Genomic DNA, 227488 nt, shown 5'->3' with positions numbered 1-227488 from the left:
GCGCCCATGTCGGTCGCCAGCGTCGGCTGATAGCCCACGGCCGACGGGATACGGCCGAGCAGAGCCGACACTTCCGAACCCGCCTGGGTGAAGCGGAAGATGTTGTCCACGAAGAACAGCACGTCCGAACCCGAGGTATCGCGGAACTGCTCGGCGATGGTCAGGCCGGTCAGCGCGATACGGGCACGGGCCCCCGGAGGCTCGTTCATCTGGCCGTAGACCAGAGCCACCTTCGACTCCTCGAGCTTTTCGAGGTTGATGACGCCCGATTCGATCATTTCGCCGTAGAGGTCGTTGCCCTCACGGGTCCGCTCGCCAACACCGGCGAACACGGAGTAACCCGAGTGCACCTTCGCGATGTTGTTGATCAGTTCCATGATCAGAACGGTCTTGCCCACGCCGGCGCCGCCGAACAGGCCGATCTTGCCGCCCTTGGCGTAGGGTGCCAGCAGGTCGATGACCTTGATGCCGGTGACGAGGATCTGCGATTCCGTCGACTGGTCCTCGAACGAGGGGGCCGGCTGATGGATGGAGCGAACCTCGGTGCGGTCGACCGGGCCCTTTTCGTCAACCGGCTCGCCGATGACGTTCAGGATGCGGCCGAGCGTCGCCGGGCCCACCGGAACGGTGATCGGCGCGCCGGTGTCGACGACTTCCTGACCGCGGACCAGGCCCTCGGTCGCGTCCATCGCGATGGTGCGAACGGTGTTCTCGCCAAGATGCTGGGCGACTTCGAGCACCAGCTTCTTGCCGTTGTTGGAGGTCTCGAGGGCGTTCAGAATCGCCGGCAGCGCGTCTTCGAACTGAACGTCGACGACGGCGCCGATGATCTGGGTCACCTTGCCTTTGCTTGCCATGTGTTTGTCTCCGGTTCCGTCAGAGCGCCTCGGCGCCCGAAATGATTTCGATGAGCTCTTTGGTGATCGCCGCCTGACGCGAGCGGTTGTACTCGACCGTCAGCCTGTTGATCATGTCGCCCGCGTTGCGCGTGGCGTTGTCCATCGCAGTCATCTGTGCGCCAAAGAACGAGGCGTTGTTTTCCAGAAGCGCCGTGAAGATCGCCGTGGCGACGCCGCGCGGCAGAAGGTCCGCAAGGATCGTCTTCTCGTCCGGTTCGTATTCGAAGAAGGCGGCGGGGCCGGTGGCCTCGGTCTCCTCGAACGTCGCCGGGATGATCTGGCGCGCCGTCGGCTTCTGGCTCATCACGTTCTCGAAACGCGAGAACACGATGGTGGCAACGTCGAACTCGTGCTTCTCGAAGCGGGTCAGAAGGTCCTGCGCGATCGACTGCGCATTGACGTAACCCGGCTTGCGCATCGCCGTCAGGTCGATGTGGCCGATGAAGTGAGCGCCGAGATCGCGCTTCAGCGCGTCACGGCCCTTCTTGCCGACGGTCAGGATCTTCACCGTCTTGCCAGCCGCCAGCAGCTCGTTCGCACGGGTGCGGGCAAGCTTGGCGATGTTGGCGTTGAAGCCGCCGCACAGGCCGCGCTCCGCCGTCATCACGACGAGGAGGTGGACCTGATCGGACCCCGTGCCGGTCAGCAGCACCGGGGCGCCGACCTGGCCGCCAACAGAGGCGGCAAGGCTCGACATCACGGCGGTCATCCGCTCGGCATAGGGACGCGAGGCTTCGGCAGCCTCTTCGGCGCGGCGGAACTTGGCCGCCGCGACCATCTGCATGGCCTTGGTGATCTTGCGAGTGTTCTTGACACTCGCAATCCGGTTCTTGAGGGCTTTAAGGCTGGGCATGTCCCTGTCCTTTCAGGCCGATCAAGCGAAGGTCTTGGCGAATTCTTCGATCGCGGACTTCAGCTTGGTTTCAGCATCACCCTTGATCTTCGGATCTTCGCTGGTGAGCCAGTCGAGCACATCCTTGCGCGAGCTGCGCAGGTAGGCCAGCAGGCCCGCTTCCCAACGACCGACTTCCTTCTGCGGAACCGCATCGAGGAAGCCCTTCGTGCCGGCGTAGATGACGGCGACGATTTCGGCGTTGGTCAGCGGCGCGTATTGCGGCTGCTTCATCAGTTCGGTCAGGCGCGCACCGCGGTTCAGCAGCTTCTGCGTGGCGGCATCGAGATCCGAGCCGAACTGCGCGAAAGCAGCCATTTCACGATACTGAGCGAGTTCGAGCTTCACCGGACCGGCAACCGACTTCATCGAGTTGGTCTGGGCGGCAGAGCCGACGCGCGACACCGAGAGGCCGGTGTTCACGGCCGGGCGGATGCCCTGGTAGAACAGTTCGGTCTCGAGGAAGATCTGACCGTCGGTGATCGAGATCACGTTGGTCGGGATGTAGGCACCGACGTCGCCGGCCTGCGTCTCGATTATCGGCAGCGAGGTCAGCGAGCCGAGACCGAATTCCTCGGACAGCTTCGCCGAACGCTCCAGCAGACGCGAATGCAGGTAGAACACGTCGCCCGGGAAGGCTTCACGCCCCGGCGGACGGCGCAGCAGCAGCGACATCTGACGGTAAGCCACGGCCTGCTTGGTCAAATCATCGTAGATGATCAGCGCGTGCATGCCGTTGTCGCGGAAGTATTCCGCCATCGCGGTGGCCGCGTAGGGGGCCAGATACTGCATCGGCGCCGGGTCCGAAGCCGTCGCGGCGATGATGGTGGTGTATTCCATCGCGCCGGTTTCTTCGAGCTTCTTCATCAGCTGCGCGACGGTCGAGCGCTTCTGCCCGATCGCGACGTAGAAGCAGTGCAGCTTGTTCGCCGGGTTGGCGTCGTTGTACGACTTCTGGTTCAGGATGGCGTCGAGCGCGATCGCGGTCTTGCCGGTCTGACGGTCGCCGATGATCAGCTCGCGCTGGCCACGGCCGATCGGGATCATCGCGTCGACCGACTTCAGGCCGGTCGCCATCGGCTCATGCACCGACTTGCGGGCGATGATGCCGGGGGCCTTCACATCGGCGCGGCGGCGCTCGATGAATTCGATCGGGCCCTTGCCGTCGAGCGGGTTGCCGAGCGCGTCGACCACGCGGCCGATCAGCTTCGGGCCGACCGGAACGTCCACGATGGCGTTCGTGCGCTTGACGATGTCGCCTTCCTTGATGTCGCGGTCGGTGCCGAAGATCACGATACCGACGTTGTCGACTTCGAGGTTCAGCGCCATGCCGCGGATCCCGTTCGGGAACTCGACCATTTCGCCGGCCTGAACGTTGTCGAGGCCGTAGACGCGGGCGATGCCGTCACCGACGGACAGCACGCGGCCGACTTCGGCAACCTGGGCATCCTGCCCGAAGTTCTTGATCTGCTCCTTGAGGATCGCAGATATCTCTGCTGCCTGGATGCCCATTATCCAACCTCTTTCATGGCGTTCTGGAGGGAGGCGAGTTTCGCGCGGACCGACGTGTCGATCATGCGCGAACCGAGCCTGACAATCATGCCACCGATGAGGCTGTCATCGATGGCGACATTGAGTTTCACCGTCTTGCCGGTGCTGGCCGACAGCGCGGCGGCGAGTTCGGCCGACTGCGCGTCGCTCAGCGCGGCGGCGGAAACGACTTCGGCGGTCTCGATCCCCTTCGCCTCGGCGATCAGGGCGGAAAGCGCCTTGAGCAGCTGCGGCAGGATGAAGAGACGCCGCTTCTCGGCGATCAGCGCGAGGCCGTTCGTCACCGGAACCGACAGATGCATCGCACGCGACACCGCGGCGATGGCAGAAGCCTGTTCGCCCCGGCCGTACAGCGGCGAGGCGACCATCTCGCGCAGCTCGGCCGAAGAGGCCAGCGCCGCCGAGAGAGCATCGACATCCACTTCCAGCGCGGGAAGCAGACCGAGCTCTTTGGCAAGGTCGAAGATGGCCGTCGCATAGCGCCCGGCGATGGCTGCGGAAATCGAAGCTGGTTCGGACACGTCCACCCTTCCGATGTTCTTGCATCGACGCCGGTCCCGCTCAGACCGGGGTCGGCGCCCCAGATCAGCCGCGGACCGATGGCCCACGCACTGCATTCGCGTTGCGTTTAGCAGAGCGCCCCCCCCCTCGCAACCCGCTTGGACAAGGGAATGTGATCGCGATGCCGGTTTGACGGGACGAAACCGCGGGCTACGCGCGCCCTCCGGTTTCGCGAGCGCTAACATGCGCCGGAAATGCGACAAAATGACGCTACCGGCCCGGGCCGGCCGGTTTCGGCTCGGCGGGCGATTCCCTCCCCAAGCGGCCGGCGACGGGCGCGGGCGTGCCTTCGAGCACCGAGAGCGGCCGGCGCACCGCCGCCCCCAGCCCGGTCCGGCGCGGCGTCTGCAACTGTTTCGACAGTTCCAGCAGAATCACACCCGCCGACAACACCCCCGAGATCCGCCCGCCGAGCTTTTCCCACATCGCCGCCGAGCCGAGCCAGAACCGCCGCGGCGAGGGCGGGATGAACAGCGCGGCGGCGTGCCGTTCCGGAGAGAACCCGGCGCGCCGCGCCTCGATGTCCAGCTGGCCGAGGGAATAGGGCCGTCCGCTGCCGAAGGGCGTGGTCTCGCGCGGTGCCCACAGGCCGGAGCGGTTCGGCACGATCAGCATCGCCCGCCCGCCGGGGCCGAGCACACGCCAGCATTCGGCGAGCAGCGCATCGGGCCGGTCCGAAACTTCGAGAGCATGGAGCAGCACGATCCGGTCGGCGATGCCTGTCTCCAGCGGCCAGCGGGTCTCGTCGCACAGCACCGAGACATTGGGCTGCGCCGCGGGCCAGGGCATCACGCCCTGCTCGGCCGGCATCAGCCCGATCACCCGGCGCGCGGGCTCCAGATAGGGGCGCAGCAAGGGCGCCGCGAAACCGAAGCCGACCACGGTCTGACCGGTGACCTCAGCCGCCGGCCACAGCCCGGTCAGCCGGTCGCGCACCGCGCGCTGCGCCGCCCGGCCAAGCTGCGTGCGATAATAGAAGTTGCGCAGATCGACCACATCGAGGTGCATTGCGCGAAACGCCTCCCTGGGCAAAAACTGACGCGAAGCATAAGCAAAAGGAGCGCGCAGCGCCATGACCAACACCACCCCCGTCATCTGGCTGGCCGTTCCCTGCCTGCAGGACAACTATTCCTGGGTCGTCCATGCGAAGGACGAGACCATCGTCTTCGACGTGCCCGAGGCCGCCCCGGTCGCCGCGGCGCTGGCCGAACGCGGCTGGCACGCCGATCACATCGTGCTGACCCACCACCACGCCGATCACATCCAGGGCGTTGCGGCGCTGGCCGGTCCCGCGACGCGGATCTGGGGCAACAAGGCCGATGCCGCGCGACTGCCGCCGCTGACCGATCCGCTGTGGCCGGGCGCCACGGTCACGCTTGCCGGGCTGCGGATCGAGGTTCTCGACGCGCCGGGCCATACGCTTGGCCATGTTGCCTATCACCTGCCCGAGGCGGGCCTCGCGATCACCGGCGACAGCCTGATGAGCTGGGGCTGCGGGCGCCTGTTCGAGGGCACGCCCGCGCAGATGTTCGACACGCTGACCCGGATCGCGGCGCTGCCGGCGGACACGCTGATCTGCTCGGGCCACGAATATACCGAGGCGAACGGCCGCTTCGCGCTGTCGCTGGAGCCCGATCACCCGGCGCTGCGCGCGCGAATGGCCGATGTGCAGGCCCTGCGCGCCGAGGGGCGGCCGACGCTGCCGGTGCCGCTGTCGCTCGAACGCGCGACGAACCCGTTCCTGCGTTCGGCCGATCCGCTGCTTCAGGCCGCGCTCGGGCTGGCGGAGGCGGATCCGCTGGCGGTGTTCACCGAGGCGCGGGCCCGCAAGGACCGGTTCTGAGGATCAACCCCGGCGCGCGGCGGCCTCGGCCTGAGCCTGCTGCGCGGCCCGGTGCAGCCGCAGCGCATCGGCGACGAAGAACCGCGCCTGGGTGGCGTAAAGCGGCTCGGACGAGATCAGCCGCGCCAGCGCGAAACCGATCATCGCCGCGACCATCACCGGGCCGATGATCATGTGATTGCCGGTCATCTCGACGATGATGACGATGGTGGTCAGCGGCGACTGGGTGACGCCGGCGAAATAGCCCGCCATCCCCAGCACCGCGGCCAGCGCCACCGACCCGCCGAAGATCTGCGCGATACCCGCCCCGAGCCCCGCCCCCACCGACAGCGAGGGCGCGAACAGCCCGCCCGGTATCCCCGACAGCGTCGAGGCGAGCGTCGCCACGAACTTGCCCGCGAAGAAGCCAGCGTCAGGCGCCGTCCCCTCGATGGCGAGGCGCGCCTGAGTGTAGCCCGTGCCCCAGGTCGACCCGCCCGCGAGCACTCCCGAGACCGCGACGATCAGCCCGGCGACCCCCGCCACGATCAGGATCTTGCGCACGGGGACAGGATCGCGCCAGCGCCGCAGCCGCCGCGTCACCGCCAGCACGATCTTGGTGAAGGTGGCGCCGGCCAGCCCGCCGACCAGTCCGCACAGCACGACGAGCCAGGCGTCATGAATCCCGGCCGAAGCCAGCGATACGCCGAAATAGGTGTAATTCCCGAGGATCATCAGCGACGACAGACCGCCCAGGATCACCGTCAGCAGGACCACCCCGTTGGTGCGCGCCTGAAACGAGCGCCCCATTTCCTCGATGGCGAAGACGATGCCGGCGATGGGCGTGTTGAACGCCGCGGCGATACCGGCGGCAGAGCCCGCCAGGATCAGCCCGCGCATCGTCGCGAGGTCCGCCACCTTCCCCGCCGCCATCATGATCGAGGCACCGATCTGCACCGTCGGCCCCTCGCGCCCGATCGAGGCGCCGCAAAACAGCCCCGCCACAGTCAGCACGATCTTCCCGACCACGATGCGGATCGACAGATAATTGCCCCGTCCCGGCAGCTCGCGCAGCGCCCGCGCCGCCATCGCCTGCGGGATCCCCGAGCCCTGCGAGCCCGGAACGAAGCGAAACGCCGCCCAGGCACAAAGCATGAAGCCCACAGGCGTCACGATCAGCGGCAGGAACCGGCGCCATCCGCCCTCGGTCAACCGCTCGAAGCTCTCCTGCGCGAAATCCGCCATCAGCGCGAACCCGGCCGAGACCACCCCGATCGCCACCGCCGCCAGCCAGAACGCCGCCTGCGCCCGCAGCTGCCTGGGCGAGACCATCGCCTTCGAGCGCCGCAGCACCGCCATGCGCGAAAACCTGAAATCCGACATCGTTCCGTCCGCGGCCCTTGAGATCGTTCTCCCCCGCCCCTAAGTCCACTTCCCTCCGGAACGCAAGGCGACAGGGCCGCCCTGACAGCCGGGGCGAGACGAAAACCACGGGCAGCGATGCGCAAAGACTGCCCCTAAAATCATCAAATCGCAAACCGTGATCCATTTTTGCGCAAAACGGGCTTGAAGCGCGGCGCAATCCACCGAACTTTAATCTCATGAGGTCATGGTGGACCCCGGCCCGGCCCTTTGGCCGCCCGACCACCGGAAAGGAGCATCAGATGCCGTCGTTCTCGACCACGCTCGAACAGGCCATTCATGGCGCGCTCGCCATCGCGAACTCGCGCAAGCATGAGCTGGCCACGCTCGAACACCTGCTGCTCGCGCTCATCGACGAACCCGACGCGAGCCGGGTCATGCGCGCCTGCGGCGTGAACCTCGATGAGCTTCGCCACACGCTGACCGAATTCATCGACGACGATCTGTCGACGCTGGTCACCGAGGTCGAGGGCTCCGAAGCCGTGCCGACCGCCGCCTTCCAGCGGGTGATCCAGCGCGCCGCGATCCATGTCCAGTCATCCGGCCGGACGGAGGTGACCGGGGCGAACGTCCTCGTCGCGATCTTCGCGGAGCGCGAATCGAACGCCGCCTTCTTCCTGCAGGAGCAGGACATGACCCGTTACGACGCGGTCAATTTCATCGCCCATGGCGTCGCCAAGGACCCGGAATTCGGCGAGGCGCGCCCCGTCGCCGGCTCGGACGAGGAACCCCGCACCGCCGAGGCCGCCCAGCCCGGCGAAGCGCGCGAATCCGCGCTCGGCAAGTATTGCGTCAACCTCAACCAGAAGTCGCAGAAGGGCGATATCGACCCGCTGATCGGCCGCGAGGAAGAGGTGGAGCGTGCGATCCAGGTGCTGTGCCGCCGGCGCAAGAACAACCCGCTTCTGGTGGGCGATCCCGGCGTGGGCAAGACCGCCATCGCCGAGGGGCTGGCGCTGAAGATCACCCGCGGCGAAACGCCCGAGATTCTGTCGAAGGCGACGATCTATTCGCTCGACATGGGCGCGCTGCTGGCCGGCACCCGCTACCGCGGCGATTTCGAGGAACGGCTGAAGGCCGTGATGAAGGAGCTGGAAGATCACCCCGATGCGATCCTGTTCATCGACGAGATCCACACGGTGATCGGCGCCGGCGCGACCTCGGGCGGGGCGATGGATGCCTCGAACCTGCTCAAGCCCGCGCTCGCCGGCGGCAAGCTGCGCTGCATGGGGTCGACCACCTACAAGGAGTATCGCCAGCATTTCGAGAAGGACCGCGCGCTCAGCCGCCGGTTCCAGAAGATCGACGTGAACGAGCCTTCGGTGGCCGATTCGATCAAGATCCTGATGGGGCTGAAGCCCTATTTCGAGAAGCACCACGACCTGCGTTACACCAATGACGCGATCAAGGCCGCGGTGGAGCTGTCGGCGCGCTACATCAACGACCGCAAGCTGCCCGACAAGGCGATCGACGTGATCGACGAGGCGGGCGCGGCGCAACACCTGCTGTCGGCCTCGAAGCGGCGCAAGACGCTCGGCGAGAAGGAGATCGAGGCGGTGGTCGCCAAGATCGCCCGGATCCCGCCGAAGAACGTCTCGAAGGACGATGCCGAGGTGCTGCGCGATCTGGAGAAGACGCTCAAGCGCGTGGTCTTCGGTCAGGACAAGGCGATCGAGGAACTGGCCTCGGCGATCAAGCTCAGCCGCGCCGGCCTGCGCGACCCGGAAAAGCCGATCGGCAACTATCTGTTCGCCGGCCCCACCGGCGTCGGCAAGACCGAGGTGGCCAAGCAGCTCGCCGATACGCTCGGGGTGGAACTGCTGCGCTTCGACATGTCGGAATACATGGAGAAGCACGCGGTCTCGCGGCTGATCGGCGCGCCTCCGGGCTATGTCGGCTTCGACCAGGGCGGCATGCTGACCGACGGCGTGGACCAGCACCCGCATTGCGTGCTGCTGCTCGACGAGATCGAGAAGGCGCATCCGGATGTCTACAACATCCTGCTGCAGGTGATGGATCACGGCAAGCTGACCGACCACAACGGCCGTTCGGTCGATTTCCGCAACGTGATCCTGATCATGACCTCGAACGCGGGGGCCTCGGACATGCAGAAGGCGGCGATCGGCTTCGGCCGCGAAAAACGCGAGGGCGAGGATACCGCGGCGATCGAACGGCTGTTCACGCCCGAGTTCCGCAACCGTCTCGATGCCATCGTCAGCTTCGCCCCGCTGTCGCGCGAGGTGATCCTGCAGGTGGTCGACAAGTTCGTGATGCAGCTGGAAGCGCAGCTGATCGACCGCAACGTGCATATCGAGCTGTCGCCCGAGGCCGCGAACTGGCTGGCCGAAAAGGGCTACGACGACAAGATGGGCGCCCGTCCGCTTGGCCGCGTGATCCAGGAGCACATCAAGAAGCCTCTGGCCGAGGAGCTGCTGTTCGGCCGGCTCACCAAGGGCGGGATCGTCAAGGCCGGGGTCAAGGACGACAAGATCGTTCTCGATATCACCGAGCCGAGCAAGGCGCGGATCTCGAACCACAAGCCGAAGCTGCTGCCCGCGGGCTGAGGCGACGGAACTCATCTTGCAACGATGGAAAGCCCGGCCCTGACGGCCGGGCTTTCTGCATTCGAGCCAGGACTTCGAGACCGTTACCGACCGCCATTTTCGGCAATACGCGCGGGCGCCGCGACATATCCGACAGCACGCCCGAACCTTGAGATCCCCGCACGAAGGTCGCCGGGTGACACGGCTGTGCAGACAGCAAGGGGGCTCTGCCCCCTCGGGCCTTCGGCCCTCACCCCCGGGATATTTTCGGAAAGATGAAAAGAGGCGCCGGCCCCGTGCTCTGCTCTTTCGATTCGCCTCAAATATCCCGGGGTGTGGGGCAGAGCCCCACGCAGCCCGGGCCCATGAACAAAGACCGGACACAAAGGCTCACCCCCAAAACTGACCGGATTATCTCTCCGTCAGCTTCAGCTCGATCCGTCGGTTGGCGGCGCGGGCCTCGGCCGAGCTGCCGGAGGCGACCGGGCTGAACTGGCCGTAGCCCGCCGCCTTCAGCCGGTTCGGCGGGAAGCCCAGATCGTCGATCATGTAGCGCACCACCGAGAGCGCGCGGCCCTGGCTCAACTCCCAGTTGTCGCGGAACTGCCCCTGACCGGAGAGCGGCGTATCGTCGGTGAAGCCATCGACCTCGAGCACCCAGTCGATCTCCTTCGGGATGTCCGAGGTCAGCTCGCGGAAGGTCTCGGCGACGCGGGCGATCTGCGCCTTGCCTTCGGGCGACAGATCGGCGCTGCCCGACTGGAACAGCACCTCGGACGAGAAGACGAAGCGGTCACCCACCACCCGCACCCCGGCACGGCCCTGCAGCAACTGCGACATCCGGCCGAAGAATTCCGAACGGTATTTCGCCAGATCCTGCGCCTCGGCCTCGGCCTTCAGACGCGCGGCCTCTTCCAGCTCGGCGCGGCGCTTCTGCTCGGCCGCGACCTGCGCGAGGGCGGCGTTCAGCTGCCCGCCGAGCGCCTCGACCTGCACCTGCGAGGCCGCATCCTTCGCCTGAGCCGCATCGAGAACCGATTGCAGCTGCGCCAGCTGCGCCCGCAGCGCCGCGACCTGCTGGTTGAGCAGCGCCACCTTCTTCGCCGCGTCATCGCCGACCGCCGCCTGATCGGCGAGCGCCTTTTCCGCCGTCGCCCGCAGCGCCGCCTGCTTCTGCGCCTCGGTCAGCTGGGTGTCGAGCTGGCCCTGCAACTGATCCCTCGCCGCATTCGCCGCCGCCAGCAGGGTCAGCGTTTCCTCGGCCTTTTGCCGCGCCGCGTCGAGGGCCAGCGTCATCGCCGCCAGCTCGTCGCCCGAGGATTTCAGCTTGTCGCGCAGCGCGTCGATCTGCGACTGGCTCAGCTTCAGCTGATCGGCATTTGCCGCGGCCTCTGACGTGGCCTTGTCGCGCTCGGCGATCAGGGCGGCGACCTGCGCCTCGAAGGCGGTGATCTTCTGCCCGGCGGCATCGAGATCGGCCTGACGCTGGGTCAGCTGCGTGGTCAGGGCGGCGATCGTCGCCTCCTGCGCGCCGGTCTTCGCCTTCTCGGCCGACAGCGCCTGTGCCAGTCCGGCCAGCTGATCGTTCAGCGCGGTCAGCTGGTTGCCCTGACTGGTCAGCTGGTCGCGCATCACCGACTGCACGATCATGAAGATCGACAGCACGAAGATCAGCACCATCAGCAGCGCCCCCATCGCGTCGACGAAGCCCGGCCAGACATTCGTCGCGAAACGGTTGCTGCGACGCGCGAGCGGCATGGATCAGCCCTCCCGCGTCGGGGTCGCGCCGATCAGCGCGCGGGTCAGCGCCGCCAGCCCGCCGCGCATCTCGGCCATGCTTTCCTGACGCCCGGCGGCGATTTCCTCCAGCAGCCGCGGCAGCTGCCCGTCGATCGAACGCAGCCGCATCCGGATCTCGGCGTCGGTATCGTCGTTCTGCGCCGCCTCGGTCCGCTCGGTCAGCGAATCGAGCGCCTCGATCAGCCGCGACTGGCCGCCCGCGATCTGGCGCAAAGCCTGGGTCTGGGCCTGACGGTCCTCGCGCTCGGCCGCGGTCTCCTGCGCCAGACGGTTCAGCGCCCCCGCCAGCGCATCGAGCCGTGCCGCACCCTGCGCACTCGCCGCCTGGGTTTCGGTGAACATCGCCTGAAGCTGGTCCATCTGTTCGGCCATATGATCGAGGATCTCGGCCACCGCCGAGGTCTCGCCGTCACTGCCCTCGGCCCCGGCGAAGCTCAGCCGGGTGATCGAGGAGATCCATTCCTCCAGCTCGCGATAGAAGCGGTTCTGGCCGTGGCTGACGAACAGCTCCAGCAGCCCCAGCACCAGCGAGCCCGCCAGACCGATGAGCGAGCTGGAGAACGCCGTCCCCATCCCGCCGAGCTGCGATTCGAGGCCGGTCATCAGCCGCTCGAACACCTCGGAGGCGCCTTCGCCATTCTTCGGGGCGAGCGCGCGGATGGTGTCGACGACGCCCGGAACCGTGGTCGCGAGGCCGTAGAACGTGCCCAGAAGTCCGAGGAAGATCAACAGGCTGGTCAGATATCGGGTGACGTCGCGGGCTTCCTCGATCCGGGTGCCGACGGATTCGAGGATCGAGCGCGAGGCCGAGGTGGCGATGCGCCGCGTCGCACCGCGCGCGCCCAGAAGGGCCGCCAGCGGCGCGAGCAGCAGCGGCGCGCGATATTGCGGCCGGCCGGGGCGGTCGGCGGCGTAATTCTCGATCCAGACCACGGCCGAGACCAGCTGCCAGACCTGCCAGAAACAGGCGGCAACGCCGAAGCTGAACACCGCCGCGATGGCGCCGTTCAAGAGCGGGTTGATGTGGAAGATCGGATAGATCTGGGCATAGGCGAACCAGCCGCCCGCCACCACCAGCCCCAGCACGACCAGCATCAGCGTGATCTGCCGCACGGGCTGCGAGAAATGCGGTTCGGGATGTCGGGCCGGGGCGCGCATGAGATGCCTCTCGATGGATGTCGCGGCCACCCTAGGCGGCAGGGGCGCAAGTGCCAAGAGAGAACCCGCCCCGCCCGGGTCACGATCCCGGGCCAGCCCGAAACCTGCGCAGTTGCCGCGCCTTCAGCCCTCTGCGCTCAACGCACGGACGCGCTGCGCCAGCGCCTCAAGCTCCGGATCGGGCAGGCCAAGCCCCGCAAGATGGTGCGCCGTCACCCAGAGGTAATCGCGATTTTCGCCGCGCGCACCGCGCGAGCTGGCGATGATGCGGGCCTGTTCCTCGGGATCGAGCGCGCAATACTGCGGCCCGGCCGGGTCGATCACATAGGCGATGGCCTCAAGGTTCGCACCGTGCTCGTCTTGCAGGGGCAGGCGACGTTCCAGATAGGCATCGGTGACCAGTTCGCGGGCGCGGACTTCGGCCAGAACCGTTTCGGCCTCGTGATCGGCGACGCGCAGCGCAAGGCCGGTGCAGCTCGCCCCGGCGTCCGCATCGAGGGCGAGGACCAGACCTGGCGCCTCGGGCGTGCCGCGAAAGCACACCGAGCGCATACAGAACGACCGCCGCCAGCCCTGAAGCCGCGCGCGCCGGGTCTCTGCCGGAGCGAAGCCCGGGTTCCAGATCAGCGATCCATAGGCGAAGATCCAAACAGGCGCGCTCATGTGACTGGTCCTTTCGTTCCTCCCCGATTTATAGTCGGATCCGGCGTCGCAAAAGGGGGCGGGAATGAAGATCGTGCGGGCGCTGGCCGGAGCGGCCATCGTGGCGGCGGGCCTGTCGGGCGCGGCGAATTACGGGCTCGGGGCGTGGCTGCACGCGGACTGGCCCGGCACGCCGCTGCGCAGCGAAACTTTCGAGACGCGTGGGTTTCCGTTCGCCCTCGGCTTCGACGCGACGGGGATCGCGCTGCGCGACGGGCGGCGAGAGGCAACGCTGACCGCGGCCGAGGTCCGCGCGCCCGTCTGGGATCCGCTGGCCCTGACGATCCGTCCCCGCCTGCCCGCGACGCTGAGCGACGGCACGCTTTCGGCCACGCTGAATGCCGGCACGGCAAGCGGTGAACTCGCTTTCGGCTATGGCCTGCCCGATCTGCCGCTGCGCCGCGCGGCGGGGCGGGTGGAGCAGGCGCAGATCGCGCTCGCCTCGGCCCCGGAAATGCCGTTCACTGCCGCAAGCGCCGAAGCGGCGCTGGCCCGTCAGCCTGCCGGCGATTACGCGGCGCATCTGCGGCTGAGCGATATCGCGTTACCCGAGGGAGCGGCGGACCGGCTTCTGCCCGGGGCGGATCTGGGGGACCGGATCGCCTCGGTTTCGGCCGATGCCACGGTGGGTTTCGCCCACCCGCCGGCGCTGCATGGCCCCCACCCCGAGCTTGCCCGGGTTCACCTTGCCACGCTGAGCATCGACTGGGGCGGGCGGGGGCTGAGTGCCTCGGGCGATCTGAGTGCCGATGCCGCGGGCCTCGCCGAGGGGCAGATCGCACTGACCACCCGCGACTGGCAAAGCTGGTTCGACGTGGCGCGCCGCGCCGGTCTGCTCGGCCGGGGCGAACATCTGGTCGAAAGCCTGCTGCGCTCCATGGCCGAGGCCTCGCCCGACGGATCGGTGAGCATCCCGGTCAGCTTCCACAAGGGACGAATGTCGGTCGGGCCGGTGCCGACGGGCTACATGCTGCGGCTGGCTCAGCGGCAATAGGCGCCGCCGCGCCGGCCGGGCGCGGTGTCGACGTGGATGTGATCCTGATGGAAGCGGTCCGAATTCGGGCCGAGCACGGTATCGAAGGTGCCGCAGGCTGTGGCATGCACGCGCTGCAGCACCGGACCGAGCCGGGTGCGCCAGTCTCGCGCCACCGACAGCACATCGCCCGAGCGCAGCACCAGCGCCGAGACGTCAATCGCGTGGCCGCGCCCGTGTTCCGAGATCTGCGCGCCGACGACATTGTCGCGCGGCCGGCAGGAATAAGAACCGGCAATCTCGATCCGGGCAAGCCCGCCGCCCATGTTGCCGATGGCGGGCAGGATGCCGCGCTCGACCCAGGTCTGCATCGCGCGCGCGGTCGGACAGTCGACCTCGACGGGCTCGGAGAGCGGCACGCCGGAGACGGCGGTGACCTCGACCCCATCGGGCAGGCCGCAGCCCTGAATCCGCGAAGCGATGGGCGGAATCGGCTGCCCGGTCAGCCCGGTCGTGCCGCACAGCCCGCCGTGCATACCGGCGATCGCGCCAGGATTGGACAGACGCGGCGCCGGGGCGGCAGCAAGTCGCAGATCCTGCGCCGGAACCGAAGACTGCGCCGCAGCAGGCGGGGTCAGCAGACGCGGGCTTTCCTGCGCGCCCGCCGCCCGCAGCGCAGGCACCGCACCGCCCGGCGCGGCGGTCTCGGTCGCACGGCTGGCGGCGGCGGTCAGTCCGGTTCGGGCGGCCGCCTTCGCGGCCGTTCCTGCGGTTTTCACGTTGGAGTTCTTGCCATTGGCCGTCTTCGCGGTTTTCCCGCCGGCCGTCTTCGCCGCCGCGGTTTTCGCGCCCGAAGCGGTATTCGAAGGTTTCGCCGCCGGCTTCGCGACAGGTTTCGCAGCGGTCACGCTCTTGCCGGATTCGGCCGGCTTCTTTGCCGGAACCGTCTTCGGCGAAGCGGTCGGGCGCACGGTCGGGGCAGGCGAACTCGACGGCGCCTCGGCCCAGCCCGGGGCCCCCGCCATCAGCCAGATCGCCGCCACCAGAGCCCCGCCGCGCAACCGTTTCGTCATCAGCCTCGATCCTTTTTCTCGTCGGCGGCAGGCGTCGTCCCCTTCGGCACACTGCGGCCGAAATCGGGGGCGGCGGTATCCTGACCGGCGTCGATGATGCTGCGGCGGATCGCGCGGGTGCGGGTGAAATAGTCAAACAGCAGATCGCCGTCGCCCATCCGGATCGCGCGCTGAAGCATGAACAGCTCCTCGGTGAAGCGGCCGAGAATGTCGAGCGTCGCCTCGCGGTTGGTCAGGAACACGTCGCGCCACATCGTCGGATCCGAGGCCGCGATGCGGGTGAAATCGCGAAAGCCCGAGGCCGAATACTTGATGACCTCCTCATGCGTCACCCGGCGCAGGTGATCGGCGACGCCGACCATCGTATAGGCGATCAGATGCGGCGTATGCGACACCACCGCCAGCACCAGATCGTGGCGGTGCGCGTCCATCTCGTCGACATTGGCGCCCATGCCCTCGAGAAGCGCGCGCAGCCGCGCAGTCGCGGCCGTCTCGCCCTCGGGCATCGGGGTCAGCAGCCACCAGCGGTTCTCGAACAGCGTGGCGAACCCCGCGCGGGGGCCGGAATGTTCGGTCCCGGCAAGCGGGTGTCCAGGAATGAAATGCACGTTTTCAGGCACATGCGGACCGACGGCGGCGATCACCGCCTGCTTGACGGAGCCGGTATCGGTCAGCGTGGCATCGGGGGAAAGATGCGGCGCGATCTCGGCCGCGACGGCGCCCATCGCGCCCACCGGCACCGCCAGAACCACCAGATCCGCACCCTCGACCGCCGCCGCGGCGGTGTCGAAGACCTCATCGACCAGGCCGATCTCGGTGGCGATGCGGCGCGCCTCGGGGTCGCTGTCCTGGCCGACGACGCTGTCGGCCAGCCCGTTCGCCCGGATCGCATGGGCCATCGACGAGGCGATGAGACCGAGCCCGATCAGCGCGACACGACGATAGATCGTCATTGCGCCGCCCCTGCCTTGAACTGGCCGATCATGTGCGCGACCCGGCGGCACGCCGGCTCGTCGCCGATGGTGATGCGCAGGCATTCGGCGAGGCCGTAGCCGCCGACACGGCGCACGATCAGCCCGTCCTGCCGCAAGAACGCATCGCAGGCGTTCGCCTCGTCCTCGGAGGTGAACCGCGCCAGGATGAAATTCGCGAAGGACGTGTCAGCGGGCACGCCCCGCTCGGCCAGCGCCTCGGTCAGCCAGCCGCGCAGGCGGGCATTCTCCGAGCGGCAGCGCGCAATCCAGTCCTGATCGCGGACGGCAGCCTCGGCCGTCTCTTGCTGGGCGCTCGACAGGTTGAACGGCCCGCGCACCCGGTTCAGCACGTCGATCACCGAACGCGCACCATAGCCCCAGCCGACCCGCAGCCCGCCGAGACCGTAGATCTTCGAGAAGGTGCGCATCATGAACACGTTGGGCAGGCGGGTGGCCAGTTCGGCGCCGCCGTCGTAGCCCTCGACGAATTCGGCATAGGCGCCGTCGATCACCAGCAGCGCCTGCGGCGGCAGGCCGGCGGCGAGACGCTCGATCTCGGCAAGCGGGATCATCGTGCCGGTCGGGTTGTTCGGATTGGCGACGAACACCAGACGGGTGCGTGCGCTGCAGGCGGCAAGGATCGCATCGACATCGGTGACGCGATCACGCTCGGCCACGCAGACGGGGGTGGCACCCGCGGCATGGGTGTAGACGCGATACATCAGGAAACCGTGCTCGGTGAACACCACCTCGTCGCCGGGGCCGGCATAGGCCTGGCACAGGAAACTGATGATCTCGTCCGAGCCCGCACCGCACAGGATGCGGTCGGGATCGAGGCCGTGGACATCGCCGATGGCGTGGCGCAGCGTGGCGTGACCGGTCGAGGGATAGCGGTTCAGCCGGTGCACCGCGCGCGAGAACGCCTCCTTGGCCTTGTCCGAGGGACCGGCGGGGTTCTCGTTGGAGCTGAGCTTGATCGGCTCGGAATGACCGGGAACCTGCGACTGGCCGCCGACGTAAAGGTCGATCTCCATGATGCCGGGTTGCGGGCGGATCTGGTCGTTCATGGCAGGCGTTCCTTGCATGGTGAGGCCGTCTTATCCGGCGTCGCATCGCATGGGAAGGAATTCTTGCCGGCAACAGTGTCGCACGCCCCCCCTGATATGCGAAAGGCCGCCCCGAAGGGCGGCCTTTGCAAGACAGGAAACGATCCGTCGGGGGCCGTTTCCGGCCCCGCCCGAAAGATCAGTTCTTGGCGTAGTATTCGACGACCAGGTTCGGTTCCATCTGAACCGCGTAGGGCACGTCGGCCAGAGCCGGAGTGCGCACGAAGGTCGCGGTCATCTTCGAGTGGTCGACTTCGAGATAGTCCGGAACGTCACGCTCGGTCAGCTGAACCGACTCGAGCACGATGGCGAGCTGCTTCGACTTGTCGCGAACGGCGATCACGTCGCCTTCCTTGACGCGGTACGAGGCGATGTTGACGCGGTCGCCGTTCACCGTCACGTGGCCGTGGTTGACGAACTGACGCGCGGCGAACACGGTCGGAACGAACTTGGCGCGGTAGATCACCGCGTCCAGACGGCGCTCCAGCAGACCGATCAGGTTCTCGCCGGTGTCGCCCTTGACGCGCTCGGCTTCCGCGTAGATGCGGCGGAACTGCTTCTCGGTCAGGTCGCCGTAGTAGCCCTTGAGCTTCTGCTTGGCGCGCAGCTGGGTACCGAAGTCCGACAGCTTGCCCTTGCGGCGCTGACCGTGCTGGCCCGGGCCGTATTCGCGCTTGTTCAGCGGCGACTTGGCGCGGCCCCAGATGTTTTCGCCCATGCGGCGATCAATTTTGTACTTGGCAGACGTGCGCTTGGTCACGGCTGATCTCCTTCGTTCGACCCGAAAGGGTCCGTTCTTGTTCAGGGCCGAGGCCCGCGAGCGAAGGGCGTTGTCCTTTCCCCGACCCGGGACACCGGGCAGCGGGCGACAGGTTTCCCCTTGCGGGGTCCACCAACACCAATGCGGATCCGTTGGCTCTCGCCGCCGGACTGCGCGCTTATACAGCCGGTCGCGCCGCTGTCAACCGCCCGGCCGGGCAAATCCGCCGAGAAACAAGGGCCGAGACGGGAAGCGGCGCGCCCCGGAAAGGAACGCGCCGCGATGGGGGCGCCCTGGCGACCGCCCGCCTGCCGATGGCAGGACAGGGCCGTCGCCCGGCTTCTTGACCTGTATGACGTCCCGCGTTCAGGGAATTCGGGCCCTTCGGCCCTTGATTGCGGAAAAGTTAGCATGGGTGATTCGGGCTGTGAATCCCCTTTCCGCCCGGCACGGCGAAATTGCGCGCGGCCCGCTCAGGTTTTCTGCGGCAAGCGCCGCGCTTGACAGACCGGGCGCGTGCGCGGCAAGACACATCACGCCTTGGTTCCGGCTTGGCCGGATGAAACGGGAACGCGGTGCGCCTTCGGGCCATGCCGCGACTGCCCCCGCAACTGTAAGCGGCGAGCGACGGCGCACTGGCCACTGGGCATCCCCCGGGAAGGCGCGCCCGAGCCACGACCCGCAAGTCAGGAGACCGGCCCGGGCGTCACCCATGTCCGGTGCGGGGCGCGCCAGGGCAGCGGCAATCCGCAGTGGTGATCTTCGCCGTCTGCGGGAAGTATTCCCCAGATCAGGATCTGACCGGCCCGCCCGCGAGGGGCACGGGCCATCAAGGGGAGGAACGCCGATGTCCGCATCGCGCGCCGCTTTGTATCTGACGACTGCCGTGGGTCTGGCCACGGCCTGCCCTGCACTCGCGCAGGATGTCACCGACACCACCACCACGCTCGACGGTATCACCGTCTCGGCGAGCAGCCAGCCCGTCAAGCTCAGCGAGACCGGGGCCTCGGTCACCGTGCTGACCGCGGACGAGCTGCAAAAAAGCGGCAGCCCGACGCTTGCCGAGCAGCTCGCCCTCACGCCGGGCGCATCCTTCACCCGCAACGGCGGCCTGGGCGCCACCACCTCGCTGCGCATCCGCGGGCTGAATGGCACCTATATCGGCACCCGCCTCGACGGGATCGACATCACCGACGCCGCAGGCACGACGAACAGCTACGATTTCGGCACCGCACTCACCGGCGGGCTGTCGCGCGTCGAGGTGCTGCGCGGCTCGCAATCGGCGCTTTACGGTGCGAATGCCGTCGCGGGCGTCGTCGACATGACCACCTGGCGGCCGGAAACCGAGGGCAGCAGCGGGCAGGTCTCGGTCGAGGCAGGCAGCGAGAAAACGCTCTCGAGCACCGCCTCGGCGGGCATTCTCGGATCGCGGGGGGAACTTGCCTTCACCGCGGGGCGCACGGTGACCAGTGGCATCTCGGCCGTCAAGGACGGCTCCGAGGATGACGGCTTCCGCTCCAGCATGGCCAGCCTTTATGGCCGGTTCGACGCCACCGAGACCCTCAGCTTCGGCGCGAACGGCATCTGGCAGCGCAGCAAGACGGACATGGACGGCTCGGACCCGGTGACCTGGCTGCCCGCCGACACCAATGACCGCACCGAGCAGACCCTGCGCGGCGGCCGCGTCTTCACCGATTTCACCATCGGCGAGGTCAGCAACGAGCTGGCCTTCGCCCGCACCGAGACCGACCGCAGCTACATCTATCCGGACGGCGGCTACACCAGCGATTTCAACAGCACGCGCAACGTGCTCGACTACACCGGGCACTGGGCGGCCTCGGAGGCGGTGGGGCTGAACTGGGGCGCGGCCACCAGCAAGGAAGCCGCCGAGGGCTATGGCAACGCCAAGACCAATTCGGTCAACGGCGAATTGCTGCTGAAGCCGGTCGACACGCTCGATCTGTCGCTCGCGGCGCGCAACGACGTGCATGACATGTTCGGTGCCAAGACCACCGGGCGGATTGCAGCCGCCTGGCACGCCACGCCCGACTGGACGCTGCGCGCCTCGGCCTCGACCGGGTTCCGCGCCCCCTCGCTCTATCAGCTCTACAGCCCCTACGGCGATGCGAACCTGAAGGCCGAGACCAGCAAGACCTTCGAATACGGTGCCGAGCGCAGCTTCGAGGGCGGCTCGGTTCAGGCGACGGTGTTCCGCACCACCATCACCAATCGCATCGACTGGGATTACACCGCGACGAGCTGCGGTTCGGGGTATGGCTGTTACAATCAGGTCGAGGGCGACACGGTGGCCAAGGGCATCGAGCTGACCGGCACCTACGATCTGACCCGGAACTGGACGCTGAGCGGCAATTACACCTATACCGATGCCTCCACCGCCAGCGGCCGCGCGGTTCTGGTGCCGCGCCACACCGTGAACCTCGGTGTCGACGGGCTGGTGACGGATCGCTGGCATCTGGGCGGCTCGGTGGAATACAACGCCGATATCATCGACAGCACCGGCCCGATGCCGGATTATGCGCTGTTCAATGCCTCGGTGGCCTATGACATCAACGACAAGACCCAGGCCTATGTCCGGATCGACAACCTGTTCGACCGCGATTACGAGACCGTCCGCTATTACTCGGCACCCGGACGGCAGCTGTTCGCGGGGCTGCGTGCCCGGTTCTGATCCCCGCCGCCCGCAAGGGCGGCTCCGGAAGGGGCTGGCGGCAGCGCTGGCCCCCCTTTGGTTCGGCTGGGCCCTCGCGGCCGCGGCCGGACCCGCCGCCTCCGCGCCGCCTCTGCGCGTCGTGTCGATCAATCTGTGCACCGACCAGATGGCGATGCTGCTGGCGGCGCCCGGTCAGCTGATCTCTGTCTCGGCGCTGGCGCGCGATCCGGTCAGCTCGGCCATGGCCGAAGAGGCGCAGGCCTGGCCGGTGAACCATGCGCAGGCCGAGGAGGTCTTCGCGCTGCACCCGGATCTGGTTCTCGCGGGCACCTATTCCAATCCCGCCACGGTCGCGCTGCTGCGCCGGATGGGCCTCAGGGTCGAGACGGTCGCGCCGGTCTCCTCGCTCGATCAGCTTGATGCGACGATGGCCGATGTCGGACGCGCGCTCGGTCGCGAGGCCGAGGCGCAGGCGATGGCAGAGCGCTTCGACGCCGATCTTGCCCGGCTCCGCCGCGATCCGACGGACGGTCCCCGCGCCGCGAGCTATGCCGCGAACGGCTATTCCCTCGGCAACGCCACGCTCGCCGGGCAGGTGATGGCGGCGGCCGGGCTGCGCAATGCCGCGGCCGAAGCCGGGCTGAGCCATGGCGGCACCCTGCCCCTCGAACGGCTGCTGATGCTCGACCCGGCGGTGCTGGTCACCGGGACGCGCTATGCCGCACCCTCGCGGGCCGAGGCGATCCTCGATCATCCGGCGCTGAGCGCGCTGGTGGCGCAGGGCACCCACCGGGCCGAAATCGCCGACCGCGACTGGATCTGCGGCACGCCGCATGTTCTCGATGCGCTTCGCGCGCTGGAACGGGCGGGCGATGCGGCGAAAGGGAGCGGCACGGCCCCATGATCGTCACCTGCACCGCGCCGTGGCTGAGCGCCGATCTGGGCGCCGAGCACGAGATCCTCAGCTGGGCGCCGCATCGCGGCGGGCTGATCCGTGCGCGGGAAATCCTGTGGCGGGCGGTGCGCGATGCCGATCTGCCGCCCGACCTCGATGTCACCAGCTGGCTGACGGCCGAGCTGCGCGCACGGGATGCCGAACGGGCGCTGTGCTTTCTGACCTCGCGCGATGTCTCGGCGCATCACCATGCCCGGGCCGGGGTCGAGGGGCTGGCGGTCGAGGCGCTGGCCACCGCCGGCCTGTCAAATGCCGAGGCCGTCGGCACCCGGCTGCACCCGGCCGAGCGCTTCGGCACGATCAACATCGCGGTGCAGATCCATGCCGCGCTGACCCTGCCCGCGCGGCTTGAGGCGCTGAGCATCGCGACCGAGGCCCGCACCGCCGCGGTCCTCGCCACAGGGCTGCGGCTGGCGACGGGCCTCGCCACCGGCACCGGGACCGATTGCATCGCTCTCGCCTGCCGCTGCGCCGGCGAGGGAGAAGAGCCCCTCGCCTATGCGGGCCTGCACACCGCGCTCGGCGAAGCCATCGGCGCGGCGGTCGGGCAGGCCACCGCGGCCGCGGCCGCGCGCTGGTGCGCGGAGTGGCGTGCGCTCGGCGGGATCGGACCGGACGGCACGCTGCGCAGAAAGGGCTGAGCGTTTCCGGCAAGAAACCGGGAACCATGTCCACATATTCGATCCAGCTCATCATCTTCCTGAGGAATATGAATTTGTCACAAGGATCGGGCGCGACTATGCTGCAGCCTCCTTCAAGAGGCCGGTTTCGTCATGCTCAGTCTTCGTCTGCCCCGTTCCAAATCCTTCGACGCGCTGGAAAAAATCTCGCGCGAGAGGATCATGATCCTTGACGGCGCGATGGGCACGCAGATCCAGCAACTCGGGCTGAGCGAGGATGACTTCCTCGGCCATGCCGGCTGCGCGTGTCACATCCACACCGACCACCCACAGAAGGGCAACAACGACCTGCTGATCCTGACCCAGCCGCAGGCGATCGAGGAGATCCATTTCCGTTACGCCATGGCCGGCGCCGATATCGTCGAGACCAACACGTTTTCCTCGACGGTGATCGCGCAGGCCGATTACGCGATGCAGGACAAGGTGTTCGAGCTGAACCGGCAGGGCGCGGCGCTGGCGCGCGCAGCGATGGACCGCGCGACGGCGCTGGACGGCAAGCCGCGCTTCGTCGCGGGCGCGGTCGGGCCGACGAACCGCACCGCCTCGATCAGCCCCGACGTCAACAATCCGGGCTTCCGCGCCATCACCTTCGACGAGCTGCGTCAGGCCTACGGGTTGCAGATCCGCGCGCTGATCGCGGGCGGCGCCGACATCATCCTGATCGAGACGATCTTCGACACGCTGAACGCCAAGGCCGCGATCTTCGCGGCGAGCGAGGCGTTCTCGGAGCACGGCGCGGCGCTGCCGCTGATGATCTCGGGCACGATCACCGATGCCTCGGGGCGCACGCTGTCGGGCCAGACGCCCACGGCCTTCTGGTATTCCGTCGCCCATGCGCGGCCGTTCACCGTGGGGCTGAACTGCGCGCTCGGCGCCCATGCGATGCGGCCGCATCTGGCGGAACTCGCCTCGGTCGCCGACACGCGGATCTGCGCCTATCCGAACGCCGGCCTGCCCAATGCCTTCGGCCAGTATGACGAAGGCCCCGAGGACACCGCAGCCGAGATCGCCGGTTTCGCCCGGGACGGTCTGGTCAACGTGGTGGGCGGCTGCTGCGGCACCACGCCCGACCATATCCGCGCGATCGCCGAGGCCGTCGCCCCCTTCGCTCCGCGCAAATTCTGAGGCCCGATATGACCAACCACCTGCTGCGCCTGTCCGGGCTGGAACCCTTCACCCTGACCGCCGACATTCCCTTCGTGAACGTGGGCGAACGGACCAACGTCACCGGCTCGGCCCGGTTTCGCAAGCTGATCACCAACCACGATTACCCCGCCGCGCTGGAAGTCGCGCGCAGCCAGGTCGAGAACGGCGCGCAGGTGATCGACATCAACATGGACGAGGGGCTGATCGATTCGCAGGCCGCGATGGTCGAGTTCCTCAACCTCGTCGCCGCCGAACCCGATATCGCGCGCGTGCCGGTGATGATCGACAGCTCCAAATGGGAGGTGATCGAGGCCGGGCTGAAATGCGTGCAGGGCAAGCCGATCGTCAACTCGATCAGCCTGAAGGAGGGCGAGGCCGCCTTCATCGAACGCGCGAGCCTGTGCCTCGCCTATGGCGCGGCGGTGGTCGTCATGGCCTTCGACGAGACCGGACAGGCCGACACCTACGAACGCAAGATCCGTATCTGCGAACGCGCCTACAAGGTGTTGACCGAACAGGTCGGCTTCCCGCCCGAGGACATCATCTTCGACCCGAACGTCTTCGCCGTCGCCACCGGGATCGAGGAGCACAACAATTACGGCGTCGATTTCATCGAGGCGACGCGCTGGATCCGGCACAACCTGCCCCATGCCCATGTCTCGGGCGGGGTGTCGAACCTGTCGTTCAGCTTCCGCGGCAACGAGCCGGTTCGCGAGGCGATGCACGCGGTGTTCCTTTACCACGCCATTCAGGCGGGGATGGACATGGGCATCGTCAACGCCGGCCAGCTTGCCGTCTATGACCAGATCGAGCCCGACCTGCGCGAGGCCTGCGAGGACGTGGTGCTGAACCGCCGCCCCGACGCGACCGAACGGATGCTGGAGATCGCCGAGCGCTTCCGCGGTGCCGCCGGCAAGGAAGAGAAGGCGCGCGACCTCGCCTGGCGCGAGTGGCCGGTCGAGAAACGGCTGGAGCACGCCCTCGTCAACGGCATCACCGAATTCATCGAGGCCGACACCGAGGAGGCGCGTCTGGCCGCCGAGCGTCCGCTGCACGTCATCGAAGGCCCGCTGATGGCCGGGATGAACGTCGTGGGCGATCTGTTCGGCGCGGGCAAGATGTTCCTGCCGCAGGTGGTGAAATCGGCGCGCGTGATGAAACAGGCGGTGGCGGTTCTGCTGCCCTACATGGAGGCCGAGAAGGACGGCGCCCATGAAAGCGCCGGCAAGATCCTGATGGCCACGGTGAAGGGCGATGTCCACGACATCGGCAAGAACATCGTCGGCGTGGTTCTGGCGTGCAACAACTATGAAATCATCGACCTGGGCGTGATGGTGCCGGCGCAGAAGATCTTGGATACCGCGCGGGCCGAGAAGGTCGATATCATCGGGCTGTCGGGGCTGATCACCCCCTCGCTCGACGAGATGGTGCATGTCGCCGCCGAGATGGAGCGCGAGGGCTTCGACATTCCGCTGCTGATCGGCGGGGCGACGACCTCGAAGGTGCATACGGCGGTGAAGATCTCGCCCGGATACCAGCGCAATCAGGCGGTCTATGTCACCGATGCCAGCCGCGCGGTTGGCGTGGTCAGCAACCTGCTGAACCCCGAGCACAAGGTCGCCTATATCGACCAGATCCGTGCCGAATACCGCGACGTGACCGAACGCCACGAGCGCGCCGAGCTGGCGAAGAAGCGTGTGCCGCTCGCCGATGCGCGCGCCAACGCGTTCCGCGCCGACTGGTCGGATTACGGCGTGAAGGCGCCCGAGTTCACCGGGATCAAGGTGCTCGATGACTGGGATCTGGCCGAGATCGCGCGTTACATCGACTGGACGCCGTTCTTCCAGACCTGGGAGCTGAAGGGCGTCTATCCGCGCATTCTGGACGACGAAGCGCAGGGCGAGGCCGCCCGCGCCCTGTTCGCCGACGCGCAGGAGATGCTGGCGAAGATCGTCGCCGAGCACTGGTTCCACCCGCGCGCCGTCGTCGGCTTCTGGCCGGCGAACACGGTGGGCGACGACATCGTTCTGTATACCGACGAGGGTCGCGCCCATCCGATGGCCACGCTGCACACGCTGCGCCAGCAGACCGCCAAGCGCGAGGGCCGGCCGAACGTCGCACTGGCGGATTTCGTCGCGCCCGAGGGCACGGTGCCCGACTGGGTCGGCGGTTTCGTCGTCACCACCGGCCCCGAGGAGAACGAGATCGCCGCGCGATTCGAGCGCGCGAATGACGATTACGCCTCGATCATGGTCAAGGCGCTGGCCGACCGCTTCGCCGAGGCGCTGGCCGAGCTGCTGCACGAGCGGGTGCGCAAGGACTACTGGGGCTATGCCTCGGACGAGACCTTCTCCCCCGATCAGCTGGTGGGCGAGCCCTATCGCGGCATCCGCCCGGCGCCGGGCTATCCCGCCCAGCCCGACCACACTGAGAAGCTGACGCTGTTCCGGCTGCTCGATGCCGAGGCGACGACCGGCGTCACCCTGACTGAAAGCATGGCGATGTGGCCCGGCTCCTCGGTTTCGGGGATCTACATCGGCCACCCCGACGCCTACTATTTCGGCGTCGCCAAGGTCGAGCGCGATCAGGTGATCGACTACGCCACGCGCAAGAACATGCCCGTGGCCGAGGTCGAACGCTGGCTGGCGCCGATCCTCAACTATGCCCCGCGAAAGGAAAACACCGCGCCGGACGCGGCCTGAACGTCGCCGTCGGAGAAGGCCGGGGCGGTCTGCGCCGCCCCACCGAACATGCGCCCGCCACGCAACATATAGCCCGTCAAGCGCATAATGACACCATTGGCAGGGATAATCGTATTGACGCCGCGCCGGCTTGATGGCTTATTTAGAGACAAGCAAACCGGGGAGCGAACCCCGGCGCGGGACGGCGGGCTGTAGGCAATACCCACAGCGATAAGACGAAGGCAAGGCCCTGTGGCGCGGAATATCGCCATTGGCTGATGGCTTTGTCATGTCCGCACCGCAGCGACAGTTTCAACCGTGCGGCGGGCGCGGGAACGCAGGACCGACAGGCATCACGTCTGAGCGGAAGGGGTTCTCGTCTTCGTCGCATTCAGGACAAAGACCGAGGGACATGACAATGACCATCACCGTCTATTCCAAGCCCGCCTGCGTGCAGTGCACTGCCACCACCCGTGCGCTTGACGCGCGCGGCCTCGATTACCAGCTGATCGACCTGACCCAGGATGCCGATGCGATGGAGATGGTGATGTCGCTCGGTTACCGGCAGGCGCCGGTCGTCGTCGCCGGGGAAGAGCACTGGGCGGGCTTCCGTCCGGACATGATCGGCCGCCTTTCCTGAGCCGCCCGATGGGGGGGCTGGTCTACTACTCCTCGACCTCGGGAAACACCGCGCGATTCATCTCGGCGCTCGGCCTGCCAGCCCTGCGCATCCCGATCTCGCCGAAGAACCCGATGCCCGAGCCGAGCGAACCCTATGTGCTCGTCACGCCGTGCTACGCGGACGGTGAGGGGCGCGGAGCGGTGGCGAAACAGGTCATCCACTTCCTGAACGATCCCGACCGCCGCGCGCTGCTGCGCGGCGTCATAGCCAGCGGCAACCGCAACTTCGGCACACTCTACGCCTTCGCAGGCAAGGTGATCTCGGAGAAATGCGGGGTGCCCGTTCTCTACCGGTTCGAACTGGCCGGCACCGAAACCGATATCGCCCGCGTGCGCGCGGGTCTTGCGCAATTCTGGGGGATGACATGCTCGACAATGGCGTGAAGGACAGCACGCTGGATTACCACGCGCTGAACGCGATGCTGAATCTGTACGATTCGGATGGTCACATCCGGTTCGACGCGGACCGCATGGCGGCGCGGCAGTATTTCCTGCAGCACGTGAACCAGAACACGGTGTTCTTTCACTCGCTGGACGAAAAGCTCGATTACCTGGTCGATGAAGGCTATTACGAGGCCGACGTTCTCGACCAGTATTCGAAGAACTTCCAGCGCGCGATCTGGGATGCCGCCTACAAGCGCAAGTTCCGCTTCCCGACCTTCCTCGGCGCGTTCAAGTATTACACCTCCTACACGCTGAAGACCCGCGACGGTCAGCGCTACCTCGAACGTTACGAGGACCGTGTGGTGATGGTGTCGCTCGCGCTGGCGCGTGGTGACGAGGCGCTCGCGATGCGCTTCATGGAAGAGATTCTCTCGGGCCGGTTCCAGCCCGCCACGCCGACCTTCCTGAACGCCGGCAAGAAATCCCGCGGCGAGCTGATCTCGTGCTTCCTGCTGCGCATCGAAGACAACATGGAATCGATCGGGCGCTCGATCAACTCGGCGCTGCAGCTGTCGAAGCGCGGCGGCGGCGTCGCCCTGATGCTGACCAACCTGCGCGAGATGGGCGCCCCCATCAAGGGCATCGAGAACCAGTCCTCGGGCGTCATCCCGGTGATGAAGCTGCTTGAAGACAGCTTCAGCTATGCCAACCAGCTCGGCGCGCGTCAGGGCGCCGGCGCGGTCTATCTGAACGCGCATCACCCCGACATCCTGCGCTTCCTCGACACCAAGCGCGAGAACGCCGACGAGAAGATCCGCATCAAGACGCTGAGCCTCGGCGTGGTGATCCCCGACATCACCTTCGAACTCGCCAAGCGCAACGAGGACATGTACCTGTTCTCGCCCCATGACATCCAGAAGGTCTATGGCGTGCCGTTCTCGGAAATCTCGGTCACCGAGAAATACGAGGAGATGGTCGGCGACAAGCGCATCAAGAAGAAGAAGATCAACGCCCGCGCCTTCTTCCAGACGCTGGCCGAGATCCAGTTCGAATCGGGCTATCCCTACATCATGTTCGAGGACACGGTGAACAAGGCGAACCCGATTTCTGGGCGCATCACCATGTCGAACCTGTGCTCGGAAATCCTGCAGGTCAACGAGGCCTCGGAATACAACGAAGACCTCAGCTACAGCCACATGGGCACGGACATCTCGTGCAACCTCGGCTCGCTGAACATCGCGGCGACGATGGACGGGCCGGATTTCGGCGCCACCATCGAGGCGGCGATCCGCGCGCTGACCGCGGTCTCCGAGATGAGCCATATCGACTCGGTGCCCTCGATCCGGCGCGGCAATGACGAGGCCCATGCCGTCGGCCTCGGCCAGATGAACCTGCACGGGTTCCTGGCGCGCGAGCGCATCCATTACGGCTCGGCCGAAGGGGTGGAGTTCACCTCCGTCTATTTCGCCGCCGTCGCCTATCACGCGATCCGCACCTCGTGCCTTCTGGCGCAGGAGCACGGCCGCACCTTCGTCGGTTTCGAGACCTCGAAATACGCCGACGGGTCGTTCTTCGACAAATATGTCGAGAAGGACTGGCTGCCCACGCTGCCCGACGTCACCCGCGTGTTCGAGGGCAAGGTGCTGCCGAGCCGCGAGGACTGGGCCGCGCTGAAGGCCGACGTGATGAAGCACGGGCTTTACAACCGCAACCTGCAGGCGGTGCCGCCGACCGGCTCGATCAGCTACATCAACAACTCGACCTCCTCGATCCATCCGATCGTGGCGAAGATCGAGATCCGCAAGGAAGGCAAGATCGGCCGCGTCTATTACCCGGCCGCCTTCATGAACAACGACAACCTCGATTACTATCGCGACGCCTACGAAATCGGGCCGGAGAAGATCATCGACACCTATGCCGCGGCGACCGATCACGTCGATCAGGGCCTGTCGCTGACGCTGTTCTTCCCCGCCGACGCGACGACGCGCGACATCAACAAGGCGCAGATCTACGCGTGGAAGAAGGGGATCAAGACGATCTACTACATCCGCCTGCGTCAGGCCGCGCTGGAAGGCACCGAGGTTCAGGGCTGCGTGTCCTGCACGCTGTAAGGCGACCGTTGTAACGGGCCCGGCGCCGGGGGGCTGACCGCCCCCCGCCCACCCGAGGATATTTGAGGAAGACCGAGAGAAAGGTTCTTCGGATGAAAGATCACTCCATGACCCGCAGCACGCTCAAGGCGATCAACTGGAACCGGATCCAGGATGACAAGGATCTTGAGGTCTGGAACCGCCTGACGGCCAATTTCTGGCTGCCGGAGAAGGTTCCGCTGTCGAACGACGTGCCGTCCTGGGCGACGCTGCGCCCCGAGGAACAGACCCTGACGATCCGGGTGTTCACCGGGCTGACGCTGCTCGACACCATCCAGAACACCGTGGGCGCGCCGACCCTGATGCCCGATGCGATCACCCCGCATGAAGAGGCGGTGCTGTCCAACATCTGCTTCATGGAAGCGGTCCACGCGCGCAGCTATTCGTCGATCTTCTCGACGCTGTGCGGCATGAAGGAGGTCGACGAGGCCTTCCGCTGGTCCGAGGACAATCCGCATCTGCAGCAGAAGGCGCAGATCATCCTCGAGAAATACCGCGCGCAGGACGAGCCGCTGAAGAAGAAGATCGCCTCGGTGTTCCTCGAGTCGTTCCTGTTCTACTCGGGCTTCTACCTGCCGATGTATTGGTCGAGCCGCGCCAAGCTGACCAACACCGCCGACCTGATCCGCCTGATCATCCGCGACGAGGCGGTGCATGGCTATTACATCGGCTACAAGTTCCAGCGCGGTCTGGAACTGCTGAGCGAGGAAAAGCGTCAGGAGCTGAAGGATTTCGCCTTCGCGCTGATGTTCGACCTCTACGAGATCGAGACCCGCTACACCGAAGAGCTGTATGACGGCATCGGCCTGACCGAGGACGTGAAGGCCTTCCTGCATTACAACGCCAACAAGGCGTTGCAGAACCTCGGTTACGAAGCGCTGTTCCCGGCGCAGGCCTGCGAGGTCAACCCCGCGATCCTCGCCGCGCTGTCGCCCGACAGCGAGAACCACGACTTCTTCTCGGGTTCGGGGTCGAGCTACGTGATCGGCAAGGCCGTCGCGACCGAGGATGAGGACTGGAATTTCTGATCCCGCCACGACCGACGACACCAGGCGCCCCGGTTTTTCCGGGGCGTTTCCATGTCCGGCGCAGGCAAGGCCGGTCAGAACGGGTCATCTCAACGCGCCGAAACCGGAGGGGTCTGAAGTCCTGAACGGGCGGGGGAACGCACATCCGATGCGCGCGGAAGAGACCTGCTTGCGACCTGCCGAAAGGTCGGTTGCTGGCGCTGTCTCTTGGGGGAGCGGAGAGCTTGCTTGCGGTGTGCTGGCTGGCTGTCTTGCCCCACAGCTAAGACCAGCGCCCGCCCCGGTCAAGGGGCGGGCGCGAAAAAGCCTTTCGTCTCAAATAGTTGAGTTTTTGAATCGAAAATTCAGACCTCGACCTCGACCCGCCCGAGCGGGTTCGAGCAGCAGGCGAGGATATAGCCTTCCTCGATGTCCTCGTCCGAGATGCCGCCGTTGTGGACCATGTGCACCTCGCCCGAGACCTTCTTGATCTTGCAGGTGCCGCACAGCCCGAAGGTGCAGCCCGACGGAATGTTCAGCCCCGAACGCTTGGCCACGGCGAGGATGGTATCGGTCTCGGCGCAGGGCGTGCTGATACCGCTGTCGGCGAACACCACCTCGGCCGAGGCGCCTTCCTCGGGGGCGATGTCGGCGGGGACGTCGCTTTCCTCGCCCACCGGGGCGCCGAAGCTCTCCTGATGATAGCGGCTCATGTCATAGCCGAGCGCCGCGAGCATCTCGCGCACCGAGGTCATGAACGCGTCGGGGCCGCAGCAGAACACCTCGCGGTCGAGGTAATCGGGCGCCATCAGGCCGAGCATGATCTGGTTGAGCCGCCCCATGTAGCCCGGCCATGCCGAGAAGGCATCCGGGCGCGAGACGGTGAAGCGCAGCTGCACCCCCGGCACGCGGGCCGCCATCAGCTCCAGCCGCTCGCGGAAGATGATGTCGGCAGGCGTGCGCGCGGCATGGACGAAGACGATGTCCGGCGGCACACCCGAATCCCACGCCCAGGTGGTCATCGACATCATCGGCGTGATGCCGGAACCGGCCGAGATGAACAGATATTTCGATGCCGGATGGCGATGCGAGGTGAACGCCCCCGTCGGCCCCCAGGCCTTGATGCGCATTCCGGGCTTCAGCCGGTCGAGCATCCAGCGCGTGCCGATGGATTCGGCCTGCGCCTTGACGGTGATCGAGATCGACAGCGGCCGCGACGGCGAGGACGAGATCGTGTAGCTGCGCTGCACGTTCCCGCCCGGCACCGGCAGATCGAGGGTGACGAACTGCCCCGGCTCATAGTCGAACCACGCGCCCGAGGGCGCGCGGAACGTGAAGGTGGCGGAGTCGGCTGTCTCGGGCACGACCATGACGCATTCGAGGTCTTCGCTCTCGTGCCAGGGCGCCGAGGTCCAGTTCTTCGCCTTTGCCATCATTCGGCCGCCATCGCCGGACGCGGGGCGAGACGGTCGCTCATCAGATCGCAATACCAGTCGACGAACTGGATCACGCCTTCCTCGACCACGGTCGAATAGGGACCGGGCTCGTAGGCGGGCGACAGGATGCCCTTCTGGTTCTCCTCGACGACGCGGCGGTCCTCGTCATTGGTGGCGAGCCAGACCTCGGTCAGCTTCTCGACGTCGTAATCGACGCCCTCGACCGCATCCCTGGGCACCAGCCACTTGGTGGTGACCTGGGTGGTGGTGGGCGTCAGCGGCAGCACGCGGAACACGATGGCATGGTCGGCGAGGAAATGGTTCCAGGTGTTCGGGTAATGGTAGAACAGCAGCGACCCCGCGTCGAAGAACGGCATCTGCCCCATCAGCTTGCTGACGGCGCGCTTGGTCGACATCGTGTAGCTTTCGGCGTTGTTCAGCAGCGGGATGCGCGCCAGACGCCACTGCATCTTCGGATCGTTGGTGAAACGCGACGGCAGGCCCGCGGCCTCGCAGCGCTTCCAGTGATCGAGGATCTCGGGCGCGGCCGAATCGGGGCCGTCCATCGCGGTCATCGTCGGGCTGTCCGAATAGGTGCGGCACAGCGAAGGGTGCGAACCGCCGCAGTGATAGCACTCGCGGTTGTTCTCCATCACCAGCTTCCAGTTGCCGTTCTCGACGATGGTCGAGGAATAGGCGACCTTGGCATCCATCAGCCCCGCCGGGGCGAGGTATTGCGACAGCTTCGCCTCCATCGGGGCGAAATCGGGCGGCGTGTCGGACAGGCACACGAAGACCAGCCCGCCGACCTCGCGGCAGGCGACCGGCTTCAGGCCGAACTTCGCCGGCTCGAAACCCTCGTGCATGTCCTTCGCGTAGATCAGCCGGCCGTCGAGTTCGTAGGTCCACTGGTGGTAGGGGCACACGATCTTCGGCGCCGAGCCGGCGTCCTTCTGGCACAGCTTCTGGCCGCGGTGACGGCAGACGTTGTGGAAGGCGCGGATCGCACCGTCGGCGCCCTTGACGATCAGCACCGGATAGGCGCCGACCTGCATCGTGGCATAGGAGCCGGTCTTGACCAGCTCGGCCGTTGGCACGGCGAACAGCCATTCCTTGTAGAAGATGTTGTCGATATCGGCCTGATAGACCCCCTCGTCGCAATACAAGTCGCGTTCGAGCGAGAAGTTCGGGCGGCGCGCGGCGAGACGCGCAAGGATTTCGCTAGAGTTCAGCATCTGGCACCTCTTTCCGTCGCGTCGCGGGTGGGGGCGGTGCCCGGGCCGGCGGCGGCTGTGAAAACGGGGGCGCGGCCATCGGTTGCCGCAACCTGGATCGGATCGGTCCCCGGAAAAGCCGGGCACCTGAGCCGATCTAGCCAGTTTTCCGCCGCAAGCGGTGGACCGTTTGCGACCTCGCGAGGGCGGAAAGAGACGTCAGACCGCTTCGCGGTCTACTCGGCCGAAACCGGGGCCGAAACCGCGCCGCCAGAGGCGTGCGGCATCATGACGAAACCGGCGACTGCAAGATAGATCGCCACGAAGACGCCGAGCGTCAGATAGTCCCTCGTCGAGGGCTGATGATTGCGAAACAGGCGCTTCATCGCCTGACCTCCGAATGGGGTGCCGTTGCCGGCGGGGAAAGCTGCAAAGCCGGTGCCCATTGGCCCGAGCCCGCGTCTGGCACAGTAGACGCCAGACCGGCCCCATTTGTCTACCTTCTTTGTCGTTATTGTCGAGAAAAGACCGCCTGTCCGTCCTCCGCCCGTTTCCCGATTGATTCCGTCTCGTTGCGCCAATACATCTGGTCCATGATCACGCAGAAGATGAAATATGCGCTCAAGGCCTTGCTGGTTCTGGGCGACGAGGCCGCAAGGGAAACGCCCGAAGCGCTGACGATCGAGGAGATCGCCCGCCGGTCCGGTGCGCCGAAGCGATTCCTCGAACATATCCTGCTGGAAATCCGCAAGACCGGCGTGATCGCCTCCAGCCGGGGGCGTGCGGGCGGCTACACGCTGATCAAGAAGCCGGCCGAAGTCTCTATCTCGGAGCTGCTGCGCCGCATCGACGGCCCGATCGCACCGCTGCCGTGCCTGTCGCGCTCGGCCTATCAGCGCTGCGAGGACTGCACCGACGAGGCGACCTGCCGCATCCGCAAGGTCTTTGCCGAGGTGTTCTGGTCCTATCTCGTGCTCATCGATTCGCTGACACTCGAGGACATGATGCGCTCCTCCGATGTGAGCGAACAGGTCATCGGCGCCTGATTCCGCATCCGATCCGCCCCCCTGTCTTGCAAGGCCGTGAGGCCGCCTGACCTGCTGTGCCGCAGCCCCGGACAAGGCTTGCGAACAGGGGTTTCATTTTTTCGTTGCAAAACTCTACCGGACTACTCGATATTAAATCCGAAGTTCAACGGATCATCCGACGAGGAGCCCGCCATGACTCGACCCGCATATGTCGTCCCCGTTCTTCCGGCCGCACCCCGCTGTCGGGCGCACTGAGCCCCCTTCCGCATTCCCTGAGGTCCGCCCCTGCCGGACCGACCAGACCGGAGATTTCCCAAAATGACGACCAAGACTATCGGTAAACGCATCAATGCCCTGACCAAAGGCCTGTTCCCGGCTCTCGCGCTGGCTGCGCTGAGCCTGTCGACCGCCCCCGCCGCGCAGGCCGAGGGGCTGCTGAATGTCAGCTACGATCCGACGCGCGAATTCTACCGCGCTTACAACGATCTGTTCTCAGACCACTGGAAGGCGCTCGGCCACAAGGCGCCGGACCTCGAAACCTCGCATGGCGGGTCGGGCGCACAGGCGCGCGCGGTGGTCGAGGGGCTGAACGCCCAGGTGGTGACGCTGGCGCTCTCGGCCGACATCGACCGCGTGGCCGCCGCCGGCAAGCTGCCGAAGGACTGGCAGGCGAGCCTGCCGCACAACTCTTCGCCCTATACCTCGACCATCGTGTTCCTGGTGCGCAAGGGCAATCCGAAGGGCATCCACGACTGGGGCGATCTGGTGAAGCCCGGGATCGAGGTCATCACGCCGAACCCGAAGACCTCGGGCGGGGCGCGGTGGAACTACCTCGCCGCCTGGGCCTGGGCCGAGAAGAACGGCAAGGATCCCCTCGCCTTCGAGAAAGAGTTGTTCTCGCATGTGCCGGTGCTCGATTCCGGGGCGCGCGGCGCGACCACGACCTTCGTGCAGCGCGAGATCGGCGACGTGCTGCTCGCCTGGGAGAACGAGGCCTATCTGGCGCTCGACGAACTCGGCCCCGACGCGTTCGAGATCGTCAGCCCCTCGGTCTCGATCCTGGCCGAACCGCCGGTCGCCGTGGTCGACGCCAATCTGAAGGGCGACGAGCAGACCGCGATGGCGAAGGAATACGTCAATTACCTCTATTCGCCCGAGGCGCAGGCGCTGGCGATCCACAACCATTACCGCGCCTGGGATACCTCGAAGGCCGATCCGGCCGAGGTCGCCCGTTTCGCCAAGATCGACATGGTGACCATCGCCGATTTCGGCGGCTGGCAGAAGGCGCAGCCCCAGCATTTCGGTGACGGCGGCACCTTCGATCAGATCTACGGCAAGTGAGGGCGGCGATGCGTCCTTTCGTCCGACCGTCGCCGATGCCGGGGCTGAGTCTCAGCCTCGGCATCACGCTGACCATGCTGTCGCTGGTGGTGCTGCTGCCGATGGCGGCGCTGCTGTGGCAGGGCGCAAGCTTCGGCATCGGCCCGATGTGGGATGTGATCGACCGCGACCGGGTATGGAAGGCGCTGCTGCTGTCGTTCCGCGTGGCCTTCTTCGCGGCGCTGTTCAATCTGGTGTTCGGGGTGCTGCTGGCCTGGGTGCTGGTGCGCTACGATTTCCCCGGCCGGCGGCTCGTCGATGCGGCGGTCGATCTGCCCTTCGCGCTGCCGACCGCCGTCGCCGGCATCGCGCTGACCGCGCTTTACGCCCCGAACGGGCTGTTCGGCAGCTGGCTCAAACCCTACGGGATCAAGATCGCCTATACCGAATGGGGCATCCTGATCGCGCTGATCTTCGTCGGCCTGCCCTTCGTCACCCGCACCGTCCAGCCCGTCGCCGAGGAGATCGACCGCGAGGTCGAGGAAGCCTCGGCCACGCTCGGCGCGTCGCGCTTCTACACGCTGTGCCGGGTGATCGCGCCGATGCTGGCACCGGCCGCGCTGACCGGCTTCGCGCTGGCGCTGGCGCGGGCGGTGGGCGAATACGGCTCGGTCATCTTCATCGCCGGCAACATCCCGATGAAGACCGAGATCGCGCCCCTGCTGATCGTCATGCAGCTCGAGGAATTCAACTACAACGGCGCGGCGGCGATCGGCATCGCGATGCTGGCGATCTCCTTCGTGCTGCTTCTGGCGATCAACCTGTTGCAGATCTGGAGCCGGAGGAGAATCGGCCATGTCTGAGACCCCCTCGTCCCACCGCCCGCGCTTCCGCTCCGCGACCGAGGAACCTGCGCCTGTCCGCATCGGGCTGATCGCGTTCGTGGTGCTGGTTCTGGCGGTGCTGGTGCTCGCACCGCTCGGCGTGATCTTCAGCGAGGCCTTCGCCAAGGGCTGGGCCGCCGCGTGGAAGGCGCTGCAAAGCAAGGATCTGCAATCGGCGATCTGGCTGACGCTGGTGGTCGCAGCGATTGCCGTGCCACTGAACGCGGTGTTCGGCGTGGCCGCCGCCTGGCTGATCACCAAGTTCGACTTCCGCGGCAAGGCGGTGCTGATCACGCTGATCGACCTGCCGTTCTCGGTCTCGCCGGTGGTGGCGGGGCTGTGCCTCGTGCTGATGTTCGGCGCGAACACGATGGTCGGCGGCTGGCTGGTCGCGCAGGGGATGCCCATCGTCTTCGCCATTCCCGGCATCGTCATGGCGACGATGTTCGTCACCTTCCCCTTCGTCGCGCGCGAGCTGATCCCGGTGATGATCGAGCAGGGCCGCACCGAGGAAGAGGCGGCGCTGACCCTCGGCGCCTCGGGGTGGCGGACGTTCCTGACCGTCACCTTGCCGAACATCCGTTGGGCGCTTCTCTATGGCGTGCTGCTGTGCAACGCCCGCGCGATGGGCGAATTCGGCGCCGTCGCCGTGGTCTCGGGCAAGATCCGCGGCAAGACCGCGACCATGCCACTTGCGATCGAGATGCTCTACAACGAATATCTTTCCGTCGCGGCGTTTTCGCTTGCCGGGCTGCTGACGCTGCTCGCCCTTGTCACGCTGCTGCTCAAATCGGTGCTGGAAATACGCTACGCCGATCAGCTTGCCGCCACCCGCCGTCACTGAGGCCACCCATGCATATCGAGATCGACGAAATCGCCAAGTCCTTCGGGGACACGACCGCGTTGCAGCCGGTGTCGCTCGCCATTCCCTCGGGGGCGCTGGTGGCGCTGCTCGGCCCCTCGGGGTCGGGCAAGACGACGCTTCTGCGCATCCTTGGCGGGCTGGAATATCCGACTTCGGGCCGGGTGCTGTTCGACGGGGCGGACTCCACCGGGCTGAGCGTGCAGCAACGCCGCGCCGGCTTCGTGTTCCAGAGCTACGCGCTGTTTCGCCACATGACGGTGTTCGAGAACATCGCCTACGGGCTGAAGGCGCGGCCGCGCAAGCTGCGCCCGCCGCGGGCCGAGATCGCGCGCCGCGTGGCGAAGCTTCTGGACCTGATCCAGCTTCCGGGCATCACCGACCGCTATCCGACGCAGCTTTCGGGCGGTCAGCGCCAGCGCGTCGCACTGGCCCGCGCGCTCGCCATCGAGCCGCGGATGCTGCTCCTCGACGAGCCGTTCGGCGCGCTCGACGCCAAGGTCCGCAAGGAGCTGCGCCACGGCCTGCGCGAGATCCACGACGCCACCGGCCTGACCACGATCTTCGTCACCCACGATCAGGACGAGGCGATGGAACTCGCCGATCTGGTGGTGGTGATGTCGATGGGCCGGATCGAGCAGGTCGGCCGGCCGCAGGACATCCGCGAGCGCCCCGCCACCCCCTTCGTGCGCGAGTTCATCACCGCCTGAGCCCGCCGTGCCGCCCCCGCCGGGCGCCCCGCAATGGCACCGGCGGGCAAAGTCACGGGAATATCAGGACAATCCGCACTTAATGCGGCGCAGGCGGTTGATCTTCCCCGTCCAGGGATGGCATCCTCGGAACAAGGTCTCCCGTCCGCGATTGCCCTCTTCCGCGCTGCCGCTCCCGCGGCGCCGGGGGGATAGGGTTGCGCGCGCCGGGTGCCGCCGCCGCAACTCCCGAGGACCTCCCCGCCGCATGATCGAACAGAACCTGCTCCTGATCCTCGTCGCCCTGCCGTTCCTCGGTGCGATCGCAGCCGCGACGCTTCCGGTGAACGCCCATAACGCGGCGGCCTGGCTGTCGGGACTGACGCTCTGTGCGGGGCTGGCGATCATGGCGGGGCTGTGGCCCATGGTCTCGGAAGGCGAGGTGCTGCGCGCCGGCGTCCGCTGGGTGCCGGCGGCGGGGCTCGACCTCGATTTCCGCATCGACGGGCTGGCCTGGCTGTTCGTCACGCTGGTGCTGACGATGGGCGTTCTGGTGGTGATCTACGCGCGCTACTACCTGTCGAAGACCGATCCGGTGCCGCGGTTCTATTCCTTCCTCATGGCCTTCACAGGTGCCATGCTGGGCCTGCTGACCTCTGGCAACATGCTGATTCTGGTGGTGTTCTGGGAGATGACCTCGGTCTTTTCCTTCCTGCTGATCGGCTATTGGCACGGCAATCCGAACGCGCGCGACGGGGCGCGGACTTCGCTGATCCTGACCGCCGGGGGCGGCGTGTGCCTGCTCGCCTCGGTGCTGATGATCGGCCAGATCGTCGGCAGCTATGACCTCGACGAGGTGCTGTCCTCGGGCGAGATCATCCGTCACAGCGCGCTGTATCTGCCGGCGATGGCGCTGTTCCTGCTCGGCGCCTTCACCAAATCGGCGCAGTTCCCGTTTCACTTCTGGCTGCCCGGCGCGATGGCGGCGCCGACGCCGGTTTCCGCCTTCCTGCATTCGGCGACGATGGTGAAGGCGGGGGTGTTCCTGCTGATCCGGTTCTCGCCCGCGCTCGGCGGCACGCAGATCTGGTTCTATGCCGTCACCGGAACCGGCCTCGCGACGATGGTGATCGGCGCGGCCATCGCGCTGTTCCGCCACGATCTCAAAGGATTGCTGGCCTATTCGACGATCTCGCATCTGGGGCTGATAACGGCGCTCGCCGGGCTCGGCTCGCCCGCCGCGATTCTGGCGGCGATCTTTCACATCGTGAACCACGCGGTGTTCAAGGGCTCGCTGTTCATGGCGGCGGGCATCATCGACCACGAGACCGGCACGCGCGACATGCGCCGGTTGTCGGGGCTGATCCACGCGATGCCGATCACCGGCACGCTCGCCATCGTCGCGGCCTCGGCGATGGCCGGGGTGCCGCTGCTGAACGGCTTCATCTCGAAGGAAATGTTCTTCGCCGAGGCGACCGAGTGGCACAACGGCACCTGGCTCGACGATTCGATGCCGTGGATCGCAACGCTCGCCGGCGCGCTGGCGGTGGCCTATTCGGCGCGCTTCGTGGTGTCGGTGTTCTTCGGCCCGCTCGCCCGCGATCTTCCCCGCCCGGCACATGAGCCGACGCCCTGGATGCGCCGCCCGGTCGAGGTTCTGGTGCTGATCTGTCTGGTGGTCGGCGTGGTGCCCGATCAGACCCTCGGGCCGGTGCTGAACCTGGCGCTGCAGGCGGTCACCGGGCCGCAGACGCCGCATTTCGACATCGCGGTCTGGCACGGCTTCAACCTGCCGCTGAAGATGAGCCTGGTGGCGCTCGGCTGCGGCGCGGCGCTGTTCGCGCTGAGCGGGCGGCGCATCGCCATGGGCCCCGAGGGGCCGCCGCTGATCCACCGCATCCGGGCGCAACGGATCTACGAATGGCTGATGCTGCGGCTGAGCTGGAAATGGCCGCGCCGCCTGCTGGCACTCGTCGGAACCGAGAAACTGCAACCCCAGCTGCTCATTCTGGTGCTGCTGGCGCTGGCCGTCGGCATCGCGACGCTGTGGGGCACCGGCTGGAGCCTGCCGCCCGCGGTGACCAATCCGGTCGATCCGGCCTTCGCGCTGATGTGGCTCGCAGGCGGGGCGGCGGCGGTCGCGGCGGCCTGGCAGGCGAAATATCACCGCTTCGCCGCGCTGATCCTGCTCGGGGCGGCGGGCACGGTGACCTGCGTGACCTTCGCCTGGTTCTCCGCCCCCGATCTCGCGGTGACGCAGTTGCTGGTCGAGATCGTCACCACGGTGCTTCTCCTCCTCGGGCTGCGCTGGCTGCCGCAGCGCCGGTCCGAGATCGTCGGCGACCGGCTGATGCCGGCACGGCTGCGGCGCGCGCGCGATCTGGTGATCGCGGGGCTGTCGGGCGCGGGGATCGCGGCGGTGGCCTATGCGGTGATGACCCGGCCGCTGGTGCCCAACATCGGCGACTGGTTCCTGCGCAACGCCTATTACGGCGCGGGCGGCACCAATGCGGTGAACGTGATCCTCGTCGATTTCCGCGCCTTCGACACCTTCGGCGAGATCACCGTCCTCGCCATCGTCGGGCTGACGGTCTACGCGCTGCTGCGCCGCTTCCGCCCGACGCCCGAAAGCGTCGCCGCGCCGAACGCCCAGTCGCATGGCGACGGCGTGCCTCTGGCCGAGGTCATGCTGGTCCCCGCGACGATCCTGCGCTGGATGTTCCCGGTGCTGATCGTGATCGCGGCCGATCTGTTCTTCCGCGGCCACGACCTGCCGGGCGGCGGGTTCTCGGCCGGGGTGACGATGGCGGTGGCCTTCCTGCTGCAATACCTCGGCTCGAACGTGAAATGGGTCGAGGCGCGGCTGACCGTGCTGCCGATCCGCTGGATGGGCTTCGGGCTGCTGATCGCGGGCGCGACCGGGATGGGGGCGGCGCTGTTCGGCTATCCGTTCCTGACCGCCTATGCCCGCTACGTCGATCTGCCCGCCATCGGCAAGACGCCGGCGGCGACCGCGCTTCTGTTCGATGCCGGGGTCTTCGCGCTGGTGATGGGGGCGGTGGTGCTGATGCTGATCGCCATCGCGCACCAGACGCTGCGCGCCGCCCGTCTGCGCGAGGCCGAAGCGGCCGCGAAGGCCGCCAGACCTTCTTCTCCTGCACCGGAGGCCCTCTGATGGAAATCGTCCTGTCTCTGGCCATCGGCGTGCTCTCCGCCTCGGGGATCTGGCTGCTGCTGCGCCCGCGCACCTTTCAGGTCATCACCGGGCTGTGCCTGCTGTCCTATGCGGTCAATCTGTTCATCTTCTCGATGGGGCGGCTGACCGTGGGTGCGCCGCCGATCATGCCCAAGGGCGGCTGGGTCGATCCGACCACCTATGCCGACCCGCTGCCGCAGGCGCTGGTACTGACCGCCATCGTCATCAGCTTCGCCACCACGGCGCTGTTTCTGGTGGTGATGATGGCCTCGCGCGGCATGACCGGAACCGACCATGTCGACGGGCGCGAGGCCGACCAATGATCGCTTCCGACCACCTGATGATCGCCCCCATCGTGATCCCGTTCTTCGCCGGGGCGCTGACGCTGCTCTATGACGAGCGTCAGCGCCGCGCCAAGCTCGGGATCGGGCTCGCCTCCTGCGTCGCGCTGCTGATCGTCGGGGTGGAGCTGCTGAACCGCACCAAGGGGAACGGTGCGGGAGGCGGAGAAATCTCGTTCTACCTGCTCGGCGACTGGACGGCGCCCTTCGGCATCGTGCTGACGCTCGACCGGCTGGCGGCGACGATGCTGCTGCTCGCGGCGCTGGTCGCCCTGCCCGCGCTGATCTATGCCGCCGCCGGCTGGCACAAGCAGGGCCAGCATTTCCACGCACTGTTCCAGTTCCTGCTGATGGGGCTGAACGGCGCCTTCCTGACCGGCGATCTGTTCAACCTGTTCGTGTTCTTCGAGGTGCTTCTCGCGGCCTCTTACGGGCTGGTGCTGCATGGCTCCGGCCCGGCCAGGGTGCGCGGCGGGCTTCACTACATCGCGGTCAATCTGGCGGCCTCGCTGCTGTTCCTGCTCGGCGTCAGTCTGATCTACGGCGTGACGGGGACGCTGAACATGGCGCATCTGGCGAAGCTCGTCCCGGTGCTGCCCGAGGTCGACCGGCCGCTGTTCCGCCTTGGCGCCGGGCTGCTGGGGCTGGCGTTTCTGGTCAAGGCCGGGGTCTGGCCGCTCGGGTTCTGGCTGCCCTCGGCCTATATGGCGGCGGCGGCGCCGGTGGCCGCGGTCTTCGCCATGCTGACCAAGGTCGGCGTCTACGTGATCTTGCGGCTGTCGATGCTGACCCTCGCGCAGGGCACGGCGGGAGAAATGGCCACGGGCATCGCGACGGGCGGCATCGCCCCGGCCGGCACCACGGCGCAGATCCTCGTCGCGGCGGGGATGGCGACGGTGGTGTTCGGGGTGCTGGGGGTTCTGGCCTCGCAGGGCCTCGGGCGGATGACGGCGCATCTGGTGCTGGTCTCCTCGGGCACGCTGGTGACGATGACCGGCCTCGCGCTTCTGGGCGGCGGGGCGGCGATGCTCGGCGGGGCGCTTTATTACCTCGTCGCCTCGACCATCGCCATCGCCGCGCTGTTTCTGCTGATCGAACCGATGAGCCGCGAGGAAGGCAGCATCGCTGCGCTGCTGGCGCTGACCGCCGATGCCTACGGGATCGAGCAGCCCGAGGATGACGCCACCCCCGAGATGGGCCTCGCCATTCCCGGCACGCTGACCGTTCTGGGCCTCGTCTTCGGGGCCTGCGTGATGGTGCTCGCCGGACTGCCGCCGCTTCCCGGTTTCATCGGCAAGGTGGCGATGCTGCGTGCGCTGATCGGCTCGGGCGCGGTGCCGGCGGCGCTTGGCTGGGGGGTGGTGGCGCTGCTGCTGCTCGCCGGTTTCGCCACGCTGATCGGGCTTGCGCGCATCGGCATCCAGACCTTCTGGGCGAGCGAAGGCGCCGTGCCCAAGGTTCTCGCGCTCGAGATCGCGCCGGTGATCGCGCTGGTCCTCGGCCTCGGGGTGATGACGGTGAAGGGGCAGGACACGCTGCGCTTCATGGAGGACACCGCGCAATCGCTGCTCACCCCCTCGATCTACGCCGATGGCGTGCTGAGCGCGCCGAGCGTCGAACAGGAGACCCCGAAGGAATGAAACGGTTTCTTCCGCATCCGGTCCTTTCGCTCGCCCTCGTGCTGATGTGGCTGCTGCTGACGCGGTTCTCGCTCGGGCAACTGCTGCTCGGGGGGGCGGTGGCGCTGGTCGCGGGGCGCGCGCTCGCGACGATCGAACCCGAGGGGCCGCGGATCCGCCTCGGCGCGCTGTGGCGGGTGGTGCCGCTCACCGCCGTGGTGTTCGCCGATATCCTGAAATCCAACCTGCTGGTGGCGCGGCGGATCCTGCGCGGTGCGCGCGCGCCGTCGGGCTTCGTGCGGGTGCCGCTGCGGCTGCGTGGGCCGATGCCTCTTGCGGTGCTGGCGCTGATCCTGACCGCGACCCCCGGCAGCGCCTGGATGTCATGGGACGAGGAGAAGGGCGAATTGCTGGTCCATGTCCTCGAACTCGATGGCACCGACTGGCCGGCGCTGATCCGCGACCGCTACGAGGCCCCCTTGCTGGAGATCTTCGCATGAGCGCCCTGATCCTGACCGCAGCCCTGTCTTATGCGCAGATCGCGCTGGCACTGGCGGTGTGCCTGGCCACGGCGCGGCTGTTGCGCGGAAAGCGCGCACAGGACCGGGTGCTCGCCCTCGATGCGGCCTATGTCGCGACGATGCTTCTGTTGCTGGTCACCGCGATGCGGATGGGATCGGGGCTGTTCTTCGAGGCGGCGATGATCATGGCGGGGATCGGCTTCGTCTCCTCGCTGGCTCTGGCGAAATTCCTGCTGCGCGGCGAGGTGATCGAATGAGCGGTGCGGATCTTCCTCTCTGGGCGGCGGTGCTCATCGCGGCGCTGGTGGTGATCGGCAGCACGCTGACGCTGATCGGTGCGCTCGGTCTGCTCAGCCTGCGCAGCTTCTATGACCGGCTTCATGCGCCGGCGCTCGGGGCCAGCTGGGGCACGGGGGCGGTGATCCTCGCCTCGATGGCGCTGTTCAGCCTGCAGGGCGGAACGCTGCAGCTCCATGAGATCATCATCGGCGTCTTCGTCATGGTGACGACGCCGGTGGCGACGATGATCCTCGGCCGGGCCGCGCTGACACGCGATGTCGCCGACGGGCTGATCGCCGCGCCCGGAAGCGAGCCCGGAAGCGAAACCGGGGGCGATCAGTCACCACCCGCATGATCGTGAGCGCACAGCGCATGATCGCCCAGCACCTCGATCACCCGGCAATCGGCGATGGTGCCGTGGCAGCCCTGCGCGATCATCCGGGCAAGCTCTTCCTCCAGCGCCTGCAACCGGGCGATGCGCTCGCGCACCGCGTGAAGCTGCTCGCGCACGATGCCGTCCGCCGCGGCGCAAGACGCCTCCGGCCGGTCCGACAGCGACAGCAGATCGCGGATCGCGTCGAGCGGAAAGCCCAGCTCGCGCGCATGGCGCACGAAGCGCAGCCGGTCACGGTGCGCCCCGTCGTACAGCCGCTGATTGCCGGCACTGCGATCCGGCTCCGGCAACAGGCCGATCTGCTCATAATAGCGGATCGTCGGAACCTTCACCCCGGTCTCATGCGCCAGCTTGCCGATGGTCAGCATCGAAAAACCTCTTGAAGCTATAGTTGCTAGAGAGATTAGGGTCCGATTCGCTGAAAACAAGACCAGAGAGTCCGATGCCCACCTCCGCCCCTGAGACCGAGACCGAAACCGAGAAGACCGCCTGCGAATGGCGGGTGAGCGGAATGGACTGCGCCGCCTGCGCCAACCGGATCCGCGGCGCGGTCGAACGCCTGCCGGGTGTCGCCGATGTCGAGCTGGCGGTGATGAGCGAGAAGCTGAAGCTGAACCTCGACGAAACCGCCACCTCGCGCGAGACGGTCGAGAAGACGGTGCGCGCGCTTGGTTACGGTATCGGAGCCACGGGCAAGATGCAGGCTTCGGGCGGCGGATGCTGCCCGGGCGGGGCGTGCCACTGCCATTGCGACGATGACGATGACGATGACGATGACGGGCATGACCACGATCACGCCGCCGGGCATTCGCATTCGCACGGCCATTCCCACGGTTCGGGCCCCGAGGACGAGGGCCGGGCGTGGTATCGGACGGCGAAGGGGCGGCTCGTGCTGCTCAGCGGGGCGGTGCTGGCGCTCGCCTGGGGCGTCGAGCTGTTCGGGCCGGCGGGCCTCGGCACCTGGGCTTTCGGGCTCGCCTGCCTGATCGGGCTGGTGCCGGTCGCGCGGGCCGCCGGACGCGCGCTGCGCATGGGCCAGCCCTTCACCATCGAGGGGCTGATGACCATCGCCGCCATCGGCGCGCTGCTGATCGGCGCGACGCAGGAGGCGGCGCTCGTCGTCTTCCTCTTCGCGGTGGGCGAGGTGCTCGAAGGCGTCGCCGCCGACCGCGCCCGCGACGGGATCCGCGCGCTCTCCGCCCTGATCCCGCGCAGCGCCATGCTGGAAGAGGGCGGCACGCTGCGCGAGGTGCCGGCCGACAGCCTGACGCCCGGTCAGATCGTTCTGGTCCGTCCGGGCGAACGCGTGCCCGCCGATGGCGAGATCGTCGAAGGGGTGTCGAGCCTCGACGAAAGCCCGGTGACCGGCGAGAGTATCCCGCAGGGCCGCGGCCCGGGCGATGCGGTGCCGGCCGGCGCGATCAACACCGAGGCCGCGCTGCGCCTGCGCGTCAGCCGCGCCGCCGCGGACAACACCATCGCCCGCATCGTGCGCATGGTCGAGGAGGCCGAGGCCGCCCGCGCCCCGACCGAGCGTTTCATCGACCGGTTCAGCCGCTGGTACATGCCCGCGGTGATCGCCATCGCCGCGCTGGTCATCGTGGTGCCGCCGCTTGCCTTCGGCGAGGACTGGATGCGCTGGATCTATCGCGGGCTGTCGATCCTGCTGATCGGCTGCCCCTGCGCGCTGGTGATCTCGGTCCCGGCCTCCATCGCCTCGGCGCTGTCGACGGGGGCGCGGCGCGGGCTGTTGATGAAGGGCGGCGCGGTGGTCGAGGCGACGGCGCATGTGCGCTCGGTCGCTTTCGACAAGACCGGGACGCTGACCCTCGGCCGGCCGGAGGTAACGGATGTCATCAGCCTCGACGGCACGCCGAAGGACGAGGCGCTGGCCCTGGCCGCGGCGGTGGAGGCGGGATCCACCCACCCCCTCGCCCGCGCGGTGAACGAGGCCGCGAAAGCCGCATCGCTGAGCGTTCCCTCGGCGAGCGCGGCGACCGTTCTGCCCGGCCGGGGGGTGCGCGCCGAGGTGGCGGGAGAAACGCTGTGGCTGACCTCGCCGCTCCATGCGCTCGAAGCGGGCGCGCTCGACACGACCGGGCTGGCGGGCGCCGAGGCGCTCGAAGCCGAGGGCAAGACCACCGTCGCCCTGTTCCGTGCAGGCCGCGCCATCGCGCTGATCGCGCTGCGCGACGAGCCCCGCCCCGACGCCGCCGAGGCGATGCGCCAGCTGCGCGCGCTCGGCATCGTGCCGGTGGTGCTGACGGGCGACAACCCGCGCACCGCGGCCGCCATCGCGGGCGGCCTCGGGATCGAATACCGCGCCCGGATGCTGCCCGAAGACAAGCTCGCCGCGATCCGCGACATGTCGGCCTCGGGCGGGGTGATGATGATCGGCGACGGGATCAACGATGCGCCGGCGCTGAAACAGGCGACGGTGGGCGTGGCGATGGGCTCGGGCACCGATGTGGCGCTGGAGACGGCGGATGCCGCGATCCTGCGCGACCGGGTGTGCGATGTCGCCGCGCAGATTCGCCTCGCGCGCGCCGCGATGGCCAATGTGCGCCAGAACGTCGGGCTGGCTCTGGGGCTGAAGGCGGTGTTTCTGGTGACCTCGGTCGCCGGGATCACCGGGCTGTGGCCGGCGATCATGGCCGACACCGGGGCGACGGTGCTGGTGACGCTGAACGCGCTTCGGATGCTGCGCTACGATCCGAGCCGCCCCTGACCCCTGCCCCGCCCGGTCTTGCGGCCGGGCGAGAAAGCCGTTACCTCCGCGGCCTTCGGACGGCAGGCCAGCGGGGAAACGGCAGATGGCAACGGACATCCTGGCAATCGACTACGGCACCTCGAACTCGGCGGTGGCGGTCTTCGATCAGGGCGCGGTGCGCCGCATCCCCGTCGAGACCGGCGCCGACACCCTGCCGACCGCAGTGTTCTTCCCCGCCGGCAGTGGCGCGATGCGGATCGGTCAGGCCGCGGCCGATGCGCTGATCGACGGGACCGAGGGGCGCTACATGCGCGCGCTCAAAAGCGTGCTCGGCACATCGCTGTTCAACGAATCGCGCCCGATCGGCGGCAAGCGCCGCACGCTCGCCGATATCACCACCGCCTTCCTCGCCGAGCTGCGCGAGCGCGCCGAGCGCACCAGCGGCCTGACCTTCCGCCGCGTGCTGTCGGGCCGGCCGGTGCATTTCCACACCGCCGACCCCGAGCGCGACGCCCGCGCCGAGGCCGATCTTGCCGCCTGCTACCGCGCCGCGGGTTATGACGAGGTCGCCTTCCTGCCCGAACCCGAGGCCGCGGCGCTGGCCGCCGGACGCAACGACCCGGATCTGCGCACCGGGCTGATCGTCGACATCGGCGGCGGCACCTCGGATTTCACGGTGTTCCGCCGCGAAGCCGGGGCCATCCGCATTGTCGCGAGCCACGGCATCAGGCTCGGCGGCACCGATTTCGACCATGCCGCCTCGCTCGCCCATGCGATGCCGCTGCTCGGTCAGGGCGGGCAGTTGCGCCGCGAATTCGGCCCCGAGCTGCTGCCCGTGCCGAACGGCATCTATGTCGAGCTGGCGACCTGGGCGAAGATCCCGTTCCTTTACACCGCCGACACCCGGCGCAGCGTGAAGCAGATGGCGAAGCTCGCCGTCGACAAGGAGCGGATGGGCCGCCTCGTCACCGTGCTGGAGGACGAGCTGGGCCACGAACTCGCCTTCGCGGTCGAGAAGGGCAAGATCGCGGCGAATGGCGCTGGCCAGTCGGGCCGCATCGCCATGGGCTTCATCGAGCCGCGCCTCTCCGCCCCGATCACCGCCGAGAGCCTGAACGACGCGCTTTCCGCCTACCGCGCCGAGCTGCGCGCGGCCGCCGCCGAGACCCTGACCCGTGCCGCGATCCCGGCCGGAGAGATCGACACCGTGGTCCTCGTCGGCGGATCGAGCCTGATGCGGCTGGTGTCCGAGGAGGCGCAGGCGCTGTGCCCGAAGGCCCGCGTCACCCGCGCCGAGGCCTTCACCGCCGTGGTCGACGGGCTGGCGCTGGCCACCGCAGGCTGAAACGCCGAACACCGGGACATGAAAAAGGCCGCCCCGGGGCGGCCTTTTCTATTCCCTGCGAAAGCCGGAAACGGCGGGCGTTCAGTGACGCTCGTCCTTCTCGTCCTCGTCTTCATCCTCGTCCGAATGCGGCAGGTTGAAGAAGCTCTCGGCATCCGAGAAGTCCTTCGGCTCCTTCGAGGTCTCGTCGTCGGACAGCGCGAAGCCTTCGAGGCCCGCCACCGCCGAGGGCAGACGCGGTTCGGTCGTCATGCCGAGCGACAGCTCGGTCGAGACCAGCTTGCGACGCTCGTCATCCGACATCATGTCGGCGGCGTGCTTCTTCGCGGCGGTCGCCAGCTCGGCGTCCAGCTCGCCCTGACGGCACAGGCCGAGCGCGACCGGGTCGATCGGGGTCATGCTCTGGATGTTCCAGTGCGTCCGGTCGCGGATCGAGGCGATCGTCGGCTTGGTGGTGCCGATCAGCCGGGCGATCTGCGCGTCCGAGAGTTCCGGGTGGAACTTCACCAGCCACAGGATCGAATTCGGACGGTCCTGACGCTTCGACAGCGGAGTGTAACGCGGGCCACGGCGCTTGTCCTCGCCCACGGCGGCCGGGTTGGCCTTCAGGCGCAGCTTGTAAAGCGGATCCTTCTCGCCCTTCTCGATTTCCTTCTGGTCGAGCTGATTATGCGCGATCGGGTCGAACCCCTTCACGCCGACCGCCACGTCGCCATCGGCAATGCCCTGCACTTCCAGCTCGTGCATACCGCAGAAATCGGCAACCTGCTTGAAGGTCAGGGTCGTATTGTCCACGAGCCACACGGCGGTGGCCTTGGCCATCAGGGGCTTGTTCGGCGTCATAACGGCGATCCTTTTGCACATATCTGTCCCGGGCCGAGAAACCGGCTGCGGCCCGGTTCCCCCCGTGCCGCGGTCCATTTCTGGTGGGGAATTGGTCTGCTATATAAGGCAAAAACCGTTCAAGGAAAAGTGGAAATGAGGTTTCGGATCATCACGGCGCTGTTGGCCGGCGCGCTGGCAGCAGTGCTGGCCGCGACGACCGGGGGGCACCATGCGCGCGCCGAAGGCGAGGCGGCGGGCGATTTCGACTATTACGTGATGGCGCTGTCGTGGTCGCCGAACTGGTGCGCGACGGAGGGTCAGGGCCGCGATGCGGCACAGTGCCGCCCGGGATCTGGCGCGGGTTTCGTGCTGCACGGGCTGTGGCCGCAAAACGAGACCGGCTATCCGAGCTATTGCCGCACGACCGAGCGCGATCCGTCACGCGCACGCTCGGCCGCGATGGTCGATATCATGGGCTCCGACGGGGCAGCCTGGTATCAGTGGAAGAAGCACGGACGGTGCTCGGGCCTGTCGTCCGAGGCGTATTATGCGACGGCGCGGCGGGCGTTTGCCTCGATCGCCGTGCCCGATACACTGAAACGGCTGACCAGGGACGTGCGCCTGCCCGCCTCGGTCGTCGAGGATGCGTTCATCGAGGCGAACCCGCAACTGAGCCGCGACGAGATCACCGTGACCTGTCACGGCGGGCGGATCGACGAGGTGCGGATCTGCCTGAACAAGGACCTGACGCCACGCCGCTGCGGGGCCGACACGATCCGCGACTGCAGCTTGCAGAATGCACTGATGGACGGGGTGAACTGAGCCGGGGGCAGGAAGGGGGCTCTGCCCCCTCGGGCCTGCGGCCCTCACCCCCGGGATATTTTTGGCGAATCGAAAGGGGATAAGGGGCTCAGCGCACCTTCAGGAGGATCTTGCCGATATGGGCGTTGGTCTCCATCCGGGCATGGGCGCGGGACGCGTCTTCGAGGGGGAATTCGCTGTCGACGAGAACCCGCAGCTTGCCCGCCCCGACCATCGGCCAGACATGGGCGGCGAGCGCGCGGGCGATTTCCGCCTTGGCCTCGTCCGATTGCGGGCGCAGCGTCGAGCCGGTGATCGTGAGCCGGCGCAGCATCACCTGGGCGAAGTTCACCTCGGCCTTCGGGCTTTCGAGGAAGGCGATGAAAACCAGCCGCCCGTCATCCGCCAGTGCCTTGATGTTGCGCGGGATATAGCTGCCGCCCACCATGTCGAGGATGACATCCGCCCCGCCTGCGGCACGCAGAACCTCGACGAAATCTGCCTCGCGGTAGTTGATCGCCGTGGCGCCGAGCGCGGTGCAGGCGGCGCATTTCTCGGCCGAGCCGGCGGTGGCGAAGACCTTGGCGCCAAGCGCCGTGGCGATCTGGATCGCCGTCGTGCCGATGCCCGAGGAACCGCCATGCACCAGAAACCGCTCGCCCGCCTTCAGCCCGCCGCGCATCACGATGTTCGACCAGACGGTGAAGCAGGTCTCGGCAAGGCCCGCCGCCTCGCGCAGGCCGAGCCCCGCGGGCACCGGCAGCGCATGGGCGGCAGGGCAGGTCACGTATTCGGCATAGCCTCCGCCCGGCAAGAGCGCGCAGACCGCATCGCCGACCGTCAGTCCCGTCACCCCCTCGCCGAGCGCCGCGACATGGCCCGAGCATTCCAGCCCCGGCAGATCCGAGGCCCCGGCCGGCGCCCGGTAGAGGCCGGCGCGCTGCAGCGCATCGGGTCGGTTCACCCCGGCCCAGGCGACGGCGATCAGCACCTCTCCCGGGCCGGGCCGCGGCACCGGGCGGGTGGTGAGACGCAGAACCTCGGGGCCGCCGGGGGCGGAAATCTCGACGGCACGCATGGTGTCGGGCAGGGTCATCGGCGGAAACCTCCGGGCAGGGGCTGCGGTTCAGGGGCGCGGATCGCGCCGAACAGGCCCTTCAGCCCCGGCAGCGCCATCAGCCGGCCCTTGATGCGTTCGATCTGCATCACCTCGGCGATACGGTTGTCAAGGAAGGCCCAGCTCTCGGCATGGCCCTCCGACTCGTCGCCCATCCAGAACAGCACTGTCGCCGAGAGCACGCCCGACAGCATCGCCCGCTTGGTATACCAGTTGCCATCAGTCGAGCTGTCGCCGAGCGCGCGCCAGATCGTGTCGGCACTCTCCCACATCAGCTTCGCCCCGGTGGCGGCATTCTGCGGCAACGCGAAGGCCGAGGCGGCGCGGCGCACCAGCTCGGGATCGACCAGCTCCAGCCGCAACCGGACCGAGGCCGCGACCTTCTCGCGATAGGACATCCCGGGCCAGTCCTCGGCCCGGATCGCGGCTTCCGCCGCACGGTCGGCGGCACGGTGGTAATCGCAGGCGAGGTCAATCGCGCCGCGCGGACAGATCACCCGCGCCAGCGCCGGATCCATCCCCTCGGCCGCCACCGCAGCACGAAACGCCGTCTCCGACCAGCCGTCGAACGGCACCTCGGGCCTGATCGCATCGAGCAGACCGGCCCGCGCCCGTCCCACATCCAGATGATCGTTGCGCATGGTTCCCCCGCCTTCCGGGAGTGGACAACTCCCCAGATGCCTGCTATATGGCCGCTTCCTGCAAACCGATGCAACTCTAACTTAGGAAGGTGGTGACACCACATGCAGGTCAGCGTTCGCGACAACAACGTCGAACAGGCGCTTCGTGCTCTGAAGAAGAAACTTCAGCGCGAGGGGGTTTTCCGTGAAATGAAGCTCAAGCAGCATTTCGAAAAGCCTTCGGTCAAGAAAGCGCGCGAGAAGGCTGAGGCCGTTCGCCGTGCCCGTAAACTGGCACGCAAGAAGGCCCAGCGTGAAGGCGCTCTCTAAGCACCTGGAATCGCTGGCGGGGGTGACACCTCGCAACCCAGACCCCCGTGGCTCGCCTCGGGGGTTTTTGGTATCCCGCCCCTGCCCTTTCGATTCGCCGCAAATATCCCGGGGGTGAATTTGCCCGCAGGGCAAAGAGGGGGCAGAGCCCCCTTCCCACACCGCCCGACAAACCGCACGCGACAGGTTTTGCACCGCGCCCGGGGACGCTAAGCTGCACCTGCGGCCCCTCCCCGGCCCGACAACTTCCAGGAACGCGATGTTCGATCTCGGCCCCGTCCTCCACCTGCTCGGACTGATTCTGCTGGTCCTCGGCCTGACCATGCTCGGCCCGGTGGCGATGGATCTCTATGACGGCAGCGACAATATCCGGCCGATGCTGCGCGCGATGATCGAGACCTCGCTGTTCGGCCTGCTGCTCGCGCTCGCCAGCAAGACCGACAGCCCCCGCCCCCTCACCCTGCGCCAGGCCTATGTGCTGACCGCCGGTATCTGGGTTCTGGTCCCGGCCTTCGGCGCGTTGCCCTTTATGCACGGTGCCCCGAACGCCACCTTCACCGACGCCTATTTCGAAGCGATGTCCGGCATCACCACCACCGGCTACACGGTCTTCACCAAGATCGAGACCCTGCCGCGCGGCGTATTGCTGTGGCGCGCGATGCTGAACTGGATGGGCGGTCTCGGCATCGCCTTCGTCGCAATGATCTTCCTGCCGGTCATGCGCGTCGGGGGAATGCGCTATTTCCAGACCGAGGGCTTCGACACCCTCGGCAAGGTCCTGCCGCGCGCCCGCGATATCGCGATCATCCTGCTCGAGGTCTACTCGACCCTCACCTTCCTGTGTGCGCTCACCTACCTGATGTGCGGAATGCCGATGTTCGACGCGCTGATCCATTCCCTCGCAACCATCGCGACCGGCGGGTTCGGCTCTTATGACGCCAGCTTCGCGAAATGGTCGCCCGCAGTGCAATATGCCGGAGTCGTATTCATGATCCTCGGCGCGATGCCCTATGTGCGGTTCTTCCAGCTGGTCAATGGGCAAAGCCGGGCGTTCTGGCGCGATCCGCAGATCCGTGCCTTTCTGCGCTGGCTGCTGATCGCCTGCACGGTGGTGGTCGCCTACCGGCTGTGGAAGCAGGCCGCCGCCCCTGAAGGGGTGATCCGAGAAACCCTGTTCAACCTGACCTCGATCATGACCGGAACGGGGTTCGGCACCGCCTCGGTCGACGGCTGGGGGCCATTCCCGGTGACGGTGGCCTTTCTCATCGGGCTGATCGGGGGGTGCACAGGGTCCAGTTCGGCAGGGCTGTCGGTATTCCGGGTGCAGGTGATCTTTTCGGTGCTGCGCACCGCGGTGCGGCAGCTGCACGCACCGAACCGCGTGCTCGTGCCCCGGTATGACGGCAAGCCGCTGGACGAGACGACCATCGGCCCGCTGATGCAATATGTCACTGCCTACATCATGACGCTCGGACTGTGCGCGGTGCTGATCTCGCTCGACGGGGCGGACATGAGCTCGGCTATCTTCGCGTCCTGGGGCGCGCTCGGAAATATCGGCTATGCCATGGGTCCGCTTCCGAGTGCCACCGGCACCATGGCAGATTTCGGCGACGGGGCGACCTGGGTGATGTCGCTTGCGATGCTGCTCGGGCGGCTCGGGCTTCTGGGGATCTTCGTGCTGTTCCTGCCAAGGTTCTGGCAGGACTAGGCCGGAACCGAAGGGCGGTGATCAGACCGGCAGCGCCGTAGTCTTGAACACGGTGCGCAGCGCGAAGGAGCTTTGCATCCCCTGCACTCCCGGCAGCCGGGCCAGTTTTGCGCGATGGATACGGGCGAAATCCTCGGTATCCTCGGCCACGACCTTCAGCAGATAATCGGCCGAACCCGCCATCAGATGGCATTCCAGAACGTCGGGGATCTTCTTCACCTCGCGCTCGAAAGCCTCCAGCACCTCATCGGCCTGACCGGAGAGGGTGATCTCGACGAAAACGGTGGTCGGACAGCCGATCTTGCGCGCGTCGAGAAGCGCCACGTAATCGCGGATATACCCCTCTTCCTCCAGCCGCTGCACACGGCGGTGACAGGCCGAGGCCGAAAGATTGATCCGTTCGGAAAGATCTGCGTTCGAAATGCGCCCCTGCTGCTGCAGCACGGAGAGAATACGACGATCGGTGGCATCAAGTGTCATGTGGGTGCAATTTTCTGCGTCAGAGCCTCGGTTTTCTCGAAGATATGGGTGCACCCCCCAGCGAGGGCAAGCAAAAAGGCCCGACCTGCCGGCCGGGCCCCCTCATTCCCCTCGGATGCGATCACTTCTTCAGCGAATCGCGAATTTCCAGAAGCACATCGAGTTCGGTCGGGCCGGCGGGGGCCGCCAGGGCTTCTTCCTTCTTCAGCGCCGCGTCCTTGACCTTGTTCACCGCCTTAACCAGCATGAACACCACGAAGGCGATGATCAGGAAGTTGATGACCGCAGTGATGAACTTGCCATAGGCGAAAACCGGAGCGCCGGCATCCTTCGCCGCGGAAAGCGAAGCATAGTCGCCATGGCCCAGATTGATGAACAGATTCGAGAAATCCAGACCGCCAGTGATGACACCGATGATCGGGTTGATCAGGTCGGACACCAGCGAATTCACGATCGCCGTGAAGGCCGCGCCGATGATGATACCCACGGCCATGTCGACGACATTGCCCCGGGCGATAAAATCGCGAAACTCTTTTAACATTGACTGTCCCTTACTGTGCCGCATTGCGTCGGTCTTGAGGCCGATAGCTTAGCATATATCAGGACAATGCACATCCCCGCCCGGCGCGATGCACAGGGGGCGCGCGCCTCCTGCCACCGGACAGCCGACGGGTGTCATTCCGGCTCGAAGGCGTGCATATCGCCGCCGGGAGCCGTCTCGATCCCCCTCAGGACAGGATGCGCCCCCCCCGACATGCCGCTCCGGCGCAGGATCTGCGCCCCGAGCCCCGCGATAGCAGCGAACGGAGCGGCCTCCGTGGTCTTCCGGGCGCCTGGCACGGTATCGGTCGCCCCATCTTCCGACAGTCGCTGCAGCCTGGCCTGCGCAGCAACGGCGCGGGACATCGCGCGCTCTCGCTCATCGGCGCGAAACGCCTGTTCGAGCGGCAGCGTTTCCTCCATCCGGCTGAGGTCTTCCAGAAGAGATTCGAGCGCGTCGAGAAGTTCGGCGTCGTCGGAATGCCGAATCTCCGCCCGGCAGGCGCGGATCGCGGCACTCAGCGCCTCGACCCGGCGGTTGGCCTGCGCCTCTGCCCGGTCGATACGCAGCGCCTCGGCCGTTGCGGCATCGAGATCCCTGATCGCACGCTGCGCCGCGCGTTTCCCCGACCGTTTTCCGACATCTTCCGGCATGATCCGTTCTCCCTGCCCGGCGTCCATATCGGAACGCTCGCATGGCAGAGTGAACAAGTGCTGAACAAAACCGGGAATTCCCGGGCTGTCAGCGTGAAAATCAGGCCTCTTCGCGCAAGATCTTGCACATCGGCTCGAACATTCCGGCGTTCGCGGCGATGACCGCACCCGATTCGAAAATATCGCGCCCCTCGCGCAGCGGACCGACGAACCCGCCCGCCTCCTTGACGAGGATCAGCCCGGCCGCGATGTCCCAGGCGTTGATCCCGCGCTCCCAATACCCTTCGTAGCGGCCCGCCGCCACATAGGCGAGATCGAGCGCCGCCGCCCCGAACCGGCGCACACCGGCGCAGGCAGGCATCAGCCGCGCCAGATCCTGAAGCGTCGCCGGCAGCGTCGGGCGGCCGCCGAACGGGATGCCGGTGGCGAAGATCGACTCGATCATCCGCGTCCGCCCCGAGACGCGCAGACGGGTCTCGTTGCAATAGGCGCCAAAGCCCTTCTCGGCGTAGTAAAGTTCATCCTTGGCGGCGTCGAAGATCACGCCGGCGACGACTTCGCCCTTGTGTTCCAAGGCGATGGAGACCGCCCAGTGCGGCAGGCCGTGCAGGAAGTTCGTGGTGCCGTCGAGCGGATCGACGATCCAGCGCCGGGTCGGGTCCTCGCCATCGGCGGCGCCGGTTTCCTCGCCGAGCCAGCCATAGGACGGGCGTGCGCCGCGCAGCTCTTCCTTGATGATGCGCTCGGCCTCGCGGTCGGCGCGCGTCACGAAGTCGCCCGGCCCCTTGGACGAGACCTGAAGGTTCTCGACTTCGCGGAAGTCCTTGACCAGCGACCTGCCCGCCTTGCGTGCGGCCTTGATCATGACGTTGAGGTTGGCACTGCCCTGCATCGGTTCCGCTCCTTGGATTCAGTCCCGTGACTTACACGCCGCGACCAAGGAATCCAAGGGGTCAGGCGCCCTCGATGAACTCCTTGCGGCTCGGCAACAGGATCGTCAGCAGCCCGAGCGCCGGAAGCGCCGAACAGATCAGGTAGACGAAACGGATCCCGTGGTGATCGGCGAGCACCCCGAGTCCCGCCGCCGCGATCCCGCCCATGCCGAAACTGAGGCCGAAGAAGATCCCCGCGACCATGCCGACGCGGCCCGGAACCAGCTCCTGCGCGAAGACCACGATGGCCGAGAAGGCCGAGGCCAGGATCAGCCCGATCAGCACCGACAGCACCGCCGATCCCACCAGCCCCACATGTGGCAACGCCAGCGTGAACGGCAACACCCCGAGGATCGAGATCCAGATCACCGTCATCGGCCCCCAGCGGTCCGAGACTGCGCCGCCCAGCACCGTCCCCACCGCGACAGAGCCAAGGAACAGGAACAGCATCACCTGCGCGGTAGGGACACTGACCTGGAAGGTGTCGATCAGGTAGAAGGTGTAATAAGACGACATCGACGCCATGTAGATGTTCTTGGTGAACACCAGAAAGGTCAGGATCACCAGCGCCAGCACCACGCGCCGGCGCGGCAGCGGCAGGCTGCGATCCGTGGCCTTGCGCACCCGCGCGACCATCGCGCCGCGATACCACTGGCCGACCCGCGCCAGCACGAAGGCCGAGATCACCGCCAGCCCGCCGAAGATCGCGACCGAGGGCCGCCCGAGCGGCAGCACCACGAAAGCCGCCAGCAACGGCCCCAGCGACTGGCCGAAATTGCCGCCGACCTGAAACACCGACTGCGCCAGCCCGAACCGCCCGCCAGAGGCAAGCCGCGCCACCCGGCTCGATTCCGGATGGAAGATCGCCGAGCCGAAACCCACCGCCATCGCCCCGATCAGCACGCCCGCATAGCTCGGCGCGAAGGCGAGGCCCATGACGCCCACGAAGGTGCACAGCGAGGCCACCGGCAGCGACATCGGCATCGGCTTGCGGTCGGTGGCCATGCCGATCACCGGCTGCAGCAGCGAGGCCGTGCCCTGAAACGCCAGCGTCAACAGCCCGATATGCCAGTAGTCCAGTTGGAAGGCGGTGCGCAGCATCGGATACAGTGCCGACAGCAGCGACTGCATCACGTCGTTGAGCATGTGGCACAGGCTGATGGCGATCAGGATCGGATAAACCGGACCCGCGGCAGAGCGGGCGGAGGCGGCGGCAGCAGTCATGGCAATTCTCCCTCGCTCCGGTCTAGCGCTGGAAAACAGGTGCGTCACCCACGCAATTGTTCCGATACATCACGCCTGCTGGAGCTTCCTCGGCTCTGACCGGGCAAGGTCGAGGAAACAGGCCATGAAGGGCTCTGTGACGTCCTCGGAACGGGTCGCGGCATACATGCTCTTCCTCAGCCCCTGCGCGGTCACCGGACGGGTGACGTAATCGGGCTGATATTTCACCTCGCGCAGCACCCAGTCGGGCAGCACCGATACGCCGCGCCCGGCCGCCACCAACATAAGGATTACCGCCGTCAGCTCCACCTGCCGGTGCACCCGCGGCTCGACATGCGCCGGCGTCAGCAGCATCGAGAACACGTCCGAACGCGCCCGATCAATCGGATAGGTGATCAGCGTCTGGTCGAGGAAATCCTCGGCCACGACATAGGGACGATCGGCCAGCGGGCTCGAGGTTGCGGCGATAAAGGTGGGCGAATAGTCGAACAGCGGGTTGAAGGTGATACCCTCGATCTCGACCGGATCCGAGGAAATCACCAGATCCACGTCCTGGCGCGCCAGCGCCGGCAGCGCGTTGAACGCCAGCCCGGCGCGGATGTCGATATCGACCTCGGGCCATTTTCGGCGAAACTTCTCCAGCACCGGAAACAACCAGTCGTAGCAGGCGTGGCACTCGATCGCGAGATGCAGCCGCCCGGCCCGACCCTCGCGCAGGGCGTCGAACTCGGACTCGGCAGCGGCGATCTCGGGCAATACACGTTCGGCCAGACGCAGCAGCTTCATGCCAGCCACCGACAGCCGCAGCGGCTTCGCGCGGCGCACGAACAGCTCGACCTGCGCCTGCTCCTCCAGCCCCTTCATCTGATGGCTCAGCGCCGATTGGGTGACGTGCAGGATATCGGCCGCCCGCGCCAGCCCGCCGGTCTCATGGATCGCCCGGATCGCCCGCAGGTGACGCAACTCCAGATTCATCTTGTTGTCCAACTCATGAAGTTGATGAGGAATATGAGTTTGTCTCACATTCCGATTCGTGGCACAAGATCGCGAGAGAGAGGACAGATCATGCCCAACGTCAGTTTCGAGTTTTTCCCGCCGCAGTCGCTCGAGGCCTCCTTCCGCCTGTGGGAGACGGCTCAGGCCCTCGCGCCGCTGAAGCCGGGCTTCGTCTCGGTGACCTATGGCGCGGGCGGCACCACGCGCAAGCTGACGCATGAAGCGGTGGCGGCGATCCACAAGAATTACGGCCTCAACGTCGCCGCGCATCTGACCTGCGTGAACGCCAGCCGCGCCGAGACGATGGACATCGTGAACGCCTATCACGACGCCGGCGTGACCGAGATCGTCGCGTTGCGCGGCGACCCGCCGAAGGGATCGGCCGGGTTCGAGCCGCATCCCGAGGGCTTCGCCTCCTCGGTCGAGCTGATCGAGGCGCTGGCCGCCGACGGGCGCTTCACCATCCGCTGCGGCGCCTATCCCGAACCCCACCCCGAAGCGAAGACCCCGCTCGACGACGTGCGCTGGCTGAAGCGCAAGACCGATGCCGGCGCAACCTCGGCGATCACCCAGTTCTTCTTCGAGGCCGACACCTATTTCCGCTTCCGCGACGCCTGCGCCGCCGAAGGGGTGCGCGCGCCGATCATCCCGGGCATCCTGCCGATCCAGTCGTGGAAGGGCGCGAAGGCCTTCGCCGCACGCTGCGGCGCCCATGTCCCCGCCGAGATCGCCGAGGGTTTCGAGAAAGCCGTGGCCGAGGGCCGCGAGGCCGAGCATGCCGTCGCCGTCTGCGCCGCGCTGTGCGAGCGTCTCGTTGCCGGCGGTGTGGAAGATCTGCATTTCTACACGCTGAACCGCCCCGACATGACCCTCGCCGTCTGTGACGCCATCGGCCTGAAACTGCCGGACACCTGCGGCTGCGCCTCCTCGGCCGCATGACCCCGGCCCGCCGGGCGCTCCTCCCTGTCCCTTTCGATTCGCCGCAAATATCCCGGGGGTGAGGGCCAAAGGCCCGAGGGGGCAGAGCCCCCTCTCTTTTCCTTCCGCGGGGCAGAACCCACCTTCCTCGCGAACGAGAAAAACCGAAGGCCCGCCGCAATCAAGCGACGGGCCTTTGTCATGTCCGGAAACCGGGGCCCGCAGGCCCCTGCTTTCACAGCTTCAGCGACAGCGCGGTGACGATTTCCATCTTGCCGAAACCGTTGAACCGCGTGTTGGTGGCCGAGGAATAGGCCCCCATGCCCTGGAACACGATGAAGTCGCCTTCCTGCGTCTCGCCCGGCAGCGCCAGCTCCTGCGGCAGGCGGTCGACCGAATCGCAGGTCGGCCCGAAGACGATACGCTCGACCGCAGTGCCTTCGCGACGCAGACCCTCGGGCGAGAACACCGCCACGCGGTCGATGTTGCCGACCAGCGGCAGCTCCGCCAGACCGCCATAGATGCCATCGTTCAGGAACACATGGCCACCGTCGCGCAGCGCGCGGATGCGGGTGATGTGGGTGAAGGCATCGCCCACCAGACCGCGGCCCGGCTCGCAGACCATCTCGGGACGGTCGCCGTCGAAGGCCTCGGTCGAGACCCGGTCGATCAGCGCGAAGATCGCCTCGAGATCCGGAGCATCGCCCTGGGTGCGGTGGTTCGGGAAGCCGCCGCCGACGTTCAGACGGTGCGCCTTGACGCCCGCCTCGCGGCAGATTCCGGCGGCCGCGCGCAGATAGGCGTCCCAGGTCATCGGATCGGTGCACTGGGTGCCGGGGTGGAAGGTCAGCGACGGGATGAACCCGGCGTTGGCCGCCTTGCGCAGCAGCTCGGCCGCGACTTCGCAGGTGGCGCCGAACTTCGCACCGAAGTTGTAGGCAGCCCCCTGCACCGGCAGCTTGAAGCGCACCGAAATCTCGCGCCCCTCGGTCGGGACCATGGCGATCAGCTTGTCGAGTTCGGAATGCGAATCGACCGACCAGGTACGCACGCCGGCCTTGACGGCATGGGCGATCTCGTCGCGGCCGCGCACCGGGTTGTGGTAGTGCATCGCGGCACCGGGCGCGAGACGACGGATCATGTCGATCTCATAGGGCGAGGCCACGTCGAAGCCGCGGATACCGGCGGCGACGAGGTTCTCGATCACCATCTCGTCGGGGTTCGACTTGACGGCATAGGTCACCAGACCCGGGAACCCGGCGATGAAGCGACGCGCGGTCGCCTGCAGCACGGCCGGCGCGAACACCAGCACCGGATGATCCGGCTGACGGGTACGGATGATTTCGGACGGATTCGCCCAGATAGTCTTAGAGAGTCCCATCGGCTTGCTCCTCGCCAACAGAACGCAGCCACCTCTTGCCCCGGCTTGACGGGTCGGGAGACGCTTACGACGCGTTTCAACCAACCAGGCCAGGTGCGTATGAGCCGCCCTTTACCTGCGCTATCAGAACGAGCGGTGGGGGTGGATATCCTTGCCCGCTCGGTTTGCGCCATATGGGGCACATTTCTTCCGATGGGAAGTATAGATTTAACGTGGACCTTCGTTATAATGACGAAAATCCCGGTCAAATCGACAGGTGGGCAGGTGGACGACCTCGACAAGGGCATTCTGGGGCTGCTGTCGGCGGATGCGCGGATCTCGGTGGCGACGATTGCGCGGCGGCTGAAGGTGGCACGTTCGACGATTCAGGCGCGACTGGAGCGGCTGGAGACCGGCGGGGTGATCGTCGGATATACCGTCAAGCTGGGCGAGGCGGCGCGCGCCGGACGACTGCGGGCCACGGTGCTGCTGACCGTCGAGCCGCGCGCTCAGGCGACGATTCTGGGCCGGCTGCGGGCGATTTCCGAGGTGGAACGCGTGCACACGACCTCGGGACGGGTTGACCTGCTGTTGCAACTGGCAGCCGATTCGACGGCGCAACTCGATGCCGCGCTCGATCAGATCGGCGAGATGCCCGGGGTGAAAAGCTCGGAAAGCCTGATTCACCTGTCGACGAAACTCGACCGGGCGGTGTGAGTCGGCGGCCGGGCGCTGGCCTCACGCGAAAAGGAAGGGGGCTCTGCCCCCTCGGGCCTGACGGCCCTCACCCCCGGGATATTTGGGGCGAATCGAAAGGCGGAGGCGGTCGGCGTCGCGAAAACGAAAAACCCCGCCACAGGGGCGGGGCTTTCGTAATCAGCAAGGGATCCGAGGATCAGGCAGCAGCCTGAGCCTTCAGGATTTCCTTCTTGATCTTCAGAGCGTTGGTCGACAGCTCGGCGTCGGTCGCCTTGAGCAGATAGGCGTCGAGACCACCACGGTGATCGACCGAGCGCAGGCCGGCGGCCGAGATGCGCAGGCTGAACGACTTGCCCAGAACGTCGGAGATCAGGGTGACTTCGTTCAGGTTGGGCAGGAAGCGGCGACGCGTCTTGTTGTTCGCGTGGCTGATCTTGTTCCCCGACATCGGGGCCTTGCCGGTGAGTTCGCAGACGCGCGACATGGCGATTATCCTTCGTTACCTCGGGGCGCGTGTCCGCCCTGTGTTCTCAAGTGAAACAAGCGCCGCGGAGGCGACGCCTGAAAATCTGTCTGGGTCCTTAAGGGGATTGTCCCGTGCAGTCAAGCGATTCATGCGGCGGATGCAGGGCGGAACGCGTGTGCGCCGGTCGTTTCCACAGGCCGCGCCACCGAAGGGCTGGCACCGCGGACAGGCGGCGTCTATCGTTCGGAAATGCGGATCCTGTTCCTGTGCCTTGGCAATATCTGCCGCTCGCCCGCCGCGGAAGCGGTATTTCGCAAGCTCGCCGCACAGGCGGGGCTGGCCGTCGAGATCGACAGTGCCGGCACCGGCGACTGGCATGAGGGCGAGGCGCCCTATCCGCCGATGCAGCGCGCCGCGCGGGCCCGCGGCTACGAGTTGTCAGCCCTGCGTGCGCGTCAGATTGCGCGGGAAGACTTCACCCGGTTCGATCTGATTCTGGCGATGGATGCGCAAAACCTCGCGGAAGCGAAGCGCTCGGCCCCTGAGGGTGCGACGGCCCGAATCGAACTGTTTCTGACTGGCGAGTCCGGGCGGCGAGAGGTGCCCGATCCCTACTTCACCCGCGATTTCGACACCTGTCTCGATATCATCGAGGCAGGCGCACAGGCCTTGACGGAGAGGCTGTCGCCTCAATTCCGGCAGTAGGATTCGGCGGTGGTGGCGAAGTTCTTGTAGCGCGCCCAGAAGTCGTTATCGGACTGGGAGGTCGACATGCGCACCTCCTGCGCCTGATCCGGATCGCGGAAGAAACCGGCGGCGCGGCGCTGGTCCGAACGGTCGAGGGTCTGGTCCGCGACGCGCTGGATGCAGCCGCAGACCTGCGGATTGGCCGAGCGCCCGGCCTTCATGCAGGCGCTGTCGATCGGCCCGGCGTAGGCCGCGCCCGCTCCGATGAGACCTGCAACGGTGCAGGCGATCGCAAGGATATGACGTTTCATCTGCTGCCCTCGTTCGTGCGGGCCGGTGCGAAGCCGGGCCCTGTCGTTTCTGCCCAGATCATAGCCGATCCGGGCCCGTTTCTCAATCGCGCGGCGTCCGATTCGGCGCAACGCGACGTATCGTCACCGGGGCCACAAGCCCTTGCGAGACAGGCGAATGCGGCCACAACACAGCGTCTTCGCCCGCCAGTGTCCCGCCGGAGCCGCATGGGGCGCGGCACCGGCGCGAAGCGGCCTCAGGCGATGACCTCGGCCTCGTAGCCGGCGGCCTTCAGCGCGGCGACGATGGTCGATTCGGGCAGGCCGTTGACCTCGACCTCGTGATCTTCGAGGCTGACGACGGCCTTGCCGCCGACTTCCTGGATCGCGGCTTCGACCTTGGCCTTGCAATGGCCGCAGGTCATGTTGGGAACGGAAAGGATCATGGGGGTTCTCCTGATCTGAAGGATCCGGCTGCGAAGCGGGTCGGACAGAAATTCCGCCCATCTGCGGGCGGCGTCAATGGCCCGGACACGCTGCGAGGACGGAAATGTTTGACGCGACGGCGGGGGCGCGGCATGTCTTCGCGCCGGAGACCAGCGCCACGTCACGCGGCCGGGAGAGGGAATGGATCAGGCAGTCGACATCTCCGGCGTCACGCTGGTGCGTGAGGGCGTGCGCGTCTTCGACGGGTTCAGCCTGCGCCTGAGCGAGCGCCGGATCGCCATCGTCGGGCGCAACGGCTCGGGCAAGACGACGCTGTTGCGGCTGATCGCCGGACTGGCGGAGCCGAAGGCCGGGCGGGTCACGGTGAACGGCGTCGATGTGCTGCGCGACCGGGCCGGTGCGCTGAACACCGTGGGCATCCTGTTCCAGAACCCCGACCATCAGATCATCTTCCCCACGGTGATCGAGGAAATCGCCTTCGGGCTGGAGCAACAGGGCCGAAGCCGGACCGAGGCCCGCGCCCTCGCCGCCGAAGCACTGGCCAGCGCCGGCCGCACCGACTGGGCCGAGCGGCTGTGCCACACCCTGTCGCAGGGCCAGCGCCAGCTGGTCTGCCTGATCGCCATCCTTGCCATGCGCCCGGACTGGGTGCTGTTCGACGAGCCTTTCGCCAGCCTCGACCTGCCCGCGACGCTGGCGATCGAGCGCCGGATCGCCGCGCTGGAACCGCATGTCATCACCGTCACCCACGATCCGGCCCGCGTCGCGGGCTATGACCGCGCGATCTGGATCGAGGCCGGGCGCATCGCCGCCGACGGCCCGCCCGCCGAGGTCCTGCCCGCCTATGCCGCCGAGATGCAGCGCCTCGCGGGGCTGGAATGCTGAGCCTCGCGCTTCCGGGCACCAGCTGGGCGCACCGGCTGCCGGCGGGCCTCAAGTTCGGCGTGCTGGCGGTGGCGATGGCCGGCACCGCCTTTCTGCGCGATCCGCTGCCGCTGGCTGCGGTCGGTGCACTGACCGCGGGGCTTTATCTCAGCCTCGGGCGGCGGGGGCTGCGCGCGGGGGCCACGGCGCTGCGCCCGGTGCTGTGGATCGTCGGGCTGATCGTGATCTGGCAATTGTGGCTCGGCGATCCGCGGGGCGCGCTGGTGCTCGCCTTGCGCATCCTTGCGATGATGGCGCTCGCGACTTTCGTCACCCTGACCACCCCCCTGCCCGAGCTGATGGCGATGATCGAGCGCCTCGCCACCCCCTTCGCCCGGTTCGGCCTGCCGCCGCGGCTGCCGGCGCTGACCGTCGCGATGCTGCTGCGCTTCATCCCGGTGCTGCGCGCGCGGCTGGAGATGCTGACGCTCGCCTGGCGCGCACGGTCGCGCCGCCGGCCGGGGCCGCGGCTGCTTGCCCCGATGACCCTTTCGCTGCTCGACGATTCGGATCGTCTGGCCGAAGCCCTTCGCGCGCGTGGCGGGCTGACCCCGCCGCGCCCTCACAAGAAACCTACTCTGGAACGGAGACCCTGACTTGGAACGCAATTTCACCCTGATCGTCCTGTTCGCGGCGCTGATCGCCGTGCTTGGCCTGGTGCCGCCGCTGATGCTGCCGACGGGAGTGCCGGTCTCGGCGCAGTCGCTCGGCGTGATGCTGGCGGGGGCGGTGCTCGGCTCGAAGCGCGGCGCGCTCGCGGTCATCGTCATCGTCGCGGTAGTCGCGCTCGGGCTGCCGGTGCTCTCGGGCGGGCGCGGCGGGCTCGGCGTCTTCGCCGGGCCGACCGTCGGCTTCCTGCTCGGCTGGATCCCCGCGGCCTTCGTCACCGGGCTGGTGGTCGAGAAGATGCGCAATGCCCCGGTCGGGGTGGCGGCGGGTGCCGGCGCGGTGCTCGGCGGCATCGTGGTGCTGTATCTGTGCGGCACGTTCGGCATGATGGCGGTGCTGCACAAGGGGTTTGGCGCGGCGCTCGGCCTGTCGCTGCCGTTCATCCCGGGCGACCTGATCAAGGCGGTCGTCGCCGGCTGGCTGGTGACGGTGATCGCGCGCTATCGCCCCTCGGCGCTGCTGTCGCGCGCAGAGTGAACGACCGCGATGAAACCACCGCCGGGAAGGGGCTTCGTGCCCCCTTCCCGGACCCTGTGTTTATAGATATAGCGGCCTCATGACCGAGCTTGATCACATCCGCAACTTCTCCATCGTGGCCCATATCGACCACGGCAAATCCACGCTGGCCGACCGTCTGATCCAGATGACGGGCACGGTCGCCGCGCGCGACATGAAGGAGCAGCTGCTCGACAGCATGGATATCGAGCGCGAGCGCGGCATCACCATCAAGGCGAACACCGTCCGCATCGAATATCCGGCGAAGGACGGTCAGACCTATATCCTGAACCTGATCGACACCCCCGGACATGTCGACTTCGGTTACGAGGTCAGCCGCTCGATGCGCGCGGTCGAGGGCTCGCTTCTGGTCGTCGATGCCTCGCAGGGCGTCGAGGCGCAGACCCTCGCCAACGTGTATCAGGCGATCGACGCCGGCCACGAGATCGTGCCGGTGCTGAACAAGATCGACCTGCCCGCCGCCGACCCGGATGCCGTCAAGGCCGAGATCGAGGACGTGATCGGCATCGACGCCTCGGATGCGATTCCGATCTCGGCGAAGACCGGCATGGGCATCCCCGACGTGCTCGAGGCGATCGTGAAACGCCTGCCCGCCCCCAAAGGCGACCGCAACGCGCCGCTGAAGGCGATGCTGGTCGATTCGTGGTATGACGCCTATCTCGGCGTCGTCGTGATGATCCGGGTGATGGACGGGGTGATCCGCAAGGGCGACCGCATCAAGATGATGCAGACGGGCGCGATCTACGGCATCGACAAGCTCGCCGTGCTGAAGCCGAGCATGGTCGACATCGCCGAACTCGGGCCGGGCGAGATCGGCGTGTTCACCGCCTCGATCAAGCAGGTGCGCGATACCCGCGTGGGCGACACCATCACCCATGAAAAGAAACCCTGCGACGCGCCGCTGCCGGGCTTCAAGCCGGCACAGCCCGTCGTGTTCTGCGGCCTGTTCCCGGTCGACGCCGCCGATTTCGAGGCCCTGCGCGACGCCATCGAGAAGCTGGCGCTGAACGATGCCTCGTTCAGCTACGAGATGGAGACCTCGGCCGCGCTCGGCTTCGGGTTCCGTTGCGGCTTCCTCGGCCTGCTGCACCTCGAAGTGGTGCGCGACCGGCTGGAACGCGAATACGACCTGAACCTGATCACCACCGCGCCTTCGGTGGTGTTCAAGCTCTACATGAAGGACGGCGAGGTGCGCGAGCTGCACAACCCCGCCGACATGCCCGATCTGACCTATCTCGACCATATCGAGGAGCCGCGGATCGAAGCGACGATCATGGTGCCCGACGAATATCTCGGCGACGTGCTGAAGCTGTGCCAGGACCGGCGCGGCATTCAGGTCAATCTGACCTATGCCGGCACCCGGGCGATGGTGGTCTATGACCTGCCGCTCGCCGAGGTGGTGTTCGACTTCTACGACCGGCTGAAATCGGTCACCAAGGGCTACGCGAGCTTCGATTACCATATCTCGGAGTATCGCGAGGACGACATGGTGAAGATGTCGATCCTGGTGAACGACGAGCCGGTCGACGCGCTGTCGGTGATGGTGCACCGCGCCCGCGCCGAGAGCCGTGGCCGCGCCATGGTCGAGAAGCTCAAGGAGCTGATCCCGCGGCACATGTTCAAGATCCCGATCCAGGCGGCGATCGGCGGCCGGGTGATCGCGCGCGAAACCCTGTCGGCGATGCGCAAGGACGTGACCGCGAAATGCTATGGCGGCGACGCGACGCGAAAGAAGAAACTTCTGGAGAAGCAGAAGGAAGGCAAGAAGAAGATGCGGCAGTTCGGCAAGGTCGAGATCCCGCAATCCGCCTTCATCAACGCCTTGAAGATCGACAGCTGACGAAAAAGAGGGGGCGCTGCCCCCTCTTTGCCCTTTCGGGCAAATTCACCCCCGGGATATTTGTGGAAAGCCGAAAGAGGCGGGCAATCGCGCCTCTCGGCCGCTCCGATCCCGGCGGGCTTGCCTTACATCTTCGCCTGAGCCTTGTTCGCCTCATGCGTCACGGCGCTTCCGGCGTTCTGCATGTCACGCCCGGCGCCCGCGATGGTCTGGCAGGCGGCGAGCGAGGCGAGGGCCAGAGTGGCGATCAGGAATTTGCGCATTTCGGTCTCCGTATCCGTCTTTGATCTGGGGCCGGCGGCACAGCGGCGCGCACCGGCATCGGCCGATGGTTGCCCGAAAGCCAGCCGCTTGCCAAGCCCGACTTTGGCGCCGGAGCGGCCTTGCAACACGGAAGATCCGGCCGGGTACGGCGCGGCAACCGGGCGCGGCTTCTGTTGCTCCGCCGGCGTTTCTGTGCGACAAAGATCGGAACAATCAGACTGGAAGTTCGGAAGATGCAGGATTTCGCCGCGCGCCGCGCCATGATGGTCGACACTCAGGTTCGCCCCAATGACGTGACGAAGTTCCCCGTCATCGCCGCGATGCTGGACATCCCGCGCGAAGAGTTCGTCCCCCCCGCGTTGCGCGAAGCCGCCTATGTCGGCGAGAACCTCCGCATCGGCCGCGACCGCTGGTTGCTGGAGCCGCGCAGCTTCGCCAAGATCCTCGATGCGCTGGACATCCAGCCGGGCGATCTGGTGTTGGATCTGGGATGCGGTCTGGGTTATTCGGCCGCGGTGATGGCGCGGCTGGCCGAGGCGGTCGTGGCCGTCGAGGATGGCGATCTCGCGACGCTGGCCGAGGCAACGCTCGCGCGCATTGGCGCCGACAATGCCGCCGTAGTGCAGGGCGCGCTGAACGCCGGTGCAGCCAAACACGGTCCCTACGATGCCATTGTCATCGAGGGCGGGGTGGAACAGGTGCCCGAAGCGCTGCTCGATCAGCTCAAGGACGGCGGCCGCATCGCCGCGATCTTCATGACCGGCGCGCTTGGCGTGGTGCGGATCGGGCGCAAGTTCGACGGGGCAGTGAGCTGGCGCGATGCGTTCAACGCCGCCGCGCCGGTGCTGCCCGACTTCGCCCGCGAGAAGGAATTCGCGCTCTGACCCCGGGGGCGCCGACACGGGGCCTGTGGCTCCGCGCGACGTCCTGTATCGGAAAGGCTTTGCGCCGGCTGGCCGGGGCCCCGATCCTTGGGGCCCAGATCCTTGGGGCTGCGGCCGTCGGTGCGGTTGTGGTCACACCTGTCTCGGCCGAGACGCTCGCCGATGCGCTGATCTCGGCCTATCGTCAGTCGCATCTGCTGGAGCAGAACCGCGCCACGCTGCGGGCCGCGGATGAGGACGTGGCGCAGGCGGTGGCCGCGCTGCGGCCGGTTCTCGAATGGGCGGCCGGTTACGATTACGGAAAGTCCTATCTTTATGCTGGCTTGCCGCGCGACCGGCAGACCGCCTCGGCACAGCTGCAGGCCTCGGTGACACTGTTCGATTTCGGCCGCCGCCGGATGAACGTCGACATGAAACGCGAGAGCGTTCTGGGCACCCGGGAGGCGCTGCGCATGGTCGAGCAGCAGGTTCTGCTGAGCGCGGTGCAGGCCTATGTCGACGTGCGCGGCACCGCCGCTCAGGTCGCGATCAACCGCGATTCGCTGCGCGCCTGCACCGAAGTCGTCACCGCCACCCGCGCCCGTCTGGCCGTGGGCGACGTGACCCGCACCGATCTCGCTCAGGCCGAAGCCGCCGAGGCCGAAGCCCGCGCCGGCCTGGTTGCGGCCGAGGGCGATCACCGCCTCGCACGCGAGGCCTATCGCGCCGCGGTGGGCCGGCTGCCCGGCACGCTCGCCCCGGTGCCGAAGCTGCCCGGCCTGCCGAAAAGCCTCGACGCGGCGCGCCAGACCGCGCTGCGCAACAACCCCGCAGTCAGGCAGGCGCAGCACATGCTGGCCGTATCCGAAATGGGGATCGACGCCGCCGCGGCGGACCGGCGTCCGACGCTCAGCGCATCGGCCGGATTCCTGAATTACGAAGGCGGGCAACAGACCACACGCGCCGGCATCGCGCTGTCGCAAACGCTTTATTCCGGCGGGCAAAAATCGTCGCTGCACCGTCAGGCCCTGGCCGGGCGCGATGCGGCGCGCGCCGCGCTGCAACAGACCGGGGTGACACTGGCCGAGGATGTGGCGCAGGTCTGGACCCGGATCGAGGTCTATCGCAGCCAGACGGGCGCCTATGACGATCAGGTTCGGGCCGCCGAAGCCGCCTGGACGGGCGGGCGCGAAGAGGCGAAGCTGGGCGCGCGCACCACGCTTGATGTGCTCGACGCCGAACAGACGCTGCTCCGGGCGCGCTCGGACCGGATCGCGGCCGGAGCCAGTCTGGAAGTAGCATATTATCAACTTCTGTCGACTATGGGTCTGTTGACGGCAGAAGACCTCAAGCTCGGAATTCCGACATATGATCCGGCAGCCTATTACAACGCGGTGCAGAACGCGCCATACACGAGCAGCCGTGGCCAGAGCCTCGACCGGGTTCTGCGGGCCATCGGGAAAAAGGAATGACCCCTGCGCGACAAGAGGGCAGAATGCCCGGACCCTTTCAAAGGGCGAAGAGAGGCTGAGATGAACGATTCTGGCAGCAACAACGAGATCGAAGATGTCCTGGCGTCGATCCGGCGTCTGGTGTCGAAGGAGACCACACCGCCGCCGGCAGCGCCCGAATCGTCCCGGGAAGCCCCTGCCCCGGCTGCTGACGAGAACGAATTCCTGGTCCTGACGCCCTCGCAACGCATTTCTCGCCGCGTGGCCGAGGTTGTCGCCGCCCGCGATGCCGCGACGGCGGCGGGGACCGGCTCGCGCGATCTGGCGAATGAGCTGGCCCGGCTCGAATCCTCCATCGCCGAGCTGGAGGCCGTGGTCTCGCCCGCCGCGGCGATTGCGGCTTCGCCCGAGACCGAGGAAGCTCCGTTCATCGAGATGACGGATGACGATCTGATCGAGGAACGCCCTTCGGCGGTCACGCTGGCGTTCCGCTCGTCCTATGCGGCGGAGGCTCTGGAAAAGGCTCAGACGCCTGTGCCGGACGAGGTTCAGGCAACCGTGCAGGAAGAAGGCGCGGCAGAGACCGCGCCGGATGAGGACGCGCCGGATGAGGAGGCTGCGGCCCCCCTCTCGTCCGAGCCCGACGAGATCGTCGACAACGCACCGGAAGAGGGCGCGGTGCCGCGGCACGAGGAACCTTCGCGATCCGCGGACAGCCCGCTGCCTGACGAAGCCTTTGCCACGCCCGAATTCCCGGCGCAGGACGACCTGCCGGACGAGGCCCCTGAAGCGGCTGCGACGGCCGGCCATCCGGCCGATGCCCGTGACGCGGAGCAGGACGCGGAAGACGCATCCACCGACGAGGCTCCGGCCCTCGCGGACGCGGCCGGCGAAACGGTGGCCGCCCTCGAAACCGCACAGGCAGAAGACGAGCCCGACACGGAACAGACGCCGGACATGCTCGCGGAAACATCGGATGCAGCTCACCCCGATGATACCGCGGAGGCTCCGATGCGTCCCACGATCGTGCGGGGCGGCCAACCCGTGCTCCATGACGCAGAGCCCGAGGAAGACGACGACCCGGACGACGAAGCCGTCGCCCCGGCCACGGCGGAAATTGACGAGGACGCATTGCGCCTCATGGTCGCGCAGCTCATTCGAGAGGAGCTGCGCGGCGTTCTGGGCGAACGGATCACCAGCAACGTGCGCAAGCTGGTCCGGCGCGAGATCCAGCGCGCCCTGCGCGATCAGACCCTCGACTGAGGCCGCTCGACACGCCGCAGGCAGCCAGAGCCGGATCGCTGTGACCGGATGGACGGACCGGCCAGCGGTGCGCCTTGCGGAACCGGACAGGCGACCTCCCGGCATGTTTCCCCCGGGCCATTGTCTCCCGGAGAGCGGGACACCGGCACGTCACTGAGGGCGCGTCCCGCCAGGCAACGCGCGCGAACATCTCAGGCCGGACGCTTCAGGCCTGCCTCTTCGCGAGCGGCACAATCTCCCGGGCGGAGGAAGCCAAACGCACGGTCCCGGCCGACGTTACCCCTGGCCGCAGAACCGTCTCTCGCGCATTCCGCCCGGGAAAATGTTCCGGTGAAATCAGTTGGCCATACTCGCCCGGCAAGGGCACAGTCAGGCAGCACTCCGGCCAGACAGACGCCCTCCGAGGGCTGACGAAGCGACGTCGCGACAACCGGACCGGACAGCCCGGGACAAAAGAAAACGCGGTGCGCCAGAGGGACGCACCGCGTTCAGGGTCTCGTGAAAATCCGCTGCCGATCAGGCGGCTTCGGCCTCTTCGGCGGCCATGCGGCGTTCGCTTTCCTCGCGCGACAGCGCAACCGAGGTGCGCACGCCCTTGGAAACAAATTCCATCAACCCGCGCACGACGCGCTCGTTCGGGTCGATGCCGGCGCAGGACAGCACCTCGCGGCCATCGCGCGAGCGCGCCCAACGGGCGATCTGTTCGGGCCCGTTGCCATATTTCTTGTCATCGGCGATCGCATCGTCGAGCGCAGCCAGAACCACGGCCGCAAACAGCTTGCGTGCCCTCTGACCTTGCTCATAGTTGAATGCGGAGCCGTCAACGAAGTCGCGCATTGTTCCGTCCTTGATTATTGCTCTTGCGTCTGCTGGCGTTTCGGTCGTCTACGGCGCTTGACGGGCGATTCGATATGTCCGCAACAGAATGACCGCCATGCAAGCCGTGCATGGCCATTTCTTTTTGCGCTATATGAAATCGCCCCAGCGTCGAGGCCTGTTGGGCTTATATGGACCCACCCCCCTTTGGATCAAGACCCATGTTCGGGAAATTGGTCCGAATGGTTCACAATTTCTTTGCCAGGCATGGGATTTCCGTTGCGGCACGAAGCCGTGCCGGCGAAGGGACGCTTACAGCGGATCGGGGAGGACCTCGGCCTCGCCGGCGCGCAGCGGTCCTTCGGTTCTGTCGAATCGCAGATGCGCGATGGCCCGACCGCCCGACGAGGTGAACAGCGTGCCGACCGGGCGTCCGTCGGCGGTGATCGGCGTGCCCGCCGGCGCCTCTCCGAGCAGCCGCACGCGGGTCAGGCCCTTGCGCAGCTCCGTCTTGTGCTTCATCCGGGCGGTGACCTCCTGCCCGACATAGCAGCCCTTGCGGAAATCGACGCCATGCAGACGCTCGAACCCGGCTTCGAGGATATAGGTCTCGGGCGTCAGCTCGATCCCGGTCTCGGGGATGACATGCTCGACCCGGATCGCGTCCCAGTCGCTGCCGTCGTCGCCCGCCTTCTCGCCATAGAGCCGCCAGCCGAGCGCCGGGTGCCGCGGATCCGCGACCGCACCTTCGGGTGCCGGGCCGGTGCCGCGAAACACCGACAGCCCCGATGGCGCGATGGTCACATCGGCGCGCAGCCGATACATCGACAGCCGTTTCACCACGCCCTCGGCAAGCCCTGCGTCGATGTCGAGGAGGATCGTCTCGCCCTGCGGCACCAGCAGGAAATCTGCCAGATACTTGCCCTGCGGCGTCAAAAGCGCGGCATAGACCGGCCCCTCGGTCAGCCGACGCACGTCGTTGCTGACCAGACCTTGCAGGAAATGCACCCGGTCCGGGCCGGTAATCTCATAGATCTTGCGTGTCATCTTGTGCTCCTGCGGCCGATATGGGGCGCGCGGCTCATTCGACAAGCTGCAGCCGGCACAGATCGGCATAGACGCCGCCTTTGGCGAGCAGCGTGTCATGGGTGCCTTCCTCGGCGACGCGACCCTCGACCACGACGACGATATGATCGGCGTTGCGCACCGTCGACAGCCGGTGCGCGATCACCAGCGTGGTGCGCCCGGCCGAGAGATGATCGAGCGCCTGCGCCACCTTCGCCTCGGACGCGGTATCGAGGGCCGATGTCGCCTCGTCAAGCAGCAGCACCGGCGCATCGCGCAGCACCGCACGCGCGATGGCGACGCGCTGGCGCTGCCCGCCCGACAGCGCCGAGCCCCGCGGCCCCGCCGGACTGTCGAGGCCGAGCGGCATCGCATCGGTGAACTCGGTCACATGCGCAACCGTCAGCGCGGTATTCAGCTGCGCCTCGGAAATGTCGGTGCGGCCGAGCAGGATGTTGTCGCGGATCGTCTCGTCGAACAGCGTCGCATCCTGCGCCACGGTCGAGAACAGCGAGCGCAGCACCCCGAGGTCGAGCGCCGCGACCGACACGCCGCCCACGCTGACCGTGCCGCGATCAGGGTCGACCAGCCGGGTCAGCAGGTTGAACACCGTCGACTTGCCCGCCCCCGAGGGGCCGACGAGCGCGGTGGTCTTGCCGGCCTCGGCGGTGAAGCTCAGCCCGCGCAGCACCGGCTTGTCGCCATAGCTCAGCCACACGTCGTCGAGGCGCACCTCCATCGTCGCGGGGCGTGCGGCGGGGGTATCGGGGCTGCGCACCTCGGGGGTGATGTCGAAAACGCGATAGACGCGTTCGAGGCTCGCGGCCGCGGTCTGCCAGGTGCCGGCGAGCCCGCCCAGACGGCGCAGCGGCTGGAAGGCCAACGACATGGCGGTGAAGAAGGACATGAATTCGCCGACGCTGCGCCGCCCTTCGGCGATCTCGTGGCCGCCCAGAACCAGCACCGCGAAGAAGCCGAAGCCCGTCACCACGTCGATCAGCGCGGGGATCATGCTCTGGATCGCGGCCATCTTGACCATCGCCTTGCGGATATGGCCGACAAGCCCCGAGAACCGCCGCATCTGATAGTCTTCCAGCCGGTTCAGCTTCACCGCGGCGATGCCGTGGAAGATCTCGTCGAGGCGGGTGGCGCGGTCGCTCGACTGCGCGCGCATCTGCCGGGTCTTCTTGCGGATGTAGCGCTGCGCGATCAGCGTCGGCATGATCAGCAACGGCGCGCCGATCAGCGCCGCCAGCGTCCAGCGCGGGTCGATGGCGATAGCCACGCCGAACAGCGACACCAGCGCCACGACATCGCGCCCGGCGCCGGTGATGAAGGTCGACCACACGCCCTGCACCGCCAGCGTGTCGCCCTGCACCCGCTCGATCAGCGCGCCGGGCGGGTTTTGCTGGAAGAACGACTGATCGAGCGTCAGGATATGGCGCACCAGATCCACCTGCATCGCCGAGGACGTCGCCTGCGCCACCGCCGACAGCATCCAGCGCGAGCACACCGAAGTCATCGCCCGGATCAGGAACAGTCCGAAGATCGCGCCGCCCACCAGCCACAGCATATGGATCTGGCCGTCGACGAACACCTTGTCGAACAGTGGTTTGATGATCCAGCTCAGCGCGCCGAGCGTCGATCCCTCGATCACCATCAGCACCGCCGCGACCACCATCTTCGGCCAGTGCCGGCTGAGATAGCCACGCCACAGCCGCACGAACAGCGGGCCCGAGGCATAGGTCTTGTCAGAGCTGATCTCGGTCCGGGGCACGGGCATCCTTTGGCGAAAATACGTCCCTGCGATCTAGCGCGAAGTGCCCCGCCGGGCAAGGCCGCCCCGATTCGGCCGGCGTTTTGTGCCCGATACAGCCCCGCCATTGACCGGCATCCGGGGGCGCTCTAGGCCAAGGGGCATAATCACAACAGTTTCCGGAGCCGATGATGTCGCTTTCGCAGGGCCGTTCCTATCTTGCCATTCCCGGGCCCTCGGCCATGCCGGACCGCGTTCTCGCCGCCATGCACCGCCCCGCCCCCAACATCTACGAGGGCGCTCTGGTCACGACGACCGAAACCATCGTCGCCAAGCTGAAGCGCATCGCCTTCAGCACCCGGCATGTCGGCATTTACATCGGCAACGGCCATGCGCTGTGGGAAGCGGCGATCTCGAACCTGTTCTCGCGCGGAGACAAGGCTCTGTCGCTGGCGACCGGGCAGTTCGGGCTGAACTGGGCGCGTCATGCCGGTGCCATGGGCGTCGCCGTCGAAACCCTCGATTTCGGTCTGAAGTCCCCGGTCGATCCGGCCCGGGTCGAGGCCGCTCTGCGCGCCGACAAATCCCACGAAATCAAAGTGGTGCTGCTGACCCATCTGGACACCGCGACCTCGGTTCTGAACGATGTGGCGGCGGTGCGCGCGGCCATCGACGCGGCGGGCCATCCGGCGCTTCTGGCGGTCGACTGCATCGCCTCGCTCGGCTGCGACGAATTCCGCTTCGACGACTGGGGCGTCGACGTGATGGTCGCGGCCAGCCAGAAGGGGCTGATGGTGCCGCCGGGCGTGGGCTTCATCTGGCTGTCGGACAAGGCCGTGGCGCGCTCGAAGACCAGCGACCTGCGCACACCCTACTGGGACTGGACGCAGCGGATCGCGCCCGATTACTTCTATCAGTATTTCGCCGGCACCGCGCCGACGCATCATCTGCTCGGCCTCGCCGAGTCGCTGACGATGATCCTCGACGAGGAGGGGATCGACCATGTCTGGGCCCGGCACAAGGCGCTGGCCGCGATGGTCTGGGCGGCGTTCGACGCCTGGGGCCGGGGCGGCGACATCGCGCTGAACATCGCGGACCCGGCGCATCGCGGCCATTCGGTGACCGCGGCACGGATCGGCAACGGCGGTGCCGACCGGCTGCGTTCCTGGCTGGAAACCGAGGCCGGGGTCACGCTTGGCATCGGGCTCGGGATGGCGGAACCGGGCACGCCCGAGGCGGCGGACTTCCTGCGCGTCGCCCATATGGGGCATGTCAACGCGCATATGACGCTCGGCGTTCTGGCGACGATGGAGGCCGGGCTTACCGCGCTCGACATCCCGCACGGGGCGGGCGCTCTCGATGCGGCAGCGGCGGTTTGTGCGGCGGCCTGCGCGAAAGGGTAAGATCAGGCGGGCGGCAGCGCAGGGGAAACGCCGCCGCCCGCACGACCGCCGGGGTCAGGGGGACATTGCCCCGCCGGTCGTTTCGTCCCGGGCCGTGCGCGTGCGGCCCGATACCGATACGCCTCAGGGCGCGTCGTGGTCCTTCAGCCAGCCTTCCAGCCAGTCAAGTTCGGTCTGGCGCTGCGCGATGATCGTCTCGGCCAGCTTGCGCACATCCGGGTCGTCGCCATAATCGCGCGCCACCCGGGCCATCGCGATGGCGCCTTGCTGCATCGGGATCATCGCCCGCACGAAGTCGATATCGGCATCGCCCGTGAAGTCGATGGCAAGCGCGTCGCGCGTGCGCTGCAGATCATGCGCGATGGCACTGGTCGAGGGGGCGGCGTCGGCGGTCGCAGAGGCATCCGCCATCCGCACATTGGCATCGGGCTGAGGGCTGCTGCCACCGGCCCGCGCGGCACATGCCACCGCCACCGCCAGCGGCGTGAGCAGGGCGATACGGCGGGTCCGGTCGATATGAGTCATCTCTGGGTCTCCTGTCCTTGACCGGGGCATAGACCCGGGACGGGACAGGCGGCAAATCACCACTCGGCGACAGCGCCGTGAGGCGCGCGTGCGCGGGCCACGCGCACAGGAGCCTCAGCCGAGGCGGGCGCGTGCCCGGTCGAGCGCGCCCGGAAGCGCCGCGGCGAAGGCCTCCATCTCGGGTTCCGGCCCGCAAGACACACGGATGCAGCGGTCCTGCGGCGCGACGCCCGGCATCCGCACGAAGATGCCGGCGCCGGTCAGCTCTTCCAGCACGGCGCGGGCGAAGGTGCCGTCGCGGCCGCAGTCGATGGCGACGAAATTGGTGGCCGAGGGCAGTGCGCTCAGCCCGTTCTCGGCCGCGATCTCGCCGATCCGGTCGCGCGAGGCGGCGATCAGCCGGCGCATGTAGGCCTGCCAGGTCTTGTCCTGCAATGACGCCAGCGCCCCGGCCTGAGAGATCCGGCTCATGCCGAAGTGATTGCGGATCTTGTCGAAGGCGGCGATCAGCGGCTTCGCCCCGATGGCATAGCCGACGCGCGCCCCGGCCATCCCGTGCGCCTTCGAGAAGGTGCGGAACCGGATCACCCGCGGATCGTCGGCCGGGATCGCGGGCGCGGTGCCCTCGGGGGCGAGGTCGACATAGGCCTCGTCGAGCACCAGAAGCGCGCCCTCGGGCACCTGTTCGACCATGCGCAGGATGGTTTCGCCCGGATGGGCCGAGGCCATCGGATTGTCCGGATTGGCGATATAGATCAGCTTCGGCCCGACCTGCTTCGCGAGCGCGATCAGCGCGTCGGGGTCCTCGTGATCGCCCTTGTAAGGCACTTTGTGCAGCTCACCGCCATAGCCCGCGACGTGGAAATTGAACGTCGGATAAGCGCCTTCCGAGGTCACCACCCGGTCGCCCGGCGCGATCACCAACCGCACCAGATAGCCCAGAAGCCCGTCGATCCCCTCGCCCACGACGATATTCGCCGGATCGCAATCGTGCTTTTCGGCCAATGCCTTGCGCAGATCGTGGTTCTCCGGATCGCCGTATTTCCAGACCTCGCCGGCCGCCGCCGCCATCGCGGCGATGGCGCGCGGGCTCGGCCCGAAGCCGTTCTCGTTCGCCCCGAGGCGGGCGGCGAAAGGATGGCCCATGCGCCGCTCCTGCGTCTCGGGCCCGACGAAGGGCACGGTCGAGGGGAGGCTGTCGATCAGCGGGGTGTAGCGCGGTCCGGTCATGGCACCAACTCGTTTGTCCTGCGCGCGGGGGGGAACGCCCCCCCGCGCCGATGCGGATGCCCGGCCCCCGAGGGCGCCGGGCCCGTGGCTCAGCCCAGCTCGGCCAGACGGCGCAGCGCGGCCCCGACCTTCGCGGCCTCGTCCTCGCGCGCGGCGAGGTTCTCGCGGGCTTCCTCGATCGCTTCCTCGGCGGCATTGGCGATGAACTTCGGATTGTCGAGCCGCCCCTTCAGGCCGCCGATCTCCTTCGAGAGCTTCGCCAGCGCCTTGTCGAGACGCGCCTTCTCGGCCGCGACGTCGATCACGCCCTGCAGCGGCAGGCCGAACAGCGCGCCCTGAACCGGGATCGAGATCGCCCCCTTCGGAATCCCGCCCTCGGTGATCGAATCGATCCGCGCCAGACGGAAGATCAGCGCCTCGTTGCGGCCGAAGGCGGCCTTCGCCTCGGCATCGGCCTCGGCCAGCACCATCGGCAGCTTCAGCCCGGCCGGCACGCCCATCTGCGCGCGCGAGGAGCGGATCGCCTCGATCAGGTCGATCACCCAGTTCATCTCGCGGTCGGCCTGGGCATCGACCAGTTCAAGGCCGTAGGTCGGCCAGTCGCCATGCACCAGCATCTTGCTGCGCTCGCCGGTCAGGCTCCACAGCTCTTCGGTGATGAAGGGCATGATCGGGTGCAACAGGGTGTAGCACTGATCGAGCACCCACCGCATGGTCTGGCGGGTTTCGGCGGCGTCCTCGGTGTCGAACAGGGGCTTGGCGAATTCGACATACCAGTCGCAGACCTTGCCCCAGACGAAGGCGTAAAGCGCATTCGCCGCGTCGTTGAAGCGGTAGCTCTCGAAGGCCGCATCGACGATCTCGCGCACCTTGGCGGTCTCGCCGACGATCCAGCGGTTCACCGTGTTCTTGGGCTGCGGGATGCCGGCGACGGGGGCCTCGAACACGCCGTTCATCTCGGCGAAGCGGGTGGCGTTCCAGATCTTGGTGCCGAAGTTGCGATAGCCCGCGATGCGGTCCGTCGACAGTTTCAGCACGCCGCCGATCGCCGCCATCGAGGCGTTGGTGAAGCGCAGCGCATCCGCCCCGAACTCGTCGATGATCAGCAGCGGGTCGATCACGTTGCCCTTGGTCTTCGACATCTTCTGCCCCTTCTCGTCGCGGACGAGCTGGTGCAGGTAGACGGTGTGGAACGGCACCTCGCCGGTGACGGCAAGCTGCATCATCATCATCCGGGCGACCCAGAAGAACAGGATGTCGAAGCCGGTCACCAGAACGTCGGTCGGGAAGTATTTCTTCAGTTCCGGCGTCTGCTCCGGCCAGCCGAGCGTGCCGATCGGCCACAGACCCGAGCTGAACCAGGTATCCAGCACGTCGTGATCGCGCCACACCGGATAGACCAGAACCGTCGGATCCTGCGAGACGTTGTATTCGGCAAGGCTGGCCGCGAAGGTCTCGACCGCGGCCTTCTTGTCCGCGACCTCGATCACCCGCGCATGGCTGAGCGGCACCGGCAGCGCCGCCAGCGCGTCGAGGAACTTCTCCTTCACCGCGTCGAAGCCCGGCGCGCAGTGATGCACCACGTCGCGATGCACCAGATGCTCGGTCACCAGCAGGCGGCCGATCTCGACCTCATCGAGCGCGCCGTCGCCCTCGTCGTCGCGGAAGCCGCGCTCGGCGAGATCGAGGCCATACCACACCGGGATCTGATGGCCCCACCACAGCTGGCGGCTGATGCACCAGGGTTCGATGTTCTCGAGCCAGTGGAAATAGGTCTTCTCGCCGGCCTCGGGCATGATGACGGTATCGCCGTTGCGCACCGCGTCGAGTGCCTTGCCGACGATCTTCTCGGCATCGACGAACCACTGATCGGTCAGCATCGGCTCGATCACCACCTTCGAGCGGTCGCCGAAAGGCTGCATGATCGGCTTGTTCTCGACCAGCGGGATCAGCGCGGGCTGGCCCTCTTCGTCGGCCTTCGGGTTGGCGACCATGACGGCCAGACCTTCCTCGGTGACCGCCTCGACCACGGCCTTGCGGGCCTCGTAACGGTCGAGGCCGCGCAGCTCGTCGGGGACGAGGTTCAGGCTGTCGACTTCGGTCTCGGTGAAGCTGTCGCCCTTCGCAAGCTGCGCCGCCCGCTTCGCCGAAGCCTCGTAATCCAGCCCGTCCACACGCATGTGGGCGCGGGTGTCGAGCAGACGATACAGCGGCAGCCCGGCGCGCTTCGCGACCTGATAGTCGTTGAAATCATGCGCGCCGGTGATCTTCACCGCGCCCGAGCCGAAGGTCGGATCGGGATAGGGGTCGGCGATGATCGGGATCTGGCGGCGGAATTCCTTCGGACCGACCGGGATCTCGCAGAACTTGCCGACGAGGGCGGCGTAACGCTCGTCATCGCCGTTCACCGCGACCGCGCCGTCGCCGAGCATGGTCTCGGGGCGCGTCGTGGCGATCGAGATGTAGTCGCGCACTTCCTCGAAGGTGACGTTGCCGTCCTCGTCCTTCTCGCGGTAGACATAGGTCTGCCCACCGGCGAGCGGATATTTGAAGTGCCACATGTGGCCGGCGACCTCGGTGCTCTCGACCTCGAGGTCGGAGATCGCGGTCTCGAAATGGGGGTCCCAGTTGACGAGACGCTTGCCGCGATAGATCAGGCCCTTGTCATACATGTCGACGAAGACCTTGATGACCGCATCATGGAAGTTGCCTTCCTCGCCCGCGGGCGCACCCGGCGCGCCCGACATGGTGAAGGCGTTGCGCGACCAGTCGCAGCTGGAGCCCAGACGCTTCAGCTGCCCGACGATGGTCGAGCCGTATTTGCCCTTCCATTCCCAGACCTTCTTGAGAAATTCCTCGCGGCCGAGTTCGGTGCGCGAGGGCTGACCGGTCCTGGCGAGTTCCTTCTCCACCATCATCTGGGTGGCGATGCCGGCATGGTCCTGACCGGGCTGCCACAGCGTGTCGAAGCCGCGCATCCGGTGCCAGCGGACGAGGATGTCCTGGACGGTATTGTTGAACGCATGGCCGACATGGAGCGCGCCGGTCACGTTGGGCGGCGGGATCATGATGCAGAACGTCTCGGGGCGCGACGCGTTCGCGCCTGCCTTGAAGGCGCCGGCCTCTTCCCATTTCGCATAGATCCGAGGCTCGGCCTCGCGCGCGTCGAAGGTCTTTTCCATCGTCATCGGTCTGTCCTTTCCGGGCTTGAGGCTGTTTAGCGCGCCGACTCCCCAAGGAAAAGCCTTTCCCGCGCTGCGTGGGGCGCTGCCCCACACCCCGGGATATTTGGGGCGAATCGAAAGGGGAAGGCGGAACCTCCGGCGCCCCTTTCGCTTTGCCGAAAATATCCCGGGGGTGAGGGCCAAAGGCCCGAGGGGGCAGAGCCCCCTCCTTCCTGCCGGCTGCGGCAGAGCCCCTGGCCTCAGGCGTCGAGTTCGCGCAGCATCCGTTCCGCCGCGTCGGACGCCGCCATGCGCCCGCCCGCGACCTCGGCGCCGAGACGCGCCATCTTCGCCCGGATCGCCGGATCGCGCGTCAGCCGCGCCAGCAGCCCCTCGCGGACCTCGGCCTCGAACCAGTTGCGCGCCTGCTCGGCCCGGTTGGATACGAAAAACCCGTTGTCGCGCCGCCATGCGGCGAGTGTCTGCATCTCCTCCCAGGCGGATTTCAGGCCTTCTTCCGCCAGTGCCGAGACCGGCAGCGCCTTCGGAAATCCCTCGGGATCGTAGGGGCGCTTGCGCAAGAGACGCAGCGCGCCCGCGTAATCGCTGACCGTGCGCATCGCCGCGGGCTTCAGATCGCCGTCGGCCTTGTTTACCAGGATCATGTCGGCCATTTCCATGATGCCGCGCTTCACGCCCTGCAGCTCGTCGCCGCCCGCCGGCGCCATCAGCAGGATGAACAGATCGGTCATCTCGGCGACCAGCGTCTCGGACTGGCCGACGCCGACCGTCTCGATCAGCACCACATCGAACCCCGCCGCCTCGCACAGCGCCACCGCCTCGCGGGTGCGCCGCGCCACACCGCCCAGATGGGTCTGGCTGGGCGAGGGCCGGATGAACGCCAGAGGATCGCGCGACAGCCGTTCCATCCGCGTCTTGTCGCCGAGGATCGAGCCCCCCGATCGCGCCGAGGACGGATCGACCGCCAGCACCGCCACCTTCAGCCCCTGCCCGGTCAGCATCATGCCGAAGGCCTCGATGAAGGTCGACTTGCCCACCCCCGGCGTGCCCGACAGCCCGATGCGCAGCGCCTGACGTCCGGCTTTCGCCACCTCGGCCAGCAGCGCCACCGCCTGCGCCCGGTGATCCGCCCGCCCCGATTCGACCAGCGTGATCGCCCGCGCCAACGCCCGGCGCTCTCCCGACAGGATGCGCTCGGCCAGCCCCTCACCGGCAGATGTGGCGGTTTTCGTCTCGGTCGTCATCGTCATCGGCGGGCCTTCGCTGATCCGCGGCGGGCCTGACGGGATTGCCGGCCCTCCTCCCCTCGTTTCGATTTGATGCCCCGCCGCGACAGGCTATGTCCAGAGAGAACCACCCGACGGAGGCCACCTTGCGCCTGTTCCCTTACGCCCGTTTCGCCGCACTCGCCTGCATGGCCCTGAGCAGCGCCGCCCTGCCCTCCACCCCCGCCCATGCCGATCAGAGCGACCGGATCGTGTTCCGCTTCTCGCTCGCCGGTTTGCCGGCCGGAGAGCTGCGCATCGACGGCAAGATCGCGGGCAGCGGCTATGCGGCAAGCGGCTCCGTCGCGACAACGGGCCTGTTCGGCGCACTGTCGCGCATCCGCTACGATGCGACCGTGCAGGGCCGCCACGACGGCGCGGGCTTTCACCCCATCGAGTTCAACGAAACCGCCACCCGCGGATCGCGCAACGTCACCTATCGCATGGTGTTTCGCGACGGCACGCCGGTCTCGGTCAGCCAGACGCCGGCGCGCAAGCCGCGTTCGACAGATGTCGACCCGCGCGCGCAGGGCGGCACCATCGACCCGCTCACCGCGCTTTACGCCGTGCTGCGCGATGTCGACAAAAGCGAGGCCTGCACCCTCTCGGTCTACATGTTCGACGGCACGAAGCGCAGCCATGTGGGCCTTGGCAAGCCCGCGCCCACCCCGGACGGCGGGGTGACCTGCGCGGGCGACTATCGCCGCATCGGCGGCTTCTCGGCGAAGGAGATGGCCGACAAGAGCGTCTTCCCCTTCACCCTGACCTATGCCCCCGCGCCCGAACCCGGCCGGCTGCGTGTGGTGTCGATCGTCACCGACACCATCCTTGGCAAAGGCCGCCTGACACGGCAATAAGGCGCGATGCCCGAGACCCTTCCCATAGACGCCGCTCTGCCCGAGCTGACCGCCGCGCTCGCCCGCGCCGGCCGTGCCGTGCTGATGGCACCGCCCGGCGCCGGCAAGACCACGCGGGTGCCGCTTGCGCTGCTGGACCGGGTGCAGGGCCGCATCGTCATGCTGGAGCCGCGCCGCCTTGCCGCCCGCGCCGCGGCCGAGCGCATGGCCGAAACCCTGGGCGAAACGGCCGGCGACACCGTCGGCTACCGCATCCGCGGGGAGGCGAAGACCTCGCGCCGCACCCGCATCGAGGTGGTCACCGAAGGCATCCTGACCCGAATGCTGCAATCCGATCCCGGCCTCGACGGCATCGGCTGCCTGATCTTCGACGAATTCCACGAGCGCAGCCTGAACGCCGATCTCGGCCTCGCCCTCGCCTGGGAGGCGCGCTCGGCCCTGCGGCCGGACCTTCAGATCGTGGTGATGTCGGCGACGCTCGACGCCCAGCCGGTGGCGGAGCTGCTCGACGACGCGCCCATCGTGATTTCCGAGGGCCGCGCCTTCCCGGTGGAAACCCGCTGGCTCGGCCGTCCGGTCGCCCCGGGAATGCGGATCGAGGCCGCGACCGCCGGCCTCGTCGAACAGGCGATGGCCGAGACGACGGGCGGCGTCCTCGTCTTCCTGCCCGGCGAGGCCGAGATCCGCCGCACCGAGGCGCTCCTCGCCCCCCGCCTCGGCCCCGATGTGCAGATCCGCCCGCTGTTCGGCGCGATGGATTTCGCCCGCCAGCGCGCGGCCCTCGCCCCGGTAGTCCGCGGGCGCAAGGTGGTTCTGGCGACCTCCATCGCCGAGACCTCGCTCACCATCCCTGACATCCGCGTCGTCGTCGATGCCGGCAGGGCGCGGCGGCTGCGCTTCGATCCGGCCTCGGGCATGGCGCGTCTGGTGACCGAGCGCGTCAGCCGCGCCGAGGCCGAGCAACGCCGCGGGCGCGCCGGGCGCGTGGCCGAGGGCACCTGTTACCGGCTGTGGACCAAGGGAGAGGAAGGCGCGCTGCCGGGCTTCGCCCCGCCCGAGATCGCGGTGGCCGATCTGACGGGCCTCGCGCTCGAACTCGCGCTGTGGGGATCGGACGGGGCGGACCTCGCCTTTCTGACGCCGCCGCCGGCGCCGGCACTCGCCGAGGCGCGCGCGCTGCTGACCGAGCTTGGCGCGCTGGAGAACGGGCGGATCACCGATCACGGCCGCGCGCTCGCGGCGCTGCCGCTGCATCCGCGGCTGGCGCATATGCTGATCCGCGCGGGCAAGGCGGGGGCGCGGCTCGCCGCCCTGCTCGGGGAGCGCGACCCGCTGCGCGGTGCGCCCGCCGATCTGACCCTGCGTCTCGCCGCCATCGCCGATCCCGCGCGGTTCGAGAGCGCCCATCCCTGGCCGCCCCATCGCGGCACCATCGAGCGCATCCGCACCGAGGCCGCGCGTCTGGCGAAACTGGTCCCCCGGGGCCAGGACGAGGCGCTGTCCGTCGCGCAGATGGCGGCCCTCGCCTATCCCGACCGGATCGGCCTGCGCCGCGAGGGCGAGGCACCGCGCTTCGTTCTGTCGGGCGGCAAGGGCGCTATCGCGACCGAGGCAGATCCGCTCGGCGCGATGCGGCTGATCGTGGCGACCGACCTCGACGGCGACCCGCGCGAGGCGCGGATCCGGCAGGGCATCGCGATTTCAGAAGCCGAGCTGCGCGCGCTGTTCGGGGACCGGATCGACTGGGTGGAGATCTGCGAATGGTCGCGCCGCGACGGCCGCGTCGTCGCGCGGCGGCAGGAACGCTTCGGCGCGCTGGTGCTCAACGACCGTCATTGGCCCGAGGCGCCGAAAGCCGCGATGGCGAAAGGGGCGCTCGACGGGCTGCGCCAGATCGGGCTGACGCTCTCGCCCGCGGCCGAGCGCTTCCGCACCCGCGTCGCGCTGATCGAGGACATGCCGGATCTGTCCGACACCGCGCTTCTCGCGGGCGACACCCTGCTGCCCTGGCTGACCGGCAAGCGCAGCGAGGCCGATCTGCGCCCGCTCGATCTGACGGAGGCGCTGCGCGCGATGCTCGACTGGGGCCAGATGGAGCGCCTCGACCGGCTGGCGCCGTCGCATTACGTCACGCCGCTCGGCCGGCGGGTGCCGATCGACTATGACGGCGGCGTGCCCTCGATCGAGGTGCGCCTGCCCGAGATGTATGGCGTCAGCGCGCATCCGACCGTGGGGACGCGGCGGTTGCCGCTGCGCATCAGCCTGCTGTCTCCGGGCGGCAAGCCGATCCAGGTGACGAGGGATCTGCCCGGCTTCTGGGATGGCAGCTACGCCGAGGTCCGCAAGGAGATGCGCGGCCGCTATCCCCGCCACCCCTGGCCCGAGAACCCGCGCGAGGCCGACCCGACCACCCGGGCGAAGCCCCGCGGCACCTGAGCCGGGCCTTTCCGCGCCGGCATCCCCCGCGCGAACCGAACTGAGACTGGATTCCCGGCCCCGTCCGTGGCATCCCACGGACCGAACACGATACGCCCCGGTTACCACATACGAGGAAGCGATGAGCGAGACCGATACCGACATTGCCACCCTGTCCTTCGAACAGGCGATGAAAGAACTGGAAGGCGTGGTCAGCCAGCTCGAACGCGGCGAGGTCGCGCTCGATCAGTCGATCCGGCTTTACGAGCGCGGCGCCAAGCTGAAGGAGCATTGCGCGCGTCTGCTCAAGGATGCCGAGGAGCGGGTCGAGAAGATCACCCTCGGCGCCGATGGCGCGCCCACCGGCACCACCCCGGTCGAAGGTCTGTGATGTTCGCTGCACGTCTCGCCGAGGTTCAGGACAGCGCGGCCGCGGCCCTTCAGGCCGCCATCGCGCGCCAGCCCGCGGGAGAGCTGCGCGACGCGATGGCCTATGCGGCACAGGGCGGCAAGCGGCTGCGCGCCTTTCTGGTGCTGGAATCGGCCGCTCTGTTCGGGTTGGGCGAGGCGCAGGCCATGCCCGCCGCCGCCGCGGTCGAGGCGCTGCACGCCTATTCTCTGGTCCATGACGACCTTCCGGCGATGGACGACGACGACCTGCGCCGCGGTCAGCCGACGGTGCATGTGAAATTCGGCGAGGCGACGGCGATCCTCGCAGGCGACGCGCTGCAGACGCTGGCCTTCGGGCTGTGCACCGATGCCGCGCTCGGCCCGCATCGGGTCGAACTGGTGGCGGCGCTGGCGCAGGCCTCGGGCGCGGCGGGGATGGTCTATGGCCAGATGCTCGACATCGCGGCCGAGACGGCGGCGGAACCGCTCGACCTCGCGGCGATCACCCGGTTGCAGGCGGGCAAGACCGGGGCGCTGATCTCTTTCGCGGCCGAGGCCGGGGCGATCCTCGCCGGTGCCGACCGTGCGCCGCTTGCCGCCTATGCCCGTGCCCTCGGGCTGGCGTTCCAGATCGCCGACGATATTCTCGATGTCACCGGCGACGAGGCGGCGGCGGGCAAGCGGCTCCACAAGGATGCCGAGGCCGGCAAGGCCACCTTCGTCTCGCTTCTGGGCCTCGACGGTGCCCGCGCCCGTGCCGCCGAGCTGGCGGCCGAGGCCGAGGCGGCGCTTGCGCCCTATGGCGAAAAGGCCGAAACCCTGCGCGCCGCGGCGCGCTACGTGATCGCGCGCGACAACTAGGCAGGTCCCGATGAGCCAGCATCCGAACACCCCGATCCTCGACCGCGTGCATCTGCCCTCGGACCTCAAGGGGCTGAGCGATGCCGAGCTGAAGAAGCTCGCCGCAGAGCTGCGCGCCGAGACGATCTCGGCGGTGTCGGAGACCGGCGGGCATCTGGGGGCGGGGCTTGGCGTCGTCGAGCTGACGGTGGCGCTGCACGCGGTGTTCGACGCGCCGCGCGACAAGATCGTCTGGGATGTCGGCCATCAGGCCTATCCGCACAAGATCCTGACCGGCCGGCGCGACCGCATCCGCACGATCCGGATGAAGGGCGGGCTGTCGGGGTTCACCAAGCGCTCCGAAAGCCCCTATGACGCCTTCGGCACCGGGCACAGCTCGACCTCGATCTCGGCCGCGCTCGGCTTTGCGATGGGGCGCGAGTTGGGGGCGGAGACGGGCGACGCCATCGCGGTGATCGGCGACGGCGCGATGACCGGCGGCATGGCCTTCGAGGCGCTGAACCACGCCGGCCATCTCGGCAAGCGGCTGTTCGTGGTGCTGAACGACAACGAGATGTCGATCGCCCCGCCGGTGGGGGCGCTGTCGGCCTATCTGACGCGGCTTTATTCCGAATCGGCGATGCAGGATCTGAAGGCCGTGGCCAAGGGGGCGGTCAGCCTGCTGCCCGGCCCGTTCCAGCAAGGCGCCAAGCGCGCCAAGGAGCTGCTGAAGGGCATGGCGATCGGCGGCACGATGTTCGAGCAGCTCGGCTTCACCTATGTCGGGCCGGTCGATGGCCATGACCTCGACACGCTGTTGCCGCTGCTGCGCACGCTCAAGGCGCGCGCGACCGGCCCGGTGCTGATCCATGCGCTGACCCAGAAGGGCAAGGGCTACGCCCCGGCCGAGGCCCGCGCCGACAAGGGCCATGCCACCGCGCGTTTCGATGTCGAGACCGGCAAGCAATACAAGGCCCCCTCGAACGCGCCGAGCTACACCCGCGTCTTCGCCGAGAGCCTGATCCGCGAGGCGGAGCGCGACGACCGCATCGTCGCCGTCACCGCCGCCATGCCCGACGGCACCGGCCTGAACCTCTTCGCCGAGCGCTTCCCGCGCCGCTGCTTCGACGTCGGCATCGCCGAGCAGCACGCGGTGACCTTCTCGGCCGGGCTCGCCGCCTCGGGGATGAAGCCGTTCTGCGCGATCTACTCGACCTTCCTGCAGCGCGGTTACGACCAGATCGTGCATGACGTGGCGATCCAGCGGCTGCCGGTGCGCTTCGCCATCGACCGCGCCGGGCTGGTCGGCGCCGATGGCGCGACCCATGCCGGGGCCTTCGACGTGGGGTTCATGTCCTCGCTGCCCGGCATGGTGGTGATGGCCGCCGCCGACGAGGCGGAGCTCGTGCACATGGTCGCCACCGCCGCCGCCCATGACGAGGGGCCGATCGCCTTCCGCTATCCCCGCGGCGAAGGCACCGGGGTCGATCTGCCCGAACGCGGCATCCCGCTGGAGATCGGCAAGGGCCGGATCGTCGCCGAGGGGGCGCGGGTCGCGATCCTCAGCTTCGGCACGCGTCTGTCCGAAGTCATGGCCGCGCGCGAGGCGCTGGCCGCCCGCGGGCTGGCGCCCACGGTGGTCGATGCGCGCTTCGCCAAGCCCCTCGACACCGATCTGATCCTGCGCCTGGTCGCCGAGCACGAGGCGCTGATCACCATCGAGGAAGGCGCCATCGGCGGTTTCGGCAGCCATGTGGCGCAGTTCCTGGCCGAGCAGGGCGTGTTCGACCGCGGCTACAAGTTCCGCGCGATGGTGCTGCCCGATACGTTCATCGACCATGCCTCGCCCGCCGACATGTATGCGACGGCCGGGATGAACGCCCCCGACATCGAGGCGAAGGTGCTGGAGGTTCTGGGCGTCGCGCTGGCCCGCCGGGCCTGAGGGCGGGATTATTCCGCCTCGGGCGGGCTCAGCAGCCCTTCGGCGACCAGCCGCGCCGCCCATTCGCTTGCCCCGCGGGCGGAGTCGAGCGGGAAGGTGAAGGTCTTCCAGCCACGCGCGGCGGCGGCGGCGATATTGTCCTCGCGATCATCGGCGAACAGCAGATCGGCGCCGGAAAACCCGGTCTCGCGCTCAACCAGCTCATAAATCGCGGGATCGGGCTTCGCGAGGCCGAGATGCCCCGACACGAAAGCCCGGTCGAATTCGCGCAGGAAGGGATATTCGACCAGCGCCGTCTGAAACGTGTCCACGCCGAAATTCGACAACGCGAAGACCGGCACCCCGCGCGCCCGCAGCGCGCGCAGCAGCCGCACCGAGCGCGCGATCTCGGGCGAGGCCATGCGAATCCAGTCGTCATGCCACATCAAAATCTCGGCGCGCCATTTCGGGTGGCGCTCGGCGAGGGCGAGGACGGTTTCGCGAAACGGCGCACCCAGATCGACCGCGGCGTTCATCGCACTCAGATCGACCTCGGCGAACAGCGCCTCGCGGCGCGCGCGCGGCATCACCCGGTCGTAATGCCGTTCCGGGCGCCATTCGATCAGCACATTGCCGATGTCGAAGATGACCGCCCGGGCCATGCTTATCGCGCCTCTTTCAGCGCGGCCCGCACCAGCCGGTCCAGCGCGTCGAGGAAATGCGACCGGTCCGCCTTCGAGAACGGTCGCCCGCCGCCTTGCCGGAACGGATCGGCCGAGCGCAGATCCGCCATCAGATCGCGGGTCGCCAGAACGTTGCCGATATTGGCGGGCGTCAGCACCTCGCCATCGGGGCGCATCACCCGCGCGCCGGCCGCCACGCATTTCGCGGCCAGCGGAATGTCATTCGTCACCACCACATCGCCCGGCCCGGCGCGTTCCGCGATATGGCGATCGGCGACGTCGAGGCCCTCGGGCACGTAGACCATGCTGACGAGCGGATTGGCCGACGGCCTCAGCCCGCCGTTCGACACGAAGCTGATCGGCTGCGAGAGGCGGGTGGCGACCCGCTCGGCCTCGGCCTTGACCGGGCAGGCATCGGCGTCGATCCAGATCATCGCCGCCCCTAGCCGGCACCGATCATCATGCCGGCGAGGAACACCAGCGCACCGCCGATGACCACCTGCACGATGGCGCGCAGCACCGGCGTTTCCATGAAGCGGTGCTGGATCCAGGTGATCGCCCACAGCTCGCAGAACACCACGATCATCGCGATGGTGGTCGCGGTCCAGAAATCCGGGATCAGGTAGGGCAGCGCATGGCCAAGTCCGCCGATCGCCGTCATCACCCCCGAGGCAATGCCGCGCTTGATCGGGCTGCCGCGCCCCGAGATCACGCCGTCGTCATGCGCCGCCTCGGTGAAGCCCATCGAGATGCCGGCACCGGTGGCCGCGGCCAGACCGACGAGCAGCGTGGTATGGGTGTTCTGCGTGGCGAAAGCGGTCGCGAAGATCGGCGCCAGCGTCGAGACGGACCCGTCCATCAACCCCGCCAGACCCGGCTGCACCCAGGTCAGGATGAACTGACGATAGGCGGCGCGGTCTTCCTTGGCGCGGACCTCCTCGGGGAGGTTTTCCTCGGTCAGCTCATGGGCGCGCTGCTCGTGGCCATGCTCGGCCGCGGCCAGATCGCCGAGCAGCTTGCGCGTGCCCGCGTCCGAGGTGTGCTGCGCCGCGCGGGTGTAGAACTCGCCCGCCTGACGCTCCATCTCCTCGGCCTCGCCGCGCATCGCGTCGAGCGACAGCGTGTCGGCCAGCCAGATCGGCTTGCGCGCGTAATAGCCCGCCACATGCTCGCGCCGGATCAGCGGCACCACCTCGCCGAAGCGGCGGCGGTGTTCCTCGATCAGACGGCGGCGGTGCTCGTCTTCCTCGAGCGCCATGCCGTCGAAGATCTTCGCCGAGGCCGGATAATCCTTGCGCAGCTTCTCGGCATAGGTGCGGTAGATGCGCGCGTCATCCTCCTCGGAGGAAATCGACAGCGCGAGAACTTCCTGTTCGGACAGGTCGGAGAAGCGGCGGCGAGAGCCGAAGTCGGGGATCATCGGGAACCCTTGTTTTAGAATGATTCCAAATTAGCCGCCCGGCCCCGCCGGGTTCAAGCCCTTTCAGCCGAGCGCGGCGATCTGGCGCGCCAGTGTCGCGACGGCGCGCGACTGCGCCGCGGCGATGGCGGCGGGGCCGCTGCCCTGAATCGGTTCCGCGATGTCGAAACGGCGCACCGTGTCACCGCCGTCCGCGCTGACGTAATAGCTGCCGCTGAGCCGCACGGTATTGTCCGCGGCAGCGAGCATCCGGTCCACCCGCACCTCGATCTGACGCGCGGGCGGGGTGCTCAGCGGCCAGGGCTCGGCGATCACCCGCGCGCCAGACACCTCGGAGATCTGGCTCGCCAGCGCCAGCGTCACCGCGCGGCGCGGATCGTCGGCCCAGACCTGACGCGCATCGGTCCGCACCGCGCCGTCGGCGGTCTGGAAGGCAATCTCCTGATCGGCGGCATATTGCGGCAAGGACACCTCGCGCAGCACCGCCGAGCCGATCTTGTCGGGCATCGAGCGCGCGGCCGGGGCCGGGTCGATCTGATAGCGCTCGGTCTTCGAGGCGCTGGAACAGGCCGAGATCGCGGCGACCGCGCTCAGCATCGCGAGGGAAAGGGTCCGGGTTTTCATGAAACGCTCCTGTCCCGGCCTCAGCGGCCGAGGATGACGGATTGCGGGTTGCGTTGCAGCGTGCGCGCGAGCTCGCCGAAAGAGGCGGCGGCGCGGCGCAGCTCTGTCAGGGTCTGCACCATCTGGTCGTTGAACGCCGAGCGCGGGCCGTAGCTGCCGACGAGCCCCTGCGCCTGCGTCACCAGCTGATCGAGCCGCTCGGTCAGCGCCGGCAGCTTCGTCGAGGCGTCCGAAATCGCCGTCGCGGCATCCTGCGTCGCCACCAGCGTGCCGTTCAGCTTGTCGGCGGCACCGCCCGCGCGCAGCTCGGCCAGAAGCGCAGCGGTCTCGTTCAGCGTATCGGCCAGCGCCTTCGGCAGATGGTTCGCGTCCTCGCTGCCGAGCATGGTGCGGATCTGGGCGATCAGGCCATCGACATTGTCGCCGATCCGGCCGAGCGGCATCGCCGCCACCGCCTGCGCCGCCTTGTCGGCCGAGGCCAGCGTCTGGCTGAGCCCGTCGGTCTCGGTCATGAAGCCGGTCGCGGCGCTCGACAGATTATCCATCGCGGTGACCGCCTTGCCGGCGGCGCCAGCGGCATTCAGATCCGCCACCAGCGTCTGCAACTGACCGAGCAGCGAGGACAGGTTGCGCGGGATCTCGCGGGTGTCCTGGCTCTCGGCCACGGCCGAGACCGAATCGAACGTGCGGATCGCGGATTTCATCAACTCCTCGATCGGCAGATTGTTGATGCGCCCCATGACATCCTTGGCCGAAGCCGCGAGATCGTTCTGAGCAGCCGGTGCGGTCGGAATTTCCGGCCAGGGCTCGGCACCGAGATCCATCTTCGCGGGCTTTGTCGCCTCGATATCGGTCAGCTCGATGACCAGCGTGGCTCCCAAAAGCCCGGTGGCGGCAACGCGGGCGCGCAGCCCCTTCTCCACCTCGGCGGCGAGAAAGTCGTTCACGTCCTTGCGGGCGCTGTCGCGGTCGAGGCCCAGCCGTTCGGGCGAAAGCGCGATGACCACCTGTTGCTGGGCGCTGCGCTCGCCCTTCGCGTCGGTGCGGATGCGGATCGAGACATCGGTGACCTCGCCGGCCTCGACACCGCGGAACTGCACCTTGGAGCCCTTGCTCAGCCCGTTGATCGCCTGGTCGAACAGCAGGGTGTATTTCGGCGGATCGGTCAGCTCGGCGCCGAACATCGACTGGCGGGCGTCGTCGGAACTGCCGTAAAGGCGGAAGCGCTGCCCCGGATCGACCGGACCGCCGCCGGTCGAGAAGGTCTCGAACTCGACACCGCCCTGCACCAGCGAGGCAAGCGAGGCGACGCTGAGCTGCACCCCCGCCGCACCGATGGAAACGGAGGCACCCGAGGTATTCCAGAACCGCGTGACCGAGGACAGCCGCTTGTCATAGGGCGCCTCGATATAGGCGTCGACCGCCACGCCCGCGCCCTTGTCATCGAGACGCAGGTTCTGCAACCGCCCGACGGTGAGGCCCCGGTAAAGCACCGGCGCCCCCTCGGCCAGCCCGCCCGCGTTGTCGGCCACCAGCTCGACCGCGGTGCCCTTGCTCGGATCCGGGGCGACGGGCGGCCGGTCGAGGCTGCGGAACACCGTCTGATGGCCGTTCGGCACCGCATCCCACCAGCCTTCGATGAAGGTGCCCGACAGCACCGTATCGAGCCGCGAGATCCCCTGCGCCGAGACCTCGGGGCGCACCAGCCAGAACCGGGCATCCCGGTCGATATATTGCGCCACCTTGTTGTCGACGCGCACGAAGGCGCGGACCGAGGACAGATCGGGGCTGAAGCCGACCGATTCCACGGTGCCGACCTGCACCTCGCGGAATTTCAGCGGGGTCTCGCCGGGGGTGATTCCGGTGGCGTCGGCCAGCTCGATCTCGATCAGCTCGCCGCGCTCGGCATAGGTTTTCCATGCCACGCCGAGCGTCACCGCCAGCGCGAGGATCGGCACCAGCCAGATCACCGACAGCCGGGTCCAGATCGGATCAGGGGCAGCTTCGGTCTGCATCGGGGCGGGTTCGGGACGATCGGTCATGATATGCTCGGTTTGGGGCCGGCGTCTGCCGGTTGCGCCTCACCCGGGACGGCGCGCCCGGATGCGGCAGAAGACGGCACGGCCGGCACGCGCCAGATCAGGCGCGAATCGAAGCTTTGTGCCGACAGCATGGTGAAGGCGACGGACATCGCGAAGGCGACTGCCGCGGGGCCCGGATGGATCGAGGCGACGAAGCCAAGCTGCACCAGAGACGACAGGATCGCCACCACGAAAACGTCAATCATCGACCAGCGGCCGATGAAATCGACCACCTCATACAGCCGCAGCTGCCGGTGACCGCCCGGGCCGCGCTCGCGCGCGACGGCAAGGGACAGATAGGCGATGGCCGCGAACTTGCCGATCGGGATCATGATCGAGGCGATGAAGACGATGGCGGCCACGACCCAGCTGCCGTGCTCGGCGAGCTCCAGCGCGCCACCGGCGATGGTGTTGGTCTGCGTGCCCACCAGCGTGCTGGTGCGCAGCATCGGATAAAGATTGGCCGGCACGTAGCAGATCAGCCCGGCGAGCCACCACGCCCAGACCCGTTGCAGGCTGCGCAGATCGACCGGATGCAGCCGCGCCCCGCAGCGCGCGCAATGCCGCGTTCCGGCCGGCGCGACATGACCGCACAGCGTGCAGCCGGTCAGCCCCGCCTCATGCGCGCCGATGATCCCGGGCGCGGTCATGAACGCTCCAGCGCGGCCCAGATCGACCAGCGGCTCATGAAGGCGTTCTTCAGCGTGGTGACGATGACCAGCCCGCAAAACGCCCAGAACGCCGGTCCGATCGAGATGGTCGCCAGCCCGCCGATCTTGACCAGCGCGACGGCCGTGCCGACGATGAAGATCTCGGCCATCGACCAGGGCGTCAGGCCCTCGGCCAGACGAAACGCCGCGCGCGCCTTCGGCCAGGCCGGGCGGCCGTTCGCCAGTGGCCAGAGCACGTAGATGATCGCGCAAAACCGCAGCATCGGCAGCCCGACGATCACCGCCAGAACAGCCACCGACAGCGGCGCCAGCCAGCCGTCCGAGAAAGCCAGCGCCACCTCGATCACCGAGCTTTCATGCGACAACCCATGCGCCGCGATACCCAGAAACGGGAAGAACACCGCCGCCATCATCAGAATCAGCGCGGTGAAGGCCAGCGCCACCACCTGCAGGAACGACCGCACCCGCGGCGAGACCAGCAGGCTGCCGCAACGCGGACAGCGGGCACGCTCGGTCGGACCGAGGGGCACCGCACGCAGCAGAGCGTCGCACTCGGGGCAGGCGATCATGTCGCCGGGGGCCGCAGCCTTCGGGATCGAGGCGTTTTGCACACACATGGCGCGTCAGGATAAACCCTTGCCCGCCCGGGGCAAGGGGCGGCTCTGTCGTCGTCGGGCGTTAAGCCGCCCTTAAAGAGCCGGCGTTACACCGAAGTCCTGGAAACGGACGGATCGGGGAATCGCCATGAAAGGCAGCAATGAGACGGCGCCGATCATCATCAAGCGCAAGAAGGTCGTGGCTGGCGCCGGCCATCATGGCGGCGCATGGAAAGTCGCTTATGCCGATTTCGTGACCGCGATGATGGCATTCTTCCTGCTGATGTGGCTGCTGAACGCCACGACGGAGAAGCAGCGCAAGGGAATCGCCGATTATTTCAACCCGACAGTGCCGGTCAGCCGGGTCTCGGGCGGGGGCGACGGGGTGTTCGGCGGCGATTCGGTGTTTTCGGACAAGGCCCTGACGAAGACAGGCACCGGATCGGCCGGGCGTCAGTCGCCCGGAGAGGGCACCGGACAGGACGGGCGGCCGCGCGACGACAGCGAATTCTCGCCCGTCCGGGCCGAAATCGACCGGACGCTCAGCGGCTTCACCGGCGAATCCATGGTCAGCCGCCAGCTGGCGCGCCGCGTCGTGACACGGCTGACCGATGAGGGGCTGATCGTCGAGTTCTTCGACCTCGAGGACGATCCGCTGTTCGCCCCCGACAGCGATGAACCGATGCCGGTGCTGCACGACATCGCGGCGATGCTGGCGCGGGTCTTCGCACTGGTGCCGAACGAGGTAGCGGTGAACGGACATGTGCGCTCCTACCCGCAGGTGCTGCGCGACGACCCGGTCTGGCCCTTATCCGAGCGACGGGCGGAGCGGATGCGCGGCCTGCTGAGCGAGAGCGGCTTCGACAAGGCGCGGGTGCAGCGGGTGAGCGGCTACGCCGACCGCAAGCCGGCGGTGCGCTCGGCACTCGCGGCGCGCAACAACCGGATCGAGGTGATCTTGCTGCGCCAGGATCAGCGCTGAAATCCATCGTGGCACCGAATCGACGCCGTTAGGGCGATGTTAAGACAGCGGGCGCAGTCTGGCACGATCAAGGGACGCAGCAGCAGAAAGGCGCTTTCATGTCCATTTCCTCTTCGCTGAACGCCGGTGTCTCGGGCCTGTCCGCGAACTCGACACGCCTCGCGACGATCGCGGACAACATCGCGAACTCGGGCACCTACGGCTACAAGCGCATGACGACGGAATTCGACAGTCTGGTCGTTGGCGCCTCGAACAAGGCCGGCACCTATTCGGCGGGCGGCGTCACGGCCAGCACGACGCGTCTGATCGGCGAGAACGGTTCGATCGTCTCGACCTCGAATTCGATGGACCTGGCGGTCTCGGGGCGCGGCTTCCTGCCGGTGGCCGAGACGGTGGACATGAACAACCTGACCAACGATTCACTGCGGATGACCTCGACCGGGGCTTTCTACACCGATGCCGACGGCGCGCTGCGCACCGAATCGGGGCTGGTGTTGCTCGGTTGGCCGGCGAATGCCGACGGCACGATCTCGACTCAGGCGCGCGACACCATCACCGGGCTGGAGCCGGTGGTGATCAACGCCAACCAGACCGCCGGCGACCCGACGACAACGATGAATCTCGGCGTCAATCTGCCCGCGACCTCGGCGGATGGCACGGGCAACGGCGATGCCGAGGCGCTGTCGGTCGAATACTTCGGGAACCTCGGCACGTCCGAGACGCTCGATATCAGCTTTACGCCTTCTCCCACGGCTCCCAACACCTGGACGATGGTGATCCGCGATTCGGCGACGGCAGACAACACCGCGACGGCCGCCGACGAAAGTATCCTCGGCGAGTATACGCTGGTCTTCGACAACACCACACAGAACGGCGGCACGCTGGCCAGCGTCACGGCCCTTGGCAGCTCTCCGGCCTACGATGCCTCGACCGGGGCCCTCAGCCTCGACGTGGCAGAAGGGCTGCAGACGATCTCGATGACGATCGGCAAGATCGGCGACACCAACGGGCTGACGCAGCTCTCCGACAGCTTCTCCCCGACCTCGATCACCAAGGACGGTTCTCCCGTGGGCAACCTCGCTTCGATCGAGATCGACGAGAACGGCTTCATCAAGGCAACCTATGACACTGGGTTCATCCGCACCGTCTACCAGGTTCCCCTCGTCGATGTGTCGAACCAGAATGGGCTGATTTCCCTCGACAGTCAGACTTTCAAGGTCTCCTCGACCTCCGGTTCGTTCTACCTTTGGGACGCGGGCGACGGGCCGACGGGCACCGTCGCGGGATACTCCCGCGAAAGTTCCACCGTCGATGTCGCGGAAGAGCTGACCAACCTCATCCAGACCCAGCGCGCATATTCCTCGAACGCCAAGGTGATCCAGACGGTGGACCAGATGTACGAGGAAACCACCAACATCAAGCGCTGATCCATCCTGACGGCAGGAGGCCGACATGTCCCTCACCGCGGCACTGAACAATGCCGGAACCGGCCTGTCGGCCAGCTCGAAAATGGCTCAGGTCATTTCGGGCAACACGGCGAATGCGCTGACCGACGGCTATGCGAGGCGCGAGGTATCTCTGTCGTCCGCCTCCGGCGGCGGGGTGCGGGTCGACAGCGTATCGCGCATGGTCAGCACCTCCTTGCTGAAAGAAAAATGGCTCTCGGATGCGGCGGCGGGCAACGCGACGATTCGGGCGGAGTTTGCTGCCCGCATCGAGACCGGCATTGGCGATGCCGAAACGCCAGGCTCGTTGAGTATGCTGCTGTCGGATCTGGAAACCTCACTGATCTCCGCCAGGGCACAACCGGAAAGCACCGCCGGTCTGACAGCAATCGCCACGGCCGCGAAGGCGGTGACCGACAAGCTGAACACCGTGTCGGATGACATCCAGTCCGCCCGGCTCGAAGCGGATCGTTCGATCTCCGCGCAGGTCGACACGTTGAACACCGCCCTTGAGCAGATCCAGGAGCTGAACATCTCGATCACCCGCCTGTCTGCCCAGGGCGGAGATACCAATGCGATGATGGATCAGCGACAAACCCTGATCGCCCGGATTGCGGAAATCGTGCCGATCAACACTATTCCGCGGATCGGCAACCAGGTCGCGCTCGTGACGACGGGCGGGCAAACCCTGCTAGATGGAACCGCGGCCAAGATCGGTTTCGCTGCAACCAACGTGATGTCTGAAGACATGTCGATCGGCACCGGAACTCTTTCTGGTCTGATCGTCAATGGTCACGTGGTCCCGACCGCAGACAGCGGGAGAATGGGGGGTGGCACATTGAGCGCAGCCTTTGCCATTCGTGACGAACTGGCCCCCGCCATGCAGGAAAGCCTGGACTCATTCGCCCGCGATCTGATCCAGCGGTTTTCGGGAAACTCGGTGGACCCGACCCTTTCGCCCGGTGACGCAGGCTTGTTCACCGACAACAACGCGGCATTCAACAGTCTGAACGAGGTCGGAATCGCTGGCCGCATTACGCTCAATGCTTCCACCGATCCGACGATGGGGGGACAGGTCTGGCGCCTGCGTGACGGCATTGGAGCGACAGCCGAAGGCCTCAGTGGCAATTCGACGCTGCTATCGGCGATTCAAAATGCCTTGTCCACAACCACGGAGGTCGCCTCCGGCCCGTTCGCAGGCGCAGGAAAGACGACCTATGCTTTCGCCTCGGATCTTCTGTCTCTTGCAGCCTCGAACAGATTGGGCGCCGAGACGGCCCAAAGCTATGCGACAGCGCGGCGAGATGCTGCGTCAGAACAGCTTCTGACCGAAGGTGTAGACACCGATGCCGAACTTCAGAACCTGAAGCTTGTCGAGCAATCCTACTCCGCGAACGCCCGGGTTTTGCAGGCGATCGACAAGATGATGCAATCCATCCTGGAGATCTGAAATGAACTATATGTCCGTGGGAGATCTGGCCAGATCTTACCAGCTGCGCAACCACAACACCCAGTTGAAATCGACGTTGGCAGACCTGACACATGAGGTCATGACCGGAATCAAGAGTGATACCGGAGCCGCAGTCCGAGGCGACTTCCGTGCCCTTGCCTCGATCAATGGCAGCCTTGCCCGCCTGGAAATCTATGGCCAGACCGGCACCAAGGCGGGACTGGTGCTTTCGACCATGCAATCTTCTCTGGATCACATTCGGTCGACCGCCTCCGATGTCGCAAAGGCCCTGATGTCCAGTGGGTCTGGAACCACCTCCACGGGGCTGCCAACAAGCCTGTCCCAAGCCACGTCTGCACTGACATCAGTGTTATCGAGCCTGAACGTCTCGGCCTCGGGCCATCATGTTTTTTCCGGCATTGCCGTGGATACAGTGTCCGTAGGGTCTGCAGAAAACCTGATGTCATCGCTCGCCGCAGCGACCGCGGGACTGACGCAGGCTGACGATATCGCCGAAGCCGTTACGCAGTGGTTCGACGCCGCACCCGGAGGAGGTGGGTATCTCGACACGATATTTGGCGGCAGCCAGACAGGGGTCAGCGGCATCGCCCTGTCAGAGGAAACGTCGATCACAATCCCAGTGACGGCTGCGGACCCCGCCATTCGTGACGTAATTAAGGGGCTGGCGCTGGCTGCTCTGGCCGCAGATGCCGGCAACACGCTACCGGACAGCCAGCGCCAAAGTCTTGCAAACCTGTCGGCCGGGGCCCTGTTAGCAAGTGACAGCGGCCTGATAGAGACGCAGGCACAGCTGGGGGGCCTCGAATCCCTCGTCGAGACGGCCGAGACCCGTAACGGTGCCGAAAAAACCACGCTCAGCACGGCACGCCTCGATCTCATCGGCGCGGACTCCTACGAAACCTCGACCGCGCTGAAAGCGGCGCAATCTCAGCTGGAAATCCTCTACACACTGACGGCGCGCCTTTCCGACCTGTCTTTGGCGAATTACCTGTAATGCGTATAATCTTTTTCCTTCTGCTGATTTTGTTTCCCTCCCTTGGAGGGGCCGCCACGATCCGCATCAAGGATCTGGTCGAGTTCGACGGCGTTCGTGGCAACGATCTCGTCGGATACGGCCTTGTGGTTGGTCTGAACGGCACCGGGGATGGAATGCGCAACGCTCCGTTCACCGAAGAAATCATGTCGAATGTCTTGGAACGGCTGGGCGTGAACGTGACTGGAGAGCAGTTGCGGCCGAAGAATGTAGCGGCCGTTCTGGTCACAGCAACCTTGCCCCCTTTCGCACGCGCCGGAAGCAAGGTCGACGTCACCGTCTCGGCGATCGGCGATGCCAAAAGTTTGCTGGGCGGAACGCTGATCATGACACCACTGAATGCACCGGACGGGGAAATCTACGCCGTCGCCCAGGGACCGGTGCTGTCAGGCGGTGTGTCGGTCTCGGGGCAGGCGGCATCCGTCGTCCAAGGCGTCCCTACATCCGGGACCATCCCGCTCGGTGCCCGGGTGGAAAGGGAAATCGCATTTCAACTCAACAGCCTGAAGACCGTACGACTGGCTCTGAGAGAACCGGACTTCACGACCGCAGGCAGGATCGAGCGTGCGATCAACAGCGAATTCGGGGCTCACATCGCCAGCATGCAGGATCCGGGAACGGTTTCTCTGGACCTTTCGCAAGGCCGCATGAACAGCACAGCCCATGCCCTCAGCCGTATCGAGAACATCCGGGTCGAACCCGAACAGCGTGCCCGGGTGATTGTCGATCAACGCTCCGGAACCATAGTGATGGGATCGGACGTTCGTATCTCCCGGGTGGCGGTCAGCCAGGGAAACCTGACGCTCCGCGTGCAGGAGGCGCCGGAAGCCATTCAACCCAATCCTTTCGCCCGGGGTGAAACCGTCATCGTGCCGCGCACCGCAGCCTCCATTGACAATGCTCCTGGGACAAAGATGGCAATCTTGCCGGACACCAGTTCCCTTGCAGAGGTCGTCGGCGGCCTGAATGCTCTCGGGGTCAGCCCACGGGATATGATCGACATCCTGAAGAACATCCATTCTGCAGGGGCTCTCCATGCGGAATTCATCGTGAACTGATCGACAAGAAACGTTAGCAGTCTGTCAAAGCCGGCCGATCTCATTCCGCGGCGACAGGGAAAGACACACTGGGGGAACTGGCCTCAGGAAATCGGACGAAATTTTGCCGTAGCCTGCAATGGCAAGGAAGCCGCCGTTGGGCAGGTCAAAACAAATGTGCAGGAGTTCATATCCAAGGTCACATGACAGAGCATGATGAGCGGGAAATGGATGCGGGACAGGGCTGCAAAACTGCGGATTCACCTGATCCCGGAACCGCCCCGGCTTTGATTTCACACTTTGACATATCCATGGAGATTCAAGGCAATGATCCAGCCCAAGTCTCATAGGCGAACCGAAAATTACCGCCGATGGCCACCGACAAGACCGGGAAACCGCGCGCCGAAGACGGTCTGGTCGATCATCCCCGCCTGACTGGCGGAACCGCGACTAGACCTCGGACTTCAGCCAGTCGATGAAGGTCTTCGCGGCCGGACTCAGCGGCCCCGGGGGCCAGATCAGGTAATAACCCAAACTTTCGTCCTTCAGCTCATGGATGCGGACCAGCCAACCGAGTTTGACATCCTCGGCGATCAGCGCCTCGGTTTCCAGATGCAGACCGATACCTTCGCGTGCCGCGGACAGCGCCAGCTCTTCATTGGGAAAATCGACGAATTTCAGCGCCGCCGGCTTCAACCCGATGGATTCCAGCAGCTGCATCTGCTCGGGCCAGTCACCCTCGCGGATCCATGGCAGCATCGACATCTCGCGCAGGGACAGCCGGGTGCGACCGCCCAAAAGCTCGGGCGCGGCAACGACAACCTGCGGCGCGGCGGTCAGGTAATCGGCCTCGACCCCCGGCCAGTGGCCGTTGCCGAACCGGATCCCCAGATTCGCACCGATCTCGCGCAGGTTCATCACCCTCTGCTCGGGCAAGAGCGACAGCGCAATCTCGGGGTGGCGCTTCCAGAATTTCGACAGCCGCGGCATCAGCCATTCGGCGGCGAAGGCGGGCGGCAAGGTCACGGTCAGGGGCCTCTCGGCGTGATGGGCGCGCAGAGCCTCGGTGGCGGTCTGGATGATCGCGAAACCGTCAGCCAGCGCGGCGGCCAGGCGCTCGCCCTCAGCGGTGAGATGAAGGCTGCGTCCATCGCGCCACAGCAGCGAAATGCCCAGCTCCGCCTCAAGGCCACGAACCTGCTGTTGCACCGCGGCATGTGTCACGTTGAGTTTCCGAGCCGCCGCGCTGAATCCGCCCTCGCGCGCCGTCGCAGCGAAAGCACGCAACGCTGTCAGCGGTGGAAGATGGCGCCAGTCGATTTCACTCATATGATAGACAGCCTAACATGTCCGGCAAAATTCCTGACTCGCAAACTATCATGAAACTGCCCATATCAGCAGCGAAACCATGCAGAAGGAGATCAGAAAATGATCCGTATGCTTGCAGAAGTCCTGACCCTCGCGATGGGCGGTTATGCCCCGCGTGCCGCCCACAAGGGCGAATACAAGTTCAACCGCTGAGCTGCGACAGCAGCTCGCGGTGGCGCGCGGTGAACTCCGCGCGCACCTCGGACGGGGGCCGAAGCCGGATTTCCAGCCCCCGGATCAGCTCCGCATCGGGGCGCCCGAAGATCCGGTCCGCCTCCATCGCCGAAAACCCCGCGATCCGCTCGGCTTCCAGCCGGGCTGACAGCGTGTCCGCCCGCTTGATCGCGCGCTTGACCGCCACCGGCAGCACAGCCGGCAGCCCGAAGCGCAGATGCACCGCAGCATCGAGCCGCGCATCCAGTTCCCCATAATCCGCGCCGATCGCCGCCTTCACCGGGCTGATCATGTCACCCAGAACATATTCCGGCGCATCGTGCAGCAGTGCCGCCAGCTTCCAGCGCGCATCGGCACCGGGATCGCGGCGGGTGAAGATCTGCTCGACCAACAGGGAGTGCTCGGCCACCGAATAGGCGAAATCGCCGGCGGTCTGACCGTTCCAGCGCGCCACGAAGGCAAGGCCATGCGCGATATCCTCGATCTCGATATCGACGGGTGTCGGGTCCAGCAGATCCAGCCTGCGCCCCGACAGCATCCGTTGCCACGCCCGTGGCGTCTGGTCGCGTTTCATCCGATCACCGAAAAGTCGCCCTCGAAGCGATCGAGATAGGCGCACATTGCGCGCGCTGAAACCAGATGTTTCAGCAACATTTTCACCATCCGGGGGCTGCACGGGCGCATGGGGGACGCGGCAACAGCCGGCGGCGGCAATTCCGGGAAATGGCATTCCAGAAAGGCCGACATGGCGCGCAGATAGCGCGGCGGAATGTCCCCGACGGTGTCGCGCCAGGGCTTCGTGCCGCCGATGAAATGCACCACATTTGGGGTCCGCATCTCGGCCAGCAGGCGCGCGGCCCAGCTGTATTGCCAGTTCCAGGTGGGCGAGAGCTCCGCCCAGTCCCCCTGCAGCACGGCGTTGAACAGGTTCTGATCGTGGCGGATCATCCGCGCCGCCTCGCGCCGGCCGAGATCGACACAGCGCCCCAGAAGATCCATGTCGGCACAGCGCGCCGTATCCATCAGCACCACCCCGGCATTGAAATAGCGCGTTCCCGGCAGCCCCAGCCGGGCGAACTGGACGGGCCGGCGCTCCGGCGTGCGCCACTGGATATTGTCGCGCACCGCCGCGACGGGATGCGCGCCCAGATCCACCCCGAGCAGCCGCGAGAAATCCCCGCCCTGCACGAAGATGTCGCCGTCGAGATACAGGATACGGTCGTAATCGGCCCGAAGCGCCTCGGGCAGGGCGAGGCGCAGATAGACATCGTGGTTCGCCCCCGGATCGAGCCGCAGCCCCTCGAACCGCCCATCCACATCGACCCGGATCTGACGCAGCCCCAGGGACGCGAGGCTCTCGGGCAGGGTCAGAGGGCACTCACCATGGCACAGGCAAATGTCGAAATCGCGGTGCGGGTGCAAAGCGGCGATCTGCGCTGCGGCATGGGCCGTATAGGGCAGATACCTGGAATCGCAGCAGAAAATGACCGCTTTCCGGGCGCCGGCCGGTTGCGTGCTTGTCGTTGCAATACTCATCTTGTCAATCGAACGAACTGGGATCCGTCGACAAAGGCTATCGGCCGTGCCCGGGCATGTAAACCGAAAGTAAACTCTGCGGTTCGGTTTTTGTTGCGTTTTCCTCCGCCCGGGTGTCGCAATTGCCCCACACCTTGCTAAGTGCTAGATCACGAGCGACAGCAGAGATTGGAGCCCCGCATGGCAGACTATATCGTCAAGGACATTTCGCTGGCCGATTTCGGGCGCAAGGAGCTCGACATCGCCGAAACCGAGATGCCGGGCCTGATGGCCTGCCGCGAGGAATACGGCCCGAAGCAGCCGCTGAAGGGCGCGCGCATCGCCGGCTCGCTGCACATGACGGTTCAGACCGCGGTGCTGATCGAGACGCTGAAGGCGCTTGGCGCCGATGTGCGTTGGGCCTCGTGCAACATCTTCTCGACGCAGGATCATGCCGCGGCGGCGATCGCGGCGGGCGGCACCCCGGTCTTCGCGATCAAGGGCGAGAGCCTTGAGGAATACTGGTCCTACACCGACCGGATCTTCCAGTTCGCCGAGGGCACGGCGAACATGATCCTCGACGATGGCGGCGATGCGACGATGTATATCCTGCTCGGCTCGCGGGTCGAGGCGGGCGAGACCGATCTGATCGCCACCCCGCATTCGGACGAGGAAATCGCCCTCTTCGCGCAGATCCGCAAGCGTCTGGAACAGAGCCCCGGCTGGTTCACCAAACAGCGCGAGGCGATCAGGGGCGTGTCCGAGGAAACCACCACGGGCGTGCACCGGCTTTACGAGCTGCACAAGCACGGCCTGCTGCCGTTCCCGGCGATCAACGTCAACGACTCGGTCACCAAGTCGAAGTTCGACAACAAGTACGGCTGCAAGGAATCGCTGGTCGACGGCATCCGCCGCGCCACCGATGTGATGATGGCGGGCAAGGTCGCGGTGGTGTGCGGCTATGGCGATGTCGGCAAGGGCTGCGCCGCCTCGCTGCAGGGCGCGGGCGCCCGCGTCAAGGTGACCGAGGTCGACCCGATCTGCGCACTGCAGGCGGCGATGGACGGGTTCGAGGTCGTCGTGCTGGAGGACGTGGTGTCCGACGCGGATATCTTCGTCACCACCACCGGCAACCGCGACATCATCCGCATCGAGCATATGCGCGAGATGAAGGATATGGCGATCGTCGGCAACATCGGCCATTTCGACAACGAGATTCAGGTCGCCAATCTGCGCAACCTGAAGTGGACCAACATCAAGAACCAGGTCGACATGATCGAGATGCCCTCGGGCAACCGGATCATCCTGCTGTCGGAAGGCCGTCTGCTGAACCTCGGCAACGCGACGGGGCATCCGAGCTTCGTGATGTCGGCCTCGTTCACCAACCAGGTGCTGGCGCAGATCGAGCTTTACGCCAAGGGCGCGGACTACAAGCCCGGCGTCTACATCCTGCCGAAGAAGCTCGACGAGAAGGTCGCGCGGCTGCATCTGAAGAAGATCGGCGTGAAGCTGACCACGCTTCTGCCCGAGCAGGCCGCCTATATCGACGTCCCCGTCGAGGGGCCGTTCAAGCCCGACCATTACCGCTACTGAGCGGTCCCGGCGCGCCCCTCGGGGGCGCGCCCCCTGCCCGGCCGCATTCCGCCGATGGCGGCGCCAAAACCCAACCTCGCCTGACAAATACAACTTTGGATCTGCCGGTGGCTGCCCTAGGCTGATCGCCGGCCAGAGCGTGCGCTCTGGCGGTGTGTGAAAAGGGATGGGATGACCATGGGCAAGAGAGACGATCTGATCGCGAAATATGCCGAAGACCTGAGCACGAAATGCGGTGTCACGCCCGACATGGCGCTGCTGACCAAGGTCACCATCGGCTGCGGCCCCGCGATCTACGATGCCGACGCATCGACCGTGGCCGGCTCCAGCGTGTCCGAGCTGGAAACCGTCAAGGAAAAGTTCCTGATCAAGAAGCTCGGTCTGGCCGACGGCCCCGAGCTGATGGCGGCGATCGAGACCGCGATCGAGACCTATGGCAAATCGGAACGGCACAAGTATCGCGCCGTGGTCTATTATCTTCTGGTCAAGCATTTCGGCAAAGAAGCCGTTTATGGCTGAGGCCGCCGGGCCAGACAGCCATGGGCCGGTCCGGCAGAATGCCGGGCCAGCTTCGGAAACGGAGAGCAGGGCCGAAACAGACCTTGCCGACCGGTTTCGGAAAGCGGCGACCGGCCATGCGAATGCTGCGGAGATCGTCTAGCGCTTCCTGATGGATCGTGGCGTCCAACGCTCGGATTAGACGTGGATCTCGCTGCACAATCTGATCGGTCTGGCGGCTGAGAGCGGCCTCAAATCATATCTGATAAGTCATGGCATCCCTGTGGCAGAGCTGCGAAAACGCGGCACTGGCCATGATCTGGAAACGCTCCATCAGATGGCTGCTGACATTGGCCTGCGCGAGGAACAAGGCCTCATCCGGCAAAATGAATTATGCGACACCCTCGCACGGATTGTCGAAAAGTTGGGGCCGGATCACGGTGCATATATCTATCGCTACATTGAGGGCGACGAGGTGACGTTGCTTGATGCGGGGCAAGCCATCGAGACGACAATAGCCGCACTACGGGCGTTGACCGATCTCGTGTCTGTGCGGCTGGGACAGGTCGCGCGGCAGAACTGAGGGCAGATGCCCGGCTGCCTTGTCGGGCGCAGATGCCATACCCCGCCAGAGCCGTCGCCCGCCCCGATTTCGGGGCAGGACCCTTCTGCCCCCTCAGCCCCGGAACAACGCCTTGAGGGCAGCGACATGGGCGGCGGTGGCGCCGCGGGCGTCGACGGTCAGCGCGTCGATCTCGGCATCCAGGGCCTCGGGGGCGACGATGCGGTCGATCAGGCCCCAGTCGCGGGCCTCCTCGACCGGAATACGCTGACCGCCAAGCAGGATCATCTTCGCCCGCGCCGGCCCGATCAGTGCGATCAGCCGCCCGGTATCGGGCGCGGGCGGCACATAGCCGAGACGCATCACCGGATAGAACACCTTGCCCCCCGGCACTGCCAGACGGATATCGCAGGCAAGCGCCAGCCCCGTCGCGCCGCCTGCCAGCGTGCCGTTCAGCACCGCGATGCTCAGGCATGGCAGGGCCGCGATGGCGTCCGATACCTCGGCCCAGATGCCGTCGCGCGCCAGCCCGCTGGCCGCCTCATCGAGGTCCGCGCCGGCCGAGAACACCTTCCCCGTGCCGCGCAGCACGAAGGCGCGCAGCCCCTCGGGAACCGAGCGCGCCGCCTCCAGCAGCGTGACCAGCATGGCGCGCGTCAGTGCATTGGCCTTCTCCGGGCGCTCGAACGTCACCGTCCGCACATTGTCCCGCGTCTCCACCCGTATCATCTCGCGCCTTCTCCTCCTGCGACCGATCCTGAGCGGAACTGAAGCCGCCGGGGCCACACCGTGTCAACAATCCTCGGGAAAGACGTGGCGGCCCTTGACCCTGTCGGGCGGGCAAAGGATGCTTTGGCAGGAATCTTAGTCAGGGGTAATCGTCAATGAATATTGCAGTCTTTCAGGCCGGCCTTCGCGCCGGGGGCCGTCGGATCGGCACCGCGACCGTCCTGTCGCTGCTCGCCACGACTTCGGTCCCGGCACTGACCGCCGACGAGCTGTGGACAGCCTGGAAGACGGATTATGCGGCCCTTGGCTATGAGGTGAAGACCGGCGGCGCCACGCGCAACGGCGATACGCTGACCATCACCGATCTGGCACTGTCGCATCAGATCGAAGACCCCGATACCGCCGGCACGCCCGATACCGCCGGCACGAATGACACGACCGCGGCCCCTGAAACCCCGGTGACGATCACCACCCGCAGCGAGATCGACATCCCGCGGATGGATCTGCGCGAGCAGGGCGACGGCTCTGTCGTGGTGACGATGGCGCCGACGATCACCGCCCGCAGCGATGTCACCCGCACCGGGGACGACCCGGTTTCGGTCCGGCTGCGGGTCGACCAGCAGGATCTGATCACGCTGGTATCCGGCACGCCCGAGGCGCTGGACTACCGCCTGACCGCGCCGAAGGTGACGGTCACGCTTATCGACGACACCCCGGCACCGAAAGCCGGCGCGAAGCCGGAAGCGGCGCCGAAGGGCAGCACCCCCGCCCCGTCGCCGACGGAGTTCGTCCTGACGCTCGGGGGCATCGCGTCGAATTACGCCACCAAGACGGTGGACGGCCGGCAGACCCAGACCTCGGACACCAAGGTCGCCACGCTCGACGTGAAGGCCGCGGGCAGCGACGACGAAACCGGGGTGAGCTACACGCTGAGCGCCACGGCCGCGAATCTGGCAGGCAGCAACCAGGCCACGGTGCCCGCCGGCACGGATATGACGGACATGGGTGCGCTGCTCGCGCAGGGGGCGTCTTTCGCCTTTTCCGGCACCTATGGCGCGGCAAGCCTCGATGTCACGCAGACCACCGAAGGCAAACCGATGGAGATCGTCGCCTCGGCGCAGTCCGGAGCGGTCAACGGCGCGATGTCGGCGGCAGGCTTCCGCTACAGTGCACAAAGCCAGCACCCGCATCTGGCGGTGACGCAGGCGCCCGACAGCCTGCTGAGCGCGCCGATGAGCGCAGACCTCGAAGCGACCTCGGCCGAGTTCGCCTTCCCGGTGTCGCAGAACGATCAGCCGCAACCGTTCACCGGCAAGATCGCGCTGAGCGGTCTGACACTGTCGGATTCGGTCTGGGCGATGTTCGACCCGGCGCAGAAACTGCCGCGCACCCCGGCCGAGCTGGTGATCGACCTCGGCGGCACGGCAAAGGTTTCCAACGATTTGCTGACCTCCGCGCCGCTGCCCGAAGCGGGAATGCCGGTCACGGTGGAAAGCGTGGCGCTGAACCGGCTGCATCTGTCGCTGGCGGGGCTCGATCTTGCAGGCACCGGCGCGGCGACGATCGACAACGGTTCAGGCACGCCGGTGCCGGCGGGGTCGGTCGATCTCAGCCTGACCGGGGCCGATGCACTGATGTCGAATCTGGTCGCCATCGGGCTGATCGAGCAGCAGCAGACCATGATCGTCAAGATGATGCTGGGGCTTTACGCGGTGCCCGCCGGAACCGATGCCTACACCTCGAAGATCGAGATGAAACCGACGGGAGAGATCCTCGCCAACGGTCAGCGGATCCGCTAAGAACCGGTCGAACGCAAGCCGCCCGACGGCGGATTTGCCCGAGGAAAGCCATGGCGACGCAAAGACTGTCCGATCTGACCGAATCCCTTCTGGCCCGGGCCCGTGCGGCCGGGGCCGAGTCCGCCGATGCCATCGCGGTCGAGGGCCGCGCGGTTTCCATCGACGTGCGCGAGGGAAAACTTGAGCAGGCCGAGCGCGCCGAAGCGATCGAGATCGGCCTGCGTGTGCTGATCGGCAAGCGGCAGGCCTGTGTCTCGGCCTCGGATATCTCGGAACGCACGATTGCGGAAATGGCGGAACGTGCGGTGACGATGGCGCGTCTGGCGCCCGAAGACCCGTATATCGGGCTGGCCGATCCGGCTCAGCTGGCGCAGGTTCGCGATGCCTCGGCGCTCGAACTCGCCGATCCGGCGGCGGATCCCGCCGCGGCCGATCTCGAACGCGATGCCTTCGAGGCCGAGGCGGCGGCACTTGCGGTCAAAGGGGTCAGCAAAGTCGATCAGGCTTCGGCCTCCTGGTCGCGCCAGACGCTGCACATGGCGGCGACGAACGGGTTTTCCGGCGGATACGAGCGCAGCTCGCGCGCAATCTCGGCGGTGGCGATCACCGGCGAGGGGCTGGAGATGGAGCGGGACTGGGCGGCCGAAAGCCGGGTGTTCCAGTCCGATCTGCCGTCCGCCACCGACATCGGCCGCGAGGCGGGCGAACGCACCGTGGCCGGAGCCCATCCGCGCCGGCCGCGCACCGGCGCTTTTCCGATCCTGTTCGACGAACGCATCGCCGGCAGCCTGATCGGCCATCTTCTGGCTGCGATCAACGGCACGGCGATCGCGCGCGGCGCCTCGTGGCTGCGCGACGGGCTGGGAACGCAGGTCCTGCCCGAGGGGCTGTCCATCGTCGAGAACCCGCACCGGCTGCGCATCTCGGGCTCGCGCCCGTTCGACGGCGAGGGGCTGGCGACGGCACCGCGCACCATCGTCGACAACGGCGTGCTGACCGGCTGGACGCTCGACCTCGCGACGGGGCGCAAGCTCGGGATGCCGAGCACGGCGAACGCGGCGCGCGGGCTGTCCTCGCCGCCGACCCCGGCAGTTGGCAACATCGCGCTGACGCAGGGCCCCCACAGCCGAGACGAGCTGATTGCCGGAATGGGAACCGGGCTGATCGTCACCTCCTTCATCGGTGCGACGATCAACCCGACGACGGGCGATTACTCGCGCGGGGTCTCGGGCTTCTGGGTCGAGAACGGTCAGGTGCAATATCCGGTCAACGAAGGCACCATCGCCGGCAACCTGCACGACATGCTGCGCCGGATCGTGCCGGCGAACGACGCGCGTCTTCACCGCAGCCACGTCGTTCCGAGCCTGCTGCTCGAGGGGCTGACCATTGCCGGTGCATGACGACGAGGCCGACCTCGCGCTGCTGCTCGAGGTCGCGGCGGCGGCCGGTCCGCTGGCGCTGAGCTACTGGAAACACGCCCCCGACGCCTGGGAGAAGGACGCCGGCGCCGGCCCGGTTTCCGAAGCCGACCTGGCGGTCAATGCCCTGATGGAAGAGCGGCTGCGCGCCGCCCGCCCGGACTATGGCTGGCTGTCCGAGGAAAGTGCCGACGATCCCGCCCGCCTCGGCCGCGAGCGGGTGTTCATCGTCGACCCGATCGACGGCACCCGCGCCTTCCTGAACGAAGAGGGCGGTTTCGCCCATGCCATCGCCGTGGCCGAGCGCGGCCGCATCGTCGCCGCGGTGGTCAGCCTGCCGGTGATGGAGCTGGTCTACAGTGCCACCGCCGAGGGCCCGGCGCTGCGCAACGGCACCGAGATCCGGGTCTCCGATACCGTCCGGGCCGACGGCTGCCGGGTGCTGACCTCGAAGCTGTCGACCGATCCGGTGCAATGGCGCGGCCCGGTGCCGGTGTTCCGCCACGAGCTGCGCTCGTCGCTGGCCTGGCGGCTGTGCCTGGTGGCCGAGGGGCGGTTCGACGCCACGCTCTCGCTGCGCCCGGCCTGGGAATGGGATACCGCTGCCGCCAGCCTGATCGCCACCCGCGCCGGCGCTCTGGCAACCGACCGCTGCGGCGTTGCGCTGCAGTTCAACGGCCCTTCCGCACAGTCGAACGGCGTGGTCGTGGCGCCGCCGGTGCTCCATGCCGAATTCATCGCACGGTTGCGGCCCGGACCCGGCCTCGACTGAGCGGCGCTTACCGGATGTAAAGATTCGGTCCCTAGGGTGACCCCGAGGCAAGAAATGCTTTGGGGGGTTCCATGCCGGACAGACGGCGCCTTTCCGCGGTGCGGGGCATCATCCTGTGGCTGGCCGGCGTGCTGTCGGCCCTGCTGTCGGTTTCGGCCATCCCGGCCGTGGCCAGCACGCCCGCCGATCCGCCCGCCAGTTGTGAACGCGCGGCCGAGGCCGCGGCGCGCAGCACCGGTGTGCCCCTGTCTGTGCTTCAGGCGATCACTCTGGCCGAGGCCGGACGCAAGATCGGCCCGGCGATGCGGCCCTGGCCCTGGACCGTGAACATGGAGGGCGAGGGGCACTTCTTCGACAGCTACCCCGAGGCCCGCGCCTATGTTGTCGAGCATTACAAGCGCGGCGCGCGCAGTTTCGACGTGGGCTGTTTCCAGATCAATTACAAATGGCATGGCGAGGCGTTCACCTCGCTCGACCAGATGTTCGATCCGGGGGTCAATGCGCTCTATGCCGCGCGGTTCCTGTCCGAGTTGTATGCCGAGATGGGATCGTGGAAGGCGGCGGCCGGCGCCTATCATTCCCGCACCCGCGAACAGGCCGAGAAATACGCCACCCGGTTCGAGCAGATCCGCGCCCGGCTGGCCTCGGCCGGGGTCGATGGCGCGGGCTTCGGCATGGCCGGGGGGCAGCCCGGCGCCATGATGGCCGGAGGGGGCGATGGCATCCCCGACATTCCCGATATCGTCGCCGCGATGAATGGCGGCCAGGCCGGCCCGGTGCGCCCTCCGCGGGTGAACACCTATCCGCTGCTGCAGCGCGCCGCCGGGGCGCGCCCCGATGCCGGCGGAGCACCGGGCGCCAGTCTGGTGTCCGGTGCGATCATGGGGGACGGCTCATGGCAGCCGGTGCCGCCTTCGGCCGGATCTCTGCTGCGCACCGCCAGCGCGGCCGCGCCGGCCCCCGCGACGGGAGAGGCCGACTGATGCCAAAGTTCGACCTGCGCCTTCTGTATCAGCCGACGGTGCTGCTGACACTGGCGCTGATGGCGGTGATCGTGATGATGATCCTGCCGGTTCCGGCCTGGGTGCTGGACATCGGCCTGGCAGCTTCGTTCTCGATAGCGATCCTGATCTTCACAGTGACCCTGTTCATCGAACGGCCGCTGGATTTCTCGGCCTTCCCGACGATCCTTCTGACCTCGCTGATGCTGCGGCTGTCGCTGAACGTGTCCTCGACCAAGCTGATCATCGGTCAGGGCCATACCGGCACCGCCGCCGCCGGCCATGTGATCGAGGGATTCGCCAATTTCATCATGGGCGGATCGGTGCTGATCGGGCTGGTGGTGTTCGGCGTACTGATGATCGTGAACTTCATGGTCATCACCAAGGGCGCGGGCCGCATGGCCGAGGTCGGTGCGCGATTCGCGCTCGATGCGATGCCGGGCAAGCAGCTGGCCATCGACGCCGACATGAACGCCGGCGCCATCGACCACGCCGAGGCGAAATCCCGGCGCGAGCGCGAGCAGGCCGAGACGACCTTCTTCGGCTCGCTCGACGGCGCGTCGAAATTCGTCAAGGGCGATGCGGTCGCGGGGCTGCTGATCACGCTGCTGAACCTGACGGTGGGGATGATCGTCGGCACGGTGGTGCATGGAATGCCCGTCGGCCAGGCGTTCGAAACCTATTCGATCCTCACCGTCGGCGACGGGCTGACGACGCAGATCCCCGCGGTGATCATCTCTGTCGCCTCGGCGATCCTGCTGTCGCGCGGCGGGACGAAGGGCTCGGCCGACACCGACATCCTGCGCCAGCTCGGTCAGTATCCGACGGCACTGGCGACGGTGGCCTTCCTGATGGCGCTGTTCGCGCTGGTGCCGGGGCTGCCATTCGTGCCGTTCATGGCCGGGGCCACGGGATTGGGGGCGCTCGCCTGGTGGGGGCGGCGCGCGGCTCTCGCACGGCAACGGCGCGAGGCGATGCGGATGCCCGCCCCCGCCCCGGCTCAAAGCCGCAAATCGATCGGTGACGTGCTGGACCTCGACGATATCCATGTCGAATTCGCCCCGGATCTGGTGGCGATGGCGCTCGATCCGGCGACGGGATTGGATTCGCGAATCGCCAACATGCGCAACCATGTCGCGGCTACCTATGGGCTGATCCTGCCCGAGATCCGCCTGACCGACGATGCCGGACTGCCCTCCGGCACCTATCGGATCCGCATTCAGGGCGTCGAACAGGCCCGCGACCGGCTGCGCCCCGAACGCATCCTCGCACTGATCGCGGACAATGCCGCCGCCCTCCCCGCCGGGGAGGATGTGAAAGAGCCGGTCTATGGCGCCCCGGCGCGCTGGCTTTCGCCGACTGAGCAGGAAGATGCGGCCCTCGCCGGTTCGACCGTGGTGAACCCGACCGAAGTTCTCGCGACGCATCTTCTCGAGGTCATCAAACGCAACTTCCCGCGGCTGATGACGCTGCGCACCCTGCGCAAGCTGCTCGACGAGATCTGCACGCTGAGCGACACCGCGCGCGCCGAATCGAACCGGCGCATCCTCGACGAGCTGATCCCCGAGAAAGTGCCGGTCGACCTGCTGCTGTCGGTGCTGCGGCTGCTGCTGGCCGAACGCGTGTCGATCCGCAACCTGCTGGTCATTGTCGAAACCATCGCCGAGGCGCGCTCCATGCCCAGTCCGGAAATGGTCTGCGAACATGTGCGCCAGCGCCTCGGCTTCCAGCTGATCGCAGAGATCAAGCGCCCGGACGGAACCGTGCCACTGCTGCAACTCGCCCCGGAATGGGAGGAGGCCTTCACCAGCCATCAGCTGAACAATGACCGAGGGCAGACGGACATCGCGCTGCCACCCGACAAGTTCAACCGCCTCGCCACCAATATCTCGGAGAGGCTGGCCCGGTTGGGCGAGGCCGGAACGTTCCCCGCACTGGTCACCTCGGCCCGTCGCAGACGGTTCCTGCACACCGTTCTGCAAGCGCGCGGCATCATGACGCCGGTGCTCAGCTTCGACGAAATCGGCATCGACGCGAGACCGGCGATGGTCGGGGTGGTGCCGGCATGACAGCCGATCTGGCAAGGCTGCTGTCGGACGCACAACTGTGGCTGGCGCAGGCTTTCATCGTCTTCCTGCGGGTTGGGGGGGCGATGGCATTGATGCCGGCCTTCGGCGAACAGATCGTCCCTGCCCGTGTCCGGCTGGTGGCGGCTTTTGCCTTCACCTTGGTGACACTTTCGGGAACCGATCCCGTCACACTCGGAGCCGCGACGCGCACCGCGGTTTCACCGACGCTGCTGTCGGAGATGGGGGTGGGCCTTGCCATCGGGGCGATGCTGCGGCTGTTCGTTCTGGCTCTGCAAACGGCTGGCATGATGATCGCGCAGTCGATTTCCCTCGCGCAGATGTTCGGTGTCGCAGGCGAATCGCAGCCGGCCGTAAGCACGCTGCTGACGCTCGGGGGGCTCGCGCTTGCGGCGCATCTCGGGCTGCACATCAAGATCGCGGCCTTGCTGATCGCATCTTACGACGCGATCCCGCCGCGCAGCCTGCCTTCGGCGGAAGTGCTGCGGCTGTGGGGGCTTGGCGGGGTCGCACAGACCTTCTCGCTCGCCTTCTCGATCGCCATGCCCTTCGTGCTTGGCGGACTGCTTTACAACGTCGCCCTCGGAGCCATCAACCGGGCGATGCCACAGATGATGGTGACATTCATCGGCGCCCCGGCACTGACCTTCGGCGGGCTGGTGCTGCTGACGGTTGCCGTGCCGACCGGCCTTCTGGTCTGGTCCGGCGCCCTCGACCGCTTTCTGAGCGCCCCGTTCGAGGTCCACCGATGAGCGAGCAGGATGACGACTCCCGCGAATATGAACCGACCCAGCACAAGATCGACGAAGCCCGGCGCAAGGGTGACCTCGTCCGGTCGACCGACATATCAACGGCTTGCGGCTATGCCGGCATCCTGCTCTGCGCCGTTGCCTTCGGAGCGGGCAGTCTGGTCGCCAGCGGCTCCGTGCTGATCGGGGCATTGTCACAGGCCGAGACACTGTCGCGCCAGATCCTCGGGGCCGGACAGGGCCTGTTCGGCGGGCTGTTCTGGGGAGCCCTGAAACCGCTGATTCCCTGGGCTGCCCTGCCGGCGGGGCTGGTTCTGGCAGGGCTGTTCGCGCAGCGCGCTCTGGTTTTCGCCCCGGAAAAACTGCTCCCCAGGATGGACCGGATCAACCCTGTCGCCAATGCCAGGCAGAAATTCGGCCCGAACGGCCTGTTCGAATTTCTGAAGGGCTGTGTGAAGCTCATGCTGATCGGTGCAATCCTCGGACTGTTCCTGTCGTCGCGGCTACCCGGCCTTCTGATGACTCAACGCATGGGAGTGGAGCCCGCAATCACGCTGATGCTGCGTCTGCTGACCGAATTCCTGATGCTGGTCACGCTGATCGCTGCGGTGATGGGCGCCATCGATTACCTGTGGCAACGCGCCGCCTTCCTGCGCCGCAACCGGATGAGTCGCAAGGAACTGACCGACGAGATGAAACAATCCGAGGGCGACCCCCACATCAAGTCGCAACGCCGGCAGAAGGCCGTCGAAATCGCTACCCGTCAGATGATCGCGGATGTCGCGAAAGCGAGCGTCGTCATCGTCAATCCGACGCATTACGCCGTCGCCCTGAAATGGGAACGCGGGGCCCGGCGCGCTCCGGTGTGCCTGGCGAAAGGGGTGGATGAGATCGCCGCCCGCATCCGGGCCGCCGCAACCGAAGCCGGCGTACCGATCCACGCCGACCCTCCAACGGCCCGTGCGCTTCATGCGAGTGTCGAGGTCGGCGACGAAATCCGCCCGGAGCATTACCGCGCCGTTGCAACCGCGATCCGCTTTGCGGAACGAATCCGCCGCCAGATCCGCCCGAAACGAGGCTGACCATGTCGCACAAACGTCTCACCCAACTGCAGCGTATCGCCGAGATGAAGCGAGACATCGAACTTGGCCGCCTCGCCAGGCTCGCCATGGCCCGCGAGGGATTGACCCAGGAAAGACAACGTCTTCAGGACCTGACCCGGCAGGCCGCCCGGGATGGCCAGACTTCGCTGCCCGGTGCCGGTGCAGCCGCGCTGTTCGCCTGCCTGACGGAAAATCGCGATGGCCAGATCACTCTGGAACAGGCGCGGCTCGAAGCGGAAATCGCCCGCGGCAAAGCGCTGGCGGCAACCGCTTTCGGTCGCGCCTCGGTCCTTGGAAAACTCTCGCGAGAGGCCCGGACCGCAGAAAAGCCGCCCCGGCCCACCGAAACTTAAGGATAGATCCAGACCGGCGTGCCTACCGCGACCATGGCATAGATATCCTCGATCTCGGTATCGGTGACAGCCACGCATCCTGCCGTCCAGTCACTGCCCCGTCCCTTGTCCTTGCCGGCGCGACCGTGGATGAAGATGTCTCCTCCCGGCCGGCGCCCGTTCTCCTGCGCATAGGCGATATCCGTGGGATTCGGATAGGACAGCCCCAGAGACAGATGGTAGGACGAGTTCGGGTTACGCCGATTGATGTAATAAAGCCCCTCGGGCGTCTTGCCATCACCTTCGAAGCGCTTCTTCCCGATCGGATTGCCCCCAAGGGCGATATCATAGGTCCGAACGATCTTGTCGTTCGAAAACAGATACATCACCCGCTTCTTCTTGTAGACCTGAACCTGGGTGATCGGCGGCCCCACATAGGGCCAAAGGAGTTTGGGAGACGAATCCCCGCCGCAAGCGGCAAGGGCCGTCAGGCTCGTGAGCCCGAGGATAAGGGTACGACGCTGCATGTTCCGCCTGTTATTCCTGCCCGTTTTTATTGAGTCTAGCAGATCCTAGCTTTGCGCGAAGCCCCTAATGCCGAATGAACGACGCCACAAGTTCGATATGCGCCGACCAGCGGAATTGATCGACGACGACCAGACGCTCCAGCGCGAAGCCGGCATCCAGCAGCGCACGGGCATCGCGCGCGAAAGTCACGGGGTTGCACGAGACATGCACCAGCCGGCGCAGCTTCGAAGCGGCGATCTCGCGCACCTGCGCCTCGGCCCCGGCGCGCGGCGGGTCGATCACCACGGCGTCGTAACGATCGATCTCGTCGGGCAGCAACGGGCGGCGGAACAGATCGCGCGCCTCATGGGTGACGCGCTTCAGTCCCTGCGCCTCGCGCCAGCCCTTGTCGAGCGCGGCGAGCATCGCGGCCTCGCCTTCCACGGCATGAACCTCGGCCGCCTCGGCCAGCGGCAGGGCGAAGGTGCCGCAACCGGCGAACAGATCGGCGATGCGTCCCGCGCCGGTCACCATCTCGCGCACCGCACCGACAAGCGCGGCCTCCCCCTCGGCGGTCGCCTGCAGGAAAGATCCCGGCGGCGGCGTCACCCGTGCCTTGCCGAAGGTCTGACTGGCCGGACGCGGTGCCGCCACCGTCTCGCCGTCCCAGCTCAACCGCGCGAGATCATGGCGCCGCGCCAGATCGGCCAGCGCCTCGAACAGCGCGGGATCCATCGCCTTGCCACCCTTCGCCGCGACCTCGACGCCCGCATCGGTCAGCGTCAGCGCGAAAGCGATCTCGCCCTTGCGCGAGCCGCCCAGCCCGACCGCCTCGTTCAGCGCCGGCAGCTTCGCCATCAGTTCGGGGCGCAGGATCAGACAGCCCGGCACCTCCACCACCGTATCCGAGGCCCGCGCATGAAACCCGACCAGCGTGCCCTTCTTGGTGCGCCGTCCGGAAAACGTCGCCCGCCGCCGCGTCGCCAGCGGCGAAGTCTCGACCCGCTCCACCCCGGCCTCGATCCCGCGCGCGGCCAGCGCCTGGCGCACCACATCGGCCTTCCAGCCTGCCACGAACCCGTCCGAGGCGTGTTGCAGCACGCAACCGCCGCAGGCCCGGTAATGCGGGCACGGCGGCTTCACCCGGTCGACCGAAGGCGTCACGATCCGCGGCGCTGCGATGCGCCCGTCGACAGCTTCGCCCTCGACCGTCTCGCCGGGCAGCGCCATCGCCACATGCACGGTCCCCTCGGGGCCCCGGGCCACCCCGTCCGCGATCAGCGAAAGGCGGTCGATGCTCACGATCATGGCGTTCGGCTCCATCCAGCGCCGAAGCGGGCCGCTGCCCCTTTCGGCTTTCCACAAATATCCCGGGGGTGAGGGCCGTCAGGCCCGAGGGGGCAGAGCCCCCTTGCGCCCCCGCCATCGGTCCCGCGCCTTAGCAAAGCCCGCGCCACAGCGCCAGCCGGCACGTTTCCTCAGCCCGCAACCGTCTCGACGCCCAGAAACCCGCCCGACTGCCGCGCCCAGTAGCGCGCATAAAGCCCGCCCGCGGCCAGAAGATCGGCATGGCGGCCCTGTTCGACGATCCGGCCGGCATCCATCACCACGATCCGGTCCATCTCGGCGATGGTCGACAGCCGGTGCGCGATGGCGAGAACCGTCTTGCCTTCCATCACCCGGCCGAGCGAGTCCTGGATCTGCGCCTCGACCTCGCTGTCGAGCGCCGAGGTCGCCTCGTCCAGCACCAGAATCGGCGCGTTCTTCAGGAAGGCCCGCGCCAGCGCAATCCGCTGCCTCTGCCCGCCCGACAGCTTCACCCCCCGCTCGCCAAGCGCCGCGTCATAGCCGCGATTGCCCTTGAAATCGACGAGGTTCAGGATGAATTCATGCGCTTCGGCGGCCTTGGCGGCGGCGATCATCTCGGCCTCGGTCGCGTCGGGCCGGCCGTAAAGGATGTTCTCGCGGGCCGAGCGATTGAACATCGCCGTCTCCTGCGTGACCATGCCGATCTGGCGGCGCAAAGATTCCTGCGTCACGTCGCGTATGTCGGTGCCGTCGATCGTCACCCGCCCGGTCTCCGGGTCGTAAAGCCGCAGCAGCAGCGCGACCAGCGTCGACTTCCCCGCGCCCGAGGCACCGACGATGCCGATCCTCTCGCCCGCCGCGATGCTCAGCGTCACGCCCGCCAGCCCGCCGCCCCCTGCGCGGCCATAGGCGAAACCGACATCCTCGAAACGCACCTCGCCGCGCACCCGGCACAGAACCTTGGCATCCGGCCGATCGCTCAGCGCATGCGCGGGCGCCAGCGTCTTCATCCCGTCCTCGATCTCGCCGACCGAGCCCCAGATCCCCATCAGCGCCATGCTGACCCAGCCCGACATCTGCGAGATTCGCATCGCGATGGCGCCCGAGGCGACGATCTCGCCGGTGCTGGCCTGACCGTTGCACCACATCAGCACCGCCCCGCCCACCAGCATCACCGGCAAGATCCCCGACAGCGCCATCTGCGCCGTGCGATAGGTGGTCGAGACCTGCCCGAACGCCCGCGCCGCCAGCCGGAACCGCGCCATCGCGCCAAGCGCCGCGCGGTCCTCGTGCTCGGCATGGGCGAACAGCTTCACAGTCTTGATGTTGGTGATGGTGTCGACCACCTGCCCGGTGACCATGGCCCGGCTCGCCGCCCGCTCGGCCGAGCAGGCCCGCAGCCGCGGCAGATAGGCCCGGATCAGCACGCCATAGGCCACCAGCCACAGCGCCATGCCGGCCGCCCCCCAGGTGTCGATGGTCAACAGCATCGCGACCGATCCGACGACCGAGGCCAGCGCGAACATCCCGGTGTTGATGACCTCGGTCGCGGTATCGGTGACGGCGCGCGCGGTCTGCATCTGCTTTTGCGCGATGCGGCCGGCGAAATCATTGTCGAAGAAGGTGACCGCCTGCCCCATCGTCCAGCGATGCAGCCGAGACAGCACCAGAGGCATCACGTTCGGATTGATAAGCAGGTTCGACGCCCAGGACGACAGCCCGAAGGCGCCCGGCCGCAACACCATGTAAAACAAAACGAAAGCCGCAATCAGCCAACCGTTTTCCGCGAACACCCGCTCGGCCGGGGTGGCCAGAACGCCGTCGATCACCCGGCCGAGCAGCCAGGCCGAGACCACCTCCATGCAGCCCGCCAACGCCGAAAGCGCGCCCGCCAGCCACAGTGCCGGCCACATGCCCCGCACGCACCAGCGCATGAAGGCCCCGAGGCGTTGCGGTGGCGGCCCATCGGCCGGACGGAAGGCATCGGTCTGCGTCAGATCATCTTGCATGTCCGGGATATAGCGCGCCCGCCCCGATGCGGAAAGCGTCAGCCCAGCAGATCGTCGCGTCCCGCCCGGAAGCCCGAGGCGATCCAACGCTCTTCCAGCGCGCGCAGCCGGCGCCCGATCTCGGGTCCGACAACGCCTTCGGGCAGGTCGGCGGCACGCAGCGGGAAGCGCTGCCGGGCGCCGAAGGCGACCGCCCCGGCCCAGCCGGCGGGCGGTGCCATCTCGCTCAGCGCGGCATGGGCCAGCACCGCCGCCGCCCCGATCCGCGCGCCCAGCCGATAACCCAGAACCGCCGGATCGCCGCCCACAAGCGCCGCCTGCCGCAACCGGGCCAGATCGCGCGCCTCGGCCCGCGACAGGCGCAGGGCATCGGCCGCGTCCCCGCCGCCCAGAACCGCCAGACGACACAGCCAGTCGGGCGCCTGCCCGTCCTCGAGATGCACCAGCACCGGCAAAGACCGATCGTCGGCGCCGGGCAGCACATGGGCCAGCACCCCCGCCGCCCGCATCGCGGCAACGGCCGGGGCCGGGTCGGGCGCATCGAGCAAACGGCGCATCTCATGGCCGATCCGCTCGCGCGACAGCCCGTCGATCCCATCGGCGAGCGCGGCACAGGCCGCCAGCCCCCCGGCATCGAGGCCCAGCGCCGGATCGCCATACAGCGCCGAGAACCGGAAGAACCGCAGGATGCGCAGGTAATCCTCGCGGATCCGCCGCTCCGGTTCTCCAACGAAGCGCACCCGCCCCGTCGTCAGATCGGCCAGCCCGGTGCCCACCGGATCAATGACCGTGCCATCGGCCGCGGCATAAAGCGCATTCATGGTGAAATCGCGCCGTGCCGCATCCTCGGCAATGTCAGTGGTGAAGGCCACGGTGGCATGGCGGCCATCGGTATGGGTATCGCGCCGGAAGGTGGTGACCTCATGCGGCTCGCCCCCGGCGATCACGGTGACGGTGCCGTGTTCGATCCCGGTCGGGACGGATTTCAGCCCCGCCGCCCCGGCCAGCGCGATGACGGTCTCGGGCAGGGCATCGGTCGCGATGTCGATGTCGGCGACCGGCCGGCCGAGAAGCGCGTTGCGCACGCAGCCCCCCACCAGAAAGCCGCGATGGCCCGCCCCGCTCAGCATCCCCAGCACCTGCTGCACCGGGGCCGAGGTCAGCCACTGCGCCGCGATCTTCATTCCGCCATCCTGTCGGCGAGGCTGCGCAGGATCCGCGCCGTCGCGCCCCAGACGTAATAAGGCCCCCAGGGCGCCACGTAATAGCACCGCTGCTGGCCGCGCCACAGCCGGCCCTCGATGCGGTAATTCGCCGGATCGGCGAAATGGGCGAAGGGGACGCAGAAGGCTTCCTCGACCTCACCGGGCTCCGCGCACAGGACAAAAGGCGCGCACACCCTCGCCACAACCGGGGTGACGAGATAGCCCGTCACCGTCCGATGCGGAGCAAGCGTGCCCATCACCTCGACATTTGCCGGATCGAGCCCGATTTCCTCGCGCGCCTCGCGCAGCGCAGCCCAAACCGGCGAGGGGTCGTTCAGCTCGATCTTGCCGCCGGGCAAGGCGATTTGACCGGGGTGATGGCGCAGCTGCGCGCTGCGCTTCGTCAGATGCAGGTGCAGCCCATCCGGCCCCTGTTGCAACGCCACCAGCACCGCAGCCGGGCGCAACCGCGCCCCTTCCGGCAGCGGTGTCGCGCCATTCAGATCGTAATCCGACGAGGGCCGCCCCGGCCGGGCCAGAGCGGCGGCAACCGGGGCGAACAGATCAGGCATCGGTACCGTCGCCCTCGCGCGGGGTGCCATCCGGATTGACCGTCGCCTCAAACCCGAGCGAGCGCGGATCGAAGATGTAATGCGCGCCGCAGAACTGGCAATCGGCGGTGACGGTGCCTTCCTCGGTCGTCATCGTCCTGATGTCCTTGGCGGAATAGATCGCCAGGCTGTCGCGGACCCGTTCCTCCGAGCAGGTGCAGCCGAATTCGACGCGCTGAGGGTCGAAGACGCGGGGCTCGTCCTCGTGGAACAGTCGCACCAGCAGCGAGGTCAGATCGACCCGCGGGCCGATCAGTTCCACCTCCTCGACGGTATCGAGCAGGATATTGGCGCGCTGCCAGTTCTCGTCCTCCTCGCCGGCGAGGATGTCGGTATGGCGCAGCACCCCATCGGTGCCCGAGCCCTCGCGCGCGGCGACGGGCGATTGCGGCATCAGCTGCAACATCGTGCCACCGGCGCGCCAGTGCTCGCCCTGACCCGGCAGGGTGGTGCGGCCGAAGGCCAGCTCGAAGCGCGTGGGCAGCTGCTCCGACTGGGCGAAATAGGTCTCGGCACAGGCGACGAGCGACCCGCCCTCGAGCGGCGTGATCCCCTGATAGGGCTGCATCCCCTCGCCCTGATCGATCATGATGGCGAAATACCCCTCGCCGATCTGGCTGAACGGCTTGGCCGAAGGATCGATCCGCTCGGCGTCGAACGAGGCCCAGGCGCGAATATGCGCCGGTCCGCCATCGGCACCGGGGGCGTAATAATCTGTCGCGATAGTGCGCACCGGGCCGTTGCCGCGGATCTGCAGCGACAGTTTCCAGCGCAGCTTGATGGTCTGACCGATCAGCGCGGTCAGCAGAGCGGCTTCGGCCACCAGCGCCTCGACGACGGGCGGATAATCGTGCTGCGCCAGAACCCGATCCAGCACCCCATCGAGGCGCGCGATACGGCCGCGAACATCCGAACGGTCGAGCTGAAACGGCAGGACGGTATCGTCCCAAGCGATTTGCGAAAGCGTGGTCATCTGTTTCCCGGGGGTTTTCGTTCAGCCCTTAGGCTGCCATACCCTGCCTATGTAGGGCCGGCAACCGTTCCGCCCAAGGGCAGCGAAAGGCAGACACAAATGCGGCGCTTCGGAGAGGCCATCGTCCGCGGGCAAACCTATCGCAAACGCCCCGGGGCCTATGCGATTCTCGAACGCGACGGGCAGATCCTGCTGACCCATCAACAGGCGCCGGTCCCCGAATACCAGCTTCCGGGCGGAGGCATCGACCCGGGCGAAGGCGCGCTTCAGGCCCTGCACCGCGAGGCCTTCGAAGAAACCGGCTGGAGCATCGCCAATCCGCGACGCCTCGGGGCCTATCGCCGTTTCGTATGGATGCCGGAATACGAATTCTGGGCGGAAAAGATCTGCTCGATCTTCGTGGCCCGGCCGATCCTGCAGCACAGCGCGCCGCGGGAAATGGGCCACACGGCCGTCTGGGTCACCCCCGAGGAAGCACTCGACCTGCTGGCGAATCAGGGTGACAGGCATTTTCTGGCGCGCTGGCTCGGACACTAGTCGGCATTGCGCTTCGCCCCGTCGAATTCGAACAGCACTGCCGAGATGTCGTCGGCGAGATGCCCGGAGGAACGCTCCTCGATCTGCCAGTAAAGCGCATCCAGAAAGGCCTGCCCGCGCAAACCGGCACAGCTGCGCATCATCTCCCCCAGCCCCTCCGAGGCCAGCGCCCCCCCCGCACCTTCCGCCTCGGTGATCCCGTCCGACCCCAGAAGGAGCCGGTCTCCCGGACACAGCCGCAGATTGACCGTCCCCCACTCGGCCGCATCGAACAGCCCGATCGGCAAACCACCCTGCCCGGGGAACTCTACCCCGCCATCCGACCGCAGGACCACGGGCGCAGGGTGCCCCGCCTGCACCAGCGCCACCCGCCCCGACACCAGATCGACATCGGCATAGATCATGGTGAAATAGCTTTCGGTGTGAATTTCCTCCAAAATCAGGCGGTTCATCGCCGTGGCCAGTTCCGCGGGATCGCGGGCGTCGTAGAAGCCCAGGTCTGTCTGAACCAGGGCAATGTTCTGTTCCGGAGCCGCCCCGGACAAATATCCCGAGATCCGCGAGGCCAGCAGCGCCGAGGTGATCCCATGTCCCGACACGTCAATGCCGTAAAGCCCGACTCGCCGGGCATTGATCGGAAAGAACCCGACCAGATCGCCGCCCACATGCCCCGAGGGATGCAGCATCAGCGACACCTGCGCCGAGCCGAAAGAGCGGAACCTTTCCCGAATCAGACTTTGCTGCAGATTTCTCGCCTCGTCGAGGTCTCGGCCGATGGTGTCGTAAAGCCCCCGCATTTCTGCCAGCGCCGCGGCCAGCATCCGGTTCTTCTCCTTAAGTTCGCGTTCCATCTGCAGGACACGAGCCCCGGCAGCCAGACGGGCACGCAACTCAGCTCCGTTGACAGGCTTTTGCAGGAAATCGTCCGCCCCCGCCTGCAACCCCAGGGCCACATCCGTTTTTTCCGGGCGCGAGGTCAGCAGCACGAAATAGCCATAGCTCTGGCGTTCCATGCCGCGGAAGATGCGACAGAATTCAAGCCCCGACAGCCCTGGCATCAGCCAGTCGGACAATACGATGTCGGGCGGCGCCGCCCGACAGATCGTCAGTGCCTCTTCCCCCGAGGCCGCCTCGCGGACGAAATAGCCCGCCTGCGTCAGCTGAGCTGTCAGGATCCGGCGCTGCATCCGGCTGTCGTCCACAACCAGAACGCAAAGCCGCCCCGCCCCGCCCGGCAGAGCCTTCGCCTCCGGTTGCGCCATATGTCCCACGCGACCCCCTTGCTCAGAACCGGGAGCAGTGTGTGTCACAAGGCCCTAATTTTCGATGAACGCCTGACCGTTTCGCCGTTAAGCATCCGGAAATGAATTCGCCCCATGCTGATCGTGGAAACGGAGGCGAAGATGATCAACTGGGACCGAATCGAAGACCTTCGCACCGACATCGGCGAGGAGGAGATGGCCGAGGTCATAGATCTGTTTCTGGATGAGGTGGAACAGGCCCTGTCGCAGATCGGAACCGCCCCCGACCGGGAGGCAGCAGCCCATTTTCTGAAAGGGGCAGCCCTCAACCTCGGCTTCAGTCGCTTCGCCGCGGAATGTCTGGTGGCCGAACAGACCTGCCACGCCGACCCCACAGCGCGGATCGATATCGCCGCGCTGCGTCAGTGTTACGAGGTCTCGAAGCAGGCGTTCCTGACTGGCCTGTCGGCCCGTGCTCCGCCGCCGGCTCAGATCAGGAATTCGGCGAGGATCTCGTCCTCGGTGATGTCGCGATAGCTGAACCCGGCCGCATCCAGCTTCGACGTGAGAGCGGCGAAGGCCTCGGGCTGCCTGGTTTCGATACCGATCAGCACAGAGCCAAAGTTGCGCGCCGACTTCTTTAGGTATTCGAAGCGCGCCACATCGTCGTCAGGGCCGAGCATATGCAGAAACTCGCGCAACGCTCCGGGACGCTGCGGCATCCGAAGGATGAAGTATTTCTTCAACCCGGAGAACCGTTGCGCACGCTCGCGCACCTCGGGCAGGCGCTCGAAATCGAAATTGCCGCCCGAGGTCACGCAGACCACGGTCTTGCCGCGAATCTCGTCCTTCAGGTCCTTCAGCGCGTCGATGGCCATCGCACCGGCCGGCTCCAGCACCACCCCCTCGACGTTCAGCATCTCGATCATCGTGACGCAGATACGATCTTCGGGGGCCAGCAAAACCTGCTCGGGCTTCACCCAGTCGAGCGAACGGAAATTCAGCTCGCCGATCCGGGCGACTGCAGCGCCGTCGACGAAGCTGTTGACCTCGTGGATGGTCACCGGCTCGCCCGCAGCAACGGCTGCGGTCAGGCTGGCACCGCCCAGCGGCTCGACGAAACGGAAATCCGTTTCCGGCGCTGTCGCGCGCAGATAGCCCGTGACACCGGCCGCCAGACCGCCGCCGCCGACCGGCAGCACCACCAGATCGGGCGCACGTCCAAGCTGATCGAGGATCTCGACCGCGACCGAAGCCTGCCCTTCGATCACGTCCGCATCGTCGAACGGCGCGAGGAAATAGGCCCCGGCCTCGGCGCAATATTTCTTCGACGCCGCAAGGGTCTGGTCGAAATAGTCGCCGGTCAGCACGATTTCGATCGCATCGCCGCCGAAGGTCCGGGTCTTGTCGATCTTCTGCTGCGGCGTGGTTACCGGCATGAAGATCGTTCCCTTCACGCCGAAATGGCGGCAGGCGAAAGCCATACCCTGCGCGTGGTTGCCGGCAGAGGCACAGACGAAATGCTTGGCATCGGGTTCGCGCTCGATCTCCAGCCGCATCGCGGTGAAGGCACCGCGCAGCTTGTAGCTGCGCACCGGCGTCAGATCCTCGCGCTTGAGCCAAATCTCCGCCCCGTAGCGGCGGGACAGGAATTCGTTGTGCTGCAGCGGCGTGGGATCGAACAACGCACGCAAGGCACGGGTGGCGGACTGAGCATCGAGAGCAAACTGGGTCATGATGCCGCTCTATTGCCCAAATCCACCGCACATTGCAAGAAAAATTCCCTCAGAAGCGAAACATAGCAACAAAAAATCAAATGACGCGCACAAAAACGATCCACCTCGACCGAAAACCCTCTGTATCCATGACATTGCAACCCTTGAGATACAGGGAAAAACGCTCTATCCCGCGCGAAATGTCCGAAACCCGGGGAGTCCCACCCATGTCCGCACCGAAAAAAGTCGTGCTTGCCTATTCCGGCGGCCTCGACACCTCGATCATCCTGAAGTGGCTGCAGACCGAATACGGCTGCGAGGTCATCACCTACACCGCCGATCTCGGCCAGGGCGAGGAACTCGAACCCGCGCGCAAGAAGGCCGAACTCCTCGGCATCAAGCCCGAGAACATCAACATCCTCGACGCGCGCGAGGAATTCGTGCGTGACTTCGTGTTCCCGATGTTCCGCGCCAATGCGGTCTACGAAGGGCTCTACCTGCTCGGCACCTCGATCGCCCGGCCGCTGATCTCGAAGCATCTCGTCGAGATCGCCCACAAATACGGTGCCGACGCCATCGCCCACGGCGCCACCGGCAAGGGCAACGACCAGGTCCGGTTCGAACTGTCGGCCCTCGCCCTCGACCCGACGATCCGCGTGATCGCACCGTGGCGCGAATGGAAGCTGCAGTCGCGCACCCAGCTGCTCGAATTCGCCGAGCAGAACCAGATCCCGATCGCCAAGAACAAGCGCGGCGAAGCGCCGTTCTCGGTCGACGCGAACCTGCTGCACACCTCGTCCGAAGGCCGCGTGCTGGAGAACCCCGCCGAAGAGGCACCCGATTACGTCTACCAGCGCACCGTCTCCCCCGAGGATGCGCCGAACGAGCCGGAATACATCGAAGTCACCTTCGAGAAGGGTGACGCCGTCGCGATCAACGGCGAGGCGATGAGCCCGGCCACGATCCTGACCGCGCTGAACGACTACGGCCGCAAGCACGGCATCGGCCGCCTCGATTTCGTCGAGAACCGCTTCGTCGGCATGAAGTCGCGCGGCGTCTACGAAACCCCCGGCGGCACCATCTTGCTGGAAGCCCACCGCGGCATCGAGGAAATCACCCTCGACAGCGGCGCGGGCCACCTCAAGGACAGCATCATGCCCCGCTACGCCGAGCTGATCTACAACGGCTTCTGGTTCTCGCCCGAGCGCGAGGCGCTGCAGGCGCTGATCGACAACACGCAGACCTATGTCACCGGCACCGTGAAGCTGAAGCTTTACAAGGGCCTCGCCCGCACCGTGGCGCGCTGGTCGGACTATTCGCTCTACAGCGAGAAGCACGTGACCTTCGAGGAAGACGCCGGCGCCTACGACCAGAAGGACGCTGCCGGCTTCATCCACCTGAACGCGCTGCGGCTGAAGCTGATCGCCGCCCGCAACGCCCGCGTGGCGAAGAAATGAGCCTCGCGCAGCCGCGGGCTGCCATCGTCACCGTCTCCGACCGCGCCAGCCGCGGCGAATACGAGGACAAGGGCGGCCCCGGCTGCGAGGCCTGGCTGAGGGAGGTGGTCACCACCCCCCTCACCATCACCCGCGACATCATCCCGGACGGGCGCGACAACGTCGCCGCACTGCTGCGCCGGCTGGTCGGGGAACAGGCGGACCTGATCCTCGTCACCGGCGGCACCGGCCCCGCCCCCTCGGATCAGACCCCGGAAGGCGTCGCCGCTGTCATCGAGAAGGAACTCGCCGGCTTCGGCGAGGAGATGCGCCGCGCCTCGCTCCTCGAAGTGCCGACGGCGATCCTGTCGCGCCAGTCGGCCGGCATCGCGGGACAAAGCCTGATCATCACCCTGCCGGGCAAGCCCACCGCCATCGCGACCTGCCTGAACGCGGTCTTCGCGGCGGTGCCCTATTGCCTCGACCTGATCGGCGCCGCGCGGATCGAGACCGACCCCGCCCGCATCCAGTCCTTCCGCCCGAAGGCGAAATGACGCCTGCCCGCAAGTGACGGCTGCCTTTCGGCTTTCCACAAATATCCCGGGGTGAGGCCGAAGGCCGAGGGGCAGAGCCCCTCTCGCCCCCGAACCGTCAGCGCTTCACGCTCGCCGTGATGTAATTCACCGACAGATCGCGATCCGACAGCTTCCAGCGCCAGGTGATCGGGTTGAACACCATCCCCTTGCGGTCGACGAAATCCAGCCCCGTGCGGCGGATCATCGTCTCCAGCTCGTCGGGGGTGACGAATTTCGCCCAGTCATGCGTGCCCACCGGCAGCCAGCGCATGATCCGCTCCGCCCCGACGATGGCCATCATGTAGCTCTTCGGATTGCGGTTCAGCGTCGAGCACAGCATCAGCCCGCCCGGCTTCAGCAGATCGGCGCAGGTCTGCGCGAACCCCTGAGGATCGGCGACATGCTCGATGATCTCCAAGGCCATCACCACGTCAAAGCGCTCATCCGTCGCCACGATGTCCTCGGCGGCGCAATGGCGATAGTCGATGGCAAGGCCCTGCGCCTCGGCGTGCAGCCGTGCGACGGGGATGTTGCGCTCGGCGGCATCGGCGCCCACCACATCCGCGCCCAGCCGCGCCACCGGCTCGCTCAGCAGCCCGCCGCCGCAACCGATGTCCAGCACCTTCAGCCCGGCGAAGGGCGCCGGCGCCTTCAGATCACGGCCGAACTGCTGTGCTATCTGTCCGGTCACGTAATCCAGCCGGCAGGGGTTGAGCATGTGCAGCGGCTTGAACTTGCCGTTCGGATCCCACCACTCGGCCGCCATCGCCTCGAATTTCGCCACTTCGGCGGGGTCGATCGTCTTCGTCGTCTTGTCCATCGGGGCGGTATCCATCGGGCTCTCTCCGGTCAGCGGTGCACCTTCCCGTGGCGGAGGGTGCTTTGCCGTTATATAGTCCGCTCATGGACAGAAACGCAGGTCAAAAGCGCAGCCCCGGCGCCTTTCTTTATCCGCAGATCGCGCCGTTCGACACCCGGATGATCGACGTCGGTGGCGGACACCGGATCTATGTCGAGCAGTCGGGCAACCCCGACGGTCAGCCGGTCATCGTCTGCCATGGCGGGCCGGGCGGCGGCTCCAGCCCGGCGATGCGGCGGTTCTTCGATCCGCAGCATTACCGCATCGTCCTGTTCGATCAGCGCGGCTGCGGCCAGTCGCGCCCGATGGCGGCAACCGAGAACAACACCACCTGGGATCTCGTCGCCGACATGGAGCGGATCCGCACCCTCCTCGGCATCGACGCCTGGATGATCTTCGGCGGCAGCTGGGGCTCCACCCTCGCGCTCCTCTACGCCGAGGCCCACCCGGGGCGTGTCACCGGGCTGATCCTGCGCGGCATCTTCCTCGCCACGCGGGCGGAACTCGACTGGTTCTACACCGGCGCCGCCGGACAGTTCTTCCCCGACCTGTGGCACGAGTTCATCCGCCCGATCCCCGAAGACGAGCGCGGCGATCTGATCAAGGCCTATCACCGCCGGCTGTTCTCGGGCGATTACGCGCAGGAATGCCGTTACGGGCGGCACTGGGCGATGTGGGAGAACGCCCTCGCCTCGGTCGATTACGACGGCCACCCCGCCGAGGCGCCGAGCGACTACACCCGCGCCTTCTCGCGGCTGGAGAACCACTATTTCACCCATGGCGCATTTCTGGAGGCCGACGACCAGATCCTGCGCGACCGCCACCGGATCGAGCATATCCCCGCCCTGCTGATCCAGGGCCGGTTCGACATGATCTGCCCGCCGGTGAACGCCTGGACTCTGGCCCAGGGCTGGGCACGCGCAAGGCTGACCTTCGTGCCCGCCTCCGGCCACGCGATGAGCGAGCCGCGCATCGCGAGCGAGCTGGTCCTCGCCACCGACCGGATGCGCGCCTGACAGGTTTTCGCATCACGCCCTCTTGAACGGCGCGCCGCCGATCCCGATGTAGCATCTGCGGGCCGGGCCCCTCTGACGCACATGCGTGATGTCGGACCGCATCGAGGATTGCTCGATGTCGGCCCGGCGAAACGGACGACCTCTCGGGCAGCGGCAAACGAGAGGACACCGTGGAATTTCTGACAATCGTCTTTCTGGGGGCGCAGCTGTGGATGTGGCTGACCTTCCTTGCGCTGGTGATCGGGCTTCTGGCCCTCGACCTCGGCGTGATGAGCAAACCCGACCATGAGATCAGCGTGCGCGAGAGCCTGCGCGCCTCGGCGATCTACATCGCCCTTGGCATCGCGTTCTCGGGCTTCGTCTGGCTGCAGATGGGCGCGACGGCGAGCGCGCAATACCTGACCGCCTTCGTGGTCGAGAAGACCCTCGCGCTCGACAACATCTTCGTCATCGCGCTGATCTTCGGCTTCATGGGCATTCCGCGCCGTTATCAGCACCGGGTGCTGTTCTGGGGCATTCTGGGCGTGATCGTGCTGCGCGGCGTGATGATCGGCGCCGGGGCGACGCTGGTCGCGCGCTATGACTGGGTGCTCTACATCTTCGCGGTGTTCCTCATCATCACCGGCATCAAGATGCTGTTTTCCAAGGAAGACAGCGAGCCCGATCTGTCGCGCAACTGGGTGCTGCGCGGGTTCCGCAAGATGATGCCGGTCTCCGACAAGATCGAGGGTCAGGCGTTTGTGGTGCGCCGCCCCGACGCGAAGGGCCGGCTGCGGCTGATGGCGACGCCGCTTCTGGTGGCGCTGGCGATGATCGAATTCGCCGATGTGGTCTTCGCCGTCGATTCCGTGCCGGCGGTGTTCACCATCACCACCGAACCTTTCGTGGTCTATACGTCGAACATCTTCGCCATCCTCGGGCTGCGCGCGCTGTATTTCGCGCTCTCGGCGATCCTGCACCGTTTCGCCTATCTGAAATACGCGCTCTCGGTGCTGCTGGTGTTCATCGGCGCCAAGATCTTCATCGCCGACATGATGGGCTGGGCGAAATTCCCGCCGGAGCTGTCTCTCGGGATCACTGTCGCGATCCTCGGCGCCGGCATCGGGGTGTCGCTGCTGCGCACCCGCACCGCCGCCTGAGCCCGAACCGGCGCACCGCCCCCGAGCCCGCCTCGGGGGCCAATGCCACAAGGCTTGCAGCATCGCGGCTTTTGCGCTATATGCCCCATCAACAGCGGCGCGTCGGGGTCCAAACCCGGGGCCCACCGGGTAGTTTCAACGGGCCGCTAGAGCCCGTTTTTTTGTTATCTGAAGGATCGGACCATGACCGACCTGCCCGAAGCCGGAACCCCGGCATCCAGCCTGATTGCCAAGACCGCGATCGACCGGCGCCTGGCCGGAATCGTCTCTCCCGTGATCGAGGGCCTCGGCTTCGAACTGGTGCGCCTGCGTCTGCAGGGCGGACGCCATCCGCTGCTGCAGATCATGGCCGACCGCCCCGAAGGCGGGATCGACGTCGACGACTGCGCCGCGATCTCGACCGCGGTTTCCGCCGTGCTCGACGTCGAGGACCCGATCGAGGACAAGTATACGCTCGAGGTCTCCTCGCCCGGCATCGACCGGCCGCTGACCCGGCTGAAGGATTTCGACCTGTGGGAAGGCTACGAGGTCCGCATCGAGACCTCGGAGCAGATCGACGGCCGCAAGCGCTTCAAGGGCGTGCTGCGCGGCACCGAGGGCGAGGAAGTCCTGCTGGAGATCGAGAACGCCGGCGAGACGGTGACGATCGGGCTGCAGTTCGACTGGCTGTCGGATGCGAAGCTCGTGCTGACCGATGAGCTGATCGAGGAAATGCTGCGCCAGAAGAAGGCGACCGAGACGGTCGACGAGACGCGCTTCGACGCGATCGAAGAAGAAGAACCGAATTCCCCCGACGAGGAGAACTGAGAATGGCTATCACCTCCGCCAATCAGCTGGAGCTGCTGCAGACCGCAGAAGCCGTCGCGCGCGAGAAGATGATCGACCCCGATCTGGTCATCCAGGCGATGGAAGACAGCCTCGCGCGGGCCGCGAAGTCGCGCTACGGCTCGGAGATGGACATCCGCGTCTCGATCGACCGCAAGACCGGGCGCGCCACCTTCACCCGCGTGCGCACCGTCGTCGCCGATGAAGAGCTGGAGAACTATCAGGCGCAGCTGACCGTCGATCAGGCGAAGCAATACAAGTCCGACCCGCAGATCGGCGACGAGATCGTCGACGAGGTGCCGCCGGTCGACCTCGGCCGCATCGCCGCGCAGTCGGCCAAGCAGGTCATTCTGCAGCGCGTCCGCGAAGCCGAGCGCGACCGTCAGTTCGAGGAATTCAAGGACCGCAAGGGCACGATCATCAACGGCGTGGTCAAGCGCGAGGAATACGGCAACATCATCGTCGACGTGGGCCGTGGCGAAGCCATCCTGCGCCGCAACGAGAAGATCGGCCGCGAGAGCTATCGCCCGAACGACCGCATCCGCGCCTATGTGAAGGACGTGCGCCGCGAGGCCCGCGGCCCGCAGATCTTCCTCAGCCGCACCGACCCGCAGTTCATGGCCGAGCTGTTCAAGATGGAAGTGCCGGAAATCTATGACGGCATCATCGAGATCAAGGCCGTGGCCCGCGATCCGGGCTCGCGCGCGAAGATCGCGGTGATTTCGCACGACAACTCGATCGACCCGGTCGGCGCCTGCGTCGGTATGCGCGGCAGCCGCGTGCAGGCCGTCGTCGGCGAGCTGCAGGGCGAGAAGATCGACATCATTCCGTGGAACCCCGATCAGGCGACCTTCCTGGTGAACGCGCTGCAGCCGGCCGAGGTCTCCAAGGTCGTGGTCGACGAGGACGCCGGCAAGATCGAAGTCGTGGTCCCCGACGAGCAGCTTTCGCTCGCCATCGGTCGCCGCGGTCAGAACGTGCGTCTGGCCAGCCAGCTGACCGGGCTCGACATCGACATCCTGACCGAGGCCGAGGAATCCGCCCGCCGTCAGGCCGAGTTCGCCGAGCGCACCAAGCTGTTCGTCGACGCGCTGGATCTGGACGAGTTCTTCGCCCAGCTGCTGGTGTCGGAAGGCTTCACCAACCTCGAGGAAGTGGCCTATGTCGATGTTGACGAGCTGCTGGCGATCGAGGGCGTGGACGAGGACACCGCACACGAGCTGCAGGCCCGTGCCCGCGACCACATCGAAGCCGAGAACAACCGCGCCATCGCGGCGGCCAAGGAACTGGGCGTCGAGCAGTCGCTGTTCGACTTCGAGGGCCTGACGCCGCAGATGATCGAGGCGCTGGCCAAGGACGACGTCAAGACGCTGGAAGATTTCGCGACCTGCGCCGACTGGGAGCTGGCCGGCGGCTGGACCACGGTCGAGGGCAAGCGCGTGAAGGACGAGGGTATCCTCGAAAAGTTCGGCATGTCGCTCGAAGACGCGCAGAACCTGATCATGCACGCCCGCGTGCAGCTCGGTTGGGTCGACCCGTCGGAACTCGAGCCGGCCGAGGAAGAGACCGAGGAGGCTGACGAAGAATGAGCCGCGGGGGCCACGAGGAAACGACCGAGGATCCGGAACGGCGCTGCATCGTCTCGGGCGATGTCGCGCCGAAGGCGGGGCTCGTGCGCTTTGTCGTCGGCCCCGAGGCGACGATCTTCCCGGATCTGGCAGAGAAACTGCCGGGCCGGGGGATCTGGGTCACCGCCGACCGCGATCTGATCGCGCAGGCGGTGAAGAAGAATCTGTTCGCGCGCGCGGCCAAAATGCCAGTCAAGGTGCCGGAGAATCTGCCCGATATCGTCGAGGAGGGCCTTGCCCACCGCGTCGTGGAGCTTATCTCTCTGGCAAGGAAGTCGGGCTATGCGGTCGCGGGCTTCGAAAAGGTCAAGGGCTGGCTCTCAGAGGGCAGGGCGAAGGTCCTGTTGCAGGCGTCGGACGGCTCGGACAGGGGCAAGGGCAAGCTGTGGACGCCCGAGGGCGGACGCTGGTTCGGCTGCCTGACCTCATCGGAATTAGGTTTGGCTTTTGGCCGCGATCATGCCATACACGGCGCGCTTGCGGCTGGCGGTCTCGCGAAGAGCGTGACCAGAGAAGCTGCAAGGCTTGCGGGAATGCGCAAGCAGGACGGCGGCAAGACCGCCTTGAAGGATAGTAAGACGGCATGAACGATACGGACGGCAAGAAACCTCTCGGACTCGGCGGCGCACGCCCTGGCTCGGTGAAGCAGAGCTTCAGCCACGGCCGGACGAAGAATGTCGTGGTCGAGACGAAGCGCAAGAAGGTCGTCGTGCCGAAGGCCGCGACCCCGGGTCAGAAGACCGGCGGCCACACGGTGGGCGACCCCTCGCGTCGCCCCGCCGGCATTTCCGATGCCGAGATGGAGCGTCGTCTGGCTGCGCTTCGCGCCGCGAAAGCCCGCGAATCCGAGGAAATCGCGCAGCGCGCGGCCGAGGAAAAGGCCCGTGAGGAAGAGCGCGAACGTCGCCGCGCCGAGATCGAGGCCAAGGAGCGCGAAGAGCGCGAGCGCGAAGAAGCGCTGCGCCTGAAGCACGAGGAAGAAGAGCGCAAGGCCCGCGAAGAGGCCCTGCGCGCCCAGAAGAAGGAAGAGGTCCGGGCGAAGCCCGCGGCCAAGACCGCCCCGCAGCCCGCCGATCCGGCCGCTGCCGAGGCCGCCGCCGCGCGCGCCGAGACCAAGGGTGTCACCACCGTCGGCCCGCGCAAGACCGACCGCGACCGCGACGAGCGCAGCCACGACCGCAACGCCGATGCGCGCAACGGCAAGGGCAAGGCTGCCACGGGCGACAACCGTCGTTCGGGCAAGCTGTCGCTGTCGGAGATCGAGGGCGAAGGCGGGCGTCAGCGCTCGCTCGCCGCGATGAAGCGCAAGCAGGAAAAGGCGCGCCAGAAGGCGAATGGCTTCGGCCAGAAGGCCGAGAAGCAGGCGCGTGACGTGCAGCTGCCGGAAACCATTGTCGTTTCCGAGCTGGCCAACCGCATGGCCGAGCGTGCCGCCGATGTCGTCAAGGCCCTGATGAAGATGGGCATGATGGTCACCGCGAACCAGACCATCGACGCCGACACCGCGGAACTGGTGATCGAGGAATTCGGCCACAAGGCGGTCCGCGTCTCGGATTCGGACGTCGAGCAGGTCATCGACCAGGTCGAGGACGCGCCGGAGAACCTGCTGCCGCGCCCGCCGATCGTGACCATCATGGGCCACGTCGACCACGGCAAGACCTCGCTGCTGGACGCGATCCGTCACACCTCGGTGGTGTCGGGCGAAGCCGGCGGCATCACGCAGCATATCGGCGCCTATCAGGTGAAGGCCTCGAACGGGGCGAAGATCACCTTCCTCGACACCCCCGGCCACGCCGCGTTCACCTCGATGCGCGCCCGTGGGGCCCAGGTCACGGATATCGTGGTTCTGGTCGTCGCGGCCGACGATTCGGTCATGCCGCAGACGATCGAGGCGATCAATCACGCCCGCGCCGCGAACGTGCCGATGATCGTCGCGATCAACAAGATCGACAAGCCGGCTGCCAATGCGCAGAAGGTCCGCACCGAGCTGCTGCAGTATGAAGTCGTCGTCGAAGAGATGGGCGGCGAAGTGCAGACCGTCGAAGTTTCGGCCAAGACCGGCCTCGGCCTCGACAAGCTGCTCGAGGCGATCGCGCTGCAGGCGGAAATCCTCGAACTGAAGGCGAACCCGGCCCGTGCGGCGCAGGGTGCGGTGATCGAGGCGAAGCTCGACGTCGGCCGCGGCCCGGTCGCGACGGTTCTGGTGCAGAACGGCACGCTCCATCGCGGCGACATCTTCGTCGTCGGCGAGCAGTGGGGCAAGGTCCGCGCGCTGGTCAACGACAAGGGCGAGCGCGTCGAGGAGGCCGGTCCGTCGGTTCCGGTCGAGGTTCTGGGCATCAACGGCACCCCCGAGGCCGGCGACGTGCTGAACGTCGTCGAGACCGAGGCGCAGGCCCGCGAGATCGCCGATTACCGGATCAAGGCCGCCAAGGACAAGCGCGCCGCCGCCGGTGCAGCGACCACGCTCGAACAGCTGATGGCCAAGGCCAAGGCCGACGAGAACGTCGCCGAGCTGTCGGTGGTGGTGAAGGCCGACGTGCAGGGTTCGGCCGAAGCCATCGTCCAGGCGCTGGAGAAGATCGGCAACGACGAGGTGCGGGTGCGCGTCATCCACTCCGGCGTCGGCGCGATCACCGAGAGCGACATCGGTCTCGCCGAGGCCTCGCACGCGCCGGTCATCGGCTTCAACGTGCGCGCCAATGCTCCGGCACGCGCCGCGGCGAACCAGAAGGGTGTCGAGATCCGCTATTACTCGATCATCTATGACCTGGTGGATGACATCAAGGCGGCGGCCTCGGGCCTGCTGAAGAACGAGGTTCGCGAGAACTTCATCGGCTACGCCGCGATCAAGGAGGTCTTCAAGGTCTCCGGCGTCGGCAAGGTCGCGGGCTGCCTGGTCACCGAGGGCGTCGCACGGCGCTCGGCCGGTGTGCGCCTGCTGCGCGACAACGTGGTGATCCACGAGGGCACGCTGAAGACGCTGAAGCGCTTCAAGGACGAGGTGAAGGAAGTTCCCTCGGGCCAGGAATGCGGCATGGCCTTCGAGAATTACGACGATATCCGCCCCGGCGATGTCATCGAAATCTTCGAGCGCGAAGAGATCGAGCGCAGCCTGTAAGGCGGCGCTGCCCTTCGGAAGGATCGAGACCCCCGGTGCCGATGCGCCGGGGGTTTTGCTTTGTCGGCGGCGGGTGCTGACGCCCGGGTGCGGAGGGGGCTCTGCCCCCGCCGCGGCTGCGCCGCAGCCCCCCGGGATATTTGAGGAAAGCCGAAAGAGAGGGGACGCGCCCGGGGCCGAAAGGCCGGGTCAGTCGGCGCGGGCGCGGTCCTCGATGTAGAGCGACCAGACCGCGATGAAGAGCGCCGCGATCAGCGGGCCGAGGACGAAGCCGTTCACACCCAGCACCGACAGCCCGCCGAGCGTCGAGACAAGCACCAGATAATCCGGCAGCCGCGCGCCCTTGCCGACCAGGGTCGGGCGCAGCAGGTTGTCGATCAGGCTGATGAGGAAGGTGCCGACGATCAACAGGATCGCGCCGCGGGTATAATCGCCCATCGCCAGCAGATAGATCGCGACCGGCGCCCAGACGAGCCCCGCCCCCACCGCCGGCACCATGGCAAGGAGCGTCATCAGCGCTCCCCACAGCAAGGGCGCCTGAATGCCGAGCAGCCAGAACGTCACCCCGCCGATGGACCCCTGGATCATCGCGATGATGATGCTGCCCTTGACCGTGGCCTTCATCACCGCGACGAAGGCCCGCAACAGCCGGTCGGTATGATGATCGCTGAGCGGGCTGGCGCGGCGGATGCGCGCCGCGATCGTCGTGCCGTCGCGGAACAGGAAGAACAGCAGATACAGCGCCACGCCGACACCGATGGCGAATTGCGCCGTGCCCTGACCGAGAAGATAGGCCTGCCGCGCGATCGTCTGCGTCGCGCGTTCGAGAAAGCCGGTCAGCTGGGTCTGGAAATTCGCCAGCGCCGGCACGTCGAAGGAGGAGAGCAGCTCCACCACCCGATGCGGCAGGGCGGCACGGATCCGTTCCCACACCCCTTCGAAGTCGAGCGCATGGCTGCTGATCGAGACGTAGGCATCGCTTGCCTGCCGCGCGAGGGCCGCGAAGAACACCGCTGCCGGCAGCACCACGATGCAGATGCACAGTGCCATGCTGATGGCCGCGGCGATCCCCGCCCGTCCGCCGAGCGCCACCGTCAGACGTGCCTGCACCGGCTGGAACAGGATCGCGAGGATCGTCGCCCAGAGGATCGCGCCATAATAGGGCAACATCAGCCACAGGAACGCGAGGCTCACCAGCACCATCAGCGCGATGAAACTCGTCTTCGAAGTGGTTTCCGCCATGCCCGCCTCCATCCGGCCGTTTCATCGGCACGCGAGGCGCAATCTCGCAGGCCCGGCGCCAAGGTTCAACCGGCGAGTGGTGACAGACGGCACCGCCGCCGCTAGGCTCCCCCCGCAGCATCCAGGAGAGACCACCATGACATATGACGGACAGACCGTTCCCTCGATCATCGCGAACGGGGCGGAAATTCCGCAGATCGGTCTCGGAACCTGGAAGCTCGACGGAGAGGTGCTGCACGCGGCGGTGCAGGCCGCCGCAGAGGCCGGCTATCGCCATTTCGACACCGCACCCCGCTATGAGAACGAGGCGGCGCTCGGTCAGGCGCTGAAGGACAGCGGTCTCGACCGCGACGGATATTTCCTGACCACCAAGGTGTGGTTCACGGATCTGGAGCCCGCGGCGCTGATCGCTTCGGCAGAGGCGAGCCTCAGGCGCCTCGGCACCGATCGTGTCGACCTGTTGCTGATCCACTGGCCGAACCCGGAGATCGCGCTCGAAGCCACGATCCCCGCCCTGTGCGAGGCGCGCCGGCGCGGACTGACCCGGCATATCGGCGTGTCGAACTTCCCGCCACGGCTGCTTGAGAAGGCCATCGCACTCGCCGATGCGCCGCTGGTGGCGGATCAGTGCGAATATCACCCGCGCCTCGATCAGAGCGAGCTGCTCGGTACCTGCCGGAAGAATGGCGTCGCTTTCGTGTCCTATGGCCCGCTCGGCAGCGGCACCTTGCTGGCCGATCCGGTGATCGGGCGGATCGCCGGGGAGAAGGGGCGCACCCCGGGGCAGGTCATCCTGCGCTGGCATCTGCAACAGGGCGTCGTGGCGATCCCGCGGTCCTCGAACCCCGGCCGCATCGCGCAAAACATCCAGATCACGGATTTTTCCTTGTCTGACAGTGAGATGGCCGAAATCAGCGGGCTTGCAACGCCGGATGGGCGGATTTTCAACCCCGGCTGGGTGAAGAGCTGGGACTAGACTTCGCGTGCAAGAGATGCCTCGGCACAGCGCAACGGAGGGCAGCTTTGCCGCTTTCCGCGGCACCGGTCTGAACCGCATGGTAAAATTTGACGGAACGACAGGCGTCCGGACCGCGGCAGGCCTACCCTGAGAGCAACACCTCAGGGACGACACGGAATGACCATCGAAGACATTCTCGCGAAGCTGGTTTCCTTCGCGCAGATCACCGGCGCGCCGAATCGCGCCATGACAGACTGGATTGCCGAACGGCTGACGGAAGCAGGCGCCCGGATCGTGCGCATCCCCGGCCCCGAAGCCGGCCACGAGAACCTTTTCGCCAGCTTCGGCCCGGCCGAGCGGCCCGGGCTGATCCTGTCGGGGCACATGGACGTCGTGCAGGCCGAGCCCGGCGCCTGGCAAACCGATCCCTTCACCCTGACCGAGCGCGACGGCAAGCTCTTCGGACGCGGCACCTCGGACATGCTGGGCTTCGTCGCCTGCGTCATCGGACTGGCGCCCGAGTTCACCGCGCTCAGCCCCGGCCGGCCGGTGCATGTGGCGCTGTCATGCGACGAGAAGACCGGCGGCCGCGGGGTGCCCTCACTGCTCGCCCGCCTGCCGGATCTGTGCGTGCCGCCGCTTGGTGCCATCGTGGGCGAACCTACGCGCCTTGCCCCGGTGCGCGGCCACAAGGGTCAGGCGGCGATGCGCATCGACATCGGCGGACGGCCCGGCCATTCCGCCCATCCCGAAAGCGGGCTGAACGCGATCCATGGCCTGTCCGAAGTTCTGGCCGAGACGGTCGCGATGGCCGCGACGCTGGAAGGCGGGCCGCGCTCGCCAGAGTTCCGGCCACCCTATTCCACGCTTCAGGCCGGGCTGATCTCGGGCGGGCGGGCGGTCAACATGATCCCCGATCAGGCGAGCCTCTCGGTCGAGGCGCGCGCCATCCCGGGTGTCGATCCGCTCGGCCTGCTGCAATCCGTCCTCGCCCGCGCCGAGAAGCTGCGCGCCCGCGGCTATGACGTGCATCACACCGTGCTGTCGAATTTCCCGGGGCTGGTCATCGGGCCCGATGCGCCCCTGGTGGTGCTGGCCGAGGAAGCCTCGGGCAAGATGGCGCACGATCCGGTCAGCTTCGGCACCGAGGCCGGGCTTTACGCCGCCGCCGGCGTGCCCGCGGTGATCTGCGGACCCGGCGACATCGCCCGCACCCATCGCCCGGACGAATACATCACCCGCGACGAACTGGCGGCGGGGGTGGATTTCCTGCGCGAGGCGCTGCGCCTCGCCGCCGTCTGAGAGGGCACGAACCGCCCTTGACGCCCCCGGCAAAGCGGTTGAAAGTCCTGAAAAACCCTGTTGCCGGCGCGGACCCGCGCCCGGCCCGGCAGACGCGAGGACCAGACCATGAAATTCAGCATCGAGCGCGGTGAGCTTCTCAAGGCCGTCGCCCAGGCCCAGTCGGTCGTCGAACGGCGCAACACCATCCCGATCCTCGCCAATGTGCTGATCGAGGCGGAGGGGTCCTCGGTCTCGTTCCGCGCCACCGACCTCGACATCGAGGTGGTGAACAAGGCCCCCGCCCAGGTGCTGAGCGCGGGCGCGACCACGGTTTCGGCGGTGATGCTGCATGAAATCGTGCGCAAGCTGCCCGATGGCGCGCTGGTCACGCTCAGCGACGTGCCGGCCTCGGGGCGGCTGACGATCGAGGCGGGGCGGTCGAGCTTCAACCTCGCCACGCTGCCGAAGGAAGATTTCCCGGTGATGGCGACCTCGGAATACGCCGCGAATTTCACCGCGAAGGCGGGCGTGCTGCGCCGGCTGTTCGACAAGTCGAAATTCGCGATCTCGACCGAGGAGACGCGCTATTACCTGAACGGCGTCTATATGCATGTCGCGCAGGGCGAGGATGGCCCGGTGCTGCGCTGCGTCGCGACAGACGGCCACCGTCTGGCGCGCATCGATGCCGCGCTGCCCGAGGGCGCGGCCGGGATGCCCGGCGTGATCGTGCCGCGCAAGACGGTGAACGAGCTGCGCAAGCTGCTCGACAATGACGAGGACGACATCGCCGTCTCGGTCAGCGAGACCAAGGTCCGCTTCGCCACGCAGGTCATCACCCTGACCTCGAAGGTGATCGACGGCACCTTCCCCGATTATGCCCGCGTGATCCCGACCGGCAACACCCGCCGGCTGGAGGTCGACGCGGCCGAATTCGCCAAGGCCGTCGACCGTGTGGCCACCGTGTCCTCGGAACGTTCGCGCGCGGTGAAACTGAGCCTCGACGAGGATCGTCTGGTGCTGTCGGTGAACGCCCCCGACGCGGGTGCGGCCGAGGAAGAGCTCGCCGTCGCCTATGCCGACGAGCGGCTGGAGATCGGCTTCAACGCGAAATACCTGCTGGAGATCGCCAGCCAGGTCGACCGCGAGAACGCGGTGTTCATGTTCAACACCGCCGGCGATCCGACGCTGATGCGCGAAGGCAACGACACCTCGGCGGTCTATGTCGTGATGCCGATGCGGGTGTGAGCCTGACCGATTTCGGGGGCCGCCGATGCTGACGGCGCTGACGCTTCTGCAGTTCCGCTCGCACCGCCGGGCGGAACTGTCGCTCGATGCCCGGCCGGTCGCGCTGTTCGGGCCGAACGGGGCGGGCAAGACCTCGGTGATCGAGGCGGTCTCGATGCTGTCGCCCGGCCGCGGGCTGCGCCGCGCCACGCCCGAGGAACTGATCCGCCGTCAGGAAGCCGTCGGCTGGAAGATCCGCGCCACGCTTTCGGGGCATGAGGTCGAGACCTCGGCCCTGCCCGGCCAGTCGCGCGAGGTGCGCATCGACGACAAGGCCGCGCCGCAGGTGGCGCTTGGCAGGATCGCGCGGGTGCTGTGGCTGGTGCCGGCGATGGACCGGCTGTGGATCGAGGGGGCCGAGGGTCGGCGGCGCTTCCTCGACCGGATGGCGATGTCCTTCGTCCCCGCCCATGCCGAGGCGGTTCTGGCCTACGAGAAAGCGATGCGCGAGCGCAACCGGCTGCTGCGCGACGGGGTGGCGGACCGGGCGTGGTATGGCGCGCTCGAAACCCGCATGGCCGATGCTGCGCTGCAGATCCGTGCTGCCCGGGCCGAGGCGCTGGCCCGGCTGAGCGCGGCTCAGGACGGGGCCGAGACCGCCTTTCCCACCGCGCGCCTTGCGGTGACCGACGAGGGACCCGACGACCTCGCCGCGGCGCTGGCCGAGGGGCGGCGGCGCGACATGGCGGCGGGGCGCAGCCTCGAAGGACCGCACCGCGCCGATCTGTCCGCGCATTACGCCGCGAAGGACACGCCGGCCGCGCTGTGCTCGACCGGGGAACAGAAGGCGCTGCTGATCTCGCTCCTGCTGGCGAACGCGCGTGCGCTCTCGGCCGAAACGGTGCTGCTGCTGCTTGACGAAGTGTCGGCGCATCTCGATTCCGGGCGGCGCGCGGCGCTTTACGACGAGGTGACGGCGCTGCCCGCGCAGGTGCTGATGACCGGAACCGGCGCCGAGCTGTTCGACAGCCTCGGCCCGCGCGGCCGCAGGATCGAGGTGACGGAAACCGCCGGCACCTCGGCGCTTCGCGAAGCCTGACGACGACACCGCCGAAAGCGGGCGGAAATCCCCGGAAACCCCCGGCGCGGCGTGACATTCCCGCACCGACAGGATAGAACTTCGCAGCAAATGACAGGAATGGTGCGGATGACCGAGAACACCCAGACGAGCTCTGAATACAGCGCGGATTCCATCAAGGTTCTCAAGGGCCTGGAAGCGGTGCGCAAGCGCCCCGGCATGTATATCGGCGACACCGATGACGGCTCGGGTCTGCATCACATGGTTTACGAGGTCGTCGACAACGGCATCGACGAGGCGCTCGCGGGCCATGCCGACTTCGTTCAGGTCGTGATCCATGCCGACAGCTCGGTCTCGGTGCGCGACAACGGCCGCGGCATCCCGGTCGACATGCACCATGAAGAGGGCGTATCGGCCGCCGAGGTCATCATGACCCAGCTGCACGCCGGCGGCAAATTCAACAACACCGACGAGGGCAGCAACGCCTATAAGGTCTCGGGCGGGTTGCACGGCGTGGGCGTGTCGGTGGTCAACGCGCTCTCCGACTGGCTGGAGCTGAAGGTCTGGCGCAACGACAAGGTTTACCTCGCCCGGTTCGAGAAGGGCGAATGCGTCGATCATGTCCATGTCATCGGCGACGAACCCGGCGGCCGCGGCACCGAGGTGACCTTCCTCGCCTCCTCGAAGACACACGATCCGGACGGCACCTTCCTGAACCTCGATTACAGCTTCAAGACGCTGGAAACCCGGCTGCGGGAACTCGCGTTCCTGAACTCGGGCGTGCGGATCATCATCGAGGACGAGCGCCCCGCCGAGCCCCTGCACGCCGAGCTGCATTACGAAGGCGGCGTCAAGGAATTCGTCAAATATCTCGACCGGTCGAAGACCGCGCTGATCCCCGATCCGATCTACATGACCGGCGAGGTGCGCGGCATCGGCGTCGAGGTGGCGATGTGGTGGAACGACAGCTATCACGAGACCGTCCTGCCCTTCACCAACAACATCCCGCAGCGTGACGGCGGCACCCACCTCGCGGGCTTCCGCGGCGCGCTGACCCGCACCATCACCAAATATGCTCAGGACAGCGGCATCCTGAAGAAGGAGAAGGTCGACTTCACCGGCGACGACGCCCGCGAAGGGCTGACCTGCGTGCTGTCGGTCAAGGTGCCGGACCCGAAATTCTCCAGCCAGACCAAGGACAAGCTGGTTTCCTCCGAAGTCCGTCCGGCGGTCGAGAATCTGGTGAACGAAAAGCTCTCCGAATGGTTCGAGGAACACCCGGCCGAGGCCCGCATCGTCGTCGGCAAGATCGTCGAAGCGGCGCTGGCGCGCGAGGCGGCCCGCAAGGCGCGCGAACTGACCCGGCGCAAGACGGCGATGGATGTCGCCTCGCTGCCCGGCAAGCTCGCCGATTGCCAGTCGAAGGACCCGGCCGAATCCGAAATCTTCATCGTCGAGGGTGACTCGGCAGGCGGTTCGGCCAAGCAGGGCCGCGAGCGCAAGAGCCAGGCCGTGCTGCCCTTGCGCGGCAAGATCCTGAACGTCGAGCGCGCGCGCTTCGACCGGATGCTGTCGTCCGAGATGATCGGCACGCTGATCACCGCGCTCGGCACCGGGATCGGCCGCGACGAGTTCAACATCGCGAAGCTGCGGTATCACAAGATCATCATCATGACCGATGCGGACGTCGACGGCGCCCACATCCGCACCCTGCTGCTGACCTTCTTCTTCCGCCAGATGCCCGAGGTGATCGAGGGCGGCTATCTCTACATCGCACAGCCGCCGCTGTATAAGGTGACCCGCGGCAAGTCCGAGGTCTATCTGAAGGATCAGGCCGCGTTCGACGATTACCTGATCCATCAGGGCGTCGAGGGCACGCGGCTGCGTCTCGGCGACGGGCAGGAGATCGCCGGCGCCGACCTCGAACGCGTGGTCGAGGAAGCCCGGATCATCAAGAAGATCCTGCACGCCTTCCCGACGCATTACCCGCGCGTCATCCTGGAACAGGCGGCGATCGCGGGCGCGCTGGTCGCGGGTGCGGTCGCGGCCGATGCTCAGGGCATGGCAAGCCGCATCGCGGCGCGCCTCGACGCGCTGGCGCTGGAATACGAGCGCGGCTGGACCGGGCGTCCGACGCAGGATCAGGGGATGCGCTTCGCCCGCGTGCTGCGCGGCGTCGAAGAGCACAAGACCCTCGACGGGGCGCTGTTCCGCTCGGGCGAGGCACGCAAGCTCTCGGGCTACACCGATGCGCTGCGCGAGCTGTATACCAAGCCCGCGACGCTGATCCGCAAGGACCGCGAGCAGGTGATCCACGGCCCGCTCGCACTTCTGGCGGCGATCCTCAGCGAGGGCGAGAAGGGCCTGACGATGCAGCGCTACAAGGGGCTCGGCGAGATGAACCCGGAACAGCTGTGGGAAACCACGCTCGACCCGGCGGCGCGCACCCTGCTGCAGGTCCGCGTCGACGACGTGACCGAGGCCGATGACGTCTTCACCAAGCTGATGGGCGACGTGGTCGAACCGCGCTGCGATTTCATCCAGCAGAACGCGCTGAACGTCGAGAACCTCGACTACTGAGCAAGGCACGGATGGAGACGCCCCGGATGGACTGGACCCGCCTGCTGTCGAGCGAACGCCTCGGCGATCCGAGTTACGTTCCGCAGGCGGGGCGCTCGCTCTTCGTGCAGGACTATGACCGGATCGTGTTCTCGGCGCCGTTCCGGCGGCTGGCGAACAAGACCCAGGTCGAGCCGCTCTATCAGCACGATCACGTCCATCACCGGCTGATCCACTCGATCGAGGTGGGCAGCGTCGGGCGCTCGATGGCGACGCGGATCGGCCATGCACTGGTCCAGAACGGCGATCTGAACCCCGGCGACGAGCATACCATCGCCAATATCGTGCAGGCGGCCTGCGTCGCCCATGACATCGGCAACCCGCCCTTCGGCCACTCGGGCGAGGATGCGATGGGCAACTGGTTCGCCGAGCGACTGGAAGACCCGCACGGCATCTTCGGCGACATCGACCCCGCCCTCGCGCCCGAGTTCACCGCCTTCGAAGGCAACGCCCAGGGCTTCCGCATCCTCACCCGGCTGGAGATGTATCGCAACGAAGGCGGGATGCGGCTGTCCAAGGCGACACTCGGCGCCTTCACCAAATACCCGGTGACGGCACCCGCGAAGACGCAACTCGACGCCGCCGGAAACCGCTACATCGGGCGCAAGAAATTCGGCCTCTTCGCCTCGGACGCCGCCCTTTTCGCCGAGGCCGCCACGACCCTCGGCCTGCCCGAGGGCGAGATCGCGCAAAGCTGGCGCCGCCATCCGCTGGTCTTCATCGTCGAGGCAGCGGACGACATCTGTTACAACATCGTCGACCTCGAGGACGCCTTCACCACCGGCGAACTCTCCTACGGTTCGGTGCGCACCCTGCTCGAGGAACTCTGCGGCAAGGACGAGCGCCCGCTCGGCGACAAGACCCCGGCCGAGCATATCGCCATCCTGCGCGCCAGAGGCATCGGCGTCGCCATCGACGCCTGCGTCGAGGCGTTCCTTACCCATTACGATGCGATCATGGCCGGCAGTTTCTCGACCTCGCTGATCGCCGCGGGCAGCAGCGGCGAGGTGTTCGGCCGCATCGGCACCCTCGCGCGCGACAGCATCTTCACCGCGCAACGCAAGATCGAGCTCGAAGTCTCCGGTCGCCGGGTGATCGAAAACGTGATGACCGGCATCCTCCCGGTCTACGAGGATCTCGCCCGCAAGAAGTGGCAGCGCGACGCCCTCGGCAAGCGCGCCGACCATCTGGTGCGGGCGCTGAACCTCGACCTGCGCGCCGTCGCCTCGCCCTACGAGGCGCTCCACGCGCTCGCCGATTTCACCTCCGGCATGACCGACCGCTACGCGCTGCGGATTTCACGGATGCTCTCGGGCACCTGAGGCTCAAACGAAAAGGGGCACCCGCCGGCGCCCCTTTCGATTCGCGACAAATATCCCGGGGGTGAGGGCCGCAGGCCCGAGGGGGCAGAGCCCCCTCTCTTTAGCCTATCAGCGGGGCACAGCCCGCTCCCCCGATAGCTTCAGGCAACCAGCCGATAGCCGCCCGATTCCGTCACCAGAAGCCGCGCATTCGCCGGATCGACCTCGATCTTCTGGCGCAGGCGATAGATATGGGTCTCCAGCGTATGAGTCGTGACGCCTGCGTTGTAGCCCCAGACCTCGTGCAGCAGCACGTCGCGCGCCACCACCCCATCCGTCGCCCGATAGAGGAACTTCAGAATGTTGGTTTCCTTCTCGGTCAGCCGGATCTTGTGATCCTTGGCGTCGATCAGCATCTTCATCGCCGGCTTGAACGTATACGGCCCGAGCTGAAACACCGCGTCTTCCGACTGTTCATGCGTGCGCAGCTGCGCCCGCAGCCGGGCCAGCAGCACCGGGAACTTGAACGGCTTGGTGATGTAGTCGTTCGCGCCCGAATCGAGCCCGAGGATCGTGTCCGCATCGGTGTCATGCCCGGTCAGCATGACGATCGGGCATTTCACGCCCTGCTTGCGCAGCTTCTTGCACAGCTCGCGCCCGTCTGTATCGGGCAGTCCGACGTCGAGCACCACGATATCGAACAGCGCCGTTTTCGCCGTTTCCACCGCTTCCGCTCCGGAACCGGCCTCGACCACCTCGAAATCCTCGGTCGCGACAAGCTGCTCGGCCAGCGCCTCGCGCAGGTCCTCGTCGTCATCCACCAGAAGGATCTTCTTCAGTCCAGCCATCTCTCTCGGGCTCCCATCTGTTTCGGTGTCCTGGGCAGAAGCTGAGGCCCGATCACGTTCCGCACAAGGGAGGTGAAATCTTTCTCACGCGGACGTGTCGCACAGGGGCCGGATGTTTCAATTTGTTTCGGACAAGGCTACATCTGGACCATGATGACGCCCTCGCTTCTTGGCCCCACCGCGCTCGAGCGGTTGAACCGCGCCCGTGCAGACCTGCGAATCGGTCTGCCGGTCGTCCTGTCGCACCATGCGATCGTCGCCGCGGTCGAGACGCTGACGCCCGAACGTCTCGCCGCGATGGCGAGCCTCGGGCCGCTGACGCTCGGGTTGACCTCGTGGCGGGCCGAGACGCTGAAAGCGCGGGTCTATGACGGCGACCTCGCCCGGATCGAGGTGCCCGCGGGCGCCGATCTCGGCTGGTTGAAGGCGCTTGCCGATCCGGCGGACGATCTGATGACGCCGATGAAGGGCCCGCTGAGCAGCCAGCGCGGCGGCGACGCGGCCATCGCCCGCTCGGCCATCGCGCTGACCAAATCGGCGCAGCTTTTGCCCGCGGTGCTGATCGTCGAGGCACCGGGTGACGTGCCCGACAGCCTGACCTGCCTCGATGCCGCCGAGGTCGAGCGTCTCTTGGCGATGGAAACCGTGCTCGATCCGGTCTCGGCGGCGCGGGTGCCGATGAGCCTTGCGCATAACGGCCGGCTGCACGTGTTCCGCCCCGAAGACGGCGGCGAGGAGCATTACGCCGTCGAAGTCGGTTCCCCCGACCGGGGCGAGCCGGTGCTGACCCGGCTGCATTCGGCCTGCTTCACCGGCGATGTGCTCGGCTCGCTCAAATGCGATTGCGGGCCGCAGCTTCATGCCGCGCTCGAACACATGAACAGCGCTGGCGCGGGGGTGCTGCTGTATCTCAACCAGGAAGGGCGCGGCATCGGGCTTGCCAACAAGATGCGCGCCTATTCGCTGCAGGATCAGGGGTTTGACACCGTCGAGGCGAACCATCGTCTGGGCTTCGAGGATGACGAGCGCGATTTCCGCATCGGCGCAGCGCTGCTGCGGCGGATGGGGATCTCGCGGGTGCGGCTGCTGACCAACAACCCGAAGAAGGTGAAGATGCTCGAAAGCCACGGCATCGAGGTGGTCGAGCGCGTGCCGCTGAAAGTCGGGAAGAACCCGCTGAACGCCGCCTATCTGGCGACCAAGGCCGCGAAATCCGGGCATCTGCTGTAAGCGGAGCCCGGCCCCGGTTTGCGGTATTGCCGGGTCAGTGCCGGGCCGAGTAGTCGCGCGCCCCGAAGATCGCCGAGCCGACGCGCACATGCGTGGCGCCCGCGGCGATCGCCGCCTCGAAATCCGAGCTCATGCCCATCGACAGGCCCGACAGCCCGTTGCGCGCCGCCATTCCGGCCAGCATGGCGAAATGCGGCGCCGGATCCTCGCCCTCGGGCGGGATGCACATCAGCCCGACCAGCGGCAGATCGAGCGCCCGGACCTCGGCCACGAAGGCATCGACGCCCTCGGGCAGGATGCCGGCCTTCTGCGGCTCGGCGCCGGTATTGACCTGGATGAACACCTCGGGAGAGCGGCCGCGCACCTGCGCGAGCGAAGCAAGTTTCGTCGCCAGCGACGGGCGGTCGACGGAATGGATCGCCTCGAACAGCTCGACCGCCTGCTTCGCCTTGTTGGTCTGCAACGGCCCGATCATATGGACCGCGACGCCGGGAAATTCGGCACGCCAGGCAGGCCATTTCGCGGCCGATTCCTGCACGTAATTCTCGCCGAACAGCCGGTGGCCGGCGCGCAGCACCGCCTCGACCCGTTCGGCCGGCTGGACCTTGGACACCGCGATCAGCTGCACCGAACCGGGCGCGCGGCCGGCGGCCGCCTCTGCCGCGGCGATCTTGCGGGTGATGTCGTCAAGTCCCATCTCGCATCCTCCTGCGGGCTTTGCCGGCCCTCTGGAAACCACGGCAGCGCCTGAAAGAAAAGCCTTCGCCCAAAAGAAAAGAGCGGGCACGAGGCCCGCTCTCTCCGTTCAGATCCGGAAGGATCAGAACTTGAACTTCACACCGAAGTCGCCGTAGGTGTTGTCGTCGTAGTTGCGGTGCACGCCGGCCAGCAGGCTGGTGCCGCCGCCCAGGTCGTACGAACCGCCGAGACCGAACACGGTGTTCTTCTCGTAGTCCGGAACGTCGTAGCTGCTGGCGTTCGCGACGTAAGCCTGAACCGCAACCGGGCCGGTGGTGTAGGTGCCGTAGAGCGACACGGTCTTGCCGAGGTCGTCGCCAGCAGCGGTCTTGCCTTCGTCGATGTAGGTCAGGCCGGCCTTGAACTGGTCGGTGAACTCATAGATCGCACCGGCATACCACAGGGTGTTGTCGGCAATGCCAGCGCCGTCGAGGATGCCACCGGCAGCGACGGTGATCGGGCCCGAAGCGTAGGTCAGGACGAGCTGCTTTTCAGACTTCACGCCAACGCCGTTGTCGCCGTACTGGTTCGGGTCGATGTACGAAGCTTCAGCCGTGATGCCGTCGATCGTGTACGAACCGTAGACGCCCGAACGCGAACCGTTGTACGACTTCGACTCGTAAGCGTAGAAGTCCGAACGAGCGTCGCCGTAACCGGTCGCGGTCAGACCCAGCTCGGTGCCGTAGAAGACGCCGGCGGTGTCGTTGTCGGCCGCGGTGTCGACGTTGCCGACTTCAACCTTGGCACCTTCGTACGAGAAGTAGAACTGGGCCGGGTTGACACCAGCGCTGTCCATGCCGTCGTCGTACTGGATACGAGCCTTGGCGCCGAATTCGATGCCGCCGTCGGTCTGGGTCGAGGCCTTGATGTTCAGGCGCAGGCGCTGTTCCATCCAGGTCTTCGAGGTCGAACCGTCGTTACCCGAGTTGTACGACAGGCCGAAACGGCCATAGCCCGAGAGCGCGATATCAGCCGAAGCGAAGCCAGCCGAGAGCACCAGAGCGGTCGTCGCGAAGAGAACCTTCTTCATAGTGTTTTCCCTCATTTTCTCTAAGGAACCCCACTCCGGAGAATCCGGCTTGGGTATGCCCAGATACTTCGCGTCTGAGGCCCCTCATTGCAACGAGACGAAGCGGTTGACGAACATTTGCCCCCCCGGGTGGTGCAGAGTTGCCACAGTGAAGTTCAGCTCGGAGCACCGCTTATACTAGGGCCCGCACGCACGCCCGCGGACGCTCCCCACGGCGAGGTCCGGCTTTTCCCGGCGGCCCGCCCGGCCGATGCGCCGCTTTGCGCCGATACGCCTGCCGGCGCGGCACAGGCAAGGACCGCGCACGGGGAAATGCCTTGTCGCATCGCCCCCGTTCGGATAGAGACTGGCAGCAACAAAGGTCCAAGCCCGGGGATGAATTCCTGATGACGATCCGACATCTCTCGACCGCTGGAATCGCCGTCTGCACCCTGCTCGGTCTCGCGGCCTGCGGCGGCGGCACCCAGACGCAGCAGCCGGTCAGCGACTCGGGCAATGCCTATCCGACCTCGAACCCGAGCACCCAGACCACCAAGATGACCGAGCGCCAGCAGGATCGCGAAGTCGTCACCGACAAGTCGAAGACGGTCTGGAGCCTGTTCTCGAATCGCTCGGATCCGAATGTGCAGATCGGCGTGAACAAGTATCTGTGGAACGCCTCGCTGCAGGTTCTCGATTTTCTGCCGATCCAGTCGGTCGATCCGTTCTCGGGCGTGATCGTCACCGGCTACGGCACCCCGCCCGGCGGCGGGCGCGCCTATCGCGCGACGATCTACATCTCGGACCCGGCGCTCGATGCGCGCAGCCTGCGGGTGGCGCTCGAAAGCAAGGGCGGCGCGGTCTCGCCCGATACGGTTCGGGCGGTCGAGGATGCGATCCTCACCCGGGCACGGCAGCTGCGCGTCGCCGACTCGAAGCTCTGATCCTTCCCGACGCGCGCCCACCGGCGCGCGTTTCCTTTTCCGCCCCGTCCCGACAGGCCGCGACACCGCTTTTTGACGGTCCGGGCCGTGCCCTCTCTGGACCTGCGGCCCCCTTGCGGTGTAGCAAGCCCCCTGAAAATCCGCACGGACCGGACCGCACGGATCAGGAATGAGGGGCCGAGATGACGCCATACGAGCCGTCCAAGACCGAACAGAACTGGCAGACCGCCTGGAACGAGGCCGGCGTCTTCACCGCCCGGCGCGATCCGTCGAAGCCGAAATATTACGTCCTCGAGATGTTCCCCTATCCCTCGGGGCGCATCCACATGGGCCATGTGCGCAACTACACGATGGGCGACGTGGTGGCGCGCTACAAGATGGCGCAAGGCTTCAGCGTGCTGCATCCGATGGGCTGGGACGCCTTCGGTATGCCGGCCGAGAATGCCGCGATGGAGCGTGGCGGCCACCCGAAGACCTGGACCTATGGCAACATCGCCGACATGCGCGGCCAGATGAAGCCGCTCGGCCTGTCGATCGACTGGAGCCGCGAATTCGCCACCTGCGACCCGGAATATTACGGCCAGCAACAGGCGATGTTCCTCGACATGCTGAAAGCGGGCCTCGTCTACCGCAAGAACGCGGTGGTGAACTGGGACCCGGTCGACATGACGGTTCTGGCGAACGAGCAGGTGATCGACGGCAAGGGCTGGCGCTCGGGCGCGGCGGTCGAGCGCAAGGAACTCACCCAGTGGTTCTTCAAGATCTCGGATTACGCGGGAGAACTGCTCGACGCGCTCGACGGGCTTGAGCACTGGCCCGAGAAGGTGCGCCTGATGCAGGCGAACTGGATCGGCCGCTCGCAGGGTCTGCAATTCGCCTTCGAGACCGTCAACGCTCCCGAGGGCTTCGACAAGATCGAGTGCTACACCACCCGCCCCGACACGCTGATGGGCGCGAGCTTCGTCGGCATCTCGCCCGATCACCCGATCGCCAAGGCGCTGGAGAAGACCGACCCCGACCTCGCCGCCTTCATCGCCGAGGCGCGCAAGGGCGGCACCACCGAAGAGGCCATCGAGACCGGCGAGAAGCTCGGCCGCGACACCGGCATCCGGGTGCGCCACCCGCTGAACCCCGACTGGGAGCTGCCGGTCTGGATCGCCAACTTCATCCTGATGGATTACGGCACCGGCGCGATCTTCGGCTGCCCGGCGCATGACGCGCGCGACCACGAGTTCGCGACGAAATACGGCCTCACCATCACCCCGGTCTTCGCCCCCGTCGAGGGCGAGGCGCCGACCGGCGAATTCGTTCCGCTGAAGTCCGAGAAGGTGCGCTACCTCAAGGGCTTCGCCGGCGAAGAGGTGCAGACCGGCGAAGACGCGATCAAGGCCGCCATCGCCTTCGCCGAGGCGAAGGGCTTCGGCAAGGGCGTGACCAACTACCGCCTGCGCGACTGGGGCCTGTCGCGTCAGCGCTACTGGGGCTGCCCGATCCCGGTGGTCTATTGCGAGAAATGCGGCGTCGTGCCGGAGAAGAAGGAGAACCTTCCCGTGCTGCTGCCCGATGACGTGTCCTTCGACCGTCCGGGCAACCCGCTGCTGCGCCATCCGAGCTGGTCGCAGACCACCTGCCCGTGCTGCGGCGCCCCCGCCCGGCGCGAGACCGACACGATGGACACTTTCGTCGATTCGTCGTGGTATTACGCGCGCTTCACCAACCCTCACGCCAAGACCCCGACGGTGGCCGAGGATGCGGCCTACTGGATGGACGTCGATCAGTATATCGGCGGCATCGAGCACGCGATTCTGCACCTGCTGTATTCGCGTTTCTTCGCCCGTGCGATGGTCAAGACCGGCCATCTGCCCGAGAAGGCGAAAGAGCCGTTCAAGGCGCTGTTCACCCAAGGCATGGTGACCCACGAGATCTACAAGACCACCGACGCCAACGGCCGGCCGGTCTATCACCTGCCCGAGGAGGTCGAGAACGGCGTCCTCAAGGCCACCGGCGAGGCGGTCGAGATCATCCCCTCGGCCAAGATGTCGAAGTCGAAGAAGAACGTGGTCGATCCGATGAACATCATCGGTTCGTTCGGCGCCGACACCGCGCGGTTCTTCGTGATGTCCGACAGCCCGCCCGAGCGTGACGTGGAATGGACCGCCGCGGGCGCCGAGGCGACCTCGAAGTTCCTCGCCCGCGTCTGGCGCATCGCGCAGGAAATCGCCGAGGGTGCCCCCGACGCCGGGAACCCGGCCGAAGACAAGGCCCTGCTGAAGACCGTTCACAAGGCCATCGACGACGTAACCCGCGCGATCGAGGGCTTTGCCTTCAACAAGGCGGTGGCGACGCTCTACGGTCTGGCGAATGCCTTCGCGAAGTCGCAGGCCTCGAACGCGGTGAAGCGGCAGGCGATGCAGATCGCCGCGCAGCTGATGGGGCCCCTGGTGCCGCATCTCGCCGAAGACATCTGGCGTCTGATGGGCGGCGAGGGCTTCGTCGTCACCGCGCCCTGGCCCAAGGCGGACCCGGCGCTTCTGGTCGAGGACGAGGTCACGCTGCCGATCCAGATCAACGGCAAGAAGCGCGGCGAGGTTACCGTGCCGAAAACCATGCCTGCGAACGAGGTTGAAAAGATCGTTCTGGCAGACGAAGCTGTCATCAAGGCGCTGGCCGGCGGCCAGCCCAAGAAGCTCATCGTCGTGCCGGGGCGCATCGTCAATGTCGTCATCTGATCGCAGAACCTTCCTTCGTCTCGCCGGGCTCAGCCTCGGCGGGGCGGTGCTCGCGGGCTGCGGGTTCACGCCGGTTTACGGACCCGAAGGCGGCGGAACCCGCCTGATGGGCCATGTCCGGCCGGACGACCCGAAGACCCGCGACGACTTCTACTTCACCCGCCGCATCAGCGAGCGGCTCGATCCGGTCTCGGTGCCGCGCTACAGGCTCGGTTACACGATCACCACCGATTCGCTCGGCGAGGCGGTTTCGCCCACCAACGCCACCACCCGCTATTCGCTGACCGGCAATTGCGATTACGTGCTGCGCGATGGCGGAACCAACGCCGTGCTGCTGGCCGGTCGGGTAGCGGGGTTCACCTCGTGGTCGGCCTCGGGGACGGTCGTCGCCTCCGACGCGGCCGAGGAAGACGCGCACCGCCGCCTGATGGCGATTCTCGCGGACAATCTGGTGACCCGGCTGACCGCGCAGGCCAGCACCTTGCCGCAATGAAGCTGACGGGCATCGCCGCCAGCCGGTATTTCTCGCGCCCCGATCCGGCGCGGGCGGCACTGCTGATCTTCGGCGCCGATGCGATGCGTGTGGCGCTGCGCCGGCAAGAGGCGGTGGCGGCCCTTCTCGGCCCGAAGGGCGAGGAAGAGATGCGCCTGACCCGCATCCCCGGTTCGGATCTGCGCAAGGATGGGGCGGCCCTGCTCGACGCGATGAAGGCGGTCGGGTTCTTTCCCGGTCAGCGGGTCGTGCTGGTCGAGGATGCGACCGACACCGCCGCGCCCGCCTGCACCGCAGCGCTGTCTGACTGGCGTCCGGGCGATGCGCATATGGTCATCACGGCCGGGAACCTCACCGCGAAATCGGCGCTGCGCAAGCTGTTCGAGGGGAGCGGCAGCGCCGTCTCGATCGGCATCTACGACGACCCGCCAAGCCGCGAGGAGGTCGAGGATATCCTCAAGGCCGCCGGTCTGCGCCAGCTCTCGCCCGATGCGATGACTGACCTTCTGGCGCTGTCGCGGGCGCTCGACCCGGGCGATTTCCGCCGCACGGTCGAGAAGATCGCGCTTTACAAGTGGAACGACCCCTCGCCCCTCACCCCGGCCGAGATTGCCGCGAACGCCCCCGCCACCATCGAGGCCGACCTCGACGATCTGCTCGCCGTGGTGGCCGAGGGCCGCGCGCAGGAGCTCGGACCGATGATGCGCCGGATCGAGGGGCAAGGCATCCTGCCCGTCACCATCGCGATCACGATGATGCGTCATTTCAAGGCGTTGCACAGCGTGGCCTCGGACCCGGGCGGCCCGGGGGCGGGCATCGGCAAGCTGCGCCCGCCGGTGTTCGGGCCGCGCCGCGACAAGATGCAGGCGCAGGCGCAGAAATGGGGGATGTTCCGGCTCGAAGACGCGCTGAAGCATCTGATCGAAACCGATCTGACGCTGCGCTCGTCGTCCAAGGCACCGCAGGAGGCGCTTCTCGAACGCGCGCTGCTGCGCATCACCATGATGGCGCGGCACTGATGGCGGGCGGGGTCGCACTGGTCATCGGCGGCGGTCCGGCGGGCCTGATGGCCGCGGGCGAAATCGCTCGCGCCGGCCACAAGGTGATTCTCGCCGAGGCGAAACCGACCCTTGCCCGCAAGTTCCTGATGGCCGGAAAATCCGGGCTGAACCTGACCCGTGACGAAGGCATGGACGCCTATCGCGCCCGTTTCACCGGCCCGGTCGTCGCCCGCGCCGTCGCGGATTTCGGCCCGGCCGAGGTGATGGACTTCGCCCGCGCCCTCGGGGTCGAGCTGTTCACCGGCACCACCGGCCGGGTCTTCCCGCGCGAGATGAAGGCCTCGCCGATGCTGCGCGCCTGGATCGCCCGGCTGAGCGAGGCGGGCGTCGGAATCCGCACCCGCTGGCGCTGGACCGGGCTGCGCAAGGGGCGGCAATTCCTGTTCGATACCCCCGAAGGCGCGGTCACGCTCACCCCTGAGGTCACTGTTCTGGCACTTGGCGGGGCAAGCTGGCCGCGGCTTGGCTCGGACGCGGCATGGGTGCCGATGCTCACCGCCGAAGGCGTTGAAATCGCACCGTTCCGCCCGGCGAACATGGGCTTTTCCATCGACTGGTCGGCGCATATGACGCCCTTCTTCGGCCAGCCGGTGAAGGGCGTGGCGCTGGTCACCGCGACGCGGCGGACGCGCGGCGAATTCGTGATCTCGGAGCGCGGTCTCGAAGGCGGCGGGATCTATGCCGTCTCGGCCGAGCTGCGCGACGGCAGTCCGCTCGCGCTCGACCTCGTGCCCGATCTGTCGATCGAGGCGGTGGCGCACAAGATCGGCCGGATCTCGCCGCGCGAAAGCCAGTCGAACCGGCTGCGGAAGGCGCTGCGCCTCGATCCGGTGCGGCTGGCGCTGGTGAAAGAATGGGGCCGGCCGCTGCCCGCGGGGGCCGAGGCGCTGGCACGGCGGATCAAGGCGCTGCCGGTGCCCTTGGGCGCGCCGCGGCCGCTGGCCGAGGCGATCTCCGCCGCGGGAGGCATTACCCAAACGGCGCTGAGCGAGGATCTGGAGCTCACCGCCCTGCCCGGCATCTTCGCCGCGGGCGAAATGCTCGACTGGGAGGCGCCGACGGGCGGTTATCTGATCTCGGGCTGCCTCGCTACCGGGCGTCTGGCCGGCCGCGCCGCAGCCGCGAAAATGGGCTTGTAAGGCACACAATTGCGCGATTGACCGATGCCGCCTTTGGGTGACACTTGGGAACCCCAAGGAGGTTCCGATGTCGGCTCGCATTCTCACCCCCGTCCTGATCGGCGGCTCTGTCATCTTGCTGATCGGCTTTGCCGTGCGCGCCTCCTTCGGGGTGTTCCAGATCCCCATCGCGCAGGAATTCCACTGGCCGCGGGCCGAGTTCAGCCTCGCCATCGCGATCCAGAACCTCGCCTGGGGCATCGGCCAGCCGATCTTCGGCGCCATCGCCGAGAAGTTCGGCGACCGCAAGGCCATCGTGCTCGGCGCGCTGATGTATGCGCTCGGACTGGTGCTGTCGTCTTTCGCCACGCAGCCCTGGCAGCATGACCTGCTGGAGGTCTTCGTCGGCTTCGGCATCGCGGGAACCGGCTTCGGCGTGATCCTCGCGGTGGTCGGGCGGGCGAGTTCGGACAAGAACCGCTCGCTGTCGCTCGGCATCGCGACGGCGGCGGGGTCCGCCGGGCAGGTGATCGGCGCCCCCCTCGCCGAGGTGCTTCTGGCCTACATGCCGTGGCAATCGGTGTTCATGATCTTCGCGGTGCTGGTGCTCGCGGCGCTGGCCGCGCTGCCGATGCTGCGCGCCCCCGCCCGCAACGCCGGCCAGGCGGCCGCCGAGCCGATGACCGCCGTCGTCGCCCGCGCCTTCCGCGATCCGAGCTATACGCTGATCTTCCTCGGCTTCTTCTCCTGCGGCTATCAGCTTGGCTTCATCACCGCGCATTTCCCCGCGATGGTGACCGAGATGTGTTCGGCCATTCCGGCGGGCAGCCTGCTGGCCTCGCTCGGCATCACCACGCAATCGGCGCTCGGCGCGGCGTCGATCGCGCTGATCGGGCTGGCGAATATCCTCGGCACGATCACCGCGGGCTGGGCGGGCACGCGGTGGCGCAAGAAATACCTGCTCGCCGGGGTCTATACCGCACGCACCGTGGCTGCGGCTGCGTTCATCCTGCTGCCGATCACGCCGGCGAGCGTGCTGGTGTTCTCCTTCGTGATGGGGGCGCTGTGGCTGGCCACCGTGCCGCTGACCTCTGGCCTCGTGGCCGAGCTCTACGGCATCCGCTACATGGGCACGCTCTATGGCTTCGTCTTCCTCAGCCACCAGATCGGGGCGTTCCTCGGCGTGTGGCTGGGCGGCAAGTTCTATGACATGTATGGCAGCTATTCCGCGGTGTGGTGGGTCGGCGTGGCAGTGGGCGCGTTCTCGGCGGTGGTTCACCTGCCGGTGCGCGAGGACCGCCCCGGCGCCTATCAGCTGGCCTGAAGCAGCGCCGCCAGCCCCTCGCGATAGGTCGGATAAAGCAGCCGGACGCCGAGTTCGGTCTTGATCCGGTCGTTGCGAACGCGGCGGCTCTCGGAATAGAAGCTTGCGGCCATCGCGGTCATCGTCGCCGGATCGTAGGGTTCGGCGGGCGGCAGCGGCAGGCCGGAAAGCGCCGCGGCACAGGCCAGAACCTCATCGGCCGGCGCAGCCTCGTCATCGCAGACGTTGTAGACCCGGCCCGGATCCGGCCGCGCCATCGAGGCCGCCAGAACCTGCGCGATGTCCTCGACATGGATGCGCGAGAACAACTGACCCGGTTTCACGATACGCCGCGCGGTGCCGGCGCGCAGCTTCTCGAACGGGCCGCGGCCCGGCCCGTAGATCCCGGCCAGACGGAATACATGCGCGGAAAGCGGGGACCATTCGGCCTCGGCCTTCGCGCGCCAGATCGCGCGCGGCATCGCGGGCGCGGGCGGGGTGTCCTCGTCCACCCAGCCGCCCGCATGATCGCCATAGACCGCGGTGGTCGAGAGATAGCCGATCCACGACAGCCCCGCCGCGGCGATCGCCTCGCGGTTGTCGCGCAGCACGGGATCGCCCGCGGCGTCGGGCGCGACGGAGCTGAGCAGATGCGTCACACCGGACAGAGGCAGCGCGCCGCCCTGCCAGACCACCGGCTCCACCCCGGTCGCGGCAAGCGCGCGCGCCTTTTCTTCGGACCGGGTGGTCGCGACGATGCGCCAGCCCGCGGGCAACAGCCGCCGCGCCAGCGCCTGCGCCGAATAGCCATGACCGACCGACAGCAGCGTGTTCATGACGCGGGCCCCGTCACGCGGTCGATATGGCCCAGATCGCGCTCGGGGTCGATGCGGTCGCGGATGCGCTTCTTGATTTCCTTCGCGTCGGGGAAACCGCCGTCGCGCTTGCGCTCCCACAGCAATTCCTCGTCGAGGCGGATCTCGTAGATGCCGCCGTAACCGGGGATCAGGGCGACCTCGGCCAGCTCCTCGCCGAAGGTCTGCAACAGCTCCTGCGCCATCCAGCCGGCGCGCAGCAACCAGTTGCAGCCGGTGCAATAGGTGATCGAGATCCGGGGACGGCGGGGGGGCGATGCGACGGGTTCCATGCCCCGACGATAGCGCGCGCCCGGCTTCATCACAACGTCACTTGCCAGCCTGCCGCATGAGTGCCAGTCTGAGACATGGAACAGAACAACACGCTGAAATCATGGCCCGAGGCCGCGCCGCGTCTGATCGCCGTCGCCGCGGGCCGGGCGCCCGCCGACACCGTGATCCGGCAGGGCAGATGGGTCAACGTCCAGTCGCGCGAGGTGCTGGACGGCTATGACATCGCCATCGCCGAAGGTCGTTTCGCCGCCATCGCGCCGGATCTGAGCGCCGCCATCGGCCCCGACACCGAGGTGATCGAGGCGAACGGGCGCTACATGCTGCCCGGCCTGATCGACGGCCATATGCACATCGAATCCGGGATGCTGACGCCCGCGGAATTCGCCGCCGCCGTCATCCCGCACGGCACCACCGCGATGTTCACCGACCCGCACGAGATCGCCAATGTCCTCGGCCTCGAAGGCGTGCGGATGATGCATGACGAGGCGCTGATGCAGCCCGTGAGCATCTTCACCCAGATGCCGAGCTGCGCCCCCTCGGCACCGGGGCTGGAGACCACGGGCTTCGAAATCTCGGCCGCCGACGTCGCCGAGGCGATGACCTGGCCCGGCATCGTCGGGCTGGGCGAAATGATGAACTTCCCGGGCGTGATCGCCGCCGACCCGAAGATGCTGGCCGAGATCGCCGCGACGCAAAACGCACGCAAGACCGTGGGCGGCCATTACGCCAGCCCCGACAAGGGCGCGCCGTTCCGCGCCTATCTGGCGGGGGGGCCCGCCGACGATCACGAGGGCACGCGCGAGGAAGACGCCATCGCGCGGGTCCGGAACGGGATGCGCTCGATGATGCGGCTGGGGTCCGCGTGGTATGACGTCAAGACGCAGATCACCGCGGTAACCGAGAAGGGCCTCGATCCGCGCAACTTCATCCTGTGCACCGACGACAGCCACTCGGGCACGCTGGTGGCCGAGGGGCACATGAACCGCGTCTATCGCCATGCGGTGTCCTGCGGCTGCCCGCCGCTCGTGGCGTTGCAGATGTGCACGGTGAACACCGCGACGCATTTCGGGCTGGAGCGCGAGCTCGGCTCCATCGCGCCGGGCCGGCGGGCGGATGTGATCCTGTCCTCGGATCTGGTGACGCTGCCCGTCGAGCAGGTGATCGCCCGCGGCGTGACCGTGGCGAAGGACGGCAAGCGTCTGGTCGACTGCCCGCATTACGACTGGCCGCGCTCGGCGCGCGACACCGTGCATCTGGGCAAGCGTCTGGCGGCCGGGGACTTCGCGATCGGCGCACCTGAAGGGGCGAACACCGTCACCGCGCGGGTGATCGGCGTGATCGAGAATCAGGCCCCCACCAAGGCGCTGACCGCCGAGATGGCGGTGACCGACGGCAAGGTCGAGGCCGACCCCGCCCGCGATCTGGCGCAGATCGCGCTGGTCGAGCGCCACCGCGGCACCGGCGGCGTGGTGAACGGCTTCGTCTCGGGCTTCGGCTACAAGGGGCGGATGGCGATGGGCTCGACCGTCGCCCATGACAGCCATCACATGATCGTCGTCGGCACCGACCGCGAGATGATGGCCGCCGTCGCCAACCGTCTGGGCGAGATGGGCGGCGGCATCACCGTGTGGAAGGACGGGGCGGAGCTTGCCTCGGTGCCGCTGCCGATCGCCGGGCTGATGTCGGACGATCCGGCCGAAACCGTGGCCGCGCGCGCCGATCGCATGGTCGCCGCGATGGCCGAATGCGGCTGCACGCTGAACAATGCCTATATGCAACACTCGCTTCTGGCGCTGGTGGTGATCCCCGAGATCCGGATTTCGGACCTCGGCATCGTCGACGTCACCCGTTTCGAGATCACGGACCTTTTCGAATGACTGCACCGCTGAGTTTTCTGACCCCCGAGACCCCCGCCCCCGAACTTTTCACCACCGCCGAGGCCGCCGTCGCCCGTCTGGAAGAGCTGTATGCCCAGGCGACGGATTTCCTGCTCGAGCGCTTCAACGACGTGCTGAACACCGGCCGGGCCGGGCGGCGCTTCCGCGCCTTCTACCCCGAGGTGCGGATCGCCGTGACCTCGTATCTCAAGGGCGATTCGCGGCTGAGCTTCGGCCATGTCGCCGTGCCCGGCACCTATGTCGCGACGATCACCCGCCCCGATCTGTTCCGCAATTACCTGACCGAGCAGATCGGCCTGCTGATGAAGAACCACGACATCGGCGTGACGGTCGGCCCCTCGGCGACACCGATCCCGGTGCATTTCGCCGTCGCCTCGCGCCACGGCGTGGTGATCCCGCAGGAGGGCGTTCTCGATTTCAGCCTGCGCGACGTGTTCGACGTGCCGGATCTGTCGTCGATGAACGACGATATCGTGAACGGCACCGCCGGGCCGAACCCGGACGGCTCGGGCCATCTGGCGCCGTTCACCGCGCAGCGGGTGGATTACTCGCTCGCCCGGCTCAGCCATTACACCGCGACCGCGGCCGAGCAGTTCCAGAACTACGTGCTGTTCACCAACTATCAGTTCTACGTCGAGGAGTTCGAGAAGGTCGCGCGCCAGATGCTGGCCGATCCCGCCTCGGGCTACACGAGCTTCACCGGCCCCGGCAATCACGAGATCTTCTCGCCCGACGAGGCGCTGATGGCCCCGGCGAAGATGCCGCAGATGCCGACCTATCACCTGAAGCGGCCCGACGGGAACGGCATCACGCTGGTCAACATCGGCATCGGCCCGTCGAACGCCAAGACCGCGACCGACCATATCGCGGTGCTGCGCCCCCATGCCTGGCTGATGGTCGGCCATTGCGCGGGCCTGCGCAATTCGCAGCGGCTCGGCGATTTCGTGCTGGCCCATGCCTATCTGCGCGAGGACGGGGTTCTCGACGACGATCTGCCGGTCTGGGTGCCGATCCCGGCGCTCGCCGAGGTGCAGGTGGCGCTTCAGGACGCGGTGGCCGAGGTCACCCGTCTGGAGGGTTACGAGCTGAAGCGGATCATGCGCACCGGCACCGTCGCCACCATCGCCAACCGCAACTGGGAGCTGCGCGATCAGTCCGGCCCGGTGCACCGGCTCAGCCTGTCGCGCGCGGTCGGCCTCGACATGGAAAGCGCGACCATCGCGGCAAACGGGTTCCGCTTCCGCGTGCCTTACGGGACACTGCTGTGCGTGTCGGACAAGCCTTTGCACGGCGAACTGAAGCTGCCCGGCATGGCGACGGAATTCTACCGCACCCAGGTCGCGAGCCATCTGCAGATCGGCGTGCGGGCGATGGAGAAGCTGCGCGCGATGCCGCTCGAACGCATCCACAGCCGCAAGTTGCGCAGCTTCGACGAGGCCGCCTTCCTCTGACGGCGAAAAGCCGCAAAGCCGCGCGAAAGCTCTTGCCATGCTGAAAAAAAGCGTGTGTTAGAGGGCGGGTTGAAAACCCGCCACGCGCGGATGGAATGACCCCGGGCCACCGGGGCACATGAGAGGACTGAAAATGTCGAAACCGATGACGAAGACCGAGCTCGTTGCTGCGATCGCCGAGGCGATGGGCGCGGACAAGAAGACCGCGAACGCCGCGCTCGAAGCGATCAGCGCTGTCGTCACCAAGGAAGTCGCCGCCGGCGGCGCCGTCACCCTGCCGGGCATCGGCAAGGTTTCGTGCAAGGAGCGCCCCGAGCGCCAGGTCCGCAACCCCGCCACCGGCGCGACCATGACCAAGCCGGCCGACAAGCAGGTCAAGGTCACCATCGCCAAGGCTCTGAAGGACAGCGTGAACGCCTGATCGGCGTCCGCTTTCCGTGCTATTTCAGGCCGCCAACCGGGGAACCGCTGGCGGCCTTCTTCATTTCCGGGTCCGCCGCAGACGACAACGGGACACAGATCCCGGGGGACACAGATCCCGGGCGGCCCCCGATCGGACAAACGCGCCCCCCGAGGGCGCCATCCAACGAGGGACGAACATGGATCTGCGCGCTATCGGCATGGGGCTGGCCTTTGCCCTGATGTGGTCATCGGCCTTCACCTCGGCGCGGATGATCGTGGTGGATGCGCCGCCGCTGCTGGCGCTGTCGCTGCGGTTCCTGTTCTCGGGGCTGATCGGCTGCGGCATCGCCGCCGCGATGGGCCAGACCTGGCGGCTGAGCCGGGCGCAGTGGAAATCCACGCTGATCTTCGGGCTGTGCCAGAACGCGCTGTATCTCGGTCTGAATTTCGTCGCGATGCAGAGGGTCGGGGCCTCGGTCGCCTCGATCATCGCCTCGACCATGCCACTGATCGTGGCGCTTCTGGGCTGGGCGGTGTTCCGCGACCGGATCCGGCCGCTGGCGATCGCCGGGCTGATCGCGGGCGTTCTGGGCGTCGCGCTGATCATGGGGGCGCGGCTGTCGGGCGGGGTCGATCCGGTGGGCGTGGCGCTGTGCTTCGGCGGGGCGCTGGCGCTGGCCATCGCCACGCTGTCGGTGCGCGGCGCGGCCTCGGGCGGCAATGTGCTGATGATCGTCGGGCTGCAGATGTTCGTCGGCGCGGCGATCCTGATCGTCGTCTCGGCCTTCACCGAGGACTGGTCCGCCATCGAGTGGAGCCAGAAACTGGTCTGGGCCTTCATCTACACCACGTTGATTCCGGGCGTGCTGGCGACCTGGGTGTGGTTCCGGCTGGTCGGGCGGATCGGCGCGATCAAGGCCGCGACGTTCCACTTCCTCAATCCGTTCTTCGGCGTGGCGATCGCCGCACTCGTGTTGGGCGAAAAGCTCGGCCCGCTCGATCTGGTGGGCGTCGCGATCATCACCGCCGGCATTCTGGCGGTGCAGCTGTCGAAGGGCCGCTGAGCGGCCCTTCGCTTCGGCGAAACCGGCTCAGCGAAACAGCGCGGCGAAGGGCTCGGGCAGGTCGAATTCGGCCAGCGCCCGCGCCCTCCCCTCGGCCGACATCTTGCGCGCGGTCTTGGCGACGATGCCCATCAGCTCCTCGGCCGGGCGGGTCGGCGCGAAGGGCGCGAAGTAATGGCGCAGGAAGACGAAACAGATCACGTCCTCCAGTGCCTGCACCTCGGCGTCGCGCTTCAGCCCTTCCTTGCGCAGCATCTGCGCGGCGCGGCTGGCCTCGGCCTCGTCATAACCGGCGGCCCGCATGATATCCGCGACGCGCTCGCCATGGCGGCGGCCCTGCTCGCGACGCCAGTCGAGATAGCCCGTCCGCCCCTCGGGATAGTCCGAGCGCGGCAGCAACCAGCGCTCGATATGCTGGCCGCGGGCGGCGAGGCGCAGCGCCTCGGACGCGTCGGGGAACAGCCGGTCGAGCTCGGCGCTCATCCGCTGACCGTACAGCAGGGCCTCGCCACCCGGATCGGCGGCATTGGCAGCGTCGATGGCCGCGAGGGCGGTGTCGAGACGGGGCATCATCCCTCGCGCAGTTTTTGCAGCATGTTGAGCGTCAGGTAACCATCCGGGCGATGGCCTCTGGCCTTCTGCCAGTCGATCAGCGCGTCAATGGTGTTCTGACCGACCTTGCCGTCGGTGCCCTGGGTGTCATAGCCCTGCGCGGTCAGGTGGCGCTGCGCCTCGGACTTCTCGGCGATGGTCAGCGCGCGGCCGTCCCGCGGCCAGGGATGCACGAGGCCGGGCCGGCCGCGCAGCGCGTCGGACAGCATCCCCACGCCCATCACATAGGAATCGGCGGCGTTGTAACGCGAGATCGCGGTGAAATTGCCGAAGATCATCACCGCCGGGCCGTTCGCCCCGGCCGGCAGCAGGATCGAGGCCGGGCCGTAATCGGGCACGGTGCCGCCCTGCGCCGCGCGCACGCCCATCGCCGCCCAGTCGGCGGGCGAGCGTTTGATCTTCTTTCCGGCCTGACCGTAGTCGAAATTCGCCGGCAAAGTGACCTCGACCCCCCAGGGCTGACCCTTCCGCCAGCCCGAGCGCGCCAGATAGGCCGCGGTCGAGGCCAGAGCATCCGTCGGATCGTCCGACCAGATGTCGCGCCGGCCGTCGCCGTTGAAATCGACCGCATATTGCAGGAAGGACGAGGGCATGAACTGCGTGTGGCCCATCGCGCCCGCCCAGCTTCCGGTCAGGTGCATCGGGTCGGTATCGCCGTCCTGAATGATGCGCAGCGCGTCGAGGAACTGGGTCTGGAAGAACGCACCGCGCCGCCCGTCATAGGAGAGCGTCGCCAGCGCCGGCAGGATCAGCGTCTTGCCGCGGTTCTTGCCGTAGTTCGACTCCATCCCCCAGACGGCGACGACGACCTCTTTCTCGACGCCATACTGCGCCTCGATCGCGGCGAGGGCGGCGGCGTTGTCGCGCAGCGCCTGCCGGCCGTTGGCGATGCGGGTCTCGGACACCGCGCTGTCGAGGTATTCCCAGATCGGCTTGGTGAACTCCGCCTGATAGCGGTCGCGCTCGATCACCTTCGGGTTGTAGCGGATGATCGCGGTGGCGCGCTGCCAAGTGCGATCGGAAATCCCCGCCTGCATCGCCCGCGGCTTGAACGATACCAGCCAGTTCTCCATCCCCGCCTCATGCGCGGGATCGGCGGCCGGGATCGCGTCGGGCGCGGCCGAGCCCGACGGGCCGCGATAATGCTGGGCCGGGCTCGAACAGGCCGCGAGGGCCAGCGCGAGAAGGGTTGGAGAAAGGATCTTCACTGCGCGCCGCATGGGGGCCTCGACTGCTCATGTTTTCGTTACCGGCAGTCTAGCAGTCGCATCGGGGCGCGGGAATCGGCTTTTCCCGCCTCAGCGGGTTTTCCGCTCGTCGCCGAAGAACGGGGTCATCTGCACCACGATCACCGAATTCTCGTCGAGCGCGCGCTGCATCAGGGCGCGTTCCTCGGCGTCGATCTCGTCGCCGAGCTTCTCGCGCTCGGCGAGCGTTCCGTAGCCCGTCACGTCGAGGGGGGCGAGGTCGGCTTCCTTCAGGATCGCCACGGTTTCGCGCACCGCCTCGGCCTCGTCCACGCCCGAGGCGAAGCACAGGATGCCGGCGCCGGTCGCGCCCTTGGGCAGACCGTCGCCCTTCTTGCGGCCGACCTCGATCAGCAGGGTATAAACCTGCTGGCGGCTCGGCTTCTTCGGCCGCCGTTCGGGTTTCGGCTCGGGAGAGTCGTTCTCGGGAAGGCTGTCGGTCATGGCGGGCACCCTTGGGCGAGTGAGCGAGGGGGGGCCGGACCGGGCAGGCGCCCCCGGTCCGGCGAAAGGAAACGGCCGGGCCCCCGCGACGGGGCCGGGCCAGCGGCGGCGATCAGTCGCGCAGCAGCTCGTTGATGCCGGTCTTCGAGCGGGTCTTCGCGTCGACCCGCTTCACGATGACCGCGCAATAGAGGTTCACGCCGTTCTTCGACGGCATGGTGCCGGCGACGACCACCGAATAGGGCGGCACTTCGCCATACATCACTTCGCCGGTCTCGCGGTCGACGATCTTGGTCGACTGGCCGATGAACACGCCCATGCCGAGGACCGAGCCCTCGCGCACGATCACGCCCTCGACCACCTCGGACCGGGCGCCGATGAAGCAGTTGTCCTCGATGATCGTCGGGCCGGCCTGCATCGGCTCCAGCACGCCGCCGAGGCCCACGCCGCCCGACAGATGCACGTTCGAGCCGACCTGCGCGCAGGAGCCGACCGTCACCCAGGTGTCGACCATCGTGTTCTCGCCGACATAGGCGCCGAGGTTGACGAAGGACGGCATCAGCACCGCCCCCTTCGAGATATGCGCCGAGCGCCGCACGATCGCGCCGGGCACCGCACGGAAGCCCGCGCTGCGCCACTGGTTCGCACCCCAGCCCTTGAACTTGGTGTCGACCTTGTCCCACCAGGTCGAATCCTGCGGGCCGCCGGTCATCGGCTCCATGTCCTTCAGCCGGAAGCCGAGGATCACCGCCTTCTTCGCCCACTGATTGACGTGCCAGGCGCCGTCCGCCTGTTTCTCGGCAACGCGCAGGTCCCCTTTGTCGAGCGCCTCGAGCGTGGCTTCGATGGCATCGCGCGCTTCACCCTTCGATGCGGGGGTGAGCGTATCGCGGATCTCCCAGGCGGCCTCGATGGCTGCCTCGAGTGCGGCGTTCGACATGGTGTCCTCCTGCTGACACTGTTACGGATGTATTTTCGCCTGTTCTGCCTATAGTCAGTGCAGGCCACGGGCGCAATGAGCAGAGCCTTCATGACAGACCATAAAGCCAGCCATACCTTCCGCGATTCGATCGAGGACGCACGCGCCTCGCACCGCATCCCGGACACACCGCAAAGCCGCTCGCCGGCCTATCGCCTCGCCTTCCTGGACGAGGATTTCATGATGCGCGACGAGCTGCGGCCGGTGCGGCTGCAGATGGAGCTGCTGAAACCGCAGCTGATCCTCGACGAGCACGGCATCAACTCGACCGTGGTGATCTTCGGCGGTGCGCGCATCCCCTCGCCCGATCGCAAGGAGACCGCCCGCACACCGGCGCTGGCCGAGCTGTCGCACTTCTACGAGGAAGCGCGCAAGTTCGCCCAGATCATGACCGAACGCAGCCTGCAGACCTACGGCCACGATTTCGTGGTCTGCACCGGCGGCGGCCCGGGCGTGATGGAGGCGGGCAACCTCGGCGCGCATCAGGCCGGCGGCCATTCGGTCGGGCTGAACATCCTTCTGCCGCACGAGCAGGCGCCGAACGCCTACGTGACGCCGGAGCTGAGCTTCAACTTCCATTATTTCGCGCTGCGCAAGATGCACTTCCTGATGCGGGCCCGCGCAGTGACGGTGTTCCCGGGCGGCTTCGGCACGCTCGACGAGATGTTCGAGGCCCTGACCCTGATCCAGACCCGGCGGATGCGGCGCATCCCGCTGATTCTGTTCGGGCGCGGGTTTTGGGAGAACGTGGTGAACTGGAAGCTGCTGGCCGCGCAGGGCACCATCGCCGAGGACGATCTGAAACTGATCTCCTTCGTCGATACCGCCGAAGAGGCCGTCGCCATCATCGACGCATGGGATTACGACGAGAAATGAGCACCCCTTCCCCGTCCTCCGGCCAGCCTCTGGGGTTGCGTCCGGTCGCCCTCGCGGCCCTGGCCGCCTTCATCGTCATCGCCGTCGCGGGCGTTCTGCTGCGCCCGCTGATCCCGATCGACGAAACCCGCTATATCGACGTCGCCTGGGAAATGCGGCTCGAACACAGCTGGCTGCTGCCGCTGAAGAACTACGGGCTTTACACCGACAAGCCGCCGCTGCTGTTCTGGCTGATCAACATCGCCTGGACGCTGACCGGGGGCGTCACCGACATCGCGGGACGGCTGGTCGCGCCGGCCTTCGGCGCGCTGGCGATCTGGGGGACGTGGCGGCTCGGCCGGCGGCTGTGGGACGACGACAGCGGCGCGGCCGCGGCCATCGTGCTGGGCGGGACCTCGGTCTTCGTGGCCTATGGCGGGCTGACGATGTTCGACACGATGCTCGCCTGCGCGACGCTGCTCGGCATCGGGGCGCTGTGGCGGGCGATGTCCGAAGACCGGCTCGACCGCAGGGCCTGGGCGCTGTTCGGCGTGGCCATCGCCTTCGGCATCTATGCCAAGGGGCCGGCGATCTTGCTGCACCTCGGCCCGGCGCTGCTGCTGTCGCCGCTGTGGACCGATCCGGCTCGGCGGCCGGGGCTCGTCACCGTGCTGAAAGGCGCCGGCATCGCCTTCGGTCTGGCTCTGGTGCTGGTCGCGCTGTGGGTGGTGCCCGCGGCGATCGAGGGCGGCGCGGAATATCGCTACATGATCTTGTGGAAGCAGACCGCCGGGCGCACCGTCGATTCCTTCGCCCATGCCCGGCCGCTGTGGTGGTTCGTGGCGCTGCTGCCGGTGCTGCTGTTCCCCTGGGTGTGGAGCGGCGCGCTGTGGCGCGGGCTGCGCGGACTGACGCTCGCCGACCGCGGGTTGCGGCTGGTGCTGGTCTGGGGGCTGTCGGGGCTCGGGCTGTTCTCGCTCGTGTCGGGCAAGCAGGTGCATTACCTGATCCCCGAGATGGCCGCGGCGGCGCTGGTCTTCGGCCGGGCGCTGGTGCTGCGACTGCGGTCCGGGGCGCCCTTCGGGCGGCCGTGGCTGGCGGCGGGGCTGGCGGCGGTCCTCGCCCTCGGACTGGTGGCGGCGGCCTTCGGCGCGGCCGGCAAGCAGACCGCGGCGCAGCTTCAGCCCTGGCCCGCGGTCGCGCTGATCGCGGCGGGGCTGATCGTCGTCGCGGCGCTGGCCTGCTGGCGGATGAAGGCGCTGGCCGCACTGATGAGCATCGGCGTGGCGGTGGTGCTGGCCTTCGATCTGGTGATCGGGCTGACCGGCCTCGGTCCGGCCTATGACAGCGGCACGATCGGGCGGATGATCTCTCCCTATCAGCAAGGCGGCATCGCCGTCGTCACCGACCAGTATCACGAGGAGTTCGACTTCGAAGGCCGGCTGCTGCCGCCGATCCAGCTGCCCACCCCCGAAGAGGCCGCCGGCTGGCTGGCCGCGCATCCGGGGGGCGTGCTGCTCTCCGAATGCCGCGATGCCGCCCTGCCGCGCGAGGCGGCGCAGCGCGTGCCGTTCAACGGCACCGACTGGTGCCTGTGGTGGGGCGCCCGGACCGGCAGGGCCGTCGCCCAGCCCGCTCAGTGACCCGCAGGCCCCGCCCTGACCGGCGGGGCACCCCCGAAAAACGAACGGCCCCGGTTCAGAACGCGCTGAACCGGGGCCGTTTTTTCGAAGCGATCCTTCGCCGGCCTTACAGCCCGGCCTCGGCGGCGATCTGCGCCTTCGACTTGCGGGCGCGCTCGGTCGCGGATTTCAGCTGCCCGCAGGCGGCCATGATGTCCTCGCCGCGCGGGGTGCGGATCGGGCTCGCATAGCCGGCCTTGTAGATGATGTCGGCGAAAGCCTCGATCCGCTCCCAGTCCGAGCGCTGATAGGGCGCGCCGGGCCATTCGTTGAACGGGATCAGGTTGATCTTCGCCGGGATGCCGCGGATCAGCTTGACCAGACGGCGGGCGTCGTCGTCGCTGTCGTTCACGCCCTTGAGCATGACATATTCGAAGGTGATCCGCTCGCTGTTCGACAGGCGCGGATAATCGCGCAGCGCCTGCAGCAGCTCGGCGATGTTCCATTTCTTGTTGATCGGCACCAGCTTGTCGCGGGTCTCGTTCGTGGTGGCGTGGAAGCTGATCGCCAGCAGACAGCCGATCTCCTCGGCCGCGCGCGCGATCATCGGCACCACGCCCGAGGTCGACAGCGTGATCCGGCGACGGCTGAGCGAGATCCCCTCGCCATCCATCACCACCTGCATCGCGTCGCGCACGTTGTCGAAGTTGTAGAGCGGCTCGCCCATGCCCATCAGCACGACGTTGGAGACCAGACGTTCCTCGGGCTTGGGCTGGCCGGGCTCGGGCCATTCGCCGAGGTCGTCGCGCGCCACCAGAACCTGCCCGACGATCTCGCCCGCGGTCAGGTTGCGCACCAGCTTCTGGGTGCCGGTGTGACAGAAGGTGCAGGTCAGCGTGCAGCCCACCTGCGACGAGACGCACAGCGTGCCGCGGCCTTCCTCGGGGATATAGACGGTCTCGACCTCATGGCCGCCGGCGATGCGCAGCAGATACTTGCGCGTGCCGTCCTCGGACACCTGACGGGTGACAATCTCGGGCAGGCCGATCTCGAACTTCTCGGTCAGAAGCGCGCGGTAATCCTTCGACAGGTTGGTCATCTGCGCGAAATCGCGCACGCCCCAGTAATAGATCCACTGCCAGACCTGACCGAGCCGCATCTTCGCCTGCTTCTCGGGCGTGCCCGCCTCGATCAGCGCATCGCGCAGTTGTTCGCGGGTGAGACCGACGAGGTTCACCTTGCCCGTCTCGGGCAGCTTGCGCGGAATGGTCAGCACGTCCTGGGTGACGGGTGCAGTGGCTTCGGTCATGGCTCGGATTTCCTGAATGAGAGGCGGATATAGGGGATTCGCCCTGAAAAACAAAGCGCGAAACGAAAAGGCGCGCCGGTTTGGCGCGCCTGAATGCGGTTTTTTAGGACTGACGCCCGGGTCAGCGGCCTACTTGCAGCGCTTCGCCGCCTCGTCCATCGCCGCCGAGAACCCCTTGAGCGAGAACTTGTCCTGCGTCTGCGTGCCCTTGCCGGACTTGCCGCTCAGCGTCACGTCATTGGCGGACTTGAGCGCGGCGATGATCTTCGCATCATCGGCGGGCGAGCCGGCCCAGGCCCCCTCGTCCTTGGTGAACAGCGTGAACTTCGCGCCCTTGTCGGTCACGGCGTCGACGGTCGAGCCCGGGGCGAAGGCATAGCCGCCCATGAACGACACCTCGCCCGGCTTCGCGCCGCGGAAGGTGACGAACAGCAAGATGTCGCCGCGACGCACGTCAGCCTTCTTGCCGTCCTTGGTGTTCTGCGTGTCCTTGGGCGAGGAGACACCCCAGCATTCCTTCGGGTTGTTCTCGCTGAAGACGCTCCAGTCGCCCTTGGCGGCGACCCGGTTGGAGGTCTCCTGCGCAGCGACGGCCCCCGACAGGATCATCGTCGCCCCAAGAACCGCCATGCTCCGCAAGATGAAAGTCTTCATTATACAGCCCTCCAGCTGTGTCTGTGCCTCAACTCTCCGCCCGTGGGCCTGTGCCCTTCTCGGTTCCGGCGGCTTCGATTTCAACTCGATATGCAAGGGATAACGCAATTTTGCACGGCGGGGGAACCCCCCGGGCGCAGGTTTGTGCCCTCACACCGGCGCAAGAGCGCCGTTACAGCAGTTGCCAGATCAGCCGCGCAGCGAGCGCGAGCGACGTCGCGACCAGAAGCGGCTTGATCAGCCGCGCGCCGCGCTTCATCGCCATCCGGCTGCCGAGTTGCGCGCCCAGCATCTGCGCCAGCCCCATCGCCAGACCGATCTTCCACCACGGCGTTGCCACTGCGGCATAGGCCACCAGCCCGCCGAGGTTCGATCCGAAGTTCAGCAATTTCGTGTGCGCCGTCGCCTTCAGCACGCCGTATCCCGCCAGCATGACGAAGCCGAGCATGTAAAACGACCCCGCCCCCGGCCCGATCGCCCCGTCATAGAAGCCGATCAGCGGCACCACGAAGGCGGAATAGGCGACGGGGCTCAGCCGCTCGGTCCGGTCCTCGTCGTTCAGGCCGCGCTTGAACGCGAAGAAGGCGGCGATGGCGATCAGGATCACCGGCAGGGCGTAACGCAGCCCCTCGGCCGGCACGCGCGAGGCCAGAAGCGCGCCGATCAGCCCGCCCGCGAAAGCGATGAGCGCGGTTCCGATCTGCCGGCGCAGATCCACCTGCCCGGCCCTCGCATAGGACACCGTCGCCGTGGCCGAGCCGAACACGCTCTGCACCTTGTTGGTCGCGATCGCCTGCAGCGGGCTCGCGCCGCTGAGCATCAGCACCGGCAAGGTGATCAGCCCGCCGCCGCCGGCGATGGAATCGACGAACCCCGCGAACAGCGCCGCCGCGATCAGCAGCGCCGCGATATCCCCCGCAACCTCGAACATCCGAGCTCCTTTCGATCCGCTCCGGCGGGTCTTCATCCGCCGCCCGGGGCGCGAAGTAAACCCGCCCTCACCCGTGCCGATTGCATTTCGGTCGCATGGGGATTATTTCAGGCCGACGCAAAAAGGGGCTTCACGACCGATGAACTGGATCTCGAACTACGTCAAACCGAAGATCAATTCCCTGTTCTCGCGCCGCGAAATGCCCGAGAACCTTTGGACCAAGTGCCCGGAATGCGGCACGATGCTGTTCCACCGCGAACTTGCGGAAAACCTGAACGTCTGCACCAACTGTGACCATCACATGGCGATCACGCCGCGCGCGCGCTTCAACGCGCTGTTCGACGGCGGCATCTTCACCGAGGTCAAGGTCCCCGTCCCCGTCGCCGACCCGCTGCATTTCCGCGACCAGAAGAAATACCCCGACCGGATGAAGGCCGCGCAGAAGAACACCGGCGAGAAAGACGCGATGCTCGTCGCCGAGGGCGAGATGGGCCGCACCCCGATCGTCGCCGCGGCGCAGGACTTCTCGTTCATGGGCGGCTCGATGGGCATGTATGTCGGCAACGCCATCGTCGCCGCAGCCGAACGCGCGGTGAAACTGAAGCGCCCGCTGATCCTGTTCTCGGCCGCCGGCGGCGCGCGGATGCAGGAAGGTATCCTGTCGCTGATGCAGATGCCGCGCTCGACCGTCGCGGTCGAGATGCTCAAGGAAGCGCATCTGCCCTATATCGTCGTGCTCACCCACCCCACCACCGGCGGCGTGACGGCGTCTTACGCCATGCTCGGCGACGTGCAGATCTCGGAACCGAACGCGCTGATCTGCTTCGCCGGCCCCCGCGTCATCGAACAGACCATCCGCGAGAAGCTCCCCGAGGGGTTCCAGCGCGCCGAATACCTGCTCGATCACGGGATGCTCGACCGCGTGACGCACCGCAAGAAGCTGCGCGAGGAGCTGGTCACCATCACCCGGATGCTGATGGGCCTGCCGCCGGCGATCATCGCCGACCTGCCCGCGCCCGGCAAACCTGCCGAAGCGAAGGCCTGATCCATCGGGCGGCCCGCGCCAACAGCCGGCCGCCCTTTCGATTCGCTGAAAATATCCCGGGGGTCCGGGGGCAGAGCCCCCGGCCTTCGGGCCGAACCCACGGCTGGAAAGGCGCGTCATGACCCAGTCTTCGGAAGTGCTCCCTTCGGACAACCGCTCCTCGGATGAAATCCTGCACCGGCTGATGTCGCTGCACCCGAAGGTGATCGACCTGTCGCTCGACCGGATGCGCGACATCCTCGCCCGCCTCGGCAATCCCGAACGCGCCATTCCACCCGCGATCCACATCGCCGGCACCAACGGCAAGGGCTCGACCCAGGCGATGATCCGCGCCGGGCTCGAATCGCAGGGCAAGCGCGTCCACGCCTATACCTCGCCCCATCTCGCCCGCTTCCACGAGCGCATCCGTGTCGCCGGAGAACTGATCTCCGAACCCGCCCTCGCCGCGCTCCTGAAGGAATGCGAGGCGAAGAACGCCGGCACGCCCATCACCTTCTTCGAGATCACCACCGCCGCGGGCTTCCTTGCCTTCGCGCGCACGCCGGCCGATTACACCCTGCTCGAGGTCGGCCTCGGCGGCCGGCTCGACGCCACCAACGTGATCGAGCATCCGGCGCTGTGCATCATCACGCCGGTCTCGCTCGACCATCAGCAATACCTCGGCAATACCGTGGCCGAGATCGCCGGCGAGAAGGCCGGGATCATCAAGCGCGGCGTGCCGGTCGTCGTCGGCCCGCAGACGCCCGAGGGCCTCGCGGTGATCGAGGCGAAGGCCGAACGTCTCGGCGCCCCGGTCCTCGCCTTCGGTCAGCACTGGAACGCCTTCGAGGAGCGCGGCCGGATGATCTTCCAGGACGAGAACGGCCTTCTCGACCTGCCCCTGCCGAACCTGCCCGGCCCGCATCAGATCCAGAACGCCGGCGCCGCGATCATGGCGCTGCGCCATCTCGGCTTCGGCGAGACCGCCTGCGAGGCCGCCGTCACCCGCGCCGAATGGCCCGCCCGGTTCCAGCGCCTGCGCAAGGGGCCGCTCGCCATGAGCGCCCCGGGGATCGAGCTGTGGCTCGACGGCGGGCACAATCCGGCCGGCGGCGAGGCCGTGGCCGCCACCCTCGCGCGGATGCCCGAACGCCCGACGCATCTGATCTGCGGCATGATCAACACCAAGGACGTGGCGGGCTACATGCACCCGCTGGTGCCGCATGTCGCCAGCCTGACCGCCGTCACCATCCCCGAGGAGCCGAACACCCTTCAGGCCGCCGAAATCGCCGGCTTCGCCCGCGAGGCCGGCTTCGCCGAGGTGCGCACGGCCGAGACCGTCGCCGCCGCCCTCGACGCCATCGCGGCGCGCGATCCCTCGGCACGGGTGCTGATCTGCGGCTCGCTCTACCTCGCCGGCAAGGTGCTGCGCGACAACGGCTGAGTTGCCGCCGCCAACGGAATCGGCCGGCGCTCAGCGCGCCGCCCCCTCTCCGACAGCGCGGCGGACGAACATGCGCAGGGCAGGCACGACATCTTCCGGACAGTCCTCGAACAGACCATGCGATGCCCAGGGCAGATTGAGCAGCAGCCCCCCTCACCCTCCGTGCCAGCCCGAAGGACAGCCCTCGCGAGACCAGCGGCTCGTCATCCCAAGGATCACCAGAAGCGGCCGGGTGATCGCAAACACCGCCTCGCCCGGACAGGCCTGCGCATCCCCGGGCAGGATGCGCCACAGTGCGCCCCATCCGCGCGCGGATGCAAGGCTGACTGTGCGGCCGTTCGCCTATGCACAGCCCGCCCCGCCGCCTATCTTTCCGTCAACGCTGACGGAGCATCCTCATGACCCCCCTTCCCGACTTCTCAAAGCTCGAATTCGGCCTCGATACCTTCGGGGACATCACCCGCGACGACACCGGCCCGCGCTCGGGCGCGCAGGTGATCCGCGACACGCTGGCCGAGGGCATCCTCGCAGATCAGCTCGGCGTCGATTACTTCGGCCTCGGCGAGCATCACCGCCCGGATTTCGCGATTTCCTCTCCCGAGCCGATCCTTGGCGCGCTGCTCGGCCAGACCGGGCATATCCGCGGCGGCACCTCGGTCACGGTGCTGTCCTCGGACGATCCGATCCGGCTGTTCCAGCGGTTCTCCACCCTCGACGCCATCGCGCCGGGCCGGGCCGAGATCACCATCGGCCGCGGTTCCTTCACCGAGAGCTTCCCGCTGTTCGGCTTCCAGCTCGACGATTACGAGACGCTGTTCCAGGAGAAGGCGCAGTTCCTGACCCAGCTGCTGACCCAGGAGAAGGTCTCGAATCAGGGCCAGTTCACCCCGCGTCTGAAGGGCGTGACCGTCTATCCGCGCCCCGAGAACAGGCTGACCGTGTGGCGCGGCGTCGGCGGTTCGCCGCAATCGGTGGTCGAGGCGGCGGCGATGGGAATGCCGCTGATGCTGGCGATCATCGGCGGCGACGCGATGCGCTTCGCCCCCTTCGTCGATCTGTATCGCCGCGCGCATGAGCAGATGGGCACGCCCGTCCTGCCGATCGGCGTGCATTCGCCGGGCCATGTCGGCGAGACCGACGCCCTCGCCCGCGAGGAATACTTCACCGGCTATCAGGCGATGCACCGGATGATCGGCGCCAGCCGCGGCTGGGGCACGCTCAGCCGCGAGGCCTATGAGAGCGAAATCGAGCACGGCTCGCTTTACGTCGGCTCGCCCGAAACCGTGGCGCGCAAGATCGTGCGCACCGTGCGCGGACTGGGGCTGAGCCGGTTCACGCTGAAATATTCCTCGGGCCCGCAGGACTACCGCACCAACCTGCACAACATCGAGCTGTACGGCACCCGCGTCATTCCGCTGGTGCGCGAGATGCTGGCCGGGAAGGCGTAAGCCCCTCGGCGGACAGCGGGGCGGCGCGGGCCGCCCCTTTCGGTTACACCTCGTCGCCGATCCAGTCGGCGCTCTGCATCTCGCGCAGGCGGCTTGCGGTGCGCTCGAACTCGAACGAACCCTCGCCCTGCACATACAGCTGTTCGGGCTCCGCCGCGGCCGAGCACACCAGCCGCACCTTCGCCTCGTAAAGCGCGTCGATCAGCGTCACGAAGCGCTTCGCCTGGTTGAAGTTCGACGACGACAGTTCCGGAATATCGTCGATCATCAACAGCTTCATCGCATTCGCCACGGCCAGATAATCCGCCGGGCCGAGCGCATGGGCACACAGATCGTCAAACGACGCGCGGCCCACGCCCGAATGGAAATGCGGGATCACCAGATGCCGCCCCATCACTTCGAGCGTCAGCGAACCGCCGTTGTCACCGCCCGTCAGCTCATTCCACAGCTCGTCCATCGCCCGCGTCGCCGGCGCGCCGAGCGGGTGGAAATACACCTGAGCCCCGGCCAGACGGTGCTGGCGGTAATCGGTTTCCGAGATGATCTCGTGCACCGTCAGCCTGGTGCGGATGATGTCGATGAACGGCAGGAACAGCTGCCGGTTCAGGCCGTTCTTGTAAAGCTCCTCGGGCGCGCGGTTCGAGGTGGTGACGACGGTCACGCCGCGCTTGAACAGCTCCTCGAACAGGCGGCCGACGATCATTGCATCCGCGATGTCGGTGATCTGCATCTCGTCGAAGCACAGCAGCCGCAGCGAGCCGGCGATGTCCTCGGCCACGGGCATCAGCGAATCCGCCACATGGGTCTTGCGGGCGGCCTCGATCTTCGCCTGAACCTCCTGCATGAAGGCGTGGAAGTGGACGCGCCGTTTCGGCACGTCGACCGCGCCGCAGAACAGATCCATCAGCATCGACTTGCCGCGCCCGACGCCGCCCCACAGATACAGCCCCTTCACCGGCTCGGCCACCGGCTTTGCGAACATGCCAAACAGCCCGCCGGATTTCTTCACCGGCTTTTCCAGCTCCGTGCGGATCGCCTCGAGCAGCGGCAGCACGGCGCGCTGCGCGGCATCGGCGTGCAACGTGCCCTCGGCCACGCGGGCATCGTAGATCTGCATCAGGCTCTGGCTCATTCGGGTTCCCTCCCTCGTCGCATCGCATCGACTGCGTTGCGTCTCTTTTAAGGGAAGGGTATGCCAGAGCAAGGGCAGGCTTGAGATGCGGCATACAATGGAATACTGTCCGGCCAGCCTCAGAGACAGGAGTGATCATGTCCAGCAAAACCCCGCAGCGTCTTCATCTGGTGTTCGGCGGCGAACTCGTCGATCCGGCCCGGACCGAGTTCAAGGATGTCAGCAAGATCCACGTCGTCGGGATCTTCCCGAGCTATGCCGAAGCGCATGCCGCCTGGAAGGCCGAAGCGCAGCGCACCGTGGACAACGCCCACACCCGCTACTTCATCGCGCATCTGCATCGCCTGCGCGACGAGGAATCGGCGGTCTCGTCGACCGAGGAACTCGGTCACTGAGACCGGGGGGCCGCGCCGTCTGATGCGTTCCCCGGTCCGGCCCAAGGCCTCGCTGTTGCTGTGGTCGCGGATCGCGCTCGCCCGGCTGGTATCGGGCGTGCCGCTCCCTGTGCCCGGATGGCGGGCGCGCCCCGAAGGTGAGCTGGTCTGGCTGGTGCCCGACGAATCGCCCGATGGCTTCGGCGCTGCGCTCATGGTGCTGCGCCGGATGCTCAAGATGCGGCCCGATCTTCAGGTCGTGGTCTCCGCCCCTGAGGCGCTCGGCCCGCAACTGCCCGATGGCGTGCTGCGGATCGACCCGGCCGGCGAAAATCTCTCGAACATCCGCTCCGCGCTGCGCCACTGGCAACCCGATGCCGTCGTGCTGAGCGGCGCGCAGCTTCCCCCGACACTGATCGGCGAGACCTTCGAGGCCGGCGTCCCCCTTCTGTCGATCGACATGACCCTGCCGGAAGCCGCGCTGAACCCCGGTTTCACGCAACGCCGGCTGATGCGCGCTGCGCTGTCGCGGCTGTCGCGGATCAGCGTGCGCGATGCCGCCTCGATGGCGCTGATCGGCCGGCTCGGGGCGGATCCCGCGCATGTCGAGGTCGGCGGGCTGATGTCGGAACCGCCCGAACCGCTGCGCTGTTCCGAGGCCGAGCGCGCCTCGATCGCCGCGCAGACCCGCACCCGGCCGGTGTGGCTGGCCGCCTCCGTCCCCGCGGCCGAGTTCCCCGCGGTGATCGAGGCCCATGCCCGCGCCCAACGCCATGCGCACCGGATGCTGCTGATCCTCGCTCCGGAACGGCCCGAGGATGCCGACGATCTGGCCGAAACACTTACCGATCAGGGCTGGATCGTCGAGCGCCGCTCCGTCGAGGGCGAACCCGATGGCGATGCGCAGATCTTCCTTGCCGACGACGCCGATGAATACGGGCTGTGGTATCGCGTCGCCCCGGTGACCTGGATGGGCGGCACCTTCGGCGCCGAGACGCCCTCGCCCCGCTCGCCGCTGGAGCCCGCGGCGCTCGGCTCGGCCATTCTGCACGGGCCGGGCACCGGGCCCTTCGCGGCCGAATATGCCCGGCTCGACGCCGCGCGGGCGGCGCGGGCGGTGACCGACGAGACCGCGCTCGGCGATGCGGTGGCGGATCTGATGGCGGCCGACAAGGCGGCGATGCTGGCGCACAACGCCTGGGCAGTGACCTCGGGCGGTGCGGGGGCGGCCGAGGCCGTGGCGCGCATGGTATTGAATTACCTTGATGATTCAGCAGAAGATCCGGGCGATCTGACCGGCGGGGCCGTCTGATGCGCACCCCCGCCTTCTGGTTCACCCCCCCTGACAAGCCGAGCCTTCCGGCACGGCTGCTTGCCCCGCTCGGGCGGGTTTATGCCGCGATGACGGCGGCGCGGCTACGCCGGACGGGGCTGCACACCGCGGTGCCGGTGATCTGCATCGGCAATCTGAATGCCGGTGGCACAGGCAAGACGCCCACGGCAATTGCGCTGATCGCCCTGTTGCAGGCGCGCGGCGTGCGGCCGCAGATCGTCAGCCGCGGTCATGGCGGCACTCTGACCGGCCCGGTTCAGGTGGACACCGCCTGGCACGATGCCGCCGCCGTGGGCGACGAGCCGCTGCTTCTCGCCCGCAGCACGGGCGTTCCGGTCTGGGTGGCGCGCGACCGCGCGGCAGGTGCCGTGGCCGCCATCGCGAGCGGCGCAGAGGCAATCGTTCTCGACGACGGGTTCCAGAACCCGGCGCTGGTAAAGACGCTGTCGATCGTGGTGGTGGATGCCGCGCGCGGCTTCGGCAACGGGCGCTGCCTGCCCGCGGGCCCGCTGCGCGAGCCGGTGACGGCAGGCCTCGCCCGGGCCGATCTGCTGTTGTCGATCGGCACCCCCGCCGCGCAGGAGGCCTTCGCGCGCCAATGGGGCCACGCCATCGCCATCCCGCATCTGCGTGGCGCGCTGGTCCCGGCTGAAGACGAAAACTGGCAGGGCCGCCGGGTGCTCGCCTTCGCAGGGATCGGCCATCCGGAGAAATTCTTCGACACGCTGCGCAGCCTTGGCGCCGAGGTGGTGGCGACCGCCCCCCTGGGCGATCATCAGCCGCTGACGCGGCAATGGCTCGAGGCACAGGACCTGCGCGCCCTCGACCTGAAGGCGGAACTGGTCACGACGGAAAAGGACGCGATGCGCCTGCCTCCGGACTGGGCCGGGCGAATCCGGGTGCTGCCGGTGCGGCTGCAACTGGAAGATCCGGCGCCGCTCAATGCGGCGCTGGACCGGATCGGATGCTGAGGCCCGCGTAGCGGGCCCCGACCCGTGGCATCAGCCGGCGAGCTTCTCGTCCAGGATCTTCTTGATGTCGGCATAGGACATGTTGGAATATTTCTGGCCGTTGATGACGAAGCTCGGCGTAGCGTCGATGCTGTCGTCGGTGGCGTGCTTCTGATACGTCGCGACCATCGCCTGAGCATGGGCCTGATCGTTCATGCAGGCATCGAGCTGCTCCTTGGTCAGCCCGGCACGCAGACCGATCTTGCGCAGGTTGTCCGAGATCGTCTGCGCCTTGCCGTCGCCGAACCAGTCGCGCTGCTCGGTGTAGATCATGTCGACGATGCCATAATACTTCAGCGCGCCGCCGCATTGCGCGACCATACCGGCCCACAGACCGAACTTGTCGAAATAGACCTCGCGGAAGATGAACCGCACCTTGCCGGTGTCGATGTAATCCTTCTTCAGCTGACCGAAGACCTCGTTATGGAAATCGGCGCAATGCGGGCAGGTGAACGAGCCGTATTCGATCATCGTCACCTTGGCATCCGGGCTGCCGAGGGGAATGTCCGGCACAATCTCTGGCGTGGCACCGGCGGCGGGCGGCGGGGTCTGGGCCGGGGTGGTGCCGGTGTCCTCGGCCGCGGCCGGGCGCACGAAACGGGTCTGGTTCGAGATCCAGCCCCCCGCGGCAGCGACAAGGGCAGCCCCGGCCGTGCCGAGGAGAAGGGTGCGACGGTTCATGTTCAGCCTTTCTTCTGTCCGGCCTTCCCGGACGTTTTCATCAGGACGTTCTGCGCCAGCGTCTCGAGGGCGGCGCGCAGATCGGAATCGTGACAGCCCTCGGCCGTCGCCTCGGCGGCGGCGCGGACTTCGGGCGAAGGGGCGGCGGGGCGCGCCTTCGGGGCGGGGGTGAACACCGCCTGTCCCTCGGCGAAGCCGGTGGCGGCGGTCTGGGTCAGCATCACCCGCGAGATCGCGTTGTACCCGTAGCAGGCATTGACCTTCTCGCGGATACGCTCGCGGCTCATGTCGACGATGGGGGCAGCCGCGCCCTCGACCAGGAGAGTCAGGGTGGCACCGAAGCCGCTCTTGCCATAGCCCACACGCACCGGGCGCGACAGGCGGGCCAGCTCTTCGCCGACGATCTCGGGCCATTGGGTCAGCAGCCGCGACACTGCAAAGCCGCGCGCCTCGCCGGCGACGCGGATGCGCTCGCGCAGCAGGCGCGAGGCGGCCTCGAAGCCGCGGCTGTGCCGCTCCGATCTGGGGGCCGCGGGGCGTTCGTCGCTCATCCCTGTCCTTTCCGGTTTCAGCGACTATTCTAGGCGAGCGGGAGGGCTTTGCCACCCGATAAGATTACTCGGACAAGGACGGGGCATAAAGTTTGCGTGACGGCGAAGAGGCGCGGGCCGGCAGGGCCCTGCTCGACTGGTATGACCGGCAGGCGCGCGACCTGCCCTGGCGGGTGTCGCCCGCCCGCCGTGCTGCGGGAGAACAGCCCGATCCCTATCGCGTCTGGCTGTCCGAGGTGATGTTGCAGCAGACCACCGTCGCCACGGTGCGCGATTACTTCCGCCGCTTCACCGAACGCTGGCCCGATGTCGGCGCACTGGCGGCGGCGGCGGACGCCGATGTCATGGCCGAATGGGCGGGGCTTGGCTATTACGCGCGCGCCCGCAACCTGCTGAAATGCGCCCGGGCCGTCGCCTTCGAGCATGGCGGGGCCTTCCCGCGCACGGCGGCCGCGCTGGCGGCCCTGCCGGGGATCGGGCCCTATACTGCAGCGGCGGTGGCCTCGATCGCCTTCGACGAGGCTGCGACGGTGGTTGACGGCAATGTGGAGCGCGTGGTCTCGCGCCTGTGGGCTGTCGAGGCGCCGCTGCCCGGGGCAAAGCCCGAACTCGTGCGCCTCGCCGGGCGGCTGACCCCCGCCCAGCGCCCCGGCGATCACGCTCAGGCGATGATGGATCTGGGCGCGACGATCTGCACGCCGCGCGCGCCGGTCTGCGCGCTGTGTCCGCTCGATGACGTCTGCGCCGCGCGCGCCCGTGGCATCGCGGCCGAGCTGCCGCGCAAGGCCCCGAAGCCCGAGAAGCCCACCCGTCACGGGCTGATCTATGTCGCACGCAACGCCCGGGGCGACGTGTTCCTCGAACGGCGGCCGGACCGCGGGTTGCTGGGCGGGATGGCGGGGTTTCCCGGCTCGGACTGGGGCGAAAGCCCCTCGCCCTGCCCGCCCTTCGCCGCCGGTTGGGTCGAGGCCCCCTCGGCCGTGCGTCACACCTTCACGCATTTCCATCTGGTGTTGCGCGTCTTCGCGGCCGAGGTCGAGGGGCCGGGATTCACCCCCCGCGCGAATTTCCGCCCCGGCGATCTGCCCACGGTGATGCGCAAGGTCTGGGATGCGGCGCAAAGCGCCTTCGTGTCGCAGCCCGGCTGAACCGTGAACGATTGCGCCCCGGGGGCGGGCTGGTATCATCGGCGTGGAAAGGGGGCCCCCATGTCCACCCGCGAGGAAATCCGCCGCCCCAGCCGTGCGCTGCCGTTCTGGATGTCGCTCGGGATGATTCCCATCGCGATGATCGGCGCCTGGTTCGGCGGCTGGACCGTCGTCCTGATGCCGCTTTACGGCTGGACGCTGGTCACCGTTCTCGATGCCATCCTCGGGCTGAACGAGGATCAGCCCGACACTTCGACGCCTGACGAGGAGCTGTTCTGGTATCGGCTGATCACGCTGATCTGGTTCCCGGTGCAGCTGGTGACGATCTATGCGCTGATCTGGTGGGTGACCCATACCGACCATCTCGGCGCACTGGAGACCGTGGTGTTGTTCTTCGGCGTCGGCGTGATCTCGGGCACGGTCGGGATCAACTATGCCCACGAGCTGATGCACCAGAGAAACCGGGCCGAACGCGGCCTTGCCGATCTGCTGCTGGCGACGGTGCTTTATTCGCATTTCCGCACCGAGCATCTTCTGGTTCATCACCTCTGGGTCGGCACGCCGCGCGATGCGGTCAGCGCGCGCTACAATGAAGGGTTCCACCGCTATTTCGTTCGCGTTCTGCGCGATTGCCCGCGTTCGGCCTGGCAAGCGGAGAAGCTGAAGCTCGCCCGAGCCGGGCGGACGATGCGGCACCCGTCGAACCCGTTCTGGCGCTATGCGGCATTGCAGGCGGCGGCGCTGGTTCTGGCGCTGATCGTCGGCGGCTGGGTCGGGCTTTGCCTGTTCCTGTTCCAGGCGGTGGTGGCGGTGTGGCAGCTCGAACTGACCAACTATGTCGAGCATTACGGGCTGACCCGCGCCTATCTGGGCGATGGCAAATACGAGCATGTCCTGCCGCGCCACAGCTGGAACGCCGAGCATATGGCCTCGAACTGGCTGTTGCTGAACCTGCAGCGCCATTCGGATCACCATTACAAGCCGAACCGGCGTTTCCCGCTGCTGCAGACCTATTCCGCCGAAGAGGCGCCGCAGCTGCCTTTCGGTTACCCGGCGATGACCACGCTCGCGATGATCCCGCCCCTGTGGCGGCGGCGGATGAACCCGCGCGTGCGGGCCTGGCGCAAACGCTACTATCCGCAGATCGAGGACTGGAGCGCCTACAACAAGGGCACCAACCCGATGCCGCGCGGATCGGTGTGACGGGAGAAAAGGCAGGAGGCGCTGCCCCGCCGAAAGATCAAGAAAGGGGGCTCTGCCCCCTCGGGCCTGCGGCCCTCACCCCCGGGATATTTAAGGCGAATCGAAAGGAAGAGCGCAGTTTACCCTTTCGATTCGCCTTAAATATCCCCGCCGGAGGCTCCCGCAGGTGCGGCAGGGCGAAGCTCAGCTGACCACGCGCAAGGTCAGGTTGATCCGGCCCGGCCCGCGCAGCAGCATGGAGCTGCCGGGGGCTATCCGGTCGATGCCATGATGCAGCAGCCGGGCTTCGCCTCCCATCACCAGAACGTCTCCCGAGCGCAGCCACAGGCTCTGGCTCGGCCCGCCGCGGGTTTCCGATCCGATCCTGAACAGCGCGTCGTCGCCGAGGCTGATCGAGACCACGGGTTGCGACAGATCGCGCTCGTCGCGGTCCTGATGCAGGCCCATGCGCGCCTCGGGGCCGTAGAAGTTGACGAGGCAGCTTTCGGGGGCACGGGCCTCGGGAACGACGGCGCGCCAGATGGCGAGGACGCTTTCGGGGATCGCGGGCCAGGGCAGGCCCGAGGGATGGGCCGGCGCGTAGCGATAGCCCTGCCGGTCCGCGGTCCAGCCGAACCGGCCCGCCGAGGTCATCCGCACCGACATCGCCTTGCCGGAGGGGGTGATCGGCGAAAACAGCGGCGCGCGGACCGCGATCTGGCGCACGTCTTCGGCCAGGGCGCGCTGTTCATCCGAGGAGAGCCAGCCCGGATAGTGCAGAAGGCCCCGGATCCGTTGAGGAAACGGGCGGTCGGGAAATTCCGGCATGAGTCTTTCGCTTCCTGTCCCTGCGCGCCTTGCAGCGGCATTTTCGCCTTCTTATATACGCCCAGAAGCCCGGAAGGGGCAGCGCCGCGAGGCCTGCCCCGGACCGGGTCAAACTGAAACCCTGGGATAGGGGATCGGGGGCCTGATGGGACCCGACCCCGCCATATCGCCGAAGGAAGAGGTAAAGATATGTCCAAAGTCATCGGGATCGACCTCGGGACCACGAACTCCTGCGTGGCCATCATGGACGGCTCGCAGCCCCGCGTGATCGAGAACTCGGAAGGTGCGCGCACCACGCCCTCGATCGTCGCCTTCACCGACAACGAACGTCTGGTCGGTCAGGCCGCTAAGCGTCAGGCCGTCACCAACCCGACCAACACCGTTTTCGCCGTCAAGCGTCTGATCGGGCGCAAGGTGGGCGATGCCGAAGTCCAGAAGGACAAGAAGCTCGTTCCCTATGCCATCGTCGACGGCGGCAATGGCGACGCCTGGGTCGAGGTGCGCGGCGACAAGTTCTCGCCCGCCCAGATCTCGGCCATCATTCTGCAGAAGATGAAGGAAACCGCCGAGAGCTATCTCGGCGAGCCGGTGACGCAGGCCGTCATCACGGTTCCGGCCTATTTCAACGACGCTCAGCGTCAGGCCACCAAGGACGCCGGCAAGATCGCCGGTCTCGAAGTCCTGCGCATCATCAACGAGCCCACGGCGGCCGCGCTCGCCTATGGCCTCGACAAGAAGGAAACCAAGACGATCGCGGTCTATGACCTCGGCGGCGGCACCTTCGATATCACGATCCTCGAGATCGACGACGGCCTGTTCGAAGTGAAGTCGACCAACGGCGACACCTTCCTCGGCGGCGAAGACTTCGACATGCGCATCGTCCATTACCTCGCGGACGAGTTCAAGAAAGAGCATGGCGTCGATCTGACCGCGGACAAGATGGCGCTGCAGCGTCTGAAGGAAGCGGCCGAAAAGGCGAAGATCGAGCTGTCCTCCAGCCAGCAGACCGACATCAACCAGCCGTTCATCTCGATGGACATGAAGACCGGCACGCCGCTGCACATGGTGATGAAGCTCACCCGTGCGAAGCTGGAAAACCTGGTCGGCGACCTGATCAAGAAGTCGCTCAAGCCCTGTGAAGCCGCGCTGAAGGATGCGGGTGTCTCGAAGGGCGAGATTGACGAGGTGGTTCTGGTCGGCGGCATGACCCGTATGCCCAAGGTCGTCGAGGCGGTGACCGAGTTCTTCGGCAAGGAACCCCACAAGGGCGTGAACCCGGATGAAGTCGTCGCCATGGGCGCCGCGATCCAGGCCGGCGTGCTGCAGGGCGACGTGAAGGACGTGGTTCTGCTCGACGTCACGCCGCTGTCGCTCGGCATCGAGACGCTGGGTGGCGTGTTCACCCGTCTGATCGACCGCAACACGACGATCCCGACGAAGAAGAGCCAGGTCTTCTCGACCGCCGAGGACAACCAGAACGCCGTGACGATCCGGGTGTTCCAGGGCGAGCGCGAGATGGCTGCCGACAACAAGATGCTCGGCCAGTTCAACCTCGAGCAGATCCCGCCCGCCCCGCGTGGCGTGCCGCAGATCGAGGTGACCTTCGACATCGACGCCAACGGCATCGTCTCGGTTTCGGCCAAGGACAAGGGCACTGGCAAGTCGCAGCAGATCACCATCCAGGCCTCGGGCGGTCTGTCCGACGAGGACATCGAGAAGATGGTCAAGGACGCCGAGGCGAATGCCGAGGCCGACAAGAAGCGCAAGGAGCTGGTCGAGACCAAGAACCAGGGCGAGAGCCTGCTCGACTCCACCAGGAAGTCGCTCAAGGAGCATGGCGACAAGGTCGACCCCTCGACCGTCGAAGCCATCGAATTCGCCTGCACCGCGCTGGAAGAGGCGCTGAAAACCGAGGACGCCGGCAAGATCAAGGGTGCGATCAGCAACCTGACCGATGCGTCGATGAAGCTCGGTGAAGCGATCTACAAGGCGCAGCAGTCCGAAGGCGAAGGCCATGCCGATGACGACGATGCCCCGCGGGCGGCCGATGACGACAACATCGTCGACGCCGACTTCGAGGACATGGGCGACAACAAGCGCAAGTAAGCGCCGACGGAACTGACGGGCGGGCCCCTTGCGGGCCCGCTCTCTGTTCCCCGAGGGGGAATTGGCATGGCAAAACGCGATTTCTACGAGGTGCTGGGCGTCGCCCGGACGGCCTCGTTCGAGGAAATCAAGAAAGCCTATCGCGGCAAGGCGAAAGAGCTTCACCCTGACCGGAACAAGGACAACCCGGACGCCGAGTCGCTGTTCAAGGAAGTCAACGAGGCCTACGACTGCCTGAAGGACGCCGAGAAGAAGGCGGCCTATGACCGCTACGGCCACGCGGCCTTCGAGGGCGGCATGGGCGGCGGCGGCGGTTTCGGCCAGGGCTTTGGCGGGGGGGATTTCTCCTCGGCCTTCTCCGACATCTTCGAGGATCTGTTCGGCGGCGGTGGCGGCATGGGCGGGCGCGGCGGCAGCCGCTCGCGTGCGACGCGCGGTTCGGATCTGCGTTACAACCTGCGGGTTTCGCTCGAGGAATCCTACAAGGGCGTTCAGAAGGCGATCACCGTGCCCGGCTCTTCGCCCTGCACCGCGTGCAATGGCACCGGGGCCGAGGGTGGCGCGGAACCGCAGACCTGTCCGACCTGCTCGGGCATGGGTAAAGTGCGGGCGCAGAACGGTTTCTTCACCGTCGAGCGGACCTGTCCGACCTGTGGCGGTGCCGGTCAGGTGGTCAAGAACCCCTGCAAGGTCTGCCATGGCGCCGGCCGCACCGAGAAAGAGCGCACGCTTTCCGTCAACATCCCCGCGGGGGTGGAGACCGGCACGCGGATCCGTCTCGCCGGCGAGGGCGAGGCCGGGATGCGCGGCGGTCCGGCGGGCGATCTCTACATCTTCATCGAGGTGCAGGAGCATCCGATCTTCCAGCGCGAAGGGGTGAACCTGTATTGCAACGTCCCGGTGACCATGGTCACGGCGGCGATCGGCGGCGAGGTCGAGGTTCCGACGATCGACGGCGGACGCTCGAAGGTGAAGGTGCCGGCGGGCAGCCAGTCGGGCCGTCAGATGCGGCTGCGCGGCAAGGGGATGCCGGCGCTGCGCGGCAACGGCACCGGCGACATGGTGATCGAGCTGTCGGTGGAAACACCGGTCAACCTGACTTCGCGGCAAAAGGAACTGCTGCGCGAGTTCGAGAAGATCGAGGCCGAGAACAATCCGGCCGGGGCCAGTTTCTTCAAGAAGGTCAAGACCTTCTGGGATAGCATGACAAGCTGATCGGGGCGCCTTCGGGCGCCCTTTTCATTGCGTGCCGAGGCTGGGGCGGTCCGTCGTTAACGGTTTCTTCATCGTCTGGCCGCCATGCTGGCGTGCATGACACACACCCATGGCTTCAGTGATTCTCAGCGCAGCCTGTTCGACCCGGACGAAGCCGGCCGGACTGTGCTGGATCCGGCCGGGCGGTTGCCATCTTACATCCAGGATCACCGCCGGCGGCTGCGCGCCCGCTTCGTCGAGGGTGGGGCCGCAGCCATTCCGGATTATGAGTTGCTGGAGCTGATCCTGTTCCGCGCCCTGCCCCGGATCGACGTCAAACCGCTGGCGCGGCGGCTGATCGACACTTTTGGCGATTTCGGCCGGGTCATCTCGGCGCCCACGGCGCGGCTGCGCGAGATCGACGGGGTAGGCGATGCCGTGGTGCAGGAACTGAAGATCGTCGAGGCGGCGGCGCACCGGCTGGCCCGGGCGCGGGTGCTGCACCGCCCGGTTCTGTCGTCCTGGGATGCGCTCCTCGACTATTGCCGCACCGCCATGGCGCATCGCGAAACCGAACAATTCCGCGCCCTCTACCTCGACCGCAAGAACGTGCTGATCGCCGACGAGGAACAGGCCCGCGGCACCGTCGACCATGTGCCCGTCTACCCGCGCGAGGTAATGAAGCGCGGGCTGGAGCTGGGCGCTTCAGCGCTGATTCTGGTGCACAATCACCCCTCGGGCGACCCGACCCCATCGCAGGCCGACATTGCCGTGACGGAGCAGATCCGTCAGGCTGGAGCTGTGCTGGGGATCGTGCTGCACGATCATCTGATCGTCGGCAAGAGCCGCGAGATCAGCTTTCGCTCGGAGGGATATCTGTAACCTGCCTGCAGGGCCTCGTGTCGCCCCTTGCCCCGATCGCCGCAGGCCCGCATAGAAAGGACATGACACAACCGCAACGCCCCATCCCCGCCGTCCTTGCCGTCGTCACGCGCGACGGGCAGATCCTGCTGGTGCGCCGGGCCAATCCGCCCGATGCCGGTCTTTGGGGGTTTCCCGGCGGCAAGATCGAATTCGGCGAGCCCCTGTTGCGCGCGGCAGAGCGCGAGCTGGTCGAGGAAACCGGCGTGACCGCTACCGCGACGACGGTTCTCGATGCGCTGGACGCCTACGACCCGCCACAGGCGAGTGACCCGACCGAAGAAGGATCGGCTCCGGACGCCCGCATCGCGGGCAGACCGGCCGCGTATCGCGCCGAAGCGGACAGGCCCGCGCCAGACCGCGAGGCAATGCCTTGCGCTGCCCCGATGCGGCCTCAGGCGACTGTGCTGCGCCAGCACTTCGTATTGATCGCCGTGCTGTGCCGCTGGCAGCACGGCGAACCCCTGGCAGGGGACGATGCACTCGAAGCCAGATGGGTCAGCCCAGAAGAGCTGTCCTCGCTTCCGCTCAGCCGCGATGTCGCCCGAACTGCCCTGCGCGCACTCGGGGGGTGCGCCGACTGAACCGGGCATGAGCACCGGAACACAGTCTGCGCCCGATTGTCCTTCGGCCACGACAACCATGCCCGCCCGAAAGGAAGACACGCTTGGTGAGTGAATATCCCCATGTTTCGTGGATGCCTTCTTCGCCAATTTTGAGACAAGGAGGCGATGATGGGCACAGGCATTTCACTGGCGACCTCAAGCGCGATGCGGTCGCACGGGTCACTGAGCAGGGACGTGTTCGATTACATCGGGATATTCTGCAACCCGAAGCGCAAGCCTGCGAGGAACGGGATGCAGTCGCCCACCGAGTTCGAACGGCAGCAGATGATGAGACCTGAAGGCGTCTGAGAAACTCGGGGCTATTCAGAGCGGTGAGGACAGAGAGCCTCACGCCGAACCCTGCGCAAGACCCCGCGATCTTCAAGTCCGGCGCTCCGGACCGCGGGCACGCATCGGGCTTCAGGGCAATCGCGGCTTTGCGCCCCCGCCTCGCGCGGACCCCGGAGCCCGGAGGATACGGCCGTCCATCGCCCGACCCCGGGGACAAGCCGGCCTCAGCTGGGTGGCCTGCCCCGCCTCCGGAGATGCCCCGCCCGCGACAAGCGGGGGCAACCTGGACAGGGCCGCGCGTGCCAGCTCATACCCTCTGCAGGATCGTCGCGCTTTCGGCAACGGTAGCGAAATCCGCCGCCAGAAGGCCCATCGTCACCTCGAAGATCGTCGCGGCATCGGGCTGCCCCTCGCCCAGCCCAAAGCCGAGGACAGCATCGCGCGCGACCGTCATCCGAAAGCCGAGATCGCACCCCTGCCGCACTGTCGTGTTGACGCAAAACCCGGCAACGGCACCCGCCACGACCAGATCGCCGATGCCGCGCTCGCGCAGCCAACCTGCCATCCCGGTGGACGCGAAGGCGGAGGATGTGGTCTTGGTGAACACCGGCTCACCGGGCAGGGCCTCGGCGCAGGGCAGCGGGGCGGCAAGCGGATTACCGGGATGAAAGGCCGCGGTCGGATCGTCCGAACGGTGGCGCACATGAACGACGGGCAGTCCCGCGGCCCGAAACGCCGCGGCGAGTGTGGCGATGCGGTCCCCGGCCTCCGGGTTCACGCAGTCGAGGCCGGCGTCGATCCGGCGCTGCATCTCGGTCTGCATGTCGATGATGACGAGGGTCTTTGCGGGGTCTGGTTTCATGGGGCTGGCCATGGTCTCGGGCTCCGGTCGGTCGAAATGAAAAAGGGCGGGAAGACCCGCCCTTTCGTCACGCCAGCTTGCCGTGGCAGTGCTTGAATTTCTCGCCCGATCCGCAGGGGCAGAGATCGTTGCGCCCCGGATTGCCCCAGGTCGTCGGATCCGCCTCGTCGAAGCCCGGAATGGCGTGCGGGAAGCGCAGGTTCTCGGCGGCGAAACCGGCCGCCGGGGCAGGCGCCGCTTCCGGCTGGGCCGCGGGTTCCGGTTCGATGACCGGGGTCGCGGCCTCATCGACCTCGGGCATGAACTGCGCCATCTGCTGGGCGAAGATCGCCTGACGCTCTTCCTCGGTCAGCGGGCGCAGCACGGCGAGGCGCTTCGTCACCTCGACGCGCAGGCTGTCGAGCATGCTCTCGAACAGCTGGAAGCCCTCGGTCTTGTATTCCGACAGCGGATCGCGCTGCGCATAGCCACGGAAGCCCACGACCGAACGCAGATGTTCGAGTTTGACCAGATGCTCGCGCCATTTGGCGTCGATGGTCTGCAGCAGAACCTGCTTCTCGATCGAGTGCATGTTCTCGGCACCGAAGGCTTCGGTCTTCTCGGCCATGTAGGCCTCGGTCGCCTCCTCGATGCGCGAGATCATCTCGGCATGGTCGACGCCTTCTTCATGCGCCCAGTCCTGAACCGGCAGATCCATGTTCAGGTTTTCCAGAAGGGCGGCGTGCAGCCCCTCGAGATCCCAGTGATCGACATAGGTCTTCGGCGGCATGAAGTCGTCGGCGATGTCGGCGATCACCTGCGCGCGCATGTCGGCGGTGATTTCCGAGATGTCCCCGGCTTCCATGATCTCGCGGCGCTGGCTGAAGATCGCCTTGCGCTGCTCGTTCATCACGTCGTCGAATTTCAGCAGCTGCTTGCGGATGTCGAAGTTGCGGCCCTCGACCTTGCTTTGCGCGCGTTCGAGCGACTTGTTCACCCAGGGGTGGATGATCGCCTCGCCTTCCTTCATCCCGAGCTTCGACAGCACGCTGTCGAGGCGGTCAGAGCCGAAGATCCGCATCAGATCGTCTTCCAGCGACAGGAAGAACAGCGACCGGCCCGGATCGCCCTGACGGCCCGAACGGCCGCGCAGCTGGTTGTCGATGCGCCGGCTCTCATGACGCTCGGTGCCCAGAACGAACAACCCGCCCGCTTCCAGAACCTTCTGCTTCTCGGCCTCGGTCGCGGCCTCGATGCGGGCACGAACCTCGTCGGGATTGGCATCGGGGGTCTTCGCCAGCTCTTCCTGAACCAGCATCTCGACGTTGCCGCCCAGCTGGATGTCGGTGCCGCGGCCGGCCATGTTGGTGGCGATGGTCACCGCGCCCAGACGGCCGGCATCGGCGACGATCTTGGCTTCCTGCTCGTGCTGGCGGGCGTTCAGCACGTTGTGCGGAATGCCTTCCCTGGTCAAAAGATGCGACAGGGCCTCGGATTTCTCGATCGAGGTGGTGCCCACGAGCGTCGGCTGACCCTTTGCATGGGCGCGCTTGATCGCCTCGACCACGGCGGCGAACTTCTCGCGTTCGGTGCGATAGACGCGGTCGTGGTCGTCACGGCGCGAGATCGGGCGGTTCGTCGGCACCTCGACCACGCCGAGCTTGTAGATCTCGGCGAATTCCTCGGCCTCGGTCATGCCGGTGCCGGTCATGCCCGACAGCTTTTCGTAAAGCCGGAAGTAATTCTGGAAGGTCACCGAGGCGAGGGTGACGTTCTCAGGCTGAATCTCGACGTTTTCCTTGGCCTCGATGGCCTGATGCAGCCCCTCGGACAGGCGACGGCCCTTCATCATGCGGCCGGTGAATTCGTCGATCAGCATCACCTCGCCGTTCTGCACGACGTAATTCTGATCCTTGTGGAACAGCTTGTGCGCGCGCAGGGCCTGGTTGATGTGATGGACCAGCGTGGTCGATTCCGGATCGTAAAGCGACTGACCCTCGGGCAGGACGCCTTCCTCGTGCAGGCGGCGTTCCATGAACTCGTTGCCCTCTTCGGTGAAGGTGGCATTGCGGGTCTTCTCGTCGAGCTTGTAATGCGCGTCGGTCAGCTCCGGGATGAAGCGGTCGACGACCTTGTAAAGCTCCGAGCGGTCCTCGGACGGGCCCGAGATGATCAGCGGCGTGCGTGCCTCGTCGATCAGGATGCTGTCGACCTCGTCGACGATCGCGAAGAAGTGACCGCGTTGGGTCATTTCCTCGACCGATCCCTTCATGTTGTCGCGCAGGTAATCGAAGCCGAGTTCGTTGTTCGTGGCATAGGTGATGTCGGCGCGGTAAGCGTCGCGCTTCTCGTCATCGGGCTGGAACGGATAAACCACGCCCGTGGTCAGACCGAGCGCGCCATAGACCTTGCTCATCCAGGCGGCATCGCGCTTGGCGAGGTAATCGTTCACCGTCACCACATGCACGCCCTTGCCGGCGAGCGCGTTCAGATAGGCCGGGAAGGTCGCCATCAGGGTCTTGCCCTCGCCGGTCTTCATCTCGGCGATGTTGCCCTGATGCAGGAAGATACCGGCAATCAGCTGCACGTCGAAGGCATGCAGCCCGAGGGCGCGGCGCGCCGCCTCGCGGCAGTTGGCAAAGGCTTCGGGCAGGATCTTGTCGAGGCTCTCGCCCCCGACCTGCACGCGCTCCTGAAGGGCGCGGGTGCGGGCGACGATCTCGTCGTCGCTCAGCTTCTGGAACTCGGGTTCCAGGGCGTTGATCCTGGCAACCAGCGGCCGGACCGACTTTACCTTGCGGTCGTTCGGCGTGCCGAAGACCTTTTTCGCGATCGTTCCGAGGCCGAGCATTTCATTCCCCGCAGGTTCGTTGACCAAATCGTGTGAAAAGCGGCCTTGCCGCCCTATCTGGGCCCGCCTAGAACGGCAGACGAAAAAGGGCGGAACGACCTTCACAGGACCTCTGGCGATGTAAGGGGCGGCCGTCCGGGTGTCAACGCCGCGGGCTGCCGCGGCCCCTTACGGAGAGGCTTTCATGCCGCAACTCAGCAAATTCCTCGGGACGGCAGCGATTGCGCTGTGCTTTGCCGGCGGTGCCATGGCCGATGGTGCCAAGCCGGCGGCGAACAAGCCCGTCGCAAGCCCGGCCGCCGCGCCGAAAACCGATCTGAAGGCCGACACCGTCGTCGCCACGGTCAATGGCCAGACTGTCACCCTCGGTCAGATGGTTTCGGTCCGCGCCGGCCTGCCCGCGCAATATCAGAGCCTGCCCGACAACGTGCTGTTCAACGGCATCCTCGATCAGCTGGTGCAGCAGACCGCGCTGTCGCAGATCGGCGAGAAGCAGAAGAACAAGAAGGACGACATCGCCCTCGAGGTCGAGCGTCGCTCGTATTTCGCCGGGGCCGTGCTCGATCAGATCGCCAAGGATGCCGTGACCGACGACGCCGTTCAGAAGGCCTATGACGCGAAATATGCCAAGGCCGAGCCGGGCATGGAATATCACGCCGCCCATATCATCGTCGAGACCGAGGACGAGGCCAAGGCCGTCAAGGCCGACATCGACGGCGGCAAGGACTTTGCCCAGGAAGCCAAGGACAAGTCCCAGGACGGCGCGGCGGCGAATGGCGGCGACCTCGGCTGGTTCACCCTCGACAAGATGGTGCAGCCGTTCTCGGACGCGGTGAAGACGATGAAGCCGGGCGATGTGGCCGGCCCGATCCAGACCGAATACGGCTGGCACGTGATCAAGCTGCTCGAAGAACGTCCCGCCAAGGCGCCGGCGCTCGACGAGGTGCGCGACGAGATTTCCTCGGATCTCAGCCAGCAGGCGGTTCAGGACGCGGTGACCAAGGCGGTTTCGGACGCCAAGGTCGTGAAATCTGTTGACGGGATCGACCCCTCGGTGCTCAAGAACGAGGATATCCTGGGCAAGTGATCCGGCCGGGCAAATCGCCCGGATCCGGAAACTGACACGCGAAAGAGGGGGCGGGCATGGCCAAGAAGAAGGACCTGCGCGAGAAGATCGAGAAGCTGCGCGACAAGGTGAAGGGTCTGCGCGCGCAGATCGGCGAGACCGCCGAGGCTGCCGTGGAGACCGTCACCGAAGCCGCGGCCGAGGTCGCCGCTGCGGTCAAGAAGGCGCATGACGTCTCGCCGCTCGCCCCCGCCGCCTTCCCGGCCCTGCCGGAGATCGCGGGCGTGTCCTTCGCCGCCACCGCGGCCGGCGTGCGCTATGCCGGCCGGACCGATGTGATGCTGGCCTCGATCGCGCCGGGTGCGGCGATCGCCGGGGCCTTCACCACCTCCTCGACCCGCTCGGCCTGCGTGCTCGACTGTCAGGCCAAGCTGGCGATGACCGTTCCCGAAGGAGCGGGCGCCGCGATCATCGTGAACTCGGGCAATGCCAACGCCTTCACCGGCGCGCAGGGCCAGACCTCGGTCGATGCCGTCACCGGCGCCGTGGCCGAGGCACTCGCCATCCCGGCAAGCCGGGTGTTCTCCTCCTCGACCGGCGTGATCGGCGAGCCGCTGCCGCATGAACGCATCGTCGAGGCCATCGGCGCGCTGAAGGCCGGCCTCGCCCCCGCGGGGATCGAGGCCGCCGCCCGCGCCATCATGACCACCGACACCTTCCCGAAGGGTGCGACCGCCGAGGTCGCCACCCCCGACGGCCCGATCCGCATCGCCGGCATCGCCAAGGGCTCGGGGATGATCGCGCCGAACATGGCGACGATGCTGGTCTACATCTTCACCGATGCGAAGATCTCGGCCGCCAATCTGCAGAAGATCGTCTCGCGCAACATCGGCGGCTCGTTCAACGCGATCACCGTCGACAGCGACACCTCGACCTCGGACTCGCTCCTCGTCGTGGCGACCGGCCGCGCCGGAACCGAGATCAGGGATCTCCGCTCCAAGCTGTCGAAGGAATTCGAGGCTGCGCTGTCCGACGTCATGCTCGACCTCGCCAAGCAGGTCGTGCGCGACGGCGAAGGCGCGTCGAAGTTCATCGAGGTCCGCGTCACCGGCGCCGAGAGCGATGTCGATGCCGCGAAGGTCGCCTTCGCCATCGCCAATTCGCCGCTGGTGAAGACCGCCTGCGCCGGCGAGGATGCCAACTGGGGCCGCGTCGTGGCCGCCGTCGGAAAATCGGGCGCGAAGGCCGACCGCGACCTGCTGAAGATCGGCTTCGGCGACATGGTTCTGGCCGAGAAGGGCTGGCGCGTGCCGGATTATTCCGAAGCGGCCGCCTCGGCCTACATGAAGAACAAGGAGCTGGTGATCTCGGTCGATCTGGGGCTCGGCAAGGCCGCGAAAACGGTCTGGACCTGCGACCTGACGCATCGCTACATCGACATCAACGCGGATTACCGCTCGTGACCGGCAAGCGCCTGGTCCTGGTCAGTGCCGTCGCTCTGCTCGACGGCGAGGGCCGGGTGCTTCTGGCCGAACGCCCGGCAGGCAAGTCGCTTGCCGGGTTGTGGGAATTCCCCGGCGGCAAGGTCGAGCCGGGCGAATCCCCCGAAACCGCCCTCGCGCGCGAGCTGACCGAGGAACTCGGCATCCTCACCCGCGAGGCCGATTTCACGCCCCTCGCCTTCGCCTCGCACAGCTACGAGGCATTCCATCTGCTGATGCCGCTTTACGCCTGCCGGATCTGGCAAGGCACGCCCACCGGGCGCGAGGGGCAGCGCCTCGACTGGGCTTCGGCCACGAGCCTCGACACGTATCCGATGCCGCCCGCCGACATTCCGCTCCTGCCCGCCCTGCGCGCGCTGCTCTGATCCATTCTTCCCGGATTTCCAGAAACTCCAAAAGCCGCAGGAACCCGGCCCGTTTCCTTTCGGCTTTCCATAAATATCCCGGGGGTGAGGGCCGCAGGCCCGAGGGGGCAGAGCCCCCTTTCCGCCGCGTCCCGCGATCTCAGCCGCCGAAACTGCTGCCGCCCTTGAAGCTCGACCCGAAGCCGCCCTGCGACTTCACCGCCGACTGCGAGCCGTTCCACGACGACCCCGAGCTGCTGAACGACTTCGACGACATCGGCGGCTTGTTGAACGTGGGCGCCGGCTTGTTGAAGGTCGAGCTCGGCACCACCGACGTCCCCCGGTTCGACCCGAAGATCCCACCGCCCGGCGTGGTGAAACCGCCACCCGCCCGGTTGTACATCGGCTGACCGAACAGCCCGCCCCCTCCCGACAGCATCTTGCCGAGCAGGAACCCCGTCACGATCGGCAGGAACACGCTGCCGAACCCCGAGGAGCTTTCCGCCTGCTGGCAATTGCCCGCGCCGTGCTGCTCCTCGCAGGCGGCCATCGCGTCATAACGCGGCGCCGATTGCTGGTTGGTCTGCACCGCCTGGGCATAGGCGGTGGTGCACTGGTCTTCGGTCACGGTGGCACCGGGTTTCGCCGATTCCGCGATGCAGGCCTTCAGATCGGGAAACGCGGTCGCCTGCTCCTCGTCCTGCTTGCACGCCGCCAGCGCGAAGGCCGAAGCCCCGATCAGGCCGATGGTGATCGGACGAAAATGCCGGGAACGCTTCATCTCTCAGCCCTCGATGTAATGCGGAATGAACTGGCTCAGATCCTGCGTAATCAGCGAGGGGTCTTCGCGCAACCCCATGCCCACGCAGGTCTCGCCGATGATCCAGGCCCCGATCACCGGGCGGCGGCCGTCGAACACCGGCAGCGGGTGATAGGCCTGACACACCTTCGGCCACTGGTCATAGGCGCGGTCCTTGGACCCCGCGATCTCCGCCCCCGTGGCGTCGAGGATACGCACCGACGCCCCCTCGCGCGAAAAGATCGGCTTTATCACCATCCCTTGCGCGAAATCCTGCGGATGGGCGGCGGCCTCGTCCTCAAACCAGGCGGGCAGCAGGTTCGGATGACCGGCGTGGAAGCGCCACAGCATCGGCAGGATCGCCTTGTTCGACAGAAGCGATTTCCATGCCGGTTCGAAGAAGGTCGTGCCGCTCGTCGCCAGATTGTCGGCGAAGGGCTCGCGCAGCATGTTCTCCCACGGGTAGAGCTTGAACAGATAGCGGATCGGATGCCCCTCGGCATCGCAGAACCGGCCGTCCTCGGTCACCCCGAGCTTGTCGAGCGTCAGATAGAGCGGATTGAGCCCGCCTTCCTTCGCCGCCCAGGCCAGCGCCTCGACGGTGCCGTAATCCTCGTCATTGTCGGGCATCGAGGTGAACCAGACCGTCTCGTTCGGCTCGAACAGGTGACGGAACCGCTCGCTCAGCGCCTCGAAGGCGCCGTTGAACTGATCGGCAGAGGACGGCAGGACCCCGGCCGCGATCTGGTCCTCCAGCCATTGCCACTGAAACGCCGTGCTCTCGTAAAACGAGGTCGGTGTGTCGGCATTGTATTCCAGCAGCTTCGCCGGCCCCTGCCCGTCATAGGCCAGATCCATCCGGCCATAGAGCATCGGGCTGCCCTCGTTCCAGCTGTCGCGGACGTAATCCCAATGCGCCTCGGGGATGCCCATGCGGCCCATCAGCTCCTCGGACTCGACGATCCGTCCGGCCACGTCCATGCACAGCGCGTGCAGCTCCGTCGCCGGGTCCTCGATGTCGTCCTCGATCTCGCGGATGGTGAAGCGATAGGCGCGGGATTCGTTCCAATAGGGCTCGCCATACATGGTATGGAACTTGAATCCCGCCGCTTCGGCGATCTCGCGCCAGTTCGGCCGCGGTGCGATCTGTCGGACGTCCACGTCTGCTTCCTCGTTGCTGCTTGCCGCCGCTAGATGGGGCCGCGACGCGCCGATTACCAGAGGCCGCGAGGCGCAGCCGAAGCCAGAAGTTGACCCAGAGCGTGACAGAGTGTCATGCAAGCGTCACATTAGTTTTGCATAAGCGTTACCGAGACGTCCTAGGTCAGGCAGCAGGCCAAACGGCCCGAACATTTTTCAGGAGCAATCCATGGACCACATCAAACTCGGGCTCTCGGCCCTCGCCATCGCCGCGATCTCGGCCCCCGCGGCTTTCGCGCGCGACCAGATCCAGACGGCCGGCTCCTCGACCGTGCTGCCCTATGCCACCATCGTCGCCGAGGCCTTCGGCGAGAACTTCAAATTCCCCACCCCGGTCGTCGAGTCGGGCGGTTCGGGTGCCGGGCGCAAGAAGCTGTGCGAAGGCGTCGGCGAGAACACCATCGACATCGCGAACTCCTCCTCGCGCATCACCCAGGCCGATATCGACACCTGCAAGTCGAACGGCGTGAACGAGATCATGGAAGTCCGCTTCGGCTATGACGGCATCGTCTTCGCCTCGGAGATCAAGGGTCCGGAATTCGCCTTCACCCCGGCCGACATCTATGGCGCGCTCGCCTCGAACGTCGCCAAGGACGGCAAGATCGTCCCGAACACCGCCAAGACCTGGAAGGACGTCAAGGCTGGCTTCCCGACGCAGAACATCCTGATGTTCATCCCCGGCACCAAGCACGGCACCCGCGAAGTCTTCGACACCAAGGTGATCGAGGCCGGCTGCAAGGCTTCGGGCGCCTATGACCTGTTCAAGGCCGCCTCGAAGGGCGCCGACGACAAGGCGAAGGAAAAGGACGCGGTTTCGGCCTGTAACGACCTGCGCAAGGACGGTGCCTCGGTCGAGATCGACGGCGATTACACCGAGACCCTCGCCCGCATCGCCGCCAACAAGGACGGTATCGGCGTGTTCGGTCTGTCGTTCTACCAGAACAACACCGACAAGCTGCGCGTCGCCACGGTGAACGGCATCACCCCCTCGGTCGAGACCGTCGCCAAGGGCGAATATCCGGTCTCGCGCCCGCTCTACTTCTACGTGAAGAAGGCGCATATCGGCGTTGTCCCGGGCCTGCAGGAATACATCGACTTCTTCGTCTCGGATGATATCGCCGGGCCGAACGGGCCGCTCGCCCAGTACGGGCTGGTTCCGGATCCGGAACTCGCCAAGACCCAGGAAATGGTCAAGAACGACGTGGCCATGGGGCCGCTGAAGTAAGACCTGACGACCCGGTGGCGCCTTCGGGCGCCACCTTTCCTTTCAAGCGGAACGCTCCATGAGTATCGGCATTCTTACCCTGATCGTGATCGCGCTCGCCGCCGGCGGCTTCCTCCTCGGACGGCAGATCGCCGTCGGAAAGGTCGCGGGCGACATCCGCAAACTGCATTCCCTGCCCGGCTATTACGGGCAAACGGTTTTCCTGTTCACCGCGGTGCCGGCCTTGCTGCTGATGCTGGGCTGGCTGCTGGTGCAGCCGCTGCTGATCCACGAGCGTGTCGGCGCGATGATCGCACCCGAGGACATCGCTTCGGGCAGCTCGGCCAGCCTGGTGATGTCGGACGTGCGCCGCATCGCCGACGGCCTCGCGCTGATCGAGGCGCAGGGCGCCGCCATCCCAGCCGATGCCGGCACGGTGCGCGAGGCGCTCGGCCGGGTCGGCGTGGCGCTCGGCACCGATGTGAAACCCTCGGTCTATGCCGCGGCGAAGGCCTACGGGGCGATGTCCGCCACCGGCGGCAAGGCGATGAGCGTCGCGGTTCTGGTTCTCGCGCTCGCCGGTTTCGGCTTTGCCATCGCGCGGATCCGGCCGGCGTTTCGCGCCCGCAACGTGTCCGAGACCTTCGTGCGCGCCCTGCTGATCGGCGCGTCCAGCGTGGCGATCCTGACCACGCTCGGCATCGTGCTGTCGCTGGTGTTCGAGACGGTGCATTTCTTCAAGGTCTATCCTTTCGCCGATTTCTTCTTCAGCCTGACCTGGAACCCGAAGTTCGGCGGCGGGTCGGACCTCGGCATCTGGCCGCTGATCTGGGGCACGCTCTATATCTCGCTGATCGCGCTGCTGGTCGCGGTGCCGGTGGGCATCTTCTCGGCGATCTATCTGGCGGAATACGCCTCGAAGAAGGTCCGCGCGGTGGTGAAGCCGCTGCTCGAGGTTCTGGCCGGCATCCCGACCATCGTCTACGGCCTCTTCGCGCTGATCACCGTCGGCCCGGCGCTGCGCGACTGGTTCGCCCAGCCCCTCGGCCTCGGCTCGTCGTCGAGCTCGGTGATGACCGCGGGCGTGGTGATGGGCATCATGCTGATCCCCTTCGTCTCCTCGCTGTCCGATGACATCGTGAACGCGGTGCCGCAGTCGCTGCGTGACGGTTCCTACGGCATCGGCGCCACCCAGTCCGAGACCATCCGTCAGGTCATCCTGCCCGCCGCCCTGCCCGGCATCGTCGGCGCGGTGCTTCTGGCCGCCTCGCGCGCCATCGGCGAGACGATGATCGTGGTGATGGGCGCGGGCGCGGCGGCGAAGATGTCGCTCAACCCCTTCGATGCGATGACCACCGTGACGGTGAAGATCGTCAGCCAGCTCACCGGCGATACCGAGTTCAACTCGCCCGAGACGCTGGTGGCCTTCGCCCTCGGCCTGACGTTGTTCGTCTTCACGCTCGGGCTGAACATCCTCGCGCTCTTCATCGTGCGCAAGTATCGGGAGCAATACGAATGACCGCCGAGGCAACGAATATCCCGGCGCCGAAGCGGCGCTCGCTGTATCAGCTCGACGCCCGCACCCGCCGCCGCAATGCCTCCGAGACGCGTTTCCGCGCCTATGGCGTCGCCGCGATCGCTTTTGGCATGATCGCGCTGGCGGTGCTGCTGTGGTCGATCCTCGGACAGGGGCTGTCGGCTTTCACCCAGACCCGCATCGCGATGGACGTGACGCTCGACGCCGCGGTCCTCGACAAGAGCGGCAAGCGCGATCCGGTGGAACTCGCCAAGGCGACGACGCTTGCCTATGGCAAGATCCTCGATCAGGCGCTGGTCAAGCAGGCGACCGACAAGGGGCTGATGCCCGAAGGCCTGTCGGCGAAGGACGCGGCCGGCATCCTGTCGAAGGAAGCCCCCGCGCAGCTGCGCCGCATGGTTCTCGACAACCCCGCGCTGATCGGCACCACGGTGCAGATCGAGGCGCTGGCGAACGGGCGCATCGACGGCTTACTGAAGGGCCGCGTGACGATGGAAAGCGCCAAGCTCGACAGCAATGTCAGCCCCGCCCAGCTGGTGCTGGCGCAGAACCTGAAAGACGCCGGGCTGCTCGCCAAGAGCTTCAACTTCGACTTCATCACCGCGCCCGACGCCTCCGAGGTCCGCCCCGAGGCCGCCGGCCTCGGCGTCGCGATCCTCGGCTCGCTCTACATGATGATGATCGTGCTGGTTCTGGCGCTGCCGATCGGCGTCGCCGCTTCGATCTACCTCGAGGAATTCGCCGCGAAGAACTGGTTCACCGACCTGATCGAGGTGAACATCGCCAACCTCGCCGCGGTGCCCTCGATCGTCTACGGTATCCTCGGCCTCGCGGTGTTCATCAACTTCGCCGGGATGCCGCAGTCCTCGCCGCTGGTCGGCGGTCTGGTGCTGACGCTGATGACGCTGCCCACGATCATCATCGCGACGCGCGCCTCGCTGAAGGCGGTGCCGCCCTCGATCAAGGATGCGGCGCTCGGCATCGGGGCCTCGAAGACGCAGACGGTGTTTCACCACGTGCTGCCGCTCGCGATGCCCGGCATCATGACCGGCACGATCATCGGCATGGCGCACGCGCTCGGCGAGACCGCGCCCCTGCTGCTGATCGGCATGGTGGCCTTCGTGCGCGACTATCCGGCCGCGCCGCCCGAAGGCTTCCTCGACCCGGCCGCTGCGCTGCCGGTGCAGGTCTACAACTTCACCCGGCGGGCCGATCCCGCCTTCCTCGAACGCGCCTCGGGGGCGATCATCGTGCTGCTGGTGTTCCTGGCGCTGATGAACGTCGCCGCGATCCTGTTGCGCCGCAAGTTCGAGCGGCGCTGGTAAGGACAAAGCCATGAACGACATGAGACTGATGGAGAGAGTCGTGGACGACACCCGGATCAAGATTTCGGCGAAGGACGTGCAGGTCTGGTATGGCGACTCTCACGCCATCAAGGACGTGAACATCGACATCCTCGACAAGACGGTGACGGCGTTCATCGGCCCGTCGGGCTGCGGCAAGTCGACCTTCCTGCGCACGCTGAACCGGATGAACGACACCATCCCGATCTGCCGCGTCGAGGGCGAGATCCTGCTCGACGGCGAGAACATCTATGACCGCAAGGTCGATCCGGTGCAGCTGCGTGCCCGCGTCGGCATGGTGTTCCAGAAGCCGAACCCCTTCCCGAAGTCGATCTATGACAACGTCGCCTACGGGCCGCGCATCCACGGGCTGACCCGCAACAAGGCCGAACTCGACGAGGTGGTCGAGAGCGCGCTGAAGAAAGCCGCGCTGTGGAAGGAAGTGAAGGACCGGCTGACCGCGCCCGGCACCGGGCTTTCGGGCGGCCAGCAACAGCGGCTGTGCATCGCGCGCGCCGTCGCCACCTCGCCCGAGGTGCTGCTGATGGACGAGCCCTGCTCGGCCCTCGACCCGATCGCCACGGCCCAGGTCGAGGAACTGATCGACGAACTGCGCGAGAATTTCTCGGTGGTGATCGTCACCCACTCGATGCAGCAGGCCGCCCGCGTCAGCCAGAAGACCGCCTTCTTCCACATGGGGAACCTGGTGGAATACGGCGACACCACGCAGATCTTCACCAAGCCCTCCGATCCCCGGACGGAGAGCTATATCACCGGCCGTATCGGCTGACGGAGGCAAACATGGCACAGCACATCCTTTCCGCCTTCGACCGCGATCTCGAGTCGATTCAGGCGATGGTCGTCAAGATGGGCGGCCTGGTCGAGGCGCAGCTCGTCGACGCGGCGCACGCCCTCGACACCCGCGACGAGGAACTCGCCGACAGCGTGCGCAAGCGCGACAAGGCGGTCGACGCGCTGGAGGAACAGATCAACGAAGAGGCCGCGCGGCTGATCGCGCTGCGCGCGCCTGCGGCCTCGGACCTGCGGGTCGCGCTCTCGGTCATCAAGATCGCGGGCAATCTCGAACGGGTGGGCGACTACTCGAAGAACATGGCCAAGCGCACCAAGGTGCTGCTGCAGATGCCGACGATCAACGGCTCCACCGGGGCGATGCGGCGCATGGCGCAGGCGGTCGAGGGGATGCTGAAGGACGCCATCGACAGCTACATCCAGCGCGACGACAAGCTCGCCGCCGACGTGCGCGCCCGCGACATCGAGATCGACCAGATGTACAACGCGCTGTTTCGCGAATTCCTGACCTACATGCTGGAAGACCCGCGCAACATCACCGCCTGTATGCACCTGCATTTCATCGCCAAGAACATCGAGCGAATGGGCGACCTCGCCACCTCGATCGCCGAACAGGTTATCTACCTCGTCACCGGCGAGATCCCCGATGACGAGCGGCCGAAGTCGGACAGCGTCACCCTTGCCAACCACCCGGAGGTCTGACCGATGAGCCCCGCCCAACAGCCCTGCGTGCTGGTGGTCGAGGACGAATCCGCACAGCGTGAAGTCCTCGCCTACAACCTCGAATCCGAGGGCTTCCGCGTCGCGATGGCCGTCAACGGCGACGAGGCCCTGCTGATGGTCCGCGAGGAGAAGCCGGACCTGATCGTGCTCGACTGGATGCTGCCGAACGTCTCGGGGATCGAGATCTGCCGGCGCGTCAAGGCCAACCCCGAGACCCGCGCGATCCCGATCATCATGCTCTCGGCGCGTTCCGAGGAATCCGACCGCGTGCGCGGGCTGGAGACCGGGGCGGACGATTACGTCGTCAAACCCTATTCGGTGGTCGAGCTGATGGCGCGGCTGCGCACCCAGCTGCGCCGCACCCGCCCGGCCAGCATGGGCGAGCGGCTGAGCTTCGAGGACATCATCCTCGACTCGGGCGAGCATCGGGTGTTCCGCGACGGCCAGCCGCTGAAGCTCGGCCCGACGGAGTTCCGCCTGTTGTCGACGCTGATGGAGAAGCCCGGCCGCGTCTGGACCCGAGATCAGCTTCTGGACCGGGTGTGGGGGCGCGACATCTACGTCGACACCCGCACCATCGACGTCCATGTCGGGCGGCTGCGCAAGGCACTGATGGCGAACGGCGGCGAGGATCCGGTGCGCACGGTGCGCGGCACGGGTTATTCGCTCGGCTGAGACGCCCCGGTCTGCGAAGACACAAACGCCTCGACCTCGGCGCGTGCGGGGACGGCATCGCCCGCCCCTGCCCGCGTCACCTTCAGCGCCGCCGCCCCCGAGGCCAGACGCAGCGCTTCGGCCGGTTCCGCGCCACCGGCAAGCCCCGCGATCAGATAGCCCGCGAAAGTGTCGCCCGCGCCGGTGGTATCGAGGGCCTTGACCGGAAATGCCGGGACGTGAACCTCCGTCCCCGCGGCAAGACCGTGCCAGACCGCGCCGCGACGGCCGAGGGTAACCACCACCGTCTCGACCGGCAGCGCCTTCAGCGTCACGCCAAGCGCCGCGCACAGCTGTTCCGCCTCGACCTCGTTGAGCAGCAGAAGCGAGATGTCCCCGAGAACCGCGCGCACCGCTTCCGCATCGAACGGCGCGGCGGAATAGGCGACCTTCATCCCACGCGCCCGGGCCAGATGCGCGGCCTCGGCCTGGGCCGAGGTCTCGTTTTGCAGCACCAGCCAGTCGCCCGGCTGCGCGGTATCGAGGGCGTCGGCCACCGCCTCCGCCGCGATCCGGCGGTTGGAGCCGGGAAACAGCAGAATGGCATTCTCGCCCGAGGCGTCGACCTCGATGATCGCATGGCCCGAGGCACCCTCGGTCTCGGCCACGAAGCGGCAATCGACGCCCGCATCGCTCATCCGGGCGACCATCCAACGCCCGTCGGCGCCGATCGCGCCCAGATGGCGCACTTCGGCCCCGGCACGGGCCAGCGCGACCGACTGGTTCGCCCCCTTGCCGCCCAGCCCGACGCGATAGTCGAGCGCGGCCAGCGTCTCGCCGGGCGCAGGCAGATGCGGCAGCCGATAGACGTGATCGGCGTTGATCGAACCGAGATTCCAGACGGTCATGACAGCTACTCCAGGCCGGGCCTCGTGCAAGGCATGACATGCACCCCGATTGCAGACAAGCGCGCTCTCCCAGCGGCAAGGCGCCGGAATGTCGCTCTGTGGCGCGTAATTATCTAATTTCGCGGATCCTGCACATCAACGCATGACAACATCGGCCATATCTCTTGAAACAGAGGGCCAAAATCGCGCCAAAATCGACGAAAATCAGGAACTTCGAGCCGAAATACACACGACAAAAGTCGCCATCCGCGACAAGCGGGGCGACCAGGATCGGTTGGGTTCAGGGGAAGATCGGCGCGCCCTCGCGGGGCGAAAGGTCAGCCGGGCCACGAAGGCCCGGCTGAAATGGTGTCTCGGCTCAGCAGCCCCAGGTGCGTTCGAGCAGCGCCAGCCAGTTGCGATAGCCGAGCTTCTCGACCAGCGCTTCGCCGTAACCATGGGCGCGCAACGCCTCGATCAGCCGCGGCAGGCCCGCCACATCGCCCAGAGGCGCCGGTATCTCGGCCCCGTCGAAGTCGGAACCGAGGCCGACCCGGTCCTCGCCGAGGATCGAGATCAGGTGATCCAGATGGCGCAGCATCACGTCGAAGCCGGTATCGGTATCCTGACGGCCGTCCGGACGCAGGAAGGAACAGGCGTAGTTCAGACCGACCATGCCGTTCGATTCCGCGATCATCCGCAGTTGACGGTCGGTCAGGTTGCGCGCCGTAGGGCTGACGGCGTGCGCGTTGGAATGCGTCGCCACCAGCGGCGCGTCCGAGATCGCCGCGACGTCGTTGAAGCCCTTCTCGTTCAGATGGCTGAGATCGACCATGATCTTCAGCGCGTTGCATTCGCGGATCAGATCCTTGCCGGCAGCGGTCAGCCCGTCGCCGGTATCGGGCGAGGAGGGGAAGCGGAACGGCACGCCGTGACCGAAGGCGGTCGGGCGGCTCCAGACCGGGCCGAGCGAGCGCAGACCCGCCGCGTGCCACACGTGCAGCGCGTCAAGGTCGGTGCCGATGGCCTCGGCGCCTTCCATGTGCAGGATCGCGGCGATCCGGCCCTCGGCCATGGCCTGACGGATATCGGCGACCGAACGGCAGATCGACAGCGTGCCGGTGCGCTCCATCCACATCAGGTGGCCGATCTCGGCCACCGCGATGGGCAGGGCATATTCGAGGCTCAGCGCCTCGGGCAGCGGCACGTCATAGGGCGGGTTCTTCCAGTCGTCATCGTAATGGCTGTCACCCTCATGCTCGGGCGAGGGGCACCAGACCGCGAAGAAACCGCCCGCGAAGCCGCCCGCCTGCATCCGCGGCAGATCGAGCTGCCCGGTGCCGTCGCCCTTCAGCCAGATGGTATCGCGGTTGCCCGGCTGCTTCTGCAGCCGCAGCAGGAAGTCGTTATGTCCGTCGAAGACGGGAACGTTGGTCATTTCGGTTCTGCCGGTTTGTAGCCCTCGGACGCGGCGAGGAGTTGCCTTGTGTAATCGGTCGTTGCCGTCCGGGCGCGGAGCGCGTCGCGCGTGAGTTCTTCGACGGCACGGCCGTGTTGCATCACCAGAAGCCTGTCGCACATATGCGCCACCACCGCCAGATCGTGCGAGACCATGACATAGGTCAGCCCGCGTTCGGCACGCAGCCGGTCGAGCAGATTGAGCACCTCGGCCTGGATCGAGGCATCGAGAGCCGAGGTCGGCTCGTCGAGCAGCAGCACCTTCGGTTCGAGGATCAGCGCACGCGCCACCGCGACGCGCTGACGCTGCCCGCCCGAGAGCTGATGCGGGAAACGGAACCGGAAGCCCGGCCCGAGGCCCACGTCGCTCAGCGCGCGCTCGATGCGCTCCTCGCGGTTGTCGAAGCCCTGGATGGCGAGCGGCTCGGCCAGCACCCGGTCGATGGTGTGCCGCGGATGGAGTGAGGCATAGGGATCCTGAAACACCATCTGCACGGTCTTGTAGAAGTCGCGCCCGCGCGGGCTGACGACTTCGCGGCCGCCAAGCTCGATCGCGCCGCCCGAAACCGGGGCAAGACCGCAGATCGCGCGCAGCACCGTCGACTTGCCGGAGCCGGATTCGCCCACGATGCCATAGCTCTCGCCCTCGCGGACCGAGAACGAGACGCCCTTCACGGCATGGACCTGCTGCGGCGCCTCGCCGAAGATCACGTCCAGATTGATTACGTCGAGAAGTCCCATCACAAAGCCCAGCTTGCGTCGCGGTCGAGGGTCGGCAGCGGCCGCACGTCGGTGTCGATTTCCGGCAGGCACGAAATCAGCCCGCGGGTGTAAGGGTGTTGCGCCCGATGCAGCTCCGAGGCCTTCAGCTCCTCGACGACGCGGCCGGCATACATCACCAGAACCCGGTCGCAGAAGGTCGAGACCAGCCGCAGATCGTGGCTGATGAACACCAGCCCCATGCCCTTCTCGCTGACCAGCTGATCGAGGATGCGCAGCACCTCGACCTGAACGGTCACGTCGAGGGCCGAGGTCGGCTCGTCCGCGATCATCAGGTCGGGTTCGGCCACCAGCATCATCGCGATCATCACGCGCTGGCCCATGCCGCCCGAAATCTCGTGCGGATAGGCGTCGAACACGCGCTTCGGATCGCGGATCTGCACCGCCTCAAGCATGGCGAGGGCGCGGTCGCGCTTCTCGGCGCGCGAGCTGCGGCCGTGGAAGGCCAGCGCCTCCATGATCTGCGCGCCGACGGTCATCACCGGGTTCAGGCTGAACTTCGGATCCTGCATCACCATCGACATGCGCGCACCGCGCAGCGCGCGCCATTGCCGGGGCTTGGCGCCGCGCAGGTCGATGCCGTCGAAGCTGAGCTTGTCCGCCGTCACGATGCCCGGTTTCGGCGTCAGCCCGAGGATGGCGCGCCCGGTCTGCGACTTGCCGGAGCCGGACTCGCCCACGATCGCCAACCGCTCGCGCCCGAGGGTGAAGCTGACGCCGCGCACCACCTCGGCCGGGCCCTTGCGGGTGGGATAGGTGACGCGCAGGTTCTCGACGCTCAGAAGCGTATCGCTCATCGGTCCCCCTTCGGGTCGAGCACGTCGCGCAACCCGTCTCCGAGGAAGTTGAAACCCAGCGAGACCACGAAGATCGCCAGACCCGGCATCGTCGCAACCCACCACTGGTCGATCAGGAAGCGCCGGCCCGAGGCGATCATCGCCCCCCATTCGGGCTGCGGTGGCTGCGCGCCGAGGCCGAGGAAGCCGAGCCCCGCCGCCGTCAGGATGATCCCCGCCATGTCGAGCGTCACCCGGATGATGATCGAGGAAGTGCACAGCGGCACCACATGCCCCCAGATGATCCGCGCCGAGGACGCGCCCTGAAGCCGCGCGGCGTTGATGAAATCGCTTTCGCGGATGGTCAGCGTCTCGGCCCGCGCGAGGCGGGCATAGGGCGGCCAGGAGGTGATGGCGATGGCGATGATGGCGTTCTGGATCCCCGGCCCGAGCGCCGCGACGAAGGCGAGCGCCAGCACCAGCCGCGGGAAGGCGAGGAAGATATCCGTCACCCGCATCAGCACCGTGTCGACCCAGCCGCCGAAATAACCCGCGACCGTGCCCACCAGAATGCCGAGCGGCGTCGCGATCACCGCGACCAGCGCGACCACCACCAGCGTGATCTGCGAGCCCCAGACGAGGCGCGAGAAGATGTCGCGCGCCTGCTCGTCCGTGCCCATCAGATGCGACAGCGAGGGGGAAAGCAGCCGCTCGGTGCGCAGATCGCCGCCGATCAGCGGATCGTAAGGCGCGATCAGCGGCGCGAGGATCGCCGTCAGCACCAGCACCCCGATGATGACGAGACCGACCATGGCGAGGGTGTTCGAGCGGAACGCCAGCCAGGTGCGATAGAACTGGCCCAGACGGGCCTGATTGCGCGAGGCGGGCTGATCGCTCAGCAGCCAGTCGCGACGGGTCATGGGAGTGTCGCTCATTTGCCGCGCCTCCGCACACGGGGGTCGAGAACGTTGTAAAGCAGGTCGGACAACAGGTTGATCGCGACGAAGATCGTGCCGATCACCAGCGTGCAGCCCAGAACCGCCGGCATGTCGGCGTTTTGCAGGCTGTTGGTCAGATACATGCCAAGGCCAGGCCAGGCGAAGACCGTCTCGGTCAGCACCGAGCCTTCCAGAAGCCCGGCGTAGGACAGCGCCACCACCGTCACCAGCGGCACCGCGGCATTGCGCAGCGCATGGACCCAGATGATGCGCCATTCCGGCGCGCCCTTCACCCGGGCGGTGATGATGTATTCCTGCGCCAGCTCGTTGAGCATGAAGCTGCGGGTCATGCGGCTGATATAGGCCATCGAGTAATAGCCGAGCAGACACGCCGGCAGCACCAGATGTGCGGCGACGTTCCAGAACGCCTCCCACTCGCCGGCCATCGCCGCATCGTACAGCAGGAAGCCCGTGCCGTCGTCGGGAAGATCATACTGATAGGTGACGTCGATCCGCCCCGGCCCCGGCGTCCAGCCAAGTTTGGCGTAGAACAGCAAAAGCCCCATCAGACCGAGCCAGAAGATCGGCGCCGAATAACCGATCAGCCCGATCACGCGCACCGCCTGATCGGCCAGCCGGCCCTTGCGCACCGCGGCCCAGATGCCGAGGGGAATTCCGACGAGCGTCCCGATCAGCACCCCGAAGGTCGCCAGTTCCAGCGTCGCCGGGAACACGGTGCGAATGTCGGTGGTGATCGGGTTCTTGGTCAGCACGCTTTCGCCCAGATCGCCCGACAGAACGTTCTTCACGTAGATCAGGAACTGTTCCACCAGCGGCTTGTCGAGGCCGAGCTGATGATAGGCGGCATCATAGGTCGACTGGCTGGCGCGGTCGCCGACCATGGCGAGAACCGGGTCCACCGGCACCACGCGCCCGATCAGGAAGGTAACCAGCAAAAGCCCCAGCAGCGTCACCGCCACCGAGACGATCAACCCGCCGGTCTTGCGAAAAAGACGGAGGGCGCGAATGCGCCCTCCGCCGGTCATCGTGGCAGCCGTCATTTCTTGGTGACGTCTTCGTAGGCGTTGTAGGACGGGCCGAGGATGAAGCCGTCAACCTTGTCGCTCATGGCGATCTGCAGGTTGTCCTGGAACATCACAACGAAGGGCGACTCGGCCATGACCTTCTTCTGCAGCTCGACGTAATCGGCGGCACGCTTGTCGGCGTCACGCTCCATCGCGGCAGCCTTGCTTTCCTTGGTCAGCTCCGGGATGTCCCAGGCGTTGCGCCAGGCGAGCGACTTGACCGAAGCGCCGTCCGCGTTGTCCGGGTTCTCGGCGAAAGCCGAGGAGTTGGTGTTCGGATCCTGATAATCCGGGCCCCACGGACCGATGTAGATGTCGTGCTGACGCGCGCGATACTTGGTCAGGGTCTGCTTGCCGTCGCCGGGGATGATCTCGACCTTCACGCCGGCCTGCGCCATCGTGGCCTGGATCGCCTCGGCCATCGCCGTGGTGTCGGGGTTGTTGCGCACGTCCATGGTGACGGTGAACCCGTCCGGCACACCGGCCTTGGCCAGCAGCTCCTTCGCCTTGGCGACGTTCAGACTGTAGGGGGTGTCGTCCACCGCGCCGAGGAAGCCATGCGGCAGGAACGCCTGATGCACGGTCTTCGAGCCCTTCATCAGCGTATCGGCGATGGCGCTGTAATCGACGAGGTATTTCATCGCCTCGCGCACTTCGGGCTTGGCGAGGGTCGGGTTCTTCTGGTTCAGGCCCAGATACCACAGATAGCCGATCTGGCCGGCCTCGACCTTGATGCCCTTCTCGCCCTTCACCGCGGCGATCTCGTCCGGGCCGAGCTTCATCGCCATGTCGAGGTCACCCTTCTCGAGCATGATCCGCTCGGTCGAGGCTTCGGGGATGTGGCGGAAGATCAGGCGCTTCATCTTCGGCGCTTCGCCCGAGTAATTCTTGTTGCGGTCCATGACGACGGAATCGTTCGCCTTCCACTCGCGGATGGTGAACGGGCCCGAGCCGGCATAGTTGGTCTTCAGCCAGTTGTAGCCGAAATCGCCGTCCTTCTCGTGCGACTGCACCAGCTTCTTGTCGAGGATCGAGCCGACGGTCGAGGTCAGGCAATACAGCACGAACGACGGCGCGTAGGGCTGATCCATCTTGAAATCGACCGAGTAATCGCCGGTCTTGACGACCATCTGGTCGACATTGTCCTTGGTCAGGCCGAACTGGTTCAGGATGAAGGCGGGCGACTTGTCCATCTTCACCGCGCGGGTCAGCGAATAGACCACATCGTCGGCGGTGATCGGGTTGCCCGAGGCGAACTTGCGGCCCTGCCTGATCTTGAAGCTGATGGTCTTGCCATCGTCCGAGACGGTCCAGCTCTCGGCAACGGCGCCCGAGACCTTGGAGACGTCCTTCAGGTCGTATTTGACCAGCTTTTCATAGGAGTTGTGGATGAATTCCGAGGTGCTCAGCTCGAACGCCTCGGCCGGATCGAGCGAGATCATGTCGTCGATCGCCCAGCCGGCGACCAGCGTGTCGGGCGGGGTCCCGGCCTGAGCCGGCAGACCGAAGGACGCCTGATAGGCGATGAAAGCCGCAGCGGCCAGCCACTTGGATCGGTGAATCATCTGTTTCCCTTTTCCTGTCGGATGCATCCGCCTGTCATCGCGGAAGTCACGTCATTGCGAGGGCAAGATAGGGCCAGCCCACCCACTGCTGTCAAGATGGGCAGATGCCGAAACAATAAGCGTGATGAGGCCTGCAGCCCGTGCGCTGATTTTTTAACACTTATTCCGGAAAATATCCGCCCCCACGGCCCGGAGAACCGGGGTCAGGACATCTCTTCGATGTTGTGGGCCAGATGATCGAAGCCGCGGCGCAGCGTCTCGCGCTCCTCGGGACCGAGGCCAGACATCACCTGTTCGCGGATCGTCGCCGCCATGGTGTCGAGAGAACACGCCCGGGCATGGTCGGTCAGGAACAGACCGCGCTTGCGCTTGTCGCCTTCCATCGGGCGGCGCTCGACCAGCCCCTCGGCCTCCAGCGCGTCGAGCTGACGTTTCAGTGTCGGCGGCTCGACCTGAAGGGCATGGGCGAGCTGGGTCTGCGTCGTGCCCTCCATGCGCGACAGAACCGCCACGACCCGCCCGCGCGAGAAGGTCAGACCAACCCCCTGCGCAGACTGATCAAGGCGCTCGCGTAACACCCGCATCAGGTTGAGCATCGAATCGAACATGGCATCCCGGGCGACCGGTGCCGGCTGCGTCACCGGATCGGCCTCCGAGGGTTGCGAATGAAAATACATGTGCATGATACATCCGATCTGCGGTGCGGACGCCGGAGCATAAACCCCCGGGGACGCCTGTTTCAATAAAATCCCTGGCGATCAGTCCGCCCGGTTGAAAGGTGACTTTCGCTGCCCGATCCGACAGGCGGCGATGGCTGCCATGTTGAGAATATCTCCCGAAGTCGAGCGCGTCGAGCAAATCTGTATCGGAGATGAGACACCCGTCAGAATCGGGCCGATCACCAGCGCGCCGGCCATCTCCTGCATCAGCTTGACCGAGATCGACGCGGCATGACGCGCCGGCACCACCAGCACGTTCGCCGGCCCGCTCAGCCGGCAGAACGGATAGTGCCGCATCTGATCCATGTTCAGCGCGACATCCACGGTCATTTCGCCATCGTATTCGAAATCGACCCCGCGGGCATCGAGAACCTTCGGCGCCAGCGCCATCTTGGTCGCACGTTCCGAAACCGGATAGCCGAAGGTCGAGAACGAGGCGAAGGCAACGCGCGGCTCCAGTCCCAGCTCCCGCGCGACATGGGCGCCGGCCTCGGCAATATCGGCGAGGTCGGTCTCGTTCGGCCATTCGTGCACCAGCGTGTCGCCGATCATCACCACCCGGTTCTTGTGCAACAGCGCGGTGATCCCGACGGCACCATCGGCCGGGCGGGCATCGAACACGGTGTTGATCCGTTCGAGGATATGCGCCGACTTGCGCGTCGCCCCGGTCACCAGCCCGTCGCCATGCCCATGCGCCAGCATCAGCGCGGCGAAGACATGCCGGTCGCGGGTGGCCATCTTGTGCACATCCTCGGCGTCATAGCCCTGACGCTGAAGGCGGGCATAAAGGAAGGCCTTGTAATCCTCGATCTGCCGGGTGTTGGCGGCGTTCACCACCTGAATCTCGTCATAGGCATCGCCGATCCCGGCGGTCTCCAGCTTCTCGCGGACATCGGCCTCGCGGCCGACGACGATCGACTGCCCCATGCCGGTGCGCACCCATTGCACCGCGGCGCGCAGCACGCGCGGATCGTCGCCCTCGGCGAAGATCATCCGCGCCTGTGCCTGCCGTGCCCGGCCCTGGATCTTTTGCAAGATCGTCGCGGTCGGGTCCATCCGGGCCTTCAGGCTGAGGGTATAGGCCTCCAGATCCGCGATCGGACGGCGGGCGACACCCGTCGCCATGCCCGCACGCGCCACCGCCGGCGGAAGCACATGGATCAGCCGCGGATCGAACGGCGCCGGGATGATGTAATCGCGCCCGAAGGACAGCTTGCGGCCATAGGCGAGGGCCACCTCGTCGGGCACGTCCTCGCGCGCGAGGCGGGCCAGCGCATGGGCACAGGCGATCTTCATCTCGTCGTTGATCGCGCGCGCCTGAATGTCCAGCGCACCGCGGAACAGATAGGGGAAGCACAGCACGTTGTTGACCTGGTTCGGATAATCCGACCGGCCCGTCGCCACGATGGCATCCGGGCGCACGGCATGGGCCTCTTCGGGGGTGATCTCGGGATCGGGGTTGGCCATCGCGAAGATCACCGGATTCGGCGCCATCGTCGCGACCATATCGGGCGTCAGCGCCCCCTTGGCCGACACACCGAGGAACACATCCGCCCCCCGCACCGCATCGGCCAGAGTGCGGGCGTCGGTCTCGGCGGCGTGGGCCGATTTCCACTGGTTCATGCCCTCGGTCCGGCCGCGCCAGATCACGCCCTTGGTGTCGCACATCATGCAGTTGTCGGGCGTCGCCCCCATCGCCTTGATGAGTTCGAGGCACGCGATCCCCGCCGCCCCCGCCCCGTTCAGCACGATCCGCACGTCCTCGATCTTCTTGCCGCTGATCTCGAGCGCGTTCAGCAGTCCGGCGGCGCAGATCACCGCAGTGCCGTGCTGGTCGTCATGGAACACCGGAATATCGCAGATTTCCTTCAGCCGGCTCTCGATGATGAAGCACTCGGGCGCCTTGATGTCCTCGAGGTTGATGCCACCGAACGAGGGCGCCATCAGCTTCACCGCGTTGATGATCTCGTCCGGATCTTCGGTATCGAGCTCGATATCGACCGCGTTCACGTCGGCGAAGCGCTTGAACAGCACCGCCTTGCCTTCCATCACCGGCTTGGAGGCCAGCGCCCCCAGATTGCCCAGCCCGAGGATCGCCGTGCCGTTCGACACAACCGCGACCATGTTGCCCTTGACGGTGTAGTCATAGGCGGTCTCGGGGGCCTCGGCGATGGCCTTGACGGGTTCGGCCACGCCCGGGCTGTAGGCCAAGCTGAGATCGCGCTGCGTCGCCATCGGTTTCGAGGGCACGATATCGTATTTGCCCGGCACCGGATCCAGATGATAGGCCAGCGCCTCCTCGCGCGTGACGCGGTTCTTGTTCGACATGATATTCTCCTCCGATCGTTAAGGTCTTAGTCGCGAGGGCCGCGGGTCTCAATGGATTTGCACCTGACGGACGGCATTTGTAGGATCGCGCCAAATCCGAGAGAGCCATGTCCGAACCCATAGACCCCACCGTTTCCACAGCCCCCGCCCCCGTCACCCCGATGATGGCGCAATATCTGGCGATCAAGGCGGCCAATCCGGGGGCGCTGCTGTTCTACCGGATGGGCGATTTCTACGAGATGTTCTTCGACGATGCGGTCGCGGCCTCGGCTGCGCTCGACATCGCGCTGACCAAGCGCGGCAAGCACGAGGGCGAGGACATCCCGATGTGCGGCGTGCCGATCTTCGCCGCCGAAGGCTATCTTCTGACGCTGATCCGCAAGGGCTTTCGCGTCGCCATCGCCGAACAGATGGAGGACCCCGCCGAGGCGAAGAAGCGCGGCTCGAAATCCGTGGTGAAGCGCGACGTGATCCGCCTCGTCACCCCCGGCACGCTGACCGAGGAAAGCCTCCTCGAAGCGCGGCGGCACAATTTCCTCGCCGCCTGGTCCGAGGTTCAGGGCGAGGGCGCACTGTCCTGGGTCGACATCTCGACCGGCGAATTCCGGGTGATGCCCTGCCCGCTGAGCCGTCTGGCGCCGGAGCTTGCCCGCCTCACCCCGCGCGAGGTGCTGATCGCCGACAGCCGCGAGGCCGATTGCGCCCCGATCGTGCAGGACCTCAAGGCCGCCCTCACGCCCCTGTCGCGTGCGAGCTTCGACAGTCAGGGCAGCGAACGGCGCCTGTGCGCACTTTACCGCGTCGACAGCCTCGATGCCTTCGGGTCGTTCACGCGCGCCGAAGTCTCGGCGATGGGCGCGATCATCGATTATCTCGACCTGACGCAGAAGGGCCATCTGCCGCTGCTGCGCCGCCCGACGCGCGAGGAAGCCGGCTCCATCGTGCAGATCGACGCCGCCACGCGCCGCAATCTGGAGCTGACGCAGGCGCTGTCGGGCGGGCGCGAAGGGTCGCTTCTGCACGCCATCGACACCACGGTGACGGCCGCCGGCGCGCGCCTGCTGGAGCGCCGCCTTGCCGCGCCCTCGCGCGATCTGCGGGTGATCGGCGCGCGTCACGACGCGGTGCGGTTCCTGCTCGATCAGCCCCGGCTGCGCGAGGATCTGCGCACCGATCTGCGCCGCACCCCGGACATGGACCGCGCCTTGCAGCGCCTTTCGCTCGACCGGGCGGGGCCGCGCGACATGGTGGCGATCCGCACCGGGCTGGAACAGGCCAGCCGCATCGCTGAGCGTCTGGCAGATGTCGGCGCGCCCGCGCTGCTCGAAGGTGCGGCACAGGCGTTGACGGGGCACGAGGCGCTGGCGGCGCTCCTCGATGCCGCGCTGGTCGCCGAGCCCCCGCTTCTCGCCCGCGATGGCGGTTTCGTCGCGCCGGGCTATGACGCAGACCTCGACGAGACGCGCCGCCTGCGCGACGAGGGTCGCGGCGTCATCGCCGGGATGCAGGCGCGTTACGCCGAGGAAACCGGCGTCGCCGCGCTGAAGATCAAGCATAACAACGTCCTGGGCTATTTCATCGAGACCACCTCGACCCATGCCGAGAAGATGCTCGCCCCGCCGCTGTCGGAACGCTTCATCCACCGCCAGACCACGGCGAACCAGGTGCGCTTCACCACGCTTGAGCTGAGCGAGCTGGAAACCCGCATCCTGAACGCCGGCGCCCACGCGCTCGACATCGAGAAACGCATCTACGACAGCCTGCGCCAGGCGATCCTCGATCAGGCCGGGCCGATCGGCGATGCCTCGCGCGCGCTGGCCGAGATCGACCTGAACGCCGCCTTCGCGGACCTTGCCGGATCGCAGGACTGGGTTGAGCCGAAGGTCGACGCGAGCCGCGCCTTCGAGATCGAGGCCGGCCGTCACCCGGTGGTCGAGGCCGCACTCCGCCGCTCTGGTCAGCCGTTCATCGCCAATGACTGCGCCCTGACCACCGGGGCAAGCCCGGCGATCTGGCTGATCACCGGCCCCAACATGGCCGGTAAATCGACCTTCCTGCGGCAGAACGCGCTGATCGCACTGCTCGCACAGGCGGGCAGCTTCGTGCCCGCACGGCGCGCCCATATCGGCCTCGTCAGCCAGCTGTTCAGCCGGGTCGGCGCGGCCGACGACCTCGCGCGCGGCCGCTCCACCTTCATGGTCGAGATGGTCGAAACGGCCGCGATCCTCAATCAGGCCGACGACCGCGCACTGGTGATCCTCGACGAAATCGGCCGCGGCACGGCGACCTATGACGGGCTGTCCATCGCTTGGGCGGTACTCGAACACCTCCACGACAGCAATCGCTGCCGCGCCCTCTTCGCCACGCATTACCACGAGATGACCTCGCTCGCCGAGAAGCTCGACGGGGTGGAGAACGCCACCGTCAGCGTGCGCGAATGGAACGGCGAGGTGATCTTCCTGCACGAGGTGCGCAAGGGCGCGGCCGATCGCAGCTATGGCGTGCAGGTGGCCCGCCTTGCCGGGCTTCCGGCCGCGGTGGTCAGCCGGGCGAAAGTGGTGCTCGAAGCCCTCGAACAGGGCGAGCGCTCGGGTGGCAGCAAGATCAAGGCGATGGTCGACGATCTGCCGCTGTTCTCGGCCGCCTGTAACGTGCCCGCCCCCACGGCCGTCCCCGAACCCTCGAAGCTCGAAGAGCATCTGCGCGGCATCCACCCCGACGAGCTGACCCCGCGCCAGGCGCTCGACGCGCTTTACGAATTGCGCGCGCTCTTGCCGGACTGAGCCTTTCGGCTTTCTCCAAATATCCCGGGGGTGCATGGGCCGAAGGCCCGTGCGGAGGGGGCAGAGCCCCCTTCCGCCGCCCGTCCCGAAACCGCCCTCAGGCAGCCCGGAACAGGCTGAAACTCAATCGAAACTCAGGCCTTCGGAGTCGAGCTGACACCGACCTTCGCGGGGCGCAGCAGACGGTCGTGCAACATGAAACCGTGGTCCATCACCTGGATGATGTCACCGGCCGTGGTGCCGGGCACGGGGGCTTCGAACATCGCCTCGTGCTGCTGCGGGTCGAACTTGTCGCCGACCTCCGGGGTGATCGGCTCGATCCCATGACGCTTGAACACGTTGATCAGCTCGCGCTGCGTCAGCTCCACGCCCTCGATCAGCGCCGGGGCGGCCGTGCGCACATCGTCGCCCGCGTGCTCCAGCGCGCGCTTGAGCGCATCGAACACCGGCAGCATGTCGCGCGCCAGCTTCGAGCCGCCATATTGCTCGGCCTCGCGGCGGTCGCGGTCGGCGCGCTTGCGCGAGTTCTCGGCATCGGCCAGAGCGCGCATGAAACGGTCGCGCAGCTCGTCGCGTTCGGCCTTCAGCGCCTCGATCTCGGCACTGGCATCGCCGGCATCGGGGACGGGCAGGTCGTTCAGCTGATCCTCAACCTCGGGCATATCGTCTTTCTTCTCGGTCATCACTTCACCCTCTGCGCCGGGCCGGACAGCAGCCGCCCGACCAGTTGCGCCGTATAATCCACGATCGGAACGATCCGGCCATAGTTCAGCCGCGTCGGGCCGATGACCCCGACCGCTCCGATGATCTTGCGTTCAGCGTTCATATAGGGAGAGACGACGACAGCGGAACCCGAAAGTGAAAAAAGCTTGTTCTCCGAGCCGATAAAAATGCGCACCCCCTCGCCTTCCTCGGTCAGATCGAGGAAATCGGCGATGTCGCGCTTGCGCTCCAGATCGTCGAACAGCACCCGGATCCGGTCGAGGTCCTTCTCACCGTCGAGCAGGTTCGACTGACCGCGCACGATCAGCCGCTCGTCGGGCTGACCGCGGTCGGCCCATTGCGCGAGACCGCTTTCCACCAGCGCCGCGGCAAGCGAGTCGATCTCCTGCCGGCGGGCGGCGATCTCGGCCGCCATCTCGCAGCGCAGCTCGGTCAGCGTGCGGCCCTCGGCGAGCGCGTTCAGGAAATTCGCCGCCTCCCGCATCGAGGAGGGCGTCTGCCCCGGCGGCGGGGTGAACACGCGGTTCTCCACCTGTCCATCGGCCAGCACCAGCACCACCAGCGCCCGATCAGGCGCCAGCGAGACGAATTCGATATGCCGGATCGGCGCTTCCTGCTTGGGCGCGAGCACGAGACTCGCCCCATGGGTCAGCCCCGACAGCGCCGATCCCACCCGGTCGAGCAGCGATCCGACATCGGGTTCCGTGGGGCCGAGTGTCGCCTCCAGCGCCTGCCGGTCCCGGACGTGCAACTCGCTCACCTCCATGAAACCATCGACGAACATCCGCAGGCCAAGCTGCGTCGGCACCCGCCCCGCCGAGACATGCGGACTGCCCAGCAACCCCATGTATTCGAGATCCTGCATCACGTTGCGGATCGTCGCGGCCGAGAGCTTCTCGGTCAGCTGTCGCGTCAGCGTGCGCGAACCGACCGGATCGCCGGTCTCGAGATAGCCCTCGACCACCCGGCGAAACACCTCGCGCGAGCGGTCGTTCAGTTCGGAAAGGATCTGGTTCTTGTCGTCCATGGCGCTCCCTATATGGGCATTAAAGCGCCCCGTTGCGAGAGGTCAATCCGCCCTTGCATTGCGGGCCCGGGCGCCTCAAATGAGACGAAATCTGCGAAAGGACTGACCAATGCGCCCCTCTGGACGTCAGCTGAACGAACCCCGCAAGGTCTCGATCGAGACCGGCGTGACGATGCACGCGGAAGGGTCGTGCCTCATCAAGGTCGGCAACACGCATGTGCTGTGCACCGCGACGCTGGAAGATCGCGCGCCGTCCTTCCTGAAGGGGACGGGGCTTGGCTGGGTGACGGCGGAATACGGGATGCTGCCGCGCGCCACCAATTCGCGCACCAAGCGCGAGGCGGCGATTGGCAAACAGTCCGGAAGAACGCAAGAAATTCAGCGTCTTATCGGCAGATCGCTGCGAGCGGGAATTGACCGCTCGGCGCTTGGCGAACGGCAGATCGTGGTCGATTGCGACGTGATCCAGGCCGATGGCGGGACGCGCTGCGCCTCGATCACCGGGGGCTGGGTCGCGCTGCGGCTGGCGGTGAACAAGCTGATGAAGGCGGGGCTGATCGTCTCGGACCCGATCGTCGATCATGTGGCGGCGATCTCCTGCGGGATCTATGGCGGTCAGGCGGTCTGCGATCTGGACTATGCCGAGGACAGCGAGGCCGGGGTGGACGGCAATTTCATCCTGACCGGGCGCGGCAAGCTGTGTGAAGTTCAGATGTCAGCCGAGGGCGCGACCTTCACCCGCGATCAGATGAACCAGCTGATGGACCTGGCCGAGGCCGGCGTGGCCGAGCTGGTCGCCGCACAGAAGGCGGCGCTGGCATGAGAAAATTCACAGGAAAGAAGCTGCTGTTTGCCACCCACAACAAGGGCAAACTGGCCGAGATGCGGGCTCTTCTCAAGCCATATGGCATTGAAGTTCTTAGTAATTCTGACTTCAATCTGCCGGAACCCGCAGAGACCGAAACCACCTTCGTCGGCAATGCCCGCATCAAGGCCCATGCGGCCGCGAAGGCGACCGGCCTGCCCGCGCTGTCGGATGACAGCGGGATAGAAGTCGATGCGCTCGACGGTGCGCCGGGCGTCTATACCGCCGATTGGGCCGAAACCCCGAACGGGCGCGATTTCGTCATGGCGATGACGAAGACCTGGGAGGCTTGCGAGAAGATCGCCGCGCCCCTGCCCCGGACGGCGCGGTTCCGCTCGACCCTCGTTCTCGCATGGCCCGACGGGCATGACGAAGTGTTCGACGGCAAGATCGAAGGGCAGCTCGTGTGGCCGATGCGCGGCGCACAGGGCCACGGCTATGACCCGATGTTCCAGCCCGACGGCTTCGACATCACCTTCGCCGAGATGGACCCGGCCGAGAAGAACCGTATCAGCCACCGCGCCAATGCGTTCCGCAAGCTGGTGAGCTGCTTCTCCTCGCGCCAGAACATCTCCGGCGGTTCGCGCTACGAGCCGGTTCTGGGCTATTCGCGTGCCGTGGTTCAGGGAGACTGGTGCTTCGTTGCCGGCACGACCGGGGCGGATCCCGCGACCAAGACCTTCCCGGACAGCGCGCTGACCCAGACCCGGAACGCCCTTGCCACGATCAAGGCGGTTCTGGAGGGCGCGGGCTTCCGGATGGAGGATATCGTGCGGGCGAATTATGTCATCAAGACAGGCTCTCTCGTCGAGGAAATCGCTCCTGCACTGACCGAATACCTGGGAGAAATCCGGCCCGCGGCGATGATGATCGTGGCCGATCTGGTCAATCCGGCGATGAAAGTCGAAATCGAAGTGACGGCGTTCCGCGGATGAGCGACGATTGGCGGCACGGAGGCTTCGGCCTGTATCTTCATTGGCCGTTCTGTGCCGCCAAATGCCCCTATTGCGACTTCAACAGTCACGTCGTCGCCTCGATCGACCAGAAGCGTTGGGAGCGCGCCTACCTGGCCGAGATCGACCGGATCGCCGCCGAAACCCCCGGCCGGATCCTGAACACGGTGTTCTTCGGCGGCGGCACCCCTTCCCTGATGAACCCGGAACTGGTGGCCGCGATCCTCGACAAGGTGCGGCGCGCCTGGCCGCTGGCGAACGATCTGGAAATCACGCTCGAAGCGAACCCGACCAGCATCGAGGCCGGCCGGTTCCGCGGCTTTGCCGAGGCCGGGGTCAACCGGATCTCGATGGGGATGCAGGCGCTGAACGACGAGGATCTGCGGCGGTTGGGGCGAATGCACACGGTGGCCGAGGGACGCAAGGCCTTCGACATCGCCCGGGCCCAGTTCCAGCGCGTCAGCTTCGATCTGATCTATGCCCGACAGAATCAGGATCTTGTCGGTTGGGAAAGAGAACTGCGCGAGGCGATCTCGATGGCGGTCGATCATTTCTCGCTTTACCAGCTGACCATCGAGGATGGCACGGTCTTCGGCCGTCGCGCCGCCGTGGGCAAGCTGCCGGGGCTGCCGGATGACGACACTGGGGCCGATATGTATCTGAAAACGCAAGAAATTTGCGATCAGGCAGGGCTATCGGCCTATGAGGTGTCGAACCACGCCCGCCCGGGATCGGAGTGCCGGCACAACCTGGTTTACTGGCATTATGGCGACTATGCAGGCATCGGACCCGGGGCGCATGGTCGGCTGACACTGAATGGCGTCCGTCATGCCACCGAAGCACCAAAAGCACCCGGCGCCTGGCTTGAGGCGGTCGAGCAGCACGGCAATGGCGAATCCCTGCGCGATCCCCTCCCCCGCGAGGATCAAGCAGTGGAGTTTCTGCTATTTGGCCTGCGACTGGCAGAGGGGATCGATCCGCTTCGGTATCGGAACCTGTCCGGAGAGAGCCTGCCATCTGACAAGATCGCCGATTTGATCGACATGGGTCTGCTGGAACCGCGGAACGACCGAATTCAAGCTACGGCATCAGGACGTGCCGTGCTGAACGGCATCATTCGTGCACTGATGCCCTGACCCCAAAGACGGCGCAGGCTCTCGCCCCATGGGCGATATCAAAGAAGCAGAAAGACCGCTGTGCTTTCAGCTGCCAATGATCGAACAAAGGCGGTCCAGTGTCTCGAGATCCTTGAACTGGATTGTCAATTCGCCGGAGCGATCAGCCTTCATCGCAATGGAAACTTTCATATCCAGAGCCGCGGACAAGTCGTTTTCCAGAGCAATCGTATCGGCATCCTTGTCTGTCGGCTTTGCAGACCGGGCCCTGGGTGGGCCTGAAACCGGCTTTTTCTCTTTTTGGACAAGCCGTTCAACCTCACGCACCGAAAGGCCGCGGGTCACGGTATCGCGGGCAATACGAACCGGATCCGAAGCCGTGATCATCGCCCGGGCGTGACCAGCACTGAGTTTTCCCGAGCGAACAAAATCACGCACTTCTTCGGGAAGCTGCAAAAGGCGCAGCTGGTTAGCGATATGGCTACGGCTCTTGGACAGCGCTTCAGCCAGTTTTTCCTGCGTGTGTCCGAAGCGATCCATCAGTTGCTGATAGCTGAGCGCCTCCTCTAACGGATTGAGATCCGCGCGCTGAATATTCTCGATAATTGCAACTTCAAGAACTTCGGTATCACTGAGCGGACGAACGATGACAGGAAGCTCGTGCAGCTGCGCCATCTGCGACGCTCGCCAACGGCGTTCGCCCGCTACAATTTCGTAATGCCCCTCTTTCTTCGGATGAGGGCGCACGATCAAAGGTTGAATAACGCCTTTTTCTCGAATGGAATCAGCAAGTTCCGCCAGCGCATCGGGATCGAAGGTCCGTCGGGGCTGGTCCGGATTGGCAGAAATCATCTCGATCGAGATCATGGTTTCGGCACGCCGGGGCTGATCTGGAGGGGTCGTCAGCAGAGTATCGGCCATCAGTGCGGAAAGACCGCGGCCGAGACCGCGCCGCTCTGGCTTCTTGTCGCTCATAATCCGCTCCCTTTTCTGCTACTCTGATGGCGTGCGACGAGTTCGCGGGCCAGCGCGCGATATGCCTCGGCCCCCCGCGACGAGGAATCGTAATGAAGGACGGGCATCGCGTAGGACGGCGCCTCAGAAACGCGAACATTACGCGGAATCATCGTCCGAAATACCAGGTCTCCCAGATTCCCGCGGGCATCGGCCTCGACCTGTTGCGAGAGGTTATTGCGCACGTCATACATCGTCAGGACAACGCCTTCGATCCGAAGATCCGCGTTGGCGGCTTGCCGGACCTCGCGGACGGTCAGCATGAGCTGCGAAAGCCCTTCGAGAGCGAAAAACTCTGCCTGAAGCGGGACCAGAACGGAATGGGCAGCCACCATCGCGTTGATGGTCAGCTGACTGAGCGACGGCGGGCAGTCGATCAGCACATAATCGAGCGAATACGCATCGATATCGATCTGACGCAGAGCGTCGTGCAGCAAGAAGCTCCGCTTTTCGTTGGAAACCAGATCCATATCCGCCGACGACAAATCGGACGTTGCCGGGCAGATCCACAAATTGCGAATCCCGCTTTGCTGAATGACGGTGGTAAGAGGTGCCTCTTCCAGAATGAGGTCATAGGCGCTGAATTTTCGCGCTTCGATCCCGATGCCAAGACCTGTCGACGCGTTTCCCTGCGGATCGAGATCGACGATAAGAACCCTTTTGCCCTGCTCGACCAAAGCCGCAGCCAGGTTGATTGTGGTCGTGGTCTTTCCAACCCCCCCCTTCTGGTTGGCTATCGCGATGATACGGGGCCCCGGTGGGCGAGTAGGATCAGACACGTTCAATGCCCTCGATCTTCAAAATGACCGCCTCGGAATCGGTCCGGCTTTTGTGGCTCTCCATCATGAACGACCACGTTTTTTGCGCCTCGGCAAGCTCCTCGCGCCATCGTGCCCCTTTCGGAAACAAACAGACGCCGGTAGCGGCAAGATGCCGCTCAGCGAATGCCAGCAAATCGGCCAAAGGGGCCAAAGCGCGGGCACTGAGAACATCTGCATTCAAGGGAGAAATGGCCTCGATACGATCAGAAACCACCTGAAGTTTCAGCGACATTTCTCGCGCAGCGGTCATCAGAAACGCCGCCTTGCGTCGATCGCTTTCGACAAGGGTCACGAACAGATCCGGCCGTTTTTCAGCGGCAAGAATTGCAACGACCATGCCCGGAAAACCGCCACCGCTGCCGATGTCGGCCCAGCTTTTTGCATTCTCTGGCAAGAGCGAAAAAATCTGAGCGGAATCAAGAAAATGGCGGCTCCAAATATCCGAAATCGTCCTGGGCGACACCAGGTTGATCGCGGAATTCCACTTTTTCAGAAGGGCTTCGTAGGTCTCAAGACGTGCGATTGTTTCACGTGAAACACCAAAATACGACTGAAAGCTGTTTCGATCTGTCATGCCTGAGCCCGCTGGTTATGTCGCAACCTGGCAAGAATAAGTGCCAGCGCTGCCGGGGTCATGCCTTCAACGGACCTGGCCTGAGCAATGCTGAGAGGCCGAATCCGCGACAGCTTTTGCCGAAGCTCGTTCGACAGCCCGGATAGGAGATCATAGTCGAATTCAGGCGGAATTGCCCAGTGTTCATCCCGACGAAGGGCCTCGACATCGCGCGCCTGCCGGGCGACGTAATGGGCATAAAGCGCGTCGCGAGCCAGCTGATGCGCGGTATCCGCGTCAATTATTGCAAGCTCCGGGCTTGCCGCAGTCAGAGAAGCAAAGCTGATATCCGGAAAAGACAACAAATCGAATGCGTTGCGACGAATGCCATCTCTCTTGAGGGCAATTCCTGCGCTTTCACCCGCCGCCGGGGAAATGACGGTGTTTTCCAACAACCGGCGACCGGCTGTCAGCCGCTCCATCTTGTCTTCAAACTGTGCTTTCCGCCCTTCCCCGATACAACCGATCTGAAGTCCGAGTGGGGTCAACCTCTGGTCCGCGTTATCGGCACGCAATGACAAGCGAAACTCGGCCCGAGACGTAAACATGCGATAGGGCTCGGAAACACCATGCGTCACCAGATCGTCGATCATCACGCCGATATAGCTATCCGTCCGGCTGAAGGTCACCGGCTCCCGATTCAGCGCGGCCAAGGCCGCATTCAGACCGGCAACCAATCCCTGAGCCGCCGCCTCTTCATAGCCCGTCGTCCCGTTGATCTGGCCGGCAAGATAAAGCCGCGGGAGATCTTTCAGTTCCAGCGTTCCCGTCAGCGCCCTGGGATCGACGAAATCATATTCGATGGCGTATCCCGGCTGCAAGATACGGACGTTTTCCAGCCCGGAAATGGAATGCACGTAGCGTTCCTGAACGCTTGCGGGCAATGACGTCGAAATCCCGTTGGGATAAACGGTGTCGTCATTCAGCCCTTCCGGTTCCAGAAAGACCTGATGACTTTCCTTGTCAGCAAAGCGGACGACTTTGTCTTCGATCGACGGGCAATATCGAGGACCTACCCCTTCGATATGTCCCCCATACATAGCCGACAAGGACAGATTGTCACGAATGATCTGATGCGTTCGGGCATTGGTGTGCGTTACCCCACACGCGACCTGTCGCACAAAGGGCTTCTGATGAAGAAAACTGAACATGACGGGTTCATCGTCGCCTGCCTGTGAACCGAGCCGAGCCCAATCGATTGTCTTTCCATCGAGACGCGGCGGCGTCCCTGTTTTCAGACGGCCCAGAGGCAAGTCGAGCGACCGCAACCGCTCCGCCAGCGCTACGGACGGCTTATTTCCCATCCGTCCACCGGCCTGACGTTGGTCACCGATATGAATAATGCCATTCAGAAAGGTCCCCGTAGTCAGAACAACCGCAATGGCACGCAGAGGTTCATCGCCATTCAGAACAATGCCGGAAATCTGTCCCTGTTCAACGATGAGGTCTGTAACCTCTCCCTCAATCACAGCCAGGTTCACCTGATCAGAGGTCAGTTTGGCCATAGCCTGACGATACAAGCTGCGATCTGCCTGTGCCCGCGGCCCCTGCACAGCCGGTCCCTTGCTGCGGTTCAGCAATCGAAACTGAATTCCTGCAAAATCCGCTGCCTTGCCCATGACACCGTCAAGCGCATCGACTTCGCGGACCAGATGCCCCTTCCCCAAT

Annotated in this window: 208 protein-coding genes, 2 pseudogenes and 1 riboswitch (2 of these 211 cut by a window edge); of the genes and pseudogenes, 116 read left to right on the top strand and 94 right to left on the bottom strand. The window is 66.7% G+C overall.

Features of this window, described 5'->3' with window-relative positions; all coding sequences use genetic code 11:
* The 5 genes from atpD to CG50_RS05005 form a co-directional block, all read right to left on the bottom strand.
* On the bottom strand, positions 1-857 hold the 5' portion of the coding sequence (gene atpD / locus CG50_RS05025; protein WP_036635790.1) for a F0F1 ATP synthase subunit beta. 562 nt of this gene lie to the left of the window's left edge; the window shows 857 of its 1419 coding nt (coding positions 1-857); it begins with the start codon at positions 855-857; its stop codon lies beyond the left edge, outside the window.
* Positions 858-876: 19 nt separating this feature from the next.
* Complete coding sequence (locus CG50_RS05020) at positions 877-1752, bottom strand: F0F1 ATP synthase subunit gamma (protein ID WP_036635787.1); 876 nt, start codon at positions 1750-1752, stop codon at positions 877-879.
* 21 nt (positions 1753-1773) lie between these two features.
* Complete coding sequence (gene atpA, locus CG50_RS05015; protein WP_036635784.1) at positions 1774-3303, bottom strand: F0F1 ATP synthase subunit alpha; 1530 nt, start codon at positions 3301-3303, stop codon at positions 1774-1776.
* Complete coding sequence (locus CG50_RS05010) at positions 3303-3863, bottom strand: F0F1 ATP synthase subunit delta (protein WP_036635970.1); 561 nt, start codon at positions 3861-3863, stop codon at positions 3303-3305. Before CG50_RS05010 ends, atpA begins: the two co-directional genes overlap by 1 nt.
* 250 nt (positions 3864-4113) lie before the next feature.
* Positions 4114-4911: a class I SAM-dependent methyltransferase gene (locus tag CG50_RS05005; protein ID WP_051909510.1), complete on the bottom strand. Its 798-nt coding sequence runs from the start codon at positions 4909-4911 to the stop codon at positions 4114-4116.
* Positions 4912-4975: 64 nt separating this feature from the next.
* Here CG50_RS05005 and gloB point away from each other — a divergent pair, with 64 nt between their 5' ends.
* Complete coding sequence (gene gloB / locus CG50_RS05000) at positions 4976-5746, top strand: hydroxyacylglutathione hydrolase (RefSeq protein WP_036635780.1); 771 nt, start codon at positions 4976-4978, stop codon at positions 5744-5746.
* A 3-nt stretch (positions 5747-5749) separates the two neighbouring features.
* Here the strand turns inward: gloB and CG50_RS04995 are convergent, their stop codons facing one another.
* Entirely contained in the window at positions 5750-7108 is a 1359-nt protein-coding gene (locus CG50_RS04995; RefSeq protein ID WP_152559424.1) for a chloride channel protein, read from the bottom strand.
* 281 nt (positions 7109-7389) lie between these two features.
* Here CG50_RS04995 and clpA point away from each other — a divergent pair, with 281 nt between their 5' ends.
* Complete coding sequence (gene clpA, locus CG50_RS04990; protein WP_036635777.1) at positions 7390-9711, top strand: ATP-dependent Clp protease ATP-binding subunit ClpA; 2322 nt, start codon at positions 7390-7392, stop codon at positions 9709-9711.
* Positions 9712-10101: 390 nt separating this feature from the next.
* On the opposite strand, the gene CG50_RS04985 is transcribed toward clpA, so the two are convergent.
* The 3 genes from CG50_RS04985 to CG50_RS04975 form a co-directional block, all read right to left on the bottom strand.
* Entirely contained in the window at positions 10102-11448 is a 1347-nt protein-coding gene (locus CG50_RS04985) for a peptidoglycan -binding protein (RefSeq protein ID WP_036635774.1), read from the bottom strand.
* Between the two features lie 3 nt (positions 11449-11451).
* Positions 11452-12648: a biopolymer transporter ExbB gene (locus CG50_RS04980; protein WP_036635771.1), complete on the bottom strand. Its 1197-nt coding sequence runs from the start codon at positions 12646-12648 to the stop codon at positions 11452-11454.
* A 123-nt stretch (positions 12649-12771) separates the two neighbouring features.
* Positions 12772-13311 carry a gamma-glutamylcyclotransferase gene (locus CG50_RS04975; protein ID WP_036635768.1) on the bottom strand — a complete coding sequence of 180 codons (540 nt, stop codon included), beginning with the start codon at positions 13309-13311 and terminating at the stop codon, positions 12772-12774.
* A gap of 64 nt (positions 13312-13375) precedes the next feature.
* Here CG50_RS04975 and CG50_RS04970 point away from each other — a divergent pair, with 64 nt between their 5' ends.
* Positions 13376-14344, top strand: a complete 969-nt coding sequence (locus CG50_RS04970) for a DUF2125 domain-containing protein (protein WP_036635765.1) — start codon at positions 13376-13378, stop codon at positions 14342-14344.
* On the opposite strand, the gene CG50_RS17410 is transcribed toward CG50_RS04970, so the two are convergent.
* The 4 genes from CG50_RS17410 to rpsD all read right to left on the bottom strand — a co-directional run bounded on the left by CG50_RS17410 (position 14332) and on the right by rpsD (position 18236).
* Positions 14332-15396, bottom strand: a complete 1065-nt coding sequence (locus CG50_RS17410; RefSeq protein ID WP_245615597.1) for an extensin-like domain-containing protein — start codon at positions 15394-15396, stop codon at positions 14332-14334. The genes CG50_RS04970 and CG50_RS17410 overlap by 13 nt on opposite strands.
* A complete protein-coding gene (locus CG50_RS04960; RefSeq protein ID WP_036635762.1) occupies positions 15396-16349 on the bottom strand; it encodes a prephenate/arogenate dehydrogenase family protein in 954 nt (317 codons plus the stop codon). Before CG50_RS04960 ends, CG50_RS17410 begins: the two co-directional genes overlap by 1 nt.
* Positions 16346-17437 (bottom strand): histidinol-phosphate transaminase, encoded by a 1092-nt coding sequence (hisC, locus tag CG50_RS04955; RefSeq protein ID WP_036635759.1) that lies wholly within the window; start codon positions 17435-17437, stop codon positions 16346-16348. The genes CG50_RS04960 and hisC overlap by 4 nt, the downstream gene beginning before the upstream one ends.
* Positions 17438-17615: 178 nt before the next feature.
* On the bottom strand, positions 17616-18236 hold the full coding sequence (gene rpsD, locus CG50_RS04950) for a 30S ribosomal protein S4 (protein ID WP_036635756.1): 621 nt from the start codon (positions 18234-18236) through the stop codon (positions 17616-17618).
* 524 nt (positions 18237-18760) lie between these two features.
* Positions 18761-18953, top strand: a riboswitch (cobalamin riboswitch).
* Positions 18954-19083: 130 nt separating this feature from the next.
* Between rpsD and CG50_RS04945 the strand changes: the two genes are divergently transcribed.
* The 9 genes from CG50_RS04945 to nrdF all read left to right on the top strand — a co-directional run bounded on the left by CG50_RS04945 (position 19084) and on the right by nrdF (position 30612).
* Positions 19084-20925, top strand: a complete 1842-nt coding sequence (locus tag CG50_RS04945) for a TonB-dependent receptor plug domain-containing protein (RefSeq protein ID WP_036635754.1) — start codon at positions 19084-19086, stop codon at positions 20923-20925.
* A 121-nt stretch (positions 20926-21046) separates the two neighbouring features.
* A complete protein-coding gene (locus CG50_RS04940) occupies positions 21047-21811 on the top strand; it encodes an ABC transporter substrate-binding protein (protein ID WP_245615596.1) in 765 nt (254 codons plus the stop codon).
* Complete coding sequence (locus CG50_RS04935; protein WP_051909508.1) at positions 21808-22503, top strand: adenosylcobinamide amidohydrolase; 696 nt, start codon at positions 21808-21810, stop codon at positions 22501-22503. Before CG50_RS04940 ends, CG50_RS04935 begins: the two co-directional genes overlap by 4 nt.
* A 132-nt stretch (positions 22504-22635) precedes the next feature.
* Positions 22636-23667 (top strand): homocysteine S-methyltransferase family protein, encoded by a 1032-nt coding sequence (locus tag CG50_RS04930; RefSeq protein ID WP_036635752.1) that lies wholly within the window; start codon positions 22636-22638, stop codon positions 23665-23667.
* A gap of 8 nt (positions 23668-23675) precedes the next feature.
* Positions 23676-26390 (top strand): methionine synthase, encoded by a 2715-nt coding sequence (gene metH, locus CG50_RS04925; protein ID WP_036635749.1) that lies wholly within the window; start codon positions 23676-23678, stop codon positions 26388-26390.
* 397 nt (positions 26391-26787) lie between these two features.
* A complete protein-coding gene (nrdH, locus tag CG50_RS04920) occupies positions 26788-27009 on the top strand; it encodes a glutaredoxin-like protein NrdH (RefSeq protein WP_036635746.1) in 222 nt (73 codons plus the stop codon).
* Between the two features lie 8 nt (positions 27010-27017).
* Entirely contained in the window at positions 27018-27434 is a 417-nt protein-coding gene (nrdI, locus tag CG50_RS04915; RefSeq protein WP_036635743.1) for a class Ib ribonucleoside-diphosphate reductase assembly flavoprotein NrdI, read from the top strand.
* Positions 27416-29545, top strand: a complete 2130-nt coding sequence (nrdE, locus tag CG50_RS04910; RefSeq protein WP_036635741.1) for a class 1b ribonucleoside-diphosphate reductase subunit alpha — start codon at positions 27416-27418, stop codon at positions 29543-29545. The genes nrdI and nrdE overlap by 19 nt, the downstream gene beginning before the upstream one ends.
* A 107-nt stretch (positions 29546-29652) precedes the next feature.
* The gene (nrdF, locus tag CG50_RS04905; RefSeq protein ID WP_374271621.1) at positions 29653-30612 is read left to right on the top strand and encodes a class 1b ribonucleoside-diphosphate reductase subunit beta; all 960 of its coding nucleotides are present in this window, start codon (positions 29653-29655) and stop codon (positions 30610-30612) included.
* Positions 30613-30956: 344 nt separating this feature from the next.
* On the opposite strand, the gene CG50_RS04900 is transcribed toward nrdF, so the two are convergent.
* The 3 genes from CG50_RS04900 to CG50_RS17015 form a co-directional block, all read right to left on the bottom strand.
* Entirely contained in the window at positions 30957-32027 is a 1071-nt protein-coding gene (locus tag CG50_RS04900; RefSeq protein WP_051909506.1) for a hybrid-cluster NAD(P)-dependent oxidoreductase, read from the bottom strand.
* Positions 32024-33262 carry an aromatic ring-hydroxylating oxygenase subunit alpha gene (locus tag CG50_RS04895; RefSeq protein WP_036635735.1) on the bottom strand — a complete coding sequence of 413 codons (1239 nt, stop codon included), beginning with the start codon at positions 33260-33262 and terminating at the stop codon, positions 32024-32026. The genes CG50_RS04900 and CG50_RS04895 overlap by 4 nt, the downstream gene beginning before the upstream one ends.
* A 215-nt stretch (positions 33263-33477) precedes the next feature.
* A complete protein-coding gene (locus CG50_RS17015; protein WP_161785382.1) occupies positions 33478-33627 on the bottom strand; it encodes a hypothetical protein in 150 nt (49 codons plus the stop codon).
* 207 nt (positions 33628-33834) lie between these two features.
* Between CG50_RS17015 and CG50_RS04885 the strand changes: the two genes are divergently transcribed.
* From CG50_RS04885 to mnhG, 11 genes are all read left to right on the top strand, one after another.
* Entirely contained in the window at positions 33835-34287 is a 453-nt protein-coding gene (locus CG50_RS04885) for an Rrf2 family transcriptional regulator (RefSeq protein ID WP_036635725.1), read from the top strand.
* Between the two features lie 300 nt (positions 34288-34587).
* The gene (locus CG50_RS04880) at positions 34588-35610 is read left to right on the top strand and encodes a sulfate ABC transporter substrate-binding protein (protein WP_081880280.1); all 1023 of its coding nucleotides are present in this window, start codon (positions 34588-34590) and stop codon (positions 35608-35610) included.
* 8 nt (positions 35611-35618) lie between these two features.
* Positions 35619-36452, top strand: coding sequence for a sulfate ABC transporter permease subunit CysT (cysT, locus tag CG50_RS04875; protein ID WP_036635721.1), 834 nt, complete (start codon positions 35619-35621; stop codon positions 36450-36452).
* Complete coding sequence (cysW, locus tag CG50_RS04870; RefSeq protein ID WP_036635719.1) at positions 36445-37317, top strand: sulfate ABC transporter permease subunit CysW; 873 nt, start codon at positions 36445-36447, stop codon at positions 37315-37317. Before cysT ends, cysW begins: the two co-directional genes overlap by 8 nt.
* A gap of 8 nt (positions 37318-37325) precedes the next feature.
* Complete coding sequence (locus tag CG50_RS04865) at positions 37326-38045, top strand: sulfate/molybdate ABC transporter ATP-binding protein (protein WP_051909505.1); 720 nt, start codon at positions 37326-37328, stop codon at positions 38043-38045.
* Between the two features lie 247 nt (positions 38046-38292).
* On the top strand, positions 38293-41199 hold the full coding sequence (locus CG50_RS04860; RefSeq protein ID WP_036635717.1) for a monovalent cation/H+ antiporter subunit A: 2907 nt from the start codon (positions 38293-38295) through the stop codon (positions 41197-41199).
* Positions 41199-41543 carry a Na+/H+ antiporter subunit C gene (locus CG50_RS04855; protein WP_036635715.1) on the top strand — a complete coding sequence of 115 codons (345 nt, stop codon included), beginning with the start codon at positions 41199-41201 and terminating at the stop codon, positions 41541-41543. Before CG50_RS04860 ends, CG50_RS04855 begins: the two co-directional genes overlap by 1 nt.
* Entirely contained in the window at positions 41540-43201 is a 1662-nt protein-coding gene (locus tag CG50_RS04850) for a monovalent cation/H+ antiporter subunit D (RefSeq protein WP_036635712.1), read from the top strand. The genes CG50_RS04855 and CG50_RS04850 overlap by 4 nt, the downstream gene beginning before the upstream one ends.
* Positions 43198-43680 (top strand): Na+/H+ antiporter subunit E, encoded by a 483-nt coding sequence (locus CG50_RS04845; RefSeq protein WP_036635709.1) that lies wholly within the window; start codon positions 43198-43200, stop codon positions 43678-43680. Before CG50_RS04850 ends, CG50_RS04845 begins: the two co-directional genes overlap by 4 nt.
* Entirely contained in the window at positions 43677-43958 is a 282-nt protein-coding gene (locus CG50_RS04840) for a K+/H+ antiporter subunit F (RefSeq protein ID WP_036635705.1), read from the top strand. The genes CG50_RS04845 and CG50_RS04840 overlap by 4 nt, the downstream gene beginning before the upstream one ends.
* Positions 43955-44335, top strand: a complete 381-nt coding sequence (mnhG, locus tag CG50_RS04835; RefSeq protein WP_036635703.1) for a monovalent cation/H(+) antiporter subunit G — start codon at positions 43955-43957, stop codon at positions 44333-44335. Before CG50_RS04840 ends, mnhG begins: the two co-directional genes overlap by 4 nt.
* Here the strand turns inward: mnhG and CG50_RS04830 are convergent.
* On the bottom strand, positions 44317-44742 hold the full coding sequence (locus tag CG50_RS04830) for a MerR family transcriptional regulator (protein WP_036635701.1): 426 nt from the start codon (positions 44740-44742) through the stop codon (positions 44317-44319). The two genes, mnhG and CG50_RS04830, sit on opposite strands and share 19 nt — an antisense overlap.
* Positions 44743-44816: 74 nt before the next feature.
* Here CG50_RS04830 and CG50_RS04825 point away from each other — a divergent pair, with 74 nt between their 5' ends.
* Positions 44817-47102 (top strand): heavy metal translocating P-type ATPase, encoded by a 2286-nt coding sequence (locus CG50_RS04825; protein WP_051909502.1) that lies wholly within the window; start codon positions 44817-44819, stop codon positions 47100-47102.
* A gap of 85 nt (positions 47103-47187) precedes the next feature.
* On the top strand, positions 47188-48429 hold the full coding sequence (locus CG50_RS04820) for an Hsp70 family protein (protein WP_036635698.1): 1242 nt from the start codon (positions 47188-47190) through the stop codon (positions 48427-48429).
* Between the two features lie 81 nt (positions 48430-48510).
* On the opposite strand, the gene CG50_RS04815 is transcribed toward CG50_RS04820, so the two are convergent.
* Complete coding sequence (locus CG50_RS04815; protein ID WP_036635697.1) at positions 48511-49272, bottom strand: DUF1013 domain-containing protein; 762 nt, start codon at positions 49270-49272, stop codon at positions 48511-48513.
* A gap of 135 nt (positions 49273-49407) precedes the next feature.
* On the opposite strand from CG50_RS04815, the gene CG50_RS04810 reads away from it, so the two are divergent.
* On the top strand, positions 49408-50076 hold the full coding sequence (locus CG50_RS04810; protein ID WP_081880279.1) for a ribonuclease T2 family protein: 669 nt from the start codon (positions 49408-49410) through the stop codon (positions 50074-50076).
* Between the two features lie 88 nt (positions 50077-50164).
* Here CG50_RS04810 and CG50_RS04805 read toward each other — a convergent pair whose 3' ends face one another.
* Both CG50_RS04805 and CG50_RS04800 read right to left on the bottom strand, forming a co-directional pair.
* Positions 50165-51151 carry an NAD(P)H-quinone oxidoreductase gene (locus CG50_RS04805; RefSeq protein WP_036635695.1) on the bottom strand — a complete coding sequence of 329 codons (987 nt, stop codon included), beginning with the start codon at positions 51149-51151 and terminating at the stop codon, positions 50165-50167.
* Entirely contained in the window at positions 51148-51813 is a 666-nt protein-coding gene (locus tag CG50_RS04800) for a COQ9 family protein (protein ID WP_036635694.1), read from the bottom strand. The genes CG50_RS04805 and CG50_RS04800 overlap by 4 nt, the downstream gene beginning before the upstream one ends.
* A 102-nt stretch (positions 51814-51915) precedes the next feature.
* On the opposite strand from CG50_RS04800, the gene rpsU reads away from it, so the two are divergent.
* On the top strand, positions 51916-52122 hold the full coding sequence (rpsU, locus tag CG50_RS04795) for a 30S ribosomal protein S21 (protein WP_011748553.1): 207 nt from the start codon (positions 51916-51918) through the stop codon (positions 52120-52122).
* 259 nt (positions 52123-52381) lie between these two features.
* Positions 52382-53830: a TrkH family potassium uptake protein gene (locus tag CG50_RS04790; RefSeq protein WP_036635690.1), complete on the top strand. Its 1449-nt coding sequence runs from the start codon at positions 52382-52384 to the stop codon at positions 53828-53830.
* Positions 53831-53851: 21 nt separating this feature from the next.
* On the opposite strand, the gene CG50_RS04785 is transcribed toward CG50_RS04790, so the two are convergent.
* The 6 genes from CG50_RS04785 to CG50_RS04760 all read right to left on the bottom strand — a co-directional run bounded on the left by CG50_RS04785 (position 53852) and on the right by CG50_RS04760 (position 58635).
* The gene (locus CG50_RS04785) at positions 53852-54310 is read right to left on the bottom strand and encodes an Lrp/AsnC family transcriptional regulator (protein ID WP_036635689.1); all 459 of its coding nucleotides are present in this window, start codon (positions 54308-54310) and stop codon (positions 53852-53854) included.
* Between the two features lie 121 nt (positions 54311-54431).
* A complete protein-coding gene (mscL, locus tag CG50_RS04780) occupies positions 54432-54851 on the bottom strand; it encodes a large conductance mechanosensitive channel protein MscL (protein ID WP_036635687.1) in 420 nt (139 codons plus the stop codon).
* 134 nt (positions 54852-54985) lie between these two features.
* Positions 54986-55504 (bottom strand): hypothetical protein, encoded by a 519-nt coding sequence (locus CG50_RS04775; protein ID WP_036635686.1) that lies wholly within the window; start codon positions 55502-55504, stop codon positions 54986-54988.
* Between the two features lie 100 nt (positions 55505-55604).
* A complete protein-coding gene (locus tag CG50_RS04770; RefSeq protein ID WP_036635683.1) occupies positions 55605-56396 on the bottom strand; it encodes an inositol monophosphatase family protein in 792 nt (263 codons plus the stop codon).
* 61 nt (positions 56397-56457) lie between these two features.
* A complete protein-coding gene (locus CG50_RS04765) occupies positions 56458-57660 on the bottom strand; it encodes an MFS transporter (RefSeq protein ID WP_036635680.1) in 1203 nt (400 codons plus the stop codon).
* Between the two features lie 69 nt (positions 57661-57729).
* The gene (locus tag CG50_RS04760) at positions 57730-58635 is read right to left on the bottom strand and encodes a LysR family transcriptional regulator (RefSeq protein WP_036635955.1); all 906 of its coding nucleotides are present in this window, start codon (positions 58633-58635) and stop codon (positions 57730-57732) included.
* Between the two features lie 90 nt (positions 58636-58725).
* Here CG50_RS04760 and metF point away from each other — a divergent pair, with 90 nt between their 5' ends.
* The gene (gene metF, locus CG50_RS04755; RefSeq protein ID WP_036635677.1) at positions 58726-59595 is read left to right on the top strand and encodes a methylenetetrahydrofolate reductase [NAD(P)H]; all 870 of its coding nucleotides are present in this window, start codon (positions 58726-58728) and stop codon (positions 59593-59595) included.
* 214 nt (positions 59596-59809) lie between these two features.
* Here the strand turns inward: metF and CG50_RS04750 are convergent, their stop codons facing one another.
* Positions 59810-60955, bottom strand: a complete 1146-nt coding sequence (locus CG50_RS04750; protein WP_036635675.1) for a type III PLP-dependent enzyme — start codon at positions 60953-60955, stop codon at positions 59810-59812.
* A 264-nt stretch (positions 60956-61219) separates the two neighbouring features.
* Here CG50_RS04750 and CG50_RS04745 point away from each other — a divergent pair, with 264 nt between their 5' ends.
* Positions 61220-61651 carry an Lrp/AsnC family transcriptional regulator gene (locus CG50_RS04745; protein ID WP_036635672.1) on the top strand — a complete coding sequence of 144 codons (432 nt, stop codon included), beginning with the start codon at positions 61220-61222 and terminating at the stop codon, positions 61649-61651.
* A gap of 178 nt (positions 61652-61829) precedes the next feature.
* Here the strand turns inward: CG50_RS04745 and rpmB are convergent, their stop codons facing one another.
* A complete protein-coding gene (rpmB, locus tag CG50_RS04740) occupies positions 61830-62117 on the bottom strand; it encodes a 50S ribosomal protein L28 (protein ID WP_036635670.1) in 288 nt (95 codons plus the stop codon).
* Positions 62118-62348: 231 nt separating this feature from the next.
* Here rpmB and CG50_RS04735 point away from each other — a divergent pair, with 231 nt between their 5' ends.
* Entirely contained in the window at positions 62349-62804 is a 456-nt protein-coding gene (locus CG50_RS04735; protein ID WP_036635668.1) for a low molecular weight protein-tyrosine-phosphatase, read from the top strand.
* Here CG50_RS04735 and CG50_RS04730 read toward each other — a convergent pair.
* Together CG50_RS04730 and CG50_RS04725 are read right to left on the bottom strand one after the other, a co-directional pair.
* Entirely contained in the window at positions 62789-63097 is a 309-nt protein-coding gene (locus CG50_RS04730) for a hypothetical protein (RefSeq protein ID WP_036635665.1), read from the bottom strand. The two genes, CG50_RS04735 and CG50_RS04730, sit on opposite strands and share 16 nt — an antisense overlap.
* A gap of 236 nt (positions 63098-63333) precedes the next feature.
* Positions 63334-63522: a heavy-metal-associated domain-containing protein gene (locus CG50_RS04725; RefSeq protein WP_036635663.1), complete on the bottom strand. Its 189-nt coding sequence runs from the start codon at positions 63520-63522 to the stop codon at positions 63334-63336.
* 181 nt (positions 63523-63703) lie between these two features.
* Between CG50_RS04725 and CG50_RS04720 the strand changes: the two genes are divergently transcribed.
* The 4 genes from CG50_RS04720 (at position 63704) to lepA (ending at position 67472) form a co-directional block, all read left to right on the top strand.
* Positions 63704-64408, top strand: a complete 705-nt coding sequence (locus tag CG50_RS04720) for an energy-coupling factor ABC transporter ATP-binding protein (protein WP_036635660.1) — start codon at positions 63704-63706, stop codon at positions 64406-64408.
* Complete coding sequence (locus CG50_RS04715; protein WP_036635659.1) at positions 64402-65043, top strand: energy-coupling factor transporter transmembrane component T family protein; 642 nt, start codon at positions 64402-64404, stop codon at positions 65041-65043. Before CG50_RS04720 ends, CG50_RS04715 begins: the two co-directional genes overlap by 7 nt.
* A 1-nt stretch (position 65044) precedes the next feature.
* Complete coding sequence (locus CG50_RS04710) at positions 65045-65593, top strand: biotin transporter BioY (RefSeq protein ID WP_036635656.1); 549 nt, start codon at positions 65045-65047, stop codon at positions 65591-65593.
* A 79-nt stretch (positions 65594-65672) separates the two neighbouring features.
* Positions 65673-67472, top strand: coding sequence for a translation elongation factor 4 (gene lepA / locus CG50_RS04705; protein WP_036635653.1), 1800 nt, complete (start codon positions 65673-65675; stop codon positions 67470-67472).
* A gap of 125 nt (positions 67473-67597) precedes the next feature.
* Here the strand turns inward: lepA and CG50_RS16470 are convergent, their stop codons facing one another.
* Positions 67598-67735, bottom strand: a complete 138-nt coding sequence (locus CG50_RS16470) for an entericidin A/B family lipoprotein (RefSeq protein WP_081880277.1) — start codon at positions 67733-67735, stop codon at positions 67598-67600.
* A gap of 234 nt (positions 67736-67969) precedes the next feature.
* On the opposite strand from CG50_RS16470, the gene CG50_RS04700 reads away from it, so the two are divergent.
* The 3 genes from CG50_RS04700 to CG50_RS04690 are packed head-to-tail and all read left to right on the top strand — an operon-like array spanning position 67970 to position 71313.
* Positions 67970-68620 (top strand): protein-L-isoaspartate O-methyltransferase family protein, encoded by a 651-nt coding sequence (locus CG50_RS04700; RefSeq protein ID WP_036635651.1) that lies wholly within the window; start codon positions 67970-67972, stop codon positions 68618-68620.
* A gap of 59 nt (positions 68621-68679) precedes the next feature.
* Positions 68680-70071: a TolC family outer membrane protein gene (locus tag CG50_RS04695; RefSeq protein WP_036635649.1), complete on the top strand. Its 1392-nt coding sequence runs from the start codon at positions 68680-68682 to the stop codon at positions 70069-70071.
* 60 nt (positions 70072-70131) lie between these two features.
* Positions 70132-71313: a hypothetical protein gene (locus CG50_RS04690; RefSeq protein WP_036635646.1), complete on the top strand. Its 1182-nt coding sequence runs from the start codon at positions 70132-70134 to the stop codon at positions 71311-71313.
* Between the two features lie 516 nt (positions 71314-71829).
* Here CG50_RS04690 and CG50_RS04685 read toward each other — a convergent pair.
* The 3 genes from CG50_RS04685 to CG50_RS04675 all read right to left on the bottom strand — a co-directional run bounded on the left by CG50_RS04685 (position 71830) and on the right by CG50_RS04675 (position 74977).
* Positions 71830-72150 (bottom strand): DUF6280 family protein, encoded by a 321-nt coding sequence (locus tag CG50_RS04685; RefSeq protein ID WP_036635644.1) that lies wholly within the window; start codon positions 72148-72150, stop codon positions 71830-71832.
* Between the two features lie 291 nt (positions 72151-72441).
* A complete protein-coding gene (gene ygfZ / locus CG50_RS04680; protein ID WP_036635642.1) occupies positions 72442-73176 on the bottom strand; it encodes a CAF17-like 4Fe-4S cluster assembly/insertion protein YgfZ in 735 nt (244 codons plus the stop codon).
* A 34-nt stretch (positions 73177-73210) separates the two neighbouring features.
* A complete protein-coding gene (locus tag CG50_RS04675; RefSeq protein WP_152559423.1) occupies positions 73211-74977 on the bottom strand; it encodes an ABC transporter ATP-binding protein in 1767 nt (588 codons plus the stop codon).
* 164 nt (positions 74978-75141) lie between these two features.
* Here CG50_RS04675 and CG50_RS04670 point away from each other — a divergent pair, with 164 nt between their 5' ends.
* Positions 75142-76353: a pyridoxal-phosphate-dependent aminotransferase family protein gene (locus CG50_RS04670; RefSeq protein ID WP_036635638.1), complete on the top strand. Its 1212-nt coding sequence runs from the start codon at positions 75142-75144 to the stop codon at positions 76351-76353.
* A 123-nt stretch (positions 76354-76476) separates the two neighbouring features.
* Here CG50_RS04670 and CG50_RS04665 read toward each other — a convergent pair whose 3' ends face one another.
* The 4 genes from CG50_RS04665 to meaB all read right to left on the bottom strand — a co-directional run bounded on the left by CG50_RS04665 (position 76477) and on the right by meaB (position 82537).
* Entirely contained in the window at positions 76477-76878 is a 402-nt protein-coding gene (locus tag CG50_RS04665) for a DUF305 domain-containing protein (RefSeq protein ID WP_036635634.1), read from the bottom strand.
* A 114-nt stretch (positions 76879-76992) separates the two neighbouring features.
* Positions 76993-78108, bottom strand: a complete 1116-nt coding sequence (locus CG50_RS04660) for a pyridoxal phosphate-dependent aminotransferase (RefSeq protein WP_036635632.1) — start codon at positions 78106-78108, stop codon at positions 76993-76995.
* 89 nt (positions 78109-78197) lie between these two features.
* Positions 78198-81296, bottom strand: a complete 3099-nt coding sequence (locus CG50_RS04655) for a valine--tRNA ligase (RefSeq protein ID WP_036635629.1) — start codon at positions 81294-81296, stop codon at positions 78198-78200.
* 236 nt (positions 81297-81532) lie between these two features.
* On the bottom strand, positions 81533-82537 hold the full coding sequence (meaB, locus tag CG50_RS04650; RefSeq protein WP_051909528.1) for a methylmalonyl Co-A mutase-associated GTPase MeaB: 1005 nt from the start codon (positions 82535-82537) through the stop codon (positions 81533-81535).
* A gap of 95 nt (positions 82538-82632) precedes the next feature.
* Between meaB and CG50_RS04645 the strand changes: the two genes are divergently transcribed.
* The 5 genes from CG50_RS04645 to dxs all read left to right on the top strand — a co-directional run bounded on the left by CG50_RS04645 (position 82633) and on the right by dxs (position 89002).
* Positions 82633-83415 (top strand): DUF3108 domain-containing protein, encoded by a 783-nt coding sequence (locus CG50_RS04645; RefSeq protein ID WP_051909501.1) that lies wholly within the window; start codon positions 82633-82635, stop codon positions 83413-83415.
* Positions 83416-83421: 6 nt separating this feature from the next.
* Positions 83422-85851, top strand: a complete 2430-nt coding sequence (gene hrpB, locus CG50_RS04640) for an ATP-dependent helicase HrpB (protein ID WP_036635628.1) — start codon at positions 83422-83424, stop codon at positions 85849-85851.
* 121 nt (positions 85852-85972) lie between these two features.
* Positions 85973-86221 carry an exodeoxyribonuclease VII small subunit gene (locus CG50_RS04635; RefSeq protein ID WP_036635626.1) on the top strand — a complete coding sequence of 83 codons (249 nt, stop codon included), beginning with the start codon at positions 85973-85975 and terminating at the stop codon, positions 86219-86221.
* On the top strand, positions 86221-87081 hold the full coding sequence (locus CG50_RS04630; protein WP_036635625.1) for a polyprenyl synthetase family protein: 861 nt from the start codon (positions 86221-86223) through the stop codon (positions 87079-87081). Before CG50_RS04635 ends, CG50_RS04630 begins: the two co-directional genes overlap by 1 nt.
* 10 nt (positions 87082-87091) lie before the next feature.
* Positions 87092-89002, top strand: a complete 1911-nt coding sequence (gene dxs / locus CG50_RS04625; RefSeq protein ID WP_036635623.1) for a 1-deoxy-D-xylulose-5-phosphate synthase — start codon at positions 87092-87094, stop codon at positions 89000-89002.
* 8 nt (positions 89003-89010) lie between these two features.
* Here the strand turns inward: dxs and CG50_RS04620 are convergent, their stop codons facing one another.
* The 7 genes from CG50_RS04620 to CG50_RS04590 form a co-directional block, all read right to left on the bottom strand.
* Positions 89011-89643 carry an HAD family hydrolase gene (locus CG50_RS04620; RefSeq protein ID WP_036635622.1) on the bottom strand — a complete coding sequence of 211 codons (633 nt, stop codon included), beginning with the start codon at positions 89641-89643 and terminating at the stop codon, positions 89011-89013.
* A gap of 2 nt (positions 89644-89645) precedes the next feature.
* Positions 89646-90098 (bottom strand): YaiI/YqxD family protein, encoded by a 453-nt coding sequence (locus CG50_RS04615; RefSeq protein WP_036635620.1) that lies wholly within the window; start codon positions 90096-90098, stop codon positions 89646-89648.
* Between the two features lie 8 nt (positions 90099-90106).
* Entirely contained in the window at positions 90107-91084 is a 978-nt protein-coding gene (gene mbfA, locus CG50_RS04610; protein ID WP_036635618.1) for an iron exporter MbfA, read from the bottom strand.
* A gap of 63 nt (positions 91085-91147) precedes the next feature.
* The gene (locus tag CG50_RS04605; protein WP_036635616.1) at positions 91148-91708 is read right to left on the bottom strand and encodes a PqiC family protein; all 561 of its coding nucleotides are present in this window, start codon (positions 91706-91708) and stop codon (positions 91148-91150) included.
* A gap of 20 nt (positions 91709-91728) precedes the next feature.
* Positions 91729-93750, bottom strand: a complete 2022-nt coding sequence (locus CG50_RS04600) for a PqiB family protein (protein ID WP_036635615.1) — start codon at positions 93748-93750, stop codon at positions 91729-91731.
* Positions 93747-94439 carry a paraquat-inducible protein A gene (locus CG50_RS04595; RefSeq protein ID WP_081880275.1) on the bottom strand — a complete coding sequence of 231 codons (693 nt, stop codon included), beginning with the start codon at positions 94437-94439 and terminating at the stop codon, positions 93747-93749. The genes CG50_RS04600 and CG50_RS04595 overlap by 4 nt, the downstream gene beginning before the upstream one ends.
* Positions 94436-95077 (bottom strand): paraquat-inducible protein A, encoded by a 642-nt coding sequence (locus CG50_RS04590; RefSeq protein ID WP_051909498.1) that lies wholly within the window; start codon positions 95075-95077, stop codon positions 94436-94438. The genes CG50_RS04595 and CG50_RS04590 overlap by 4 nt, the downstream gene beginning before the upstream one ends.
* A 127-nt stretch (positions 95078-95204) precedes the next feature.
* Here CG50_RS04590 and CG50_RS04585 point away from each other — a divergent pair, with 127 nt between their 5' ends.
* The 5 genes from CG50_RS04585 (at position 95205) to CG50_RS04565 (ending at position 101045) form a co-directional block, all read left to right on the top strand.
* Complete coding sequence (locus tag CG50_RS04585; protein WP_036635613.1) at positions 95205-96038, top strand: flagellar motor protein MotB; 834 nt, start codon at positions 95205-95207, stop codon at positions 96036-96038.
* A gap of 98 nt (positions 96039-96136) precedes the next feature.
* Positions 96137-97465, top strand: a complete 1329-nt coding sequence (locus CG50_RS04580) for a flagellar hook protein FlgE (protein ID WP_036635610.1) — start codon at positions 96137-96139, stop codon at positions 97463-97465.
* 25 nt (positions 97466-97490) lie between these two features.
* Positions 97491-98933: a flagellar hook-associated protein FlgK gene (gene flgK, locus CG50_RS04575; protein WP_036635609.1), complete on the top strand. Its 1443-nt coding sequence runs from the start codon at positions 97491-97493 to the stop codon at positions 98931-98933.
* 1 nt (position 98934) lies between these two features.
* Complete coding sequence (locus tag CG50_RS04570; RefSeq protein WP_036635606.1) at positions 98935-99948, top strand: flagellin; 1014 nt, start codon at positions 98935-98937, stop codon at positions 99946-99948.
* Entirely contained in the window at positions 99948-101045 is a 1098-nt protein-coding gene (locus tag CG50_RS04565) for a flagellar basal body P-ring protein FlgI (RefSeq protein ID WP_036635604.1), read from the top strand. The genes CG50_RS04570 and CG50_RS04565 overlap by 1 nt, the downstream gene beginning before the upstream one ends.
* 429 nt (positions 101046-101474) lie before the next feature.
* On the opposite strand, the gene CG50_RS04560 is transcribed toward CG50_RS04565, so the two are convergent.
* The 3 genes from CG50_RS04560 to CG50_RS04550 all read right to left on the bottom strand — a co-directional run bounded on the left by CG50_RS04560 (position 101475) and on the right by CG50_RS04550 (position 104102).
* Positions 101475-102353, bottom strand: a complete 879-nt coding sequence (locus CG50_RS04560; protein WP_051909497.1) for a LysR family transcriptional regulator — start codon at positions 102351-102353, stop codon at positions 101475-101477.
* Positions 102354-102534: 181 nt separating this feature from the next.
* Complete coding sequence (locus tag CG50_RS04555) at positions 102535-103140, bottom strand: HD family hydrolase (protein ID WP_081880274.1); 606 nt, start codon at positions 103138-103140, stop codon at positions 102535-102537.
* Positions 103137-104102, bottom strand: a complete 966-nt coding sequence (locus CG50_RS04550) for a glycosyltransferase family 8 protein (protein WP_036635602.1) — start codon at positions 104100-104102, stop codon at positions 103137-103139. Before CG50_RS04550 ends, CG50_RS04555 begins: the two co-directional genes overlap by 4 nt.
* Positions 104103-104282: 180 nt before the next feature.
* On the opposite strand from CG50_RS04550, the gene ahcY reads away from it, so the two are divergent.
* The 3 genes from ahcY (at position 104283) to CG50_RS04535 (ending at position 106755) form a co-directional block, all read left to right on the top strand.
* Positions 104283-105674 carry an adenosylhomocysteinase gene (gene ahcY, locus CG50_RS04545; RefSeq protein ID WP_036635601.1) on the top strand — a complete coding sequence of 464 codons (1392 nt, stop codon included), beginning with the start codon at positions 104283-104285 and terminating at the stop codon, positions 105672-105674.
* 177 nt (positions 105675-105851) lie between these two features.
* The gene (locus tag CG50_RS04540; protein WP_036635949.1) at positions 105852-106193 is read left to right on the top strand and encodes a DUF2853 family protein; all 342 of its coding nucleotides are present in this window, start codon (positions 105852-105854) and stop codon (positions 106191-106193) included.
* Between the two features lie 316 nt (positions 106194-106509).
* On the top strand, positions 106510-106755 hold the full coding sequence (locus tag CG50_RS04535) for a hypothetical protein (protein ID WP_036635599.1): 246 nt from the start codon (positions 106510-106512) through the stop codon (positions 106753-106755).
* A 93-nt stretch (positions 106756-106848) separates the two neighbouring features.
* Here the strand turns inward: CG50_RS04535 and CG50_RS04530 are convergent, their stop codons facing one another.
* On the bottom strand, positions 106849-107463 hold the full coding sequence (locus tag CG50_RS04530) for an enoyl-CoA hydratase/isomerase family protein (RefSeq protein WP_036635598.1): 615 nt from the start codon (positions 107461-107463) through the stop codon (positions 106849-106851).
* Positions 107464-107618: 155 nt separating this feature from the next.
* On the opposite strand from CG50_RS04530, the gene CG50_RS04525 reads away from it, so the two are divergent.
* From CG50_RS04525 to CG50_RS04490, 8 genes are all read left to right on the top strand, one after another.
* A complete protein-coding gene (locus tag CG50_RS04525) occupies positions 107619-109262 on the top strand; it encodes a hypothetical protein (protein ID WP_036635597.1) in 1644 nt (547 codons plus the stop codon).
* 50 nt (positions 109263-109312) lie between these two features.
* A complete protein-coding gene (locus CG50_RS04520) occupies positions 109313-110662 on the top strand; it encodes a TldD/PmbA family protein (protein WP_036635595.1) in 1350 nt (449 codons plus the stop codon).
* The gene (locus CG50_RS04515) at positions 110649-111452 is read left to right on the top strand and encodes a 3'(2'),5'-bisphosphate nucleotidase CysQ (RefSeq protein WP_245615593.1); all 804 of its coding nucleotides are present in this window, start codon (positions 110649-110651) and stop codon (positions 111450-111452) included. The genes CG50_RS04520 and CG50_RS04515 overlap by 14 nt, the downstream gene beginning before the upstream one ends.
* Positions 111453-111523: 71 nt before the next feature.
* A complete protein-coding gene (locus tag CG50_RS04510; protein WP_152559422.1) occupies positions 111524-112435 on the top strand; it encodes a transglycosylase SLT domain-containing protein in 912 nt (303 codons plus the stop codon).
* Positions 112435-114522, top strand: coding sequence for a flagellar biosynthesis protein FlhA (gene flhA, locus CG50_RS04505; protein WP_036635946.1), 2088 nt, complete (start codon positions 112435-112437; stop codon positions 114520-114522). Before CG50_RS04510 ends, flhA begins: the two co-directional genes overlap by 1 nt.
* On the top strand, positions 114519-115292 hold the full coding sequence (locus CG50_RS04500; protein WP_036635592.1) for a flagellar biosynthetic protein FliR: 774 nt from the start codon (positions 114519-114521) through the stop codon (positions 115290-115292). The genes flhA and CG50_RS04500 overlap by 4 nt, the downstream gene beginning before the upstream one ends.
* Positions 115289-116371 carry an EscU/YscU/HrcU family type III secretion system export apparatus switch protein gene (locus CG50_RS04495; RefSeq protein ID WP_036635590.1) on the top strand — a complete coding sequence of 361 codons (1083 nt, stop codon included), beginning with the start codon at positions 115289-115291 and terminating at the stop codon, positions 116369-116371. Before CG50_RS04500 ends, CG50_RS04495 begins: the two co-directional genes overlap by 4 nt.
* 2 nt (positions 116372-116373) lie before the next feature.
* Complete coding sequence (locus tag CG50_RS04490; protein ID WP_036635589.1) at positions 116374-116745, top strand: hypothetical protein; 372 nt, start codon at positions 116374-116376, stop codon at positions 116743-116745.
* Here CG50_RS04490 and CG50_RS04485 read toward each other — a convergent pair.
* The 6 genes from CG50_RS04485 to hslO all read right to left on the bottom strand — a co-directional run bounded on the left by CG50_RS04485 (position 116742) and on the right by hslO (position 123337).
* A complete protein-coding gene (locus CG50_RS04485; protein WP_036635587.1) occupies positions 116742-117251 on the bottom strand; it encodes a L,D-transpeptidase family protein in 510 nt (169 codons plus the stop codon). The genes CG50_RS04490 and CG50_RS04485 overlap by 4 nt on opposite strands.
* A gap of 64 nt (positions 117252-117315) precedes the next feature.
* A complete protein-coding gene (locus tag CG50_RS04480; protein ID WP_036635945.1) occupies positions 117316-118539 on the bottom strand; it encodes a class I SAM-dependent RNA methyltransferase in 1224 nt (407 codons plus the stop codon).
* Positions 118540-118709: 170 nt separating this feature from the next.
* The gene (locus CG50_RS04475) at positions 118710-120548 is read right to left on the bottom strand and encodes an ABC transporter ATP-binding protein (RefSeq protein WP_036635586.1); all 1839 of its coding nucleotides are present in this window, start codon (positions 120546-120548) and stop codon (positions 118710-118712) included.
* 38 nt (positions 120549-120586) lie between these two features.
* Positions 120587-121732: a CCA tRNA nucleotidyltransferase gene (locus tag CG50_RS04470; RefSeq protein ID WP_036635585.1), complete on the bottom strand. Its 1146-nt coding sequence runs from the start codon at positions 121730-121732 to the stop codon at positions 120587-120589.
* Positions 121729-122325, bottom strand: a complete 597-nt coding sequence (locus CG50_RS04465; RefSeq protein WP_036635583.1) for a CoA pyrophosphatase — start codon at positions 122323-122325, stop codon at positions 121729-121731. Before CG50_RS04465 ends, CG50_RS04470 begins: the two co-directional genes overlap by 4 nt.
* Positions 122318-123337, bottom strand: a complete 1020-nt coding sequence (hslO, locus tag CG50_RS04460; protein WP_036635581.1) for an Hsp33 family molecular chaperone HslO — start codon at positions 123335-123337, stop codon at positions 122318-122320. Before hslO ends, CG50_RS04465 begins: the two co-directional genes overlap by 8 nt.
* 99 nt (positions 123338-123436) lie before the next feature.
* Between hslO and CG50_RS04455 the strand changes: the two genes are divergently transcribed.
* Positions 123437-123874, top strand: coding sequence for an NUDIX hydrolase (locus CG50_RS04455; protein WP_036635579.1), 438 nt, complete (start codon positions 123437-123439; stop codon positions 123872-123874).
* Here CG50_RS04455 and CG50_RS04450 read toward each other — a convergent pair.
* Positions 123871-125136, bottom strand: a complete 1266-nt coding sequence (locus CG50_RS04450) for a PP2C family protein-serine/threonine phosphatase (RefSeq protein WP_036635577.1) — start codon at positions 125134-125136, stop codon at positions 123871-123873. The genes CG50_RS04455 and CG50_RS04450 overlap by 4 nt on opposite strands.
* 114 nt (positions 125137-125250) lie before the next feature.
* Between CG50_RS04450 and CG50_RS04445 the strand changes: the two genes are divergently transcribed.
* Positions 125251-125652: an Hpt domain-containing protein gene (locus tag CG50_RS04445; protein WP_051909495.1), complete on the top strand. Its 402-nt coding sequence runs from the start codon at positions 125251-125253 to the stop codon at positions 125650-125652.
* On the opposite strand, the gene ilvA is transcribed toward CG50_RS04445, so the two are convergent.
* Positions 125604-126851, bottom strand: a complete 1248-nt coding sequence (gene ilvA, locus CG50_RS04440; RefSeq protein ID WP_036635575.1) for a threonine ammonia-lyase IlvA — start codon at positions 126849-126851, stop codon at positions 125604-125606. The two genes, CG50_RS04445 and ilvA, sit on opposite strands and share 49 nt — an antisense overlap.
* Positions 126852-127057: 206 nt before the next feature.
* On the opposite strand from ilvA, the gene CG50_RS04435 reads away from it, so the two are divergent.
* Together CG50_RS04435 and mog are read left to right on the top strand one after the other, a co-directional pair.
* On the top strand, positions 127058-128287 hold the full coding sequence (locus CG50_RS04435; protein ID WP_036635573.1) for an argininosuccinate synthase: 1230 nt from the start codon (positions 127058-127060) through the stop codon (positions 128285-128287).
* On the top strand, positions 128284-128820 hold the full coding sequence (gene mog / locus CG50_RS04430; protein WP_036635571.1) for a molybdopterin adenylyltransferase: 537 nt from the start codon (positions 128284-128286) through the stop codon (positions 128818-128820). The genes CG50_RS04435 and mog overlap by 4 nt, the downstream gene beginning before the upstream one ends.
* A gap of 97 nt (positions 128821-128917) precedes the next feature.
* Here mog and ubiG read toward each other — a convergent pair whose 3' ends face one another.
* Positions 128918-129661: a bifunctional 2-polyprenyl-6-hydroxyphenol methylase/3-demethylubiquinol 3-O-methyltransferase UbiG gene (ubiG, locus tag CG50_RS04425; protein ID WP_036635943.1), complete on the bottom strand. Its 744-nt coding sequence runs from the start codon at positions 129659-129661 to the stop codon at positions 128918-128920.
* A gap of 83 nt (positions 129662-129744) precedes the next feature.
* Here ubiG and pip point away from each other — a divergent pair, with 83 nt between their 5' ends.
* The 6 genes from pip to infB all read left to right on the top strand — a co-directional run bounded on the left by pip (position 129745) and on the right by infB (position 137429).
* Positions 129745-130716: a prolyl aminopeptidase gene (gene pip / locus CG50_RS04420; RefSeq protein ID WP_036635569.1), complete on the top strand. Its 972-nt coding sequence runs from the start codon at positions 129745-129747 to the stop codon at positions 130714-130716.
* 170 nt (positions 130717-130886) lie between these two features.
* Positions 130887-131855, top strand: a complete 969-nt coding sequence (locus tag CG50_RS04415; RefSeq protein ID WP_036635568.1) for a TerC family protein — start codon at positions 130887-130889, stop codon at positions 131853-131855.
* Between the two features lie 183 nt (positions 131856-132038).
* Positions 132039-132662 (top strand): ribosome maturation factor RimP, encoded by a 624-nt coding sequence (rimP, locus tag CG50_RS04410; RefSeq protein ID WP_036635567.1) that lies wholly within the window; start codon positions 132039-132041, stop codon positions 132660-132662.
* Between the two features lie 2 nt (positions 132663-132664).
* Positions 132665-134269, top strand: a complete 1605-nt coding sequence (nusA, locus tag CG50_RS04405; RefSeq protein WP_036635564.1) for a transcription termination factor NusA — start codon at positions 132665-132667, stop codon at positions 134267-134269.
* A complete protein-coding gene (locus CG50_RS04400) occupies positions 134266-134895 on the top strand; it encodes an RNA-binding protein (RefSeq protein WP_036635562.1) in 630 nt (209 codons plus the stop codon). The genes nusA and CG50_RS04400 overlap by 4 nt, the downstream gene beginning before the upstream one ends.
* Positions 134892-137429: a translation initiation factor IF-2 gene (gene infB, locus CG50_RS04395; protein WP_036635560.1), complete on the top strand. Its 2538-nt coding sequence runs from the start codon at positions 134892-134894 to the stop codon at positions 137427-137429. Before CG50_RS04400 ends, infB begins: the two co-directional genes overlap by 4 nt.
* Before the next feature lie 189 nt (positions 137430-137618).
* On the opposite strand, the gene CG50_RS04390 is transcribed toward infB, so the two are convergent.
* A complete protein-coding gene (locus CG50_RS04390) occupies positions 137619-138671 on the bottom strand; it encodes an AI-2E family transporter (protein WP_036635941.1) in 1053 nt (350 codons plus the stop codon).
* Between the two features lie 136 nt (positions 138672-138807).
* Here CG50_RS04390 and CG50_RS04385 point away from each other — a divergent pair, with 136 nt between their 5' ends.
* The 6 genes from CG50_RS04385 to dgt all read left to right on the top strand — a co-directional run bounded on the left by CG50_RS04385 (position 138808) and on the right by dgt (position 147156).
* Positions 138808-139647: an aldo/keto reductase gene (locus CG50_RS04385; protein ID WP_036635558.1), complete on the top strand. Its 840-nt coding sequence runs from the start codon at positions 138808-138810 to the stop codon at positions 139645-139647.
* Positions 139648-139806: 159 nt separating this feature from the next.
* Positions 139807-140931 carry an acetylornithine deacetylase gene (gene argE, locus CG50_RS04380; RefSeq protein WP_036635556.1) on the top strand — a complete coding sequence of 375 codons (1125 nt, stop codon included), beginning with the start codon at positions 139807-139809 and terminating at the stop codon, positions 140929-140931.
* A 108-nt stretch (positions 140932-141039) separates the two neighbouring features.
* A complete protein-coding gene (gene dnaN / locus CG50_RS04375) occupies positions 141040-142158 on the top strand; it encodes a DNA polymerase III subunit beta (protein ID WP_036635553.1) in 1119 nt (372 codons plus the stop codon).
* 25 nt (positions 142159-142183) lie between these two features.
* Positions 142184-143236: a DNA replication/repair protein RecF gene (recF, locus tag CG50_RS04370; protein ID WP_036635551.1), complete on the top strand. Its 1053-nt coding sequence runs from the start codon at positions 142184-142186 to the stop codon at positions 143234-143236.
* A gap of 108 nt (positions 143237-143344) precedes the next feature.
* Positions 143345-145795, top strand: a complete 2451-nt coding sequence (gene gyrB, locus CG50_RS04365; RefSeq protein ID WP_036635940.1) for a DNA topoisomerase (ATP-hydrolyzing) subunit B — start codon at positions 143345-143347, stop codon at positions 145793-145795.
* A gap of 26 nt (positions 145796-145821) precedes the next feature.
* Positions 145822-147156, top strand: a complete 1335-nt coding sequence (gene dgt, locus CG50_RS04360) for a dGTP triphosphohydrolase (protein WP_036635549.1) — start codon at positions 145822-145824, stop codon at positions 147154-147156.
* A gap of 140 nt (positions 147157-147296) precedes the next feature.
* Here the strand turns inward: dgt and CG50_RS04355 are convergent, their stop codons facing one another.
* On the bottom strand, positions 147297-147983 hold the full coding sequence (locus CG50_RS04355; protein WP_036635548.1) for a response regulator transcription factor: 687 nt from the start codon (positions 147981-147983) through the stop codon (positions 147297-147299).
* Between the two features lie 150 nt (positions 147984-148133).
* On the opposite strand from CG50_RS04355, the gene ribA reads away from it, so the two are divergent.
* A complete protein-coding gene (ribA, locus tag CG50_RS04350; RefSeq protein WP_081880273.1) occupies positions 148134-149213 on the top strand; it encodes a GTP cyclohydrolase II in 1080 nt (359 codons plus the stop codon).
* A gap of 34 nt (positions 149214-149247) precedes the next feature.
* Here ribA and CG50_RS04345 read toward each other — a convergent pair whose 3' ends face one another.
* Together CG50_RS04345 and CG50_RS16170 are read right to left on the bottom strand one after the other, a co-directional pair.
* Positions 149248-149910, bottom strand: a complete 663-nt coding sequence (locus CG50_RS04345; RefSeq protein WP_036635547.1) for a YggS family pyridoxal phosphate-dependent enzyme — start codon at positions 149908-149910, stop codon at positions 149248-149250.
* A gap of 123 nt (positions 149911-150033) precedes the next feature.
* A complete protein-coding gene (locus CG50_RS16170) occupies positions 150034-150981 on the bottom strand; it encodes a porin (RefSeq protein ID WP_051909493.1) in 948 nt (315 codons plus the stop codon).
* A gap of 386 nt (positions 150982-151367) precedes the next feature.
* Here CG50_RS16170 and CG50_RS04335 point away from each other — a divergent pair, with 386 nt between their 5' ends.
* The 6 genes from CG50_RS04335 (at position 151368) to CG50_RS04310 (ending at position 158629) form a co-directional block, all read left to right on the top strand.
* Positions 151368-151904 (top strand): DUF3576 domain-containing protein, encoded by a 537-nt coding sequence (locus CG50_RS04335; protein ID WP_036635546.1) that lies wholly within the window; start codon positions 151368-151370, stop codon positions 151902-151904.
* 182 nt (positions 151905-152086) lie between these two features.
* Complete coding sequence (gene leuS / locus CG50_RS04330) at positions 152087-154633, top strand: leucine--tRNA ligase (protein WP_036635544.1); 2547 nt, start codon at positions 152087-152089, stop codon at positions 154631-154633.
* Entirely contained in the window at positions 154620-155126 is a 507-nt protein-coding gene (lptE, locus tag CG50_RS04325) for an LPS assembly lipoprotein LptE (RefSeq protein WP_036635542.1), read from the top strand. Before leuS ends, lptE begins: the two co-directional genes overlap by 14 nt.
* Complete coding sequence (gene holA, locus CG50_RS04320) at positions 155123-156145, top strand: DNA polymerase III subunit delta (protein ID WP_036635540.1); 1023 nt, start codon at positions 155123-155125, stop codon at positions 156143-156145. The genes lptE and holA overlap by 4 nt, the downstream gene beginning before the upstream one ends.
* Positions 156145-157326 carry a TIGR03862 family flavoprotein gene (locus tag CG50_RS04315; RefSeq protein ID WP_036635537.1) on the top strand — a complete coding sequence of 394 codons (1182 nt, stop codon included), beginning with the start codon at positions 156145-156147 and terminating at the stop codon, positions 157324-157326. Before holA ends, CG50_RS04315 begins: the two co-directional genes overlap by 1 nt.
* 67 nt (positions 157327-157393) lie before the next feature.
* Positions 157394-158629, top strand: a complete 1236-nt coding sequence (locus CG50_RS04310; RefSeq protein WP_036635535.1) for an MFS transporter — start codon at positions 157394-157396, stop codon at positions 158627-158629.
* Here the strand turns inward: CG50_RS04310 and CG50_RS04305 are convergent.
* Both CG50_RS04305 and CG50_RS04300 read right to left on the bottom strand, forming a co-directional pair.
* Positions 158617-159444, bottom strand: coding sequence for an SDR family oxidoreductase (locus CG50_RS04305; protein ID WP_036635534.1), 828 nt, complete (start codon positions 159442-159444; stop codon positions 158617-158619). The genes CG50_RS04310 and CG50_RS04305 overlap by 13 nt on opposite strands.
* Positions 159441-159755, bottom strand: a complete 315-nt coding sequence (locus CG50_RS04300; RefSeq protein WP_036635937.1) for a SelT/SelW/SelH family protein — start codon at positions 159753-159755, stop codon at positions 159441-159443. The genes CG50_RS04305 and CG50_RS04300 overlap by 4 nt, the downstream gene beginning before the upstream one ends.
* Positions 159756-159830: 75 nt before the next feature.
* Between CG50_RS04300 and ade the strand changes: the two genes are divergently transcribed.
* From ade to CG50_RS04280, 4 genes are all read left to right on the top strand, one after another.
* A complete protein-coding gene (gene ade, locus CG50_RS04295; RefSeq protein ID WP_036635531.1) occupies positions 159831-161633 on the top strand; it encodes an adenine deaminase in 1803 nt (600 codons plus the stop codon).
* Positions 161630-163105, top strand: coding sequence for an AMP nucleosidase (locus CG50_RS04290; RefSeq protein ID WP_036635530.1), 1476 nt, complete (start codon positions 161630-161632; stop codon positions 163103-163105). The genes ade and CG50_RS04290 overlap by 4 nt, the downstream gene beginning before the upstream one ends.
* 133 nt (positions 163106-163238) lie before the next feature.
* Positions 163239-163526 carry an HU family DNA-binding protein gene (locus tag CG50_RS04285; protein ID WP_036635529.1) on the top strand — a complete coding sequence of 96 codons (288 nt, stop codon included), beginning with the start codon at positions 163239-163241 and terminating at the stop codon, positions 163524-163526.
* Positions 163527-163704: 178 nt separating this feature from the next.
* Positions 163705-164571, top strand: a complete 867-nt coding sequence (locus CG50_RS04280) for a DMT family transporter (RefSeq protein ID WP_036635527.1) — start codon at positions 163705-163707, stop codon at positions 164569-164571.
* Positions 164572-164598: 27 nt separating this feature from the next.
* Here CG50_RS04280 and CG50_RS04275 read toward each other — a convergent pair whose 3' ends face one another.
* The 4 genes from CG50_RS04275 to dapD form a co-directional block, all read right to left on the bottom strand.
* Positions 164599-165144, bottom strand: coding sequence for a DUF4202 domain-containing protein (locus CG50_RS04275; protein ID WP_036635525.1), 546 nt, complete (start codon positions 165142-165144; stop codon positions 164599-164601).
* Positions 165141-166403: a lytic murein transglycosylase gene (locus CG50_RS04270; protein ID WP_036635523.1), complete on the bottom strand. Its 1263-nt coding sequence runs from the start codon at positions 166401-166403 to the stop codon at positions 165141-165143. The genes CG50_RS04275 and CG50_RS04270 overlap by 4 nt, the downstream gene beginning before the upstream one ends.
* Positions 166404-166481: 78 nt before the next feature.
* On the bottom strand, positions 166482-166874 hold the full coding sequence (locus tag CG50_RS04265; RefSeq protein ID WP_051909491.1) for a hypothetical protein: 393 nt from the start codon (positions 166872-166874) through the stop codon (positions 166482-166484).
* 112 nt (positions 166875-166986) lie between these two features.
* Entirely contained in the window at positions 166987-167814 is an 828-nt protein-coding gene (dapD, locus tag CG50_RS04260) for a 2,3,4,5-tetrahydropyridine-2,6-dicarboxylate N-succinyltransferase (protein ID WP_036635521.1), read from the bottom strand.
* A gap of 90 nt (positions 167815-167904) precedes the next feature.
* Between dapD and CG50_RS04255 the strand changes: the two genes are divergently transcribed.
* On the top strand, positions 167905-168729 hold the full coding sequence (locus CG50_RS04255) for an LOG family protein (RefSeq protein WP_036635518.1): 825 nt from the start codon (positions 167905-167907) through the stop codon (positions 168727-168729).
* Positions 168726-170351, top strand: coding sequence for an ArnT family glycosyltransferase (locus tag CG50_RS04250; RefSeq protein ID WP_161785381.1), 1626 nt, complete (start codon positions 168726-168728; stop codon positions 170349-170351). The genes CG50_RS04255 and CG50_RS04250 overlap by 4 nt, the downstream gene beginning before the upstream one ends.
* 106 nt (positions 170352-170457) lie before the next feature.
* Here CG50_RS04250 and rlmN read toward each other — a convergent pair whose 3' ends face one another.
* From rlmN to CG50_RS04235, 3 genes are all read right to left on the bottom strand, one after another.
* Positions 170458-171639: a 23S rRNA (adenine(2503)-C(2))-methyltransferase RlmN gene (gene rlmN, locus CG50_RS04245; protein WP_036635516.1), complete on the bottom strand. Its 1182-nt coding sequence runs from the start codon at positions 171637-171639 to the stop codon at positions 170458-170460.
* A gap of 129 nt (positions 171640-171768) precedes the next feature.
* Complete coding sequence (locus CG50_RS04240) at positions 171769-172293, bottom strand: invasion associated locus B family protein (RefSeq protein WP_036635515.1); 525 nt, start codon at positions 172291-172293, stop codon at positions 171769-171771.
* Between the two features lie 172 nt (positions 172294-172465).
* A complete protein-coding gene (locus CG50_RS04235) occupies positions 172466-173224 on the bottom strand; it encodes a TSUP family transporter (protein ID WP_036635513.1) in 759 nt (252 codons plus the stop codon).
* Positions 173225-173363: 139 nt separating this feature from the next.
* Here CG50_RS04235 and accD point away from each other — a divergent pair, with 139 nt between their 5' ends.
* The 3 genes from accD (at position 173364) to CG50_RS04220 (ending at position 177140) form a co-directional block, all read left to right on the top strand.
* On the top strand, positions 173364-174269 hold the full coding sequence (gene accD / locus CG50_RS04230; RefSeq protein ID WP_036635511.1) for an acetyl-CoA carboxylase, carboxyltransferase subunit beta: 906 nt from the start codon (positions 173364-173366) through the stop codon (positions 174267-174269).
* A 118-nt stretch (positions 174270-174387) separates the two neighbouring features.
* Positions 174388-175692 carry a bifunctional folylpolyglutamate synthase/dihydrofolate synthase gene (locus CG50_RS04225; RefSeq protein ID WP_051909487.1) on the top strand — a complete coding sequence of 435 codons (1305 nt, stop codon included), beginning with the start codon at positions 174388-174390 and terminating at the stop codon, positions 175690-175692.
* A gap of 398 nt (positions 175693-176090) precedes the next feature.
* Complete coding sequence (locus tag CG50_RS04220; protein WP_036635510.1) at positions 176091-177140, top strand: LLM class flavin-dependent oxidoreductase; 1050 nt, start codon at positions 176091-176093, stop codon at positions 177138-177140.
* 43 nt (positions 177141-177183) lie between these two features.
* Here the strand turns inward: CG50_RS04220 and zapE are convergent, their stop codons facing one another.
* A complete protein-coding gene (zapE, locus tag CG50_RS04215) occupies positions 177184-178272 on the bottom strand; it encodes a cell division protein ZapE (RefSeq protein WP_036635509.1) in 1089 nt (362 codons plus the stop codon).
* A gap of 137 nt (positions 178273-178409) precedes the next feature.
* Between zapE and CG50_RS04210 the strand changes: the two genes are divergently transcribed.
* Genes CG50_RS04210 through lpxK form a run of 3 tightly spaced genes read left to right on the top strand, consistent with a single transcriptional unit; the run spans position 178410 to position 180950 of the window.
* On the top strand, positions 178410-178667 hold the full coding sequence (locus CG50_RS04210; RefSeq protein ID WP_036635507.1) for a DUF4170 domain-containing protein: 258 nt from the start codon (positions 178410-178412) through the stop codon (positions 178665-178667).
* Between the two features lie 22 nt (positions 178668-178689).
* Complete coding sequence (locus CG50_RS16165; protein ID WP_051909486.1) at positions 178690-179958, top strand: 3-deoxy-D-manno-octulosonic acid transferase; 1269 nt, start codon at positions 178690-178692, stop codon at positions 179956-179958.
* A complete protein-coding gene (gene lpxK / locus CG50_RS04200) occupies positions 179958-180950 on the top strand; it encodes a tetraacyldisaccharide 4'-kinase (protein WP_036635505.1) in 993 nt (330 codons plus the stop codon). Before CG50_RS16165 ends, lpxK begins: the two co-directional genes overlap by 1 nt.
* 30 nt (positions 180951-180980) lie before the next feature.
* Here lpxK and CG50_RS04195 read toward each other — a convergent pair whose 3' ends face one another.
* The gene (locus CG50_RS04195; protein WP_036635503.1) at positions 180981-181670 is read right to left on the bottom strand and encodes a DsbA family protein; all 690 of its coding nucleotides are present in this window, start codon (positions 181668-181670) and stop codon (positions 180981-180983) included.
* Between the two features lie 2 nt (positions 181671-181672).
* Positions 181673-182221, bottom strand: a complete 549-nt coding sequence (locus CG50_RS04190) for a DUF721 domain-containing protein (protein ID WP_036635502.1) — start codon at positions 182219-182221, stop codon at positions 181673-181675.
* 92 nt (positions 182222-182313) lie between these two features.
* On the opposite strand from CG50_RS04190, the gene mutY reads away from it, so the two are divergent.
* Positions 182314-183369, top strand: coding sequence for an A/G-specific adenine glycosylase (gene mutY, locus CG50_RS04185; protein ID WP_036635500.1), 1056 nt, complete (start codon positions 182314-182316; stop codon positions 183367-183369).
* A gap of 60 nt (positions 183370-183429) precedes the next feature.
* A complete protein-coding gene (locus CG50_RS04180; protein WP_051909484.1) occupies positions 183430-184572 on the top strand; it encodes an alkane 1-monooxygenase in 1143 nt (380 codons plus the stop codon).
* A gap of 183 nt (positions 184573-184755) precedes the next feature.
* On the opposite strand, the gene CG50_RS04175 is transcribed toward CG50_RS04180, so the two are convergent.
* Positions 184756-185379: an alpha-ketoglutarate-dependent dioxygenase AlkB family protein gene (locus CG50_RS04175; protein ID WP_051909482.1), complete on the bottom strand. Its 624-nt coding sequence runs from the start codon at positions 185377-185379 to the stop codon at positions 184756-184758.
* Positions 185380-185568: 189 nt separating this feature from the next.
* Here CG50_RS04175 and dnaK point away from each other — a divergent pair, with 189 nt between their 5' ends.
* The 5 genes and pseudogenes from dnaK to CG50_RS17285 all read left to right on the top strand — a co-directional run.
* Positions 185569-187485: a molecular chaperone DnaK gene (gene dnaK, locus CG50_RS04170; protein ID WP_036635499.1), complete on the top strand. Its 1917-nt coding sequence runs from the start codon at positions 185569-185571 to the stop codon at positions 187483-187485.
* A gap of 66 nt (positions 187486-187551) precedes the next feature.
* Positions 187552-188700: a molecular chaperone DnaJ gene (gene dnaJ, locus CG50_RS04165; RefSeq protein ID WP_036635491.1), complete on the top strand. Its 1149-nt coding sequence runs from the start codon at positions 187552-187554 to the stop codon at positions 188698-188700.
* A gap of 96 nt (positions 188701-188796) precedes the next feature.
* Complete coding sequence (gene radC / locus CG50_RS04160; protein ID WP_036635924.1) at positions 188797-189561, top strand: RadC family protein; 765 nt, start codon at positions 188797-188799, stop codon at positions 189559-189561.
* Positions 189562-189623: 62 nt separating this feature from the next.
* Positions 189624-190184 (top strand): NUDIX hydrolase, encoded by a 561-nt coding sequence (locus tag CG50_RS04155; protein WP_036635489.1) that lies wholly within the window; start codon positions 189624-189626, stop codon positions 190182-190184.
* Positions 190185-190391: 207 nt separating this feature from the next.
* Positions 190392-190514 (top strand): annotated as a pseudogene (locus CG50_RS17285) (IS3 family transposase); the annotation flags it as partial.
* Between the two features lie 289 nt (positions 190515-190803).
* Here CG50_RS17285 and CG50_RS04145 read toward each other — a convergent pair.
* Complete coding sequence (locus CG50_RS04145) at positions 190804-191370, bottom strand: isochorismatase family protein (protein ID WP_245615590.1); 567 nt, start codon at positions 191368-191370, stop codon at positions 190804-190806.
* A 55-nt stretch (positions 191371-191425) separates the two neighbouring features.
* The gene (gene secA, locus CG50_RS04140; RefSeq protein WP_036635485.1) at positions 191426-194188 is read right to left on the bottom strand and encodes a preprotein translocase subunit SecA; all 2763 of its coding nucleotides are present in this window, start codon (positions 194186-194188) and stop codon (positions 191426-191428) included.
* Positions 194189-194372: 184 nt separating this feature from the next.
* Between secA and CG50_RS04135 the strand changes: the two genes are divergently transcribed.
* Genes CG50_RS04135 through CG50_RS04125 form a run of 3 tightly spaced genes read left to right on the top strand, consistent with a single transcriptional unit; the run spans position 194373 to position 197121 of the window.
* On the top strand, positions 194373-195275 hold the full coding sequence (locus CG50_RS04135) for a peptidylprolyl isomerase (protein ID WP_152559421.1): 903 nt from the start codon (positions 194373-194375) through the stop codon (positions 195273-195275).
* A gap of 56 nt (positions 195276-195331) precedes the next feature.
* A complete protein-coding gene (gene argJ / locus CG50_RS04130) occupies positions 195332-196717 on the top strand; it encodes a bifunctional glutamate N-acetyltransferase/amino-acid acetyltransferase ArgJ (protein WP_036635484.1) in 1386 nt (461 codons plus the stop codon).
* Entirely contained in the window at positions 196714-197121 is a 408-nt protein-coding gene (locus CG50_RS04125) for a (deoxy)nucleoside triphosphate pyrophosphohydrolase (RefSeq protein WP_036635482.1), read from the top strand. Before argJ ends, CG50_RS04125 begins: the two co-directional genes overlap by 4 nt.
* Before the next feature lie 139 nt (positions 197122-197260).
* Here the strand turns inward: CG50_RS04125 and CG50_RS04120 are convergent, their stop codons facing one another.
* Entirely contained in the window at positions 197261-197881 is a 621-nt protein-coding gene (locus CG50_RS04120) for a DUF1190 domain-containing protein (protein ID WP_036635480.1), read from the bottom strand.
* 3 nt (positions 197882-197884) lie between these two features.
* The gene (locus tag CG50_RS04115) at positions 197885-199060 is read right to left on the bottom strand and encodes a glutathionylspermidine synthase family protein (RefSeq protein WP_036635477.1); all 1176 of its coding nucleotides are present in this window, start codon (positions 199058-199060) and stop codon (positions 197885-197887) included.
* Positions 199061-199268: 208 nt separating this feature from the next.
* Here CG50_RS04115 and CG50_RS04110 point away from each other — a divergent pair, with 208 nt between their 5' ends.
* The 6 genes from CG50_RS04110 to phoB are packed head-to-tail and all read left to right on the top strand — an operon-like array spanning position 199269 to position 205391.
* Entirely contained in the window at positions 199269-200324 is a 1056-nt protein-coding gene (locus CG50_RS04110; protein ID WP_036635476.1) for a PstS family phosphate ABC transporter substrate-binding protein, read from the top strand.
* A 58-nt stretch (positions 200325-200382) separates the two neighbouring features.
* On the top strand, positions 200383-201822 hold the full coding sequence (gene pstC, locus CG50_RS04105; RefSeq protein ID WP_036635474.1) for a phosphate ABC transporter permease subunit PstC: 1440 nt from the start codon (positions 200383-200385) through the stop codon (positions 201820-201822).
* Positions 201819-203165 (top strand): phosphate ABC transporter permease PstA, encoded by a 1347-nt coding sequence (gene pstA, locus CG50_RS04100; protein WP_036635472.1) that lies wholly within the window; start codon positions 201819-201821, stop codon positions 203163-203165. Before pstC ends, pstA begins: the two co-directional genes overlap by 4 nt.
* A gap of 10 nt (positions 203166-203175) precedes the next feature.
* Positions 203176-203973, top strand: a complete 798-nt coding sequence (gene pstB, locus CG50_RS04095) for a phosphate ABC transporter ATP-binding protein PstB (RefSeq protein ID WP_036635470.1) — start codon at positions 203176-203178, stop codon at positions 203971-203973.
* 11 nt (positions 203974-203984) lie between these two features.
* On the top strand, positions 203985-204695 hold the full coding sequence (gene phoU, locus CG50_RS04090; RefSeq protein WP_036635469.1) for a phosphate signaling complex protein PhoU: 711 nt from the start codon (positions 203985-203987) through the stop codon (positions 204693-204695).
* A gap of 3 nt (positions 204696-204698) precedes the next feature.
* Positions 204699-205391: a phosphate regulon transcriptional regulator PhoB gene (phoB, locus tag CG50_RS04085; RefSeq protein ID WP_036635467.1), complete on the top strand. Its 693-nt coding sequence runs from the start codon at positions 204699-204701 to the stop codon at positions 205389-205391.
* Here the strand turns inward: phoB and CG50_RS04080 are convergent.
* The 9 genes from CG50_RS04080 to CG50_RS04040 form a co-directional block, all read right to left on the bottom strand.
* Positions 205376-206278: a ribokinase gene (locus tag CG50_RS04080; protein ID WP_051909480.1), complete on the bottom strand. Its 903-nt coding sequence runs from the start codon at positions 206276-206278 to the stop codon at positions 205376-205378. The genes phoB and CG50_RS04080 overlap by 16 nt on opposite strands.
* 358 nt (positions 206279-206636) lie before the next feature.
* Positions 206637-207695, bottom strand: a complete 1059-nt coding sequence (locus CG50_RS04075) for a dipeptidase (RefSeq protein WP_036635460.1) — start codon at positions 207693-207695, stop codon at positions 206637-206639.
* Positions 207692-208456, bottom strand: a complete 765-nt coding sequence (locus CG50_RS04070; RefSeq protein ID WP_036635459.1) for an ABC transporter ATP-binding protein — start codon at positions 208454-208456, stop codon at positions 207692-207694. The genes CG50_RS04075 and CG50_RS04070 overlap by 4 nt, the downstream gene beginning before the upstream one ends.
* Positions 208456-209292 (bottom strand): ABC transporter ATP-binding protein, encoded by an 837-nt coding sequence (locus CG50_RS04065; RefSeq protein ID WP_036635457.1) that lies wholly within the window; start codon positions 209290-209292, stop codon positions 208456-208458. Before CG50_RS04065 ends, CG50_RS04070 begins: the two co-directional genes overlap by 1 nt.
* A complete protein-coding gene (locus tag CG50_RS04060; protein ID WP_036635454.1) occupies positions 209289-210191 on the bottom strand; it encodes an ABC transporter permease in 903 nt (300 codons plus the stop codon). Before CG50_RS04060 ends, CG50_RS04065 begins: the two co-directional genes overlap by 4 nt.
* 11 nt (positions 210192-210202) lie before the next feature.
* Positions 210203-211270 (bottom strand): ABC transporter permease, encoded by a 1068-nt coding sequence (locus CG50_RS04055; RefSeq protein WP_036635451.1) that lies wholly within the window; start codon positions 211268-211270, stop codon positions 210203-210205.
* A complete protein-coding gene (locus CG50_RS04050) occupies positions 211267-212859 on the bottom strand; it encodes an ABC transporter substrate-binding protein (RefSeq protein ID WP_081880270.1) in 1593 nt (530 codons plus the stop codon). Before CG50_RS04050 ends, CG50_RS04055 begins: the two co-directional genes overlap by 4 nt.
* Positions 212860-213062: 203 nt before the next feature.
* Positions 213063-213542: a MarR family winged helix-turn-helix transcriptional regulator gene (locus CG50_RS04045; RefSeq protein ID WP_081880269.1), complete on the bottom strand. Its 480-nt coding sequence runs from the start codon at positions 213540-213542 to the stop codon at positions 213063-213065.
* A gap of 75 nt (positions 213543-213617) precedes the next feature.
* The gene (locus CG50_RS04040; RefSeq protein WP_036635446.1) at positions 213618-215906 is read right to left on the bottom strand and encodes an NADP-dependent malic enzyme; all 2289 of its coding nucleotides are present in this window, start codon (positions 215904-215906) and stop codon (positions 213618-213620) included.
* A gap of 107 nt (positions 215907-216013) precedes the next feature.
* On the opposite strand from CG50_RS04040, the gene mutS reads away from it, so the two are divergent.
* Positions 216014-218689 carry a DNA mismatch repair protein MutS gene (gene mutS / locus CG50_RS04035; protein WP_051909476.1) on the top strand — a complete coding sequence of 892 codons (2676 nt, stop codon included), beginning with the start codon at positions 216014-216016 and terminating at the stop codon, positions 218687-218689.
* A gap of 134 nt (positions 218690-218823) precedes the next feature.
* Here mutS and CG50_RS04030 read toward each other — a convergent pair whose 3' ends face one another.
* Positions 218824-219372 (bottom strand): nucleotide exchange factor GrpE, encoded by a 549-nt coding sequence (locus CG50_RS04030; protein ID WP_036635444.1) that lies wholly within the window; start codon positions 219370-219372, stop codon positions 218824-218826.
* Positions 219372-220439, bottom strand: a complete 1068-nt coding sequence (gene hrcA / locus CG50_RS04025) for a heat-inducible transcriptional repressor HrcA (protein WP_036635442.1) — start codon at positions 220437-220439, stop codon at positions 219372-219374. Before hrcA ends, CG50_RS04030 begins: the two co-directional genes overlap by 1 nt.
* A gap of 109 nt (positions 220440-220548) precedes the next feature.
* Between hrcA and rph the strand changes: the two genes are divergently transcribed.
* From rph to hemW, 4 genes and pseudogenes are all read left to right on the top strand, one after another.
* Positions 220549-221262, top strand: a complete 714-nt coding sequence (gene rph, locus CG50_RS04020) for a ribonuclease PH (RefSeq protein ID WP_036635439.1) — start codon at positions 220549-220551, stop codon at positions 221260-221262.
* Positions 221259-221861, top strand: a pseudogene (gene rdgB, locus CG50_RS17280) (RdgB/HAM1 family non-canonical purine NTP pyrophosphatase); the annotation flags it as partial. The gene rph and the pseudogene rdgB, both read left to right, overlap by 4 nt.
* Positions 221847-222239: a RidA family protein gene (locus CG50_RS17405; protein WP_245615600.1), complete on the top strand. Its 393-nt coding sequence runs from the start codon at positions 221847-221849 to the stop codon at positions 222237-222239. The pseudogene rdgB and the gene CG50_RS17405, both read left to right, overlap by 15 nt.
* The gene (hemW, locus tag CG50_RS04010; protein ID WP_036635437.1) at positions 222236-223393 is read left to right on the top strand and encodes a radical SAM family heme chaperone HemW; all 1158 of its coding nucleotides are present in this window, start codon (positions 222236-222238) and stop codon (positions 223391-223393) included. The genes CG50_RS17405 and hemW overlap by 4 nt, the downstream gene beginning before the upstream one ends.
* 66 nt (positions 223394-223459) lie before the next feature.
* Here hemW and CG50_RS04005 read toward each other — a convergent pair whose 3' ends face one another.
* The 4 genes in view from CG50_RS04005 to mnmG are tightly spaced (each overlapping or abutting the next) and all read right to left on the bottom strand, a layout consistent with a single transcriptional unit that may run on beyond the window.
* Positions 223460-224347 (bottom strand): ParB/RepB/Spo0J family partition protein, encoded by an 888-nt coding sequence (locus CG50_RS04005; RefSeq protein WP_036635435.1) that lies wholly within the window; start codon positions 224345-224347, stop codon positions 223460-223462.
* Positions 224344-225165 carry a ParA family protein gene (locus CG50_RS04000; RefSeq protein ID WP_036635434.1) on the bottom strand — a complete coding sequence of 274 codons (822 nt, stop codon included), beginning with the start codon at positions 225163-225165 and terminating at the stop codon, positions 224344-224346. Before CG50_RS04000 ends, CG50_RS04005 begins: the two co-directional genes overlap by 4 nt.
* A complete protein-coding gene (gene rsmG, locus CG50_RS03995; protein ID WP_036635431.1) occupies positions 225158-225781 on the bottom strand; it encodes a 16S rRNA (guanine(527)-N(7))-methyltransferase RsmG in 624 nt (207 codons plus the stop codon). Before rsmG ends, CG50_RS04000 begins: the two co-directional genes overlap by 8 nt.
* A protein-coding gene (gene mnmG, locus CG50_RS03990; protein WP_036635430.1) for a tRNA uridine-5-carboxymethylaminomethyl(34) synthesis enzyme MnmG crosses the window boundary here: on the bottom strand, positions 225778-227488 show its 3' portion. 149 nt of this gene lie beyond the right edge of the window; 1711 of the gene's 1860 nt are visible here — the last part of the coding sequence; the start codon falls outside the window, past its right edge; the stop codon is at positions 225778-225780. Before mnmG ends, rsmG begins: the two co-directional genes overlap by 4 nt.

The organism is Paenirhodobacter enshiensis, assembly GCF_000740785.1.
GTDB classification, from domain to species: domain Bacteria; phylum Pseudomonadota; class Alphaproteobacteria; order Rhodobacterales; family Rhodobacteraceae; genus Rhodobacter; species Rhodobacter enshiensis.
This window is presented reverse-complemented; position numbering and strand designations above follow the sequence as displayed.

Coding starts and splice junctions, on each gene's coding strand:
- CG50_RS05005 (WP_051909510.1), bottom strand. CDS start 4,911: ATGCACCTCGATGTGGTCGATCTGCGCAACTTCTATTATCGCACGCAG.
- CG50_RS04065 (WP_036635457.1), bottom strand. CDS start 209,292: ATGAGCGATACGCTTCTGAGCGTCGAGAACCTGCGCGTCACCTATCCC.
- CG50_RS04495 (WP_036635590.1), top strand. CDS start 115,289: ATGAGCGAGCAGGATGACGACTCCCGCGAATATGAACCGACCCAGCAC.
- zapE (WP_036635509.1), bottom strand. CDS start 178,272: ATGAGCCAGAGCCTGATGCAGATCTACGATGCCCGCGTGGCCGAGGGC.
- CG50_RS04805 (WP_036635695.1), bottom strand. CDS start 51,151: ATGACCCTGCCCGACACCATGCGTGCCGTCGAGATTTCCGCCCCCGGC.
- argJ (WP_036635484.1), top strand. CDS start 195,332: ATGGCCAAGAAGAAGGACCTGCGCGAGAAGATCGAGAAGCTGCGCGAC.
- CG50_RS04520 (WP_036635595.1), top strand. CDS start 109,313: ATGGCGACGCAAAGACTGTCCGATCTGACCGAATCCCTTCTGGCCCGG.
- dgt (WP_036635549.1), top strand. CDS start 145,822: ATGGACTGGACCCGCCTGCTGTCGAGCGAACGCCTCGGCGATCCGAGT.
- CG50_RS04225 (WP_051909487.1), top strand. CDS start 174,388: ATGACCCAGTCTTCGGAAGTGCTCCCTTCGGACAACCGCTCCTCGGAT.
- CG50_RS04785 (WP_036635689.1), bottom strand. CDS start 54,310: ATGACACTTGATGCCACCGATCGTCGTATTCTCTCCGTGCTGCAGCAG.
- mnhG (WP_036635703.1), top strand. CDS start 43,955: ATGAGCGGTGCGGATCTTCCTCTCTGGGCGGCGGTGCTCATCGCGGCG.
- hrcA (WP_036635442.1), bottom strand. CDS start 220,439: ATGGACGACAAGAACCAGATCCTTTCCGAACTGAACGACCGCTCGCGC.
- CG50_RS04540 (WP_036635949.1), top strand. CDS start 105,852: ATGGGCAAGAGAGACGATCTGATCGCGAAATATGCCGAAGACCTGAGC.
- pstB (WP_036635470.1), top strand. CDS start 203,176: ATGAACGACATGAGACTGATGGAGAGAGTCGTGGACGACACCCGGATC.
- CG50_RS04155 (WP_036635489.1), top strand. CDS start 189,624: ATGACACAACCGCAACGCCCCATCCCCGCCGTCCTTGCCGTCGTCACG.
- radC (WP_036635924.1), top strand. CDS start 188,797: ATGACACACACCCATGGCTTCAGTGATTCTCAGCGCAGCCTGTTCGAC.
- CG50_RS04465 (WP_036635583.1), bottom strand. CDS start 122,325: ATGCCTGATCTGTTCGCCCCGGTTGCCGCCGCTCTGGCCCGGCCGGGG.
- CG50_RS04980 (WP_036635771.1), bottom strand. CDS start 12,648: ATGCGCGCCCCGGCCCGACATCCCGAACCGCATTTCTCGCAGCCCGTG.
- CG50_RS04635 (WP_036635626.1), top strand. CDS start 85,973: ATGAGCGAGACCGATACCGACATTGCCACCCTGTCCTTCGAACAGGCG.
- CG50_RS04500 (WP_036635592.1), top strand. CDS start 114,519: ATGACAGCCGATCTGGCAAGGCTGCTGTCGGACGCACAACTGTGGCTG.
- CG50_RS04455 (WP_036635579.1), top strand. CDS start 123,437: ATGCGGCGCTTCGGAGAGGCCATCGTCCGCGGGCAAACCTATCGCAAA.
- CG50_RS04825 (WP_051909502.1), top strand. CDS start 44,817: ATGCCCACCTCCGCCCCTGAGACCGAGACCGAAACCGAGAAGACCGCC.
- CG50_RS04975 (WP_036635768.1), bottom strand. CDS start 13,311: ATGAGCGCGCCTGTTTGGATCTTCGCCTATGGATCGCTGATCTGGAAC.
- CG50_RS04475 (WP_036635586.1), bottom strand. CDS start 120,548: ATGCAAGATGATCTGACGCAGACCGATGCCTTCCGTCCGGCCGATGGG.
- CG50_RS16470 (WP_081880277.1), bottom strand. CDS start 67,735: ATGCGCAAATTCCTGATCGCCACTCTGGCCCTCGCCTCGCTCGCCGCC.
- CG50_RS16165 (WP_051909486.1), top strand. CDS start 178,690: ATGCGTTCCCCGGTCCGGCCCAAGGCCTCGCTGTTGCTGTGGTCGCGG.
- CG50_RS04435 (WP_036635573.1), top strand. CDS start 127,058: ATGTCCGCACCGAAAAAAGTCGTGCTTGCCTATTCCGGCGGCCTCGAC.
- CG50_RS04175 (WP_051909482.1), bottom strand. CDS start 185,379: ATGCCGGAATTTCCCGACCGCCCGTTTCCTCAACGGATCCGGGGCCTT.
- CG50_RS04570 (WP_036635606.1), top strand. CDS start 98,935: ATGAACTATATGTCCGTGGGAGATCTGGCCAGATCTTACCAGCTGCGC.
- CG50_RS04300 (WP_036635937.1), bottom strand. CDS start 159,755: ATGGAACCCGTCGCATCGCCCCCCCGCCGTCCCCGGATCTCGATCACC.
- CG50_RS04860 (WP_036635717.1), top strand. CDS start 38,293: ATGATCGAACAGAACCTGCTCCTGATCCTCGTCGCCCTGCCGTTCCTC.
- infB (WP_036635560.1), top strand. CDS start 134,892: ATGAACGATACGGACGGCAAGAAACCTCTCGGACTCGGCGGCGCACGC.
- CG50_RS04675 (WP_152559423.1), bottom strand. CDS start 74,977: ATGCCCGTGCCCCGGACCGAGATCAGCTCTGACAAGACCTATGCCTCG.
- CG50_RS04250 (WP_161785381.1), top strand. CDS start 168,726: ATGAGCACCCCTTCCCCGTCCTCCGGCCAGCCTCTGGGGTTGCGTCCG.
- CG50_RS04120 (WP_036635480.1), bottom strand. CDS start 197,881: ATGAAGCGTTCCCGGCATTTTCGTCCGATCACCATCGGCCTGATCGGG.
- CG50_RS04445 (WP_051909495.1), top strand. CDS start 125,251: ATGCTGATCGTGGAAACGGAGGCGAAGATGATCAACTGGGACCGAATC.
- CG50_RS04690 (WP_036635646.1), top strand. CDS start 70,132: ATGAACGATTCTGGCAGCAACAACGAGATCGAAGATGTCCTGGCGTCG.
- CG50_RS04060 (WP_036635454.1), bottom strand. CDS start 210,191: ATGACCCGTCGCGACTGGCTGCTGAGCGATCAGCCCGCCTCGCGCAAT.
- CG50_RS04850 (WP_036635712.1), top strand. CDS start 41,540: ATGATCGCTTCCGACCACCTGATGATCGCCCCCATCGTGATCCCGTTC.
- rpmB (WP_036635670.1), bottom strand. CDS start 62,117: ATGTCGCGCGTCTGCGAACTCACCGGCAAGGCCCCGATGTCGGGGAAC.
- CG50_RS04030 (WP_036635444.1), bottom strand. CDS start 219,372: ATGACCGAGAAGAAAGACGATATGCCCGAGGTTGAGGATCAGCTGAAC.
- hisC (WP_036635759.1), bottom strand. CDS start 17,437: ATGAACGACCAGATCCGCCCGCAACCCGGCATCATGGAGATCGACCTT.
- CG50_RS04075 (WP_036635460.1), bottom strand. CDS start 207,695: ATGACCAACGTTCCCGTCTTCGACGGACATAACGACTTCCTGCTGCGG.
- CG50_RS04270 (WP_036635523.1), bottom strand. CDS start 166,403: ATGCGGCGCGCAGTGAAGATCCTTTCTCCAACCCTTCTCGCGCTGGCC.
- nrdF (WP_374271621.1), top strand. CDS start 29,653: ATGACCCGCAGCACGCTCAAGGCGATCAACTGGAACCGGATCCAGGAT.
- CG50_RS04470 (WP_036635585.1), bottom strand. CDS start 121,732: ATGAAGATCGCGGCGCAGTGGCTGACCTCGGCCCCGGTGCAGCAGGTG.
- mbfA (WP_036635618.1), bottom strand. CDS start 91,084: ATGATCCCCGACTTCGGCTCTCGCCGCCGCTTCTCCGACCTGTCCGAA.
- mog (WP_036635571.1), top strand. CDS start 128,284: ATGAGCCTCGCGCAGCCGCGGGCTGCCATCGTCACCGTCTCCGACCGC.
- cysT (WP_036635721.1), top strand. CDS start 35,619: ATGCGTCCTTTCGTCCGACCGTCGCCGATGCCGGGGCTGAGTCTCAGC.
- CG50_RS04630 (WP_036635625.1), top strand. CDS start 86,221: ATGTTCGCTGCACGTCTCGCCGAGGTTCAGGACAGCGCGGCCGCGGCC.
- CG50_RS04190 (WP_036635502.1), bottom strand. CDS start 182,221: ATGAGCGACGAACGCCCCGCGGCCCCCAGATCGGAGCGGCACAGCCGC.
- CG50_RS04655 (WP_036635629.1), bottom strand. CDS start 81,296: ATGACGATGGAAAAGACCTTCGACGCGCGCGAGGCCGAGCCTCGGATC.
- hemW (WP_036635437.1), top strand. CDS start 222,236: ATGAGCGACGATTGGCGGCACGGAGGCTTCGGCCTGTATCTTCATTGG.
- gyrB (WP_036635940.1), top strand. CDS start 143,345: ATGACCGAGAACACCCAGACGAGCTCTGAATACAGCGCGGATTCCATC.
- leuS (WP_036635544.1), top strand. CDS start 152,087: ATGACGCCATACGAGCCGTCCAAGACCGAACAGAACTGGCAGACCGCC.
- CG50_RS04385 (WP_036635558.1), top strand. CDS start 138,808: ATGACATATGACGGACAGACCGTTCCCTCGATCATCGCGAACGGGGCG.
- CG50_RS04135 (WP_152559421.1), top strand. CDS start 194,373: ATGCCGCAACTCAGCAAATTCCTCGGGACGGCAGCGATTGCGCTGTGC.
- CG50_RS04790 (WP_036635690.1), top strand. CDS start 52,382: ATGTTCGATCTCGGCCCCGTCCTCCACCTGCTCGGACTGATTCTGCTG.
- cysW (WP_036635719.1), top strand. CDS start 36,445: ATGTCTGAGACCCCCTCGTCCCACCGCCCGCGCTTCCGCTCCGCGACC.
- lepA (WP_036635653.1), top strand. CDS start 65,673: ATGACCGAGCTTGATCACATCCGCAACTTCTCCATCGTGGCCCATATC.
- ade (WP_036635531.1), top strand. CDS start 159,831: ATGGAACAGAACAACACGCTGAAATCATGGCCCGAGGCCGCGCCGCGT.
- CG50_RS04880 (WP_081880280.1), top strand. CDS start 34,588: ATGACGACCAAGACTATCGGTAAACGCATCAATGCCCTGACCAAAGGC.
- pip (WP_036635569.1), top strand. CDS start 129,745: ATGGACAGAAACGCAGGTCAAAAGCGCAGCCCCGGCGCCTTTCTTTAT.
- CG50_RS04400 (WP_036635562.1), top strand. CDS start 134,266: ATGAGCCGCGGGGGCCACGAGGAAACGACCGAGGATCCGGAACGGCGC.
- atpA (WP_036635784.1), bottom strand. CDS start 3,303: ATGGGCATCCAGGCAGCAGAGATATCTGCGATCCTCAAGGAGCAGATC.
- CG50_RS04670 (WP_036635638.1), top strand. CDS start 75,142: ATGTCGCTTTCGCAGGGCCGTTCCTATCTTGCCATTCCCGGGCCCTCG.
- CG50_RS04685 (WP_036635644.1), bottom strand. CDS start 72,150: ATGCGCGACTTCGTTGACGGCTCCGCATTCAACTATGAGCAAGGTCAG.
- hslO (WP_036635581.1), bottom strand. CDS start 123,337: ATGACCACGCTTTCGCAAATCGCTTGGGACGATACCGTCCTGCCGTTT.
- dnaK (WP_036635499.1), top strand. CDS start 185,569: ATGTCCAAAGTCATCGGGATCGACCTCGGGACCACGAACTCCTGCGTG.
- rpsU (WP_011748553.1), top strand. CDS start 51,916: ATGCAGGTCAGCGTTCGCGACAACAACGTCGAACAGGCGCTTCGTGCT.
- CG50_RS04565 (WP_036635604.1), top strand. CDS start 99,948: ATGCGTATAATCTTTTTCCTTCTGCTGATTTTGTTTCCCTCCCTTGGA.
- clpA (WP_036635777.1), top strand. CDS start 7,390: ATGCCGTCGTTCTCGACCACGCTCGAACAGGCCATTCATGGCGCGCTC.
- CG50_RS04345 (WP_036635547.1), bottom strand. CDS start 149,910: ATGGGACTTGACGACATCACCCGCAAGATCGCCGCGGCAGAGGCGGCC.
- CG50_RS04665 (WP_036635634.1), bottom strand. CDS start 76,878: ATGACTCATATCGACCGGACCCGCCGTATCGCCCTGCTCACGCCGCTG.
- CG50_RS04535 (WP_036635599.1), top strand. CDS start 106,510: ATGGCTGCTGACATTGGCCTGCGCGAGGAACAAGGCCTCATCCGGCAA.
- metH (WP_036635749.1), top strand. CDS start 23,676: ATGACCAACCACCTGCTGCGCCTGTCCGGGCTGGAACCCTTCACCCTG.
- CG50_RS04550 (WP_036635602.1), bottom strand. CDS start 104,102: ATGAGTATTGCAACGACAAGCACGCAACCGGCCGGCGCCCGGAAAGCG.
- gloB (WP_036635780.1), top strand. CDS start 4,976: ATGACCAACACCACCCCCGTCATCTGGCTGGCCGTTCCCTGCCTGCAG.
- pstC (WP_036635474.1), top strand. CDS start 200,383: ATGAGTATCGGCATTCTTACCCTGATCGTGATCGCGCTCGCCGCCGGC.
- mutS (WP_051909476.1), top strand. CDS start 216,014: ATGTCCGAACCCATAGACCCCACCGTTTCCACAGCCCCCGCCCCCGTC.
- CG50_RS04900 (WP_051909506.1), bottom strand. CDS start 32,027: ATGATGGCAAAGGCGAAGAACTGGACCTCGGCGCCCTGGCACGAGAGC.
- CG50_RS04865 (WP_051909505.1), top strand. CDS start 37,326: ATGCATATCGAGATCGACGAAATCGCCAAGTCCTTCGGGGACACGACC.
- CG50_RS04930 (WP_036635752.1), top strand. CDS start 22,636: ATGCTCAGTCTTCGTCTGCCCCGTTCCAAATCCTTCGACGCGCTGGAA.
- CG50_RS04995 (WP_152559424.1), bottom strand. CDS start 7,108: ATGTCGGATTTCAGGTTTTCGCGCATGGCGGTGCTGCGGCGCTCGAAG.
- ilvA (WP_036635575.1), bottom strand. CDS start 126,851: ATGACCCAGTTTGCTCTCGATGCTCAGTCCGCCACCCGTGCCTTGCGT.
- CG50_RS04490 (WP_036635589.1), top strand. CDS start 116,374: ATGTCGCACAAACGTCTCACCCAACTGCAGCGTATCGCCGAGATGAAG.
- CG50_RS04005 (WP_036635435.1), bottom strand. CDS start 224,347: ATGAGCGACAAGAAGCCAGAGCGGCGCGGTCTCGGCCGCGGTCTTTCC.
- mscL (WP_036635687.1), bottom strand. CDS start 54,851: ATGTTAAAAGAGTTTCGCGATTTTATCGCCCGGGGCAATGTCGTCGAC.
- CG50_RS04600 (WP_036635615.1), bottom strand. CDS start 93,750: ATGACCGATCGTCCCGAACCCGCCCCGATGCAGACCGAAGCTGCCCCT.
- CG50_RS04315 (WP_036635537.1), top strand. CDS start 156,145: ATGGCGGGCGGGGTCGCACTGGTCATCGGCGGCGGTCCGGCGGGCCTG.
- rimP (WP_036635567.1), top strand. CDS start 132,039: ATGACCGACCTGCCCGAAGCCGGAACCCCGGCATCCAGCCTGATTGCC.
- CG50_RS04180 (WP_051909484.1), top strand. CDS start 183,430: ATGTCCACCCGCGAGGAAATCCGCCGCCCCAGCCGTGCGCTGCCGTTC.
- CG50_RS04615 (WP_036635620.1), bottom strand. CDS start 90,098: ATGATCTGGATCGACGCCGATGCCTGCCCGGTCAAGGCCGAGGCCGAG.
- CG50_RS04080 (WP_051909480.1), bottom strand. CDS start 206,278: ATGACCGTCTGGAATCTCGGTTCGATCAACGCCGATCACGTCTATCGG.
- CG50_RS04765 (WP_036635680.1), bottom strand. CDS start 57,660: ATGACTGCTGCCGCCGCCTCCGCCCGCTCTGCCGCGGGTCCGGTTTAT.
- holA (WP_036635540.1), top strand. CDS start 155,123: ATGAAGCTGACGGGCATCGCCGCCAGCCGGTATTTCTCGCGCCCCGAT.
- CG50_RS04145 (WP_245615590.1), bottom strand. CDS start 191,370: ATGGCCAGCCCCATGAAACCAGACCCCGCAAAGACCCTCGTCATCATC.
- CG50_RS05020 (WP_036635787.1), bottom strand. CDS start 1,752: ATGCCCAGCCTTAAAGCCCTCAAGAACCGGATTGCGAGTGTCAAGAAC.
- meaB (WP_051909528.1), bottom strand. CDS start 82,537: ATGACGACCGAGACGAAAACCGCCACATCTGCCGGTGAGGGGCTGGCC.
- CG50_RS04885 (WP_036635725.1), top strand. CDS start 33,835: ATGATCACGCAGAAGATGAAATATGCGCTCAAGGCCTTGCTGGTTCTG.
- ribA (WP_081880273.1), top strand. CDS start 148,134: ATGATGACGCCCTCGCTTCTTGGCCCCACCGCGCTCGAGCGGTTGAAC.
- CG50_RS04960 (WP_036635762.1), bottom strand. CDS start 16,349: ATGACGATCTATCGTCGTGTCGCGCTGATCGGGCTCGGTCTCATCGCC.
- dnaN (WP_036635553.1), top strand. CDS start 141,040: ATGAAATTCAGCATCGAGCGCGGTGAGCTTCTCAAGGCCGTCGCCCAG.
- CG50_RS04820 (WP_036635698.1), top strand. CDS start 47,188: ATGGCAACGGACATCCTGGCAATCGACTACGGCACCTCGAACTCGGCG.
- CG50_RS04530 (WP_036635598.1), bottom strand. CDS start 107,463: ATGATACGGGTGGAGACGCGGGACAATGTGCGGACGGTGACGTTCGAG.
- CG50_RS04585 (WP_036635613.1), top strand. CDS start 95,205: ATGAAAGGCAGCAATGAGACGGCGCCGATCATCATCAAGCGCAAGAAG.
- CG50_RS04845 (WP_036635709.1), top strand. CDS start 43,198: ATGAAACGGTTTCTTCCGCATCCGGTCCTTTCGCTCGCCCTCGTGCTG.
- CG50_RS17015 (WP_161785382.1), bottom strand. CDS start 33,627: ATGAAGCGCCTGTTTCGCAATCATCAGCCCTCGACGAGGGACTATCTG.
- CG50_RS04810 (WP_081880279.1), top strand. CDS start 49,408: ATGAGGTTTCGGATCATCACGGCGCTGTTGGCCGGCGCGCTGGCAGCA.
- CG50_RS04660 (WP_036635632.1), bottom strand. CDS start 78,108: ATGACCGGACCGCGCTACACCCCGCTGATCGACAGCCTCCCCTCGACC.
- hrpB (WP_036635628.1), top strand. CDS start 83,422: ATGCCCGAGACCCTTCCCATAGACGCCGCTCTGCCCGAGCTGACCGCC.
- CG50_RS04305 (WP_036635534.1), bottom strand. CDS start 159,444: ATGAACACGCTGCTGTCGGTCGGTCATGGCTATTCGGCGCAGGCGCTG.
- CG50_RS04265 (WP_051909491.1), bottom strand. CDS start 166,874: ATGACCGACAGCCTTCCCGAGAACGACTCTCCCGAGCCGAAACCCGAA.
- CG50_RS17410 (WP_245615597.1), bottom strand. CDS start 15,396: ATGACGAAACGGTTGCGCGGCGGGGCTCTGGTGGCGGCGATCTGGCTG.
- flgK (WP_036635609.1), top strand. CDS start 97,491: ATGTCCCTCACCGCGGCACTGAACAATGCCGGAACCGGCCTGTCGGCC.
- CG50_RS04040 (WP_036635446.1), bottom strand. CDS start 215,906: ATGTCGAACAAGAACCGCGTCACGCGCGAGGAGGCGCTGGCCTATCAT.
- rlmN (WP_036635516.1), bottom strand. CDS start 171,639: ATGACCGAAGCCACTGCACCCGTCACCCAGGACGTGCTGACCATTCCG.
- secA (WP_036635485.1), bottom strand. CDS start 194,188: ATGCTCGGCCTCGGAACGATCGCGAAAAAGGTCTTCGGCACGCCGAAC.
- phoB (WP_036635467.1), top strand. CDS start 204,699: ATGAGCCCCGCCCAACAGCCCTGCGTGCTGGTGGTCGAGGACGAATCC.
- CG50_RS04525 (WP_036635597.1), top strand. CDS start 107,619: ATGAATATTGCAGTCTTTCAGGCCGGCCTTCGCGCCGGGGGCCGTCGG.
- CG50_RS04775 (WP_036635686.1), bottom strand. CDS start 55,504: ATGCCGGAAGATGTCGGAAAACGGTCGGGGAAACGCGCGGCGCAGCGT.
- dxs (WP_036635623.1), top strand. CDS start 87,092: ATGAGCCAGCATCCGAACACCCCGATCCTCGACCGCGTGCATCTGCCC.
- CG50_RS04700 (WP_036635651.1), top strand. CDS start 67,970: ATGCAGGATTTCGCCGCGCGCCGCGCCATGATGGTCGACACTCAGGTT.
- CG50_RS04045 (WP_081880269.1), bottom strand. CDS start 213,542: ATGCACATGTATTTTCATTCGCAACCCTCGGAGGCCGATCCGGTGACG.
- CG50_RS04970 (WP_036635765.1), top strand. CDS start 13,376: ATGAAGATCGTGCGGGCGCTGGCCGGAGCGGCCATCGTGGCGGCGGGC.
- CG50_RS04255 (WP_036635518.1), top strand. CDS start 167,905: ATGACAGACCATAAAGCCAGCCATACCTTCCGCGATTCGATCGAGGAC.
- nusA (WP_036635564.1), top strand. CDS start 132,665: ATGGCTATCACCTCCGCCAATCAGCTGGAGCTGCTGCAGACCGCAGAA.
- CG50_RS04275 (WP_036635525.1), bottom strand. CDS start 165,144: ATGATGCCCCGTCTCGACACCGCCCTCGCGGCCATCGACGCTGCCAAT.
- CG50_RS04485 (WP_036635587.1), bottom strand. CDS start 117,251: ATGCAGCGTCGTACCCTTATCCTCGGGCTCACGAGCCTGACGGCCCTT.
- CG50_RS04590 (WP_051909498.1), bottom strand. CDS start 95,077: ATGTGTGTGCAAAACGCCTCGATCCCGAAGGCTGCGGCCCCCGGCGAC.
- CG50_RS04720 (WP_036635660.1), top strand. CDS start 63,704: ATGGATCAGGCAGTCGACATCTCCGGCGTCACGCTGGTGCGTGAGGGC.
- accD (WP_036635511.1), top strand. CDS start 173,364: ATGAACTGGATCTCGAACTACGTCAAACCGAAGATCAATTCCCTGTTC.
- CG50_RS04055 (WP_036635451.1), bottom strand. CDS start 211,270: ATGACGGCTGCCACGATGACCGGCGGAGGGCGCATTCGCGCCCTCCGT.
- CG50_RS04555 (WP_081880274.1), bottom strand. CDS start 103,140: ATGAAACGCGACCAGACGCCACGGGCGTGGCAACGGATGCTGTCGGGG.
- CG50_RS04110 (WP_036635476.1), top strand. CDS start 199,269: ATGGACCACATCAAACTCGGGCTCTCGGCCCTCGCCATCGCCGCGATC.
- CG50_RS04725 (WP_036635663.1), bottom strand. CDS start 63,522: ATGATCCTTTCCGTTCCCAACATGACCTGCGGCCATTGCAAGGCCAAG.
- CG50_RS04390 (WP_036635941.1), bottom strand. CDS start 138,671: ATGGCGGAAACCACTTCGAAGACGAGTTTCATCGCGCTGATGGTGCTG.
- CG50_RS04580 (WP_036635610.1), top strand. CDS start 96,137: ATGTCCATTTCCTCTTCGCTGAACGCCGGTGTCTCGGGCCTGTCCGCG.
- CG50_RS04280 (WP_036635527.1), top strand. CDS start 163,705: ATGGATCTGCGCGCTATCGGCATGGGGCTGGCCTTTGCCCTGATGTGG.
- CG50_RS04750 (WP_036635675.1), bottom strand. CDS start 60,955: ATGGGACTCTCTAAGACTATCTGGGCGAATCCGTCCGAAATCATCCGT.
- CG50_RS04310 (WP_036635535.1), top strand. CDS start 157,394: ATGTCGGCTCGCATTCTCACCCCCGTCCTGATCGGCGGCTCTGTCATC.
- CG50_RS04645 (WP_051909501.1), top strand. CDS start 82,633: ATGTCCAGAGAGAACCACCCGACGGAGGCCACCTTGCGCCTGTTCCCT.
- lptE (WP_036635542.1), top strand. CDS start 154,620: ATGTCGTCATCTGATCGCAGAACCTTCCTTCGTCTCGCCGGGCTCAGC.
- ubiG (WP_036635943.1), bottom strand. CDS start 129,661: ATGGACAAGACGACGAAGACGATCGACCCCGCCGAAGTGGCGAAATTC.
- CG50_RS04335 (WP_036635546.1), top strand. CDS start 151,368: ATGACGATCCGACATCTCTCGACCGCTGGAATCGCCGTCTGCACCCTG.
- CG50_RS04800 (WP_036635694.1), bottom strand. CDS start 51,813: ATGCGCAACGATCATCTGGATGTGGGACGGGCGCGGGCCGGTCTGCTC.
- CG50_RS04220 (WP_036635510.1), top strand. CDS start 176,091: ATGACCCCCCTTCCCGACTTCTCAAAGCTCGAATTCGGCCTCGATACC.
- argE (WP_036635556.1), top strand. CDS start 139,807: ATGACCATCGAAGACATTCTCGCGAAGCTGGTTTCCTTCGCGCAGATC.
- CG50_RS04235 (WP_036635513.1), bottom strand. CDS start 173,224: ATGTTCGAGGTTGCGGGGGATATCGCGGCGCTGCTGATCGCGGCGGCG.
- CG50_RS04510 (WP_152559422.1), top strand. CDS start 111,524: ATGCCGGACAGACGGCGCCTTTCCGCGGTGCGGGGCATCATCCTGTGG.
- CG50_RS04595 (WP_081880275.1), bottom strand. CDS start 94,439: ATGACCGCGCCCGGGATCATCGGCGCGCATGAGGCGGGGCTGACCGGC.
- ygfZ (WP_036635642.1), bottom strand. CDS start 73,176: ATGACACGCAAGATCTATGAGATTACCGGCCCGGACCGGGTGCATTTC.
- rph (WP_036635439.1), top strand. CDS start 220,549: ATGCGCCCCTCTGGACGTCAGCTGAACGAACCCCGCAAGGTCTCGATC.
- nrdE (WP_036635741.1), top strand. CDS start 27,416: ATGCTCGACAATGGCGTGAAGGACAGCACGCTGGATTACCACGCGCTG.
- CG50_RS04830 (WP_036635701.1), bottom strand. CDS start 44,742: ATGCTGACCATCGGCAAGCTGGCGCATGAGACCGGGGTGAAGGTTCCG.
- CG50_RS04285 (WP_036635529.1), top strand. CDS start 163,239: ATGTCGAAACCGATGACGAAGACCGAGCTCGTTGCTGCGATCGCCGAG.
- recF (WP_036635551.1), top strand. CDS start 142,184: ATGCTGACGGCGCTGACGCTTCTGCAGTTCCGCTCGCACCGCCGGGCG.
- lpxK (WP_036635505.1), top strand. CDS start 179,958: ATGCGCACCCCCGCCTTCTGGTTCACCCCCCCTGACAAGCCGAGCCTT.
- CG50_RS16170 (WP_051909493.1), bottom strand. CDS start 150,981: ATGAAGAAGGTTCTCTTCGCGACGACCGCTCTGGTGCTCTCGGCTGGC.
- CG50_RS04935 (WP_051909508.1), top strand. CDS start 21,808: ATGATCGTCACCTGCACCGCGCCGTGGCTGAGCGCCGATCTGGGCGCC.
- CG50_RS04895 (WP_036635735.1), bottom strand. CDS start 33,262: ATGCTGAACTCTAGCGAAATCCTTGCGCGTCTCGCCGCGCGCCGCCCG.
- nrdH (WP_036635746.1), top strand. CDS start 26,788: ATGACCATCACCGTCTATTCCAAGCCCGCCTGCGTGCAGTGCACTGCC.
- CG50_RS04770 (WP_036635683.1), bottom strand. CDS start 56,396: ATGCAGGGCAGTGCCAACCTCAACGTCATGATCAAGGCCGCACGCAAG.
- pstA (WP_036635472.1), top strand. CDS start 201,819: ATGACCGCCGAGGCAACGAATATCCCGGCGCCGAAGCGGCGCTCGCTG.
- phoU (WP_036635469.1), top strand. CDS start 203,985: ATGGCACAGCACATCCTTTCCGCCTTCGACCGCGATCTCGAGTCGATT.
- CG50_RS04815 (WP_036635697.1), bottom strand. CDS start 49,272: ATGACGCCGAACAAGCCCCTGATGGCCAAGGCCACCGCCGTGTGGCTC.
- metF (WP_036635677.1), top strand. CDS start 58,726: ATGCCCAACGTCAGTTTCGAGTTTTTCCCGCCGCAGTCGCTCGAGGCC.
- CG50_RS04210 (WP_036635507.1), top strand. CDS start 178,410: ATGTCCAGCAAAACCCCGCAGCGTCTTCATCTGGTGTTCGGCGGCGAA.
- CG50_RS04290 (WP_036635530.1), top strand. CDS start 161,630: ATGACTGCACCGCTGAGTTTTCTGACCCCCGAGACCCCCGCCCCCGAA.
- CG50_RS04840 (WP_036635705.1), top strand. CDS start 43,677: ATGAGCGCCCTGATCCTGACCGCAGCCCTGTCTTATGCGCAGATCGCG.
- rsmG (WP_036635431.1), bottom strand. CDS start 225,781: ATGACAGATCGAAACAGCTTTCAGTCGTATTTTGGTGTTTCACGTGAA.
- CG50_RS04240 (WP_036635515.1), bottom strand. CDS start 172,293: ATGAAGACTTTCATCTTGCGGAGCATGGCGGTTCTTGGGGCGACGATG.
- CG50_RS04560 (WP_051909497.1), bottom strand. CDS start 102,353: ATGAGTGAAATCGACTGGCGCCATCTTCCACCGCTGACAGCGTTGCGT.
- CG50_RS04450 (WP_036635577.1), bottom strand. CDS start 125,136: ATGGCGCAACCGGAGGCGAAGGCTCTGCCGGGCGGGGCGGGGCGGCTT.
- dnaJ (WP_036635491.1), top strand. CDS start 187,552: ATGGCAAAACGCGATTTCTACGAGGTGCTGGGCGTCGCCCGGACGGCC.
- CG50_RS04730 (WP_036635665.1), bottom strand. CDS start 63,097: ATGAAACGTCATATCCTTGCGATCGCCTGCACCGTTGCAGGTCTCATC.
- CG50_RS04945 (WP_036635754.1), top strand. CDS start 19,084: ATGTCCGCATCGCGCGCCGCTTTGTATCTGACGACTGCCGTGGGTCTG.
- CG50_RS04985 (WP_036635774.1), bottom strand. CDS start 11,448: ATGCCGCTCGCGCGTCGCAGCAACCGTTTCGCGACGAATGTCTGGCCG.
- CG50_RS04735 (WP_036635668.1), top strand. CDS start 62,349: ATGCGGATCCTGTTCCTGTGCCTTGGCAATATCTGCCGCTCGCCCGCC.
- dapD (WP_036635521.1), bottom strand. CDS start 167,814: ATGTCGAACGCCGCACTCGAGGCAGCCATCGAGGCCGCCTGGGAGATC.
- CG50_RS04715 (WP_036635659.1), top strand. CDS start 64,402: ATGCTGAGCCTCGCGCTTCCGGGCACCAGCTGGGCGCACCGGCTGCCG.
- CG50_RS04355 (WP_036635548.1), bottom strand. CDS start 147,983: ATGGCTGGACTGAAGAAGATCCTTCTGGTGGATGACGACGAGGACCTG.
- CG50_RS04480 (WP_036635945.1), bottom strand. CDS start 118,539: ATGATCGTGAGCATCGACCGCCTTTCGCTGATCGCGGACGGGGTGGCC.
- flhA (WP_036635946.1), top strand. CDS start 112,435: ATGCCAAAGTTCGACCTGCGCCTTCTGTATCAGCCGACGGTGCTGCTG.
- CG50_RS04620 (WP_036635622.1), bottom strand. CDS start 89,643: ATGGCCCGGGCGGTCATCTTCGACATCGGCAATGTGCTGATCGAATGG.
- CG50_RS04195 (WP_036635503.1), bottom strand. CDS start 181,670: ATGAACCGTCGCACCCTTCTCCTCGGCACGGCCGGGGCTGCCCTTGTC.
- ahcY (WP_036635601.1), top strand. CDS start 104,283: ATGGCAGACTATATCGTCAAGGACATTTCGCTGGCCGATTTCGGGCGC.
- CG50_RS04760 (WP_036635955.1), bottom strand. CDS start 58,635: ATGAATCTGGAGTTGCGTCACCTGCGGGCGATCCGGGCGATCCATGAG.
- CG50_RS04070 (WP_036635459.1), bottom strand. CDS start 208,456: ATGGGACTTCTCGACGTAATCAATCTGGACGTGATCTTCGGCGAGGCG.
- CG50_RS04855 (WP_036635715.1), top strand. CDS start 41,199: ATGGAAATCGTCCTGTCTCTGGCCATCGGCGTGCTCTCCGCCTCGGGG.
- nrdI (WP_036635743.1), top strand. CDS start 27,018: ATGGGGGGGCTGGTCTACTACTCCTCGACCTCGGGAAACACCGCGCGA.
- CG50_RS04050 (WP_081880270.1), bottom strand. CDS start 212,859: ATGATTCACCGATCCAAGTGGCTGGCCGCTGCGGCTTTCATCGCCTAT.
- CG50_RS04605 (WP_036635616.1), bottom strand. CDS start 91,708: ATGAAAACCCGGACCCTTTCCCTCGCGATGCTGAGCGCGGTCGCCGCG.